Consider the following 222,077-nt stretch of genomic DNA (forward strand, 5'->3'; position numbering starts at 1 on the left):
CTGTTCGACCCGCGCGCGGGCACGGTCCAGCCATTGAGCTATGTGCGCGGTCTGGCGCGGGCGGCCCACGAGATCGGCGCGCAGATCTTCGCGCAAAGCCCGGTTCAGGCGATGCGGCATGACGGCGATGTTTGGGTTCTGACGATGCCACAAGGCTCTGTGCGGGCCAAAGCGGTGATCCAGGCCACCAATGCATATCATCAAGACCTGGCCGAGACATCTCCGGCCTATGTGCCGGTCTATTACTTCCAATATGCCACTGCGCCACTGTCCGATAATCTGCGGGCCAGTATTCTGCCGGGCGGAGAGGGGGCTTGGGATACCGGCCTGATCATGACCTCGTTCCGGATGGATCAGGACGGGCGCTTCATCCTTGGCGCGATGGGTGATCTCGGCCATGCCGGCAGCGCGACGCATACCGCTTGGGCCAAACGCAAGCTGGCCGAGCTGTATCCGCAGCTTGCTGACCAGCCGTTGGAGCAGGGCTGGCACGGGCGTATTGCCATGACCTCGGACCATATCCCGAAGATCACCCGGATCGGACCAAACGCGCTTTCGATCCACGGATATTCGGGGCGCGGGATCGGGCCGGGCACGGTGTTTGGCCGCCTGACGGCGCAGAGCCTGCTGCGGGACGACCCCGCGATGTTGCCGGTGCCCGCCGTGGACGATTACAGCGAGCGCTGGACCGGCCTGCGCCGCGCCTATTTCGAGACCGGCGCAGCACTGACGCATTTCATCAAGGCGCGCTTCTGAGGTCGAATGAAATAAATGACAGCGCTATTTATGCGAGGGTATGCATCATTACATAACGACTGTCGGTTGCCTGAAATGTTTCCCTTTGAGATTTATCCGTCCAGCCTTCAGCACACAGACGTCCCGGCTCACTCGATGTGCCACATTGCATCGATTGTTGTTTTGATGCTGGTTACCCGATGAACGAGGCGGTGCGGTTGTGCAGTTCGAAAAAACCGTCTTGAGGTTCATTCAGGTTGAAAATCTGCCTCTGAGAAAGGTTCGAATAGATACCTCGGAAAACTCGGGAGGTCAGGCCGTGACAAACAACCAAGTTTATTTCGGCAAATGATGTTTCCGAGTACCACTCAGACACTCTTGCATGTACATCTGCATACGATTCACCGGAAGGTGCCGGTACGTTCCACTTGTCGCACAAACGCGCTTTCCATTCTTCCGGATAGCGAGCTTTTATCTCGGTCGTGGTCAACCCCTCCCAATTGCCAAAGCTGCATTCTGACAATCGAGGTTCGAATTCGATGACGGTATCGGAAATGCCAAGCTCGTGGGTCATTATCAAAGCTGTGTGCCGTGCGCGCCCAAGTGGGCTGACGAAAACCGCAATTTTGCCGTCGAGAGAATGCGCTTGCTTCAATCTCCTTGCATTTTCCTGGGCCTGACGGCGACCTCGCTGCGTCAACGGAGAGTCGAGATGCCCTTGGCGTCGGCTTTGTGTATTCCACTCCGTTTCACCATGACGAAATAGGTAGATGGTCGTGTTCGCATTCATCTCTATCAATACCGGCCAACGTTCGACCCAATCGGTTTCATCAGACTAAGGAATAATTGTATTTCTTCGCAGGTTCGTTGCAAAGCGGACGTTGGCGCGCCTGCATCGATGGTTTTCATCATCCTGCAGTTGATCTGACCCTTGTCTCAAGCCTGAAGCCTGACGGCAATGGCCTCGATCCGATCCCGCAGCCAGCGATGCGCCGGGTCGTTGGTCGAGCGCTGGTGCCAGACCATATAGATCGACACGGGCGCGCAGTCGAATGGCAGCGGCGCGCAGTCCAGCGCCGCCAACGGCCCCTGCTTCATCAGTGCCGTGTCGGTCGAGATCAGGTCGCTGCCCTTCACAAAGGACGGGATCGCGTTGAAATGCGGCAAGGTGAGGACGGGCGGTCTGATCTGGCTTTGATCCACGCCGCGCATCACGGCACGGGCGTTGCGCCCGTCGGCAAAGCGCACGTCGACATGGTCGCTGCGGCAATAATCCTGCCAGTCCGCGGGCGGGTCGCGGCGGGCGGCGTCGTAGAACACCATCAACGGGCTGGTGATCAGGCGTTTCTGAAAGATATCCGGCCCATCCGGCGGCAGAGGGGTCAGCATCAACTGACACCGGTCGCTGCGCAGCAGATCCGGGTCGGGAACGCCCGAGGGGATGAATTCCAGCCGCAACCGGACGCCCTCGGTACGCGCCTCGCGCAGCAGTTCAGGAAAGATCAGCTCGCGCGGCATGTCGTTGGTGGCGATCTGGATGTCCATCTGTTCGGACAGCGGATCAAACGGGCGGCCCTCGGTCAGGGCGCGCATGTTGTCCAGCACTTGTTGCACGGGCTCTTTCAGCGATAGCGCGCGCTCGGTCGGGGTCAGCCCCTGACCGGACCTGACAAACAGCGGATCACCCAACACCTGCCGCAATTTGCTCAGCGTATGGCTGATGGCCGATTGCGTCACCCCTAACCGGTCGGCAGCTTTCGAGACCGAGCTTTCTTCGAGTATCGTCAGAAATACCCGCAGGACCTTGCCGTCCAGATCAGTGAAATCGATATCGCTCATATCATCTATGATTATTCATGAATGGTTTTGGTGTCTATGCCGGGGTAGGGGGATGGGCAGCAAGCAGGAGGCGCGCAATGGGGATCCGCTTTTTTTCGGACAAGAACCGACCTGTTCATATGGGTCCTTACCCGCTGGAACGGTTGGCACGGCAGGACCGGATGCCTGATCTGGCGCAGGTTGAGCCGATGCGCGCGCTCAGCTTTCACCGGCCCGAACAGCCCGAGAGCATCGTCAATGCGATGGGTGAGTTTCAGGCGATGTTGGACGCGATCCGGGATGGGTTTGTGAATCCGATTGCCTCGGAGATCCCTGCTGACCCTGCGGAGCGTGCCAACCACCTGAAGGCATTCGGTTATTTCAACGATGCCTCAATGATGGGTTGTGGGCCGCTGCCGCCCGAGGCGATGCTGGCAGAGCCCTGGCGCAACCCGGATATCGACCGGCTGGCCCATGCGCTCAAGACCCGGCAGACCAAGACATTGGCCTCGGGTATCGACGTGATCATGGCGGACCTGAAGGAGAGCATGGAGGCCGCGCCCAAACCCATCGACAGCCATCGCCATGCGATTGTGTTTCTCTATGAGTTCAATCGCGACCCGGAACCGTCGGAACCCGGCGCGGATTGGATCGTTGATGCACAAGATCACCGTGCCTGTTTGCTGGCCACCGAGAATGCGGTGGTCATCGCCAACTACATTCGCCTGCTGGGGTTTGACGCGCGGACGCATACGGCGATGTCGTCCGAGGTCGATCTGGGCAAGTTAGCAGTTGCGGCCGGGTTGGCCTCGGTCGAGGGCGGTTCAGTTGTTGTGCCGTGGCTGGGCAAGCGGTTCGGTCTGGCTGCGGTGACGACCGAGATGGAGATCGCGCATGACATGCCCCTGTGCCCGTTGGCCGATCAGCCGTGGTTCCGTACACAAGGACCCGCGTGGTGGCTGGGTGCGGGTTTTGCCAAGAACGCGCTGAACCGGGATGCTTATGCCAAGCGGCGCTATGTGGACGGGGCGCACCCGTTCGAAAATCTCAATCGGGTTGACAGCCCGACCACCTACATTGACGAAGAAAACGTCGCCCGTGTGCCCAAACGCGCGGATATGTTCGCGCGGGCGCAGTTCGGCGACATGGGTAAATCGCTGCAGGATGCGACCAAAGGCGGGCATTACGTGCGCAAATCCGCCCCCAGCTTTGCCCAACGCCGTGCGCTGGGCGCGTTTGTGCTGCTGCAGGATGGCGACAGTTCCGAGGTCGAGCGGCCCACGGATGCGGAACGCAATGCCGCCAATATAAAGGCAGCGACCTATTTCCTTGGGGTCGATGCGGTTGGCCTCAGCCGGTGTCCGGATTGGAGCTGGTATTCCCATGATGCCACCGGGGAAGAGATCGTGCCGCCTCATGATCAGGCGATCAGCATGATCATCGATCAGGGCTATGAGACGATGGAAGGTGCCAGCGGCGATGACTGGATCAGCGTGGCACAGTCGATGCGAGCCTATCTGCGGTTTTCTCTGCTGGGGGGCGTGATCGCGCAACAGATCCGCAATCTCGGCTACAAGGCCAAGGCGCATACGGTGATGGATGGCGAGGTTCTGCAACCACCGCTGTTGTTGCTGTCCGGGCTGGGCGAGGTCAGCCGCATCGGAGAGGTGATCCTGAACCCCTATCTCGGCCCGCGCCTGAAGTCCGGTGTGGTGACCACCGACATGCCGATGGCGCATGACAAACCCATCGATTTCGGCCTGCAGCGTTTTTGCGAGTCCTGCAACAAATGCGCCCGCGAATGCCCTTCGGGGGCGATCACCGCCGGGCCGAAGCTGATGTTCAACGGCTATGAGATATGGAAGTCCGACAGCCAGAAATGCGCCACCTACCGTATTACAACGCCGGGCGGCGCGATGTGCGGGCGCTGCATGAAGACCTGTCCGTGGAATCTGGAAGGGATATTCAAGGAACGCCCCTTTCGCTGGGCTGCGATGAAAATCCCGCAGGCAGCACCCGCACTGGCCAAGCTGGATGACGTGGTGGGCAATGGCGGTCTGAACGATACCAAGAAATGGTGGTGGGATATCGAACTGGACCCTGACGGGGCTTATCGTCCAACCCAGCACCCCTTGAACCGGCGGGACCTGCAAAAGGACCTTGATCTGAAATACGAGGATCAGACGCTCGCCGTCTATCCCGCACCTCTGGCTCCGCACCCCTGGCCTTATCCGTTCACCATGGACCGCGAAGCCGGAATCGCCGCCTATGAGGCGATGGTTACGGCGGCAGATTACAAGGCGCGCAAAGCCGCTGGCGATATGTCCGTGATTCATCGCTATCAGGTCGCCGGAGACGCCCCTGTCATGCGGGTGGAACTGACCAAGGTCGACAGAATGACGGCGGATGTGACCAAGTATGAGTTCTCGGCGCTGGATGGCGCGCCGCTGCCGAACTGGACCGCGGGCGCGCATCTGGACGTGCTGGTCTCGCCTGAATTCCTGCGGCAATACTCGATGTCGGGCGATCCCTCTGATCGCGATACCTATCAGATCGGGGTGCTGCGCGAGGACGAAGGGCGTGGCGGTTCGGCTCTGCTGCATCGCATCTTCAATGAGGGGCGCAAGGTTTTCATCTCGAAGCCGATCAACCATTTCGAACTGGACGAGACAGCGACCAAGACCTTCCTTATGGGTGGCGGCATTGGCATCACGCCGATGATTGCGTTCGCCCATCGCCTGCATAGCTTAGGCAAGCCGTTTGAGTTGCATTATTCCGCCAGCACTCGGGCCGGGGCGGGGTATCTGGACGACCTGGCGGTCATGCCTTGGGCCGATCACGTACACTATCATTTCTCGGATGAGGGCACCCGCGCTGATTTGGACGCGATCCTGTCAGGATATCAGGAGGGCTGGCACGTCTATACCTGCGGGCCGGATCGGTTCATGGACGGTGTGATGCAGGCGGCTGAACGGCAGGGTTTCCCCGAAGAGGCGCGGCACCTGGAGTATTTCTCGGTCCCCGAACAGCCCGAATACGAAAATCACCCGTTCACGCTGCGTCTGGCGAAATCGGGCCGCGATCTGCCTGTGCCGACCGACAAAGATGCGGCGCAGGTGCTGAACGCGGCGGGCTTTCATGTCGATGTGAAATGTTCGGACGGAATTTGCGGGGTCTGCAAATGCGGCGTGGTTTCGGGTGAAATCGAACATCGCGACTTTGTTCTGTCGAACAAACAACGCGAGGGCGCAATCATCCTGTGCCAGAGCCGTGCGGCGGAAAAGGATGGTGTGATCGAGATCGACCTCTGATCAAGGTCTGAAACCGACATATCCGGTAAGAAAAATACGTCGCGGCAGCCATGGACGCCGCAGGTTTGCTGCACTAACGTCCGCTGCGAACCCCAGTGAATCCTGATCAACAGGTGCGAGGTATTTTCATGGACTATCACAGCCCCGCCAGCTTTGCCGAGGCGTCGGCTCTGGCTGCGAATGCAACGGGCATCACGCGGTTTCTTGCAGGCGGCACCGATGTTCTGGTGCAGCTGCGCTCGGATCTGGTGACACCGGATACGCTGATCGACATCAAGAAGATCGACGGTGTCAGCGACATAACGCGCAATGCCGATGGCAGCTGGACGCTGGGCATCGCCGCCACCGGTGCCGAAATGAGCGAGCACCCCGAACTGGGCCGTGACTGGCCCGGCGTGGTCGAGGCGATGGACCTGATCGGATCGACTCAGGTGCAGGGCCGGGCCACGCTGACGGGCAATCTGTGCAATGGCTCTCCGGCGGCGGATTCGGTTCCCGCCATGGTTGCCGCGGGCGTCACCGTTACTGTCACTGGTCCGGCAGGCACGCGAGAAGTTGCGGTTGAGGATATACCCACCGGACCCGGTAAAACCTCGCTGGCCAAAGGTGAACTGATCTCGGCGGTGAACATACCCGCGCGCGGTGACAACGCGGGGGATGCCTATCTGCGTTTCATTCCGCGCACCGAGATGGATATCGCGGTGGTTGGCGTTGGCGTGAACCTGCGTCTGGATGGCGACACCATCACCGAGGCCCGTGTATCATTGGGGGCCGTGGCACCAACCGTTTTGTTGGTCGAGGACTGCGCTAAAGCGATCATCGGCAGCACGCTGGACGATGCGGCGCTGGATGCGCTGGCTGCTGCGGCATCGGCCGCCTGCAATCCGATCGACGACAAGCGCGGCACCATTGAATTCCGCACTGAGGTCGCCGGCGTGCTGGCCAAACGCGCCGCCAAAATCGCCTATGCCCGCGCCAAGGGAGAGCAAGCATGAGCAAGTTCCACGTATCCACCACCGTCAACGGGGACGCGGTCGAATATCTGTGCGACCCGCGCGAAACCCTGCTGGATTGTCTGCGTGACAAGCTGAACCTGACCGGCGCGAAAGAGGGCTGCGGCACCGGCGATTGCGGGGCCTGTTCGGTCAGCGTTGATGGCCGTCTGGTCTGTTCCTGCCTGATGCTGGGCGTCGAGGCCGAGGGCAAGCAGATCGAAACCGTCGAAGGCATCGCCGACGGGGATGTTCTGCATCCGCTGCAGAAAAAGATGATCGAATATGCCGCCCTGCAATGTGGTATCTGCACTCCGGGCATTCTGGTGGCGGCCAAGTCGCTGCTGGAAAAGAACCCCGACCCGACCGAGGAAGAGACCCGGTATTGGCTGGCAGGCAACCTGTGCCGCTGCACCGGGTATGACAAGATCATTCGCGCCGTGATGGATACGGCGGCTGAGATGCGGGAGGCGTCATAATGGCTCTGGACAATCGCAAATCCGAATTTACATTCGTTGGCACCCGCCCGGACCGCCCCGACGGTCTGGACAAGGTCACCGGTCGCGCCAAGTTCGGCGCGGACGCCTATGCGCCCGGGATGCTGCACGGTGCGGTCCTGCGCTCACCCCATGCGCACGCGCGGATTGTCAGGATCGATGCGTCGAAAGCCGAGGCTCACAAAGACGTCAAAGCCGTGGTGACGCGTGCCGATTTTGCCGATGTGCCGTTCTTCCCCGGTCTGGAAGGCGAATTCTGGAACGTGCTGGAAAACGTCATGGCGGGTGAAAAGGCGCTTTATGACGGGCATGCGGTGGCTGCGGTTGCGGCGACCTCCGCCCTGGCGGCGCGCGATGCGCTCAAATTGATCGAGGTTGAATACGAGGTGCTGCCCCATGTGACGGACGTGGACAAGGCGATGGCCCCGGACGCGCCGGTGATCCGCGAAGGCGCTGCGGATTATTCCGTGCCCGAGGGGATGCACCCGAACGTCGTGCGTTATCACGAAAGCGGTCACGGCGATGTCGAGGCCGGGTTTGCCGAGGCCGATCTGGTCATCGAGGACAGCTTTGTCACCGAGGCCACCCATCAGGGTTATATCGAACCGCACGCCTGTCTGGGGATGCTGGGCAATGACGGCAAGGGTGAGCTGTGGTGCACCACCCAAGGCCACTGGATCGCACAGAAGACCTGCGCTGCGCTGCTGGGGATCGAAACTTCGCAACTGCGGGTGACCGCGTCGGAAATCGGCGGAGGGTTCGGCGGCAAGACCACGGTGTTCATCGAACCTGTCGCGCTGGCGCTGAGCCGCAAGGCCAACCGGCCGGTCAAGATCGTGATGACCCGGTCCGAAGTGTTCCGGGCGACCGGTCCGACCTCATCCGCGTCGATGGATATCAAGATCGGCATGAAGAAAGATGGCACCATCACCGCTGCCGAAGGCATTTTCCGCCTGCAGGGCGGCGCCTTTCCCGGCGCGCCCGGCGACATGACCGCCATGTGTGCCTTTGCGCCCTATAACCTGACCAATGTGCGGCAGGTGGGCTATGACGTGCTGGCCAACCGTCCGAAACAGGCCGCCTATCGTGCGCCGGGCGCGCCGATGGGGGCTTTTGCGGTCGAGTCGGTGATTGATGAGCTGTGCAAAAAACTGGGTCTCGACCCCATCGATGTTCGCCTGAAAAACGCCGCCCATGAAGGAACCAAGGCCAGCTATGGCCCGACCTACGAACGGATCGGTCTGGTCGAAACGCTGGAGGCTGCCAAGGCGCATCCGCATTACGCGGCACCGCTGAAACCGGGGCAGGGGCGCGGGATTTCCTGCGGCTTCTGGTTCAACCATGGCGGTGAGACCAGCGTGTCTTTGGCTCTGTCCGAGGATGGCTCGGCCCAGTTGATGGTCGGCACGCCCGACATTGGCGGCTCGCGCGCGTCGATGGCGCTTATGGCGGCCGAGGTTTTGGGCATCCCGTATGAGAACATCCGTGTCACCGTCGCGGATACCGCCTCGCTGGGATATAACGACGTCAGCCACGGCAGCCGCGTGACCTATGCCTCTGGTCTGGCCACCATCAAGGCGGCGCGCCACGCGGTCGAGAAACTGTGCGAACGCGCAGCGGCCAAATGGGGTATCCCGACTGACGCGGTGAAATGGGAAGACGGCTGCGCCGTGCCCTCGGGCCCCAATGCGGGCGATTTCGACCCGATGCCCTTGGCCGAGATCACGTCTGACATGGGCGCGACCGGTGGTCCGATCTCGGGCCATTTCGAGGCCACGCCTGAGGGCGCGGGCGTGTCGTTCGGCACCCATATCGTCGATGCCGAGGTTGACCCGGAAACCGGCAAAACCAGCATCACCCGCTATACGGTCATTCAGGACGCGGGCAAGGCGATCCACCCGACCTATGTGGAAGGTCAGTATCAGGGCGGTGCCGCGCAGGGTATCGGCTGGGCGCTGAACGAGGAATATATCTATGGCGACGACGGTCGTCTGCAGAACTCGATCTTCCTCGACTACCGCATCCCGGTTGCCAGCGATCTGCCGATGATCGACACGGTAATTGTCGAAGTGCCCAACCCCGGCCACCCGTTTGGGGTGCGCGGCGTGGGTGAGACGGGAATCGTGCCGCCTTTGGCCGCCATCGCCAACGCAGTGTCCCATGCGGCGGGCGTTCGGATGCGGCAACTGCCGATGTCGCCGCCGCGCATTCTGGCCGCGCTCAAGGACAATGGTTGAGGTCCACCTCTGGTCCGGTCTCCGGTCACTGACCGGGGGCCAGCAGGTGGTGGAGGTTGAGGCCAAAACCACCGGAGAACTGCTGCGCGAACTGGTCCGGGCGCATCCGCAGCTTCAGGCCCCGATAGACGCGGGCGTGTCCATCGCCATCGATGGGCGCGTCATCGCAAGCGGCTTGACCGAACCCATACCCGAAGGCAGCGAAATCTATCTGATGCAGAGGCTGCGCGGCGGTTAATGCCGCCGGTACCGTTTGGGGGCAAAGCGGTAATACGGTGTGCGATACCCTCTGTGCTTCAGGTATGGCCTTTGTGCGCGATACTTATAGTGCTTGTATGCCGGGTGGTAATACTGCCTCTTCACTTTTGGTTTCTTGTATATTTTCAATTTGATCTTCGGCTTGTGGCCGCCGACTTTCAGGATCGGAAAGATTGCCTGCGCGGGTCTGACAGCATCCGTATGAGGGCGGGTGGCCGATGTGCTTGCAAAGGCGGCAAAGGCAGAACTGGTTTTGTTGCCCGATGGGTTGAACACCGCGGCCCCTTGCGCGCTCGCGGCTTGTCCGGCCAGTAGAACAATTAGCGCGGACAGATATGTATTGATGGGTTGTTTCATCATCTCTCCTATCTCTGCCACCACATGTGGGCCTGACAGAAAGATGTGATCGCGCAGGCGCTCGGCCCAATAAATCCTGCTCACAGCCGGGCGAGAGACTGTGTTCTGCGGCGGCGGTCAGCGATCAGGAGAAGCCGTGAGACAGGATAAACCGGCTGCAGGCCTCGGTAAGGGAAGTGAACCGGGTCCTTTCGCGCACATAAAGATAGACCTGCCGCTTGTCGTGCAGGTTCAGGATGGGGCGGAAGGCGACCTCCAACGGCAAGAACTCGGCTGCTGTCTGAGGCAGAACGGTGACCCACTTGCCGGATCGCACCATCGTGATCAGTGAATGTGTGTTGTGGATGGTGACCTCGGCAGCCTCTGAGACGGGTGCGAAATCCGGTGTTCGGATCAGGTCGCACAGCCTGTTGTGTATGAACGGTGCCCGATGCAATTCCGCGATGGTCGGAGGGGTTTCCTGCGTGATCAACGGATGATCCGAGGCCGCCACAAGGCCAAACGCATCCGCGAACAAGGGAACGGCACGGACCCCATTCAGCGCATGCTGCCCCGAAGCGATGCCGATATCGGCCTGATCGCGGCTCAGGGCGTCCAGCACCTGTTGGGTGTCGGTGTCCCGCAGATCAATCTGCACGCCGGGGAACTGCTTGCTCATATGCTCCAACAGACTTGGAAAGATCAGTGCACCGACCGACGGGACCGAGACAATGCGGATCAGCCCCTGTTCCGCACGGGCTGCGGCCTCGATATTCTGAACCGTCTGATCGAACTGACGAACCTGTTGCAAGGCCAGATCGAACACTTGCTCTCCCAAAGGGGACAAACGGTTCTTGCGCTCACCTTCAAAGAGTTTCTTGCCCAAATGATCCTCAAGCTGCTTCAGCGTCATCGACAGGGCCGATTGCGTGCGCCCCAGCCGGTCTGCCGCCTCGACCAGATTGCCGGTTTGAGCAACCGTGCAAAAGCAGCGCAGCATTTCGATCTTGAGTGTCATACTTCAGTTTTCTTGAAATTATCTTCAGTAAATTGAGTTTGACTGATGCCGCCAAAAAAATCCATCCTGTGGCGGACAAATTCTGACATGGGGCGCGCATCGTGACCAAACTGAACCTGATCGCCGGCGAATGGCTGGCAGGCGAAAGCGAAATTGAAAACCGTAACCCCTCGGACCTGAGCGATCTGGTCGGCATGTTCGCGCAAGCCAGCGCGGATCAGCTTGAGGCGACGCTGGATCAGGCGCGCGTCGCGCAGGCCGAATGGGCGGCTTACGGGCTGGAACGCAAGCAGGCCGTGCTGAACGCCATTGGCAACGAGTTGATGGCCCGCGCAGAAGAGCTGGGCACGCTGCTGGCCCGCGAAGAAGGCAAGCCGCTGGCCGAAGGCAAGGGCGAGGTGTTCCGTGCAGGTCAGTTCTTTACCTACTACGCTGCCGAATGCCTGCGTCAGATCGGTGAAAACGCTGATTCTGTGCGCCCTGACATTGAAATCGACGTGCGCCGCGAAGCCGTAGGCGTTGTCGCCATCATCAGCCCGTGGAACTTCCCGACCGCGACTGCGTCGTGGAAGATCGCGCCGGCGTTGTGCTATGGCAACGCGGTTGTCTGGAAACCGGCCAACATCACGCCTGCTTCGGCTGTGGCTCTGACCGAGATCATTGAACGTCAAGACATTCCCAAAGGTCTGTTCAGCCTGGTGATGGGCTCGGGTCGTTCAATTGGCCAGCGTCTGGTGGAAAGCCCCAAGGTCAACGCGATTTCCTTCACCGGCTCGGTTCCGGTGGGCAAGGGCATCGCTGCGGCGGCGATCCAGAACCTGACCAAGGTACAGATGGAAATGGGGTCGAAAAACGCGCTGGCCGTGATGGACGACGCCGATCTGGATCTGGCGGTGACGCTGGCGCTGGGTGGCGCGTTTGGCGGCACCGGGCAGAAATGCACCGCCTCGTCGCGACTGGTGGTTCACGCGGGCATCCACGATGCCTTTGTCGAGAAACTGGTTGCAGGCGCGCAGGCGATGAAGGTCGGCCACGCGCTGGAAGAGGGCACTCAGATGGGTCCCGTTGTCAGCCAGCAGCAGTTGAACGAAAACCTGGCTTATGTCGATCTGGGCAAGTCCGAAGGGGCCGAGCTGGCCTGTGGTGGGCAGCGTCTGGAAATGCCGCATGACGGCTTCTACATGTCGCCGGGCGTGTTCCTGAACACCACCAACGACATGCGCATCAACCGCGAGGAAATGTTCGCGCCTCTGACCAGCGTCATCAAGGTTGGCAGCTATGACGAGGCGCTGAGCGTGGTCAACGACACCAATTTCGGCCTGACCTCGGGCATCGTGACCAAATCGCTGGCCCGCGCCACCCATTTCCGCCGCAATGCGCGTACCGGTGTGGTGACCGTGAATCTGCCCACCGCAGGCACCGACTATCACGTACCGTTCGGCGGTCGCGGCGACAGTTCGTACGGGCCGCGTGAACAGGGCAAGGCGGCGGCGGAATTCTACACCACCGTTAAGACCGCCTATATCAGCGCAGGCCCGGTCTGATGCTGATCGACGGGCTGCAATATGCCAACTGGTCGGAGAAGATATTCCGCCAACTGCGTGAAGGGGGCGTGGACGCGATCCACGTCACCATCTCGTATCACGAGAATTTCCGCGAAACGGTTCTGAATTTCGAGAAGTGGAACCGCTGGTTCGAGCAATATCCCGACCTGATCATGAAAGGCCGCTGGGCCAGCGACATCGACACCGCGCGGGAAACCGGGCGGACGGCGGTGTTCTTCGGGTTCCAGAACCCCAGCCCCATCGAAGACGATATCGGGCTGGTCGAGATTTTGCATGATCTGGGTGCCCGTTTCATGCAACTCACCTATAACAACCAGTCGCTGCTGGCGACCGGCTGTTACGAGGCCGAAGACACCGGCATCACCCGTATGGGCAAGCAGGTGATCAAGGAAATGAACCGTGTAGGTCTTGTTGTCGACATGAGCCATTCGGCGGACCGGTCGACCATCGAGGCCGCCGAACTGTCCGAGCGTCCCATCGCCATCACTCACGCCAATCCGCACGAATGGTCACCCGCGCTGCGCAACAAGCGCGACGACGTGATCTGTGCGGTGACACAAAACGGTGGGATGCTCGGCTTTTCGGTCTACCCTCATCACCTGAAAGACAAGTCCAACTGCACGTTGGAAAGCTTCTGCGAGATGATTGCCCGCACGGCTGACAAATACGGCGCCCAGCATTTGGGGATCGGCACCGACCTGTGTCAGGATCAACCCGACAGCGTTGTCGAATGGATGCGTGTGGGTCGCTGGACCAAGGAAATCGACTATGGCGAAGGCTCGGCCTCGGCCCCCGGTTTCCCGCCGATGCCGTCATGGTTTGAAGACAACCGCCATTTTGGCAATATTGAAAACGGGTTACGCGCGACCGGCCTGAACGACGAAGAAGTGGCCGGGATCATGGGCAAGAACTGGTACCGGTTCTTCGCCGAAAACTTCACCCCCCAAGGATAGACCATATGGACAAAACCGCGCAAACGACCATCCCCCGGCGGGACCCAGCGACAGTGATGCGCCTGTCGCGGCTGGGCTCGCTGCATCAATGCCGTCTCAGTTTCATGCGGGTGCTGACGCGCCGCATGGCCGAGGAAAACTGGAGCTTTGCGCGCCCGGCTTTCGACATTGACGACAAGGGGGTTGGTCACGCGGTTTACACGGCGCAGGGGCCGGAACGGGCCTATTCGCTGGTCGCTTTTGCCCATGATCTGCCGCCCGAGATGCGCTCGGACCGGGTGATCGCCACGGCGTGGGATGCCACCTTTACCCTGTTCGACGGCGTGCCCACCAAGGCCGACATCGAACGCCTGTCGCAGAACGTGCCGCTGCAAGAGGCGGGCCGTGTCACCGACAGCGAAATCTCGGTCAGCCGGGCCAATCGCTCGGTCCGTCTGTGGGATCATTTTGTCGAGGCGCTGGCCGCCGGCCGCCAGCCCGACGCCGACAAGGCCGATGCGGTCGGTTATCTGATGCGCACCACGGCCGTTTATGGTTCGGGCAAGCTGGGCGCGGCGGATCGGGAACAGATCGCCGATCGCCCCGAGATGCTGGTGCCGTTTCAGGCCGAGATGCTGTCGGTCTATCTGACCCGCTGGTTCGTGCGCGACCTGGTCAACCACATGGCGCGGGCGCGTGGGGGTGACACTGCCGCACAGCTGAGCCCGGATTTGGCTGCGCGACTGGGCATTGGCAACTCCACCGGTCTGGGCATGGCGCCTTATATCGTCAACCATCCGGTGCTGTTCAACAACTGGATCATGGCCCGGGAAGAGGCCATCGCCCGCGTGCGCGCGGTTGAAACCGCCAGCGCAGATGAGGCGGCGCAGTTCCTGTCTCTGCTGGCCCGCAGCGAGGAAAACGTCGCCCGCTGGTCTTCGGAGCATCCGATCCAGATTGACAAGTTGGCCGATCTGAATCGGGACCTGACCGCGCTGCGCGCGCATCTGGGCGACGCTGATTTGCGCGCCGATTACCCATGGGACCGCCTGCTGCGCTGGTCGCAACAGGCGCTGAGCGAGGAGGGGCAGGAAATGCTGGCCTCGCTGATGTTGGAGCCCTATGGCGATCTGGTGGACGGGCTGGCCACCTGCATGGCCGACAGCAACACCGACGCGTTCATCATCGACGGCGCGATGACCATCGCCGCGCTGCGCGATCTGCTGCGCACCAGCTTTGGCTGGGCGCTGGATCGCGACTGGTCGGCGCGCGAAAACTGCGCCCGTGCCTGGTATGTATCCGAAGAAAAGCTGGAGCCGCGTCTGGGCGAGCGGTTCGAGGAACCGATTGCCGAGTACGAGCAACCGCTGGCCCCGGCCCGCGATGCTGCCGCGCTGTTCGCGGCGCTGGCGGACAGCGATGCCGAAAGCTCGGTCGCCGATTTCCTGTTGCACCATCCCGAACACCGCCACAGCGTGCGCCGCGCCCAGATGAGCCGTATTGCACCCTATGGCGAAATCCACGACAACACGATCAGCGACAAGGTGCTGCCCATCGACATGCTGCGCGCCAAGCTGTCGTTTTTTGGGGTCACGCATTTCGACCCCCGCTCGGACCGTTGGGTGCGGGTCTGCATGTATGCGGGTGCGCCCTATCCGGATGAACTGACATCCGACACTGCCGATCTGTGGGTCTATCCGGAGGCGCAATCATGAGCCGCTTTGCATTGAACGAGGTCGAAGCCACCGCCAAACGCGCCGCGCGTGGCGCAGGGTATGGCTGGGGTCTGGCGGAAGAGGCGGCCAAGGCCACGCGCTGGCTGTGCGCGCAGGGTCTGTCGGGCTGTGCGACGCTGGCGCAGGTTCTGCAGGCCGATCTGGCCAAGGCGACCCCGGTCAGCGCGACGCACACGCAGGACTGGCAGGGGGCAGCGGCGCTGTGCCCGCTGGCCACCGGCGCGGCGCTGTCCGACCGGGCGGCGATGCTGAAGGACGGACCACTGCATCTGCACAATGTCGAAGCCCCCTCCATGCTGTTGCCCTTTGCGGGCTATGCGGCGCGGCAGTTGGGTCAGTGTGTGGAACTGGATTTTGACGGTGTGACGGCGGTGACTGACGGTTTTTGCCTGAACCTGTCGGGCCCGCTGCCCGAGCGTGCCGACCGGGTCACGCTGCAAACGGGTGCCGCGCCGAGCACGGCCCGTCCGTTGCATGACCGCGCCACGCCAGATCCAAAGGTCTGGGACATCCTGAACCAATTCGCCCATCGCACCTATGCCCCCGCCACCGAGGAATCGCGGCGGCTGGGCGCCGGTGCCGGGCTTTCCGATAACGACTGACAAGAGGCCACAATGATTGAAACCAAAACACTGACACTGGCCGAGATCGAGGATCTGTCCTTCCGCGCATTGGTTGCCGTGGGCACCAGCGCCGAAAACGCACGCCCGCTGGCGGTGGCCACGGCAGCGACCGAGGCGGACGGGGTGGCAAGCCATGGGTTGGCCTATATCCCGATCTATGCCGAGCATGTTCAGTGCGGCAAGGTGGACGGGCAGGCCTCACCGCAGCTGACTCAACCGCGCCCCGGTGTGGTGGCGGTCGATGCGGCGACCGGGTTTGCTCATGCGGCGATTGACGCAGGTTTTGAGGCGCTGATTCCTGCAGCGCGCGCGCAGGGTGTCGCGGTGCTGGCAATCCGGAACAGCTATAATTGCGGCGTGCTGGGGTATCACACCTATCGACTGGCGCAGGCAGGCCTTGTGGGACTTGGATTCACCAACGCACCGGCCTCGATTGCGCCGTCCGGTGGTGCCAAGCCGGTGGTGGGGACCAACCCGTTCTCGCTCGCCGTTCCCGGAGACGACGGCCAGCCTGCCCTTCTGATCGACCAAAGTGCCAGCACCATCGCCAAGAGCGAGGTCATGAAACACGCCCGCGAAGGCAAACCGATCCCGGTGGGCTGGGCTTTGGATGCCGACGGCAATCCGACCACTGATCCGAATGTGGGCCTCAAGGGGTCGATGGCACCGTCCGGCGGCTATAAAGGCGTCGGCGTCGCGTTGCTGACCGAGGTTTTGGCCGCTGCCCTGACCGGGGCTACGCTGGGCATCCATGCCTCGCCCTTCTCGGGAACGGCGGGTGGACCGCCAAAGACCGGACAGTTCTTCATTGCGATCGATCCCGAGGCGACGGGAACGGGCGACTTTGCTGAAGGAATATCCCAACTCGTCTCGGCGATCCGGGTGCAGGAAGGTGCGCATCTGCCCGGCGACGGGCGTCGCGGCAACCGCGAGCAGGCCGCCGAGCAGGGGGTTGCAGTCAATGTGGCCACGCTTGCCCGGATCGAGGCTTTGCTGGGGTAGGAAACAGGGCGACGTGCCGCCGATGGCGGCGCGTTGGCGTGCAGTTGCGGCCCAAGAGCGAATCAAGTCTCAGTCTGAGTTTGTTCTTAAGCAACATTTTCGTGAATGCTGCATTTCGGTCTCTTTTCTGCCCATTTTAACGTTGATAAACAGGTCGCGTTATAAGTGGGATGAGTAAAAGTGCGGGCGGGCAGATGAGAACCGGTGACAGCGGTCGAATAGCTATATCTTGGACTCAGACGGAAGTTGACGGTCTGGAGGCGGCGCCTCTTGACCTGTTGTCTGTTGGGTCAGCGTGGTCCTGGCGTGGACGCGCACTTCAATTGACTGAAGCGCTTGTCGAGATGGCCGAGCGGACGGCAGCAACCAACGTTGTTGCCGAGCTGTTGGCATGGTCGCAGGGCAGCGCTGGTCAGACCGGTTTAGAGAGCGACAGGATTGAACTGTCCAACGGGGCCCAGACTTTCGAAGCCAGGCTGGTGATGATCGTTGGTGAGGCCGCTCCTGTTTTGGTCTTCGAGAACGGATGCCCGGAACCGGGACAGGAGTTCTGGATCAGCGCCGCAGCCGATCAGGTTGAGCCTGCATCGATCAGTCAGGCCGGTGATGGCGCGGTTGTCGCCTTTCCGTCGATGCCGCCATCCGCACGGAGCGCTATGCCCAATGTGGCGGCCTTCGCGGCAGAATAACCCTGATTTTGACTAAGCCGGAATTTGCGCCTTTAGGGTGCCGGGACGTGTTGACTCTGCCGACGCTGCAGATATAAGCGCGGCATCATTGGTGTTGGTGGCCCCCGCAAGGGGATGCCTGTCATGGGGGAGACCCCAAGAGGACAACGCCCTTCATAGTGGCCCGCAGGGCCTCGACCAAAACGAAGGAGATCAGCCGTGACCAAACGCACGTCTGCCAAGTACAAAATCGACCGCCGGATGGGCGAAAACATCTGGGGTCGTCCGAAATCCCCGGTCAACCGCCGCGAATACGGCCCCGGCCAGCACGGCCAGCGCCGCAAGGGCAAACTGTCGGACTTCGGTCTGCAGCTGCGCGCCAAGCAGAAGCTGAAAGGCTACTATGGCGACCTGACCGAGAAGCAGTTCCGCCGCATCTATGCCGAAGCCGAGCGCGTCAAAGGCGACACCGGTGAAAACCTGATCGGCCTGCTGGAGCGCCGTCTGGACGCCGTTGTTTACCGCGCCAAGTTCGTACCGACCGTGTTCGCTGCACGTCAGTTCGTGAACCACGGCCACGTCAAGGTGAACGGCAAGCGGGTGAACATCCCCAGCTACCGCGTCAAAGAAGGCGACGTGATCGAAGTGCGTGACAAGTCCAAGCAGCTGGCTGTTGTTCTGGAAGCTGTTGCGCTGGCCGAGCGTGATGTGCCTGATTACATCGACGCCGACCACTCGAAAATGACCGCGACCTTCGTGCGCGCGCCGGGCCTGGGCGATGTGCCTTATCCGGTCGTCATGGAGCCGAACCTGGTCGTCGAATTCTACGCGAAGAACTAATCTTCGCCGACCTGATGAATTCAAAGGCCGCGCTTTCAGCGCGGTCTTTTTTTGTTTGCTGTTGGGGGCTCTGCCCCCGTCGCTGCGCGACACCCCCGAGATATTTTTGGCCAGATGAAGAACCGGATCAGATAGGCAGGGGGCGGCTTTCGGCGATCGCTTCCATTGCGAAATATGATGTGACGCTGTCCAGTTCGACCTTTTCGATCAGTCGCTGGTAGACCTTGTCATATGAGGCCATGTCCTGCGTGACGACTTTGAGCTGATAGTCGTAGTCGCCGCCGATCCGGTGAAAATCCACCACTTCCGGTATGGTCAGCACGTGGCGGCGAAAGGCTTGCAACCATTCGGCTGAGTGATGGCGGGTGCGCAGCATGACGAAGACCACGAGGTTCAGGCCCAGTTTCTCTCGTGCGATCCGCGCGGTGGAGCCCTGTAGGACACCGTTTTCGTTCAACGCTTTCAGGCGGCGCCAGCAGGCATTCTGGGACAGGCCGACCCGATCTGCCAGCTCTCTTTGGGACAAGGTGGCATCCTTTTGAAGTTCTTTCAGGATGTTTGTGTCGATTTGATCTAAATTATTGGTCATATGTAATCATATGACACAAATATTGGCTCTCAAAGGCAAAAATAGGGGAAGTTTTTGCATCACTGCTCAATCACATTGGATGTAGCAATACGGAGCTTATGCAATGACCTTGTCCATCTTTCGTACAGAGATTCAATCTGCCGCTCACGGGAACGCTCTGCGCGACGGGCTGATTGGTGAGGGGGTACTCATCCCGGGTCTGCATCAGGACGTACCGCTTGTATATGCGGATTACGTTGCCTCGGGTCGCGCGTTGCGGCAGGTCGAGGATTTTGTGGCTGCACATGTGTTGCCGTTTTATGCCAACAGCCACACCGAAGCCTCCTATTGCGGTTCATACATGACCCGTCTGCGTCGCGAAGCGCGGGCCGAGATCGCCCGCATCGTTGGCGCCGGGGAAGAGGATGCGGTGATCTTCACCGGGTCCGGCGCCACTGCGGGTCTCAACCGGTTGGTCAGCCTGATGGGAGTGCAAGAGGCTGATCAACCGGTTGTGCTGATCGGTCCGTATGAACATCATTCGAACATCTTGCCGTGGCGTGAGAGCAAGGCGGAGGTGATTGAAATTCCCGAAGCCGCCGAAGGCGGGCCGGACATGCAAGCGCTGGAAGCCGCGTTGCTGGAACATGCCGGCGCCGATCTGGTGATTGGATCATTCTCGGCGGCGTCCAACGTCACCGGTATCATCACCGATCCTGATCCGGTGACCCGGCTGTTGAAAGCACATGGGGCGCTGGCCGTTTGGGATTACGCTGGTGGTGGCCCGTATTTGCCCATGGATATGGGCCCGGAGGATGCGCGCAAGGATGCGATCGTGGTCTCTCCGCACAAGTTTCCGGGTGGGCCGGGGGCCTCTGGTGTGCTGGTGGTCAATCAGGCTGCGGTTCAGCGCTCTTGCCCAAGCTGGCCGGGTGGGGGAACTGTCAGTTTTGTCTCGCCCTGGCGGCATGACTACAGCGTGGACCTTGCGACACGGGAAGAAGCCGGAACACCCAATGTCATTGGCGATATCCGCGCAGCGCTGGCGTTCATGGTCAAGGATGCGGTCGGAACAGACGAGATCGCGCGTCGTGAAGCGCTCTATAATCAGATGGCGCTTGAGGGGTGGTCGGACAATCCGCACCTGACCTTGCTGGGAGTGCAGAACACGCATCGTCTGCCGATCTTCTCATTCCTTGTGCGGGACCGCGCCGGGAAGCAGGTGCATCAGCAACTGTTCACGCGGATGCTTAGCGATATCTATGGGATACAGGCGCGGGGTGGCTGTGCTTGCGCGGGGCCTTATGCGCACCGTTTGCTGGGGATCGACCGGGAAACCTCGGACCAATTGCATGCGGCTTTGTCGGCGGGGGAAGAGATGAAGAAACCCGGCTGGGTGCGCCTGAACTTCTCATATCTCATGAGCGAAGAGACGGTTCAGTTCATCATCGACAGCGTCAATGAGTTGTCGCGTCGGACCGAAGACTATGTACCGTTCTACGACGCCGATCCGGCGACCGCCCGCTTCAAGGCAGCCTGAGGGAATTGCCACTTTTCTCAAACCGTTGAGACAGGTATGAGGGGCGCAAGTAACGGAGCCCCTCATGACCAAACCCATCCCACAACCCGGCATTATGGACATCGCGCTGTATCAGGGCGGTCAGTCCCATGTGCCGGGGGTGGCCGAGGTCATCAAGCTGAGTTCCAACGAGAACCCGTTTGGACCCAGCCCCAAGGCGATTGAGGCAGTGCGCGACAGCGCTGCAACCCTGCATCGTTATCCCAGCACCGATCATGCCAGCCTGCGCGCAGCGATTTCTCAGCGGCATGGGCTGGACGCTGATCGGATCATTTGCGGTGTCGGCAGTGACGAGGTGCTGCAATTCGTTGCACAGGCCTATACCGGGCCGGGGGATGAGGTGATCTATACCGAGCACGGATTCTCGATGTACCCGATCATCGCGCGGATGGCCGGCGCAACGCCCGTGATGGTGGCCGAGCGTGATCGGTATGTGGATGTCGATAACATCCTTGCCGCCGTAACCGACATGACCCGGATCGTGTTCGTGACCAACCCGGGCAATCCGACCTCGACCATGATCCCCGAGGTCGAGTTGGAACGTCTGGCCAAGGGGTTGCCCGGCAACTGTCTGATGGTGCTGGATGGGGCCTATGCCGAGTTTGTCGACGGGTTCGACGGCGGGGCGGCTCTGGTTGATCGCTTTGAGAATGTGATCATGACCCGGACCTTCTCGAAGGTCTACGGGCTGGGTGGAATGCGTGTGGGTTGGGGCTATGCGACCAAAGGCATCATCGATGTGCTGAACCGGGTGCGCCAGCCCTTTAACCTGTCGCTGACTGCTTTGGCTGCGGCCGAGGCCGCGGTGCATGACGCGGAATATCTGCGCTTTTGCCAGTCAGAAAACGCCCGTCTGCGGGTCTGGTTGTCCGAAGAGCTGGCCAAAATTGGCGTGGCCTCTGACCCGTCCTGCACCAATTTCATCCTCGCCCGGTTCACGGATCGGGCCGAGGCCGAAGCCTGCGATGATTACCTGAAAACTCAGGGTTTGATCGTGCGGCGTGTTGCGGGATACAACCTGCCAAACGCGCTGCGGATTACCGTGGGCGATGAAGAGGCCTGCCGCCGAGTGGTTGCAGCTATTACCGCGTTCAAAGGGGGCGCTGCATGAGCCAGATATACGACCGAGTGGCGCTGATCGGGCTGGGCCTGATCGCCTCATCCATGTTCTGGGCCATGAAGCGCGCAGGGTTGGCGGGCGAGGTGACCGGCTATGCCCGTTCAGACGCGACCCGCGAGACGGCGCGGCAGATCGGGCTGTGCGACCGCGTCTGTGACACGGTTGAAGAGGCCGTTGATGGGGCTGATCTGGTTGTGCTGTGCATCCCGGTCGGTGCAATGGGCGCGGTTGCGGCACAGATCGGACCGCTTCTGAAGCCGGGCGCGACCGTTTCGGATGTCGGCTCGGTGAAACGCCACGTGATCGAGGCTGTCTCGCCCCATATTCCGGAAGATGTGCATTTCATTCCTGCCCACCCGCTGGCCGGGACGGAGCATTCCGGGCCGGAATCCGGCTTTGCCGAGTTGTTCGACAATCGCTGGTCCTTGCTGGTCCCGGTCGAAGGAACGGACCCGGACGCGATCGCCCGCTTGCGGGCGCTGTGGGAGGGGATGGGATCGAATGTCGATGAAATGGATGCCGATCACCACGATCTGGTATTGGCCGTAACCTCGCATGCGCCGCATCTGATTGCTTACACCATGGTTGGCGTGGCTGATGATCTGCGGCGGGTGACGGATAGCGAAGTCATCAAATATTCGGCTGCCGGTTTTCGGGATTTTACTCGGATCGCGGCCTCGGACCCGACGATGTGGCGTGATGTCTTCCTGACCAACAAGGATGCGACGCTGGAAATTCTGGGACGCTTTACGGAAGAGCTCTTTGCACTGCAACGAGCGATCCGCACAGGTGACGGAGAGCAGCTGTTCGACTATTTTACCCGCACTCGCGCGATCCGGCGTGGCATCATTGATGCCGGGCAGGATACGGACGCGCCGGATTTCGGACGGGGGAAAGTATCGACATGAGAGGGTTGCGGGGAGGTTTGTGGATAAGTCTCGCCGCATTGCTGGCGACGCAGGCACAGGCAGCCGCGCCCGAAACCTCTCTGGTCCCGATCACCCGCCCGACGCTTGCGTCTGTGGCCCCCATCATCGCGCCTGCAAAGATACGCCCTGTGCTACGACCGAATTCGCCACAGGTGATGGCGGCGGCGGCGCGCCCGGCAGAATTGCCGCTGCTGGGGCCCGAAAACTCGATCCGGCCTTATGTGCGGCCCAAGGAGTTAGAGCAGCAAGTATTCCTGAAGAAACGCGAGCTGCGCAAGTCGTCGGTTTGTGGGGATATTGAAATACAGGGTAAGCCGGTGGGCCGTGTGAACGGCAAGATCAAGGCCTGCGGGATCAAGGATGCGGTTCAGATCACCTCGGTCGCCGGGGTAAAGCTCAGCCGCCCGGCGACCATGGATTGCGGCACGGCGCAGGCGTTGAACAAATGGGTCGACAAAACCGTCAAGCCCACCTTCAAACGGCGCGGGCCGGTGGTTGAGCTACAGGTCGCCGCACATTACGCCTGCCGGACCCGGAACAACCAAAAAGGCGGGCGGATTTCCGAACATGGCAAGGGGCGGGCCATCGATATCTCGGGGTTCCGAATGGCCGATGGTGAGGTGGTGACCGTGCTGAACGGGTGGCGCAAGAACCCGTCGCAGACACAACTGATCAAAGTCTGGCGCGGGGCCTGTGGGCCGTTCGGAACGGTGTTGGGGCCGAACTCGGATCGGTATCACCGCGACCACTTCCATCTGGACACGGCGCGCTATCGCAGTGGCCCTTATTGCCGTTAACGCAGGATCAGTCGCGGGGCAGGACCCAGTGGCAACGGCCCCAGAGCCACAAATCCATCGCGGAAATTCAGCTGCATATCCAGCGCGTTGGGATTGCCACCAAGGCCCGCCATGAACCCCAGCGCCCGCGTCACCGGATCAACCGCCTGATCGGGCAGGGCACCCGCGGCGTTGGCCATCGCGACCATATCCCGCCAATTCTCGGCCTTGACCGCGATTTCTCCGGTCGGAATGCCCTGAGCGTCGACATCCAGCTCTCCGGTGGCGAACAGGCGCAGTTCGCCCCATTTGATCTCGGCCAACCTCAGGTCAATCGCCACGGGCTGAGGGCGTCGTTCCTCCAATGCGCTGCGATCCCAGGGCTTGTCGAATGTGATGAACGTGTCGAGTTCCAGCGTCTCGAAGGATTGCGGCAGAGACGAGGCCGACCGCATCAGGCGCCGTAACTCCTTGCCCGGTGTAAAGCCGTCGATCTTCGCCGATATGTTGTAGCTTTCCGGCGCGCCCGATTGCGCCATGATCAGGCTCAGGCTTTGCCCTCCGGCCTGAGGGGCCTGTTCATCCGACAGCAGCCAGCGCCCGGCGGTCAACGCCATCCTCTCGAGCACCAGCGCCACGCCGGGTTGCAGGTACAGCTCGGCCTGAAGACCTTCGGACTGAACGGTCGTGGTCTGATCGAAATAAGACAGACGCTGCGGCGTGCTGGCAAAGCGCAACACCTGACGACCGGGCCAGATGGCGGGGCTGTCAAACTCGATCCAATCCGCGCTCCAGGCTATGCCGTTCGCCGGATCGGCGAGGGCTGGGTTGTTCAGGCGGGTCATGTGTCGCAATGGATAGCCCGCCGTTGCAACATCCGAGAAATCGGCCTGCCAGCCGCGTTCCTGCTGATGGTCGAACCAGCCGGTGATGGCATTGCGCAGCCCGTAACCCGCGACATACCAATAGGCGCTCCACACCAGGGCCACGAAAACAAGAACGCGTGTCAGACGACGCATGATGATTGGCCCTTTTTCCTGCCTCGGATTTGATGTTTATAGGGCCAAACGGGCAAGGACCAGAGCAATGACGATGTGGGTTTTCGGATATGGATCGCTTTTGTGGAACCCCGGCTTTCCGGTGGCCCGCAGCGAACATGCCACTCTGCATGGCTATGCCCGGTCCTTCTGCATGCGATCGATTCACCACCGCGGCACCGAAGAGGATCCGGGTCTGGTGCTGGCGTTGGATGAGCAGCCGGATGCGAACTGCTCGGGTCTGGCGCTGGCCGTCGAAGCCGGGCACGAAGAACGCACCTTGGCAGAGCTGCGCGAGCGCGAGCTGATTTCGTCCGCCTATCTGGAAAGGATGCTGCACGTGCATCTGCATAGCGGTGAGGTCGTCAACGCCGTGACCTATGTCATCGATGCGCATCACGTGCAGTATTGCGGTGGGCTGCCGCTTGAGGAGCAGGCCCAGATCATCGCCCATGCCGTGGGCGGGCGCGGCCCGAACGACGAATACCTTTACAACACCGCCGCGCATCTGACCGAGATCGGGCTGCACGACCCCGACCTTGAGTGGTTGTCGCAACGGGTGCGCACAATCCGCGCATAAACCCTTGGCGTCGCGCCCGGAACTTCGATAGGTTCAGCCCAGAGCAGACAATACCGGGAGCCACGCGCATGGCGCAGGCACAACAGGGCGTGAGACCTCATTTCTCGCAACCAATCCGCCAAATCCTTATGATGCTGATCGCAATCGGGCTGTCGGGCCTTGGCGTGTTCGCGGCGCTGCCTTACGTGCTGCCGGTCATTCAGGCCAACCTGTATCTGAACGGTTTCATCCTTCTGGTCTTTGTCATCGGCGTGGCCGCCTGTTTCCTGCAGGTGACTCAGCTGATCGGCTCGGTACGCTGGATCGAGGCCTTTGTCGGTGGGGTCGAACGCGATGACGTGCGCCCGCCACAATTGCTGGCGCCCCTGGCCTCGCTGCTGCGCGCGCGGGGCGCGCGATCACAGATCAGTTCCAGCTCCACCCGGTCGATTCTCGATTCTGTGGCCGAGCGGGTCGAGGAAGAGCGCGAGATCACGCGCTATATCACCAACGTCCTGATCTATCTGGGCCTTTTGGGCACGTTCTTTGGTCTGGCGACAACCGTGCCTGCCATCGTCGATACGATCCGCAGCCTGAACCCGCAGGAAGGTGAGGAAGGTCTGGCCGTCTTCAATCGCCTGATGACGGGGCTGGAATCGCAACTACAGGGGATGGGCGTTGCCTTCGGTTCATCTTTGCTGGGGCTTGCCGGATCGCTGATCGTCGGCCTGTTGGAACTGTTCGCGGGCCACGGCCAGAACCGGTTTTATCGTGAGTTAGAGGAATGGTTGTCCTCGATCACCCGCGTCGGGTTTACGGCAGGGGACGAGGGTGGCGCGGAACTGGCGGTGCTGACACCGGTGCTCGATGCCATGTCGGAACAGATGGATGCGCTGCAGGATCTGTTCGCGGCACAGGACGAGGACCGGACACAGGTTTCGGCAAAGCTGGGGCATCTGGTCGACGCGATCAGCGATATGAACCAGCGTCAGGCGCAGTCCGAGGGGGTGACCGCAGCTTTGGAGCGTGTGGCACTTGGGCAGGATGCACTGCTGGATCACATGCGCGAACATGGCTCGGGCGAAGGGATCGATGCCGAAAGCCGCATGCGCCTGCGGTCGATGGATGTGCAACTGCTGCGCATTCTTGAAGAGATTTCAGCCGGTCGGCAGGACAGCATGAATGAACTGCGCAAGGATTTCGAACTGCTGGTCAAGGCGCTGACATTGCCGCGCGGCGCTGTGCGCACGCCTTCGGACGGGGAATAGAAGATGGCCCTGTCGCGTCGCACCGGTCATCGATTTTCGGGCTCGGTCTGGCCCGGCTTCGTCGATGCCATGACGGGGCTTTTGATGGTTCTGACCTTTGTGCTGACCATCTTCATGATCGTCCAGTTCGTGCTGCGCGAAACCATCTCGGGGCAAGAGGATGAACTGACCGCGCTGTCGGACGAGGTCGCGGCGCTGGCCGGGGCGCTGGGACTGGAAGAGCGCGAAAACAGCCGCCTGCAAGCGCGTCTAGGCACATTGAACACGACGCTCGGGCAGGTCGAGGATGAACTGTCCGAGGCACAATCGCAGATCACGAGCTTTGAGGCACAGGTTGCCGCGCTGCTGGCGGATCAAGAGCGGGCGCGGGCCGATATTGCCGCCTTGGTGGATCAGCAGGATGCGTTATTACAGCAGCGCGATGAGTTGCTGAGCGAGCAGGAGGCCCTGAACCTCGCCCTTGCCCAGAGCCGCAGCGAGATCGACGCCCAAACCGAAGCCGCGCGTCTGGCCGCCGCACGCCGCGAAGCGCTCGAGGCGCTGGTGGCTGAGCTGGAAGCCAGCGAAGCGGCGCAGGCAGGTCAGATTGCGGACCTTACGCAGCAATTGACGGATGAAGAGGCGGCGCGTCTGGCTGAAGCCGCTGCTGCTGAAACTCTGCGCAACCGCCTGCAGGATGCGGATGACGAACTGACCTCGATGACACTGGCGCTGGAGGCGCAACGCAAGGAAGCCGAGGAAACTCTGACCCTGCTAGCCGCAGCCCAAGCAGCGCGGACCGAACTTGAGCGCCAATTTGGAGAGCTGAACCCGGACGAGTTAAAGGCCCAACTGCAGGCGGCTTTGGACGCGCAAACGCAGGCTCAGGCGCAGGCGAATGAGCAGAGATCGCTGGCAGATGAACGCGCGGCATTGCTGGCGGTGGCGCAAGGGGCGCTTGCGTCGGAAAAGGAAATCTCGACCGAAGCGCAGCGCCAGACTGCACTTTTGAATCAGCAAATGTCGGCCTTGCGCAGTCAGTTGGGCTCGTTGCAGGCGCTGCTGGATGATTACGAAGAGCGGAATGCCGCCGCTGAGATCCAGATCCAGACGCTTGGTCAGGACCTGAACGCCGCGCTTGCCCGTGCGGCTTCGGAAGAGCGACGCCGCCGGTTGCTGGAAGAGGCAGAGCGGATCAGGCTTGAGGTCGAGGCGGAAAGACTGGCCGGGCAGAATCAGGAGTTGACGGCACAGGCGGAAGATCTGCAACGCTACCGATCCGAGTTCTTCGGACGGCTGCGCGATGTGCTGGGCGATCAGGAGGGCGTGCGCATCGAAGGCGACCGTTTTGTGTTCTCGTCCGAGGTGCTGTTTGATACGGGCTCTGCCGTTTTATCTGCAGAGGGCCGTCAGGAGGTCGCCAAGGTGGCCGAGATTCTTCGGACCGTCGCGGCTGAAATCCCCGAGGGCCTGAACTGGGTCATCCGCGTCGACGGGCACACCGACAACGTGCCGCTGGCGGGCAGCGGGCGGTATCGCGACAACTGGGAGCTCAGCCAGGGCCGCGCGTTGTCTGTGGTGCGGTTCATGGTCGAAGCGCTGAGAATTCCACCCAACCGTCTGGCGGCCAACGGGTTTGGCGAATTCCAGCCGGTCAATCCCGCCGACACGCCAGAAGCGCGCGCGCAGAACCGTCGGATCGAGTTGAAGCTGACCGAACGGTAAATGAAAACGCCCGCCAAAAGGGTGGGCGCTGTTTGACTCTGAGGTATCGATATCAGTCCGCTGTCAGCAGCGGCGGCTTATCTCCCGGAATGCGCGGCTGATCGGGGCCGAGGATTTCCAGATCCAGTTCACCTTTCTTGACCGAGACGCGGACAACGCCGCCTTTGGCCAATTTGCCGAACAGAAGCTCTTCGGCCAGCGGTTTCTTGATGTGCTCCTGGATCACACGGCCCAGCGGACGCGCGCCCATCTTGTCGTCATAACCCTTGTCCGCCAGCCACTCGGCGGCTTTGGGCGTCAGATCGATGGTCACATTGCGATCCAGCAATTGCGCCTCCAACTGCAGCACGAATTTCTCGACCACCTGCAGGATGACCTCTTTCGGCAGCGGCGCGAAGGAAATCACGGCGTCCAGACGGTTGCGGAATTCCGGCGTGAACATGCGCTCGATGGCGGCGGTGTCCTCACCTTCACGACGATCGCGACCGAAACCAATAGCCGACTTCGCCTGTTCGGCAGCACCAGCATTCGAGGTCATGATCAGCACCACGTTGCGGAAATTCACCGTGCGGCCGTTGTGATCGGTCAGCTCACCATGGTCCATCACCTGCAGAAGGATGTTGAACACGTCCGGATGCGCCTTTTCGATCTCGTCCAGCAGCAGCACACAATGTGGATGCTGGTCGACGCCATCGGTTAGCAAACCGCCCTGATCGAACCCGACATAACCCGGAGGGGCGCCGATCAGACGGGAAACCGCGTGTTTCTCCATGTATTCCGACATGTCGAAGCGCAGCAGTTCTACACCCAGCGTATCGGCCAGCTGTTTCGCCACCTCGGTTTTGCCCACACCGGTCGGGCCGGCAAACAGATAGTTACCAATGGGCTTTTCGGGCTCACGCAGTCCGGCACGGGCCAGTTTGATTGCGCTCGACAGCGCTTCGATAGCTTCGTCCTGACCGAACACAACCCGTTTCAGCGAGGTCTCAAGATCTTTCAACACCTCGGCATCGTCCTTGGTGACGTTCTTGGGCGGAATGCGCGCGATTTTGGCGACGACGGCCTCGATCTCTTTGACGCCGATGGTTTTGCGCCGTTTGCTTTCAGCCAGCAGATGCTGCGCCGCTCCGGCCTCGTCGATCACGTCGATGGCTTTGTCGGGCAGCTTGCGGTCATTGATATAGCGGGCCGACAATTCCACGGCGGTCTTGATGGCATCCGCAGTGTATTTGATCGCATGATGCTCTTCGAAATAGGGCTTGAGGCCGCGCAGGATTTTCACGCTGTCCTCGACCGAGGGCTCGTTCACGTCGATCTTCTGGAACCGGCGGCTCAGCGCGCGGTCCTTTTCGAAATGCTGACGGAATTCCTTGTACGTGGTCGATCCCATGGTGCGCAGCTTGCCGCCCTGCAGGGCAGGTTTCAGAAGGTTCGACGCATCCATAGCGCCGCCGGATGTCGCACCGGCGCCGATCACGGTGTGAATCTCGTCGATGAACAAGACTGCATCGGGGTGTTCTTCCAGCTCGGTCACAACCGCCTTCAGACGTTCCTCAAAATCGCCGCGATAGCGGGTACCGGCCAGCAGCGCGCCCATGTCCAGCGAATAGATCGTGGTTTCGGACAGAACGTCTGGCGCTTCTCCGGCGATGATTTTGTGTGCCAGACCTTCGGCAATGGCGGTTTTGCCAACACCCGGATCACCCACCAGCAGCGGGTTGTTCTTGCGACGGCGGCAGAGCACCTGAATGCAGCGTTCCACTTCATCCGAGCGACCGATCAGCGGATCGACGTCGCCAGCGCGCGATTTGGCGTTCAGGTCGATGCAATACTTACCCAGTGCGCTTTCCTTCTGATCCGCTTCGCCCGGGGCCGCCTGCACCTCATCTTCGGACTCATCCGCGCCGGTTACCGGGCGATTTTCACCATAGGCCGGATCTTTGGCGACGCCATGGGCGATGAAGTTCACCGCGTCATAGCGCGTCATATCCTGTTCCTGCAGGAAATAGGCCGCGTTGCTTTCGCGTTCGGCGAAGATAGCGACCAGCACATTGGCCCCGGTGACCTCGGTCCGGCCCGAGCTTTGGACGTGGATCGCGGCGCGCTGGATGACACGCTGGAAGGCGGCGGTGGGTACGGCTTCGGACCCGTCGATATCGGTGACGAGGTTTGACAGGTCTTCGTCGATGAATTCGACCAAGGTGCTGCGCAGCTCGTCAAGATCGACGCTGCACGCTTTCATCACGCGCACCGCATCGGGCTCTTCCAGCAGCGCCAGCAGCAGATGCTCCAGCGTTGCAAATTCATGTCGCCGTTCATTCGCCGCCGCAAGGGCCGCGTGGATGGCTTGTTCCAGTGTGCTCGAGAATGAAGGCACGCGGGTGCTCCTCTATATTGGGCCGGAAGGGGGGTCGAGTATCGGCAGGATCCCCATCCCAACCATGTCCTCATACTATTAGAGTTTGGTTGATCGTGCCCCGGCTTCAAGGGTTTTCTTGCTCTTGACAGTCACATTTCCTGTGACCGTGGCCGTGAAGAGGGGTTGAAACGCCCTAAAAGCGGTCTTTTCGGGCACGAATTTCAGCAAAAACTGACGCCGGGTCGGAATTTTCCATGCCCAGATGCGCCTGAATCGCCGGGTCTGCGGCCCTCAGAAACGGATTTGTGGCCTTTTCCAGTGCCAGAAGCGACGGCACGGTGGGCTCTCCGGCGGCGCGGGCGCGGTTGATATCGGCAACGCGATCCTGCAGGGCGGCGTTGTCGGGATCGATTGTCAGGGCGAATTTGGCGTTTGATTGGGTATATTCGTGGCCGGAACACACGATTGTTTCGTCGGGCAGGGCAGCCAGCTTGCTGAGAGAGGCCCACATTTGCGCAGGCTCCCCTTCGAACAGCCGCCCGCATCCCAGCGCCATCAGGCTGTCTGCGGTGAATACGACACCGCTTTGCGGCATATAGAATGCGATATGTCCCACGGTGTGGCCCGAAACACCCAGAACCTCGACCGGTTCGCCGCCTATATAGAACGTGTCGCCCTCAACCACCGCCTGATCGAGTTTCGGCAGGCGGTACTCGTCGGCTTTGGCCCCGATCACCCGCGCGGGCTGCGTTTCCAGAATTCCGGGCAGGCCGTCCACATGATCCCAATGATGATGCGTCAGCAGAACGTGACTCAGCCGCCAGCCGCGCGCATTCAGCTCGGCCAGAACCGGAGCGGCCTCGGGCGCGTCGACCAGTGCGGTCTCACCGCTGGCCGGGTCATGGGCGAGAAAGGCATAATTGTCGCTGAGGCAGGGGACGGTAACGATCTCAAGAGGCATGGCCTTTTGCCCTTTCATTGCTAGACTGCGCCCAGCTAAGCCGATTGACCGGGTGTCCGCAATGCATCTTGATGTGCAGGATCTGAGGAATTTTTATTATCGCAGCACGCTGGGCCGTGCGGCACAGGCGGCCATCCGTGGCCGGTTGCTGGAGCTGTGGCCCGAAGCCAAGGGCCAGACCGTGGTCGGGTTTGGTTTTGCGGTCCCCTTGTTGCGCCCCTACCTGGCGGACGCGCGTCGGGTGATCGGGTTGATGCCGGGACCGCAAGGAGTGATGCCTTGGCCTGCTGGGATGCCCAATGTCTCGGTTCTGACGGAAGAGACGACATGGCCCATTGAGACCGGCCATGTGGACAAGCTGGTGGTGATGCATGGGCTTGAAACTTCAAACCGGCCCAGCCGCTTGCTGGAGGAATGCTGGCGTGTGCTGGGCCCGGGTGGGCGGGTCTTGTTTGTGGTGCCGAACCGGGCCGGGCTTTGGTCGCGGACCGACAAGACGCCTTTTGGTTTCGGACGGCCTTATTCTGCAACGCAGCTTGAGAATCAATTACGGGCGCATCACTTCGTGCCTGAAAACCATTGTTCGGCGCTCTACCTGCCGCCCTCTTTCCGGCGGTTCTGGCTGAAATCCGGAAGCCTGATCGAAAAAACCGGGCAGCGCCTGCCGACGGTCATGGCCGGGGGGGTGCTGATGGTCGAAGCCAGCAAACTCATACGTCCGCCCAGTGGAACTGTGACCAAGGACTCGGTCAAGCGCCCGATCAAAGCGCTGGACGGTTTGTTGAAGCCTGCGTGACAATCGGCAAGCCTGTGTGACCGCCAATATTGCGGAAAAAAAGTCACAGGAATCGCAAAAACCTGCATATTCGTAACATTTTTCAACCGGGTGAGGGGGTCCAAACGGTCGCACTTGCGATAAGTGTCTGAAATTTAACAATTTGTGGATAAATCTGTTACCGCTATAGTATATTGCTTGGTTGGAACACCTCTGCTACATCCCCGGTGATTTTGATCCCCGCCCTAAAAGGACGGGGTTTCTTCACGCCCCCGGGGTAGCCACTCCAGCAAATTCGGGGCCTCAAATATCGAAAGGGTGGACGTGTCCGAACCAGCTTCGATCTCCACAGGCATCGCCGAGCGCTATGCCACCGCGATCTTCGAGATCGCAAAAGAGAACAATGACCTCGCAGGTCTGGAATCCGGCATCAATGATCTGGCATCCGCACTGGGCGACAGCGCAGAACTGCGCGACCTGATCGCCTCGCCGCTGGTGTCCCGCGCCGAGCAGGAAGGCGCAATCACCGCGATTGCAGACAAGATGGGCCTGAACGCCATCCTGCGCAACACGCTGGGTCTTATGGCGCAGAAACGCCGCCTGTTCGTGGTACCGCAACTGGTTCAGGTTCTGCGCGACATGCTGGCCGAAGAGCGTGGCGAAGTGACTGCCGATGTCGCCTCGGCCAAGGCGCTGACCAAGACACAACTGGATAAACTGTCCAAGACGCTGTCCGAGCGTGTGGGCAAGACCGTGACAATAAATGCGACCGTTGATGAAAGCCTCATCGGCGGTCTTGTCGTTAAAGTGGGCTCGAAAATGATCGACAGTTCGATCCGTTCGAAGCTGAACTCCCTACAGAATGCAATGAAAGAGGTCGGATAAATGGGAATCCAAGCTGCAGAGATTTCTGCAATCCTGAAGGACCAGATCAAGAATTTTGGTCAGGAAGCCGAAGTGGCCGAGATCGGCCGCGTGCTGAGCGTCGGTGACGGGATTGCCCGTGTATACGGCCTGGACAATGTGCAAGCGGGCGAAATGGTCGAATTCCCCGGTGGCATCATGGGCATGGCCCTGAACCTGGAAAGCGACAACGTGGGTGTCGTTATCTTCGGTTCTGACCGTGACATCAAAGAAGGTGACACCGTCAAGCGCACCAACTCGATCGTGGACGTTCCGATCGGTGACGAGCTGCTGGGCCGCGTTGTTGACGGTCTGGGCAACCCGCTGGACGGCAAAGGCCCGATCAATGCCTCCAAACGTGGTGTTGCCGACGTCAAAGCCCCCGGCATCATCCCGCGTAAATCGGTGCACGAGCCGATGGCAACCGGTCTGAAATCGGTTGACGCGATGATCCCGATTGGCCGTGGCCAGCGGGAACTGATCATTGGTGACCGTCAGACCGGCAAAACCGCCGTTGCTCTGGACGCGATCCTGAACCAGAAAACCTATAACGACGCAGCAGGCGACGACGAGTCGAAGAAACTGTACTGCGTTTACGTTGCCATCGGTCAGAAGCGTTCGACCGTTGCGCAGCTGGTGAAGAAACTGGAAGAGTCCGGTGCGATCGACTACTCGATCGTTGTGGCCGCAACCGCGTCCGATCCGGCTCCGATGCAGTTCCTGGCACCCTACGCCGCGACCGCGATGGCCGAATACTTCCGTGACAATGGCCGCCACGCGCTGATCATCTATGATGACCTGTCGAAACAGGCTGTGTCCTATCGTCAGATGTCGCTGCTGCTGCGCCGTCCGCCCGGACGTGAAGCCTATCCTGGCGACGTTTTCTACCTCCACTCGCGCCTGCTGGAACGTTCGGCGAAGCTGAACGAAGACTTCGGTGCGGGTTCGCTGACCGCTCTGCCGGTTATCGAAACTCAGGGCGGTGACGTTTCTGCGTTTATTCCGACCAACGTGATCTCGATCACCGACGGCCAGATCTTCCTTGAAACCGAACTGTTCTATCAGGGCATCCGCCCTGCCGTGAACACCGGTCTGTCGGTTTCGCGTGTGGGCTCGTCGGCTCAGACCAACGCGATGAAGTCGGTTGCCGGTCCGGTTAAGCTGGAACTGGCTCAGTACCGCGAAATGGCTGCGTTTGCGCAGTTTGGTTCCGACCTCGACGCCGCAACTCAGCAGCTGTTGAACCGTGGTGCGCGTCTGACCGAGCTGATGAAACAGCCGCAGTACTCGCCGCTGACCAACGCTGAAATCGTCTGCGTCATCTTCGCCGGTACCAACGGCTACCTTGACAAGATCGACGTGTCCGATGTTGGCCGTTACGAAGCTGGCCTGCTGGCGCACCTGCGTGGCAAACACGCGGAACTGCTTCAGTGGATCACGGACGAAGATCCTAAGATCAAAGGTGACGCTTCCGACAAGATCAAGGCTGCGCTGGACGAATACGCCGCAACCTTCGCTTAAGGGAGAGGCGGGCATATGCCAAATCTTAAGGACCTTAAAAACAGGATCGAGTCGGTCAAATCGACCCGCAAGATCACCAAGGCCATGCAGATGGTCGCGGCCGCAAAACTGCGCCGCGCCCAGGAATCTGCCGAAGCCTCGCGTCCCTATGCCGAGCGGTTCAATGCCGTGATGGCGGGGCTGGCGGCGTCGGTCGGGGGCAGCGACAGCGCCCCCAAGCTGCTCCGTGGTACGGGCAGCGATGATGTCCATCTGCTGGTTGTCATGACAGCTGAACGCGGCCTGTGCGGCGGCTTCAACTCGAACATCGCCAAGCTGGCCCGCCAAAAGGCGGACGAGCTGCGCGCCAACGGCAAGACGGTCAAGGTTCTGACCGTCGGCAAGAAAGGCCGCGACGCGCTCAAGCGTGATTTTGGCGATCTGTTCGTCGGGCATGTGGACCTGAGCGAAGTCAAGCGTCTGGGCTATTCCAACGCGCAGGACATCGCAAAGGACATCCTGTCCCGCTTTGACGGCGGTGAGTTCGACGTTGCCACGATCTTCTACTCGAAGTTCGTCAATGTTGTGACCCAGATCCCGTCGGCACAGCAGATCATCCCCGCCTCGTTCGAGGACGAAGCGGCGGGCGACGACAGCGGTGCCATCTTCGATTACGAGCCCAGCGAAGAGGCCATTCTGGCCGACCTGCTGCCCAAGGGGGTTGCGACCGCAATCTTCTCGGCTCTGCTCGAAAACGGAGCGTCTGAACAGGGTGCACGGATGTCCGCGATGGACAACGCGACACGCAACGCGGGTGAGATGATCGACAAGCTGACGATCCAGTTCAACCGTTCGCGTCAGGCCGTGATCACCAACGAGCTGATTGAAATTATTTCCGGCGCCGAAGCGCTGTAAGATAACCGGAGACGAAACATGGCGAATGCAAAAGGCAAAGTCACACAGATTATCGGGGCCGTCGTTGACGTGCAGTTCGATGACGCGCTGCCTGAAATTCTGAACGCGCTGGAAACCACCAACAACGGCAAGCGCCTGGTGTTGGAAGTTGCTCAGCACCTGGGTGAAAACACCGTCCGCACCATCGCGATGGACGCGACCGAAGGTCTGGTCCGTGGCGAGGAAGTAACCGACACCGGCGCACCGATCTCGGTTCCGGTCGGTAATGCTACTCTGGGCCGCATCCTGAACGTCGTCGGCGAGCCGATCGACGAAAAAGGCCCGGTTGAAGCGACCGAAGCTCGTGCCATTCACCAGCCCGCGCCGACCTTCGACGAACAGTCGACCGAGTCGGAAGTTCTGGTCACCGGCATCAAGGTCGTTGACCTGCTGGCCCCTTACGCCAAAGGCGGTAAGATCGGCCTGTTCGGCGGCGCCGGCGTTGGCAAAACCGTTCTGATCATGGAACTGATCAACAACATCGCAAAAGTGCACTCGGGCTTCTCGGTGTTCGCGGGCGTTGGTGAACGGACCCGTGAAGGCAACGACCTGTACCACGAGATGATCGAATCGAACGTGATCAAGCCGGACAACCTGTCGGAATCGCAGGTGGCCCTGGTTTACGGTCAGATGAACGAACCTCCGGGAGCACGCGCACGTGTTGCTCTGACCGGTCTGACTCTGGCCGAGCAGTTCCGCGACCAGTCCGGTACCGACGTTCTGTTCTTTGTCGACAACATCTTCCGCTTCACGCAGGCGGGCTCCGAGGTTTCGGCTCTGCTGGGTCGTATTCCTTCCGCTGTGGGCTACCAGCCGACACTGGCCACCGACATGGGCGCGCTGCAGGAACGCATCACCTCGACCAAGTCGGGCTCGATCACCTCGGTTCAGGCGATCTACGTGCCTGCGGACGACCTTACCGACCCTGCGCCGGCAACTTCGTTTGCTCACTTGGACGCGACCACCGTTCTTAACCGTGCGATCTCGGAAAAGGGTATCTACCCGGCTGTTGACCCGCTCGACTCGACCTCGCGTCTGCTCGACCCGGCCATCGTTGGCGAAGAGCACTACAAGGTTGCGACCGACGTTCAGCAGATCCTCCAGCGCTATAAGTCGCTGCAGGACATCATCGCCATCCTTGGCATGGACGAACTGTCGGAAGAGGACAAACTGACCGTGGCCCGCGCCCGTAAGATCGAACGCTTCATGTCGCAGCCGTTCGACGTGGCGCAGGTCTTCACCGGTTCGCCGGGTGTTCAGGTTCCTCTGGATGTCACCATCTCGTCGTTCAAGGCCGTTGTGGCTGGCGAATACGATCACCTGCCCGAAGCGGCCTTCCTGATGGTTGGCGGCATCGACGAAGTGATCGCCAAAGCGGAAAAGATGGCCGCAGAAGCCGCCTAAGGAGTATCCCTGATGGCAAACACGATGCAATTCGACCTCGTCAGCCCCGAGCGGAGCCTTGCTTCGCTCGCGGCGACCGCGGTCCAGATTCCCGGCGCGGACGGGGACATGACGGCGATGCCCGATCATGCCCCCACCATCACCACGCTGCGCCCCGGTCTGCTGAAGGTTGAGGCACCCGAAGGGTCCAGCGAATACCTGGTCACCGGCGGGTTTGCCCAGATCAACGGCGACAGCCTGTCGGTTCTGGCCGAAAAGGCCATTCCGGTGGCGGAAGTGACACGGACGCATCTGGACGACCTGATCGCCGAGGCTCGCGCCTCGCACGAGGCTGCCAAAGCCGGTGACGATCAGACCATCGTCGACGACGCGGCCAAGCTACTGGCCGATATGGAAGCGCTTGGGACGCATATGAGCCTGTAATAGGCACAACAGTTCAAGATTTGAACGGCCTCGCATCTGCGGGGCCGTTTTTTTGTCGTGATTTTGTCGGAAAGCCGGGATAACCTGCGGAAATTGAAGAACAATGATGACAGAATGAAGAAATTTCTAACCCACCCCATTGGCATCGATCAGGGCGAAGAGGTGCTGTTTTCCGAGTTCGCCGACGGCGGCGATATGTGGACCGGTGAAGGCCCACGCGAACGTCGCACGCAGGTTCGGTTCAGTGACACATTCCGCACGCCCCCCATCGTTCAGGTGGGTATTTCCCTGTGGGATGTGGATACCTCATCCGCGCTGCGCGCCGAGGTGAGTGCCGAGCACATCACACCCGAGGGGTTTACAGCCGTGTTCCGAACCTGGTCTGATACCCGCATTGCCCGTATCCGCGTGGCCTGGACGGCCATCGGTGAGGTCGCCCACGCGGATGACTGGACGATTTCCTGAGCGGCATCAGGACGGTATCTAACCGTCCTGCGCCTCGATCATGTCGACCCGTGTCGCGTGGCGGCCGCCTTCAAACTCGGCCCCCAGAAACGCATCCACGATGTCCAGTGCCTGACCCTCGCCCACGACGCGCGCGCCGATGGACAGCATGTTGGCGTTGTTGTGCTGGCGGATCATCCGGGCCGAGAATGCGTCCGAGCATACGCCACAACGGATACCCGGCACCTTGTTGGCGGCCATCATGATGCCCTGTCCTGTGCCACAAAGGATGATACCCAACTGGCAATCGCCCGAAGCAACCGCCTCGGCCGCGGCCTTGCCGTGCAGCGGGTAGTGCGTGCTTTCGGGTGTCGTCGGGCCGATATCGACAACTTCCCAGCCTAGCCCGGAAAGCCGGTTGGCGATGGTCTGCCGCAATTCAATCGCGGCATGGTCGCTGGACAGTACGATGCGTGTTTGTTTGGTCACGTTAATTGGTCTCCGTAACGCTTAGTCCATATGGTAGAGCGACTCGTAGATCGGCGTCAGTGTCTTGTCCTCGAACAGAGATGACACGCTGGTCCCGTTCCAGATGTTCAGGATCGCCTGAGTAAAGATCGGTGCGGTAGGCACGATCCGGATATTCGGCGCTTTTTCGATTTCGGCCGTGGGCTGGATCGTATCGGACAGGACCAGAGATTTCATGACTGAATTGGTTACACGCTCAACTGCAGGGCCGCTCATGACGCCATGCGTGATGTAGGAATGCACTTCCTTAGCGCCGTTGTCGATCAACACCTGAGCCGCCTTGCAGAGCGTACCGGCGGTGTCGCAGATGTCGTCGACGATCAGACAGATTTTGTCCTTCACGTCGCCGATCACGGTCATCTCGGCGACTTCTCCGGCCTTTTCGCGGCGTTTGTCGACGATCGACAACGGTGCGTTGATGCGCTTGGCCAGTTCGCGGGCGCGGGCCACACCGCCGACATCGGGCGAGACCACCATCAGATCGTCCATCTGATCCTTGAACTGCTTCTTCACATCCAGTGCAAAGATCGGCGAGGCATAGAGGTTGTCGACAGGCATATCAAAGAAGCCCTGAATCTGCGCCGCGTGCAGATCCATGGTCAGGATACGTTCGATCCCTGCCCCGGTCAGCATGTTGGCCACCAGCTTGGCAGAAATCGGCGTCCGCGCCTTGGTACGGCGGTCCTGGCGGGCATAGCCGAAATAGGGGATTACCGCAGTGATCCGCTGCGCCGAAGACCGGCGCAGGGCGTCTGCAATGATCAACAGCTCCATCAGATTGTCATTGGCCGGGTTCGAGGTCGGCTGGATGATAAACATATCCTCGCCGCGCACATTCTCGAAGACTTCGACAAAAATCTCGCCGTCATTGAACCGTTCGACCCGGGCCTCGACCAGACCCTGATCGACACCGCGATGCAGGCTCATACGGCGGGCGATGGTTTGGGCAAGCGGAAGGTTCGCGTTCCCAGCGATAAGCTTGGGTTCGTGCAGTGTCGGCATCGGCTGATTTTCCCCGGGCAGCAATGGCAATGTGACAGATTCGTGATGTTGACACCGCTTAGCATGGCCTTACCGTCCCGCCTAGATAACGCAGCGGAGAAAGTGCACATGACCCAGATTGACTACTATTTTGCGACAATTTCGCCCTATTCCTATCTGGCGGGCACACGGCTTGAGGAGGTCGCCACCAAACATGGCGCAACGATCAACTACAAACCGCTCGATATCATCGCATTGTTTGGCAGAACCGGGGGCACCCCGCCCAAGGATCGCCATATCTCGCGCATCGAATACCGCGCGCAGGAACTGCTGCGCCAGTCCGGCAATCTTGGCATGGAGTTCAACCTGCAACCGGCGCATTGGCCAACCAACGCAGCGCCGTCCTCTTACGCGATCATCGCGGCGGCACAGGACGGGCAGGGTGATCTGGGTCAACTTTGCCACTCTTTCCTGCGTGCCTGCTGGGCGGAAGAGAAAGACATCGCCGAAGACAGCGTGATCCGAGAATGCCTATCCCAAGCCGGGTTTGACCCGAAGCTGGCCGATACCGGCCTACTGGCCGGTGCAGAAACCTATTCGGCAAACCTGGAGGAAGCTGTGGATCGCGGCGTCTTCGGCGCCCCATTCTACATCACACCGGACGACCAAAGATTCTGGGGCCAGGACCGCCTCGAAGACCTCGACCGCCATCTCGCAACGCTAAAGGGTTAAACCAAACCCGCCTGCTTCATATGGCCCAAAATATCCCGGGGGAGGCGCAGCTTGCTACGCCGGAGGCAGAGTCCCCCAACCCCCTATAATAATGACAGAAACTGGTCGATCTGATCCGGCGAGGTGGACCAGTCGCATACAAGGCGGCACGCCAGCATTTCGTCCTCATTGGTGCCATCCAGCGTATCGCCCCACAAGTGATACACTGCCCCCGCATCGTGCAATCTGCGATGCAGGCCGCGCGGGAAGCTTGCAAAGATCATGTTGGCCTGCGGTTCATGCAGAAACGCAGCCCCAGCCGCCCGCAACCCATTCGCAAGACGCGCGCAGTTGGCGTTCGCCTGACGCGCCGAGCGCAGCCACAGATCATCCCGCAGATAAGCGGCCATCTGCGCCGACAGGTAACGGTGTTTGGAAAACAGATGCGCCCCGCGCTTACGGCGCAGCTCGAATTCCCAGGCTTTGCTTTCGTCGAAGAACACCACGGCCTCGACCCCCATCAACCCGTTCTTGGTGCCGCCAAAGCTGACCGCATCCACACCGGCTTTCCATGTCATCTCGGCCGGGGAACAGTTCAGCGCGACCAGAGCATTGGTGAACCGGGCGCCATCCATATGAACAGGAAGGCCATAGCCCTTGGCGACACCACACAGCGCATCCAGTTCTTCCAGCGAATAGACCGACCCGCGCTCGGTCACCTGAGTGATCGAAACTGGCCCGCGCTGTGGCCCATGCACGCCACGGGTTTCTTCACCTTCGATGGATTGCCGCAAAGCCTCGGGCGTCATCTTGTCGCCGCCGGGCACGAGGGTCAGCTTGGCGCCGCTGTAAAACTCGGGCGCATTGCATTCGTCTTCGTGGATATGCGCCACAGGCGAACAGAACACCGTCTGCCACGGCTGCGAAAGCGTGGCCAGAGCCAATGAATTCGCCGCTGTTCCCGTCGCCACCAGATACACCGCCGCACCGGGGGCCTCGAAGATACCCCGGATGCGGTCGCGCACCTCATTCATCAGCACATCAGCGCCATAGGCCATCTGATAGCCCTGATTGGCCTCGGTCAACGCGGCCAGAACCTCCGGGTGAACAGGCCCGGAATTGTCAGAGGCAAAATGCATCAGCTCGGCTCCTCGATGATGTAATCTTCCCACTCTTCCAAGGGGGTTTCGAATTCGGACACGGTACGTCCCTGCACGGAAACGCCTGCGGCATGAACGCTGTCGGGCGTACCAGACAGCAACGGGTGCCAGCCGTAAAGAGGTTTGCCCTCCCACAGCAGCCGATAGGCGCAGGTCTGAGGCAACCAATAGGCGTGGCTGTCGATGTTATCGGGGCGCATCACGATACATTCGGGTACAAACTGATGCCGGATATCATACTGCGTGCAGCGGCAGGATTCGTCATCCAGCAGACGGCAGGCAACGCAGGTCAGGGCGACTTCACCCGTATCTTCGTCCTCAAGCTTGTTGAGGCAGCATTTACCGCAACCGTCGCACAGCGCTTCCCACTCGCGCGGGTTCATCTTCTGCAGCGGTTTGCGTTCCCAAAAACGCGGGGCCAGCCCGTTTCGATCGATGGGGTCTTTGGTCATTGAGCGGCCAGAATCTCTCGGGCGCGGGCGCAATCGTCGTTCATCTGAGCGATCAGCCCGTCAAGGCCATCGAACGTCATCTCGGGGCGCAGATAATCTACTAATCCGACCGAGAGGGTTGCGCCATAAAGATCGCCTGAAAAATCAAACAGGAAAGTTTCGATATTGGGAACTTCCCCATGGAACATGGGACGCGTCCCCACCGATGCGGCACCGCGATAGCTGCCCTGATGCGGGCCATCCAGAACATCGACCAACACCGCATAGACCCCGAACCTTGGCGGGTGCAGCCCTTCGATCGACATATTGGCGGTTGGAAAGCCCAATTCGCGACCGCGTTGTTCACCTCCGACCACTTCGCCTTCGATACGATGCCAATGACCAAGCATTGCAGCCGCATCCCGAGGGCGGCCTTCGGTCAATGCCGTCCGGATCGCGGTGGATGAGACCACATTCTCTGACCGCTCCATCAAGGGGGCAATCGTGACGCCAAATCCCATCTCATTGCCGAACCGCTGCAGGTCCTGCGGCGTGCCACTGCGCCCTTTGCCAAAACAGAAATCGGCGCCAACGACCACATGCGCCAGCGCCAGCCCGTCGCAAATCACATTGCGCGCAAACTCTTCCGGTGTCAGCCCCGCCAAGGCCGCGTTGAACGGCAACTCATACAGCTTCCGAACTCCCAGCTTCTGCAGCCGGTGCGCGCGCGCGTTCCCCCGCATCAGGCGAAAGGGTGGGGCGTCCGGTGCGAAATATTCACGCGGATGCGGTTCGAACGTCATGACGCCTAGCGGAGCCTCGGGTTCAGCACTGCGTGCCAATTCAATGACGGACTGGTGCCCAAGATGGACCCCGTCAAAGTTGCCTATAGCGACACTGGCGCCACGGTCGTCTGGCTCGACAAACTGAAAGTCACGTATGATCTGCATGAAGAGTGCCTAGCGGGACTGCCCGGCAGGTTCAAGCGGCAGATCGGGGTCGGATGTGGATCAGTCGAACTTCCGGCTTGGGGCCAGCACCATCGCCTCACCCACCAGAACCTTTTTGCCATCGACCGCGCAATGGCAATCCAGTTTCACACGGCGCTTGGCAAAATCGATGTCGGTCACCTTGACTTCGGCATAGACCATGTCGCCGGGGCGGACCGGCGCGAGGAACTTCAGCGATTGCCCCATGTAGACAGTGCCATGGCCGGGCAGTTGCTCACCAATCACGGCCGAGATCAGGCCAGCGGTCAGCATGCCGTGCGCAATGCGCCCCTCGAAGATCGTGTCGCGGGCATAGTCGTCGTCCAGATGCACCGGATTACGATCCGTCGACACCTGGGCAAACATCTCGATATCCTCGTCCGTCACCACTTTGCGCAGGTGCCGGGTCATGCCCATTTCGATGTCTTCGATACAAATCGTTCCGCGCGGAAGGTTATCCAACATGCTGCCCTCGTTCGAATCGTTTGGGCAACAAAAGATCATCTAAAGCAGCCCTGTGGCAACTTTATTACTTCGCAACTGCAGAAAATCAAGCTTTTTCTGATCAGCGCAAGCGGCCAATCGAGAAGGTTGGGCTGATATTTTCTTTTTCGTTATGCGATCTTAGGGCATCTTCATCCGGGTGGTGCGACGTTTTGGTCTCTGCCGCGGCCAATCCGCCAGTGATGAACAGCGTATCTATGCCTTCACCCATCCCGCCGGCGATATCGGTTTGAGGGCCATCGCCGATGGCCAGAATCTCGGAATCGCCGATGTCGACGCCAAGTTCGATCAGCCTGCGGCGTGCCAGATCATAGATCGGGGGATGGGGTTTTCCGAAATAAAGGCTCTCGCCCCCCATCTCGGTATAAAGCTGCGCCAATGCGCCCGCACACCATTCACGTACCTCGCCCCGGTCAACGACGATATCGGGATTGGCGCAGAGCAATTTCATGCCCTTTTGCTTGGCATAGAGGAAATCGGGCCGATTTACCGCCGGATCGGCCATCGTATCAAATGGGCCGCAGCATACGATGCCTTCGGCTTCATCCAGAGGGACCCGTTCAATATGAATAGGGTGGTCCAGAATTTTCAGCGGCTCGAAAAATCCGGCATCCCGGTCCCATTCCCCCATGAAATAGACCTTTTCCCCGACCGCGCCGCGATACATCGCCGAGCGGGCCGAGTCTCCGCTGGTCGCAATCGTGTCATAGGCGTCTCGTGGAACATTGAACTGCGACAGTTGCTCACCCACCCCTGCGCGCGGCTTGGGAGAGTTCGTGACCAACACCACAACACCACCCTTCTGCCGATAGGCCTGCAAAGCAGCCACCGCCTCGGGATAGGCGGTGATGCCATTGTGTACGCACCCCCACAGATCGACGAACAGGGCCTTGTAGCGGTCAGAGATTTCGGCAAGGGAAGAAATGATTTGGGTCATGGGCCCCTCATGTGACAGGGATGGCGAGTTACCCAAGCCTATGGCAGAGCTGGCCTTGAATGGCCAGAGGGGGCGCTGCCCCCGCCGCCCTTCGGGCGACTCCCCCGAGATATTTAGAGCCAGATGAAGTTAGGATCCCCTGCTTTATCTGGCTATAAATATCCCGGAGCGCGAGGCAGAGCCTCGCAAAGAGAAAGGCGCCCGCTTGGGGCGCCCTGAGGGTATGGATCAAACCTTGAGGTTCGGGATGATCTGCTTTTTCCGGCTCATGATGCCGGGCAGGACCACCGAGTCTCCGTCGACCGATGCGCCAAAGCTCTTTTCAGCGACGCCTTTTACCAGATCGTTGGGAACCAGCAGCGTGGCCTCTTCATTCAGGATGTCGACGACGAAGAGAAGAACCTGATCGACACCGTCTTCTCCGGCTACGTCTACCATCGAGGCTGCGAGGCTGTCCTTGCGGTCAAGAACGACACCCGGAGCAGTGGTTTCAAGCACAGAGACACGGAACTTGGTTCCGTCGACCTCGTATTCCTTGCTGTCCATGCGGATCAGTTCCGCGTCCGAGAACGACGAGACATCCGATTTCGCCGCGAACATGTCGGCGGCATAGGCCGAGACGTCCAGACCCAGATCGGCGGCCAGTTTCTCGGCCACGGCGCGGTCGTGCGGGGTGGTGGTGGGCGAGCGGAATTCGAGCGTATCCGACAGGATGCAGGTCAGCGCCGCGCCTTTGACAGCGTCGGGCATTTTGGCGGCATCGTCGCCGATCAGGTCGATCATGATGGTCGCGGTACAGGCCAGCGGGCGCACGGTGATGTCGATCGGGCCCTTGGTTTCCAGCCCGCCAACCAGCTTGTGGTGGTCGATAATGGCGCGGATGTCGGCGCCGTTGATGCTGGCGGGCAGTTCGGCCGGGTTGTTGGTGTCCACGATTACGACCGGAGCACCCTCGGCCACGTCCTCGATGATTTGCGGCTTGGGTAGGTCCCAGCGCTGCAGCATGAAGTTGGCTTCGGTGTTGGGTTCCCCCAACAGCACAGCCTCGGCCTTTTCGCCTTTGATTTCGTTCAAGTACCAGGCCCACAGGATGGGCGAGCCGGTTGAATCGGTATCGGGGGATTTGTGGCCAAAAACTTGGATTGTCATGTCAGCGTCCTGAGGAATGTGGATTTGCGCGCCTTATAGGGTGGTGTTTCCGGCTTGTCACCCGCAAGCGGGCCTGCTGCGACCCTTGGTCTGAAATATCAAAACGGCGCACGTTCCAGTGTATATCCGGCTTCCTGTAACTGGTTCAGCAAGCCGTAGTGATTGTTCAAATGACCAGCCCCGACGGCAATGACGGCCGTCTGATCTTTCAACTCCAGAATCTTCTGCATCCAGTTGGCGTTGCGCTGTACCAAAAGCTGGTCTTCGAAGCTTTCCCATTCGGCATCGAATTCTTCGCGCGACAGTCCCGAGGCTTCAAGCCCTTCGAGCTTGGCAAACTCGATGACCCATGCGTGCTGCTCTTCGAAATAAGCGTTGGCCATGGTGATCATCTGATCATCTCCGGCCTGCAGCGCACCAGCCAGCCGGGTCAGTGAGGCGACCTGTTCTTCCAGCGAGTGGCTGTCGAACATGGCAATCAGGTCCTCAATCCGCTCCAGCGAGTATTGCGGGATGCCGCGCGCCTCGGCCAGTTCTGTCAGGCGGGTGTCCATTCCGCGATCAAACTCCGGCGTGGACATCAGGCAGGGCGGAACGCCCAGCATCATGCTCAGAAACCAGGGTCGCATCTTGGCGGCCATCCAACTGGGGATACCGCGTTCGGCCAGGGTGGCAGAGAGAGCGGCCCAGTCTTCTTCGGGCATCAAATCGACTAACGTGGGGCCCGAGGTAATCAGCACCGGGCTGAAATCATTGGCCAGATCCCGCTCGAACGCGTCCATTTCGGATTTGGTGACCTCAAAATAAAACGCATCTGCGGTGCTGAGGATCGGTGTCAGCCGTTCAACAACTGGCCCCATACGAGGGTCGTTGGTGTGCAAGGTGCCGATCAGATGCAGCACCGTGCCGCCTTTGCGGGCGATCCAGTGATTGCCATTGGGAAAGGGAATGGTGCTGAGGGTCTGTTCCAGTTCGGCTTTGGTTTCCGGCGCGAGATCGCGCCTCAGATCGCGCCCTTCACAGGCCGCGTGGGCCGTGATTGGCAGCAAGAGGCTAAGGCAGAGGCTGAACAGGCGCATTGAATCTCTTTCTTAAGTCTATCAACGCAAGACTTATCCCTGTGTCCCGAGGAGACGCAATGCGCTTGTACGGTGACGGCTGGCAATCCGCGCGAAACTGCATAGCATGGCGGCATGAAGCGCGAGCAGGATCTTTACCCCCCAATCAAAGCGATGCTGGAACGGCAGGGTTATGCCGTGAAAGGAGAGGTGGGCGCTGCGGATATCGTCGCAGTGCGCGATGGTGAGGAGCCTGTGATCGTCGAACTCAAACTGCGGTTCAGCCTTGCGCTGTTCCATCAGGCGGTTGCCCGGCTGAAACTGACAGATCAGGTGTATCTGGGGGTCTGCAAGCCGACCGGGCGCAGCGCGCGTCGGGCTTTGAAGGACAATCTTGCGCTTTGTCGGCGTCTGGGGCTGGGGCTGATCACCGTGCGCGCGGATGGCACGGTTGAAATTCAATGTGACCCGGGCCCCTACGCGCCGCGCAAGAACAAGGTCAAGGTGGCACGTCTGCTGCGCGAATTCGATCGGCTGCAGGGCGATCCGAATGCGGGTGGGGCCACGCGACATGGGATCGTCACGGCCTATCGTCAGGATGCGCTTAAATGTGCCGCTCATCTGGCGGAGAACGGTGCCACAAAGGGGGCTGAGGTCGCGAAGGCAACCGGAGTGCCCTCGGCCACTCGTCTGATGCGGGAAAACCATTATGGCTGGTTTGGCAAGGTCGAGAAAGGCGTCTATTGCCTGTCCAAGGCCGGGCAAGAGGGTTTGAAACACTGGGCCTATAGCTGGGATCAGCCCGATTGAGTGTGCGAGTTAAAAAATCCATCACAGCTTGTTGACTCGGGGTTTTGAACTCCCTAGCTATGCGTCGTTATCACTCGGGTGACCCGAGTGCTAATGCCTCGTCACAGGGCGGGGGAAGGATAAACAAACTTTGAGCCCAAGGAGCTGCAAAGATGGCATTGAAACCGCTTCATGACCGTGTGCTGGTCCGTCGCGTAGAAAGCGAAGAGAAAACCGCAGGCGGCCTGATCATTCCCGACAGCGCAAAAGAAAAGCCCAGCGAAGGCGAAGTCGTCGCAACCGGCGAAGGCGCGCGCAAGGACAGCGGCGAGCTGATCGCGATGGCTGTAAAAGCTGGCGACAAGATCCTGTTCGGCAAATGGTCGGGCACCGAGGTTCAGGTCAACGGCGAAGAGCTGCTGATGATGAAAGAAAGCGACATCATGGGGATCATCGAGTAAGCGCCTGCTTTCTCTGATCTTCATTCCAATACATTTTCTCAAGGAGAAACGACATGGCTGCAAAGGACGTCAAGTTCGACACCGATGCCCGTAACCGCATGCTGGCAGGTGTGAACATCCTGGCCGATGCTGTGAAAGTGACCCTGGGCCCCAAAGGCCGCAACGTGGTTCTGGACAAATCCTTCGGCGCACCGCGCATCACCAAAGACGGTGTATCGGTTGCCAAGGAAATCGAACTGGAAGACAAGTTCGAAAACATGGGCGCGCAGATGGTGAAAGAAGTCGCCAGCCGCACCAATGACGAAGCCGGCGACGGCACCACCACCGCAACCGTTCTGGCCCAGGCCATCGTTCGCGAAGGTCTGAAGCAGGTTGCTGCTGGCCTGAACCCGATGGACCTGAAGCGCGGCATCGACCTGGCAACCGCCAAGGTTGTTGAAGGCATCAAGTCGGCTTCGCGCGAAGTCAAAGACTCGGCAGAAGTTGCTCAGGTCGGCACCATCTCGGCCAACGGCGAAGCCGAAATCGGCCAGCAGATCGCAGACGCGATGCAGAAGGTTGGCAACGAAGGCGTTATCACCGTCGAAGAAAACAAAGGTCTGGAAACCGAGACCGATGTTGTCGAAGGTATGCAGTTCGACCGTGGCTACCTGTCGCCTTACTTCGTCACCAACGCAGACAAGATGATCGCAGAACTCGACGACTGCATGATCCTTCTGCACGAAAAGAAACTGTCCTCGCTGCAGCCGATGGTTCCGCTGCTCGAGCAGGTGATCCAGTCGCAAAAGCCGCTGCTGATCATCGCGGAAGACGTTGAAGGCGAAGCGCTGGCAACTCTGGTTGTCAACAAACTGCGCGGCGGCCTGAAAATTGCTGCTGTCAAAGCACCGGGCTTCGGCGATCGCCGCAAAGCCATGCTGCAGGACATCGCGATCCTGACCGGCGGCCAGGTGATCTCGGAAGATCTGGGCATGAAGCTCGAATCCGTCACCATGGACATGCTGGGTACCGCCAAGAAGATCGAGATCACCAAAGACGAAACCACCATCGTTGACGGTGCAGGCGAGAAAGCCGAGATCGAAGCACGTGTTGCTCAGATCCGCACTCAGATCGAAGAAACCTCGTCGGACTACGACCGTGAGAAGCTGCAAGAGCGTGTTGCCAAACTGGCAGGCGGTGTTGCTGTTATCCGCGTCGGCGGCATGACCGAAGTTGAAGTGAAAGAGCGTAAGGACCGTGTGGACGATGCTCTGAATGCAACGCGCGCTGCCGTTCAGGAAGGCGTTGTTGTTGGCGGTGGTGTTGCGCTGGTTCAGGCCGGTAAAGCACTGGAAACTCTGGAAGGTGCAAACGCTGACCAGAACGCCGGTATCAACATCGTTCGCAAGGCAATCGAAGCGCCGCTGCGCCAGATCGCTGAGAACGCAGGTGTTGACGGTGCGGTTGTTGCGGGCAAAGTCCGTGAATCCGCTGACGCAGCATTCGGCTTCAACGCACAGACCGAAGAATATGGCGACATGTTCTCGTTCGGCGTCATCGACCCGGCCAAAGTTGTCCGTACGGCTCTGGAAGACGCGGCATCGGTTGCTGGTCTGCTGGTCACCACCGAAGCGATGGTTGCCGACAAGCCGCAGAAAGATGCACCCGCCGCAGGCGGCATGCCCGACATGGGCGGCATGGGCGGCATGATGTAAGCACGTCGAATTTGCTTTAGCGAATTCTGACGATCCCGACAGGCGCTTGGCCAATATAGCCAAGTTGCCGAGAGGGGCCGCACTGAAAAGAACGGGGTCGCCTTCGGGTGGCCCCGTTTTCGTTCGAATGCCCGCTGCACGGCCATGCCTCTGGCGGGAGTATTTTGGAAAAGATGAAGGGGCGGCTGATCCCAGCGGGAAAGTGAGTGTGCAAGTGGCCGGGAAATCGTTATGCCGTTGATATGCGACTGTTTCTGCTAACTGCCTTGACCATGTGTGCCTTTGCGGCGAATTCGATCCTGAACCGGCTGGCGGTCGATAGCGGTGCCGTTGATCCCGCAGGGTTCGCTGTGGTTCGGGTGTTGTCTGGTGCCGCGGTGTTGGCTGCATTGGTGTGGCTCAAAGGCGGCTCGATCCCGATCCTTAGTCGTCGGCGATTGGCTGGGGCGGGGTCGCTGTCGCTGTATATGATCGGGTTTTCTGTCGCGTATTTGACGCTTGATGCAGGGTTGGGGGCGCTGATCCTGTTCGGCGTGGTTCAGATCACCATGTTCACGATCGGAACCGTTTCCGGTGCGGCACCCACAAACCGGCAGGTTTTGGGGGCGGTCATTGCGCTGGGTGGGTTGGCCTATGTGCTTTGGCCCGCTGGTGCCGTACGGGTCGACCCTTTGGGCGCTGGCCTGATGGCCGCTGCTGGAATCGGCTGGGCGATTTATACGATCATCGGGCGATCCGAACCGGATGCTTTGTCCGGAACGGCAGCCAATTTCGTGGTGGCGCTGCCGATCACCGGGGTGTCTCTGCTTGTTTTGGGAGGTGGGTGGCACATGACGACGGTGGGCTATGGTCTTGCTGCGCTGTCCGGTGGCGTGACCTCTGGCATGGGCTACGCGCTGTGGTACCGCGTTTTACCGCAGCTGGCCCCCGCGGTGGCCGCCATCGTGCAACTGAGCGTTCCCATTATCGCCATCGCTGCAGGTGTAGCGTTGTTGGGCGAAGTGGCCAGCTTGCGCTTGGTGCTGGGTGCGGGCCTTGTTCTGGGCGGTATTGCGCTGGCCGTGGTGCGCCTGAACCGGGGCTAGGGGTTCCCTCAACCCGCGATAGCGCTTATCTGGCGGGTCATGAAGTTTCTGATTGCCCTCCTGCTATGCCTCGTACCCGCCATTGTGCAGGCCAAATGCGTTGTGCTGCTGCACGGTCTGGCGCGCACCGAGGCGTCATTCACGGTGATGGAGCAGCTGTTCAAGGCTCATGACTATACTGTGGTCAGGCCCGGGTACCCGTCGACGGACCTGCCTATTCCCGAACTTGCCAAGCAAACCCTGCCGGATGCTTTTGCGGCCTGTGGGGATGACACGGTGAACGTGGTGGCGCATTCGATGGGTGGTATCCTGTTGCGCTATTGGCTTCAGGATCACACGCCGGAAAATCTTGGCCGCGTGGTGATGCTCGGGCCGCCCAATCAGGGCAGTCAGCTGGTGGATGAGCTTGGGGCCTGGGAAGTTTTCGGGCTGTTGAATGGCCCGGCCGGGCTGGCCCTGGGAACCGGCCCTGAAGGGATTCCGCGCCGCCTGCCACCGGTGAATTTCGATCTTGGGGTAATTGCCGGTGAAAACTCGCTGAACCCGGTGTTTTCGTCCCTGATTGACGGCCGGGACGACGGCAAGGTTTCGGTCGAGACCACAAAGGTTGAGGGCATGGCCGATCATATCGTTTTGCCGGTGACCCATACTTTCATGATGAACAACCCGCAGGTCATGGCGCAGACCCTCCACTTTATCGAATTCGGACAATTCGACCCCGAGATCACGTGGCTCGACGGGGTCGAGGACATCATTGATCAGATCTGTATCGGGCAGGATTGCTTGGAACCCGACTCGGAGACCACCCGATGAATTCACTGGAACTGACGTTCACCGGGGCAGAGGTTTTGTTGCCGGGCGCAGGATTGTCACGTGCTGATCTGGCGATTGCAGATGGCGTTGTACAAGGTGGCGGGGCTGGGCGGCGGATCGACCTGTCTGGATATATTGTGTTGCCGGGTATCATCGATCTGCACGGTGACGGATTCGAACGGCATATTGCCCCGCGGCGCGGTGCGATGAAGCAGATGAACGAAGGCATCCTTGCGGCCGAGGCAGAGCTTGCAGCCAACGGGATAACAACCGCCGTGATGGCGCAGTTTTACAGCTGGGAAGGCGGGGTGCGTGGACCTGAATTTGCAGCGCAGGTCTTTGCGGCAATCGCGTCGGTGAACGGGAATGCCGTTACCGAACTGATCCCTCAGCTTCGGTTCGAAACACACATGCTGGATGATTATGAAAATCTGCCCGCTCGGATCGCGGAATGGCGCGTTCCTTACGTGGTCTTCAATGACCACCTCCCGCATGATCGGCTGGCGCAGGGGCGCACTCCGCCGCGCTTGACGGGGCAGGCGTTGAAAGCGGGGCGCAGCCCCGAGATACATCTGGAAATGCTGCAATCCATGCACAGGCGCGGGCCGGAAGTGCCTGCTGCGCTGGACAGCATATGCGCCACTCTTTCTGAACGTGGTATTCGCATGGGCAGCCATGACGATGCCACAACGCAAGACCGCCTTGGTTGGCGCGCACGCGGAGTTGGTATTGCCGAGTTCCCGGAAACGCTCGAAGCCGCCGAGACGGCTCATGCGGGCGGTGACCATATCATACTGGGGTCACCCAATGTCGTGCGCGGAGGGTCCCATAAAGGCAATGCCAGCGCGTTGGATCTGATTGCCATGGGGCTGTGCGATGCGCTGGCCTCGGATTACCACTACCCCAGCCCGCGCCGTGCCGCGCTGATGCTGGCCAATTCCGGCCTGCTGGATATTGAGAGCGCTTGGGGGCTGGTATCGTCCGGCCCGGCGCGGGTGATGGGATTAACGGATCGAGGCACGCTGGAGTCCGGAAAACGCGCCGATCTGGTCATTCTGGATGCAGAAACCCATCGCGTCGCTGCCACCATGACGAACGGGCGCGTCAGCCATATGTCCGGCGATATCGCCGTTCGCTTCATCGGCTAAGCGACCCCAGCGCAAAAATACCTCTGCCGGAGGCATCGCGCAGAATGCGCGATTACCCTCAGCGCATCACCCGGTTGAAATGACCCATCTTCCGGCCCGCCTTAACCTCGGCCTTGCCATAAAGATGCAGCGCCACATCGCGCTCACGTGCCAGATCGGGCACGCGGTCCATATCGTGTCCGATCAGGTTCTCCATCACCACGTCAGAATGGCGCTGGCCATCGCCCAGAGGCCAGCCCGCGACAGCGCGAATATGTTGCTCGAACTGATCCACGGCACAGCCGTTTTGCGTCCAGTGGCCCGAGTTATGCACCCGCGGGGCGATTTCGTTGACGATCAGACCTTGCGGCGTCACGAACAGCTCAACCCCCATTACGCCCACATAATCCAGCGCATTCAGAATATTGGCCGCCAGCAAGACTGCATCCGTCCGCTGGGCCGGAGACAGGCGCGCCGGAACCGTGGTTGTGTGCAGGATGCCGTCGCGATGGACATTCTCACCCGGATCGAAGCAGGCAACCTGACCGTCCAGACCACGCGCCGCGATGACCGAGACCTCATGACTGAAATCGACGAACCCTTCCAGTATGGACGGCGCACCGGCCATGTCGGCCAAGGCCGTCTCGGCGCCTTCGGGCGCGCGCAGCCGGGCCTGCCCCTTGCCGTCATAGCCAAAGCGACGGGTTTTCAGGATGGCGGGGGTGCCGATCTCATCAATCGCGCCGCGCAGACTGTTCAGATCGGTAATGTCGGCGAAGGGTGCAGTTTTCAACCCCAGCCCTTGCAGAAACGTCTTTTCAGTCAGCCGGTCCTGACTGACCCGCAGCGCCTCACGACCGGGGCGGATTGGGCGGTGTGCCTCCAGCAGATCCAGCGCTTCGGTCGGGATGTTTTCGAACTCATAGGTGATCACGCCCACTGAATCGGCAAAGGCCTTCAGCGCGTCTTCATCGTCATAGGCAGCGGTGGTAACGCGGTCCGCCACCTGACCGGCGGGCGGGTTGGCGCCGGGCTCGAAGATATGGGTCTTGAACCCCAGCCGCGCTGCTGCGACCGACAGCATGCGGCCCAGTTGGCCACCGCCCAAAATCCCGATCGTTGCACCGGGGGTGAGCATATCTGCCATCGTCACGTCTCCAATCGTTTGCCAATCGCGGTCAGAGCAGCGCGCAATGCATCATGCGCCCCCTCGGACTGCAAGGTGTCTGTCATCTGAAGGCTCAGCGTGCCGTCAGTCGCAAGGGCGTCACGCTCGGTCGCCAACTGGCCCGCTTGCCCTTTGTGCATGGTTGCAAGAAAGCCCGACATGAGCTGCGTGGTGTAGAATTCAGCCCCGTCCTTGTCACCGGTCTGATCGGCCAGCCAATCTGCCCCGGTTGCCAACAGGTCCAGAAGTCCCGGCACCATGGCGCAAATGGCGAAATGAGCGTTCAGCGCTGCCTCGTCAGCGACTTTCACAACGGGGTTTTCAGGCGCGAACAGATCAGCCAGTAAGCGGTCGTTGCCATAAGCTGCCAACGGGCATCCGCCAGTTTGCAGGAACCCCAGCGGGATGGTTTGCACGAAATCTGATGCAGGTGCGCAGAGCGTGGCGAGCTGAACCTCGGACACGGCTGCCATTACCGAAACGATCTGCTGATCTGCGCGAAAATTCAGCGGGGCCAGAACGTCTGCCGCAATCTGCGGACGCAGGCAGAGGAACACGATGTCGGACGCGTCAATCACCTCTTGCGGGGTGCGAACGCCGACCCCAAGCTCGGCCTTCAGGGCCGAGGAGACCTGCGCATTGCGCTCGGTGACGTGAAGCTCATGCCCTTTCGCGGCCATCAGCCGCGCGATTGGTGCCGCTATGTGACCCGTACCGATGATGCCGATGCGGCTCATCCTTCAGGCTCTTCCGGGATCGAGGCGGACAGCGCGTCGCGCCAGGCATCCAGCCGATCCGCCAGGGCCGAATCCTGTAGCGCCAGAATGCCCGCCGCCATCAGCCCCGCATTGGCCCCGCCGGCCGAACCGATGGCCATCGTCGCGACGGGAAAGCCCTTGGGCATCTGCACGATGGAATAAAGCGAATCCACACCCGAAAGGGCGCGTGTCTGCACCGGAACACCAATCACCGGCACGCGGGTTTTCGAGGCCATCATGCCGGGCAAATGCGCAGCGCCACCCGCGCCTGCGATGATCACCTGCAGACCCCGTGATACAGCAGTCTTGCCGTAGTCCCACAAGCGGTCCGGCGTACGGTGGGCCGAGACGATGCGCGCCTCATAGGCGATACCCAGTTCATCCAGAATATCGGCGGCCTCTTTCATCGTAGGCCAGTCTGACTGGCTGCCCATGATGATCCCCACTTTCACATCGCTCATCCGCTTACGCCCCTGCCTTCGGAAAGAGCGCGCACTATAGCCAAATCCGCTTATGTGGCAATGCGGTACACACGCCTCAGGCGATGATATCGGGGGTCAGGCGGTCTTCGATCAGGCGGATGATGTCTTTGAGGCGCAGTTTCTGCTTTTTCAGCCGTTTGATCGTCAACTGATCCGAGGTGCCCTTGGCCTGCAACGCCTCGATCGCCTCGTCCAGATCGCGGTGCTGGCGGCGAAAAACCTCTAACTCTACCCGCAGGACTTCATCGGTTTTCATCGAAAGATCGGTGGGCGCGTTCATGGGCGACTCAGTGTTTCAAGTGGTGCTTTTGACACAAGATAGTGTGTCAGGGTTTATCCGGCCAGACCTTGTGGACATCCCTGTATCTTCCCATATTCTATAACACGCGGTTGCCAGAACGGGGCCGCAGAATACGTCGCTTTGACAATGAAGGACGAAACTACGTGTCGAAACTTACCTTAGGCTCATACCCGCATCTTTTGGGGTTCGAGCAGTTGGAACGCCTTCTGGAACGGTCTGCAAAGGCCGGAAACGAAGGGTACCCGCCCTATAACATCGAACAGACCTCGGATTTTTCCTATCGCATCACCCTGGCCGTGGCCGGGTTCGCGGAAGAGGACCTGTCGATTACCATCGAGGATCGCCAGCTGGTGATCCGGGGCCGTCAACGCGACGACAGCGAGGGGCGCATATTCCTGCACCGCGGCATCGCGGCGCGTCAGTTCCAGCGCATGTTTGTGCTGGCCGATGGCGTCGAGGTGGGCGAGGCGATCATGGAAAACGGTCTGCTGCATGTGGACCTGACCCGTGCCGTGCCCGAAACCGTGGTGCAAACGATCAACATTAGGAAGGGGTAAGAGCAATGAATACGCCGATTGAGATCAACACCGAAGGGGATCGGATCGTTTATGTAAAAACGGTCGAAGTGGCCGACCTGCCGCGCGATCTGCGCGAACAGGCGGGCGATCTGGATCAGCTTTATGCAGTCCACGATTCCGACGGGCAGCAACTGGCGCTGGTCGCCGACCGCAAGCTGGCCTTTGTGCTGGCGCGTGAACACGACCTGTCCCCGGTGGCCGTGCACTGATACGCCACAACAATCAGCCAAAATGACGTGACATTTGCTGTCTCTGCAGTAATCGTGCCGCAGACGGCAAAGCAGGAGTGTGCATGATGGGCTGGTATGATTTTGACTGGGTGGACGCCTTCACCGACCGCGCGTTTGGTGGCAACGGATGTGCGGTCGTGCATGGCGGGGCGGAGCTGTCGGATGATGTCTGCATGGCCTATGTGCGCGAGACCTCGTTGGTGGAATGCACCTTCACTGGCCCGTCCGATGTGGCAGACGTCAAGGTGCGCTATTTCCTTGCCAGCCGCGAAATCCCCTTTGCCGGGCACCCAACCATTGCCACCGTCGCCGCGATGCGGTCGCGTGATCTGTTTCAGGGCGATGCGCTGACGCTGGAAACCGGGGCAGGGGTGGTGTCGATCAAGCTGAGCGGCGATGAGATTGAGATGACACAGGTCGCCCCGCAGTTTGGCGATTATGTTCCAATCGATCTGGTCGCCGCCGCCATAAGCCTGCCTGAAGAGGCGATCATCTCACCACCGCAATTTGTTTCAACCGGGCTGCCCTTTTGCATCACGGTCCTGCGCGACCACACGGCGTTACGTGCGGCGAAACTGGACCTGACGGTGCTGGGCAAGATTGCCGAAAAGGCCGGTTTTTCGGGCAACGACATGGCGGAACCGTTTCTTGTCACGCTTGAGGGGGCAACGGCGACGGGCGATACGTTCTCACGCTTGCTGATGGCTCCGCCCAGCCCGCCCGAGGACCCGTTCACCGGATCGGCAACGGGTGCGATGGCGGCCTATCTGTGGAAACATGGCCTGATGAGCAAAGAGACATTTATTGCCGAACAGGGTCACGACATGGGCCGCCCCGGGCAGGCACGAGTGACACGTGTGGGGCCTGCAGATGCGATGACCCGGATCAGGGTCGCCGGGCAGGGCTATGTTCTGATGCGTGGTCAGGTGGATTTGCCGGGTTAAGCTGCCGGGTCACGGCTTTGGCTTCATCCAATCCAGCTGCCTCATCGGATAATCGGCAGGGTCAATCCCATGCCTTTGGCAAAGCCGGTGCAGGTAGGAACCCGGCAGCGGCAGCCCGGCCCTTTGCATGGCCAGCCATTTTTTCTGATGGCCGTAGATGTGAACGGAATGAACGCCGTCCCGCTCGATCTCGTCCAATCGGACCCTTGGATCATGCAGCTTCCACAGCTCGTCGACCGCAAGCGGATAGAGGGCCTCGGAAGGCAGGCTGTGTTGGTCTTCGCCGGTTTTCCGGAGGAAATGGCTCAGCGCGCGGGGGCCTGAACAGCCCCATGACAGCGCCTCGATCCCCCAGCTTTCCCCGTTTTGAATGCGCGCCTGATTGATCCGATGCAGTCTTGGTCCCCGCCAGGGCTGGGTGGGGTTTGCCGAAGTGACGAAATCCAGCATCTGATGCAATGTTTGCGATTCAGGCGGCAGCCGCAGAACCCCGTTGGGGTACGAATCTTCGGTTGGTGCAAATACATAGGGGGTCTTGAAATCAAAGGGTTTGACGCAATAGGCGTCCAGATCGACCCAGATGAAGCTGGTTTTCTGCAGCATTCGCAGGCGAAATATGTCCGAGAAAACGGCGACCCTCAGCCGGGTGTTTTCCCGCAAATCGAAGGGCGGCGACCAGAGGATGTCTGAGGCGTGGCGGATATCGACCCCCTCGGGAACACCCTCCACCGGCTCGGTGGTATAGAGAACGAATGTATGCCCGTTGTCGAGAAAGGAACGGATGCACAGCACCTCAAGCCAGGACAAGTCCGATCCGTACCAGAACCCCGCAATTGTAGGCAAAGACTGCCGCATGTTCTGACCAAACCCGACTAGACCGTGACGCAATCTATAGCCGTAATCAGCGGGTTGCAGCAATGCACCTGGCTGTCGGAAATGAAAACAGCCCCCGGATATCCGAGGGCTGCCTTGTCGATTCCCAATGAATTAGTTTCCAGCGATCAGGCCCATGCTTTCGAGCTTGAGCAGCACCTGATGGGCGCAGTTGTCGACCTCGACATTCTCGGTCTCGACGCTGAGTTCGGGGTTCGCTGGCACGTCATACGGGTCTGAGATGCCGGTGAATTCCTTGATCTTGCCCTCTCGCGCCAGCTTATACAAACCTTTGCGGTCACGGCGTTCGCATTCTTCGATGGTGGTGGCCACATGGACCTCGCAGAAGGCACCGAACTGTTCGATCTCTTCGCGCACGGCTCGGCGGGTGGTGGCATAAGGTGCGATTGGCGCGCAGATGGCGATACCGCCATTCTTGGTGATCTCACTGGCCACATAGCCGATGCGGCGGATGTTCAGGTCGCGGTGTTCTTTCGAGAAACCCAGCTCTGACGACAGGTTTTTCCGCACGATGTCCCCATCCAACAGAGTCACCGGACGTCCGCCCATCTCCATCAGCTTGACCATAAGCGCGTTGGCGATGGTGGATTTGCCCGAGCCCGAAAAGCCGGTGAAGAACACGGTGAAGCCTTGCTGCGAACGCGGCGGCTTGGTCTTGCGCAGCTCGGCCACAACCTCGGGGAAGCTGAACCATTCCGGGATTTCCAGTCCTTCGGACAGACGGCGGCGCAATTCCGTACCCGAGATGTTCAGAATGGTGACTTTGTCCTTGTCCAGAATCTCGTCATTGGGTTCGTATTGCGCGCGTTCCTGCACATAGACCATGTGCTTGAAATCGACCATCTCGACGCCGATCTCGTCTTGATATTTGCGGAACAGATCCTGCGCATCGTAGGGGCCATAGAAGTCTTCACCGGCCGAGTTCTTGCCCGGGCCCGCGTGATCGCGGCCCACAATGAAATGGGTGCAGCCGTGGTTGGCGCGGATCAGCCCGTGCCAGACCGCCTCGCGCGGGCCGGCCATGCGCATAGCCAGGTTCAGCAACGACATTGAGGTGGTGGATGCGGGATATTTGTCCAGCACCGCCTCATAGCAGCGCACGCGGGTGAAGTGATCGACGTCGCCCGGCTTGGTCATGCCGACGACCGGGTGGATCAGCAGGTTGGCCTGCGCTTCTTTCGCGGCGCGGAAGGTCAGTTCCTGATGTGCGCGGTGCAGCGGGTTACGGGTCTGGAAGGCAACGATACGGCGCCAGCCCAGTTTGCGGAAATAGGCCCGCAATTCGTTCGGCGTGTCGCGGCGGCCGCGGAAATCATAGTGGATGGGTTGCTGAATTCCGACCACCGGGCCGCCCAGATAGACCTTGCCTGCCACGTTGTGCAGGTAGTTCACTGCCGGATGCGCATCGTCATCGGCGCCGAAGACCTTCTCGGCCTCGCGCGCCTTGTCCGGGGTCCAGCGGTCGGTGACGGTCATAGTGGCGAGGATGACACCCTCTTGATCGCGCAGAGCGATGTCTTGACCCAGTTCGATTGTGTCGGCGAAATCCTCGCTGACATCCAGCGTGATCGGCATCGGCCAAAGTGTGCCGTCCGCCAGACGCATGTTCTCGACGACGTTGTCGTAGTCGGCTTCGCTGAGGAAGCCCTTCAGCGGGTTGAAGCCGCCGTTCATCAGCAGCTCCAGATCGCAGATCTGACGCGGGCTCAGATCGTGGCTGGTCAGGTCGGAGGCTTCCACCTTCAGCTTCTGGGCGGACTCGTAGGAGACATACAATTCGGGGATCGGGGCCAGATTGGCTAGCATCGTCATCGAAAAACTCTTGTCGCAGTGTCGTGTGCTTCTGTTTCAGGGGTATTTGCAAGGGCATGTGCCCCGTGCCGTGGAGGAAGTCCAGAGCTTCTCATAAACAAAGGACGATATGAGTGGTTTTTGCCGCGCATGGGAATCTGTTCCGGTTTGTCAGGGTGAATGCGGCGGAATTTCCCCGCATCGCTGATCCGGGTAGTGGAATCAGGCAATCTGTTCCTGAGGCGAGAGCTGTTGCTCCAGCGCAGTTGCATGTTCAATAGGAAGGGCTGAGATCGGCGCAGAGACCCCGCGAAGCTGAAAGTCGCGCAAATCCCGAGGATCGCAGTGCAGGTCAGCGGCCAGCAGAACATCCTGAGACAACAGAAGTTCAACACCCAGAGCCTTGGTTTCGCTTTCAAGTCGGCTGGCAACGTTCACCGCGTCGCCGATGATGGTGCGGGGGGCGTTCTTGGCCGCGCCGATTTCACCCAATACCAGATCACCCAGATGCAGACCCATACCGATGCGAACGGGTTGGCTGCCTTCGGCTTGAAGCTGCTGGTTGAAACGTTCCAGCGCTCGTCCAATGTCAGCGGCGGCCTTCAGCCCGGCGCGGGCCGAGCTTGCGGCATCGGCCGTCTCGAACATCGCCAGCAAGCCATCACCCATATATTTATCGACCACACCGCCTTGCGCCGTAATCGACGGGACGATCGCGTCGAAAAACCGGTTCAGAAGGAAGACGATGTCATAAGGAAGCTGACCAGTGGTGCGCGCCGTGAATCCGCGCATATCCAGGAACAGCACAGCCAGCTGACGCTCTTGCCCCTGACTGGCATGTGCCCGGTCGCGCGCGCCGTCAGGGCGGAAGACACGGAATACCGTGAGGGGATCATTGGGGCGCATCTGACACGCTAGTCGGGTTCCTTCCGGTGCGCCAACGGCTTTCAAACTTCGCGCCTCGATTTCGGTGGGTGGGGGCAGGTTTTCGGCCCCTTGTTCAACGATCACGCGGCAGGTGGTGCAGCGGCCTTTGCCGCCGCAAAGTGCGGTATGCGGGATACCGTTGGCATGTGACATCTCAAGCAGGGTCATGCCCTTTTCCGACACCACTTCGGGCCCGTTTACATACCGAATGCGCACTGAATGCCGCCGCCGCCACAGTTTACGGCCCAGATAAGTCATGCCGGTCAGGGCAAGCGCAGTCCAGAACACGGTCAGAGTATTGCTCTGAACAGCGAACATATTCTGAAACGCCTCCGAGGACGGCCAGTTGTAATGCTCGATATATTGTTCGCGCAGGTCCGGGTCGGCGAAATCGGTCCAGATGCGGCGGCCCTCGGTCAATACGCCAGAAAGCGCAAAGGCGGGCACGAACACGGCGACGCCGATCAGATAGGGCACCAGCCTGCGCCACCAATCTGTCATGCGCAGCCACATATGCAGCCCGATGCAGCCATGCACCCAGACCAGCAACAACAGCAGGCTTTGCATCCAGATTGCGGTGCTGGGCCACATCAGAATGATGATATAGCCCATCTCATCGTTCACGCCGTAGATTTCGTGGGCATAGCGCGTATGCACGATGTGGGCGATCAGTTGCAGCGGGATCAGCAGACCAAGAACCACCTGCAACGCCATGCTAAACGGCATCCGCAACGTACGGCGCTGCGCGATCGAGGTCAGCGCAAGACCAGCGTGGACCAACAAGGATACATAGAGAAGTAAGCTGACAAGACCATGTCGCGACACGGCAATTCGGCCGTCCTGCATCCCATGCAGCAGGTTGGTGTGGAACAGGCCAAGGCCGATATTAATAAAATGGAAGAACGCAAAAACAAACAGCACCAGACCGCTCGCGATCCTGAGCCGGCTTGTCCATCCGCCGCGCCAAAGAGCACTCTTCAAAGGCTCACCCGTCTTTTGCTTTGCTCAGGCGATCCTGATACGCCACCGCCCGGCGGTCAAGGCGAGGGCGTTTGAGCGGGCGGCAGAATTCCCCGAAACGGGTCGGGGAAATCCGTGATCAAATCAGTCGTTTTCCGCCAGAAACCGCTCTGCATCCAGCGCGGCCATGCAACCCATACCGGCGCTGGTCACGGCCTGACGATAGACGTGGTCGGTCAGGTCACCGGCGGCGAATACGCCCGGAACCGAAGTCTGCGTCGTACCCGGCTTGGTGACCACATAACCACCCATGTGGGTTTCCAGCGTGTCCTTGACCAGTTCATTCGCCGGGGCGTGACCGATGGCGACGAACACGCCTTTGCACGGGATCTCGGTAATCTCGCCGGTCTTCACGTTTTTGACCCGCACGCCTTCGACACCCAACGGCGCATCGGTGCCGACAACTTCATCCAGTTCGTGGAACCAGAGCGGCACGATCTTTTCGTTCTTGAACAGCCGGTCCTGCAGAATCTTTTCGGCCCGCAACTCATCACGGCGATGGATCAAGGTGACCTTGCTGGCGAAATTGGTCAGGAACAGCGCCTCTTCGACCGCTGTGTTGCCGCCACCGATCACCACAATCTCCTGACCGCGATAAAAGAACCCGTCACAGGTCGCACAGGCCGAGACGCCAAAGCCTTTGAACTTCTCTTCCGACGGCAGGCCCAGCCATTTGGCGCGTGCGCCGGTGGCCAGAATGACCGCATCAGCGGTATAGACCGTGCCGCTGTCGCCTTTGGCGGTGAAGGGGCGCTTGCTGAGGTCAAGATCGCTGATGATATCGCCGATCACCTCGCATCCCATCGCCTTGGCATGGTCCTGCATCCGGATCATCAGATCGGGGCCCTGAACTTCGGTGTCGCCGGGCCAGTTCTCAACCTCGGTGGTGGTAGTCAGCTGTCCGCCCGGCTCGATCCCCTGCACAAGAATCGGCTCCAGCATGGCGCGGCTGGCATAAACGCCCGCAGTGTATCCTGCCGGTCCCGATCCGATGATCAGAACCTTGGTGTGTCGTGTTTCAGCCATGGTACCCCCACTCAATCTGCCTCGGCGGACATTTTGTCCGGTGCGGATCGATATAGCGACCGTGAGGCCGCGCTTAAAGCCCCTTCCTGCTGCAATTCAGAATTGCATTTCGCTGGGATAGTCATGGCTAGACCTACATGTGGAATAAAGAAAATTGCGCGGCTGTGAAATATAATTGCGCCCGCCACACCTGCTGCTATAACAACTGAAAACTTCAGGAGTATTCGATGGTCACGACTCGGCTGGATGAAATCGATCGCAAGATTCTGGCAGAACTGCAGGCCGATGGCCGAATGACCAATGTCGAGCTTGCCAAACGGGTTGGAATCTCGGCTCCGCCCTGTTTGCGCCGGGTGCGCACGCTGGAGGATTCTGGTTTTATTCGCGGCTACCACGCAGAGGTCAACGCCCGCGAACTGGGGTTCGAAGTGCAGGTCTTCGCCATGGTCGGATTGGAAAGCCAGGCCGAATCCGAACTCAGCGCCTTCGAGAACAAATGCCGCGAATGGCCGCTGGTCCGCGAATGCCACATGCTGAACGGCGAGGTGGATTTCATTCTGAAATGCGTCTCACCCGACCTGAGCAGTTTTCAGCAGTTCCTGACGGGTGAGTTGCTGACCACGCCAAACGTGGCCAGCGTCAAAACCTCGCTTGTTATCCGAGGCGCAAAAGACGAGCCAGGCGTACCATTTGACGTGCTGGAAGACCGGATGAACCGGTCGGCCTGATCCTGGCTGCGTTTGGTTCGGTGGCGCAGGGCGGCAAAAGGGCCGCCACGGCCAAGTAAAATATCCATCCTAGTAATAGCTGCATGATGCCCCCACACTTGCAGTAATCATTAACATCTTAAGCGGTAAGAGCGTCAATCTCACCATCACCGGCACGCGGCAACAGCAACGGGCCGAAATCGCTCAGCGATTCGATATGAGAGAATAGATTCAAATAGATCGAACGCAAAGAATGACTGATCATCCGCACCGCATTTACGCCCGGATGGTAGGTCTCGAATTGCAGACCATCGACGCGAATGACCGAATGGCGCGCCGTGCAGATGTGAAACAATTCCACCGGAGTCGGCGGCAGTGTTTCGATAACGCCCATTCCATCCTGGAACTCGTGCACAGGTGTCAGCATCTGTTGTCCGCTGCTCAGATGACGCAGATGGGCGGGTGTGCCAAGCAGCCGCGCCGCAGGCCCGGCGATCACGCCAGACATGGGTTTCTGCATGCCAAATGTATCGGCCATGATCCGCGTCAATGGCCGGGTGCGCCCGCGCGAGTCAGCGCGACCGGGGATCAGCGTAACCGAACCCTTCCAGAGCACAGTCTCGGGCAATCCATCCTGGTTCAGAACTTCATCCCCGGGCAGCAAATCCTCGATTGCCATCGGGCCTTGCGACGTTTCAACCAGCGAGCCGCGTGTGAACGCGCAGAACGCGTCTTCGAACATCGGCAGGGCCGGGGCAATGTGGCGCGTCTGTGAAATCTCCCCGTTTTTCAGCAAAGAGCTCACTTCATAGCGCCTTAACTGCGCCTTCGGTGTGGTCGTTGGACGCGGTGCATCGCGGAGCAGAGCAGATGTTTCAACCGCGTTTCTGGCCGCGCGGGCCAGTGAATTTGGAATAGTCATATATATTCCGTCCCCTCTAAAATACGTCCCGACGGGTAGAACCCCCGTGCAGTCCCGCAGGACGATTTTGTTCTTTGTCTTTTTTCAAATGGGCAAACGCAGGTTGGACGCCGCAAAGACACCACGCCGCGAGAGAAAATAGCAGTATTTCGGCCAACTTCATGACCCCCCAAGACAAACTCGTTAACCGCAGGCGACAATTGCCTGCTGCAGACACACTCCGAAACATGGCCGCATAATCTCTGCGACCGCGCATACCGAACCGGAGCTACATCCGATACGCGCTTAGCCCTGTGAGACCGGCAGCTGGTCTCGTGGGGTGATCTCGTGTCAGCGGCGTGCGGCCAATCGGCGCGCGACCCTGACTGAGTGACTTGAAACCCGCTTCCAGGGCATTTCAGGTTCCTGTTCCCTGACCGCCTCGAAGACGGCATTCAGAAAGCGTGATTTCGATTTCATTTTATTGCCCTGCGTCGATGGAGCACGCTGCCCCGGTTTCCGTAAGTGAACCTAATGTGACGCTGGTTTGCGGCGCTCATAAGGCTGCACCGGGATGAAATGAGGACAAAATGAAGGTTCCAAGTACCTCTTTAATTGTGTTGCCAGCCCGGGGTTGCCTGAAAAATCGGTAACCGTCTGAGCGTTGGCAAAAATTTGAGACGATTTCGACTCAGATAAACACAACAAATGTGGCAAAAGCTGGGCAATCCCGCCTTATTTCGGGCAGAGATTACAATCTGATCGCAGAAATCAGACGGCCATAATCGGCTTCGGCGGAATGGGTTGACCGTCTGTAGGAATAAAACCGATCAGGGTCGGAATAAGTGCAGTGGCGTGTCCATTCCGCGTGTCCGATTCCGGCCTCGCGCAGGCGATGCAGGCCGAAGGCAGGCAGGTCGAAATGCAGCCGGTCAGCTTGCCCATTTGCGAAGAAACGTGTGTTTTCGGGCGCATCGGCCATGAAGTTATCCAGAAACTCTGGTCCCACTTCATAAGCATATTGAGAAATCGTCGGGCCGATCACTGCGATCGTGTTTTCACGATTCGCGCCGAGGGCTTCCATTGCGTCCAAAGTGGCCTCAAGAACGCCGTCCAATGCACCGCGCCATCCGGCATGTGCCGCACCAATCACTTTTGCGTCAGGATCGGCAAACAGAACGGGTTGGCAATCTGCGGTCAGAATCGTCAGGGCCAGGCCGGGCGTTGCGGTGACCACGGCATCCGCTTTGGGCTTGTCACCCGCAAGCGGACCGTCGACCGTTATCACGATGGGCGAATGTACCTGATGCACGCCAATCATCGCATCGGGCGTCACATCCATTGCGTCTGCCACGCGTTTGCGATTCAGGGCTACCACTTCGGCCAGATCCGACGAACCGGTGCCGCAATTCAGTCCTGAAAAGATGCCTGAAGACGCCCCGCCACGGCGGCTGAAAAACCCATGCCGGATGGGGGACAGCGTCTCGGATGTCAGAATTTCCAGCGTCATGTTTCCAGTCCCGGTGGTGGCGTGGCATCGGGCGGGTAAAGGCCCATCACTTTGAACAGGTTTCCCATTTCATCGGGATGCGTCAACCGTCGATGTGCGGCAATCAACGTCTCAAGCTGAGGCCCGCTGAGCGTTGCCGCCAGGGATTGTGCCCGTGCGGTGATGCCAAGCCGTTCCAGAAACACGCCTTGTGGCGTCAAACGGGTATGCGCGCACCCGGCGGCGCGGGCGGTCAGGGCCAATGGCTCGAAATCCACATGCGCCGTCAGGTCGGCCTGACCCGGAGTTTCAAGCGGGTCGGTGGCCTTATGGTTTCGCACCGCCTGCAGCGTATCACCCAGCGAGCGCCAGTCGCCATAGTCGATGATCAGCGCCGCCCCGCCATTACGGGTGATCTGAGCGGCAATGACACTAAGAATCGGGACGGAAGCGGAGCAAAGCTCGACTAGATCCCCATCCTTTGTGTCGGTCAGGCGGTCGTTCAGCGCCGGTTGCGCCGATTGAGCGCCAAGGCCGAAAGCCAGCGCGCCATTCTCGTTGCCAACCAACCGCTCGCGCCATGCATCGCCGTCGCGCAGGAACTGGCGGATGGGCAGCGCGTCGAAGAACTCGTTCGCGACCAGAAACAGGGGCCAGTCGGGCAGATCGGCGATGCTGTCGATCCATTCGGGGGCAAAGGCCTTCAGGGTTTCGGCCTGTACCTTGCGCAGGGTAGGCGAGGCTTCGAGCAATGTGATCCGTGCCGCAGCGTGAAACCCGGGAACCTGCCGTGTGGCGCGCAGGATATCAGCCATCAGCGTCCCGCGACCGGGGCCAAGCTCGACCAGGACAAAAGGATCGGGTTGACCCTGATCCAGCCAACACTGCGCCAGCGCCAGGCCGATCAGCTCTCCGAACATCTGGCTGATTTCCGGGGCAGTGATGAAGTCGCCGCGTTCGCCAAATGGATCTCTGGTGCTGTAATACCCGTGGACCGGATGCAGCAGGCATTCGGCCATATAGTCGGCGATGGTCATCGGACCATCGGATTCGATGCGCGCCAGCAAATGGTCTGTCAGTCTCATGCCGTGCGCCGGGCGCGGAGGACAAACCACAGGCCAAGCGCGATCATCGGTAGGCACAGCAACTGCCCCATGGTCAGCCCGTATCCGCCCACATGCCATGCCAGCCCCAGCGGGTTGCCGGGTGACACGAATTGCGCGTCAGGCTGGCGAAAGAACTCAACCACGAACCGCGACGCGCCATAGCCGGCGAGAAAGAGCCCCATGATCAATCCGGGCTTCTGAAATGCGCCGCGTCGATAGGCCAACCAGATCAGTACGGCACCCAGTACCAGCCCCTCAAGCGCAGCCTCATAAAGCTGCGAGGGGTGACGGGCGCACAGCCCAACCACATCGGGACAGTCCTGCGCGGCAGCGCCCGGAAAGATCACTGCCCAAGGAACATCGCTGGGGCGGCCCCAAAGCTCGGCATTGGTGTAGTTCGCCAGTCGTCCCAGCAAAAGGCCGGGCGGCACCGTATGGGCGACCATATCTGCAAGTGACAGAATGGGAATCTGATGCCGCATGCCATAGAGATATGTGGCGATCACTACGCCCAGCAATCCGCCATGGAAGGCCATGCCGCCTTGCCAGACCATCAGAATCTCAAGCGGATGCGACAGGTAATAGGCAGGCTGGTAAAAAAGCACAAAGCCCAGCCGCCCGCCCAGTATCACACCCAGAATGATCCAGGTGACCAGATCCTCAAGCTGATCGGGTTTCATTGGTGGAGTTTGGCCGGGCCAAAGCGTGGGCCTGCGCAACGCCATTGACGCCATGCGCCACGCGATCAGAATGCCGACAATATAGGCCAGCGCATACCACCGCAGCGCGAACTCCATCCCGAACAGTGAGATCGAGAACAGTTCAGGGGACAGATCGGGGAAATTCAGAACAGCCTGCATGTGCGTCTCATTGCCCGGGGTTTGCGGGGCAAGTCAACCTTGAGCCCGCGCCATTCTTTACCCATATAGGGGGCAATCGTGTAATCGGAGAAAGCCCATGCAAACCCGCAACAAGATTTTGGACGATATGTCTCAGCTTATGACCAACGCCATGGGCGTGGCGCAAGGCGCGCGGGAAGAGGCGGAAAATGCGATGAAGTCGATGATGGATCGGTGGCTGGCCGACCGCGACTTTGTCACCCGCGAAGAATTCGACGCCGTGCGCGCCATGGCGCAAAAGGCGCGAGAGGAAAACGCTGCTTTGGAACAGCGTATCGCCGCGCTTGAGGCGAAGCTGGATAAGTAACCTTCGCAATAAAATAAAATTTTGGGTAAAGGCATACGCCGCGCAATCCTGACCTGGATTGTGCGGTGTTGTGTATTTTGCCGCTTTGCACGGCTTAATCAAGGTAAAGCTGCATCAAACGCCAATATTTTGATCGACGTTGCCGACTGTCCACAACTTATTGCTGTTATCCCCAATAAATAGGGTTGCCAGAACTCTGCGTGCGGCGCACCATATCTAGTACAGACAGACTGGGGAAGCCCGGCTTGTAGAGCAGGCAACTAGCGCTGGGGCGCTGCCAGCCCCAAAATGCTAGAGATTAGTGAGGTGGCATTATGGCCCTTTCCGAGCAGTATCTCGAAGAAGACCTTCATCCGATCGACATTGTTGAACATCTTGCCGAACATCACGACTGGGATTTTGACCGGATCGGGGATGATCAGATTGCCATGGCTGTCGAAGGGCAGTGGCGCACATACTCGATCACATTGGCCTGGTCGAACTATGACGAAACGCTGCGCATGGTGTGCTCGTTTGAAATGGAGCCGCCGTCCGAGCGCGAATCGCAGCTTTATGAGTTGCTGAACAAGATGAACGATCAGTGCTGGGCCGGGGCGTTCACCTATTGGGCCAATCAGAAGCTGATGGTTTATCGCTATGGTCTGGTTCTGGCCGGGGGGCAGATGGCCAGCGCCGAACAGATTGACACCATGATCAACGCCGCGGTGCTGAGCGCCGAACGCTATTACCCCGCGATCCAGTTGGTCACCTGGGGCAACCGCGACCCCGAAGAGGCGATGCAAGTCGCCATTGCAGAGGCCTACGGCCGCGCGTAAAGCTTTGCCCCAAACCGGATAAGGGGAGGGGCAATCATGGACATGTCACGCGTCGCCGAGCAGGGGCTGGTGCTTCTGGGATGCGGCAAGATGGGATCTGCCATGCTCGCCGGGTGGCTCGAGCATGGCCTTCCTGCATCTTCGGTCTGGGTCATTGATCCCTATCCCTCGGATTGGCTGAAGGCGCAGGGCGTCAACATCAACACACCGTTGCCCGAAGCGCCCGCCGTGGTTCTGGTCGCGGTCAAGCCGCAGATGATGGGAGAGGCCCTGCCAGCGATCAAAGCGCTTGGCGACGGCAGCAGCCTGTTTATCTCGGTTGCCGCGGGCACCTCGATTGCCACCTTTGAAAAGGTGCTGGGCGAAGCCACCCCGATCGTGCGCGCCATGCCGAACACTCCTGCAGCGATCCGTCAGGGGATCACTGCGCTCATCGGGAATTCCGTCGCGTCAGAGGAAGACGTGGCACTGGCCGAAAACCTGCTCTCGGCCATTGGCGAGACCGTCCGGCTGGAGGACGAAGCGCAAATGGACGCGGTTACCGGCCTCAGCGGTTCGGGCCCGGCCTATGTCTTCCACCTGATCGAAACACTGGCCGCAGCCGGGCAAGCGCAGGGTTTGCCGCATGATCTGGCGATGAAACTGGCCAAATCCACTGTGGCCGGGGCAGGGGCTTTGGCGATGGCGGCCGAGGAAGATCCATCGCAGCTGCGGGTCAATGTCACGTCTCCCAACGGCACCACTCAGGCTGCGCTTGAGGTGTTGATGCACGAAGAACAAGGTTTTCCCGACCTGCTGCACCGCGCGGTCAAAGCCGCAACCGACCGATCCAAGGAGCTGTCTCGTGAGTGAGATTACATTTGACGATTTTCTCAAGGTCGATATTCGCGTCGGAGAAGTCACCCGCGCTGAACCTTACCCCGAGGCCCGCAAGCCCGCGATCAAGATGTGGATAGACTTTGGGGATGAGATTGGCGAGCGTAAGACCTCGGCCCAGATCACCGCGCATTACGATCCTTCGGCTTTGGTGGGTAAACAGGTGATGGCGGTGGTGAATTTCCCGCCGCGCCAGATTGGCAAGTTCATGTCCGAGGTGCTGGTTCTGGGGCTGCCCGATGAACACGGGGAAATCGTTCTGATCGGACCCGATGGTGAAGTTCCCGTTGGCGGACGGATGCACTGATGAAGCTGCTGATTGCCCGCCCCATGACCCCGGCGGTTGAAGCCCGGGCGCGTGCCGAGTTCGACGTGGAAATCCGCAGCGAGACTCTGCCTCTGACAGCGGATGAGATGCACCGCGCACTGACCGAATTCGACGTGGTTGTTCCCACGCTGGGGGATCTCTTTTCGGCACAGGTCTTTGCGCAGGCGCCGTCGCCACGCTGCAAGCTGTTGGCAAATTTCGGTGTCGGCTACAATCATATCGACGTGGCTGCCGCGCGGGCGGCTGGCATCGCGGTCACCAACACGCCCGGCGCGGTGACCGATGCCACTGCCGACATCGCCATGATTCTGCTGCTGTCGACTGCCCGCCGTGCGGGCGAGGGCGAGCGGCTGGTGCGCGCTGCCCAATGGCAGGGCTGGCATCCGACGCAGATGCTGGGTCATCACGTCACCGGCAAGCGTGTTGGCATCGTCGGCATGGGGCGCATCGGGCAGGCGATTGCCCGACGGTGCCATTTCGGTTTCGGCATGAGTGTCGCTTATCAGTCCCGCAGTCCCAAACAGCTGGATTTCCCGGCTGAATACGTGCCCGAACTGGCCACCCTGGCCGCGTCGGTGGATTTCCTTGTCATTGCGGTTCCCGGTGGGGCCGAAACCCGGCATCTGATCAACGCTCAGGTGTTGGAGGCGATGAGCCCCGAGGGCATTCTGGTCAATATCGCACGCGGAGAGGTGGTGGATGAGGCCGCCCTGATCGCGGTACTGCAGGCCTGCCAGATTGCAGGCGCGGGGCTGGATGTCTACGAATTCGAACCTGCCGTTCCGCAAGCTTTGATCGACATGCAGAATGTCACGCTGCTGCCCCATCTGGGCACGGCAACCGAGGAAGTGCGCAGCGATATGGGGCATATGGCGCTGGACAATGTCGCAGCCTTCGTGGCCGGGCGGGACCTGCCCAACCCGGTTTAGGCGCCCACCGCCTCGCGCCAGTGTTTGCGGCAGAGCGAGACATAGGTTTCGTTCCCACCGATCTGGACTTGCGCCCCTTCGGTGATGGTGTTGCCGCTGTCATCCTGACGAATCACCATGGTCGCCTTGCGGCCGCATTTGCAGATGGTGCGAACCTCGCGCATTTCATCGGCCAGCGCCAGCAGGGCGGCGGAACCGGGGAACAGCTTGCCCTGAAAATCCACACGCAGCCCATAGGCCAGCACCGGGACCTTCAGATCATCCACAGCCCGGGCCAGTTGCCAGACCTGATCCTCGGACAGGAACTGTGCTTCGTCGATGAAGACACAGGCAACCGGACCCTGGTTCAGGCGGTTTTCGATCATGGCAAAAACATCATCCTCGGGGCGAAACGTATCAGCCTGTTCCGAGATACCGATCCGCGACGCTATTCGTCCCGCACCGGCGCGCCCGTCAATATGCGCGGTCATAAGATAGGTATCCATGCCGCGCTCGCGGTAATTGTGCGAGGCTTGCAGCAATACGGTCGATTTGCCCGCATTCATGGTGGAATAGTTGAAATAGAGCTTTGCCATGGCGACGGTCTAATTCCCGCACTCTGCCGGGGCAAGCCCATCAATACGCAAATCAAAGTGACGCCGCCGTTGCGGCTGCCGAGGCCGAGCAGATGCTCTTGGGGATGGATAACCCCGCGCCCTCAACAGCGGCGTCGTCGGCCTACATGCGGCCTTAACGAACAAGGCTAATAATGTTGCCTTGCATAAACTCTTTACCGGCACGAACGGCCGCCACTCACTCACAAAATCCCTGCATATCTGAGGGATAGTTAATTTATGGCATTTCAATTTTGACTCGAATATGGGAAATTTCCCTACCCTTTCCCCCGGCAAGGACAGACAGGGGGGCAGGGAGCGCAGGTAACAAGGGTAGCAAAATGGCAGATATCGGGGCCTATCTGAAGAAGCATACCGAGGCATTGGTGAAGGATGTCGGGATCGAAGCCGCGTGTGAGATCACGGGAAAATCCAAGGCGACGCTGGGGCGTTACTATTCCGACAATGCCGAACACTCGGATCGGTTCATGCCAGTCGACGCCGTCGCGCGGCTGGAGAATGCGGCAGCCTATCCGCATGTCACCGCCGCATTGGCGGATTTGAAGAACATCACGCTGTCTTATGATGGACGCAACTCGGAAAGCCCACGCACGGGCGGCGTGAATTCAGACGTCATCGCGCTGAGCCAGCGCTTTGCAATGCTGATGACCGAATATCAGTCGGCGATCGAGGACGGCATCATCACCGTGAACGAGGCCAAGCGCCTGCTGAAAGAAACCAGCATGCTGCAGCAGGTTCTGATCGAGATGAAGCTGCATCTGGAAGAGGAAAGCGTCAGCTAAGAGCGGCGGGATTCGAACCACGCGCCGAGCCGAGCCACATAAGCAGCCCCGCTCAGCCTTGTGATTGGCGCAGTTACATCGCACGCACTATTTCTTGCCGCCGCCTTTGCCGGGCTTGTCGCTGCCGTGACCACCCTTGCCGGGCTTGTCACCACCCTGACCGCCTTTACCGCCACCTTTGCCGGGCTTGTCACCACCCTGACCGCCTTTACCGCCACCTTTGCCGGGTTTGTCACCGCCCGAGCCGCCGTCACCGGGTTTGCCGCCTCCGTCGCCGGGCTTATCACTTCCATCGCCCGGGCCACTTCCGTCACCTGGGCCGCCCCCATCACCCGGCCCATCGTCATTACCGGGATTGTCCCCATCGTTGGGACCACCTCCGCCGGAATTGCCAGTGTTTCCGCTGCCTGATCCGGTGGTGCCGCTTGACGGATCGCTGTTGCGGCTCTCGCCTGAACTTGCGTTTGAAATCGATGCAGTCGGCAAGTCGGTCAGAAGATTGGCCAGTCCGGCACATTGCGTCGAAGTGTTCTGCAGAATGGATTCAAAATCAGACCGTTTCTGCAGATAGGAAACGAAACCGGGCGTCACCTTCGAACATCCGCATAACGTATCATAATCTGCTGTATTCGCTGACGCCCGCGCCGTATTGACGGTACAGATTTGCGGTTCGGCCAACGCGGCTCCAGTCGCCATGAACCCAAAGAACGGCGCGGCGACAAGTGCGGCCATTCCAACTCGTGAATTGCGTTGCATAACAGGGTGCTCCTTCGGCTACATCACATGAATGCACGGGGCATCCTGTGGTGATGTGGGGCCTGCAGATAAAGGAGCGGTTGTGCCTGCCTGAAGAATTCTTAAGGCGGTCGGGGCCGTATCAGCCGTGTCGCTTGACGATCACCGAGCCCACCGAATACCCCGCGCCAAAGGAACAGATCAGCCCGACATCGCCGTCGCTCAGATCATCCGAATGCTTGGAAAAGGCAATAATCGACCCGGCCGAGGATGTATTGGCATAGTCTTGCAGAATGTTGGGTTGTTCGCCCGGTTCCGGTTCGCGGCCCAGAACTTTTTTGCCGATGAAATCATTCATCGTCTTGTTGGCCTGATGCAGCCAGAGCCGTTTCAGGTCATCGCTGTTGATACCCTCGGCCTCCATATGGTCGCTGATATGCTTGCTGACCATCGGCAGGACTTCTTTGAACACCTTACGGCCGTTCTGCATGAACTGCATATCGCGGCGGTCAACGACTCCATCCGGCCGTGACCGGCGCAGGAAGCCGTTATTATTGCGAATGTTGTTGGAAAAGGACGTGGCGCAACGGGTCGAGACGATCTCGAAATGCGGGCCTTTGGCGTCGTCCAGACGTTCGATCAGCGTCGCGGTGGCCACGTCTCCAAAGATGAAGTGACAATCCCGGTCGCGCCATTCCAGATGGCCCGAGCAGATCTCGGGGTTCACCACCAGCGCCGCCCGGACCGAGCCCGAGCGCACCATGTCCGCAGCCGCCTGAATGCCGAAAGTGGCCGAAGAACAGGCCACGTTCATGTCAAACCCGAACCCATCAATCCCCAAAGCCTGTTGAATTTCGATGGCAACCGCCGGATAGGCCCGTTCGTGGTTCGACGCCGCGCAGATCACCAGATCGACATCCTCGGCGCCCCGTCCAGCCTGCGCCAGCGCTTTGCGGCAGGCATCCACCGCCATCTCGGTCATGATCCCCGGCTCGTCGTCACTGCGTTGGCGCAGCGAAGGGTGCATGATCTCGGGGTTCAGCACACCGGTCTTGTCCATCACATACCGGTTCTCGATCCCCGACGCCTTGACGATGAACTCTTCCGAAGAATGCTGCATCGGTTCCATCTCACCTGCTGCAATCGCTTCGGCATTCTCGGCGTTCATCCGGTCGACATAGGCGTTGAATGCTTCGACCAGTTCAGCATTAGTGATGACGTTCTCGGGCGTATAGACACCGGTTCCGGTGATGGCAGGGGTGTACATGGCGGGTCCTGAGTTCATGATCTGCACAAAATGCAGCCCCTGCTGGCTTTGATCAAGATGTGTTGACCCAAGGGAATGTGTCGGTGGCCGCTTCAAAACTTGAATAGTTCATAATTCGAAGTATATTCCGCCGCGACTCGGACGGAACACCACAATGTCAGATGACATCAGCACGCGATTGGGACGCCTAAGCCCTGAGATTCAGGCGATGATGGGGGTCTATGCGCTTTACTGGAAACTGGAAGAAAGCTTTGACTGCATCGAAACAGACCTGAGCCATCAGGAATGTCACATGCTGATCAAGCTGGATGCGCCCAAACGTATGGGGGTGCTGGCCGCAGATATGCTGACTGTGCCGTCCACGATCACGGCAACCGCTGATGCGCTTGAAAATGCCGGGCACCTGACCCGACAACGCGACCCCGAAGATCGCCGCGCCTGGCTTTTGGTCCTGACCGAACAAGGCGAAGAGGCGCGCAATATGCTGGTGGCCGTGGCCGGAGAGCTGTTTCACAGTGCATCTGGCCTGAATACCGAAGAAACCGCTGAATTCGCCCGTCTGGCGCGTAAAATCCGCGACAACATTCTGAAAACCGGAATTCCCGAGGGACTGAAGAAATGAAACTCCTGACCTCTGTTTGCCTTGTTCTGGCCATTCTGACCGCCCCCGCCGTTGCGCAAGAGCCGGCCAAGCCCGTGAAGCTGATGCAGGTCAGCGAGACCTCGCCCGGTTTTTCGCGCCAGTTCTTTGGCCGTATTGCCGCGCGCCAGACTGTTGATCTCGCGTTTCAGGTCGCCGGTCAAATCGTCGAGATGCCTGTGGCCGAAGGCTTTGTGATCCCGAAGGGAGAACTGATTGCCCGCCTCGATCAGGAGCCATTCGAGTTACAGCTTGACCGCACGCGGCTGCAAAAAGATCAGGCGGATCGCACCCTTGCCCGCCTGTCGCGCCTACGTGGAACGGCGGCCAGCCAGGTGGCCGTTGACGACGCCGAAACTGCCGCGCAACTGGCCGCGATTGCAGTGCGGGATGCAGAATATGAGATGGAACATGCGACGCTGACCGCACCGTTCGATGCGCTGGTTTCAAGTCGCGCGGTTGAGGCGTTTACCACGGTTTCCGCGGGCACACCTATCGTTCGGATCCACGATATGTCCGAGCTGCGGATCGAGGTCGATGTGCCTGAAATTCTGTTTCAGCGCTCGGGGCAGCAGGATGACATAACGATCACCGCCAAGTTCCCGGTCAGCGATGAGATCTTTCCGCTGGAGATACGAGAGTTCGACGCCGAATCCTCAAGCGTGGGTCAGACCTTCCGCATTCAGTTCGGCCTGACACCGCCCGAGGGGCTGCAGATCTTGCCGGGTTCCTCCGTAACGGTCACGGTTCAGGTGCAGGACGAACGCACCGGCATCATAATTCCGCCGACGGCTGTCGTTGCTGACGCCAGCGGGGCGCTGGGCGTGCTGGTCTTCTCTCCGGCTGGGGCCGACGAAGGCACCGTCCGCCGGGTTCCCGTAACGATTGAACCTACGCAAAGCGGCGATGTGCGTGTGCTCACCGGTCTGACGGATGGCGATGAAATCGTTGTGGCTGGCGGGGGCGCACTGAGTGACGGCCAGACCGTCCGCCGCTTTGTCGGTTTCTCGAACTGAGGGCGGATTCATGAGCATCGCACGCGCTTCGATCGACCGGCCGCTCTATACGTGGCTGTTCATTCTGATCGCCCTGTTCGGCGGCATCTGGGGCTTCCTGTCTCTGGGCCGCCTTGAAGACCCGGCCTTTACAATCAAACAGGCGGTTATCGCGACCCAATATCCCGGCGCGACCGCCGAGCAGGTGGCGTTGGAGGTGTCCGAGCCACTGGAATCCGCCATTCAGCAGATGGGCGAAGTGGATGTCATCACCTCGGTCAACCAGCCGGGACAGTCGCTGATCGAGGTTGAGATCAAATCCACCTATGACGGCAGCGAGTTGCCCGACATCTGGACCCGTCTGCGCGCCAGGGTGCGCGATGCGGCACGCGGTTTGCCTTCGGGCGTGGGTGTGCCATATGTGAATGACGGGTTCGGGGATGTGTTCGGCCTGTTTTACGCGGTTACGGCAGACGGGTTTTCAGACGCCGAGAAACACGAGCTGGCCACCTTCCTGCGCCGCGAATTGCTGACGGTCAGCGGCGTCGCCGATGTCGAGGTTCAGGGTCTGCCGGACGAGGCAATTTTCATCGAACCCGACCTGTCGATCTCGGTCAATCAGAACGTGCCCTTACAGGCGATCAACGAAGCCATCGCAAATGCGGATTCGGTCAACGCCTCGGGCTCGTTGCGGTCCGCAGGTGACCGGACCACGATCTTGACGGCAGAAGGATCGGACAGTGTTTCGGCCATCGCCGGACTGTCGGTCGGGTCGCAGGGGCAGGTGATCAACCTCTTTGATATGTCCGACGTCTACCGCGGGCGGCAAAACGATCCCGATATCATGATCCGGTTCAACGGGACCGAGGCCTTCACATTGGGCATCGCCGGGCTTGCCACGGAAAACATTGTCGAGGTCGGTCAACGCGCGGATGCCAAGCTGGCCGAGCTGGATTCCGAAATCCCCTTTGGCGTCGAAATCCTGCCGATCTATCAGCAGCATGTGGTTGTCGATGAGGCCTCGAACGCCTTCCTGTTGAATCTGGCCATGTCGGTGAGCATTGTTGTCGCCGTTCTGGGCATCTTCATGGGCTGGCGCGCAGCCATTGTCGTGGGCACGACCCTGCTGCTGACCGTCGTTGGGACGCTGCTCTTCATGTCGATGTTCTCGATTGAAATGGAGCGGATTTCGCTGGGCGCCCTGATCATCGCCATGGGGATGCTGGTCGACAACGCCATCGTGGTGGCCGAGGGAATGCAGATTTCGATGCTGCGTGGCAAATCCTCGCGCGATGCTGCCGAAGAGGTCGCGTCGAAAACGCAAATCCCGCTGCTTGGGGCGACAGTGATCGGGATCATGGCGTTCGCCGGAATCGGCCTTAGCCCCGATGCCACCGGAGAATTCCTGTTCTCGCTATTCGCCGTGATCGGTATTTCGCTGCTGCTGAGCTGGGTTCTGGCAATCACCGTCACACCGCTGCTGGGGCACTATTTCTTCAAACAGGGTAAAGAGGGTGAGATTGATGCCTATGGCGGCATCCTGTTCCGCGTCTATGGCGCGATCCTGAACTGGGCGCTGCGGTTCCGCTGGCTGGTGGTCGCCGGGTTGATCGGAATCACGGTCGCCTGTTTCGCGGGCTTCGGGCTGATGAAACAGCAATTCTTCCCCAACTCGAACACACCGCTGTTCTTCGTGCACTACAAGCTGCCGCAAGGCACTCCGATTGCCCGCACCGCCGAAGACATGACCGTGTTCGAGGATTGGCTGGCGCAGCGTGATGATGTTGTCTCGGTCGCCACATTCGTGGGGCAGGGGGCGACGCGATTCATGCTAACCTATGCGGCCGAAAAGCCGAACCCAAGCTATGGCCACATGATCATCCGCACCGAAACGCTTGACGATATCCCGGCATTGCAGGCCGATCTCGAAGCGTTCGGCTCAGCCCAATTTCCCGAAGGGGAGTTCCGCACCAAACGGCTGATTTTTGGTCCGGGCGGCGGCGACCCGATTCAGGCCCGGTTCTCGGGCAGTGATCCGATTGTATTGCGCCAACTGGCCGAAGAAGCCGTGCAGCGCATGTCAGCGGCCTCTCCGAACGCGCTGCATGTGCATCACGACTGGCGCGAACAGGAACTGGCCGTCCAGCCGATCTATGCCACCGAACGGGCCCAGACAGCAGGGGTGACGCGCGAGGATATCGCGGCCACGCTGCAATTCTCGACCGATGGCATCACGGGGGGCGTTCTGCGTGAACGCGACCGCCAGATTCCGATCATTCTGCGCCGTCCGGCGGATGGAGAGTATTCAATCGTCGATCAGGTAGTCTATTCCGATCAATCGGGACGGTTCGTTCCCATCGAGCAGATGGTGGATGGGTTCGAATACAAGGCGCTCAACACGCTGGTCCACAGGCGTGACCGGGTGCTGACTATTACGGTTGGTGCCGACATCCCGCCCGAGATGACCGCCGCGCAGGTTCATTCCGAAGTGCGTGGTGCCATTGAAGCGATGGAATTGCCCATCGGTTACAGAATGGAATGGGGCGGTGAGTTCGAGGATTCGGGCGACGCGCAGGCCAGCCTCGGGCGGCAATTGCCCCTGAGCCTGTTGATCATGGTGCTGATCTCGGTGCTGCTGTTCAACGCGATCCGGCAACCTGTCATCATCTGGCTGCTGGTCCCGATGTCCGTCAACGGTGTGGTCATCGGTCTGCTTGGGACGGGCCTTCCGTTCACCTTTACGGCGCTGTTGGGGCTGCTGAGCCTTTCGGGCATGCTGATCAAGAACGGCATCGTGCTGGTCGAAGAGATCGATCTGGTCCGTGCCACCGGCAAAGCCCTGCGTCCCGCGATTGTCGAGGCATCCGTATCGCGTCTGCGTCCGGTGATGCTGGCCGCGATCACGACCATTCTGGGGATGGCGCCGCTGCTGACGGACGCGTTTTTCGTGTCGATGGCAGTGACGATCATGGGTGGTCTGGCCTTTGCCACTATCCTGACCATGGTCGCCGCGCCGGTGTTTTATCTGCTGTTTTTTTCACGGGAAGAACGGTGGAAACCAGCACCGCAACCCGTAGTCTAAACGAAACGAGCCCCGGCGTCGTGCCGGGGCTTTTTTGTGTGAAACGTCCGGTCAGCCCTGCAGGGACTTCACCTCGACATCCCCTTCGGCCTGCGCCTTGATCGCCAGCGCGGCGGCGTGGCTGGCGGCGGCGGTGGTGAAATAGGGGATCTTGTCATACAGCGCGATCGAGCGGATAGACTTGCTGTCCTCGACCGCCTGCGCGCCTTCGGTGGTGTTCATCAACAGCTGAACCTGACCGTCTTTCAGCATATCCACAACGTCGGGGCGGCCTTCATAGACCTTGTTCACCACGTCGCACGGGACGCCCTGATCGGACAGCCAGCTTTGAGTGCCGCGTGTGGCGACCAGGGTAAAGCCCTGATCAACCAGAACCTGCGCGGCCTCCAGCATCGCGGCGGTTTTGTCCGCGTCCTTGATCGAGATGAAGGCACGACCCGAAGACGGCAGCACCATCCCAGCCCCCATCTGCGCCTTGAGGAAGGCGCGCGGGAAGTCGCGGTCCCAGCCCATGACCTCGCCGGTTGAGCGCATTTCCGGGCCCAGAATGGTGTCGACGCCGGGGAAGCGGGCGAAGGGCAGCACCGCCTCTTTCACCGAGAACCACGGCATGTCGGGGTCGGCCAGCGTCATCTGGTCGGCGATTTTGGTGTCATCGACAGTTTTGTAAGGGGGGCGTTTCGGGAAGTTCTCCAGTTTCTCACCGGCCATTACGCGCGCAGCGATAGAGGCGATCGCGCTGTCTGTGGCTTTGGCCACGAAGGGCACGGTGCGGCTGGCGCGCGGATTGACCTCGATCAGATAAATCTCGTCATCCTTGATGGCGAACTGCACGTTCATCAGGCCCACAACGTTCAACGCTTTGGCCAGTTTGAACGCCTGATCCTTGATCTGGTCAATGATCTCTTTCGACAGCGAATAGGGTGGCAGCGAACAGGCCGAGTCGCCCGAGTGTACGCCGGCCTCTTCGATATGCTGCATGATACCTGCAACATGCACGTCGGTGCCATCGCACAGTGCATCCACGTCCAGCTCGACCGCACCGGCCAGATAGCTGTCCAGCAGAACGGGGCTGTCGCCCGAGACCACCACGGCCTCGTTGATGTACCGCCGCAGCTGGTCCATATCGCGCACGATTTCCATCGCGCGGCCACCCAGAACGTAAGAGGGGCGGATCACCAGCGGGAAACCGATTTCCTCGGCAATCTCCAGCGCCTGTTCGTCAGTCGAGGCAATGCCGTTCTTGGGCTGTTTCAGGCCCAACTCGTTGACCAGCGCCTGGAACCGTTCCCGGTCTTCGGCCAGATCGATGGCGTCCGGCGTGGTCCCCAGGATCGGAATGCCCTCGGCCTCCAGCGCGTTGGCCAGTTTCAACGGCGTCTGGCCACCGAACTGTACGATGACGCCGTACAGGGTGCCGTTTTCCTGTTCCTTCGTCAGGATTTCCATGACGTGTTCAAAAGTCAGCGGCTCGAAATACAGACGGTCCGAGGTGTCATAGTCGGTTGAAACCGTCTCGGGGTTGCAGTTGACCATGATGGTTTCATAGCCCGCGTCGGTCAGCGCGAAACAGGCGTGACAGCAGCAATAGTCGAACTCGATGCCCTGACCGATCCGGTTCGGGCCACCGCCTAGGATGACGACCTTCTTGCGGTCGCTCGGGCGTGCCTCGCACTCGACCTCACCCATCATCGGAGCTTCGTAGGTCGAATACATATAAGGCGTCTGCGCCTCGAACTCGGCGGCGCAGGTGTCGATGCGCTTGAACACCGCGTTGACGCCCAGATTGCGGCGGGCGCGGCGGACATTGTCTTCGTCACGGCCGGTCAGGTTGCCCAGACGCGCGTCGGTGAAGCCCAGCATCTTCAGCTTGCGGATGCCTTCCTCGGTCACTGGCAGCCCATCCTTGCGCACTACGCGCTCGGTCTCGATGATCTCGCGGATGCGGGCGAGGAACCATGGGTCAAACTTGGTGACGCCAAAGATTTCATCGTCGGTCAGACCATGACGCATGGCTTGCGCGATGGTGCGCAGGCGGTCGGGGGTCTGCTGGCTGATCGCCTTGATCACGGCGGCCTTGTCGTCGGCCTCTTCCCAGACACCCACATTCAGACCGGGGATTTCGACCTCATCAAAACCGGTCAGACCCGATTCCATCGAGGCCAATGCCTTTTGCATAGATTCGTGGATGGTGCGACCGATGGACATGGCCTCACCCACCGATTTCATCGCGGTGGTCAGGTACGGTTCGGAACCGGGGAATTTCTCGAAGGCGAATTTCGGGATCTTGGTGACGACATAGTCGATGGTCGGCTCGAAGCTGGCGGGCGTGACCTTGGTGATGTCGTTGTCCAACTCGTCCAGCGTATAGCCTACGGCCAGTTTCGCGGCGATCTTGGCAATCGGGAAACCGGTTGCCTTGGACGCCAGCGCCGAAGACCGCGATACACGCGGGTTCATCTCGATCACAACCATACGACCATCATCGGGGTTGATTGCCCACTGCACGTTCGAGCCACCGGTTTCCACGCCGATCTCACGCAGAACGGCGATCGAGCCGTTGCGCATGATCTGGTATTCCTTGTCGGTCAGCGTCAGCGCCGGGGCCACGGTGATCGAGTCACCCGTGTGCACACCCATTGGATCGACGTTTTCAATGGAGCAGACGATGATGGCGTTGTCGGCGGTGTCGCGCACCACCTCCATCTCGTATTCTTTCCAGCCCAGCAGGCTTTCATCGACGAGGATTTGGTTAACGGGCGAGGCATCCATGCCCGAGCGGCAGAAATGGATGTAATCCTCGCGGTTATAGGCCACACCGCCACCGGTGCCGCCCAAGGTAAAGGCCGGGCGGATGATGGCGGGCAGGCCGATCTCTTCCAACTCGTCCAGGGCCATCTGCACACCCGCATCCAGATCGGTGGACCCGTCTTCGCGCTTGGGTGCGGTCACGATGGTGGCCTTGGGGTTTTCCAGCCCCAGCCGATCCATCGCTTCGCGGAACAGAGCGCGGTCTTCAGCCATTTCGATGGCGTCACGCTTGGCGCCGATCATCTCGACCCCAAACTTGTCCAGCACGCCCATTTCTTCCAGCGCCAGCGAGGTGTTCAGCCCGGTCTGCCCACCCATGGTGGGCAGCAGGGCGTCGGGGCGCTCTTTCTCGATGATCTTGGCGACGACCTCGGGGGTGATCGGCTCGATATAGGTGGCATCGGCCAGACCGGGGTCGGTCATGATGGTCGCGGGGTTCGAGTTCACCAGAATGACCCGGTAGCCTTCCTCGCGCAGCGCCTTGCAGGCCTGTGCGCCGGAATAGTCGAACTCGCAGGCCTGACCGATAACAATGGGGCCCGCCCCGATGATCATGATCGACTGGATGTCGGTTCTTCTCGGCATTGGCCTTGTTCCTTCGATTGTCCGCGAGTCAGGGCACCGCCCCAGCGCCCAAATTGTCCTGCGTTATAGGGACCGCGCGAAAAGGTGCAAGAGGTATCGGAAACCGAGGCGAAATTGCCGCTTTCCCCCCTTTCGCCTGCTGTCGTATCCTCTATATCGCGCAGCACGATAAATGAGGATGCACTTGCGTATTCGTTTCGATCAAGGACCAGCCGGGCGCGGAACCCGGTTCGAGCGTCCGTCCCGGATTATCCGCGCGGATCAGGCGGAGGAGGTGCCCCAGGCTCTGGCGGCGCTGGATCAGGCGCGCGCGGACGGAGGCTGGCTGGCCGGATATGCAAGCTATGAGCTGGGTTATGTGCTGGAACCGCGTCTCGCGGATCGCCTGCCCGAAGGGCGGCGGCTGCCGCTGCTGTGTTTCGGTGTGTATGACGCGCCGGATCGTGTTGGCCTGTCAAAAGACATCGGTGGCATCACTGCGTTTCAACCCCGTTGGGACGAGGCGCGCTATACGCAGGCCTTCCGCACGGTGCATGACGCCATCGGTGCCGGGGACATCTATCAGGCGAATCTGACCTTCCCGATTGACCTTGACGTGACCGACGGCAGTGCCGCGCTTTATGCGACGCTTGCGGCGGGTCAGCCTGTCGGCCATGGCGCATTGGTTGAGCAGGACGGGTTGCCCGATCTGCTCAGCCGCTCGCCCGAGCTGTTCTTTCGGACCGATGCCGAAGGTCGGATCGAAACGCGCCCGATGAAGGGCACCCAGCCGCGCAGCGAGGACCCTGTCGAAGACGAACGCCGCCGTGCCTTTTTGACTTCGGACGAAAAGAACCGCGCGGAAAACCTTATGATCGTCGACCTGCTGCGCAACGATATCAGCCGCGTGGCGCTGGCCGGGTCGGTCAAGGTGCCCGAGCTGTTCAAGGTCGAAACCTATGCAACCGTCCATCAGATGGTGTCGCTGGTGCAGGCGCAATTGCACCTTGGGGTCGGTCTTTCGGATATCCTGACGGCGCTGTTTCCATGTGGCTCAATCACCGGAGCCCCCAAGATTCGCGCCATGGAGATCCTGTCCGAACTGGAGCCCTGGCCGCGCGATGTCTATTGCGGCACCATTGGCTGGGCGGCGCCGGATGGGCGGTCTGAATTCAATGTGGCCATCCGCACGCTCATGGTCGAAGACGGCAAGGCGACCCTGAATGTCGGCGGTGGTCTGGTCTGGGACAGCACCGCCCCGTCGGAATATGAGGAGGCGCTATGGAAAGCCCGCTTCGCCCACCAACTGAGCCTGATTTCCGCCTGATTGAAACTCTGGGCTTCCGACCCGGACAAGGTTTCGTCCGACGGGATCGGCATATCGCCCGCATGGCCCGCTCGGCTGAGGCGCTGTCGCTTCCTTTTGACAGTGTCGCCGCACAGGCGGCCTTGTCCGAAGTGACCGGCGCCGCACCGCTGCGCTGCCGCCTGACCTTGGATGCTGCGGGCGATTTCGATCTGACTACCGCTCGGCTTGCCGATAACCCGGCCATCTGGCGGCTGGCGGTATCGGAAACTTGCTTGGCCTCAGACGATATCTGGCTGCGCCATAAAACCACCCGGCGCGCTATTTATGACAGGGCCCGTGCCGAAATTCCCCAGCGTGTCGACGAGTTGCTGTTTCTGAACGAACGAGGCGAGCTTTGCGAAGGGTCGATCACCAATCTGTTCGTTGAAACCCGGGACGGAGACCGTTTCACCCCGCCGCTGTCCAGCGGGCTGTTGCCGGGTGTCTTGCGCGAAGAGCTGTTGGAAAAAGAAGAGTTTACCGAGGCAGTTTTGTCCCTGAACGATCTGAAAGACGCGCAAACCGTGTATATGGGTAATTCCCTGCGCGGTCTGATCCGGGCAGAGTTGGTGGGTCAATGACCAGCGATGAGACGACGACAGTCTCTTCGGCCGCACTATCGCGACTGTGGTTCGAGTTCGGTGCGTTCTTCATTGCCATGCCCCTGCTGATTGCAGTTTTCTTTCCGCCCAACTGGATGTTTCCGGCGCTTTTTGCCTTTACGGGGCTGGGCATTGTCCTGCTGCACGCGACGCCCGGTTTCTATTGGGCGGAACTTCGATACGCTTGGAGGAATTGGTCGCTGCGCGAACTGGTGCTGTTCTCGCTTGTGATGGCGGCATTTTGTACCACGCTGATCTATGCCACCCGCCCCGATGCCGCCTTTTTTCTGCTGAAACACCAGCCCGAGATGCTGGCCTTCATCTGGATCGGCTATCCGCTGTTGTCGGCGCTGCCGCAAGAGTTGCTATTTCGCCCGCTGTTCTTCCGCCGATACCACGCCATTCTGCCCGAAGGGCGCTGGGCCGACATCCTGAACGCGGCCATATTTTCCTTCGCACATCTGATGTATTGGAGTTGGATCGTCGCGATCATGACCTTTGTCGGCGGGCTGCTGTTCTGCTGGGCATACCGCAAGCGCGGCTCGTTCTTCTATGCCGTTCTGCTGCACGCGATTGCGGGGAATATCATCTTTGCCGTGGGGCTGGGCGTCTATTTCTATTCAGGCAACGTGCAAAGGCCGTTTTGACGGCGCGACCTGCCTTGACTTTCCGGGCCTGACAGGGTGTATCGGCGCGACGAATTCTGCGCCCGAAGGGATATTCCATGCACGCCTATCGCAGCCACACCTGCGCCGCTCTGACCGCCGCCAATGTCGGTGAAACCGTTCGCCTGTCCGGTTGGGTGCATCGGGTCCGAGATCACGGCGGCGTGCTGTTCATCGACCTGCGCGACCATTTCGGCGTGACCCAGATTCTGTGCGACGGTGACAGCGCGGCATTCGCTGAGCTTGAGAAGGTGCGGTCCGAATGGTGTATCCGCATCGACGGCACCGTAAAAGCGCGTGATGCCGATCTGGTGAACCCGAAACTGCCCACCGGCGAAATCGAGGTTTATGTGCGCGAACTGGAAGTGCTGGGGGCCGCCGACGAACTGCCGCTGATGGTCTTCGGCGATCAGGAATACCCCGAGGAAACCCGCCTGCGCTATCGTTACCTCGACCTGCGCCGCGAGGCGATGCAGCGCAACATGACGCTGCGCTCGGACGTTGTAGCATCCATGCGCCGTCGGATGTGGGATCAGGGTTTCCGCGAATATCAGACGCCGATTATCACCGCATCCTCGCCCGAAGGCGCGCGCGACTTTCTGGTGCCGTCACGTCTGCATCCGGGCAAGTTCTACGCGTTGCCGCAGGCGCCGCAGCAGTTCAAACAGCTGATCATGGTGTCGGGCTTTGACAAATACTTCCAGATCGCGCCGTGTTTTCGCGACGAAGACCCGCGCGCCGACCGTTCGCCGACCGACTTCTACCAGTTGGACCTTGAGATGTCGTTTGTCGAGCAGCAGGACGTGTTCGACACGATCCAGCCCGTTCTGACCGGTGTATTCGAAGAGTTCGGCGGTGGCCGCAAGGTGGATCAGGAGTGGCCGCAAATCTCCTACAAGGACTCGGCCCTGTGGTACGGTACCGACAAGCCCGACCTGCGCAACCCTATCAAAATGCAAGTGGTGTCCGACCACTTCCGCGGGTCTGGCTTCGCGATTTTCGCGAAGCTGTTGGAGCAGGAAGGCACCGAAATCCGAGCCATCCCCGCGCCGACCGGTGGCAGCCGCAAGTTCTGCGACCGTATGAATGCGTTTGCCCAGAAAGAAGGCCTGCCGGGTATGGGGTATATCTTCTGGCGCGATCAGGGCGAGGGGATGGAGGCCGCAGGTCCGCTGGCCAAGAACATCGGCCCCGAACGGACCGAGGCGATCCGGCAGCAACTGGGTCTGGGTGTCGGCGATGCAGCGTTCTTCCTGGGCGGCAAGCCGAAGGCCTTTGAAAAGGTCGCCGGCAAGGCCCGTGACGTAATCGGTGAGGAACTGAACCTGACCGAAAAAGACCGCTTCGCCTTTGCCTGGATCGTGGATTTCCCGATCTACGAGCAGGACGAGGAAACCGGCGCGATCGATTTTGAACACAACCCGTTCTCGATGCCCCAAGGTGGCATGGATGCGCTGAACGGCAACCCGCTGGACGTGCGCGGATACCAGTACGACCTGGCCTGTAACGGGTATGAGCTGGTCTCGGGTGCGATCCGGAACCACAAGCCCGAGATCATGCTGAAAGCCTTTGAACTGGCGGGCTATGGCGAGGATGAGGTGAAATCCCGCTTTGGTGCGCTGTTCAACGCCTTCCACTATGGCGCACCGCCGCACGGGGGCTGCGCTGCGGGTATCGACCGGATCGTGATGCTGCTGGCCGATGAGGCCAACATCCGCGAAGTCATGATGTTCCCGATGAACCAGCGCGCCGAAGACCTGATGATGGATGCGCCCTCTGATCCGACCTCGGATCAGTTGATGGAACTGGGTCTTCGCATCATCCCGCAGGATTGATCAAAGCCGCCCGCCTTGTGCGGGCGGTTTTCATTTTGGGCAGGCACATCCTGTGGATGGACCTCAGTCCAGCGGATTTCGGATATTCTGCCGGTTGCTGCGGATGCTTTTCGCCGTCATGCGTGTCTGGCGGTAAAGCCAGAGGCACAGGATGGACGCGGTTACGAAATAGGCTGTCACCATCTCAGATCGCCTCCCGCCGTTCCAGCCGTTCTTGTACCAGCCCCGCCAGCCGGGCGGCTTGCGCCATCAGCGGGCTGCCCTGCTGGCGCGAGGTAGCCAGCTGTTTCGCTGCGTCGGCCAGCACAATATCCTCGGCATCGCGCGCTACGCCGTGCAGAAATTGCGCCGCGTAGTCCAACGTACTCTGATCGGTCGGACCGCTGAGTACATCCGCGATATGGGCCATGTCGTCCTGATAGGCCAATGGATCGGGGTGAACGACCTCGTCCCGCACCGCATCCAACCCTCCGGGTCGGCGATCTTCGGGCAATAGTTCGAGTATCGTTTTCTGAAAATAAGCAACAGAACTCAGCGGTTTGGCCAGAAATCCGTCAGCCCCGGCGCGTAGGGCCAGTGATTTGGCATTGTCATCGCCCGACAGGCCGAGAATGACACCGATGCGCGGCACCGCGTTGGCATGTTCGGCGATCAGATCGGCACCCGATCCGTCAGGCAGCCCCATATCGACGATCAGCACCGAGGGGCGATAGATCTGCAGATGCCGCCGCGCCGATTTCAGGCAATCCGCCCGCCGAATGCGCGCGCCGCTGTGCAGGCACATCAATCGAATTGCATCGCAGGCATAACGGCTGTCTTCGACCACAAGGATGGTCTGGCCCAGCAGTGGCCGCATCTTGGTGGCCAGCGCCGGCGCAGCGAAAGGTCCCGAATCGTCCATGGCAGAACTCCTAATCAGCAGATGCCTCACGCTAGGAACATTCGGCTAATACAGGGTTAACGCGCGATTTGGCGCACTTGCCCTTTGACCGGACTGCCCCCATAACCGCTGCAACGCAGAAGGAAGGAAAGTCTCATGATCGGTCGCCTTAACCATGTCGCTATTGCGGTTCCTGACCTCGAAGCCGCCTCGGCCCAGTATCGGAACGCGTTGGGGGCCAAGGTTGGCGCGCCTCAGGATGAACCTGATCACGGGGTCACCGTGGTGTTCATCGAACTGCCCAACACAAAGATCGAACTGCTTTATCCGCTGGGGGAAAACAGCCCGATCAACGGTTTCCTCGAAAAGAACCCCTCGGGCGGAATCCACCACGTTTGCTATGAGGTCGAGGATATCATCGCCGCGCGCGACCACCTGAAAGAGACCGGTGCGCGGGTTCTGGGAACGGGTGAGCCCAAGATCGGAGCCCATGGCAAGCCGGTCCTGTTCCTGCATCCCAAGGATTTCAACGGCTGCCTCGTTGAGCTGGAGCAGGTCTGACGCCGATGACGATCACCGCTGCACTGGTCCTGTTCGCCGTCATCTGGTTTCTGACCCTGCTGGTCGTGCTGCCGATCCGGATCAAAACGCAGGGCGATCTGGGCGAGATCGTTCCGGGCACCCATGCGGGTGCGCCGGAAGTGCATCATATGAAGAAGAAGATCTGGATCACCACCGGCATTACGGTGGTTCTGTGGGCGATCATCGCGGGCATCATCCTCTCGGGCCTGATCACGGTGCGGGATCTGGACTGGCTGAACCAGCTGGAACCGCGTGAATAGCACCTAGTCGCGCGTACCGGACAAGCCGTGATAAAGATGCGTGAAGGTTGCGGCCCCCAGGATCGGGATCAGCAGGTTCACCAGCGGCACCGATAAGGGAACGGCCATCAGGATACCCGCGGCCCAGATGGTCAGGCTGTGTTTTGCACGCAGTTTCCGTGCACCCTCACGCCCCAATCTGCGCATGGCGGCGAGGGTAAAATACTCCCGCCCCAGCAGAAAACCGTTCATCCCCCAGAAAATGAACAGCGCGAAGGGCGTGAAAAGGGCATAGAGGATCAGCGCCAGCAGGTTGGCAACGACCAGCACACCCAGAAAACTGAGCGTGTCACGCAGCGCGTCGCCAAAGGGGACACGCTGGGCCGGGGGCAGGCCGGGATAATGCCTGTCCTCGACCGCCTGGGCGACGTCGTCGAGAAACATCGAGGTAATGGCTGAGGCGACGGGCACCATCAGGAACACTGACAGCACCATCATCAGCAGGAATGACGACACGCTGAGCAGATCGTTCAGCCAAGTCACCTCTCCCAGGATCGGCAAGGTCGCCTGTTCGCCAACCAGAACGTTGATCAGCCAGAGAAACCCGGCATAGGTCGCAACCAGCAGCGCGAAGGTCAGCCCAACCCCCAGCAGCAGCACCTTGCGGAACCGGGGGTCGCCGATCTGGCCGAGCGCCTTCAGAAAGGACTGAACGATGATCATTCCGAAACCCATTGGGTCAAGGCAGCGACATCGGGGCGGGGGCGTTCGGGCGGCGCTGTGCCTTCGGTCGCGATGTGGATGAAACCTGTGATGGATTCGTTGTCGGCCAAACCCAGCGCCGCCTGACAAAACGCCCGATCATGGGATTGCCACCCCGACAGCCAGTTTGCACCCCAACCCGCCGCCAGGGCCGCGTTCAGCAGCGCCAGACAGACGGCCCCGGCAGAGTAGGTCTGCTCGATCGCCGGGATCTTGTCCGAAGGTTTCTGCACTTCGATGACTGCGACCGCCAGATGCCCCATATCGAACTGAGAGCGGGCTTTTGCAATCTCCTCAGGGGTTTTGCCCAATGACTGACCGCACGTCTCGGTCAGCGCCGCCATACGTGGCATTGCGCCCTTTTCGATGACGACGAACCGCCAGGGTTCCAGCTTGCCATGATCCGGGCTGCGTGCGGCGGCTGTGAGCAGCGGCAACAGCTCCTCACGGGTCGGGGCCGGGGCCACCAGAGTCTTGGCCGGGCGCGAGCGGCGCATTTGCAGAAAGTCCAGCGCAGCTTGGTTCTTCAGGGACATATGTTAACTTCCTTCACATGGGCCGTTTGTATGTCGGGGACATGCCGTCCTGTTTCAAGGGCAAACTGCCCCTGAAAGAGTGACAAATTCAATCGGAAATGCTGCCGGAATCCTGCACCAACGCGGAAGAGAACCGCTATTCAGTCGGCGTGTCGGTTTCGCGAATTTGGTAGACACCTTCGGGCAGGTCCAGCGCGGCGGCCAGATCGCGCACTTGTTCGGGGGACAGGGTGATCTTCTGCATCTGATCGGTTCGCGGGTCCAGTTGTTCAATCGTTACGCATTCGGCGAAGCTGTTGATCACAATGTCTTCCTGCAAAGGCTTTTGGCCTTCATCCACCAGCGTAATGACCGTCGAGTCGAATTCGTGTTCTATTGAAAACATGCGGGCAGAGTGCCGATCACGGCGCTGTAATGCAACCCGGTAAAGGGCGGATTCCGCGGTGGCACCGCATGTTCCGCCACGCTATGGTGATCTGCGGTCAGAGTGACTGAAAGGAACCCGAATGCGCCGTCTTGCCCTTTTGTTGGTGCTGTTTCTGGCGGCGTGCGAAACCTCTTCGGTTGTGGCGGTTCCGGCTGATGAATGGCAGCCGAAAGCGCCGGGTCAGAGCGGTGCGGCGCGCAGCTTTGAACAGGTGGGTCGCGCAGTTGCCGAGTCTGCTGGCCGGGAATGCCGCCGCCGTTCACGTTCGGCCAATTGCGATTTTGTCGTTCTGGTTGACCTGAACCCGAGGGCGCCTGCAAATGCGTTCCAGACGCTGGACGACGATGGGCGCCCGTTGATTATCTTTACCCAGCCCATGATCAGCGCAGCGCAAAACGCTGATGAGATCGCCTTTGTCATGGGGCACGAAGCGGCGCACCACATTCTGGGTCACATTGCGCGGCAGGCCGCAAATGCCAAGGAAAGCGCCCGTATCTTTGGCGATCTGGCGCGCGCGCAAGGCGAAGACTCAGCTGGCATCGAACGGGCGCAGAAATTGGGTGCCGAGGTTGGTGTGCAAACCTATACCAAGCAGTTCGAGCTTGAGGCGGATGAATTGGGAACGGTGATCACCTATTCGGCGGGATATGATCCGTTGATCGGCATGAATTTTTTCCAACGCATTCCCGACCCGGGTGACCGGTTCCTGGCAACACATCCCCCGAATGCCGAACGGGTGGAAACGGTGCTGAAAACCGCGCGCCGGCTGGGTTTGCGCTGATGGCGGAACTGACACAACTGGGCGTCGTGCTCAGCGATCGCGGATCAAAATACGCGGTGACCGGGGCGCGGGTGACCAGTCGGGCCGAAGTGGATGCAGTGCTGGCCGAGCTGAAATCGGACAAAGCCTATGCCAAGGCCACCCACAACACCTGGGCAGCCATGCTGCCCACTGGTGCATTAAAGGCCGATGATGGTGAAAGTGGCGCTGCGATGGTCATTCTGCGCATGATCGAACGGGCCGGACTCTCGGACCATGTCATCATCGTAACCCGCTGGTATGGCGGCAAGAAACTGGGCGGAGATCGATTCCGCCGGGTGCAGGACGCGACACGCGCCTATCTGGATCATCTGGGGCTTTGACCTGAGTCAAAGGCAGCAGTGGCCGGATCGGATAGCTTTTCCTAACGCATGACAGGGAGAGGAAACCGCATGTCCCATCGCGATACACTAAAGCGCCACGCTGGCCTTGTGGACGAAATGGCCACAACGCTGGGCGTCGATCTGCAGGAAGCTGCAATCGGTGGAGCCTTACGGGTGGATGAAATCTCCGAGGCGGTACTGCGCTGTGCCGACTGTCCAAACCCGGGTCATTGCGAGTCGTTTCTGGCAAAAAACAAGGCAGCTTCGCGGACGCCGGAATATTGCCAGAATCAGGAATTGCTGCAGCGCTTGATGCCGTAGATATTTGGATCAGTGATGTTACGACTCGGTCAGGTCATGACGCATTTGAGGCTGGTTTTGCGCATGGCGCGCACCACCGGAACCGATCTTGCCGAAGCGCATCGTGACGGCCATTTGAGTCAGGAAGACTGGGCCGAGATGGTCCAGCTCTGTCGCGGATGCGAATGGGCGCGTGCCTGTCCGGACTGGTTGAGCGAAAACGAAACAGCGGAACATGCGCCTTGTACTTGCCCCAACCGTGATCGGTTTGCAGCCCTGAAAACGCTGGCTTCATAGGTGATCAGATGCCACAGATACCGCTGGGTGAAATCGAAAAGCACTTTTGGCTCACGCGTTCGGTGGCGCGCTGCATGGGCGTTTCACTGACCGAAGCGATGGCCGAAGACAGGCTGGCCGCGGATGACTATGCAAAGATCGTCACCCGCTGCCGGGCTGCACATTGCAGTGAGAAATGCGAACTCTGGCTGGCGTCCCAGCAAACGTGCGCCAAGGCTGCCCCCGATTTCTGTGCGAATGCGAAACCGCTGAACGATCTGATCTGCTCGCGCTAGAGCTTGGCGTGGGATCCGTCGCATAGCGGTGCTTTCGTGCTGTGTTTGCAGCCACAAAAGAACAGCTTCTTGCTGCTTTCGGCGGTGTATTTCATCGGCTCAAGCCCGGTTTCCTTATGCGATCCGTCACAGAATGGCTGACGCTGAGACCGTCCGCAGGTGCACCAGAAATAGGTTTTGCCCTCGGTCACTTCGACGGGATAGGGGGCCTTTTGGGCAATGATGGGTGCGTCTGACATTGGCTACTCCGTTGTTGGCTGCTGTCGCAAACACAGACTAGAGCGTGAAATCGAAAAGGACAGCAGGCCCGTTCGGATTGCTGCGCTAGCGCCGTTTCGCCTTAAATCACGTCTGCGTGATTGACCCGGTTGCCAGATCAGCATCTTGGTCTTATTCTGATACCGGCCCCGAAAAATTGGGCAATATCAGAAAAGTAATAGAGGATTGACGGACATGAAACTGAAATTTGCTGCCATCTGTGCCACTGCCGTTGTACTGACTGCGTGTTCGCAGCAAGAGGAACCGACCCCGGTTTATATCCAGCCCGACTATGACAAGTACGGCACACCCAGCTGTGCTGCGGGCTATGAACTGGCCACAACCGAGGCTGGCCAGACCGTCTGTAATCCGGTCACACAATAAGCCTTTGGCAGACGGTCCCGATTGGGGCCGTCTGCATCCGCACTGGTCACGTCACCGCCTTCGGGGCGGTTTTTTCTTGCCTTTCCGCGGTTGCTGCTGAACGTGTGGCTCAGAGTTTCGACCGGATGGACAGATGCGCAATTTCTTCGAACGCCTGAACGACCGCACCCGCTGGAGTTGGCAGGGTCTGTGTGCCACTTGGCGTGACGAATATTCTTTCCGAACATGGGGTTGGGCCAACCTGATCTCGACCGCGTTGGCGATCCTGCTGCCATTGGGCATGGCGGAACGGGCGATGATTCTGATCTTGGGTCTGCTGGTTCTGGTGGCTGAACTGTTCAACACTGCTATCGAGCGTGCGGTCGATCACACCTCGACCGACCATCATGCACTGGCCGGGCAGGCGAAGGACGCAGCCAGCGCGGCGGTTGCCCTGACCGCCATCGCTGCTGGCGTGGCTTGGTTTTTTGCACTGATCGGTATGCTCTGAGGCGCTCAGGCCATTGGCCGCAGGCGCCCCCACAGATCATATTCGCCTGCCTCATCCACCTCGACCGAGACGATGTCCCCGGGTTTGAGATCCTCGAATCCTTCGTCGATAAACAGGTTCCCGTCGATCTCGGGCGCGTCGGATTTGGTGCGACAGGTTGCGGCCTCACCATCGACCTCGTCCACGATTACCTCCAGCGTCTGGCCGACCTTCGCCGCCAGCTTCGCCTCGGAAATGGCCTGCGCTTTTTCCATGAACCGGTCCCAGCGCTCTTGCTTGACCTCGGCGGGGACATGGTCGGGCAGGTCATTCGACCGGGCACCATCGACGTTTTCGTATTGAAAACAGCCGACGCGATCCAACTGCGCCTCATCCATCCAGTCCAGCAAGGTCTGAAACTCGGCCTCGGTTTCACCGGGATAGCCGACGATGAAGGTCGACCGCAGGGTGATATCGGGGCAGGTGGCGCGCCAGGTGGCGATCTCATCCAGCGTTTTGGCACCCGCCGCGGGGCGGGCCATGCGTTTCAGGACATCCGGATGGGCGTGCTGAAACGGAATGTCGAGATAGGGAAGCACATTGCAGCCTGCATCCGCCATCAGCGGAATCAGATCCCGCACATGGGGGTAGGGGTAGACATAATGCAGCCGCACCCAGGCATCGAATTGCCCCAACTCCCGCGCCAGATCGGTGATATGACTACGCACCTCGCGGTCTTTCCACGGGTTGATGTCATATTTGCGATCCAGCCCATAGGCCGAGGTATCCTGCGAGATCACCAGCAATTCACGCACGCCATTGTCGACCAGCTTTTCAGCCTCGCGCAGCACCGCATGGGCCGGGCGGCTGGCCAGTTTACCGCGCATGTCGGGGATGATGCAGAACTTGCACTTGTGGTTACAACCCTCGGAAATCTTGAGATAGCTGTAATGGCGCGGTGTCAGCTTGACGCCCGACGCAGGCAGCAGATCGACGTAAGGATTGGGATCAGGCGGCACGGCGGCGTGCACCGCGTCCAGCACCTGTTCGTACTGATGCGGTCCCGTGACGGCCAGAATTCGGGGATGACGTTCCCTGATATAGTCAGGCTCGGCCCCCAGGCAGCCGGTCACGATGACCTTGCCATTCTCAACCAGCGCCTCACCGATGGCCTCCAGCGACTCGGCCTTTGCGCTGTCCAGAAACCCGCAGGTGTTCACAATAACGGCATCGGCCCCGGAATAATCCGGCGAAATGCCGTATCCTTCGGCCCGCAGCCGGGTCAGGATACGTTCGCTGTCGACCAGCGCTTTGGGACATCCCAAAGACACCATCCCAAGGGTTGGCTGGCCTCGGCGCGGTGTGTCGGTGATCTGTGCCGAAGGGGCCAGATCAGGGCGGAGGTTTGGCGGGTTCGTACTCATGGCCGGGCATATAGAGGGGAAAGCTTCCCCTTGCAAATATTGCCCGCACAGGGCTGACTTGGGAAAGAGCAGATAAGCCGGAAAGGCGGACCCATGAAGTGGCTCATTCGTATTCTATTCCTTTTGGTTGCGGCCTTCGGGCTGGTAATCGGCGCGTTGCTGCTGATGCCGGGCGACAAGCTGGCGACGATTTTGGCGGAACAGGTCAAGGCGCAAACCGGGCGCGAACTGAATTTGGCGGGCGATGTCAGCCTGTCCTTCTGGCCGGTTCTGGGTATGGAGACCGGCCCGGTCACCTTCGGCAACGCCCCCTGGGCCGGGGCCGAACCGATGCTCAGCGCGCAAAGTCTGGCGGTGGGGGTTGATGCCGCAGCATTGCTGTCGGGGAATATCCGGATCAAGCGAGTGCTGGCCGACGGCCCCGTTCTGCGGCTGGAGCGCAGCGATGGGCGTGGAAACTGGGAATTGCACCAGCCCGGCAACTCTGAAACCACCGGCACCTCGGCGCAAGCGGTTGAGAGTCGACCAATCACGCTCGAACGGTTGGAATTGACCGGTGCCCGGCTGATCTATGTAGAAAACGGCGCAGTCAGTATGGATTTCGCCAATGTCGACCTGTCTGCGCGCTGGCCTGACGTGACCGCTCCGATGGAGATGCAGGCGCAAATGTCGGTGCCCGGCGGGGCCGTTCAGGTTGAATTGACGATCCCTGATCTGCCTGCCTTTTCCAGTGGGGCCGTAACGCCGCTTGAGTTGAGCCTGACTGCGCCGGGTGGAGATGTTCAGTTCTCGGGCCGGGTCAATCTGGCCGGTGAAATGGATGGTAAAACTTCGGTCACGGCACGGGATACGCATAAGATGCTGGCCGCGTTCGGGCAGGGTGGCGTATCCGTGCCCGAAGGTCTTGGACGGGTGGCCTCAGTCTCGGGGCAGATGACCTATACCAGCGATGGTCGGATTTCGATGCGCGATATGACCACGATACTGGACAGCAACCGGCTGGATGGTGAAGCCGATATCCAGATCGCAAACCCGCCGCAGATCACGGCGCGCCTGAAGGCGGGGGACCTTGATCTGTCAAAGGTGGCAGGAGAGGACACGTCGAACGGAGGGTCAGGTTCGAGCGGAGGCTCGGGTTCGGACGGATGGTCGAAAGCGCCGATTGACGCCTCATTTCTTGCACTGGCCAACGGCACCATCCGCTTGCAGGCCAACACGATCGCGGTGCCGGGAATGCGGTTCGGAAAAAGCGATCTGACGCTCAGCCTCGATAACTCGCGCGCGGTTCTGAAGATGCAACCGGCCTCATTGTTTTCCGGGCAGCTGAACGGTCGGGTAGTCGCCAATAACCGCAACGGCCTGTCGGTTGGCGGCAAGCTGAAAGCCGACAACATCGATATCAAAGAGGCGCTGGTCACGTTGGGGGATATCGAACGTCTGTCCGGTACCGGCTCGGGCACGCTTGAGTTTCTGGGCGTAGGACAGACCGAGGATCAGATCATGCGCTCGCTCAGTGGCAAGGGCAGCATCGATGTGGGCAAGGGCGTCATCTCTGGGTTTGATCTTGACCGGCTGATGGGCCGGGGTGAGGGTTCCGGCGGCACGACGGTGTTCAACAGTCTGACGGCCAGTTTCACGATGCAAAACGGTGATCTCAACAACGATGACCTGCTGATGAAGCTGGATAACTTTCGCGCAGACGGGGCAGGACGCGTGGGTCTGGGTGCGCGCGATATCGACTATCTGTTCACGCCCGTCGCCTTGCGCGCCAATTCCGGGCAAGGCCTCTCGGTCCCTGTGCGGATTGTTGGGCCGTGGAGCAATCCTTCGATCAAGCCGGACCTGAGCAAAGTCATCGAGGCTGCTGCTGAAGGTAAAATCAAAGAGCTTGAAGGCGACGCCAAAGACAAGGTTCTCAAAAAGGTTGGAGACGAGCTTGATACCACGATCACCGACACCGATCAGGTCGAAAAGGCGCTGAAGAAGAAGCTTGAGGATGAGGCCAAAAAGGGCCTGCTGAAACTGCTGGGCGGGGACTGAGCGAGGGGTGCCGTGACCGGCGCCCCAGAAAGATTAGATCGTCTGATCGTAATCGCCAACACCGGGTTCGGTGCGGATAACGGCGTCGATATCAGCAAAGATCGCGCGCATCTCGGCTTCGCTTTCGCTGCTTTCGCAGACCACAACAAGGTTGGGCGTGTTGGACGAGGCGCGCACAAGTCCCCAGCTGCCATTGTCCAGAATGACCCGCGCGCCGTTGACGGTCACGACCTCTTTGATCGCACGGCCCGCAAAGCTGTCGCCCGCGTCGGCCTTGGCCACCAGCTTGTCGACCAGACGCTGCAGAATATCGTACTTTTCGGTGTCGGCAGCATAGGGCGACATGGTGGGCGTCGACCACGTCTTGGGCAGCGCTTTGCGCAGGTCTGACATGCTCTGATCCGGGTTTCGGTCCATCAGCTTGCAGATTTCCACCGCCACGCGCATGCCGCAGTCATATCCGCGCCCGACGGGCTCGGCCAGAAAGTAGTGACCTGATTTCTCAAACCCGGCCAGCGCTCCGATTTCCTTGACCCGGCGTTTCATGTGACTGTGACCGGTCTTCCAATAGTCGGCCTTTACATCGCGCGCCTGCAATTCCGGATCGCTGGCGAACAGGCCGGTGGATTTCACATCGGCGACAAAGGTCGAACCCGGATAAAGCTTGGCCAGATCGCGCGCCATGATAACGCCGACCTTGTCGGCGAAAATCTCTTCGCCTTCATCATCCACTACGCCGCAACGATCGCCGTCACCGTCGAACCCCAGTGCCAGATCGGCGCCGCTGGCTTTGACCGTGTCGGACATATCGTGCAGCATTTCCATGGCTTCGGGGTTCGGGTTGTAATTGGGGAATGTGTAATCCAGCCGCGTGTGGCTGGGCACGACCTCGACCCCGATCCTTTCGAAAATCTCGGGCGCGAAAGCGGCGGCGGTGCCATTGCCGGTGGCGCAGACCACCTTTAGCGGGCGAGACATTTTGAAATCACCGACCAGATCGTCAATATAGGCTTCTTTCACGCCATCCACGAATTCATACGACCCGCCCGGGCGCGCAACGCCTTCGCCGTTCAGGACGAGGTCGCGCAGTTCCGACATCTCATCCGGGCCGTGAGTCAACGGGCGGTCGAAACCCATTTTGACACCGGTCCAGCCGTTTGGGTTGTGGCTGGCCGTGACCATTGCAACCGCAGGCACGTCCAGATGAAACTGCGCGAAATAGGCCATCGGGCTGAGCGCCGGGCCGATATCCTTGACCTGAATACCCGCCTGCATTAGCCCCACAATCAACGCGTTCTTGATCGACAGCGAGTAGTCGCGATAGTCGTTGCCCACCGCAATCACCGGTTCAATCCCGCGTTTGTGCATCTGGGTGCCCAGACCCAGACCAAGGGCGGTCATGCCCGGCAGGTTGATCTCCTCCGGATATTTCCAACGCGCATCATATTCGCGAAAGCCGGTCGGCTTGATCATCGGGTCGCGCAGAAAGCTCCAGGTGTTCGGGGTCACCTCGGCGAGGGGTTTGGTCATTACAAATCTCAATCGTTAAATTTGAATCGGGTTTTCTTTAGCCAGCGCATCGAAGCGCATCAATGTGTCAACCAGATGGCTCATCTGGTCGAGGTAAATCATGTTCGGCCCGTCGCATGGCGCATTGTCCGGGTCCTGATGCGTTTCCATGAATACCGCTGCTGCGCCGACCGCAACCGCCGCGCGGGCCATGACTGGCGCGAACTCGCGCTGACCTCCGGAAGAGCCGCCTTGCCCTCCGGGCTGTTGCACCGAATGGGTGGCGTCCATCACCACCGGGTATCCAGTGTTAGCCATCTGCGGAAGCGAGCGCATGTCCGCGACCAATGTATTATATCCGAATGATGTGCCGCGTTCGGTCAGCAGTATGTTGTGGTTGCCGGTGCTTTCAATCTTGGCGACGATGTTCGGCATCTCCCAAGGGGCCAGGAACTGCCCCTTCTTGACGTTGATTACCGCCCCGGAATTGCCTGCCGCAAGCAGCATGTCCGTCTGACGGCAGAGGAACGCTGGAATTTGCAGCACATCGACGGCCTCAGCCGCAATCGCGCATTGGGCTTCGGTATGGACGTCGGTCAGAACCGGTATGCCCATGGTTTTGCGAATGTCGTCCAGCACCTGCAGCCCGGCATCAATGCCCATGCCGCGCTTGCCGGACAGCGAGGTCCGGTTGGCTTTGTCATACGAGGCCTTGAACACATATTGCGCACCTGCGGCGTCGCAGGCCTCTTTCATGGTGCCGGCGATCATTTGGGCGTGATCGGCGGTTTCAAGCTGGCAAGGGCCGGCGATGATGGTCAGCGGAAGGTTGTTGCCAACCGTCAGGTCGGCGATTTTTACATGTTTCATGGGTCTTTACGAGGATACCTGTTCACGAAGGACCGACGCGGTAAGCGAGATCATCAGGTAGATACCAGCAAATAACAGGAAAGCCAAAATCGTATTTTCGAACTTGCGCGGATAGCTGGGTTCCTCACTGGGCACCGGGTTTACCGAAACGGTCAGATAGCGCACCTTGCGATTGGCCTCGGTCCGTGTGGATTCCATTTGCTGCATTGCCGTTTGCAGCATCATATCCCGTGCCACCAGATCGGCCTGCGCCATCTGGATACGCACGCTTAACCGTGCCAGCGAGTTTTCGCCTGCGGACACGTCCAGCATCTCGGCATTCAGCTCTTCAAGCACGGCTTCGAGGCGGGCGATATCCGCGCGGGCACCGTCCACCTTGGCCTGATTGGGGCGCAGATTGTCCAGCAGGGCGGCAAGTTGCAGTTCCTTGTCCTGCAGTTCGACTTCGAACTGATCGATCCGGCCACGCAGGCTGGCGATCACGCTTTCAGGATCCAGAATCGCGCCCTGCAATTGCAGTTCGATCAGGTCTTCCTGTGCCTGCCTGCGTGCGGCTTGTGCGGCTTCAAATCCCTCAACCGCATCGCGCATCTGGTCTTCGCGCTTTTTCTCGGACAGAGCGTTCACCCGGTCCTCGGCATAAGAAATCAAACTCTCGGAAAACCGGGTCGAGGTTTCGGCGTCCGGGGCGGCGACCTCCATTCGGATCACGCCCTCGGTGGGATCATATCCGATTGTGATCATGCGCTTGAAGGTCTTGTAGGCCTGCTCAAGCGAGGCATTCGGGGCCAGACGTTGAATCGGGTCGATCCATTCCTGTTTGAAGACATCAGAGAAACCCGCGTCGCGATCCAGCAGGATCAGGGCTTCTTTCGACTCCAGAAAGGACTGCACCGAGATCGAATCCTGTGTGGTGGCGAATTGGGTGCCTGCGAGCAACCCGCCGATGCTGCCGGGACCTCCATCCGCCTGCAGGATCAGGAACTCGGAATCGCTGGCATACATCGGAGTCGCAATTCGGTAGAAATAGAACCCAACGACCAGCGTCGGCAGCATCACAAAGGCGGCCAGCCGCGCGAACATCGCCATGAGCTTGCGGCGCCGGCGCCGGGCAATATCCTTCTGGATCTGGCCGATTTCATATTCGCGCCGCTGGGCCGGGCTAAGCTCGGGTCCCGGCAGATTTTTCTGCGATTCTTTGGCGGTCTGGGGTAAATGGATCTTGATGTTATCCTGCGCCTCGGCACTCGCAATCGCGGTTGTGTCTATCGTCGTCAGATCAAGCAGATTGGCACGTTGAAACGGATCGATGCCTTTGAGGCGCAGCAGGCGCACGGCATCATAGTCCGAGGTTGCCGCCAGACCGTTTTTCTGCGCCAGCCGACGGGCCACACGCAATTGTCGGCCTGTCAGCCCTTCGCGTTTGATCGCGTCAAGCTCAGTACCGGGTTGGGTATCATTCGCGGCCTCGGGTTTTTGCGTCGCCGCGCGGATACGCGCCATGGCATCGGCGCGCGCCTCAGCCGTGCCCTCACCGCTGGGGGTGCGGTCGGGGTTGTATTTTCTAGCCTTGGGTTTCGTAGTCATAAAGCTGCTTCGCCTCTTCCAAGGTGTCAAACATATAAAGCTGACCATCCAGCAGAACCGCAGCCTGGCGCGCGAATTTCTCAAGCACGGCGGGGTTGTGCGACACGATCACCAGCGTCGTGGTGCGCAATCGTTCCTGCAGGATGGCGCCTGCCTTCTTGTTGAATTCCACATCCGTTGTCGAGGGCATCCCCTCATCGATCAGATACATGTCGAAGTCCAGCGCCAGCATCAGCGCAAAGGTGAAACGCGCCCGCATCCCGGCCGAATAGGTGCCCAGCGGCTGATCGAAATACTCACCCAGATTGCACAGCCATTTGCAGTAGGCTTCGACATAATCGGGATCCATGCCGTAGATCTTGGCGATGTAACGCGCGTTTTCCAGCGCCGAGAGCTTCTTGGCCACACCGCCGGTAAAGCCCATCGGAAACGACACGCGGCAGTCGCGCCGGATCACACCTTCGTCAGGTTTTTCCAGCCCCGCCATCATGTTGATCAGCGTGGTCTTGCCGGTGCCGTTGGGGGCAAGCACACCCAGCGAAGTGCCAAGCTCGACCCGAAACGACACCTGATCCAGAATCACCTTGCGGCGGGTTCCGGTCCAGAAGGACTTGCTGACATTGTCAAATTCCAGCATGCGCAGCCTGTAGATCGCTCGGGTCTCTGTCGGTTTGAAAGCGTGGGTGCTACCGATCCATGTTGGCCACATTATGTCGAAATATGAAACAAATGATCAATGCACATCCGGGGTATCCTGACGAAGTGTTGCAGGGGCTCCTGTCTTGGACCGGGCGATGAACCCACCTATCTTGGCCCGGAGAATTCCGGAAAGCCCGATTGCCCCATGACCGCCTTGATTGACGAAATCCGTGCCTGCCGCCTTTGTGCGGATAAATTCGCGCAGACGGCAACCGCGCATGAACCGCGCCCGGTTGCGTGGTTTCGCCCCGGTGCCCGTATACTGATTGCAGGGCAGGCGCCGGGCGCGCGGGTTCACGAGTCCGGGCGGCCCTTTACCGACCCGTCGGGCGATCGGCTGCGCGATTGGCTGGGCGTGGATAGTGCCGAGTTCTACGATCGAGACCGTGTATCAATCGTGCCGATGGCGTTTTGCTTTCCCGGTTATAACGCACGCAAAGCGGATCTGCCGCCGCCGCCGATCTGTGGCAAGACCTGGCATGACAAGGTAATGGCAGCGCTGGGCGACGTGCCGCTGACCGTGCTGGTGGGCGGACATGCGCATAAGTACCATCTGGGGGCCAAAACGCCGGTGACCGAGACTGTCAGCCGTTGGCGGGACCATGCGCCGCGGGTCTTTGCCTTGCCTCATCCCTCGTGGCGCAATACGGGTTGGCTGAAGAAAAACCCGTGGTTCGAGGCCGAGCTGCTGCCGGTTCTGCGCGCCCGGGTCCAAGAGGTGATGAATGGCTGAAACCACGGCGCTTGATGCCGCACATGCCGCGATGGAGGCGGCCCCTCAGGATGACGCGGCGCGGCTGCGGTTCTTCGAGCGGCTCGCCGACAGCGAACTGTTCCTGATGCTGACCGAGGAAGCCCGTGACGAGAATATCTCGCCCGAGCTGTTTGACGTCGCGGACGGGCGCTTCGTGCTGGCCTTCGACCTTGAAGAGCGTCTGGCGCGGTTTGCGGGCCGCCCGGTGCCTTATGTGGCGCTGTCGGGACGGGTTCTTTCGTCGATGCTGTCGGGGCAGGGGATCGGGCTGGGGCTGAACCTCGAGGCCGCACCTTCGTCGATGCTGATTCCTGCCGAGGCACTGGGTTGGCTGGCCGAGACCTTGCAGCATGGCCCGGAAGAAGTGCAGCAACGGTTGTCCGAGTTCAGCCCGCCCGTGGGTTTGCCCGATGTCCTGCTGACGGCGCTGGATACCAAGCTGGCCACAGCTGCGGGGCTTGCCGCCGCGGCGTTTCTGGTGGGAACCAGATCGCAGGATGGCGGTCAGGGTCATCTGCTTGGCTTTGTCGCTGCAGTTGAGGGCGCGCAGCCCGCGCTGGCGCGGGCCGTGTCAGAAGCGCTGACATTCTCGGGCATTGAAGCCGGGGCGCTGGATGTGGGTTTCTTTGCACCGGACGACCCTGCCGCAGCCGCTTTGGCAAAGGTCGGGCTGCGGTTTGATCTGCCACAGCCGCAGGCACCGCATATGGAAAGGGCCGCGCCGGGCTCTGATCCCGCGCGGCCCCCAATTCTCAAATAGTCACCGGATCAATCAGTCCGCCGGTGCCAGTTTGTCCTGCGTGCGGGTCTCGAAATCGCTGGCGTCGTGCCGTTCGTGCAGTTGTGTGTGCGGCTCGCCAAAGGGGCGGTTGACCATGCGGCCGCGCTGAACCGCCGGGCGCGCATCAATCTCTTTGGCCCAACGCAAGACGTTCTTGTAGCTCTCCACATCCAGGAACTCTGCCGCGTCATAGAGACGACCCAGAACCAACTGCCCATACCAGGGCCAGATCGCCATGTCGGCGATGGTATAGTCCTGACCCGCGATATAGGGCTTGTCGGCCAGTTCCCGGTCCAGCACATCCAACTGACGCTTGGCTTCCATCGCGAACCGGTCGATCGGATATTGCCATTTCTCGGGCGCGTAGGCGTAGAAATGTCCAAAGCCGCCGCCCAGATACGGCGCGCTGCCCATCTGCCAGAACACCCAGTTCATCACCTCGGTGCGCGCAGGTCCATCTGCAGGCAGGAATTCCCCGAACTTCTCGGCCAGATGGAACAGGATCGAGGCGCTTTCGAACACGCGGGTTGGCGCATCCCCAGAGCGATCCCAAAGCGCCGGAATTTTCGAGTTCGGGTTGGCTCCCACAAAGCCCGAGCTGAACTGATCGCCCTCGCCAATATCGATCAGCCAGGCGTTGTATTCAGCACCCTCGTGACCAAGGGCCAGCAGTTCCTCAAGCATCACGGTCACTTTGACGCCGTTGGGCGTGGCCAGTGAATACAGTTGCAAGGGGTGCTTGCCGACCGGCAGGTCCTTGTCATGGGTTGCTCCGGCGATGGGACGGTTGATGTTCGCAAAGCGCCCGCCGCTCTCGCTGTCCCAGGTCCAGACTTTCGGAGGGGTATAGGTGGATTGTTCGCTCATCTCTTACCTTTCCTTCAGAACCGGTCATCCGGCCACTGAAACCACAGCTAATATTGCAGAACCCGAAGTCCAACCCCGAACGCAGCGCGATCTTTGTAACAATACGCGTGGATCGGCTCACAAATCGCCATCTGATGTCACAGCGGCGCGAGTGGGTCTTCGCGCCGGAGGAAAATCACTTATTGTCTGACCAGACCCAACATTCCGGGTTCCCGAAAACCGATAGGATTATGAGGACCAATCACATGAAACGCTTTGCGCTGAGCCTTGCCGCAACGATCGCCTTTGCCGTTCCCGCCTTTGCGGGGGATCAATATGTCGATGGCACCGGATTCGCCGTGTCAGGATATGACGTTGTTGCCTATCGTGGCCTGGATCAGGTCGCGGTGGGCCAGTCGCAGCCCGAGGCCGTGCGTGGCCGGGCCGACATCACCGCAGACTACAACGGTGCGACCTGGGCGTTTTCCTCCGAAGAGAATCGCGACAAGTTTCTGGAAAACCCGGCCTATTATGCCCCCCAATATGATGGCCACTGCGCTTATGGCGTCTCACGCGGCGGTAAGGTTCCGGCCAATCCGAACCTGTGGCGGATCGTCGATGACAAGCTGTATCTGAACATCACCGATGTTGTTGTCGGCTTCTGGGAAGAGGACGTGCCAGGCAACATCAACCTGGCTGAAGGCAACTGGCCGGGCATCGAGCCCGATGCGGCCTCGACCAGCGTGATCCCCAAATTCACCTCGGAAGGCCCGATCGCGAACTGATCGCATGGATCCGACAAAGAAGCCCGGCCTCGGCGGCCGGGCTTTTTCGTTTGTGATGGGATTTAGCCCGCCAGCTCGTACATGTCCTGCATGTGCTGATCCGCTTCAAATCGAATTCTCACGCTTTTTGCACCGGGAAATTTGCGTTCGCGGATCGGGTCGGGGATGACGATTTCCCCCGAGCCTGAGCTTTTGGACTGGAATGTCAGGATTTCGGTTTCAGCTTTCCGGCAATTGGCCAGAACCGAGGTCGGCAGCGCGACCCGGTTTGACCCTTCGCAGACCGAAGAGGCCACGAAATAAGTCAGATCGCGTCCGAAACAGCCGATGGCGTCGGGTACATGGTCCGAAGGCGCGCCGCTGGTCTTCGCCTCCGAATCCGTTTCATCGCTGGACAGGTCCGACAGGGCGCGTTCGGGGTTCAGCAGGTGGCGGCAATATTCGATCTCATCCGCGCACAGTTGGATCACGCGCTTTTTCAGCCGCGGTCGGCGCGGTATCGATGAACCGGACGGCCTTTTGCGGGTCAGCCCCTCAGTACGCAGAAAATCATATGCCGCCTTGGCCTGCGAAAACCCGTCGTAATCACCGCCGGTGTGATCAGGATGATCGTGGAAGGCAACGCTGCGCCAGGCATCTCGGATTTCGTCTGCACCGGCGTTCTGCGACAGGCCCAAAACCTGCAACGCCTCAGTCCGAGCCCTTATCTTGCTCACTGGCTCCATACTCAAAACACTCGTTAAAACTTCACTGACCCCAGATTGCCGGTGGCCACTTTTTTGTCAAATTTTACCGGGTATTAGTCTGGGGTCACTCAACAGTTAGCGTGCGTGTGTTTTGATTGTCGCCGATATAGTGGTGCCTTGCGTAAAGAAGCGCGTTCCGACCCCATCATAAGGGCCGGAACGCGCCGTTGTCATGCGACGTTCTGCAGCTCCGCCTGCGGTGTGATGCCCAATGCAAAGCAGACATCACGGGTAAGTTCCGGCCGGTTCAGCGTGTAAAAGTGTAGCTTGTCGACGCCACCCTCGATCAGGTCCGAACACAGCTCGGTGCAGAGCGCGGTTGCCAGAAGCTCTTCGCGATCATCGCGAACGGCTTTGTCAAAGGCGCTCTCGACCCAGTTCGGGATGCGGGTGCCGCAGCGCTGGGCAAAGCGGCGTGCGCCGGCCCAGTTTTCGATGGGCAGAATACCGGGCACGATGGGTTTGTCGATGCCCGCTTTCTCACAGGCATCACGGAACCGGAAGAACGTTTCAGCCTCGAAGAAGAACTGGGTCAGCGCCTCGTCCGCGCCAGCATCCAGCTTGGCCTTCAGCCAGTCCACATCGGCACGCGCATCGCGCGCTTCGGGGTGGATATCGGGATAGGCGCCAACGCGAATGTTGAACATTTCGGTTTCGGCCAACGCCTCGATCAGCTCCACCGAATTGGCAAACCCCTCGGGGTGGGGGATGAATTTGTCCTGACCCTTCGGGGGATCGCCCCGTAATGCGACAATGTTTTCGACACCGGCGCGGGCGAACTTGTCGGCGATTTCCAGTGTTTCCTGACGCGAGGCATCCACACAGGTCAAATGCGCAGCAACCGGCAGGCCCGAGGATTTATGCAAGGTGGCAACCGCATCACGGGTCAACTCGCGCGTGGTGCCGCCCGCGCCATAGGTGACCGAGACAAACCGGGGGTCAAGCGGGGCCAGCGTCTGCACCGTATCCCAAAGCCGGAATGAGGCCTCCAGCGTTTTGGGCGGAAAGAACTCGAATGAGATTTCAGGTTTTGTCATCACGGCCTCTCGGGATCATTTGCGCCCTTGTGCCACGTTGAGCGATGTGAGACAAATTCATATTATTCAAGAACAACATGAGTCACACTGAATATGCACATCGAATTCCGGCATCTGCGGACCATCAAGGCCATCCATGAATGTGGTGGGCTGGCGCGTGCCGCTGATCAGTTGAACATCACCCAATCCGCATTGAGCCATCAGATCAAGGGTTTGGAGGATCAGGCCGGGGTTGAGCTGTTCCTGCGACGGTCAAAACCGATGAAGCTGTCGGCGGCGGGTCTGCGCCTGTTGCGGCTGGCGGAACAGATCCTGCCGCAGGTCGAGGCGATGCAGCACGAGTTTTCCTCGCTGCGCGACGGGCGCACGGGCCGTATGCATATCGCGATTGAATGCCATGCGTGTTTCGAATGGCTGTTCCCGGTGCTCGAAGCATTCCGCAAGTCTTGGCCGGATGTCGATGTGGATATCCGCCCCGGCCTGGCCTTCGACGCGCTGCCCGCTTTGCAGAAGGAAGAGGTCGATCTGGTGGTCTCGTCCGATCCCGAGGATCTGCCCGGCGTCGAGTTTGTCGAACTGTTCGACTATAATGCGGTCTTCGTCGCTGCCTCATCTCACCCGCTGGCCGAGAAACCCTTTGTCGAGGCCGAGGATTTCCGTGGCCAGACCCTGATCACCTATCCGGTCGAGCGCACGCGTCTGGACGTGTTCAGCCAGTTGCTGATCCCGGCGCGGGTTGAACCGGCCTCGATCCGGCAGGTTGAACTGACCGCCGTGATCCTGCTGCTGGTGGCGTCGAACCGTGGCATTTCCGTTCTGCCGGATTGGGTGGTGCGCGAGGTGAAGTACAATTCCGACTATGTCACCCGCCCACTGACCAAAGACGGGATCACCCGCAGGCTTTATGCTGCGGTGCGCAGCGAGGATCTGGAAAAACCGTTTGTGCAGGAACTGGTAAGCCTGGCCCGGACCGAGGCGCGCAAGCTGCAATCACAGTAGCGCCCGGCGCAGGGCAGCCATGCGTATCATTCCTCTTGGCAAGGCTGCATTGCACCAGTATACGCGCGGCTTGACCGGACAGGAGCCTATGGAAAATGGTTGGCAGTGCAAATCTCAACATCATGATCAAAGCCGCGCGCAAAGCGGGGCGGTCTCTGGTCAAGGATTTTCGTGAAGTCGAGAACCTGCAGGTGTCGATGAAAGGCGCGGGCGACTTTGTGTCAAAAGCCGATATCGCGGCCGAGGCGATCCTGAAAGAGGAATTGCTGGGCGCACGCCCCACCTATGGCTGGCTGGCCGAAGAGGGTGGCGCGATTGACGGCGAAGACCCGACCCGTCGCTGGATCGTCGACCCGCTGGACGGCACTACCAACTTCCTGCACGGGCTGCCCCATTGGGCGGTTTCAATCGCGCTGGAACACAAGGGCAAGATCGTGGCCGGGGTGATCTATGACGCCGCCAAGGACGAGATGTTCTTTGCCGAAAAGGGCGAAGGCGCCTGGATGAACGATATGCGCATCCGCGTCTCGGGCCGTCATCGCATGATCGAATCGATCTTCTCGACCGGTTTGCCGTTCGGTGGCCGCTCGGACCTGCCTGCGACCCTGCAGGATCTGGCCCGCCTGATGCCTGCCTGCGCCGGTGTGCGCCGCTGGGGCGCTGCGGCGCTGGACATGGCCTATGTGGCTGCCGGTCGCTATGAAGGGTTCTGGGAACGTCGTCTGAACGCCTGGGACGTGGCCGCCGGCATCATCATCGTGAAAGAGGCGGGCGGGTTTGTTCAGGCCCTGAACCCCGAAGGCAGTGTGCTTGAGGATGGCGAGGTGATCTGCGCCAATGAGCCGATCTTTGACAATTTCGCCAAGGTGATCCGGGGCTGATACCAACCCCGGTCTGTCGATCCTGGTGCGCGCGTCCGATCCGGGCGCGCGTTTTGGTTTAGAAGTCAACCTCGATCGCGATCCCCTGCTGGACGGCCAGATCAACGACCGCGCTTGCCACCGCAAGGTCCTGCAGTCCAACTCCAGTGCCGTCGAATAGGGTCACTTCATCATCCGACGCGCGCCCGGGATGGGTGCCGTTGATGACCTCTCCGATCTGACGGATATCGCCTTCGGCTTTGGTTCCGGCAGCCACCGCATGCTGGCTTTCCCCCAGTGTCACGGCCTGCGCGACCTCGTCGGTAAAGACGCTGGCGCGGGCGATCAGGTCGGTGGCGACCTCTTGCTTGCCGACCGTATCGGTGCCCATGCAGGCGATATGGGTGCCGTCCGAGACATGCTCGGACATCAGGCTCGGTGCGAAAGACGAGGTGATTGTGACAATCACATCCGCTTGTACCATGCCGGGCAGGTCCACAGCCTCGAAAGGCAGACCGGCCTCAGCCGCGACCTTTTCGATGTTCGGCAGCATTTCAGGGTGCAGGTTCCAGCCGATGACCTTTTCGAACGGGCGCTGTTCCAACGCGGCGCGCAATTGGAATGTCGCCTGATGCCCTGCGCCAACCATGCCGATCACCTTGGCATCCTTACGCGCAAGGTGATTGATCGACACCGACGAGGCCGCCGCGGTGCGCAGCGCCGTCAGAAGGTTACCCCCAACAATAGCGCGGACGCGGCCGGTATCGGGATCGAACAGAAACACGGTGGACTGGTGGTTTATCAGACCATGCGTTTCCATATTGTTGGGCCAGTACCCCCCGGCCTTCAGGCCCAGGCTCATACCCGCGCGGTCAAACCCGCCTTTGAACCCATAAAGCGCATCCGCATGGCCAATGGCCTCGCGCACGACCGGGAAGTTGTAAGCATCACCAGCAGCCATCGCTGCAAACACCTGCTCGACCGCGCTATAGCTTTCCTTGCGACCTAGCAGAGCGCCGATTTCCTTTTCAGGAACGATGATCATCGCCTATGCCTTTCTTTCTGATGGCATCAAAAAGGGGCGGCACCCAAGCGCCGCCCTTTGTTGCTTTTACCGATAGTTCAATAAGCCTTGCCGCGGGCCGACACCGGCCAGAGCGCCTCGACCTTGCCGCCGCGCACGCCCACATACCAGTCATGGACGTTGCAGGTCGGGTCGCAGTGACCGGGCACCAGCCGCAGCTTGTCGTTGACTTTCAGCAGACCGTCCGGGTCGCCGATCACGCCGTGTTCGTCCGAACATTTCAGGTATTCTACGTCATCGCGCCCATAGATGAACGGCAGGCCGCTATCGACGGATTGCGCCTTCAGGCCCGCATCGCAGATCGCTTTGTCCGCTTTGGCGTGGCTCATCACGCTGGTCAGAATGAACAGGGCGTTTTCCCATTCCCCCTGATCAATCCGCTTGCCATCCTTGTCCAGAATGCGACCGTAATCGGCATCCATAAAGGCGTAAGACCCGCATTGCAGCTCGTTATAAACGCCTGAATTGCTTTCGAAATAATAAGAGCCCGTGCCACCGCCCGAGACCAATTCGCATTCGATCCCTTCGGCCTTCAACCCGTCCACAGCATCCTTGACCATTGCGATGGCGGTATCGAGCTTCTCTTTGCGGGCCTCATACGTATCCAGATGCTGCATCGCACCCTGATAGGCCTGAATGCCGGTAAATTTGAGATTTGGCACGGCCTCGACTGCCTTGGCGATTTCGATCACGGCAGGGGTCGTGGTGACACCACAGCGGCCCGCGCCGCAGTCAATCTCGACAAAGACCTCTAATTCAGTGCCATGCTTAGCGGCCGCAGCAGACAGGTCAGCGACGTTATCCACATCGTCGACGCAGACGATGGTGCGCGCGCCAAGCTGGGGCAGACGCGCCAGGCGGTCGATCTTGGCCGGGTCTCGCACCTGGTTCGACACCAGAATGTCCTTGATACCCCCACGCGCGAACACCTCGGCCTCGGACACTTTCTGGCAGCAGACACCCACCGCACCGCCGATTTGTTCCTGCAGTTTCGCGACGTCCACGGATTTGTGCATCTTGCCGTGCACCCGGTGCCGCATCCCATGCGCCGTGGCATAGTCGCCCATTTTTTTGATGTTCCGCTCCAGCGCGTCCAGATCGAGGATCAGGCAAGGCGTCTGGATCTCAGATTCATCCATGCCAATCGCGGCAGGGATGTCATAGCCAACTTCGAGTTGATCGATATTCATGGGTTTGTTCATCCTGTTTCTCCTTACCCTGTCAGCCAGGGCAGTTTGTCCAGATCCACGTTGCCGCCGGTGATGATCACGCCAACGCGCTTGCCCCGGAAGACCTCGGGGTTCTTGAGGATCGTCGCCAGAGGCACCGCCGAGGAGGGCTCCATCACCACCCGCAGGTATTTCCAGGTCAGCTTCATCGCATCGATGATCTCGGCATCTGAGGCGGTGAAAATGTCGGTCACGTTGTTGGATACAAAGTGCCAGGTGTTTTCCTTGAGCGGCACGAGCAGCCCGTCGGCGATTGTTTTGGGCGCGTCATCGGCGATGATGTGACCCGCCTTGAAAGACCGATAGGCATCGTCGGCCTGTTCCGGTTCGGCCGCGTAGATTGCCGTCTCTGGCGCAAGGTTCGAGACCGTCAGACAGGTGCCCGAGACCATTCCACCGCCGCCAATGGGGGCGATTACGGCGTCCACGCCATCGGTTTGCTCCAGCATCTCAGCCGAGCAGGTGGCCTGACCGGCGATGACGCGCGGATCGTTATAAGGGTGCACGAACTCTCCACCCGTCCGGGCCTGCACCTCGGCAAATGTCGCCTCGCGGGAGGAGGTGGACGGCTCACATTCGGTGATCGTTCCGCCATAGCGGCGCACGGCGTCCTTCTTGGCTTGCGGTGCGGTGCGCGGCATGACCACGTTGCAGGGGGTGCCGCGTCGACCAGCGGCGTAGGACAATGACAGAGCGTGGTTGCCGCTGGAATGCGTGCAGACGCCTTTTGCGGCCATATCGTCACTTAGACCAAACACGGCATTGCAGGCCCCGCGCACCTTGAACGCGCCCGCTTCCTGAAAGTTCTCGCATTTGAAGAACAGCCGGGCGCCGGTCAGGTTATTCAGATAGTCCGAGGTCATAATGGGTGTGCGACGGATATAGGGTCTGATCCGGTCATGCGCGGCGCGCATGTCGTCGATGGTCAGATCGGCCGCCGGGATGTGGTCCAACATCATTTCCTCCTCAGGCTGCGGCTTTGGCATGGCCAGACGGACCGGTGCGGAAATAGTCCTGCGCCGCGGCCACGCCGCTGCCCAGCCTGATCGGATAGTCCAGATCCGCCATCGCCATTTCGATTGCACCCAGACCGGACAGCACCATCACATCCGTCAGACTGCCCAGATGGCCGATGCGGAAGGCTTTGCCGTTCAACTCGCCCAGGCCGATACCGAAGGACACGCCATAGGTATTGAACGCATGATCGGTCAGCGCGTTGCTATCATAGCCCTCGGGCACGTAAATCGCACTGACGGTGTCCGAGTAGAGATCGGGCGACTGCGCGACCAGTTTCAGGCCCCAGGCATCAACAGCACGGCGGACGCCCTCGGCCAGCCGGTAGTGGCGGGCATAGACGTTTTCCAACCCTTCTTCGAACAGCATCTTCAGGCTTTCGCGCATGCCATAGATCAGCTGCAGCGGCGGCGTATAGGGAAACCCGCCCGACGCATTCGCGGCCATCATGTCGCGGAAATCGAAGAAAGTGCGGGGCAGTTTGGCGGTTTCCATCGCGTTCAGAGCCTTGGGGCTGACGCACAGGATCGCCATGCCGGTGGCCAGCATGAACCCTTTCTGCGAGCCAGAGACGGCGATATCGACGCCCCACCGGTCAAACTCGAACGGCATCGAGGCCAGAGAGCTGACGCAATCGACGAACATCATCGCCGGGTGGCCGCTGGCATCCATTGCCTTGCGGACCGCTTCGATGTCCGAGCGCACGCCGGTTGCCGTTTCGTTATGGGTGACCAGAACGGCCTTGATCCGATGCGATGTATCCGCTGCAAGCGCGGCCTCGAACTGATCGGCGGGCGCGCCGGTACCCCAGGGGCATTCGATGATCTGAACGTCCAGACCATGCCGCTGACACAGATCGATCCAGCGATGGCTGAACACGCCATAGCGTGCCACCAGCACAGTGTCGCCAGGGCTGAGCGTGTTGGTGATCGCAGCCTCCCAGCCACCGGTGCCGCTGGCGGGGAAGGTGACGATCTGACCACCGCTTGTGCCGAACACTTTCTTTGTGTCCTCAAGCACCGGCGCAAACGTCTCGACAAAGTCCGGTGCGCGGTGGTCCTGAGTTTGCACCTGCATGGCAAGCCGCAGGCGATCCGGGATGTTGGTCGGGCCGGGAATGAAAACCGGGTTCTGGTTTGACATGGTTCTTGTCCTTTGCTCTCGAACCAAGTGTCACCCGGGCATCGTGTTTTTGCAATTTTCTTGAAAAATGTTTTCATTTTGGATAAATAAATGACAATCTACTGAAATTTAACAACTTTCAGTTTCTCAAAATTTATGCGCCCAGGATTGGTGAACTGCGTCATTTCCTGAATGCAACCACGTATCCGGAGGGTTCAGCCAGAATGGATTCGCAAAAACGGCCCCGCGGCAGGCCGAAATCACTGTTCAAGGAAAGCTCGGCCGGGACCATGCAATCGCTGGACCGCGCGCTGGGCGTTCTCACGACGGTGGCCCGGCTTGAACGGTCAGCGCTCAGCGATCTGGCGCGCGAGGTTGAGGTTCCGACAGCCACCACCCATCGCATACTCGTGACCCTGCAGAAACACGGGTTCGTCACCTTCGATGAAGAGCGCCAGGAGTGGATGGTCGGGATTGAAGCCTATCGCACCGGCGCCTCATTCCTGCGCCGCAACAGCGTGCTTGAGATCGGCAGACCGATCCTGCGACGTCTGATGCAAGAAAGTGGTGAAACGGCCAATCTGGCTGTACCGGATGGCGGAGAGGTCGTGTTCGTCGGGCAGGTCGAGACCCAGAACCCGATCCGGGCGTTTTTCCCGCCCGGGGCGCGGACGCCGATGTATGCCTCGGGCACGGGCAAGGCCATATTGGCTGCGATGCGCGAAGAACGGTTGGGCAAACTGCTCTCGGCCATTGAACTGATCCCATTTACCGCGAACACGCAGTTGCCCGATACGGGGTTGCCGGACGATCTGGCCCAGACACGCGAACGCGGCTGGTCCTTTGATCAGGAAGAGCGCTATGAAGGCATGTCCTGCATCGGCGCGGCCATTTTTGACGATCGGGGCGAACCTTGCGCGGGTATTTCGGTCTCTGGCCCGACCGTGCGGTTCAGCAAGGAACGCGCGCCAGAGCTGGGGGCGTTGGTTACCAGCGCCGCGCAAGAGATCACGCATCTCAGCGGCGGACGGTTTCCTGATTAAGCAACGCTATCGGCGCGGCACCTTGGGAATGCGCGACTGCGACAGCTTGTATTTGTGTTCGGGGTGCGGCGGGTGGCCGTGTGTACGGTTCCAGAACCCGGTCCCGCCACGCCGGATCCAGAGCGGGATGCACAGCACAAGCCCAACAAAGAACCCACCGGTATGGGCCCAATAGGCGACGCCGCCCTCATCGGGATTGCTGGACAGGCTGCCCAGGAATTGCAGACCCAGCCAGACGCCCAGCATGACGAATGCGGGGATGGTGAAGATGCGGAAATAGACGATCAGAATCAGTAGGATATCAACGCGTGCTTTCGGGAACAAAAGCAGATATCCCCCCATCACCCCGGCAATCGCGCCGGAGGCCCCGATGGTCGGGACCACTGAATCCGGTTCCGAGATTACGTGGATCAGGCCCGCCCCGATCCCGGCCAGAAGATAGAACAGCAGAAACAGCAGGTGGCCCATCTCGTCTTCGAGATTGTCGCCGAAGATCCACAGAAACAGCATGTTCCCGGCCAGATGCATCCAGCCGCCGTGCAGAAACATCGAGGTAACCAGTGTTTCCAGCGCGAAACCGTCAGAGATACGCGCCGGGATGACCGCATAGTCGAAATAGAACCGGTTGATCAGCCGCGCATCCTCCATGATTCCCACATAGCTGAGGAAGATCAGGATGTTGGCGGCCATCAGGGCATAGACGACGAACGGAGTACGCCCCGAGGGGTTATGGTCACGGATCGGAAACATGGCGCGACGCTGGGCTTTTCGCCGCCCAGCGTCAAGGTCCGGTTATGCCGCACCTCCCAAAAGGGCGGCGTTGCCTCCGGCGGCGGTGGTATCGACGCAGACATGGCGCTCTCCCAGAACCCGCGCGCGGTCGGGTTTGCCCGGGATCAGCGGGATGATCGGGCCATCGCGCCGGGCCAGATGCTGTTCGATCTGGCGACCGGTGTCGTCGTCGCCCCACCACAGCACACCCGAGAAACCGGTCAAGTTTTCGAGGCGGTGCAGATCCAGCGATCCGGTCATCCGGATCGCCGTGCCACCCAGCGCCTTGACCGCGTCGACCTGCGCCTGCGCGGCCTCCGCCCCCGGACCCATGCACAACAGCGGCGCGCGGGCGTATTCGGTCAGGCGGTTCGACTCGCCGGTTGGCCCGGGCAGTGACCGGGTGCGCGGCGGTGCAGGCTGCCCCTCCGGCGCGCTCGGTTCAGCCGTCGCGTCCCAATTATCCGAGGAAACCTGCCGATCCGGGGCGCAGAAGCACGCCATGTAATTCGGGCCGCCCGCCTTGGGGCCGGTACCGGACAGGCCTTCGCCTCCGAAGGGCTGCGAGCCCACGATCGCTCCGATCTGGTTGCGGTTGACATAGAGGTTGCCGGCGTGGATCGCCTCGGTCACGTGCTGTACCCGGTCGTCAATCCGGGTGTGCAGGCCGAAGGTCAGGCCGTAGCCCGTGTCATTGATGTCGGCGATGATCTTGTCGATCTCTTGTGCCTTGAACCGGGCGACATGCAGCACCGGGCCGAACACTTCGCGTTCCAGCGCCGAGATGCCGTGGATTTCGATCAAGGTCGGCGCGATGAATGTGCCCTCGGGCGGTGTTGGCATTTCCTTCAGAACCCGACCTTCGGCGCGGGCTTTGGTGACATGATCCGCGATGCCTTGTCTGGCCTGCTCGTCGATCACCGGGCCGCAATCGGTCGAGATCAACCATGGATCACTGACATGCAAAGCGTCCATCGCGCCTTGCAGCATGGTCAGAACATCCTCGGCAATGTCTTCCTGCAGGTAAAGACAGCGCAGGGCTGAACAGCGCTGACCGGCAGACTGGAACGCGCTTTCGATGATCGACTGCACGGCCTGTTCCGGTAGCGCGGTGCTGTCCACGATCATTGCGTTCAGGCCGCCGGTCTCTGCAATCAGAGGCGTGCCGGGGCGCATATTCTGGGCCATGGCCGAACGGATTTTCAACGCCGTCGCCGTCGAGCCGGTAAAGGCCACACCCGATACGCGCGCGTCCGAAGTCAGCGCCGCGCCCACTTTCGGCCCGCCCGGAAGCAGTTGCAGCGCATCGCGCGGAACGCCTGCTTCGTGCATCAGTTGAACGGCGCGGTGCGCGATCAGGGGCGTTTGCGGGGCAGGGGCGGCCAGTACGGCGTTGCCAGTGGCCAGCGCCGCCGAAATCTGCCCAGAGAAAATCGCCAGAGGGAAGTTCCACGGGCTGATGCAGGTGAATATCCCGGCGGGTTTGGCCGCCGGAATGTTGGCAGCATAGTAACGCAGGAAATCGACCGCTTCGCGCAGTTCTGCCACCGCATCGGGCAGGGATTTCCCGGCCTCGCGGGCGAGCAATGCAAAGAGCTCTCCGAAATGCGCCTCATAGAGATCGGCGGCTTTGTTGAGGGCTGCAGCACGCGTTTCGGCCGGGGCCTGCCATGGGCACGCGCTGGCCAGCGCCAATTCTACGTCTGCCGGACTGGCCGCAGCGACCGATCCGGGGCGGTCCTGAGGCAGCGCCGGGTTGACGACCGGCGCGCCGGCTTCGGGCTGTGCGGTATCTGATAGCAAAGGTTGAGCGTGCCAATGATGGGCACGATAGGCATCACGCGCGAGATTGATCCGGTCCAGCGTCGGCGTATGGTGCAGATCGAAGCCTTTCGAGTTCGGACGCTCCGGCTCAAACAGCTCGGGCCCGGTTGGCAGCGGTTTGGCGGGTGTCTGAACGGTCACGAACGGGTCTGCGGCCACGGTTTCGGGAGCGACATCCTCATCAACGATCTGGTTCACGAAGGATGAGTTCGCGCCGTTTTCCAGCAGGCGGCGTACCAGATAGGCCAGCAGATCACGGTGCGCACCGACCGGCGCGTAGATGCGGCAGCGCGCGTTCTGCTTGTCGCGCACGATCTGATGCAGCGTCTCGCCCATTCCGTGCAGGCGTTGGAATTCGAATGGTTGGTCGTTAGCCATGTGCAGAATCGCGCTGACCGTGTGGGCGTTATGGGTGGCAAATTGCGGATAGATGCGGTCGGTCATGCCCAGCAGCTTGCGGGCATTTGCGATGTAGGACACATCCGTCGCCGCCTTTTGGGTAAACACCGGGAACCCATCGACGCCTTCGACCTGCGCACGCTTGATCTCGGTGTCCCAATACGCGCCCTTCACCAGCCGTACCATCAGCTTGCGATCATGACGCTCGGCCATTTCATAGAGCGTGTCCAGCACCAGCCCGGCGCGCGGACCATAGGCTTGCACAACGATGCCGAAGCCGTCCCAGCCTGCCAGTGCGGGCTCGGCCATCACTTCTTCGATGACCTGCAGTGACAGGGACAGGCGATCAGCCTCTTCCGCGTCGACGTTCAGCCCCATGCCCGCAGCCTTGGCCAGCAGCGCCAGCGCACGCAGACGGGGCACCAATTCCTCCATCACGCGCTGTTCCTGCGCCAGCTCATAGCGGGGGTGCAGCGCGGACAGCTTGACCGAGATGCCGGGGTTTTCGCGGATGTCGTTATGGGTGCAGGCCTCGGCAATGGCGGCGATGGCGCGCGAATAGGACAGGTGATACCGGGCAGCATCGGCCTCGGTCCGCGCGGCCTCGCCCAGCATGTCGTAGGAATAGGTGTATCCCTTATCCTCCATCCCTTTGGCGCGTTTCATGGCGGATTGAATGGTCTCGCCCAGCACGAACTGGCGCCCCATCTCTTTCATCGCGCGGCCTACGGCGGTGCGGATCACCGGTTCGCCCAGGCGTTTGATTGCGCCGCGCAGGGCACCCACGGGCGAGGATTTGTCCTCATCCAGAACCCGCCCTGTCAGCATCAGCGCCCATGTCGACGCATTCACCAGTGACGAGGATGACTGACCAAGATGCTTGCCCCAATCGGACGGAGCGATCTTGTCTTCGATCAGTGCGTCGATGGTGTCGGCATCCGGCACGCGCAACAGCGCCTCGGCCAGACACATCAGTGCGACGCCTTCGTCAGTGGACAGGCCGTATTCGGCCAGAAACACTTCCATCATGCCGGGTGAAGTGCTGGAGCGGATATCGCGTACCAACTGCGCCGCAGCCACACAAATGGCGGTGCGGTCGGCCTGTGACAGATCGGCCTGAGCGATCAGCGCGTCCAGAACGGCGGTCTGGTCGGCATAGGTGTGGGTGTCGATTTTGGTGCGCAGACTGTGTGACATGTGTACTCCGGGGCTTTTGTCTAATATAACCGCGCCAAGGCAGGAGAATGGACTGTATTTTGTCACTTGGCGGTCGAATGGACTGAAATTTTAGGATCAGAAGATGCAAAACGACTTATCCGGACTTGATCGGTTCGATCAGGCCATCCTCATGGCGCTTGCTGAAGATGGTCGTATTTCGGTGACGGATTTGGCACGCAGAATCGGCTTGTCCAAATCGCCGACGCAGGCGCGGCTCAAGCGGCTAGAGGCGGACGGAATCATTACCGGTTATCGCGCCATGCTGGACCCGATCCGATTGGGCCTGGACCATGTGGCCTTTGTCGAGGTGCGCCTGACCGACACCCGCGAAAAGGCGCTGGCCGAGTTCAATGCGGCAGTGCGCAAAGTCGCCGAGATTGAACAGGCGCATATGATCGCCTCCAACTTCGACTATCTGCTCAAAATCCGCACCAGGTCGATGTCGGAATATCGCGCTGTACTGGCCGAGAAAATCTCATCCCTGCCGCATGTTGCCAACACGTCTACCTTCGTGGCGATGGAGGCGGTGAAAGAGGCCGGGTTGCTGGCCCCGCTCGAAAGCGGTTGACCCGAGGGGTTTGGGGATCAGGTTAGAAGGCATGAAACATGCGCTGGCCCTTATTCTACTTGCAGCCTTTGGCACGCCGGTCTCTTCCGAATGCCCGGACGCACCGGACCATATCCCGGGGATCGACGCCCTGATCGCAAAGGCACAGGGCGCGTCATCCGAAGACGAGGCGCGGGGGATTTCAGGCCAGATGTGGCAGCTGTGGACTGATGCACCGGATGCACGCGCGCAAACGATGCTGGATCGCGGGATGTTACTGCGGGAATCGTGGGATCTGGTTGGTGCATTGGCCGAGTTTGACGCGCTGGTCGTCTACTGCCCTGACTACGCCGAAGGGTATAATCAGCGCGCGTTTGTCAATTATCTGCAGCAGGACTTTCAGGCGGCATTGATTGATCTGGACCGGACCATAGCACTGTCCCCGAACCATGTCGCGGCAATCAGCGGGCGGGCCCTGTCGCTATTGGGTCTCAAACGACTGGACGAAGCGCGCGCAACGCTGAACCATGCGCTAGAGCTGAACCCGTGGCTGTCCGAGCGCGCATTGCTTGCGCCGGGCGGGCTGCTTGACCCACCGGGCGAGGATATCTGAGCGTGAGGCCCCCTTATGCTGGCGCTTGGGCAGGTGTCTGAGTTCAGTCTCTTGGTCCCGAAAACGACCTAGGCGGCCTTTGCTTTGCTACGGCAATAACAGGACGCATGCACCGGCACCGTGGCACGGGCCGAAGCCTGATCCAGCAGAAGTTTGATATGCCGTGCCTCAGTCTCTTCGCCGCGCCGGACCAGACATTCATGCAGGCCGTGCAGGCTCCAGATATTGCGGGGATGCTGACAGGCGCGCGCCAGCGTGTTGTCCAGACCAAGATCGGCGCGATAGACAGCTTCGGCCTCATCATACTGACCAGCCTCCATCAGCAGCGCCCCCAGCGCGTGGCGGGTGGGCTGCATCCAGCCCCAGGGTTCGTCATAGACCAGCGCATCATCCAACTCGACCGACCGCCACAAATGGGCCAGACCGCCCTCATGATCACCGGATTTGAACGCGATCTCGCCGTCCATCATCGCCTCACCGATCATCAGGACGTCCTCAGCGGTGTTGTTAAAGACCAGACGGCTTTCGGGCACCGCATTGCGCGCCTGAACGGCGATTTCCCGCGCTTCTTTGGCAGCGTCCAACCGTCCTAGATTGGCCAGCGCCACGGCGCGCGCCTGATGGATCGCGGCAGTGGTGTAGCTGTACAATTCGGCGTCACCCGGCATTGGTTCATCCAGAATCTCCTGCCACATGCCAAAGCGGACCATGACGTGAATCTTCTTGCCATAGAAGGATTCGAACAGGTCGGGGAAGAAGCGGATCACATTGTCGGGCAGCATCCGCATCAGCTCTTCCGACGCGGCCAGCGCCTTTTCGGGTTGACCGAGGAACATCGCGCCATAGGCTTCGAAATGAACATTATGAACGCGGTAGACGGTATAGAAATTCTCACCCCCCGCGACCGCTTCGTATTTCTGATCGACGGCCGCAGCGCGATGATTGCGCCAGACCACGTTCTGATATTCGCCGCACAGAACGTCGATATGCGTGGCCATATGCACCAGATGCCCGCTGTCGGGCACCAGATCGACCAGCCTGTCACCATGCTGAAGCGCCTTTTCGGGCGTTGGCGACATCTCCATCAGGTGGATATACATGTGCAGCAGGCCGGGATGGTCCCACGCACCCGGCAGCGCATCGAAGGCGCGCTCCAGAACGGTCTGCGCTTCGGTGGTCGAGGCACCTTCGGCAGGCACGCCGTTTTTCAGGTCCCACAGCATCCACGGCGTACGGTTCATCAACGCTTCGGCGAAGATCGACGAAACCTCAAGATCGTCGGGATAGTCGGCATAGACCTTGCGCATCGAATCCGAAAACGCGTCGTTCCATGGCCCGTAGTCTTCGATTTCGGAGTCTGTCGGGAACCGGTGGGCGATGGCCTCGATCAGGGCGGCTTCGACCGGGGCGACCTTCTCGCGCAGCGTCATCGCAGCCTCGACCGCCTGATGCGCGCGCTCAAGCGTGGCGACCTTTTCGTCGGGTTCAAAAAACTCCCAGGGTTTGTTGTAGTTGGGTCCGATCGCATAGGCGACGCCCCAATGGGCCATGCCACAATCCGGGTCTTTTGCGATGGCCTGTTCAAAACACTGCGCCGCTGCTTCGTGATTATAGCCAAACAGCCAGATCAGCCCCTGATCGAACAGGCGCTGAGCGTCTTTGGATGTGGTCGTGATGGTGCGTTGGTATGTACCAAGATCAAATTCAGTCATTTGGAATATCCCCCACAGTAAATCCGCTGAAACCGCCGGTCAGGCGTTTTGCCGCGGATTTTCGCACCTTAACACATTTTCGTGATCGGTGCCGGAATGGGAACATCCCATGATCGCCAAGGTGGCGCCCATCAGTCGTAAAACGAAAAACAGAAAATCCACCCTTGACCGCAAAATGGCGATGAAATACACCCGCTCGGGCTGAGCGGGCGTCGTATACTGGCTATTACCTCAGCCTTCCAAGCTGATGAAGCGGGTTCGATTCCCGCCGCCCGCTCCAAAGACATCAGCCCTTACAGATAACGCGCAAAATCATGCCTGATGTGCTGGTTTAATGCGTTGAAACTGAAAAGATATCCGACATTTCCGAACATGATCGCCTTGGGGGCATTTCTGCTTCAGATACGGCCGTAGGTTTCAGATCGGCCCCGTCGTGGAATGCGTCAAAAGGCCCGGATCGCCCTTGGATACGCGCCCAAAGCTTGACCCCATCCGCCTGTGTCGCCAAGAAGCGGGGATGTGCGCCCGATGCGGGCGATGACCAGAAGACAAGGGCCAGACATGGCAAGAACACGCTCCGCCAGTCAAGCAAATGCACAGGCACCCGGTGCCCATGAAGAACGGGCCGGGTCGAAGAATATCGGCGTTCTGAGGTCGCTTTGGCCCTTCATGAAACCCTATCGTCTGCTGATGATCGGTGCGACGCTGGCGCTGATCCTGACCGCCAGCATGACCCTGACCCTGCCGCTGGCCGTGCGGCGTGTCGTCGACAATTTCCGCATCGAAGATGGCGAACTTCTGGATTGGTATTTTGTGGCGGCACTGGCCATTGCCGGTATCCTCGCCGTGGGTACTGGCATTCGCTATGCACTGGTGACACGGTTGGGTGAGCGCGTGGTGGCGGATATCCGAAAGGCCGTATTCGACCGCGTGATCGGGATGAGCCCCGAGTTCTACGAACGCATCATGACCGGAGAGGTTCTGAGCCGGATCACCACCGACACCACGCTGATCCAGTCGGTGCTTGGCTCTTCGGTGTCGATCGCTTTGCGCAACCTCCTGATGTTTGCGGGCGGGCTGGTGCTGATGCTGCTGACCTCGGCCAAACTGACCGGCATGGTTCTGCTGCTGATCCCGCTGGTGATCGTGCCGATTCTGGTGCTGGGCCGCCGGCTGCGGGCGATCAGCCGCGAAAACCAGGACTGGATCGCGGCGTCCTCGGGCAATGCGGGCGAGGCGCTGGGGGCGGTACAGACCGTGCAGGCCTTTACCCATGAACAGGCCAGCCGGAGGCAATTCGGCGAGATGACGGAAACCTCGTACAAAGTTTCTCTGCGCCGTATTCAGACCCGCGCGGTGCTGACCGTCATCGTTATTTTTCTGGTCTTTTCCGGCATCGTCGGCGTGCTGTGGATGGGTGCGAATGACGTGCGCAACGGAGTCATGACCGAAGGCGTGCTGATCCAGTTCGTGATCTATTCGATCATCATGGCCGGTTCAGTCGCCGCCCTGTCGGAAATCTGGAGTGAACTGCAGCGCGCCGCTGGTGCGACCGAACGGCTGGTCGAATTGCTGAACGCGCAGGACACGGTCAATGATCCGTCACAGGCGCATTCCTTGCCCACCCCTCTGCGCGGTGAAATTCGTTTTGAGGATGTGACGTTCCACTATCCCGCGCGCCCGGACATCGTTGCTCTGGACCAGTTCTCGCTGCAGATCAAACCCGGAGAAACCGTCGCCTTTGTCGGCCCGTCGGGCGCGGGCAAGACCACAGTGATCCAGATGATTCAGCGGTTCTATGATCCCGATGCGGGACAGGTCAGCCTCGACGGCCTCAACCTGCGCGACCTGAACCGTGACGACTTCCGCCAGCACATGGCGCTGGTCCCGCAGGATCCGGTGATCTTTGCCGCTTCGGCGCGTGAAAACATCCGCTTTGGCCGTCTGGATGCCTCGGACGCCGAGGTTGAGGCCGCCGCCCGTGCCGCCGCCGCGCATGAGTTCATTTCAGTTCTGCCCGAGGGCTATGACAGCTTTGTGGGTGAACGCGGCGTGATGCTGTCGGGCGGTCAGAAGCAGCGGATCGCCATCGCCCGCGCCATTCTGCGCGACGCGCCGGTGCTGCTTCTGGACGAGGCGACCTCGGCGCTGGACGCGGAAAGCGAACGCGCAGTGCAGGGGGCGGTCGACAATATGCGGGCCGGGCGCACGACGCTGATCGTGGCGCACCGTCTGGCGACCGTAAAAAAGGCCGACCGGATTGTCGTGCTTGAGGCCGGGCGCATCGTGGCGCAGGGCACTCATGACGATCTCGTGGCGCAGGATGGGCTGTATGCCCGTCTGGCGCGGCTGCAGTTCACCGACGGGGTGGCCGCAGAATAAAGTGACGCTCCGGCACATATCGTCTCGCCGTAGCGTCATTCTACATTTTCCCCGACTTGGCGGTTAAGCCCTCGCTTGCGCATGGTGTGTTTTGCTTCCATCTTGGAGGCGACAAACAAGCCCGCGCATGACACGGGAGAGAGATCAGGGGAGGAGCCGTATGGCCTTTGTGGGATTGGAAGACAAGGCGCGCATCGAGCAGGAGATGACGTGGGAGGATCGGGATGTGCCCGTCACCTTCCATCAGCTGTTGTCGCGGACGGCGGGCAAGTTCCCGAACCACAAGGCAATCAGCTTTCAATTGCTATCCGGCCCAACCGACAAGGCCGAGACGCTGACATGGTCCGAACTGCTGGGCAAGGTCAATCAGGCGGCCAACCTGTTCCGCTCGTTGGGGGTGGGGGAAAAGGACGTGGTGGCCTATGTGCTGCCCAACTGCAACGAAACACTGGTCACCATGATGGGAGGCGCGGTTGCAGGGATCGTGAACCCGATCAACCCGTTGCTGGAACCCGAACAGATTGCCGCGATCCTGCGTGAAACCGGGGCGAAAGTCGTGGTCACGCTGAAATCCTTCCCCAAGACCGACGTGGCCCAGAAGGTGGAAGAAGCGGTGCGCCATGCGCCTGGGGTCAACACGATCCTCGAGATCGACCTGAACCGCTATCTGACGCCGCCGAAATCCTGGCTTGTGCCGCTCCTACGCCCCAAGATGGGCGACAAGGAAAAACTGGCCCACGCGGATTACAAGAACTTCAATGTCGAGCTGAACAAGCAACCCAAGACGCTGAACTTCGAGGACAGCACCGAAGATCGGGTCGCGTGCTATTTCCACACCGGCGGCACCACCGGCATGCCGAAAGTGGCGCAGCACAAATATTCGGGCCTGATCTACAACGGTTGGCTGGGCAACACGCTGCTGTTTGACGAAAACGACGTGATCATGTGCCCATTGCCGATGTTCCACGTCTTTGCGGTGCATGTGATCGTGATGGCCGCCGTGTCCTCGGGCGCGCATGTAATCTTCCCGACACCCGCGGGCTATCGCGGCGACGGGGTGTTCGACAATTTCTGGAAACTGATCGAACGCTGGAAAGTGTCGTTCATCATCACCGTGCCAACCGCGATCTCGGCCAAGATGCAGCGCCCGGTGGATGCCGACATCTCAAGCGTGAAAACCGCCTTCTCAGGCTCGGCCCCGTTGCCGGTGGAACTGTTCCGCCGCTTTGAAGAGGCGACGGGCGTCACCATTGTCGAAGGCTATGGCCTGACCGAGGCCACCTGTCTGGTTTCATGTAATCCGGTAGATGGCGAGAAAAAGATCGGCTCGATCGGCATTCCGTTCCCTTATACGGATGTCAAAATCCTGCAGGACGGCCCGGACGGCCCGACCGAATGTGGCACGGATCAGATTGGCGAGATCTGCATCTCGAACCCCGGCGTTTATGCGGGTAACACATATACCGAGACCGACAAGAATACGAACCTCTATCACTTCGATAAATACCTGCGCACAGGTGATCTGGGCCGGTTTGACGAGGATGGGTATCTGTGGATCACCGGCCGGGCCAAGGACCTGATTATCCGGGGTGGTCACAATATCGACCCCGCCGAGATTGAAGAGGCCCTGCTGGGACACGAGGCCGTTGCCTTTGCCGGGGCCATCGGCCAGCCCGATGCGCATTCGGGCGAGGTGCCTTGCGCTTTTGTCGAACTGGTCGACGGCGCCTCGGTCACCGAACAAGAGCTGATGGAGTATTGCAAGGTACACGTCCACGAACGTGCGGCGCAGCCCAAGCATATGACCATTCTGGACGAATTGCCAAAGACCGCCGTCGGCAAGGTGTTCAAACCCGACCTGCGCAAACAGGCCATAACCCGCATCTATAACGGCGCGCTGGAAACCGCCGGCGTTGCTGCGCGCGTTGTTTCCGTGATCGACGACAAGAAGCGCGGGCTTGTCGCGCAGCTTGACGCGAACGGGTCTTCCGAGGACGATGTGGCCAAGGTGCTGGGATCATTCACCCGGCCGTGGGAGTGGTCTGAATAAGCTGCAGGAGGGACAATGGACTATGAACGCCTGATCGACGAAGAAACCTGGGCGTTCATACGTCGCACGGCTGAAAGCTATCCCGACGACGCGGTCGATATGTCCATCGAGGATCAGCGCCGCGTTTATGACGCGATGTGCGAGGATTTTCGCCAGCCCCGCCCGCCGGGAGTTGAAGTGGAAGACCGTGATGCGGATGGCGTGCCCGTCCGCATCTATTCCGCGGGCGACCCGACCCGGAGTGTCGTCTATTTCCATGGCGGAGGGTTTGTTGTCGGTGGGCTGGACAGCCACGATGACGTCTGTGCCGAAATCTGTGCGCAAACCGGATACCGTGTCGTCGCGGTCGACTACCGGTTGTGTCCGGAACATGTACACCCCGCCCAATATCAGGACAGCTGGACCGCAACCTGCTGGGTCATTCGCGAATTTGGTGATCCCATCGTTCTGGCCGGAGACAGCGCGGGCGGCAATCTCGCCGCATCCGTAGCGCATCATGGCCGGGGGCGGCTGGATAACGTGCTTGGGCAGGTGCTGATCTACCCGGGGCTGGGCGGCGATATGAACACAGGTTCGTATTTCGAACACGCAAACGCCCCGCTGCTGACGCGCGACGAAGTGTTGTTCTACCAGACCGTTCGCTGTGCCGGAGACGCGCCCGAGAATGACCCGACCTTCGCCCCCTTACAGGACAGCGATTTCTCGGACCTTCCGCCAACCGTTGTTGTGACTGCCGATTGTGACCCGCTGCGCGATGACGGTCCCGCCTATTGCGCCCGGATCACCTCTGCCGGGGGGCAGGCGCATTGCATCAACGAACCCGGGCTGGTCCATGGCTACCTGCGCGCAAGGACGACCGTCAAGCGCGCCGCAGACAGCTTTGAGCGAATATCGGTCGCTATCGAGGCGCTGGGGCAGGGGATCTGGTCTTACGATTGACGCTTAGATCAGAAAGGGCTTTGCCTTCATCGTTTCTGCTATCGGCGCGCCCATGCGGGTCAGGACGGTTGGCGCCAGCTGGAGTTGGTCGATGACGGCATCCGCGTCCGGGCCTTCGGCGTCACCAAAGTAGTACAGTGCCGTTTCCTGCTGCAACGGGCTGCGTCCACCGTGATGGCCACGCTCGTCCTGACCGTGATCGGCGGTGACAATGACCTCGTAACCCAGTTGCCGCCAGCGCGGAATGAAGGGGGCCAGCATCTCGTCAGCGACGAAACAGGCATGATCCATCTCGGGGCAGTCGTGGTGGAAACGATGGCCCATGCTGTCCAGCGTACAGGTGTGCAGGATGCCGTAATCCAGCCCAAAACGCAGGCAGAGATTGGTGAGCGAGGCAAACAGGTCCACGTCGCAAGGCGTCATCTGATTGGCGTTGCCATAGCCGGTCATGGTGTGGAACCGGCCATGGTTGATGGTCTTGCTGTCCGGTTCGTCATATTCCACGTCGCGGACATAATCGAACGGATGCCGGTTGAAGAACTGCGACCAATAGCTGTGGGTGACGGCTCCGGTCACGCCTCCGACCTCGCGCACCTGGCTGAATACGTCCTTATGGCTCAGGCGAAAGACATTGCCATTGCCGGTACAGCCATGTTCCTGCGGCGTCACGCCGGTATGGATCGAAGCATAGCAGCTGGCCGAAGTTGAAGGCAGTACCGAACGCAGTTTCCACACCCGCGCCTCGCCGCTGTCGACCCAGCCTTCGAGGTTGCCGAACAGGCGGCGAAAATTGCGCCAGGGGACGCCGTCGAGGATGATCAAAAGAAGTTTGCGGTCCATGATCCAGCCTTCTTTCCGTACTTTCCGGCAACCCTATAGGTTTCGATTTTCAATGGCCGCCGATTTGCGCCCCCAATAGCAAAATCCCGACACCTGTCATCAGACGATGCGCCGGGATTTCATTTCTTCAACGAACTGTCACACGGGATGTCAGTTCCCCGCGCTCTCCATCTTGCGATGGGCGACAACTTCTTCCAGCCAGCCCAGATGCATCTCGGGGACCGAGCTGAGCAGCAGATCGGTGTAGTCGTCGAACGGCGGGCTCAGCACCTGTGATTTTGAACCATAGCGCGCCACGCGACCCTGATACATCACCGCGATGCTGTCGCTGATCGCGCGCACTGTCGCCAGATCGTGGGTGATGAACAGATACGCCACATCCTCGATCTTCTGCAGGTCCAGCAGCAGTTTCAGGATGCCGTCCGCCACCAGCGGGTCAAGGGCCGAGGTGACCTCATCGCAGATGATCATCTTGGGCTTGGCCGCCAATGACCGCGCGATGCAGACACGCTGTTTCTGGCCACCGGACAATTCCGCCGGATAGCGATCCATGAACTTCTCGCCCAGTTCGATCTCATCCAGCAGTTCGATGATCCGCTTACGCTTCTCGGCCCCGCGCATGTTGAAGTAGAACTCCAGCGGGCGACCGATGATTGTGCCGACGGTCTGACGCGGGTTCATTGCCACGTCGGCCATCTGATAGATCATCTGCAGCTCGCGCAGGTCCTCGCGCGAACGCCCGGCCAGATCGGAGCTGAGCTTGCGCCCGGCAAAGGTGATCTCGCCATCGCGGGGCGGCAGAAGGCCGGTGATCACCCGCGCCAGCGTCGACTTGCCCGAGCCGGATTCACCCACAACCGCCAGTGTCTGCCCCGGATGAAGCTCGACATTGACATTATGCAGCACGTCGAAATTCAGCCCCTTGTAGCGCGCGGTGATGCCGTCGACGCTCAGCACCGGTTCCGGCGTTGGCTGTTTCTCTTCGTGTTCGATGGACCGGACCGAGACCAGCGCCTTGGTATAGTCCTCTTGCGGGTCGTTGATGATCTGATCGGTAGAGCCGTATTCGACCGTATTGCCCATGCGCAAAACCATGATGTCGTCGCTCACCTGCGCCACGACCGCAAGGTCATGGGTGATATAAAGAGCGGCAACGCCGGTATCTGCGATGGCCTCTTTAATGGCCATCAGAACATCGATCTGCGTGGTCACGTCCAGCGCCGTGGTGGGCTCATCAAACACCACCAGATCAGGCTCGGGGCACAGCGCCAGCGCAGTCATGCAGCGCTGCAGCTGACCGCCCGAGACCTGGTGCGGATAGCGTTCGCCGATATTATCCGGATCAGGCAGACCCAGCTTGGCGAACAATTCACGCGCGCGGGCCTCGGCCTCTTTGCGGCTGAACTTCTTGTGTTCAACGGCTGCTTCGACCACCTGATCCATGATCTTCTTGGCAGGGTTGAACGACGCCGCAGCGGATTGCGAGACATAGGCTACCTCGCCCCCGCGCAGATTGCGGATGTCACCCAGCGACGACTTCAGGATATCGCGCCCGTTCACCCAGACTTCGCCGCCGGTGATCTTCACGCCACCCCGGCCATAGGCCATCGAGGCCAGGCCGATAGTGGATTTACCAGCCCCGGATTCCCCGATCAGCCCCAGCACCTTGCCGCGTTTGAGGTCGAAATCGACCCCGTGCACGATCTCGATGTCATGAGGTTTCTCACCCGGCGGATAGACGGTCGCGCCAATCTTGAGGCCTCGGACCTTGAGAAGGATATCGTCGCTCATCCCCGGCCTCCTTTCAGCGATGTGGTACGGTTCAGGACCCAGTCAGCCACAAGGTTGACCGAGATTGCCAGCGTGGCGATGGCTACGGCGGGATAAAGCGCCGCACCGATGCCATAAACGATGCCGTCCTTGTTTTCCTTCACGATGCCGCCCCAGTCCGCCAGCGGCGGCTGCACGCCCAGGCCCAGAAAGGACAGGGTCGAGATGAACAGAACCATGAAGATGAACCGCAGCCCCAACTCGGCAACCAGCGGTGACAATGCGTTGGGCAGGATTTCGCGGAAGATGATCCAGACCCGGCCTTCACCGCGCAGCTTGGCGGCCTCGACATAATCCATCACGTTGATGTCCACGGCGACCGAACGTGACAGGCGATACGGTCGTGTGGCGTCCAGCAGGCCCATCACAAGGATCAGGATCGGGATGGTCACGGGAACAATCGCCAGAATAACCAGCGACAGGATCAGCGTGGGAATGGACATGATCAGGTCAACCGTACGGCTGAGGACCTGATCGGCCCATCCGCCCAGAACTGCCGCCAGCAGACCCAGAGAGGTTCCGGTGACAAAGCTGAGAATCGTGGCCGCTGCCGCAATGAAGATGGTCGTACGTCCGCCATAGATCATGCGGGTCAGCAGGTCGCGGCCGATGTTGTCTGTACCCAGCAAATGCTCGGCACTCGAAGGTTCCCAGACGTCGCCGACCACTTCGGCCATGCCATAGGGTGCAATCAGCGGTGCAGCGATGGCGACGACAAAATAAAGGCCGGTGAAGAACAGACCGATTGCAGCCGAAACAGGAATATTCTTCATCATTTCGGATGCCTCAGTCTTGGGTTGGCAAGGATCGACACAATGTCGGCGATCATGTTCAGGCCGATATAGACCGCAGCGAACACGACACCGCAGGCCAGAACAACCGGCACGTCGCGCTTGGTCACGGAATCCACCAGATACTGACCCATGCCGGGATAAACGAACACCACTTCAACAACGACGACGCCCACGACCAGATAAGCGAGGTTCAGCATCACAACATTGACGATGGGTGAAATGGCATTGGGAAAGGCGTGCCGGGCAATGACCTGAAATGTGGTCAGACCCTTCAGCTCGGCGGTTTCGATATAGGCCGATTGCATCAGGTTCAGGATCGCCGCACGTGTCATCCGCATCATCTGCGCCAGAACCACCAGCGTCAGGACGAAAGCGGGCAGGGCAATCGCATAGAGTTTCTGACCAAAGGACATCGAGTCATTGATCATCGCGAGCGATGAAAACCATCCCAGTTTGACCGAGATGAAATAAACCAGCACATAGCCGATCAGGAATTCGGGAATCGAAACCGTCGTAAGCGTAATGGCAGAGATCAGTTTGTCGGGCCAGCGGTTGCGGTAACGGACGGCGAGCAGGCCCAGAAAGATGGCCAGGGGAACCGACACAATCGCGGCGACGCATGCCAGAAACAGAGTGTTGCCCAGCCGTTTGCCGATGCTTTCTGCGATGTCGAGCTTGTTGGTCAGGGATGTGCCCAGGTCACCTTGCAGGATGCCACCCAACCATTCGAAATAACGGGTCGTGGCAGGGCGGTTGAGGCCCATCTCTTCACGTAGGTTGGCCAAAGACTCGGGGGTTGCGGATTGACCAAGGACCGCTTGGGCAGCGTCCCCGGGAAGAGCTTCGGTGAGGCCGAAAATCAGAGCCGATGCACCGAAGAGAAGCAGGAGTCCCAGCGCGAGGCGCTGGGAAACCAGTTTGATGATGGGATGCATTATCCGGGGCCTAGATCAGGCGAACCACATTTTGCGTGTGGCCTGGCCACCCATCAGTTCATCATACGGATCAGGCTCCCAACCTGCCAGTTGATCGCTGACACCGTCAATGAACTGGTTGAACATCGGACAAATCAGGCCGCCTTCTTCATTGAGCAACCGGCCCATCTGCGAATACAGCTCTTTGCGCTTGGCGGTATCGAGCTCTCCTTTTGCCTTGTTCAGCATGTCATCGAACTCGGGCCGTTTCCAGCGCGTGTCGTTCCAGTCGGCGGTCGAGAGATATGCGGTGGTGTACATCTGATCCTGAACCGGACGACCAGTCCAATAAGAGGCGCAGAACGGTTGTACATTCCAGACCTCGGACCAGTATCCGTCACCGGGTACACGCTCGATCACCAGCGGGATGCCGGCGGCATTGGCGCTTTGCTGGAACAGTTGCGCCGCATCCACGGCACCCGGGAAGGCGACTTCGGAGGTGCGCAGAACGATCGGCGATCCATCGTGGCCAGACTTCTTGTAGTGCTCTGCCGCTTTGGCCAGGTCGAACTGACGCTGCGGGATCGTATCGTCAAACAGCGGATAGGCCGCATTGATCGGGATGTCGTTGCCGACGCTGCCATAGCCCTGCAGGATTTTCTCAACCAGTTCTTCGCGATTGATCGCGTATTTCAGCGCCAGCCGCAGATCGAGGTTGTCGAACGGCGCGGTGTCAGCATGCATGATGAAGACATAGTGCCCGCGACCTGTCGTAGGCTGCACAGTCAGACCCGGAGCGCGGCTCAGAAGTCCTGCAACCTTGGGTTCCACCCGGTTGATCAGGTGAACCTGACCGGACTGAAGCGCCGCGGTGCGTGCTGTGGAATCGTTGATGGCGATAATTTCGACGCTGTCAAAGTGGCCATCATCCGCCCAATAATTATCGAACTTGGTAAAGACGTGGCGCACGCCCGGCTCGTCCACTTCCATCTTGTAGGGACCAGTGCCGATACCAGCGGCCGGATTGTCGAGGCCACCGTCCGGCTGAATGATCAGGTGGTAGTCAGCCATGAGATAGGGCAGGTCGGCATTCGGGTTGTTCAAGGTGACCGAGAACATGTCGCCGTCAGCCTTCATCGACTCGATCTCTTTCATGATGCCCAAAGCACCGGATTTCGAGTTCTCGTCCGAGTGGCGCTGCATGGTCTTCAGCACGTCTTCGCTGGTCAGCGATTTGCCGTTGTGGAATTCAACGCCCTGACGGATCTTGAAGTTCCAGGTCTTGGCGTCTGCGCTGGCTTCCACGCTTTCCGCCAGACGCGATTCAATCGAGCCGTCCGGCGCGACAACCACCAGGGTGTCTCCGAATTGGCGGCCGTTGAGGGCAGGTACCTGGCTGGAGTAGGTTGCCGGGTCCAGAGAGTTCGTCGACTCACCGCCGACGGAACCGATCTTCAGATCGCCACCCTTTTTCGGGTCAGCAGCGCGCGCGGCGTCGGCGAACATGGTGCTTGCCATTGCTGCAGATACACCCAAAGCAGCCGCTTTCCCCATGAATTCACGCCGCGTCAGTTTTCCTGCCGTGACTTGATTGGCCATGTGAGTGAGTTGATCGTTCATCCAGAAATCTCCCAGTTGGTTGGATGGTGAGCCCTTGGTGGGCTTTTTATTGACGCATGAGTCAAAGTAGGCGCATTTTTGGCCGACGAGCAAGCAATAATCTGTCACCCTTTGGGTCTGAAATTCACATATGATTGCGCGCTATGGAGTCCTCGACCGTTTTCAAAAAAGCCAAAGTCTCGTTTTCCTAAGCGTTTACCTGCGCACTTGGATGAAAATGCCCCGAATCGGAGCGTTTTTTGCGAGTGATGAAGGTCAGAAATCGGACACCCTCCCGTCACGGATCAAAGCCTCATTTATCGGCGTGACCCAACGTAAGCGTCAGGTCACTGATTTTTTTGCGCTTAGGTGCAACGCGGCGATTTCAGACGCGACCGGACCGAAAGCCGAAAGGGCTCGGGCCCCAGTCGTTTCTGGCGGAAACTGACCCGGCCAAAATGCGGAATCAGTCCCGGATGGCAATCACCAGATCCATGACATTCGTCCCCGTAGGTCCCGTAACCAACAGCGCCCCGGCCAAGTCCAGAAAGCTGCCGCTGTCGGCACGATCCAGATAGCTTTGGGCCTCGTCCGCCCATGTTTCGCCTGTCACGATGGCCCCGGCGGCATCAGTGGGTCCATCCGTGCCATCGGTGCCGCCCACAATCACGGTCAGGTCCTTTTGCCCCGCGATCTCGTGGGCCAGGGCCAGGGCCAGCGCCTGATTGCGCCCGCCGCGCCCGGGGGTGTCGGGCAGAATGACCGTGGGCTCTCCGCCAAACACCATCACGCCTTTTGGCATCTGGCGAAGCTGCGCGCCGATACGCGCGGCGACGGTCAGGTAATCGTCATGCAGCGATTCGTCATTGGCCAGTACCGCGAACCCCGCCTGTTGCGCCGCCTGTGCCGCTGCATCGCGGGCGTGAGCGTTGGAGGCAATGATCGAGGTATGCGCCGCGAACGCCGGCGCATCCGGCAAAGAGCCGATGCCCGATCCGATCACACCCAGATCGTCACCGGGTACATCCGAAATCGCCAGAACCGTCGCCCGTGCGCCCCGGAAGTGAGACAACAATCCGCCGCCCTTGATCCGTGACAGTTCGCGCCGTTCCGCATTCATCGCGCCGATATCCAGCCCGTCGGCCAGCAACTGCCGGTTCAGCGCCTCCAGATCGTCCAGAGTTTTCCCGGGCACCAGATCCTCGGCCAGTGACGAGGCTCCGCCCGAAACCAACAACAGCAGGTGGCTGTCGGCGGGCAGAGCCTCAACCGCTTCACGCAGGGCACGCCCTCCGGCCAGAGAGCGGGCATCGGGCACCGGGTGCGAAGCCTCCAGAACTTGAATATGCGCAGGCAGGCCCTCGCCATGGCCATCCTTGGTCACGACCAACGCGGGTGCATCGCCAAACCGTTCCGCCGCCGCGCGCGCCATCGCGCCTGCAGCCTTTCCGACGGCCAATATTAGGTCGGGACGGTCCATGTCTTGCGTGGCCTTCAACGTCGCTCGATAGCCATCAACCGCCGCCACCCCGGCGCGCCAGAACTCCAGTGCCTGCTGAGAGAGCTGCATCAGCTTTCCATCCAGATCGTGACCGGCCCGTCATTGACCAGTTCTACCGCCATGTCCGCGCCGAATGCACCGGTTTCGACCGGAACCCCCAAAGCCGCCAGTTTGCGTGCAAACGCTTCGTACAGCTTTTCCCCATCGGTCGCAGGCGCCGCCGCGGAAAAGCCGGGCCGGTTTCCGCGTGAAGTGTCCGCCGCCAGCGTGAACTGGCTGACCACCAGAGCCGAGCCCTGAACGTCCTGTATCGAGCGATTCATCTTGCCCGCTTCATCCTTGAAGATTCGCAGCTTAACGATCTTTTCAGCCAGTTGCGCAACCTGAGCCTCGCCATCCCCCTGCATCGCACAGACAAGGATCAATAACCCCGGCCCAGACCGGCCGATTACGGTTTCATCGACGGTGACGGAGGCTCGGGAGATGCGTTGAAGCAAGGCGCGCATGGTTGGTCTTCTCTTTCAATTGGGCTGCAGATTTACCCGCGCCATTCGATAATCTGGTCTGCCGCAGCACGGCCCGTGCGAAACGCATTGGCCGGGTGCTCGGTGTCTGGGTGGCCGAATGAGATGGCGCAGAGGATCAGCCGATCCTCGGGGATATCGAAATACCGGTGCAGAAAAGGGCCGTAAGACGCGACCGCTGCCTGCGGGATACTGGCCACGCCCAGAGCCTGCGCTGCCAGCGCAAACCCGGTCACGAAGCCACCGCAATCCATCGCGCCATAGGCACCCAGTTCTGCCGGGCTCGACAGGATCGCGCAATGGGGCGCACCGAACAGGGCAAAGTTCTCCATCATCTGCCGGGCCGAGGCGGCGCGATCCCCCTTCTCAACTCCGACAGCGTCATAAAGCGCCCATCCGCAGGCGCGGCGCCGGTCCTGATAGACGCCGGAATAGCGGGTGGGGAAGGGCAGGTCAGGGGATGGGATGCCGTTCGCAGCCTCGTGCAGGAGCGCCGCGCGGAACGCGTCGGTCTCGGCCCCGCTGGTGATCGTCAGTTGCCACGGCTGCGCATTACACCAACTGGGGGCGCGGCTGGCGCTGGCCACAATCTGTTCGATCTGATCGCGCGGCACCGGATCGGGTTTGAATGCCCGGCAGGAATGGCGCGCATGCAGCAACTGGTTCAACGCTTTGAATGTCACGGTGTCCCTCCGGTCCGGTCACCGCGAAGATGACCCTGGCGCGCGTGATGCGCAAGGCCGCTATTGCTGACCTGTGGCCACCAGATAGCCGACACCTGCCGCGACCAGCAGACCCAGCACAACCGTGATGGTGATTTTGATGGCGGACCACGGCCGCTCACCCTGAACGCGTCCGGTGCGGCCATTGACCACAAAACGATAAGTTTCGCCGCGATACTTGTACGCCGCCATCCAGACCGGCAACAGGATGTGTTTGAATGTCACATCGCGCACATCGGTTTCGACCGCATGAATACGCTGCCGATCGCCGCCGATATCAAAGCGGACATCGCGCTCGATGACGCGGGCCATATGCGCGCGCGCCTCGGAATAGCCTTCCTGCAGCTCTACCGTGTAGGCCTCGGCCCGGAATCCAGCCAGATATTCCGGCTGATAAGGCTCAAGCGCGGGCAAATCCCAGGGTTCCAGCGCATCCGTATAGGATTTCGGCAGCGACCGAGAGGCCAGCACCAGAACATCATCGAAGAACCGCGCAACGCGTCCGGATTTCGGTGTCCAGCGCACTTTGGGGACCTGCTGCTGCACGCGCTTGCCATCCCGCATTACTGTGCGGGTTTCGTAATATACCACTCCGCGCTCGCCGCTATAGCGGGACTTGGTATCGGCATCAAAAGTCCAATAGGGCACATAAATACCCTGCATCTTGCGGCCCTTGCGGGCATATTCTTTCAAGCCGTTCGGCGCGAACCAAAGCCGCCCCAGCCAGTCGCCCATCGCCTTGTGCGCGCTGCGCTCATCCAGCGCAAACGGCAGCACGCCTCGCGGCTTTATGTGACGGCTCACGCCTGTGTCGGTCACCACCGGGGTGGCACAGAACGGGCACTCCGCGGCATGGGTGTTCGGGTCGAACTCGACCTGCGCGGCACAGTTTGGGCAGGTCAGAACGCGGGTTTCTTCGATCTCGCTGTCCGGAAGCCGCTCTGCGATGGCTGCATCGAAATCCAGCTCGCGCAAACTGGCGCCGCCCCACGGGCCCGATCCGATGGGTTCGGAATGGCCGCAATGATCGCAGGTGAGCGTCCCGTCACCCGGATTAAACCGGTAATCCGCCCCGCACTGATCGCAGGGAAAGCGGTGTTCGTCTTCGGCCATTCCAGCCCCTCGATCTGAGTTGTCAGCGACCGGTTTACGCACCCGGAGGCGGAGGTGGAAGGATCGTGAACAACTGCGCCAGCTCCTGCACATCGCCCGCCTTTTTCCAGCCATCCTGACCGGCTGTCCAGACATGGGTGTCGCGCGTCAACTCTCCGTCGGCAGCCATACGGCCCATCCTGGCCTTAGAGAACGGCCCGCTGGTTTGCCCGTCAACCGCAATATGCCACACATGCTCAACGGGTGGAGGGGGCGGCGGTGCCACTTGCGCTGCGGGTTGCGGCGCAGCGGGGGCGGAACTGCCCCACGGACCGCGCGGCTGACCCGCTGCCATGTTCGACATCTGCTGTGCCATTGCCATGCCCATTCCCATACCAAGGCCGGCACCCATGCCGCCGCCCTGACCGGGATTGTTGGCCGCAGCCGTCATCGCCTCGGCCGCCGAATACTGGGTGAACTTGCCCAGATCACCCGCCAGCCCCATCGAGGTCCGTTTGTCCAGCGCCGCCTCGACCGCAGGCGGAAGCGAGATGTTCTCGATATAGAACTCGGGCATCTCCAGCCCATAGCTGTCCAGCACGGGCGAAACCTCGGCCGCGATCAGCTTGCCCAGATCGGCGGTGTTGGCGGCCATGTCCAGCACCGGAATGCCGGACCCGGCAATCACACGGCTGAATTCCTGAACAATGATATTGCGGATCTGAAAGCTGATCTCGTCCATGGTGAACTCACCATCAGTGCCGACAATCTCGACCAGGAACTTCGCAGGGTCCTTCACCCGCACGGTGTAGGTGCCAAAGGCCCGGATGCGGGTCGGCCCAAACTCGGGATCGCGCAGCATGATGGGGTTCTTGGTGCCCCATTTTAGGTCATTGAATCGCGTCGTGTTGACGAAATAGATCTCTGACTTGAACGGCGACTGAAACCCATGGTCCCAATGCTGCAGCGTCGTCAGGATCGGCATGTTGTTGGTTTCCAGCATATACAGGCCGGGCGTGAACACATCCGCCAACTGCCCTTCATGCACGAATACCGCCGCCTGTCCTTCGCGCACGGTCAGCTTGGCACCGTATTTGATCTCGTGCCCCTCGCGCTCGAACCGCCAGACCATGGTGTCGCGGGTGTCATCGACCCAGTGGATGACGTCGATGAATTCGCCGGTCAGAAAATCAAAAATTCCCATTGGATTTCTCCTGTCTTCGGGGTCAGAGCGACTGCCCCATCAATTCGCGTGCGATGATACGGACCACCGGGCGCGCCTCGTCGGCGGTCATGCCCGCGCGCAGGCGCGGGTCGTAGAGGATGGTCAGCAGCTTCTCGTCATGGCTGGTGAGCAGGGCAAACTCGTCGTCGTCATTGAAGATCGACGGGCGGGCCTGGGGGCTGTCATTCGGCAGCCCCAGCCCCTGCGCGATCTCTTCGTGAATGCAACTGAGCCGCACCAGATCCGGATGCTCGGACCGGATCAGGGCGACCGCCCGCGTATAGGTTTGCGGCGCACCGTTCGAGGCCGAGGCGAAGACGAAGCAATAGAAGGACCGGGGCAGCTGATCAAAGAGATCAAGCTGCGCCTGCCCGATACCGGGGATCAGTTGCCGCAACCGTTCCTGCACATAGGCCGTATCGTCTTCGCCCGCGACGAATACGTGAAAATTCGCATTGCGACTGGCGGTCGAGACCGGATGACCCGTCAGCCGCGACAGCCGGTCGGCGTAGCGATCAATCTGGGCCGCATCCAGTTGCCGAACCTCAGGCGCGACCGAGGGGCCAAACTCGGGTTTGATACGCACCGCGCCCGACCACCGGCTGAGCTGTCGGCTGGTCCGGCGCGCGCCGGTGGAAACACCTTGGCCCGGATACTCAGAGTAGAACGCGATGGCTTCGAAATTGCGCGCCAGATCATCCGCATCATACGGCGTATCCGGCCCGCCGCCATCTATGCGCAGCAACCCGCGCGTCAACAGGTTGTTCTGCACGCTCTCATAGTACCGCGCCAGATCAAGGCTTGCGGCAGAGGGCGCGACATATGCGTTGCCGGGCGTCTGCGGCTGCACCGGGCGCGGTTCCGGCACAACCGAGGTTGTCAGCACCTCGTCACAACCGGCCAGAACCAGTAGCGACAGACCAAGCACGGCAATTTTGAACCTGAGAACCGGTCGCACGCGCGTTGTTTCCTTAACCGGGCACGGCCGTCCCGGCATTGTCGCCGATCCCGTCCTGTCGTGCCTTGGCGGAGGCCAGCGTATCGCGCAGCTCCGCTTCCATCTTCTGCAACTCTTGCTCGGCTGCGGCGCGTTTGGCCTTGCCCTCATCTGCGATGGCCAGGCTTTCGTTGATCGTGCCGATCAGGTCCGCATTGGCCTGTTTGACGGCTTCGATATCGAACACGCCACGCTCCATCTCTTCGCGGATCATCTTGTTCGACTCGCGCAGATTGGCTGCGTTCGAGGTCAGCAACTCGTTGGTCAGGTCATTGGCATCGCGCACGGCGGCAGCCGCTTCGGCGCTGCGCTGGATGGTGACGGCCTGTGCCAGCTGCGTTTCCCACAGCGGCACGGTGTTGACCAAAGTCGAGTTGATCTTGGTCACCAGCGACTTGTCATTCTCCTGCACCAGACGGATCGAGGGCAACGACTGCATCGTCACCTGCCGTGTCAGCTTCAGGTCATGCACGCGGCGCTCCAGATCATCGCGGGCGGCGCGCAGATCACGCAGCTCCTGCGCCTTCATCACCTGCTGGTCCTCGGGCGCGGCCTGAACTTCAGCCTCTTTTTCCGGAATGTCCTGGCTGTCCAGTTCGGTCAGCTTTTCCTCACCCGCGGCGATGTAAAGCGCCAGTTCGTCGTAGAATTCCAACGTCTTTTCATAGAGCAGATCAAGCGATTTGATGTCTTTCAGCAGCGTGTGCTCGTGCCCCAGCAGATCGTCGGTGATCTTGTCGATCTGTCCCTGCACGCTTTCATATTGAGCGGTGAACTTGGCAAAGGGCGCGGCACGGCCAAGCAACTTTTCCCACCAGCTACGCTCGCGCCGGACATCCAGTTCACTAACTGAAAATCCCCGAATGGTGGTCACGATATTCCGCAGGCTGTCACCAGCCGGACCCACATCCTTATTGCGCACATCGGCCAGCATCGCCTGGCTGATCTCCTGCAGCTCGGCCTGAGCGGACGATCCGAACGAGACGATCGAGTTGGTATTGCCCATGTCGATCTCATTCATCCGCTTGCGGATTTCGGCCCCAACGGGCTCGTCAGCTTCTTCCAGCGGAACAATGTCTGCTTGCGGTTCGGGCAGCGTGACGGCGGTGACTTCCTGCACCAGCGTTTCGGCCTCGACCGCTTTGTTCTTGATATCATCGGACATGGGGATAATCCTCGCTCAAATAGTGGCCGGTCAGTCCAACCGGACGCCTTCGCGCTGCAGCCGATCGCGCAGCACATCAATTTCAACCGTCAGATCGCTGCGGTCATCCAATAGCATTTTCCGCGTGCGGGCCGCGAAATTCTGTTCCAGATCGTCCAGCAGGGCCGAATAATCCTGCAGCGCCTGCGCATCACGGGTCCGGGCATAAACGTCCGAGAACTTCACGGTCGCATCACGCGCACCTTGCAAATAAACCGTCAGGTATTTTCGGGCACCAGCCAGATCGCGCGGATCTTCCTCGACCGTGCGGAACAGATCGCGGGCTGTGTCCTGAAAACGCTCGACCCGCGCCTCGATCCGGCGGTCACCGGCGCGTTTGATCGCATCGGTCATTTCGGTCAGATGGGTTTCTGCATCCTCGACCACCCGCGCGACACGATCCTGCTGGAAAGTGTCTATGCCCTCCATCCCCTTATCCTTCATCGGATCAAGTCCGAACGAGACGGAATGCAAAACCGTCGCAGCGATGCCAAACAGGACCGGCGCCAACAGGCTGGTCTGCGAGGCCGTTTCGGCATCCAGAAACTCGGTCCGGTACGAGGCCAAAGCAGCCCCCAAACCAGTTAGAACACTGGCAAATATCTTGCGCGGAAACGCTGGCCTGCGCGCGGTTCGACGCGCGTGATAGGCGCTTTCGGCCCGTAGTCCTTCGCGCAACAGAAAGGCGGCGGCGGTCAGCAGGCCGGCCGCAACCAGGCCGATGGTCATCCCGATTGCGCCATCGTTCAGCGACAGGAACACCAGCGGAATCGCGGGGACGAACAGCACATTCGCGCGTGCACCCGCAGGTTCGACGCGGGCACCATCAAATTGTCCGCGCACAGGCTGTTCCCGCGTGGGCGCGTCACCCTGAGGGCTGAATTTGCCGCCGTACCGCTTGGCCATATCCCTACAGGCCCCCCAAAAGGCCGGTACAGACGCCGAACAGCAGCACCAACAGGGCTGCATAGGCCAATTTTTGTACTCCGGTGCCGGACATGGCGCCCCCCAACTGTGGCTTTCACAGAAAAGTTAGGCGATGCGCGGGCTTGGCGCTAGGGGGAAGGTTGCTTAACCTGCATCACTTGCGAGGTTTCTTGCCGATCGCCGGTCTTTTGCGCTGAGGCCGGGCCGGGCGTTTGGCCGGGGTCTTGTCGCCATCCTCGGTGCCGAGGCCCAGTTGGTCCCGCATCACGCGGCGGCGGATCTCCTCGACCTCGCCGGATTTCAGATCGCCCAACTGAAACGGGCCATAAGAGACCCGCAACAGCCGGTTCACCACATAGCCGATATCTTCGATGGCGCGCCGAATTTCGCGGTTCTTGCCCTCGCGCAAACCGATGGTCAGCCAGGCGTTCGCCCCCTGTTGACGGTCCAGCGAGACGGTCATCGGCTGAAACCGCTCTCCGTCAATCACCAGACCCTTGCGCAGCGGATCGAAATCCTCGTCCTTGGGCCTTCCATTCACGCGCACGCGGTACTTGCGCAGCCATCCGGTTGCGGGCAGTTCCAGCTTGCGCTTGATGCCGCCATCATTGGTCAGCAGCAGCAATCCTTCCGAATTCAGGTCGAGCCGCCCGACGCTCATGACCCGCGGTATGTCCTCGGGCAGGTCGTCAAAGATGGTCTTGCGCCCCTTTTCGTCGCGCGCCGTTGTCACCAGACCCGGTGGCTTGTGATACAGCCACAGGCGCGAAGGTTCGGGTTCAGACACCGGCTTGCCGTCGACGGTGATCCTGTCCTTGGCGGTTACGTTCAGCGCCGGGCTGCTGATCGCCTTGCCGTTCACGGTTACACGACCGGCTTCGATCATGCGTTCAGCCTCGCGGCGCGAGGCGACACCGGCGCGGGCCAGCACTTTGGCGATCCGGTCGCCGGGAGGAGGGGTCTGTGTCATCCCCCGGCCATAGCCTATCCCGGCGGCTTGCGAAAGGCAGGTTTCTGGGGCAGTCAGAGGCATGGAGTTCAGATCCCACATGAAACAGGCGCTGGAGCAGGCAAAGGCGGCGGCAGACCGGGGCGAGGTGCCGGTCGGCGCGGTGATCGTCGCGCCCGATGGGCAGGTGGTGGCCGCAGATGGGAACCGTACCCGCGAGTTGAACGACCCCACTGCGCATGCCGAGATTCAGGTCCTGCGCGCTGCTTGTGCGCTAGCCGGGTCGGAGCGGCTGCCGGATCATGACCTTTACGTCACGTTGGAACCCTGCGCCATGTGCGCCGCCGCGCTGGCCGCTGCGCGCATCCGGCGGATATATTACGGCGCGTCCGACCCGAAATCCGGCGGGGTCGCCCATGGTGCGCGGGTGTTTTCGCATCCGCAGGCGCATCACAGACCCGAAATCTATGACGGGATCGGGGCGGAAGAGGCCGAGCGATTGCTGAGGGAATTCTTCGCGGGACGGCGCTAGCACGCTACCAATTCAGGCTGTAAACCGTGTGATTGCCGGGCAGACCTTTCAGTGTAACTGACCGAGGCGGGCCAAAGGTCAGCTCATCTTGCCCCTCCGCCAGAAGCTGGGTCGCGTCTGACACGCAGACCTCGCCCGGCGCGGCTGCAGATGCGACCCGGGCGGCCTTGTTTACCACCGTTCCAAAGAAGTCATCATCGGTCTGGATCACGTCCCCGGTATGTATTCCGGCGCGAATCTGCAGGGTCGGTTCAACCTGTTCCGCCGCGTTGCGCCGCTGCAGGTCTGTTGCGGCCATCAACGCCGCCCGGGCCGAGGTGAAGCTGGACATGGTGCCATCCCCCAGCGATTTCACCAGCGTTCCGCCATGGGATTCGATAGCCTCGCGCGCCAGTTCGAAATGCTTGTGGATTGCGTCGGTCCATATCCGGTCTCCCAGCTTCTCGGCGATGGCGGATGAATTGACGATATCGGTGAACATGACCGAAGCCATGCCTTCGCGCTGATCTTGACGAAACCCTTCGCGCGCGGCAGCAATCAGAGCATCCAGCGCCTTATGTTCAATACCGATTTTCTCCATATTGGGAATCGGGTTGGATACGTGGACATGAACCATCTTCCACACGCCATCTTCGAGGTGCAGGACGAAGGTAAACCTGTGCACCATAGCCTTCTGATTGTTGGCAAAGCGCAACGTTGCAACGCAATGGGCCCAGCCAACCACGCCGCATTCGAAGGCCTCAAGGCTATGCTCTTGCCAGTCATAGTCCGGGATTTCGGCGACGTGATCGGGAAAGCCCTTTCGAAACAGAGAGCCGGACCAGAACTCTCCTTCAGCCGTACCCTGGTATCGCAAATGCTCTGAGGTTGACAGCATGTTGAACAGCGCAGGGCCGTCTTTATCATGAACTGCAGCGTTCCAGCGCCGCACCACAGCGATCAATTCGGGTGAAGGGCGGATGGGCTGTTTCATATGGTTTTCACCATCCTTTCACGCGGGATTTCAGACGGCGGCGGGCCGCCCTTTGCCATCAGCATACATCTGTCGGTGATTGCCGGACACCATTCAGGGTGCCTCGGGCGGACGGCCATATGCTCCAGCTGCTCAGTGGCGTCTTAGGGTGGCGGACTCGTCCAAACCGCATGGGCATCAGAGCGTGATCGCCTGCATGACCTTAGGTTCGATCACATCGACCCCCGGCAGCCCGTCTTTCAAGGCCTCGGCAGATTGTTCAAGGATCGGGAAGGTTTGATAGTGGCACGGGATCACCGTCTTGAAATTGAAATACCGTCTGGCCGCATAAGCCGCGCCCCTCATATCCATGGTAAAGTGGCCACCCGCCGACAAGATGCCGATATCGGGTTTGTAGTAATCCCCCATCCACTCCATATCCGCCATGATGTCGGTATCGCCCGAGACATAGAGCATGCGATCTTCGGCTGCGATCATATAGCCGACCTCGGTGCCCCCGGTCCGCAGCCCATCCGGGGTCGAGAAGGTCGAGCTGTGCGAGGCCGGAACCATCGAAACTATCACACCGTTCAGATCCACCGTGCCGCCTTTGTTGAAGCCGACGGTCTCGATGCCCTCAGCCTCGGCCCAGTATCCCATCAGATCATACTGCCCGGCGACGGGAACCTTCAGGTGCTTTGCAAGGGGCAGCACATCAACAACGTGGTCAAAATGCGTGTGGGTCAGCAGAATATGCGTCGCATCCGCGACCGCGGCATCATGCTGATCTTCGGGCAGCGCCGGGTTGCCGGTCAGCCATGGATCGATCAGCAAAACCTGCCCTGCGATTTCAATGCGAAAGCTGCCGTGCCCCAGCCAGATGATGTTCATGAAGGTCCCTCCCACTTTATGCTTGGAGCCAGCCTAGCATCGGCTATGTAAAAATCCATGGACTGGACGCAGGAAATCGATGGCTATTGTGAGCGCCTGTCGCCCGCATACTGGGCCGAGCCGATCAATGCCGTAACCAACGCGGCGTTTCTGATCGCTGCATTTGTCATGTGGCGGCGCGTCCGCGGGCAGGGGATGCCGCTGGCGATGGCTTTGGTGATGGTTCTGGCGCTGATCGGGATTGGCAGCTATCTGTTTCACACCTATGCGCAGGTCTGGGCGGCAATGGCCGATGTCGCTCCGATCCTGCTGTATATCCTGATCTATATATATGCGGTGAACCGCGATGTCTGGGGAATGCGAACGCTATATGCGTTGGGGCTGACCAGCCTGTTTTTTCCCTACGCAGCCCTGACCGTTCCGGTCTTCCAGTTGGTGCCCGGACTTGGGGGCTCGGCGGTCTATGCCCCGGTACCGCTGCTGATTCTCATTTACGCTGTCCTTTTGCGCCACAAAGAGCCGGAAACCGCTCGTGGTTTGGCGATCGGGGCGATGATCCTGATCGCCTCGATCACATTTCGCGCGCTGGATGAGCCGATCTGCGCGCGCCTGCCGATGGGGACGCATTTCATGTGGCACATCCTGAATGCCACGATGCTGGGCTGGATGATCGAGGTCTATCGCAGGGCCATCGTTTCAAAACGTTTCGCGTCAGTCCCGAAAAGCGGCGGCTAATGCGTCAGGCAGATCGAATTCATCCAGAACCCGCGCGCGGCCTTCGGTCGACATCTTGAGTGCGGTTTTCTCGACGATGCGCTGGATTTTCTCGGCCGAGTGCTTGGCTGCGAAGGGGGCGAAGTACCATTTCAGGAATACGAAACAGATCACATCCTCAAGGGCCTGCACTTCGTCGTCACGCTTGATGCCCTGTTTGCGCAGCATCTTCTCGGCAGCTTCAATCTGATCCGCGCCATACTCGGCCTGCTCCATCAAGCCGCGCACGACATCGGCGTGATACACCCCCTGCGCCTTACGCCAGGCAAGATAGCCCGCGCGGCCTTCGGGATATTCGGTGCGCTTCAACTTCCAGCGCTCGACATGCTGCCCGCGCGCGGCGATCTGCAGGGCATCCGATGCGTCGGGGAATAGCCGGTCCAGTTCGGCACTCATGCGTTGACCATAAAGCAGCGCCTCGGGTTGGCCATCCTCAAGATTGGGATCCTGCGCATTGGCCGCGTCGATTGCGTCCAGAACTGCTTGCTTGCGAGTGCTCATTTTTCGCTCCGTTAGCTTGCCGGGCTATCGCCCTTCGGGGCGGTTCGGCTGGGTTTTCAACACCATGCTAACGGCTTGTTGCGGCGTGTACAGCCGTCAATTGCATCTGCGCCGGATCAGGAGGGGGGACTGATCCGGCGCGCCGGACCGGGCTACTTGCCCGGTGCAGACTGGCCCTTGGTCACGGGTTCCGATACCGGCTCGGGGAAGCTGAGGGTACGGGTCAGGTTATCCGCGCCGATCCCCAACGCCATGGCCGGAGCGGTCAGAACGGTTGCAGACAGGGCAAGGGCGGTGACGAAGGTCTTCATGGGTGTTCTCCCGGTTTGTGTGGGTCATATCCATCAGGTGAACTGTGCGGTTCAGTATTTCAAGATCGTAAGTGAACTAATTGGTTTACTTTTGTGAATACCGGCAATTCATAAATGCATGGGCCGATTTGCGTCGCCTATGCCAGCAGCGGTCTTGCGAGTGCTGCGGCAGACAGGTAAACGCCCTGCTTAAGCGTATATGAGGGTTTCCGATGTCGATTGACCAAAGCACCGCCGCCAAGGTGGCCAAACTGGCCCGGATCAAGGTCGAGGATGACGCGCTGCCTGCGCTGGCGTCCGAGTTCAACAACATCCTCGGGTTCATCGAACAGCTGAACGAGGTGGATGTCGAAGGCGTCGAGCCGATGGTCTCGGTCGAGCCGATGCGCCTGAAACGGCGTCAGGATGTGGTCACCGATGGCAACCAGCAGGACAAGGTTCTGGCCAACGCCCCCGACGCGCGCGAAGGGTTCTTCGCAGTCCCCAAAGTGGTGGAGTAAGACATGAGCGATCTGAACAAACTGGGCCTGGCCGAGGCCCGCGACGCGCTGCGCAAGGGCGATGTGACCTCGGTCGAGCTGACCGAATCCTGCTTGAAAGCGATTGATGAAGCCGACGCGCTGAACGCGTTCGTCCACAAGACACCCGAGATCGCGCTGGAACGCGCCAAGGCAGCGGACGCACGTATCAAATCGGGCGATGCGCCGTCGATGTGCGGCCTGCCGATCGGAATCAAGGACCTGTTCTGCACCAAGGGCGTGCCCTCGCAGGCGGCGTCGAAAATTCTGGAAGGCTTCAAGCCGGAATACGAATCCACCGTGTCGCAGCAACTGGCCGATGCCGGAGCGGTGATGCTGGGCAAGCTGAACATGGACGAATTTGCCATGGGCTCGTCCAACGAGACCTCGGTTTACGGCAACGCGGTCAGCCCGTGGCGGCGTGGCAATGACGATGCACAACTGACACCCGGCGGCTCGTCGGGCGGTTCGGCTTCAGCCGTATCCGCCGACCTGTGTCTGGCGGCGACCGGCACCGATACCGGCGGCTCGATCCGCCAACCCGCCGCCTTCACCGGCATCACCGGCATCAAGCCCACCTATGGCCGCTGCTCGCGCTGGGGCATCGTCGCCTTCGCGTCCTCGCTGGATCAGGCCGGGCCGATGACCAAGAACGTCCGCGACGCGGCGATCATGCTGGAAACCATGTGCGGCCATGACCCCAAGGATTCCACCAGCGCCGAACTGACCGTCCCGAATTTCGAGGCGATGCTGACCGGTGACATCAAGGGCAAGAAAATCGGTATCCCCAAGGAATACCGCATGGACGGTATGCCCGCCGAGATCGAAAAGCTGTGGGCCGATGGCGCGGCGATGCTGAAGGATGCAGGGGCCGAGATCGTCGATATCTCTCTGCCGCACACCAAATACGCGCTGCCTGCCTATTATGTGATTGCCCCTGCCGAGGCATCCTCCAACCTCGCGCGCTATGATGGCGTGCGTTATGGCCGCCGCGCGCAACTGGCGCAGGGCGATGGCATCACCGAGATGTACGAGAAAACCCGCGCCGAAGGCTTCGGGCACGAAGTGCAACGCCGTGTCATGATCGGCACCTATGTGCTGTCGGCAGGCTTCTATGACGCCTATTACAACCGCGCCCGCCGCGTCCGCACCCTGATCAAGAAGGATTTCGAGGACGTCTTTGCCGCGGGCGTCGACGCCATCCTGACCCCGGCCACGCCGTCGGCCTCGTTCGGACTGGGCGAGATGACCGAGGCCGATCCGGTTCAGATGTATCTGAATGACGTGTTCACCGTGACCGTGAACCTTGCCGGCCTTCCGGGCATCTCGGTACCTGCAGGGCTGGACAAGCAAGGCTTGCCGCTGGGTCTGCAACTGATCGGGCGTCCCTGGGACGAGGGCGATCTGCTCAACACCGCCTATGCGCTGGAAAACGCTGCCGGGTTTGTGGCCAAGCCCGGGAAATGGTGGTAAGCCTCAAGCCCGAAACGACACCAGAAAACCGGAGCAGCCCAATGCGCAAAACGCTTCTGATCCCGGCCCTTGGGCTGTTGGCGGCCTGTGAAACCGTTGCCCCCGTTTCGGGCAGCGGGTTCAACACACCGGAATATCAGGCACAGCGCGAGGCTGAACTGGCGGGTCAGGGCCTGTCCGGCAATCCGCTTCTGCCGCCCGAGGCGATCTCGGAACAGCCTCTTTCAGAACAGGGTACAGTCGACGGTGTGCCGACCGGTGATGCGTCTGACATTGCAAACCAGACGGCGATTGCTCTGGCCAACACCTCTGATCAGACTGCGCCTGCCGCTCCTCTGACCGCTACAAACAACACCGCCATCTCGGACGAGCAGGATTTTGCGGCCGTCTCGAATCGGCGCAGCATCGACGACGATGCCGCGAGGATCGAGCAAAACCGGCAGACCTATGAGGTTGTCGCCCCGACTGCGGTACCCGACCGGGGCTCTGACGGGCAGCCCAATATCGTGCAATACGCACTGAGCACTTCAAACCCCGTCGGCACCCAGCTTTACAGCCGCGCGGGGTTCAATCTGCAGGCCAAGGCACAGCGCAACTGCGCGCAGTTCGCTTCGCCCGATCAGGCCCAGATCGAGTTCCTGTCGAATGGCGGTCCACAGCGTGATCGCAAAGGGCTGGATCCGGATGGCGACGGCTATGCCTGCGGCTGGGACCCCAGCCCGTTCCGCAGTGCCGTCAATAACTAAGCGCCCTCCGATCTGGCACCCGTCGCCCAATTTCGGCCCCCGCCGGGATGGTCTGCGCCCGACGCTGGTCGTGCTGCATTATACAGCCATGGAAAGCGCTCAGGCCGCTTTGGATCGCCTATGCGACCCGGCTCACGAAGTGTCCGCCCATTACCTGATCGGGTCTGATGGCACGCTGTGGCAGATGGTGCGCGAAGAAGACCGCGCGTGGCATGCCGGGGCAGGGGAGTGGTGCGGGCAAACAGACATAAATTCCCGCTCCATCGGCATTGAACTGGATAATACAGGCGCACACCCATTTGCCGAGCCTCAGATGGCTGTTCTGGATCGTCTGCTGCCGCAAATCATGGACCGATGGAGTATCGCCGCTGAAGGTGTCATCGGGCATTCCGATATGGCGCCCGGGCGCAAAACCGACCCGGGCCCTCGATTTGACTGGCAGAGACTGGAATTACAGGGCATCGCCGCCCCGCGCGGCACCGCCAACCCAACTCAGGACAGTTTCCACACACTGGCGCAAAACCGAGGCTATACGGCAGCGGTCGACGACGACACGCTGCTCAGATCGACACGCCTGCGCTACCGTCCCTGGGCCAGCGGCCCTTTGCACCCCGATGATCTCAAAACGCTCGGTCCGGCTCAAAAACCAATCTGATCCGCCGCTTCATCTGGCCAAAAATATCTCGGGGTTGAATTGGCCGCAGGCCAAGAAGGGGCTGGCCCCTTCACCATCCCAACCACTCTTGACGCCGCCGGGCGCACAACATACCCACCCCAGTGCGCGGAGGGCCGGATGGCCGCTGGGGCCGCATGGCCCGAGAGGAAAGTCCGGACTCCACAAGGCAACGGTGCCGGGTAACGCCCGGGCGGGGAAACCCGACGGAAAGCGCCACAGAAATCAGACCGCCAGGGGCCTCGGCCCAGGGTAAGGGTGAAACGGTGGGGTAAGAGCCCACCGCGCCGCTGGCAACAGCGGCGGCACGGCAAGCCCCACCGGGAGCAATGCCGAATAGGGTCCCCGCGCGGGCCGGTCGGTGCAAACCGATACCGCCGCTAGGCTCGCCTTGGCCGAGAGGGACCGGGTTGGCAGCTTGAGCCGCGCAGCAATGCGCGGCCTAGAGGAATGGTCATCGAAGGGGGCAACCCCGGAACAGGATCCGGCTTACAGGCCCTCCGCGCATATTTCCTCAGCCACTTGGTGGCGTATAGGATTCGGTCAGTGCCGCCGCTTTCTCGACCACCGAAACAAAGTCTTCAGCAGACCAGGCCCGGACGGTTTCGATACTGGACACCGCGCCCGTGCTGGTAACAGCCATTCCGACCGCAACAGCATCGGTGCCATCGGGCATGTCAGTGATCACAATTGCATCGTTGCTGCCGGTGGTAATGTAAAAGGAAATCAACTTTCCACCCGCTTTCTCTATCAGAGCTCTGACGGGTCCTGTCCGATCGTGCGGATTGGCCATGATCGCCTTGACGGACTCGGCCGAATAGGAGGCGTAGGTGATGAAAACAGGCATGAATATCTCCTTTGAGCTTCAAGTTGTGCGGAACCTCTTATGCGACCGGCTCCGTGGCCGTTTCGCGTGCTTCGACACGCAAAACCCAAATACACCCCGTCGAAAACACGACCGGATCAATGCAATAGTGTGAGCGGTGCAGGTGGGTGAGCGTCCAATATGACTGCTGAACCCGTATACGGCCTTCCCCCTCAGGCCGTTTGCAGCGCACGGTATCACAAACCCGTGAACTCACCAAGCAAAGACGCGCCCCGGTCAGCGAGGAATTGTTCCGGGAACCCGTCGAATCCGGTTGACTCGGGCGCATGAGCGGGTAAAAGCGCACGCTCATAGGAATTCAACCGAAGGGCCCTGCCTTTTCGGACGCAGGAGATAACCATGGCGAAGCCGACGACAATCAAGATCCGTCTGAACTCGACCGCGGGCACGGGCCACTTCTATGTGACCAAGAAAAACGCACGCACCATGACCGAGAAAATGACCATTCGTAAATACGATCCGGTCGTTCGGAAGCATGTCGAGTACAAAGAAGGCAAGATCAAGTAATCTTGCCCTCTGACATGAATTATTAAGAAGGACTCTGCCGGGCAGGGTCCTTTTTGCTGTTTGGGCTGTGCCGCGGGCGTTGCAGGGGCGCATCAGGCAATCGGGTGTTCTGACTTCCGGCGGCTTGCTTTTTCGCATTCCCTGCCGCTACGCTTCAGCAACCCTTTCCAAAATGTTGACCGCCATGAAAAAAATCCTGTTGCCCGCCCTTGCCGTTCTGACCCTGTCAGCCTGTGAAGACCCGTTCAACCGCGAAGGCGTCGGGTTCACCGGCATTGATGGCGAACCGCGCACGATCTCTGACGTCAAAGGCACCGCAGCATTTGTGCCTGAAGCCACGAATATTCCGGCAGAACTGGCCGAGCTTCCGCCTGTCCGGGTTGCTTCGGAAGAAACCGACCCGTCCAAGCTGGCGAAGGTTGCGATCGAAAACGGAGGCCGCACCGACACCACCGCCGTTCAGATGTCCGGTCAAAGCACCACTTTGTTGCTGAGCACCGTTGAGGTGAACAACACTCTGTACGCAGTGCTGCGCACCGCCGAGGGCGACACGCGGGTAGATAATTCTATCGGTACGGCCTTCGGCGCGCAGACCGAACGCTTTACCGGCTGCCTGCCTGCGGGCCAGGTCTATCGCCGGGGCTCGTCCAAGAACAGCTCGGGCTTTGCAGTGCCGCTGAACTGCAGCTGACCAAATCAAGACCCCAGTACATCCCGGACCCCCGCCATAGCGGCGGGGGTTTTTTGTTGCGCATCACCATACTGCCATTCGGTGAGTATCATGGCGTTGGGGTTGGTGTTTCAGGCGCAGATCGTAAACCTGATGCAGCAATGGCAATAGCCGATTGATGTCTGTCGGAAACAGAAAGGCAGCAGGCATTGGGGGGCAAAAAAAGGGCGGGTCGTTTCTGACCCGCCCTTCGGCTTGCGATATGCAACCGCGTTATTCGCGGTTTCCAAGCAGCTGCAGCAGGAACATGAACATGTTGATGAAGTCCAGATACAGGTTCAGCGCGCCCATGATGGCAGCTTTGCCCAGCCATTCCTGATCGCCCGCATGGGCCATCTGCAGGTAGGTGTTCTTGATGTTCTGCGTGTCATAGGCGGTCAGACCGGCGAAGATCAGCACGCCCAGGATCGACACCGCGAACATGATCGCGGGCGATTGCAGGAACAGGTTGATGATCATCGCAACCACCAGACCGATCACACCCATCATCAGGAAGGTGCCCATGCCGGACAGGTCTTTTTTGGTCACATAGCCATACAGCGACAGGCCTGCGAAGGCGATCGAGGTCACCAGGAATACCTGCGCGATCGAGATGCCGGTGAAGGCCACGAAAATCCAGCTCATCGACAGGCCCATGACGGCTGCGAAAGCGTAGAAGAATAGCTGCGCGCCGGCGGCGGACAGGCGGTTGATGGCAGCGCCGAAGGCAAACACCATGCCAAGCGGTGCAAACATCACGACCCAGCCCAGAATATTCGGGCTCAGTGTCACCGGATCACGGAAAATGGACAGCAGTTGCGGGCTGGTGCCAACGGCCCAGGCCACCGCAAAGGTGATCAGCATGCCTATGGACATAGTGCCATAGACTTTGTTCATATGGGCGCGCAGGCCCTCATCAATCTCGGCGGCGCGCGCACCGGTCGCCGTCCGGATCGTGTCGAATTGTGCCATAAAGGGTCTCCCTTCAATATTCTGTTCTCAGCCTGCGATTACAGGCCGGTTTCCCAGCAAATATCGGAGAGTGCGGCCCGTGTTTCAAGAGTTTTAGGACCAATTCTCAGCAAAACTGTCAGCAAATTTGGCGGCAGTTGTGAAAACGCCGCCAAATGCTTCTTATTTCTCAATTAATACAGGTGTTTTTGCCAGCTGTCCGGGGCATCCCATATCGGGCGCTTGGCCTCGGCCTCGGCCTCGGAGCGGGTGATGCCGATATCGTCGAGCGCACGATCATCAAGTTGCGCAAGCTTGCGGCGCTGCCGGGCGAGGTTGAGCAAGCCGAGCATCCGTTTGCCAAACGCCTTGTTTCGAACGGGGCGGTGGGTTGAGATAGCAATATGGGTCATGATCTTTGCCCTTTCGTGGTTGTCTGATGAAACATACAGCTTCAATCAATTTCCTTGATCTATATGGATCACTCTGACATATTTTGGAAATGAATGTTTATGAACTGACTCATAAAGGATCGTGAAGATGCGAAATCTGGACATCACCACATTGCGCTCATTCGTGGCGGTTGCCGATTACGGCGGCGTGACACGGGCCGCTGGATTCCTGCACCTGACGCAATCAGCCGTTTCGATGCAGCTCAAGCGTCTGGAGGAATTGCTGGGGCTTGAGTTGCTGGACCGCTCGGGCCGCACCATCGCGCTGACCGCTTCGGGTGAGCAGTTGCTGGCCTATGCCCGCCGTATGATCGCCCTGAATGACGAAGTTATCGGACGCCTGACCGATCAGGCGTTTGAGGGAGAGGTAACGCTGGGCGTGCCGCATGATGTGGTACATCCGTTCATCCCGCGGGTGCTGCAGCGCTTCAATGCGAGTTTTCCGCGGGTCAGTGTCAACCTCGTGACGTCGAATACACGCCAATTGAAAGATGAATTCGCGCGCGGTGCGTTCGATCTGATCGTCACAACCGAATCCGGGGCAGGTGACGGGGCCGAAACCCTGCACCACATGCCGTTACGCTGGGTTGGGGCGTTGAACGGGTCGGCCTGGCGGCAAAAGCCGCTGCGTCTGGGGTTCTGCCGGAACTGCATCTTCCGTCCGGTTGCGGTCTCGGCGCTGGACGATGCGGGGATCGAGTGGGACATGAGCATCGACAGCGACTCGGACCGCACGGTCGAGGCCACGGTCAGCGCCGATCTTGCCGTGGGTGTACTGCTGGAAGGCACACAGCCAAGCCATCAGGAGTTGATCGATCATGCAGGCGTGCTGCCGGAATTGCCGGTACAGTTCATCAACCTCTACGGGGCCGAGCGCGTGCGTGAGGAATATGTGGGTGAGCTTGCCAATCTGCTGCGCCAGAACTTCGCGCGCCCGGGCGCACAGCCGCTGAAGGCTGTCAGCTGATCTGAATGACCACTTTCCCGGTGGATTTACGAGCGCGCAGCAACTCAAGACCCTGTTCTGCCTCCTGCAGGGGCAGAACATGGCTGATATGAGGTTTGATTTTCCCCTCTGAATGCCAGCGGAACAGGGTTTCAAAACTCTTGGACACCACTTCGGGCCGGAAAGTCAGATACCCTCCGATATAGACGCCGATCACGCTGAGGTTCTTGACCAGCAAGTGGTTGGCAGGAATTTGTGGCACGTCACCACCGGCAAATCCGATCGGCAGAATGCGGCCCTCGGGGTTGGTTGCGCGGAATGCGGCCTTGAACACATCGCCGCCGATCGCGTCATAGACGACATCCGCGCCACCCAGTGCCAGAACGCGCGCGCGCAGATCCTCGTCCGCGTCGACCAGGTGATCTGCCCCGGCCTGTTGCGCCACGGCCAGCTTGTCTGCACCGCGCGCCTGCGCGATGACCGTCGCGCCCATCAGCTTGCCAATCTCAACAGCGGTCAGGCCAACCCCGCCCGCGGCGCCCGTCACCAATAGCGTTTCACCCGGCTGCAGACGGGCCCGGTGATCCAGGGCGATATGGCTGGTGCCATAGGCGATCTGGATTGCGGCAGCATCCTCGAAACTCATGGAATCGGGCAGCGGAACAGCCCGCGCGGCATCAAAAACGCCTGATTCGGCCAGCCCACCCTGACCCGAATAGACAGCAACGTGATCCCCGGGCCTTAGATTCGTGACATTGTTTCCGATTTCATCAACAATCCCGGCGATCTCCATTCCCAGCGTAAACGGCGCATCAGGCGTATCCTGATACGTGCCCTTCTGCATCAGCAGGTCCGCGAAGTTCAGGCCGCATGCTTTGATTGTGACGCGAATCTGATTCTCGGCCGGGGCGGGCAGATCGACCTCGCACAACTGCGCTGCGGCCCCTTTGGTCCTGATATGATATGCCAGCATGGTCGCTCTCCGCGTTTTGATCGACATAGGCGTATCGGCGAGGCGCTTTGTCAATTCCCATCAGAAATACCGTCGGATTTCGATGCAGATGGAGCGCCTATTGTTTCGATTGAGGAAACGCTTTGACTGTCTGCGGCGCGTACAACCACAAACCACTGTACGGGATAAGCGATTCAACCCGCTTGAAAAAAATAATCAATGCGGCAATATTGTTGCTATGGTGCTGTTCGGGGGGCACGATCCGAATTAGGGAGTTCTTAAGCAGCGACCCGCTAACTTGGCGGCGACGGCTGTTGTCGCGTTTTCCCGGACAGGTGTTTGTGTAAAGGAGACTACCAATGACCCATCACGTCGATGTCCATGTGGGCAAACGCGTCCGGCATCGCCGCTGGCTGATTGGCATGACCCAGCAGCAGTTGGCGCAGCAAGTTGGTATTAAGTTTCAACAGATCCAGAAATACGAAACGGGTGCCAACCGGATCAGCGCGTCTCGCCTGTGGGACATTGCCGAGGCATTGGATGTACCGGTCAGCTTCTTCTTCGAAGGCTTGGAAGAAACGCAGAAATCGGACGCCGATAAGAAATCCGTGCCTGCCGACCTGATGGGCGACAAGGAAGCGCTCGATCTGGTGCGGTCATATTACGCCATTCCGGAAAATCAGCGCCGCCGGCTGTTTGAACTGGCCCGCGTGCTCAGCGACGTCGCCTGATACAATCGACTTGACTTCGCGGGGCGATAACCGCACGGAATTGCCATGCAACACGCCCCACTAAGTGATCTTGAGATAGCAGAAAAAATGGCCGACGCGGCGCGGGCGGCCATTCTGCCGTATTTCCGTCAGACCAACCTGCAAACGGACAACAAGCTTGCCGATGGGTTTGATCCGGTGACCGTCGCGGATCGCGAGGCTGAACAGGCCATGCGCGCGGTTCTGGCCAGACATCGCCCCGACGACGGCATTTTTGGCGAAGAGTTCGGACAAAGCATCGGCACCAGCGGGCGCGTCTGGGTGCTGGATCCGATTGACGGCACGCGCGGCTTTATCAGCGGCACACCGACCTGGGGTGTCTTGATTGCGCTGAGCGATGAATCCGGCCCGATGCTGGGTGTGATCGACCAGCCCTATATTGGTGAACGGTTCGTCGGCGGCGGCGGGCAGGCCTTTGTTCAAGGTCCCCTGGGCCATGCTGAGCTTGCGACGCGTCCGACACGTACGCTGGATCAGGCCATCGTTTTCACCACCTTCCCCGAGGTCGGGTCCGAGGCCGAGGCCGCAGCATTCCGGGCAGTTGCCTCGCAGGCAAAACTGACCCGCTATGGAATGGATTGCTATGCCTATGCGCTGCTGGCAGCGGGGCAGGTCGATCTGGTCATCGAGGCTGGGCTGAATGCCTATGACATTCAGGCCCCGATAGCCGTGATCGAAGCTGCGGGGGGTGTCGTCACCGACTGGCAGGGCAACCCTGTTCATGAAGGTGGGCGCGTGCTGGCGGCTGCCACGCGTGAACTGCATGCTGCTGCACTGGATATCCTGCGTCAGTACTAAATTCGGTTGCCGTCATGCCACGGAATCCTTAAACTATATATGGCTGGTTCTTACGCCCGTTTTCCACCAGCCCTGCACTTCACGCATGAGACGGGCCTATGCGGGAGTGCAAGAAAATGACCGAATTCCTGATTAAGAACGCCGATCTGATCCTGACGATGGACGACTCGCGGCAAGAGCTGGCGGGTGCCGATCTGTTGATCCGAGACGGGCAAATCGCCCGGATTGGCCATGGCCTGACCACTGTCGGAGAGATCCATGATGCCTCGGGATGTGTGGTGACGCCCGGATTGGTGAACACGCATCACCATCTTTATCAGACCCTGACACGCGCGGTGCCCGGCGGGCAGGACGCGCTGCTGTTTGGCTGGCTGCAAACGCTCTATCCGATCTGGTCCCGCTTTGGCCCGGAAGAGATGTTTGTCTCCGCCCAGATCGGCCTTGCGGAACTGGCGCTGTCGGGCTGTACGCTCAGTTCCGATCACCTGTACCTTTATCCGAACGGCGCGCGGCTCGAGGATACGATCCACGCCGCCGCCGAACTGGGTCTGCGGTTCCACCCTACACGTGGCGCCATGAGCATCGGCGAAAGCGATGGGGGCCTGCCGCCCGATGCGCTGGTCGAGGCCGAGGCGGCTATTCTCGAGGATATGACCCGCGTCGTCGATGCCTTCCACGACCCTTCCGATGGGGCGATGTGCCGTGTCGGTCTGGCTCCGTGCTCTCCGTTCTCTGTCAGCCGTGAACTGATGCGCGACGCGGCTCTTCTGGCCCGCGATAAAGGCGTAATGCTGCACACGCATCTTGCCGAGAATGATGAGGATATCGCCTATTCACAGGCCCAGTTCGGCTGCCGCCCCGGCCAATATGCCGAAGACCTCGGGTGGACAGGATCGGATGTCTGGCACGCCCATTGCGTGAAACTCGACGGGGCCGAGATCGATCTCTTTGCGCGTACCAGAACAGGTGTTGCCCATTGCCCCTGTTCCAACTGCCGCCTCGGTTCGGGCATCGCCCCGATCCGCGCGATGCGCGACCAGGGTGTTCCGGTCGGGCTCGGGGTTGATGGATCGGCCAGCAACGATTGCAGCAATCTGGTGTCAGAGGCACGTCAGACCATGCTGCTGCAACGGGTCGCGAACGGGGCCGACGCCATGTCGGCCCGCGAAGCGCTCGAGATCGCTACGCGCGGTGGCGCGGATGTTCTGAACCGCCCCGATTGTGGCCGACTGATGCAAGGTAAACGCGCCGACATTGCCATCTGGGATGTCTCTGGCATCGAAAGCGCCGGCAGCTGGGATCCGGCGGCCCTGCTGCTTGCGGGACCAACCGTCGTTAAACACCTCTTCGTGGAAGGTCGTCAGATTGTCCGCGATGGTCAGATTACCACAATCGATCTGCCAAAGGCAATCGAAACGCAGAACCGTCTCGCGCGCGCTCTGATCGACTAGCGGATCCGTCCTTCATCTGGCCAAAAATACTCCCGCCGGAGGCACGCGCCGCAGGCGCGTCCCTCTTACGTTTGCGCCTTTGAGCCACCGATCCAGACATCGGCCACCGCTCGGTCATCCCCCATCATGATGGTCGGAAACACCGCTTCCCACAAATCCTCTGCACAGGCTTCACGCTGCGCGATTGCCGGGGTCGAGGCGAGATCAAGGACGACCAGATCCGCCTCCATCCCAGCCGCGACATTGCCGATGCAATCGTCCATATGCAGTGTCCGGGCCGAGCCGACGGTCCCCAGCCAAAGCAATTGTGCCGGATGCAGCGGGACACCCCGCAGCTGACCGATCTCATAAGCCGCAGCCATAGTCCGCAGCATGGAAAAGCTGGACCCGCCGCCGGTATCCGTGGCCAGCCCGACACGATGGCCTTCGCGCATCAAGCCTGCCATATCGAACAATCCTGACCCGATGAACGTGTTCGAGGTCGGGCAATGGATCAGCGCCGCGTCCATCTCACGCAGCCGATCCCGCTCGCGCTGTTCCAGGTGGATGACATGGCCATAAAGCCCGTTTTTGCGCAGCAGACCAAACTGTTCGTACGTATCCAGATAATCCCGCGCATCGGGAAAGAGGGACCGGACCCACTCGATCTCATCCGTCTGTTCGCTCAGGTGGGTCTGCATCAGGCAATGCGGGTATTCCCCCCACAGCGCCCCCATCGCCTCAAGCTGTTCCGGCGTCGAGGTCGGTGAAAAGCGCGGCGTGATGGCATAAGACAGCCGGTCGATGCCGTGCCATTTCTCCAGCAACGCCTGCGACTGATCATATGCCGTTTGCGCGGTGTCGCGCAGACCCTCGGGGGCGTTGCGGTCCATGCAGGTCTTGCCCGCAACCACCCGCTGGCCCCGCGCCTGAGCGGCCGAGAAAAATGCATCCACGCTTTCGGGATGCATGGTGCAAAAGCTGCACATTGTCGTGGTACCATGGGCGGCGGTCAGGTCCAGATAACGGTTGGCGATCTCCGACGCATAAGCCATGTCGCCGAACTTCATTTCCTCAGGAAAGGTATAGCTGTTCAGCCAGTCGATCAGTCGCTTGCCCCAACTGGCGATCATCGCGGTCTGAGGGTAATGCACATGCGGATCGATAAAACCCGCCATGATCAGATGGCTGCCATAGTTCACGATCTCTGCCTCAGGATGCGCCCGCCCAAGATCCGATGCCGAGCCCAACGCTGCGATACGTCCGTCCTCGATCACAAGTGCCTCGTGCAACGCTACTGCATCGGTCGGCTCGCCTTCGAACGGCGATCCGTCAAAGCTCAGTACGCGCCCTTTCAAAAGCGTCTTTTGCGCCATTTTCCCTGTTCTCCGCGTGTTTTGGACCGTTCTTCAGCATAGGGGGGCGAAAGATGCGGGTAAATCCGAGCATTGTCATTGTTTTCCGGTAGCTGCTTCTTCTATCAAGAAGCAATCGCGCGGAATGAGGGGCAGAGCATGACCACAGGCATTGACGAAGCCGGACACGATCAGCCCCGGGATGAAGACGCCTATGCGCTGGACATGCGAACCGTTGCGGCCATCCTCTATGCGGTGGAGGTCGAGGATCGCGACAAGCTGATCGAGTTGATGGATCCGCTGCACGCGGCCGACATCGCCGACCTTCTGGAACAGATCGACCCCTATGAACGGTCCCGGCTGATCCGCCTGTATGACAAGGAATTTGACGGCGACATCCTGTCCGAACTTGACGAGTCGGTTCGGGAAGAGGTGATCGATATCCTGAACCCCGACGTGCTGGCAGACGCTGTTCGGGATATGGAAAGCGACGATGTCGTCGACCTGCTGGAAGACCTCGAAGAGCCGCAGCAAGAGACCATTCTGGACGCACTGGAAGATTCCGAGCGGATCGCAGCGGAACAGGCGCTGTCCTATCCCGAGAACTCGGCGGGCCGTCTCATGCAGCGCGAGGTGGTCATGGCGCCCGAGCACTGGACGGTGGGGCAGGCCATCGATTTCATGCGTGCCAACGACGATCTGCCCGAGCAGTTCTATCATGTCATTCTGGTCGATCCACGGCTGAAACCCGTTGCGCAGATCACGCTGGGCAAGCTGATGGCAACCCGGCGCGAAGTTTTGCTGCAGGACATTGCCGAAGAAGAATTCCACATCATCCCGGTCGATCAGGACGAAGAAGACGTCGCCTATGCGTTCAATCAGTATCACCTGATCTCGGCCCCGGTGGTGGATACCGACGGGCGTCTGGTCGGCGTGATCACCATTGATGATGCGATGGTGGTGCTGGATGAGGAATACGAAGAGGACATGCTGCGCCTCGCCGGTGTTTCGGACGAAAGCTCGATATCGGACAGCGTGGCCGCGACCAGCAAGCGGAGGTTGCCGTGGCTGGGGGTCAATCTGGTTACCGCGATCTGTGGGTCGCTGGTGATTTCGCAGTTCGAGGCGGCTATTGACCAGTTGGTGGCGCTGGCGATCCTGATGCCCATCGTGGCGTCGATGGGCGGCAATGCGGGCACGCAGTCGCTGACGGTCGCTGTGCGCGCGCTGGCAACGCGTGACTTGACGAGCTCGAACGTGGGCCGCGTTATCCGGCGGGAATTGCTGGTCGGGATGCTCAACGGCTTATGCTTTGCCATCGTGCTGGGCACCGTGGGTATGATGTGGTTCGATTCTCCGCTTCTGGGTGTCGTGATCGGATCGGCCTTGGTCGTGAACATGATCATCGCGGGCTTTGCAGGTACGGTAGTACCGGTTGTGCTGGACCGTCTGGGCGTTGACCCGGCGCTGGCGTCGGGGACCTTTGTGACCACCACAACGGATGTCATGGGGTTCTTCATATTCCTGGGGCTGGCCAGCGTGGTGCTACTGTGACCGATACGACCGATCTGACTGAAATCAAGGCGGCGGCCCGCAAGGCTGCCTTCGCCCGACGCAAGGCTGCCTTTGACGCGCGGCCACCGGGCGCGGCAGGCCGTCTGTCCGAGGTTCTGGCCGGGCACCGTGGCGTTCCCATCTCGGGTTACATGCCCATCCGTACCGAGATCGACCCGCTGCCCGCCATGGCCGAGGCTTCAGCCTACGGCCCGGTTGGTGTGCCGGTCATTCAGGCCGCAGGCCAACCGCTGCGCTTTTCGCGCTGGACGCCCGAAGGGGGCCTGAAAGACGGACCGTTCGGCGCCATGGTGCCCGAGGTGGATGATTACTTTGACCCGGAAATCCTGATCGTGCCGCTGGTGGCATTCGACGCGAAGGGCGGGCGGCTGGGCTATGGCGGCGGGTTCTATGACCGCACACTGGAGGGCTTGCGCGCCAAGCGCCCGACGCTGGCCATCGGCTTTGCCTTCGATGCGCAGGAAGACGAGGGCCTGCCACTGGAGCCAACCGACCAGCCGCTGGATATGGTGATCACCGAAAGCCGCGTGCTGAGCTTCTGAAACAACGTCCCGAGCGACAAGAACGGTAACGGCCCGGTATTCTGTTGTTTTTGTTGCCGACTGGCTCTAGGACCGCTGGTATGAAGATACTTTTTCTGGGTGACGTGATGGGCCGCGCGGGGCGTGCGGCCATACAGCAGCATTTGCCACGTCTGCGTGACGAATGGCGGCTGGATTTCGTTGTGGTCAATGGCGAGAACGCCTCGAACGGGATGGGCCTGACCGGCGATCATGCCAAACTGTTGCTGGATGCAGGCGCGGATTGTGTGACGCTGGGTGATCATGCGTTCGACCAGAAAGACATGCTGCAATTCATCGAGAAAGAGCCGCGCATCGTGCGCCCGGTGAACTTTGCCAAAGGCGCGCCGGGGCGGGGACATCGGCTGTTCACCGCACCGGGCGGACGCAAAGTGCTGGTGGTGCAGGTGCTGGGGCAGGTCTTTATGAAACGACCGTTTGACGACCCGTTCTCGGGCGTTGAACCGATCCTGAAATCGCACCCGCGCGGCGGACAGGCGGACGCCATCATCGTCGACATGCATTGCGAGGCGACCTCGGAGAAGATGGCGATGGGTCACTACTGCGATGGCCGTGCCAGCCTTGTGGTGGGGACGCATACGCATGTGCCCACGGCGGACGCTCAGATCCTGCCGAATGGCACCGCCTATTTGACCGATGCGGGGATGTGCGGCGATTATGACTCGGTCATCGGCATGGATAAACTGGAACCGATGCGCCGGTTCATAACCGGGATGCCCAAAGCCCGGTTCACGCCCGCAAATGGCGAGGCCACGCTGAGCGGCGTGTTCGTCGAAACCGACGACCGCGACGGGCGCGCAAAATCTGTGCAGATGGTCCGCATTGGCGGGCGATTGCAGCAGGCTGGCCTCTGAAAACCACGTCAGGCTTGCTCTGCTGCGCGCAATGCGAGACACTGACGTTCAGGCGCGTATGCCAGGCCAGGGTTCGGACAGAATACCAAGAATGCAATTCCTTCAACTGACAGAGATGGGCAGCGCAATCGTGGCGCTGATGATCGTTGCGGGCATGTTCGTCATGTTCCTGCGCGAGGTCTACCCGACCGAAGTGGTGGCCATCGGCGGCGTCGCCCTGATGCTGGCCACCGGCATTCTGCCGTATCAAAGTGCGCTGGCGGTGCTGTCGAACCCCGCGCCGTGGACCATTGGCGCCATGTTCATCATCATGGGCGCGCTTGTGCGGACTGGGGCGCTGGATGCCTTTACCTCGACCGCGCAGAAGCAGGCGCAGGTCAACCCGCGCATCGCCATCGGGCTGCTTATGGGCTTTGTCGTCATCGCCTCGGCCTTTGTTTCGAATACGCCCGTTGTGGTGGTGATGATCCCGGTCTTCATTCAAATCGCGCGGACGCTGGATGTACCGGCCTCCAAATTGCTGATCCCGCTCAGCTATGCGGCCATTCTGGGCGGCACTCTGACGCTGATCGGCACCTCGACCAACCTGCTGGTTGACGGCGTGGCCCGCGCACAGGGCATGACGGCCTTTACCATCTTCGAGGTGACGCCGCTGGGCATCGCCGTCGTGATCTATGGCATGGTCTATCTGCGTTTCATCGCGCCGCGCCTGCTGCCCAACCGCGACAGCATGGCCGACCTGCTGAGTGACCGCTCCAGAATGAAGTTTTTCACCGAGGCCGTCATTCCCCCGGACAGCAACCTGATCGGTCGCGAGGTGATCGGTGTGCAGTTGTTCAAACGTCCCGGCGTGCGCCTGATCGACGTGATCCGGGGTGATGAGTCGCTGCGGCGCAACCTCAAAGGGGTTGAGCTGCGTGTGGGTGACCGGGTGGTGCTGCGCACCGAAATGACCGAGCTTCTGAGCCTGCAGAGTAACAAGGAACTCAAGCGGGTCGATCAGGTCTCGGCGGTTGAGACCAAGACCGTTGAGGTGCTGATCACGCCGGGCTGTCGGATGGTCGGGCGGACGCTGGGCGCGATGCGTCTGCGCCGTCGCTATGGTGTGTATGTGCTGGCGGTGCATCGCCGGAACCAGAATATCGGGCGTCAGTTGGACGACCTGACGGTGCGCGTGGGGGATACCCTGCTGTTGGAAGGTTCGCCTGCGGATATCCAGAAACTGGCCGCCGACATGGATATGGTCGACGTCACCCAACCCTCGGCCCGCGCGTTCCGGCGCAGCCACGCCCCGATTGCCATCGGGGCGCTGGTCGGGATTGTCACGCTGGCCGGATTGGGGGTCGCGCCGATCCTGCTGCTGTCGATCATCGCCGTCGCGGTGGTCCTGGTGACTCGCTGTATCGATGCGGATGAGGCGTTTTCCTTCGTCGAAGGCCGCCTGCTGGCGCTGATCTTCGCGATGCTGGCGATTGGGGCCGCGCTGGACAAATCCGGCGCGGTTTCACTGATCGTCGAGGCTGTGGCCCCCGGACTGGGCATGTTGCCGCCGTTCCTGATCATCTGGGCGGTTTACCTGCTGACCTCCATCCTGACCGAGCTGGTGTCGAACAACGCGGTGGCCGTCGTCGTAACGCCCATCGCCATCTCGCTGGCGCAGGCGGTGGGGATCGACCCGCGCCCGTTGGTTGTGGCGGTGATGGTGGCGGCCTCGGCATCGTTCGCAACGCCCATCGGCTATCAGACCAACATGATGGTGTATGGCCCCGGAGGATACCGGTTTACCGACTTTTTGAAGGTCGGCGTGCCGCTCAACCTGACGGTTGGCTTGCTGGCATCGCTGCTGATTCCGCTCATCTGGCCCCTGTAGCACCGGCGCGGAATCGCCGACCCGAGGGGGGCAGGTCTTGTAAACGATAATCTGGTCACAATCTTTTCGGTAACGACGCACGCGAAAGGATGGGATCATGCCGTTTCCCAAACTCGGACAGGCCATCGTGGCCGGAGCAGTCATACTGGCCCTGCTGGGCAGCCAGAGCCAAGCCGGCTCGGTGACCGGGACCGCGACATATCGCGAGCGCATTGCCTTGCCGGAAGACGCGACGCTTTATGTCGAGTTACAGGATATTTCACGCGCGGATGCGCCTGCGGTGACATTGGCCGCGCAACGCTATGCGCTGACCGGGGTGCCCGCCGAGTTTGAGCTGAGCTTCGACGACGCGCTGATCCGCGACGGGATGACCTATGCCATAAGCGGATCGGTCTATCGTGATGGTGAACTGTTGTTTACCACCGACACCGTTCATCCGGTGCTGACCAACGGTTCGGGGGACAGCGCCGATCTTGTGCTGGTGCAGGCCGGCAGTCAGGATGCAGTGATGCTTGAAAACACCGACTGGACTGCAATCGGCATCAATGGCGCGGTCGTACAGGCCGAGCGCCCACCGCAATTGTCCTTCGGGCAGGGCGGCTCTTTCGGTGGTTTCGGAGGCTGCAACCGGTTTACGGGGCAAGCCGAAATGACCGGGGATCGCTTGGAATTTCCTGACAACATAGCGGCCACGCTTATGGCCTGCCCGCCAGCGATGGAAGAGGTCGAAGACCAGTTCTTCGCCGCCCTGCAAGGCGTGACCACCTATGCCGTTGCAGGCGACGGTCTGGTCTTGCTGGATGGCGCGGGCGAGCCGGTTCTGAAATTCATCCGCACCCCGTAATCAGGCTACGGCGCGCGACCGCCCGGCATTGCGGCCCGAGAAGATGCAGCCGCCCAGAAACGTGCCCTCCAGCGCGTTATAGCCGTGATAGCCGCCGCCGCCGAAGCCCGCGACCTCACCGGCAGCAAACAGGCCGGGGACGACCTGACTGTCTGCTCTGATCATCTGGCTGTCGAGATTGGTCTGCAATCCGCCCAGCGATTTGCGGGTCAGTACATGCAGCTTGACCGCGATCAGCGGGCCGTTTGACGGATCAAGGAATCTGTGCGGCTTGGCGGTGCGGATCAGTTTGTCGCCCCGGTAATTGCGCGCCGCGAGGATCGCCATCATCTGCGCGTCTTTCGAGAACGGGTTATCGACCTGAGAATCCCGCGCCTCGATCTGGGCGCGCAGATGGGCCTCGTCAATCAATCCGCCGCCCAGCTGGTTCATGCCGGTAACCAGTTCGGTCAGGGTGTTGGCAACAATGAAATCCTCGCCCTTTGCCTTGAAAGCCTCGACCGGACCTGTGGCTTTCGAGCCGGACAGGATGCGCTGACGGATCACTTCTTTCCAACTGCCCGAGGTGAAATCGGGATTTTGTTCCGAACCTGACAGGGCGAATTCCTTCTTGATCACTTTCTGCGTCAGGACGAACCAACTGTATTCGTGACCGGTTTTCAGGATTTCGCGCAGCGTGCCCAACGTATCGAACCCCGGCAGGCAAGGTGGTTTCAGCCGGTTGCCGCGCGCGTCGAACCACATCGAACTTGGGCCGGGCAAGATGCGAATGCCATGTGCGGGCCAGATCGGATCCCAGTTGCGCACGCCTTCGGTGTAGTGCCACATCCGGTCGCCGTTGATGACATGCCCGCCCGCCTTCTCGGCGATCGGAATCATCCGGCCATCCACATGGAACGGCACACCCGCGACCATATCCCTTGGCGGTTCCCCCAGCCGGTCGCGTGGCCAGTTTTTGCGCACCATCTCGAAATTGCCGCCGATCCCACCCGAGGTGACGATGACCGAAGGCGCATAGATCTCGAATTCGCCCACTTCATCGCGGTTGGTCTTGCCGCCGCGCTGGGCGGTATCGTCGGCCAGAACCTCTCCGGAAACGCCTTTGGCACAGCCGTTCTGCATGATGATGTGGCTGACCTGATGGCGGAATTTCAACTGTATCAGCCCGGCGCTGATGTGCTCTTGCACACGGCGGACGAAGTGTTCCAGCACACCGGGCCCGGTGCCCCATGTGATATGAAAGCGCGGGACCGAGTTGCCGTGACCATCCGCATAGGATCCGCCGCGCTCGGCCCAGCCGACTACCGGGAACCAGCGCAGGCCCATCGTATGCAGCCATGGGCGCATCTCACCAGCGGCAAATTCCACATAGGCCTCGGCCCATTTGCGCGGCCACGCATCGTCATCCCGGTCGAACTGCGCACTGCCCATCCAGTCGCGCAGGGCAAGATCGTGGCTGTCGCGGATGCCCATGCGGCGCTGTTCCGGGGTGTCGACCATGAACAGCCCGCCAAGGCTCCAGAACGCTTGTCCGCCCAGGAAATGCTCAGGCTCTTGATCTACAACGATAACCCGCTTGCCCCGGTCGCCCAGCTCGGCTGCGGCGGCAAGCCCGGCCAGGCCCGCGCCGACAATGATCGCGTCTGCGGTATTGGTGGTCATGCGATGGCCCCTCGGATCGGTTGCGGCGGTTGTGCCGTCAGCCTAGGCGAGGGGTCACGGATCAGGCAACCGCGTCGTGGGGTCAGCCATAACGCTGCGCAAACCGGCGCAGGATTTCGCCCGGCTGCGTGACATCAGCGGCGTGGCACATATCGATCAAACCTTGCGCATCGTCAGGCGGGAAATAGCCGTGATCCTTGTAGATATGGATGCGCTGTTCAAAGTCCTTGGCATCCGCTTCGGGGTGGAACTGAGTGGCATAGACATTTTGCCCCCAGCGGATCATCTGAAACGGACAGGGGTCCGAGGCCACCAGATGCACGCAGCCATCGGGTAGGGATTGCACTGCCTCTTTGTGTCCGACAAAGGCTTCGAATTCCGGTTGCAGGCCAGCGGTCAAAGGGTCCGCTGCACCATCCTCGGTCAGGCGACAATCGGAAGGCCCGACCGGTTCGCCATACTGCCGTTTGCTGACATCGCCGCCCAGATGCGCAGCCAGGATACCCAGGCCATAGCAGCAGCCCATGAACGGGTGATCCTGCGCGGTGATCTGCGGCATCAGCCCCATGATCGCGCCTTCAATCCTTGCATCCAGTGCGGATTTGCTGGCCGGATCGTCGCTGACGCAGCCCGGCCCGCCGCCCACGATGACACCGGCATAGTCGGTCACATCCAGCCCTTCGGGCAGGTCTTCGCAATCCAGCCGGATGCGATGGGTCTGCGCCGGGACCAGCCCGGTTTTATCCAGAATCGAGGCATATTCGGCATCTGACGCGTCGGTTTCCGGGCGCAGTTGCAGGATCAGAAAGCGTTTCATGCGCAGCCTTTAGCCTTCAAAGCGGCCAGAACACAAGGATCGAGGGGATTGAGACAGCGATGATCAACACCTCCAGCGGCAGGCCCATGCGCCAGTAATCGCCGAAATGATATCCTCCGGGTCCCAGAACCAGCGTGTTGTTCTTGTGCCCGATGGGGGTCAGGAACGCAGCCGAGGCCGCCACGGCCACCGTCATCAGGAACGGATCTGGCGAGACCTCGAGCGTGCGCGCCATCTGTATCCCCACAGGGGCTGCGACAATGGCGGTGGCCGTGTTGTTCAGCACGTCCGACAGGGTCATCGTGACCACCATAAGGACCGTCAGAATGGCCCATGCAGGCAGCCCGTTGGTCAACTGGATCAGGGCGTTGGCGATCAACTCGGTCCCGCCCGAGGTTTCCAGCGCACTGCCCAGCGGGATCATCGAGCCCAGCAGGACCACCACAGGCCATTCGATGTGATTGTAGATATCCGCAATCGGCATGATCTTGGTCAGAACATAGGCCACCACAACCAGACCCAAGGCGATGGGCAGATAGATCAACCCTATACTGGCGGCCAGCACAGCCGCCGCGAACAGGCCGATGGCCAGCCACGCCTTATCGTTGGCCGTCACGTTCAACCCGCGTTCCGCCAACGGCAGACAGCCCAGCCATTCGGTCACATCCGCGCTGCGGTCGCGCGGGCAGAGCAGCAGCAGGATATCACCCGGTTCGACCTCGGTCTTGCGGACCTGTTCGCTAATGCGGCGCCCCTGACGCGAGATGCCCATCAGCACGGTACTTTGCCGCCACGCCAGCCCCAGCGCTTGCGCGGTGCGCCCGGTGATGCGGGCGCTTTCGGGGGCGACAACCTCGATCACCTCCAGCCCGTCGCCCTCGGCTGTCAGCACTTCCTGCCGCCGCGTGTCCGAGAAATCCAGATTGAGCGCGGCGCGGAATTCATCCAGCGCTTCGGGTCGCGCCTCCAGCACCAGCGCATCGCCTTCGTGCAAGGTCGCGTGGGCCGAACGCCCATAGCGGCGCTTGCCGTCCCGGATCAGACCGATGATGGCCACGTCGGATTTCTCGGCCGCTTCATACAGCTCGCTGACCCGCTTGCCGATATGCGGTGACCCGGGCGGAACGGTCAGTTCGGCGATGTATTCGGCCAGAACCTCCGAGGTCTCCTGTTGCACGCCGCGGTTGGGGATTAGACGCCAGCCGATCAACGCCACAAAGGCCAGACCGGCAATGGCCGCGATCCCGCCGACGGGGGCGAAATCGAACATCTGGAACGGCTCCCCCAGTGTTTTGGCCCGGATCGAGGCGATGATGATATTCGGCGGTGTCCCGATCAACGTTGCCATCCCTCCAAGAATGGTGGCGAAGCTCAGCGGCATCAGCGACAGGCCCACCGGGCGCGCCGCCTTGCGGGCGGTCTGGATATCGACCGGCATCAACAGCGCCAGCGCCGCTACATTGTTCATGAAGGCCGACAAGACGGCACCGATCCCGCCCATCAGCGCGATATGGGCGCCGAGGCCTCGCGAGGCATCGACCAGTGTTCGCGTGATCATGAACACCGCTCCTGACCGCACCAGACCGGCAGAAACCACAAGCACCAACGCGACAATGATCGTGGCAGGGTGTCCGAACCCGGCGAAGGCATTGTCGACCGGGACAACTCCCAGCGTAACTGCAATCATCAGGGCGGTGAAGGCCACAAGGTCATACCGGAACCTGCCCCACAGCAGCATTCCGAACACGGCGATGAAAAGGGAAAAAAGAATGATCTGATCTGTCGTCATGTCGCCACCATAGCCGCACAGGATGTTGGGGCAAGCCGATCCCTTGATCCTGCCCCCCGCAAACGTCTATATGAGCGCCGAACACGCAATCACGAATAACGAGGACGCACCATGGCAGGCCATTCCAAATGGGCCAATATCCAGCACCGCAAGGGACGTCAGGACGCCGCGCGGTCCAAACTGTTTTCCAAGCTGTCGAAAGAGATCACCGTCGCCGCCAAGATGGGCGATCCCGATCCCGACAAGAACCCGCGTCTGCGTCTGGCCGTAAAAGAGGCCAAGTCGAACTCGGTCCCCAAGGACGTGATCGACCGCGCGATCAAGAAATCGGTGGCCGGTGAAGGCGACGATTACGAAGAAATCCGGTATGAGGGTTATGGCCCCAACGGCGTGGCCGTGATCGTCGAAACGATGACCGACAACCGTAACCGCACCGCATCCACTGTACGTTCGACCTTTTCCAAGAACGGCGGCAATTTGGGTGAGACCGGCTCGGTCGGGTTCATGTTCGACCGCAAAGGTGAGGTTGTCTATCAGGCGGACGCAGGCGATGCGGACACCATTTTCGAAGCGGCCATCGAGGCCGGTGCCGAGGATGTCGAAAGCTCGGATGATGGTCACATCATCTGGTGCGCAGATACCGATCTGAACGATGTGTCGAACGCGCTGGAAGAGGCGCTGGGTGAATCCGAATCCACCAAACTGGTGTGGAAGCCCACCACCACGACCGAACTGGGTCTGGAAGACATGCAAAAGCTGATGAAGCTGGTCGACGCGCTGGAAGACGACGATGACGTACAACGTGTCACCACCAATTTCGAAGCGACGGACGAGGTCATGGCGCAGCTCTGACCTTTCGCGCCCAATTGGTATTCAGCCCGGCCGGTTAGGCCGGGTTTTTTCGTTTCAGGCTTTTACAGCGGTACTTGGCCGACATTCACGTTCAGAATAGGCTGGGACCCGGAAACTGAAACTGGGACTGGCCTGCGCGCATATCGGTGTTGCGGCAGGTGCTGCCGCTAGACATGGCGAATAACGCGACAGAATTGGCAAAGCGCAACGTCCCGGTCCTGACCGGGCAGAGCATTCTGTCTCAGGTCGCGTGGACATTGGGCAGCCCGTCGGTGGTGCTGCCGTTTCTGGCCGTGTCCTTCGAATTGCCGATGTTTGTGGCCGGGGCTTTGGTCTCGGTCCGTATGGTTGGCAGCTTGATTGCGGATTTCTTTCTGGCCCGGACAATTGCCGCCCAGCTCAGGAAAAAGCGCGGCATCGCAATGACGGAATTTGCGGTTGGTGTGTGCCTGCTGCTTGCCATGGCGATTGCGGCGACCGGCTTTGTGCCCGCGATCGCGGTGGCATTTCTGCTGATCTTTTTTCTCATCGGTCTGGTCACCGAGATTCAGAACCTCATGTTTACCGATCTGATCGGCGACCATGTGCAGTCCAAATCCCGGATGGTGATGCACTATCTGCAGCTTGGGGCAGGCGGTTCGGTCGCGATTGCGCTGGCGCTGCTGGTCCATGAGATCACCAAGGACAATCCGCCCTTCTCGCGCCATTCTGCGGTCATTGCCGTGTCCTTTGCGTTTTTCGTGTTTTCGGCGCTGTGCATTCTGGCGCTGTCCGAGATCGGCAAAACCCCGAGCGCATCAACCGGGAAAGATCCTGTTGCCCGGCTCTCGCTCAGGGCCAATGTGCAAGCTGTCATCGACATGTTCGATTATGCCTGGTTTCGCCGCTACCTGATCATGCGCATGCCGCTGGTTGTCGTAACGCTGTCAGTCCCATTCTTCGCCCTGATTGCCGCCGAGGCACATCATACCTCGGCCAAAGGGCTGACGGCCATGATCATATCATCGGCCTCCGGGTATCTGGTATCGGCCCCGTTGTGGCAATTCGTGAACATGAAATCGCATCGCGCTGTGATGGTGACGGGGGCTTGCATGGTGGCCGCGACGGGGACGGTCCTGTTGGCGTTTCATTACCTCAAGCTGGATCACGATGTGCATATGCACGCCATTGCCCTGTTCATCGTAACGGTCGCCGTGACGGGCATCAGCGGCGCGCGCAAACTGTATTTTCTGGACGTCGCCCCCAAAGACCAGCGCGTTCAGGCATCGGCTGCGATCAAAAGCATCGCCCGATTGTCTGGTGTCGCCATCTCTGCCCTGCTGGCGGCCATTGCGCATATGCACGAGGTCGCGCTGGCCGTCTTCTTCATTGTGATCTGCAGTCTGATTGCGGCTGTGGCGTGTTACCGGATCGCCGCTCCGGCAACAGAGGCAACGACCGGGGCATCCGAAGGTTAGGCCTCAAAAGAACGACGAGATCTCGTCCAAAGGCTTTTTCAGCTTGGCCACCGCAGGGACCGTTGCATTCTCTGACGGATGCCCAACCGCGATTATCATCGTCGGCTTTTCAGAGGCAGGGCGCCCCAATGCGCCATTGAGGAATTTCATGGGGTTGGGCGTATGGGTCAGCGTCGACAGCCCGGCGTGATGCAGCGCGGCCAGCAGGAACCCCGTGGCGATATTCACGCTTTCGGGCACATAGTAGTTCTTATAGCGCGTACCGTCCTCGAACTCTCCCCAGCGCTGGGCAAAGACCACAATCAGCCATGGGGCGATGGTCAGATGTTCCTTGACCGCATTGGTGCCGATGGGCTCGAGCGCTTTGATCCACTCATCCCCCGCACCCCCTGCGTAAAAGCGGCGTTCTTCTTCTTCGGCCTCTTCGCGAATACGTTGTTTCAGGGCGGGGTCAGCGATGGCGGCAAAATGCCAGGGCTGATGATTGGCACCCGATGGGGCGGTGCCGGCGGTGCGCAGGCAGGTCTCAATCACCTCTCTGGCGACCGGACGGTCAGAGAAATCGCGCACGGTGTGGCGCTGCCGCATCTTGTCATGGAAGGCCAGCGCGGCCTCCTGCATCCGGGCATCGGTGATCTCGCAGCGATCCGGCAGAGGGATCGGGTCATAGCTGAGAGCGTCGCGTGAAAACATGAGGTTACTCCGAGGTTTGGCCCTTTATCCGGCGGTCTGTCACGGGGATCAAGTGCTTTGCAGCGGCCTGCCGGATGGCGCGGGTCAACGGAGTCAGGGCAGGGGCCAGAACGCGCCCGATCTGCCATGTCAGGGCTACGTCCAGCGGCGCGTTTTGCACAAGCGTCTGCAGTCGACCGTCGGCCAAGGGCGCGCGGACCAGCGGTTCGGGGTTCATGCCCCATCCGATGCCCGCGATTGCCGCGTCGACAAAGCCTTGCGACGAGGGCAGAAAATGCGACGGTGGGTTGAGACGTCGACCGGTTTGCGCCTCCATCCACGATTTCTGCAGCCCGTCCTTGCGATTGAATACCAGAGATGGGGCTTTGCTCAGCGTCGCCGCATCTACCCCTTCGCCGAACCACTGCTGCATGAAGGCGGGGCTTGCCGTAGGCAGATAGCGCAGCGCGCCTAGCTCAACCGCATCGCACCCAGTGACCGGCTGGCCGCCGACGGTAATGGCGGCGCTGACCTCGCCCCGGCGCAGCCATTCGGCCGAGTGATCCTGATCGTCGATCACCAGATCGAAGTGTATCCCCGGCGCGTTGGCCATGGCATCGACGAACCAGGTGGCCAGAACATCAGCCGGAAGCGCCACGCGCACGCGCGCTGCATTGACGTTTTGCCCCAGCGAGATTTCGCGGGCCAGCTGCGCCTCGAGCAATCCGATATCTTCGGCATGCCGCGCGATGCGCAAACCTGCCGGGGTGCCGGTGCAGGGCGTGCCCCTATTGATCAAGGCTGCGCCCACACGATCCTCAAGCGCCTTGATTCGTTGCGAAATTGCTGACGGTGTCACTGCCAGCTCCGACGCCGCCGCATCAAAGCTGCCATGGCGCAGGATTGCCGACAGGGCGGACAGGTGATGTGGATCAAGCAGCATTAGTCATACTTAATTCAGATGAGTATCTTTAATTTGATAGGCCTGCGCGCAGCCGGTAGTCAACGGTGCAGACAGAAGGAGATCACATGTTTTCTGCCCCGATTGCCGGGTTTGCCCTGGGTTTCAGCCTTATTCTCGCCATTGGCGCGCAAAACGCTTTTGTCTTGCGGCAGGGCCTGAGGCGCGAGCATGTTTTGGCGCTATGCCTGACCTGCGCGGTCTCGGACGCGATTCTGATTGCGGCAGGGGTGGCCGGGTTTGGCACACTGGCTGAGGCCGCGCCATGGTTTGAAACCGTAATGCGTTATGGCGGTGCCGCGTTTCTGATCTGGTACGCGCTGCGCAGTTTCCAGTCCGCGCTGCAAGGGGGCGCCGCGATGGAGCTGGACGGAGGACAACGCACCAGCCTGCGCGCTGCGCTGCTGACGGTGATGGCGTTCACCTGGCTCAATCCGCATGTCTATCTGGATACGGTGGTACTGATCGGGTCGATCTCGGCCCAGTATGACGACCGTCTGGGATTTGCGCTGGGGGCGATGACTTCAAGCTTCGTGTTCTTCTTTTCGTTGGGCTACGGTGCTCGCATTCTGTCACCGGTGTTTACCCGCCCGCGCGCCTGGCAAGTGCTGGATGTGGTGATCGGAGTCGTCATGCTGATGATCGCTCTGAAACTTGTTATCATGTGAAGGGTTGTCCCGGGCGGAAATCCGGTGTTCAACCGATTGCATGATCTCTCCCGATGATAGCTACCGGCCACTGACCGGCATGTTCTGGATGCTTGCTGCCGGACTGTCCTTTGTGGGGATGAATGCGCTGGTGAAAATTCTCGGCACCAGCATGAACCCGATACAGGCGGCATTCCTGCGTTACGTGCTGGGGTTGGTTTTCCTGCTACCGGCTCTGCGGGCGATCCTGGATACGCGGCTGACACGCCGGAACCTGACATTATTCGGTCTGCGTGGCGTGGTGCATGCGGTGGCCGTCATGTTGTGGTTCTTCGCAATGACCCGCATACCGCTGGCCGAGGTGACGGCGATGAACTATCTGACACCGGTCTATGTGACCCTGGGGGCTGCGCTGTTTCTGGGCGAGAAGCTGGCCTTCCGCCGAATCGCAGCCATCGGCGTGGCCCTGATCGGGGTGGTGATCATCCTGCGCCCGGGATTCCGGGAGGTTGAGCCGGGACATCTTGCCATGCTGGGCGCAACGCTGGCGCTTGGCGGTTCCTACCTGCTGGCCAAGGCATTGGTCCGCGATATCCGGCCTTCGGTTGTGGTGGCGCATCTGTCGATCTGGGTGACTCTGGCGTTGATCCCCTTTGCCATCGCCGTATGGGAACCGCCCAGCCTGCGCGATCTGGGGATCTTGTTCGTCGTCGCCAGCTTTGCCACGGCCGGTCATTATTTCATGACCCTTGCCTTGCAGGCCGCGCCGGTTGCCGTAACCCAGCCCGTGACGTTCCTGCAGTTGATCTGGGCGACCCTGCTGGGCACACTCGCCTTTCACGAAAGCATCGATATCTGGGTCATCGCCGGGGGCACGCTGATCCTGATGGCGGTCAGCTTCATCACCTGGCGCGAAGCCAAAATCAAACGTGACGGCGCAATGCCCCCCACGCCGCCTCAGGGGTCTGAAACCCCGTTGCGCAGCGTTAAAAAGGTTATTGATTGACGGGTCAATAAAAACGCCTTAGCCTTTCACATATCAGCAGATGTGGCAGAGGGGCAGAGATGCCGAAACTCGGAATGGAACCGATCCGGCGGGAAGCGATCGTCAAGGCGACGATTGCCGAGTTGGGCGTGCAGAAAACCCTCGATGTCACGGTCAGCCAGATCGCCAAACGGGCTGGCATGTCCAGCGCGCTGGCGCATCACTATTTCGGTGGCAAGGATCAGATCTTTCTGGCTGCCATGCGCCGTATTCTGGCGGATTTCGGGGCAGAGGCGCGCGCGCAGCTTGCGGATGCAGGCCCCGGTGAACGGGCGCAGGCCATCATTCGCGCCTGTTTTGCGCCGTCCTGTTTCACGCCGGACGTCATTGCCGCCTGGATGACATTTTATGTTCTGGCGCAGACCAATGACGATGCGCTGCGCCTTTGGCAGATTTATCAAGCCCGTATCCGCTCCAACCTGATCCACGCGTTAAGCCCGCTGATGAAGGATCCGGTTGAGGCGGCAGAGGACATGATCGCGCTTATTGATGGTCTTTATATCCATGCTGCTTTGAATGCCCCTGAACAACCGCAATTGGCGGTAAACCACGCGTTGCGCACGCTAGAGACCTTCCTCGAGGCTGAAAAATGACAAAACCTAACATTCTGATCCTGATGGTGGATCAGCTCAACGGAACCCTCTTTCCCGACGGTCCCGCTGACTGGCTTCATGCGCCGAACCTGAAAAAGCTGGCCGAGCGTTCGACCCGGTTTGCGAACACCTATACGGCCTCGCCGCTCTGTGCGCCGGGACGGGCGAGCTTTATGTCGGGCCAGTTGCCCTCGCGCACCGGGGTCTATGACAACGCGGCCGAGTTCCGCAGCGATATTCCCACCTATGCGCATCACCTGCGCCGGGCGGGCTATTACACCGCACTGTCCGGCAAGATGCACTTCGTCGGCCCCGATCAGTTGCACGGGTTCGAGGATCGCCTGACAACCGATATCTACCCCGCCGATTTCGGCTGGACCCCCGATTACCGCAAACCCGGTGAGCGGATCGACTGGTGGTATCACAACATGGGCTCGGTCACCGGCGCGGGCGTGGCCGAGATTTCCAACCAGATGGAGTATGATGACGAGGTCGCCTACAACGCCAAGGCCAAGCTCTATGATCTGGCGCGAGGCAAGGATGACCGTCCGTGGTGTATGACCGTCAGCTTCACCCACCCGCACGACCCCTATGTGGCGCGGCGCAAATACTGGGACCTTTACGAGGATTGCGAACACCTGCTGCCCGAGGTCGCCGATATCGGCTATGACAATCAGGACCCGCATTCCAAGCGCATCTTCGACGCCAACGACTGGCGCAGCTTCGACATCACCGAAGAGGATATCCGTAAATCCCGCCGGGCGTATTTCGCCAATATCTCTTATCTCGATGACAAGATCGGTGAGATCCTTGAGGTTCTGGAAACCACGCGGCAAGAGGCGATCATCCTCTTTGTCTCGGACCACGGCGACATGCTGGGCGAGCGGGGATTGTGGTTCAAGATGAACTTCTACGAAGGCTCGGCGCGGGTGCCGCTGATGATCTCGGCGCCGGACCTGCCCGTGGGCCGGATCGACACGCCGGTGTCCACCATCGACGTGACGCCTACGCTGGGCGCGCTGGCCGGGGTCGACATGGCCGAGATCGCGCCCTGGACGGATGGTGAAGACCTAGTGCCGCTGGCGCAGGGTATCGAACGCACCGCCCCGGTGGCGATGGAATACGCGGCCGAGGCGTCTTATGCGCCGCTGGTTTCGCTGCGCTATGGCAAGTGGAAATACAACCGCTGCGCGCTGGACCCCGATCAGTTGTTCGACCTTGAGGCCGACCCGCACGAAATGACAAACCTTGCGGATGATCCCGAACATGCAGGCACCCTGCAAACGTTGCGTGCCAAATCCGAGGCCCGCTGGGATCTGGACCGTTTCGACGCCGACGTCCGCGCCAGCCAAGCCCGCCGCTGGGTGGTCTATGAGGCGCTGCGCCAGGGTGGGTATTACCCGTGGGATTACCAGCCGCTGCAGAAAGCGTCGGAACGCTACATGCGCAATCACATGGACCTGAACATCGTCGAGGAAAGCCAGCGTTTCCCGCGTGGCGAATGACACGAACCCGAAGACCGGAATACCAATAGATGACTTACCCAACCCAACCCACTGCGAGCCATTTCATTGGTGGGGAATATGTCGAGGACACTACTGGCGCACCGATCGAGGTGATTTATCCCGCCACCGGAGACGTCATCGCAACCGTTCACGCCGCCACTCCGGCCATCGTTGAACGCGCCATTGCCAGCGCCCGCACTGCCCAGAAACAATGGGCAGCCACCAGCGGGACCGAACGCGGCCGCATTCTGCGCCGCGCCGCAGACATGATACGCGAACGCAATCATGACCTGAGCGTGCTGGAAACCTTCGATACCGGCAAACCGTATCAGGAAACCTCGGTCGCCGACGCGACCAGTGGTGCCGATGCGCTGGAATATTTCGGCGGCATGGCGGCGACCCTGACTGGCTCGCATATCCCGCTTGCCGATGGCGACTGGGCGTACACAAGGCGCGAACCGCTGGGGGTCTGCGTCGGCATCGGCGCGTGGAACTACCCCACTCAGATCGCTTGCTGGAAGGGCGCGCCAGCGCTGGCCTGCGGCAATGCGATGATCTTCAAGCCTTCTGAGACCACCCCGCTTTGTGCGCTGAAGGTGGCGGAAATCCTGCACGAGGCTGGACTGCCGGCCGGGCTTTACAATGTGGTGCAGGGGCTGGGCGACGTCGGTGCGGCGCTGGTGAACGATCCGCGCATCGACAAGGTATCGCTGACAGGCTCGGTGCCGACGGGCAAAAAGGTCTATGCCGCCGCGGCAGCCGGGCTGAAACATGTGACGATGGAGTTGGGCGGCAAATCCCCGATGATCGTGTTTGACGATGCCGATCTGGAAAACGCGGTATCGGGTGCGATCCTTGGAAACTTCTATTCCTCGGGTCAGGTCTGTTCGAACGGAACCCGTGTCTTTGTGCAGAAGGGCATCAAAGAGGCGTTTCTGGCGCGGCTCAGCGAAAGGCTGCAACAGGCGAAAATCGGTGACCCGATGGATCCCGACACCAGCTTTGGTCCGATGGTCAGCCAACGGCAGATGGACATTGTGCAGGGCTATATCGCAAAGGGCGTCGAAGAAGGCGCGCGGCTGGTCACCGGCGGAGATCGCCCGGATCGCGACGGCTTCTATCTGCAGCCCACGGTCTTTGCCGATGTCACCGACGACATGACCATCGCCCGCGAAGAGATTTTTGGCCCCGTCATGGCGGTTCTCGACTTTGCGGAAGAAGACGAGGTGATGGCCCGCGCTAATGACACCGAATTCGGGCTGGCCGCAGGGGTGTTCACCCGCGACCTGAGCCGCGCGCATCGCGTCGCCGCAGGTTTCGAGGCCGGCACCTGTTTTATCAACAGCTACAACGACGCCCCAGTCGAAGTGCCCTTCGGCGGCTCAAAACTGTCGGGCGTCGGGCGCGAGAATTCGGCGGCTGCGATCGAGCATTATTCGCAACTCAAATCCGTCTATGTCCGCATGGGCGATCTGGAAGCGCCTTTCTGAGGCCAGCCGCCGGAAACACGAACTACAAGGCGGATCAGGGTCCGTCTTTTGCGGGGCCTGACGGCCCGGGAGACTGAAATGGAAGCAGATTTTGTCATCGTTGGCGCCGGGTCCGCCGGGTGTGCTATGGCCTATCGGTTGAGCGAGGCCGGGGCCTCGGTTCTGGTGATCGAACATGGCGGCACCGATGCGGGGCCGTTCATCCAGATGCCTGCCGCGCTCAGCTATCCGATGAACATGTCGCGCTATGATTGGGGTTACAAATCCGAGCCTGAGCCGCATCTGAACAACCGTCGGCTGGCCTGTCCGCGCGGCAAGGTGATCGGTGGGTCGTCCTCGATCAACGGGATGGTCTATGTGCGCGGCCATGCGCGCGATTTCGACACCTGGGCCGACATGGGCGCGGACGGTTGGTCCTATGCCGACGTGCTGCCCTATTACAAGCGGATGGAGACCTGGCATGACGGCGGCCATGGCGGAGATGCCGCCTGGCGCGGTACCGACGGCCCGCTGCACGTATCCCGTGGCCCGCGCGAGAACCCGTTGTTCAAGGCCTTTGTCGATGCCGGTCAGCAGGCAGGCTATCAGGTCACTGGCGACTATAACGGCGAACAGCAGGAGGGCTTTGGCCCGATGGAGCAGACCGTCTGGAAGGGGCGGCGCTGGTCGGCGGCGAATGCGTATCTGAAACCGGCGCTGAAGCGCGACAACTGCGAAATCGTGCGTGGCCTTGCGACGCGGGTCGTGATGGAAAATGGCCGCGCAACCGGCGTTGAACTGATCCGGGGTGGCAAAACGGAAGTCATCCGCGCCCGGCGCGAGGTGGTTCTGGCGGCCTCGTCGATCAACTCGCCCAAGCTGCTGATGCTGTCCGGTATCGGCCCGGCGGCGCATCTGGCCGAACATGGGATTGAGGTGGTCGCAGACCGGCCCGGCGTCGGGGCGAACCTGCAGGACCATTTGGAGCTCTATATCCAGCAGGCGTCGCTGCAGCCGATCACGCTCTATAAACACTGGAACCTGATCAGTAAGGGGGTGATCGGGGCGCAGTGGCTGTTTACCAAAACCGGTCTGGGTGCGTCGAACCAGTTCGAAAGCGCGGCGTTCATCCGGTCGAAACCCGGCGTCGAATATCCTGACATTCAATACCATTTCCTGCCCATCGCCGTTCGCTATGATGGTCAGGCAGCAGCCGAAGGCCACGGTTTTCAGGCGCATGTCGGTCCGATGCGCTCGCCCTCACGCGGGGCGGTGACCTTGCGCTCGGCCAGGGCCGAAGACGCACCGGTGATCCGCTTCAACTATATGAGCCACGAACAGGATTGGGAGGATTTCCGCACCTGCATTCGGCTGACCCGCGAGATTTTTGGTCAGGACGCATTCAAGCCCTATGCAGGCAAAGAGATCCAGCCCGGGGCCGATGTGCAATCGGATGACGCGTTGAACGCCTTCATCGCCGAACATGCTGAGAGCGCCTATCACCCCTGTGGCACCTGCCGTATGGGAGGAGCTGACGACAAAAACGCTGTCGTCGATCCGCAGGGGCGTGTGATCGGGGTCGAGGGGCTGCGGGTCGCGGACAGCTCGATTTTCCCGCAGATCACCAATGGCAATCTGAACGCGCCCTCGATCATGGTGGGTGAGAAGATGTCGGATCATTTGCTGGGAAGGGATGCGTTGCCGAAGGCCAATGACCGGCCTTGGATTCACCCCGGCTGGGCAACGGCGCAGCGCTGAATCTGTGCGGTCTTTGACGCGGATTTGATCCGCGTCAAAGCAACACCTGACGGTTATCTTTAGCCTAGGGACGTAACGCAGATAGAGGAGCGCACAGTATGTCCCACACCCCGCATGAACTGGCCGAGGAATTCCCCGAAAAGGTCGAATTGATGAGCCAGCTCAAGCAAACGGACGCGCATTTCGCGCGCCTTGCGGATGAGTATCACGAGATCAACCGCACCGTTCACCGGGCCGAGACCAATGTCGCCCCGATGGAAGAACTGGCTGAGGTTGAGCTGCGCAAGAAACGTGCGGTGCTCAAGGATGAGATCTGGGCGATTTTGTCAAAAAGCTGAGACAGGGGCGGGGGCTCTGCCCCCGTCGCGGCAGGCCGCGACTCCCCCGGGATTTTGGGGCCAGATGAAGATCAGGTGACTTCGTAGGGCAGGGTGCCCCGGGTATGGGCGTCGATGGTCAGGCGGCGTTCCAGCGGCGGAACCGAGCGCTGGTGGCAGGTCTGGCGTTCGCATATGCGGCACGAAATGCCGATGGGTTCGAATGCGCTGGCGTTGTTGATGTCGAGATTATCGGCATAAACCAGTGCCTCGGCATGGCGAACCTCGCACCCCAGGGCGATGGCATAGCGGCGCACCGGAGCGCCGAAAGAACCGCCGGATTTCGAGACATCGCGGGCCAGTGAGATATAGCGGACGCCGTCAGGGGTTTCTGCCAGTTGCTGCAGGAAATGGCCCGGCGTTTCAAAGGCGCGGTGGACGTTCCACAGTGGGCAGGCGCCGCCGAAACGGGCAAATTGCAGGCGCGTGGCCGAGTGGCGCTTGGTGATGGTCCCGGCCTGATCGACGCGGACGAAGAAAAACGGGATGCCCTTGGCGCCCGGACGTTGCAGGGTCGACAGGCGGTGGGCAATCTGTTCGATGGACGCACCGAAGCGGTTGCTCAGCAGTTCAAGATCGTGACGGTATTCTTGCGCCGCCGACAAAAACGCGGCATAGGGCATCAGAGAGGCCCCGGCGAAGTAATTGGCAAGTCCGATCTTGGCGATCGCGCGGGCTTCGTCGCTTTGGAAGCGTGCAAAATCAAGCGTTGCTTCAAGCAGCTTGTCCTGACTGATCAGCGCCACCTGTAGCAGCAGTTGAAAGACCTGCGTCTGTGGTGCCGCGCGCGACGACAGGCGCAGGGTTTTGTCTGTTGCGCTATAACTGCGCAGGGTTTCGGTGTCTGCGAAAGTGACATGGATGCCGCGTTCGGACAGGCTGTTGAGGGCGGCCTGACGGATACCCCCAGCCTCTTCCGCTCGTGCGGCGAAGCGTTCCGCCGCGCGGTCCACCGCGTCGATATAGTTGTCGCAGTAGTGGAAGAAGTCGCGCACTTCTTCCCACGGGCTGGCCTGAATGCGCGCGTCCTCGCGCCCCAGGGCTTCGTCCAGCGAGGCGAGGCGCTCGTGGGTCTGGCGATAGCTGCGGTGCAGTTCGATAAAGGCACGCGCCAGCGCTGGTGCGTTTGACGCGGTGAGGCGCAGATCGGCCAGCGGAGGCATCGTATCGGCAAAGACCGGATCGGCCAGCGCCTCGCGCATGTCCGAGATGAGCCGCTCGCTGTCACCTGTGCTGAGTTCGGTGACATCCATGCCGAACTCCTGTGCAAGCGCCAGAACAACCGTGGTCGAGATCGGACGGTTGTTGTTCTCCATCTGGTTGAGGTATGGCAGCGAAACGCCCAGTTTCGTGGCGAATTCCTTCTGCGTCAGGGACAGGCGTGTGCGCATCTCGCGCAGCTTGGCGCCGGCATAGAGTTTCTGGGTGGCCATGGTGGTTCTTTGCAGCTTTCCTGAAAACGCAGGCTAACTTTGCAAACCCATTCTTGCAAGCGCCTAGAGACCCAGTGTTTTCTCGCGCCAGATGACGCTGCTGATCGCGACGATGGCCAGAATCGAGGTCGCCAGCATCAGCCAAAGCAGCGGCATGGCCCCGGTTTCGCGTGTCAGCAGGGCGCCCGCCCCAGCGCTGAGGGCGGCGCCGCCGCCCAGCATGATCGCGCCGCTCAGGCCCGAGGCGGTTGCAGCCAGATGCGGGCGCACCGACAGGGCCCCTGCGGTAGCGTTCGGGATCGACATGCCGTTGCCCAGCCCGACAAAGGTCATCAGGCCGAAAAAGCTGATCGCTGTGCCCATCCCGGCCAGAAACAGGGCGGCAGAGATGAAGACGCCGGTGGCGTTCAGACAACAGCCCCACAGCACCATCCGGTTGACGCCGAAGCGCACCGAAAAGCGCCCGCTTATGAAGTTCCCGAAGAAATAGCCCAGTGCAGGGGCGCCGAAATACACACCGACCTCGGCCGCAGTCATACCGAAGATTTCGGTTCCGATGAATGGCGCGCCGCCGAGATAGGCGAAGAAGGCACCCGATGACAGCGCGGAGGATAGGGAATAGCCCCAGAAACGCGGAGATTTCAGCAATTCGGGATATTCGCGGAACTGCTCAATCAGTGTCTTGCCGCTCGACGCGGCGGTTTCGCCAAAATCCTGATAGGTCAGCCACAGGGCAAAGGCGGCCAGACCGAAGGGAAGCCAGAAATTGGCCTTCCAGCCGAACGCTTCCTCAAGCAAGCCACCCACAGCGGGGCCGAGCATCGGGACAACGGCCATCCCCATGGTGACATAGCCAAGCATCGAGGCGGCTTTGTCCTGAGAATACATGTCACGCACCGCCGCCCGGCTGAGGACGATACCCACGACGATTACGGCCTGGCCCATGCGGAAGGCCAGAAAAACCTCGATCGTTGGGGCATAGATACAGCCCAGCGTGGCCAGCAGGAACAAGGCAAGCCCCCACAGTAATACGGGCCTGCGCCCGGCCTTGTCCGCCAGCGGTCCGATCAGGATTTGCAGCACCGCGTTGACCAGAAGATACAATGCGATCGACAGTTGCATCGTTTTATAATCGGTCTGGAAATATGTCGCCATGAAAGGCAGGCTGGGCAGGTACAGGTTCATGCTCAGCGCCGATAAGCCTGACAATAGTACAAGCGTTGCCAGCGTGGGTGGCGTGCGGTTGATGGCGGTCGATCTGAACTGCATGGTTCACTTTTAGGGCCTGCGCGTGTGAATTGCCATCAGCAGTTTCAATTTGAGGTGAAATTAGCAGATTTGCATTTACTTCAAGTTACGTTTTCAAAACTTTGCAAATTTGCCGAAAACTTCTTTGGGCTTCAGGGCAGGCCCGGTATGGTCCCGCAAAATTTCATAGGGGACTACCGTCATGAAAGATATCCTTTCCGAGCTTGAAGACCGCCGCACCAACGCCCGGCTTGGCGGTGGGCAAAGGCGGATCGATGCCCAGCACGGGCGCGGCAAACTGACTGCGCGCGAGCGGATCGAACTGCTGGTCGACGAAGGCAGCTTTGAAGAGTTCGACATGTTCGTCAGCCATCGCTGCACCGATTTCGGGATGGAAAACCAAAAGCCTGCGGGAGACGGTGTCGTGACCGGCTGGGGCACGATCAACGGTCGCATGGTCTATGTGTTCAGTCAGGATTTCACGGTGTTCGGCGGCTCACTGTCGGAAACCCATGCGCAAAAGATCTGCAAGATCATGGATATGGCGGTGCAGAACGGGGCGCCCGTGATTGGCATCAACGACTCGGGCGGGGCGCGGATTCAGGAAGGCGTGGCTTCGCTTGCGGGCTATGCCGAGGTGTTCCAGCGCAACATCATGGCCTCGGGCGTGGTGCCGCAGATCAGCGTGATCATGGGCCCCTGTGCGGGTGGCGCGGTTTATAGCCCGGCGATGACCGACTTCATCTTCATGGTCAAAGATACCTCGTACATGTTCGTGACCGGCCCCGACGTGGTAAAGACCGTCACCAACGAGGTCGTGACCGCCGAGGAACTGGGCGGGGCGTCGACCCACACCAAGAAATCCTCGGTCGCCGATGGAGCGTTTGAAAATGACGTGGAGGCCTTGGCTGAAGTGCGCCGTCTGGTCGATTTCCTGCCGCTCAACAACCGTGAAAAGCCGCCCGTGCGTCCGTTCTTTGACGAACCTGACCGGGTTGAAACCTCGCTGGATACGTTGATTCCGGATAATCCCAACACGCCTTACGACATGAAAGAACTCATCACCAAGATCGCGGATGAGGGGGATTTCTACGAGATTCAGGAAGATTATGCCAAGAACATCATCACCGGTTTCATCCGGCTTGAGGGGCAGACCGTGGGTGTCGTGGCCAACCAGCCGATGGTGCTGGCCGGATGTCTGGATATCGACAGCTCGCGCAAGGCGGCGCGGTTTGTGCGCTTCTGCGATTGCTTTGAAATCCCGATTCTGACTTTTGTCGATGTTCCGGGCTTCCTGCCGGGGACGTCTCAGGAATATGGCGGCGTGATCAAGCACGGCGCGAAACTGTTGTTTGCCTATGGCGAAGCGACGGTGCCGAAGGTGACCGTGATCACCCGCAAAGCTTATGGCGGCGCTTATGACGTTATGGCCTCGAAACATCTGCGTGGCGATTTCAACTATGCCTGGCCTACAGCCGAGATTGCGGTGATGGGCGCCAAAGGCGCGACCGAGATCATTCACCGTGCCGATCTGGGCGATGCCGAGAAAATCGCGCAGCACACGCAGGATTACGAAGATCGTTTCGCTAACCCCTTCGTTGCCGCCGAGCGTGGCTTCATCGACGAGGTGATCATGCCGCAATCGACACGCCGCCGTGTCTCGCGCGCATTTGCCAGCTTGCGGGGCAAGCAACTGAAGAACCCGTGGAAAAAGCACGACAATATTCCGCTGTAAGGACGCAGGTCATCACCTGACGGTGTTTCATGATGCAGTTTGCCAGACATAAGATCGCGCAGACCCAACGGGCTCTGCGCCTGACCCCGAAGGGTGGAGTCCGCCCCCGGCGGGTCCGGGCTCATGTTCTGGCATTTGCTGTCCTGACGGCATCGGCGATCAATCCGGCACAGGCGGAAAACCTGCTGCCGGTGCCTTCGGGGCAGCCGGTGCAACTCAGCAATGTACTACTGGACGACAATCCGGGCGAGCTCTGGGTGCGGTTCCGGTTCATTGCGCCCAAGATCGGCTCGACAGCGGGGCGCATCACCTATGATGTCGCCGTCATCGACATGGAGCATCTGTGCCAGACGCTGGCCGTTCCATATGTGGCGCTGCACGAGTTGGAGCCTGCCCGCGTGGTGATCTCATTCTCGGACCGGCCTGTGGATTTTGGCAGCGCGCAACCCGATGCCACCCAGTTTTTCGAGGCCTACCGGCTGGAGCAATCCACGTGTATCTGGGAGGGGCTCTGACCATGATCACTCATACCCTCAGAGCGTCCCATTCAAACACTGCGGCTTTGGAGGTGCGCATGTTCGCTCTGCCCCGGAAAACGAACCGGTTTTCCTGTCTTTTCAATATCCTGCCACAAAGGGGGCTGCCATGTTGAAACATCGCGGATTTCCCGGTCGGCTGTCCGGAACCGATTTTCAGTTCACCATCCGGCGTGCCAATCCCAAGGGTGTCACACCCCTGACACGGCGCGAACGATTCCGGGATCGTAAACCGGCGGACAAACGCGCTGATGCAGCGTTTCTCGAAGCGCTGTGGGCTCATTTTGGCGATCAGCCGTTCGAGCGGGGCAATCTGGACGCCGGTCGGCTCAGCTGGCTGTTCGGGCGCGAGGTTGTGGCGGCGGAAGATCCGTTTGATCCGGCCAGCTACGACGCTTTGCTGGTGATCGATCCGGACGCGGCGCGTCAGTCGTTTCCCGATATCTTCGATGGGATAGGCTGATCGTGTTGGGGGCGGTCGCGCATAACCTGACTTTAGGTCATGACGGTGTGACCCTGCCCGCGAACGGGCAGGGTGCGCTGTTGGGATCAGAAGTTCAGCTGCGCGGCCAACTGAACACGGCTGCCGTCAAAGCTTCTGCCGGAAATCGTGTCATTCCGCTCGCCATAGATATACTCGGCGCTGAGCGTCAGGTTGTCGGTCGCCTTGTAGAACGCGTTGACGTGAACCGTCTCAAGCTCGGTAAAGGACAGGGTCCCGGTCGAGGTCGGCAGGTCGTAATCTTCCTCGCCGTAAGCGATACCGACGTTCCATTTCGGGCTCAGGTCCTGACGGAATTCAACGGTAAAGCCGTCGACATCATTGGCTTCTCCGCCGACGATGGGATTACCCAGGCCGATCAGGTAGGGGCCAAGCGCCTCACCGTCGATATAGTTGACCTGGAACAGGCCGCCTTTCCACGGTCGCACCGAAGCGGACAGCGTGAAACCTTTCTGATCGACCTCGACGCCGCCATCTTCGGCCTTGCCGTACAGCAACGATGCCCGCGCGACATATTTGCCGTCATTGTACTCAGCCGCAGCGGTCAGGACCGGATCATCCGAATTCGACCCGCCGACGTTTTCCTCGACCGAAGCAGAGAACGAGGTGTTCTTCAGGCCAAAGCTGTTCGTGTAGCGAATCTGCGGAACACGGGCAAAGGGGATACCGACCGGGCCGTTAAATTCGACGGAGGTCGGATAGGTGTCCAGCGGCATGAAGTTGGTCCAGGTCTGACCAATCAGCCAGTTATCTCCAATCGTGATGTTGGCATGACGCAGGCGCAGTTCGGCCGCGCCGCCGCTGGCGAACAGATCCAATTCCAATTGCCCGCCGATTTCACCGATTCCGGTTGGGGTGCTGGTACGCAAACCAATTCGGGATTGACGGACCGTGGCGCCAAAGGTGCCGCTGGTGGCCGCCGAGGGCTCTCCGATGACGTTCACGAACGCGGTGTCGCCCTGATCGAAATCGAAGTCATAAAAGAAGTCGGCCTTGATGTAACCATAGACGTCCAGCGTGGTGTTTCCGATCTGCAGATCGCCGGTGCCCGACCCGGTTTTACCAGCCTCAAGCGCTTCGACCCGGGCACGCAGCGCGTCCAGTTCGGCCTGAGTTTGTGCATCCTGCGCCAAGGCTTGCATTCCGGTCATGGAAAGCGTGCTGGCAGCAAGCAAGCTGGCTGTTTTAGCCTTTATTTTCATTGCATTAGTTCCTTGTGTGCGAGTGTGCACCGGCACCGTTCCACGCCAGAGGGCACGAGGGAAATCACTAAAAAGCGAGAAAAAACGCGCCATTTCTCAAGCAAATGTGCTTCAAAGTTTCACTGTGATCACGACGTTGAGAGAGGCGGCGCTAAACCTCTGCGCAGGGCCAAGATTTTCTGTGACTTGGCCGAGAATAATTGTGAACTCGTTTTGATACACAATTTGTATTCAATCCGGGTTTGTAACGAAACTGTGACGGATTCGGCCGCGCGAGAGGTCGCCAGCCCGGTTTATTCGGTCGGCGCAATTTTGCGCGGAAATTCGCCAGATGGGCAGGTTTCAGCCGGAAATTCCATTGGAAACAATGAGTCACTTGCAGGTGCAATTGTGCAGTGCATGGTGAAGGGGCAGTGCGGCTCTACTTTGCCTGCGTCGCACAAGCACCTACTATTCCGTACCCCTTCCTTCCGCGGGCAGGCTTGTGTTCCCCACATGGTCCTGCCCGCGTTTTTCTTTTCTGCACAGGCACAAAAAGAACGGCAAAAAGCTGCGCATAACGCCGATTTGTCGGCTTTGATATTGCATAACAATGCAGGGTTTCGGCATCTGGCGACAAATACGCCAAGAAACCTGAAAGGGCAGTATCCATGCGAACTTCACGACTTTTCCTTGTTCTTGCGACCTGCACGGGCCTCGCGGCCTGTGGCGACTCGTTGGGCGAACAGGCCATCCTTGGCGGTGGTGCCGGGGCGGTTGGCGCCGCGGTCCTCAGTGCGGACCCGCTGCTTGGGGCAGCGGTCGGTGCTGCGGGCAACGTCCTGTATTGCAAGACGCAGAATAACTGCAACTAACTCTGAATTGATCGGGGCGCTCCAGGCCCCGTCCGTCATCGCGCATCACGCCGTCGTGGGGTCATCGCCCTGCGGCGGCGTTTTGCGTTTCCAGAACCCCAAGACAAAGGACGTTCCATGTTCAACAAGATCCTGATCGCCAACCGGGGCGAGATCGCCTGCCGGGTCATCAAGACCGCGCGCAAGATGGGAATCGGCACTGTTGCCATCTATTCGGACGCGGACAAGAACGCGCTGCATGTGTCGATGGCGGATGAGGCGGTGCATATCGGCCCGCCACCGGCCAACCAGTCCTATATCGTGATCGACAAGGTCATGGACGCCATCCGCCAAAGCGGCGCGCAGGCGGTACATCCCGGCTATGGCTTCCTGTCGGAAAACTCAAAATTCGCCGAGGCGCTTGAGGCCGAAGGCGTGGCCTTTGTAGGCCCGCCGGTTGGTGCGATCGAAAGCATGGGCGACAAGATCACCTCGAAAAAGATCGCGCAGGACGCGGGCGTATCGACCGTTCCCGGTTATATGGGGCTTATCGAGGACGCCGACGAGGCCGTCAAGATTTCCAACGACATCGGCTATCCGGTGATGATCAAGGCCAGCGCCGGCGGCGGTGGCAAGGGGATGCGGATCGCCTGGAACGATGACGAGGCGCGCGAAGGCTTCCAGTCGTCCAAGAACGAGGCGGCGAACTCTTTCGGCGACGACCGGATTTTCATCGAGAAATTCGTGACCCAACCGCGTCACATCGAAATTCAGGTTCTCTGCGACAGCCACGGCAACGGTATCTATCTGGGCGAGCGCGAATGCTCGATCCAGCGCCGCAACCAGAAAGTGGTGGAAGAGGCACCGTCGCCCTTCCTCGACCCTGAAACCCGCAAGGCGATGGGCGAACAGGCCGTCGCCTTGGCCAAGGCGGTGGATTATGCCAGCGCGGGTACGGTGGAATTCATCGTCGATGGCGAAAAGAACTTCTATTTCCTTGAAATGAACACCCGTCTGCAGGTGGAACATCCGGTGACCGAATTGATCACCGGCGTCGATCTGGTCGAACAGATGATCCGCGTGGCGGCGGGTGAGCCTTTGTCGATCACGCAGGATGACGTCACCCTGACCGGCTGGGCCATCGAAAACCGTCTGTATGCCGAAGACCCGTATCGCGGCTTCCTGCCTTCCATTGGTCGCCTGTCCCGTTATCGCCCGCCACAGGAAACCGCGGCTGGTCCGATGCTGTTCAATGGCAAATGGCAGGGTGATGCACCCGAAGGCCCTGCGGCTGTGCGCAACGATACAGGCGTTTATGAGGGCGGCGAGATCAGCATGTACTACGATCCGATGATCGCCAAGCTGTGTACCTGGGCTCCGACCCGCGAACAGGCGATCGAGGCGATGCGCGTGGCGCTGGACAGTTTCGAGGTCGAAGGCATCGGTCACAACCTGCCGTTCCTGTCGGCGGTGATGGATCATCCGAAATTCATCAGCGGTGACATGACGACGGCTTTCATCGCCGAGGAATACCCGGACGGATTCGAAGGTGTCAAACTGCCCGAGGCCGATCTGCGCCGGATCGCGGCTTCGTGCGCTGCGATGCACCGGGTGGCCGAGATTCGCCGCACCCGCGTGTCGGGACGGATGGACAATCACGAGCGCAAGGTCGGTACTGATTGGGTCGTGACCCTGCAGGGGCAGGAGTTTGCCGTTGCTATCGATGCGGACAAGGATGGGTCGTCGGTGACATTCGCGGATGGCACCACCTCGCGCGTCGCATCGGACTGGACGCCGGGGGATCAGCTTGCGGTTCTCGACGTGGATGGCAGCCCACTGGTCCTGAAGGTGGGCAAGGTTTCCGGCGGGTTCCGCATCCGCAATCGCGGCGCGGATTTCAAGGTGCACGTGCGCACCCCGCGCCAGGCCGAACTGGCCAAGCTGATGCCCGAGAAACTGCCGCCCGATACCTCAAAAATGCTGCTTTGCCCGATGCCCGGCCTGATCGTGAAGATCGATGTCGAAGTGGGGCAGGAGGTGCAGGAAGGTCAGGCGCTTTGCACCGTCGAGGCGATGAAGATGGAAAACATCCTGCGCGCCGAGAAGAAGGGCGTGGTCGCCAAGGTCAACGCAGGCCCCGGCGACAGCCTTGCCGTGGACGATGTGATCATCGAGTTCGAGTGATCATGCCCGCGTTTTCACCATATCGCACAAGCGTCCCAGCGTACTGCGCCGGGGCCTGCGGGCGTGGTGAAAGCGCTCAGCCGCCTTCGCGCCGCTCGCGAATCTCGCGTTCGCGCAGGGGGGTCTTGTCGATGGACCGACCGATTTCGCGCACGCTCCATGGGCTGGGTTTGCGCAGTTTGACCACGCCGTCCTTGTCGACAAACACCATCTGGAACCCGCGCGGGCGCAATTGCGCGCGGATGGGTGAGCGCGCCTTGGGATCGGTGTCGGTCAACACGATCACATCGCGATCCCGCATCGCGTCTTCGCCTTCCAGCAGCATGTCGATCTGCTGTTGGAATCGCGGGTCGGCGGGCGTGTCGGCAAAGACGACGATAGGGCGACTGACCCAAAGAAACTCGTCCAGCGTGTTGTCACCTGCGGGTCGCACAAAGGCGTCATCCGCAGGTGCGGACCCGTCAGCGGCCAAAACGGCCAGCGGGAATAGTGCCGAGAAAACAAGGGCAAGCGTGCGTGTCATGTGGCCTCCTGTTGTGATGAATATAGCCTCTGCTTGGGCGAATGCGACTGGCGAAATGTCCATCAGCATCAAAAATATGTTCATCAGACGCGGTTCTATCCATCAAGTAGCCACCAGAGGGTACAGAAAACCCGCCATTCCTTCGATCTTTCGGACAGGAGTGTAAGCGGATGGAAATTATCCTGCATTGCGGCGCACATCGGTGTGCAAGCACCAGTTTCCAGAACTATCTGAGCCGGAACACGCAGATACTCGCCAATCAAGGATTGGCATATTGGGGGCCGGAACGAACACGTTCCAATGGCCTCAACAGCCTAAACAAGCTAACGCCCGAGGTCTGTGACAGGATACGTCGCGAGTTGGACGCATGTCAGCAAGATGGTGCGATGCAGCTTTTGGTCAGCCAAGAAAACTTTGTGGGCTCGATGTCGCGCAATATTGCCTTGGCGTCACTTTATCCCGGTCTGCAGACGCGCGGGCATCTCTTGGCGCAGGCCTTTGGTGGCAGAGTGACCAAAATCGCTCTGAATATCCGAGCGTTGGACATGTATTGGTCTTCCGTGGCCGCCTACAAGTTCAAACGTGGCGGTGACCCTATAGAGCCGGCAAAATGGAAACGCATCGTGCAAAGCAAGCGGAGCTGGCGCGATGTCATCACCGACTTAAGTCACGCCTTCCCGAACGTCCCATTGCTCGTTCTGCCTTTCGAGGATTTCGCGGGCTGTCAGCAGGCGCAGCTTGCGGCGCTGTTGACTGGCCCCGCGCCCGCATTCAGTGACGGCCTTGCGCTGAATGCGGCACCCATGCCCGCGCCCCATGGGCTGAGCGCTGAACAGGCCATGAAGCTTTGGGCCGACTACGCCGATGATTTGGAATGGCTGGCCTCAGGTGCTGATGGGCGAGCCGAACTGATCTGCCGGACAGATGGAAATATGTGCGGGGCCACCCCCGCTGAAACCGGAATTGAACAGAGGAAACCGACATGACCGACACGAAAGACTGGCAGGCGCTGGCCGAGAAAGAGCTGCGCGGACGCCCGTTGAACGATCTGACCAGGGAAACGCTGGAAGGCATCGACGTCAAACCGCTTTACACACAGGAAGACACCGCCGATCTGCCGCATATGGGCACGCTTCCGGGGTTCGGTCCGTTCACGCGCGGTGTGAAGGCGACGATGTATGCGGGGCGGCCCTGGACCATTCGCCAATATGCGGGGTTTTCGACTGCCGAGGAATCGAACGCCTTTTACCGCCGCAATCTGGCCGCCGGTCAGCAGGGCGTTTCCGTCGCCTTCGATCTGGCGACGCACCGGGGATATGACAGTGATCACCCGCGCGTGGTGGGCGATGTCGGCAAGGCCGGTGTGGCGATCGACAGCGTCGAGGACATGAAGATTCTGTTCGACGGTATCCCGCTGGACAAGGTCTCGGTCTCGATGACCATGAACGGCGCGGTGATCCCGGTTCTGGCCAGCTTCATCGTTGCGGGGGAAGAGCAGGGGCATGACAAAGCCGTGCTGTCGGGCACCATTCAGAACGACATTCTGAAAGAGTTCATGGTGCGCAACACCTATATATATCCGCCTGAACCGTCGATGAAGATCATCTCGGACATCATCGACTATACTTCGAACGAGATGCCCAAGTTCAACTCGATCTCGATCTCGGGCTATCACATGCAGGAAGCCGGGGCCAATCTGGTGCAGGAACTGGCCTATACGCTGGCTGACGGGCGCGAATACGTGCGCGCCGCGACCGAGGCCGGGATGGACGTGGACAAGTTCGCGGGCCGTCTGTCGTTTTTCTTTGCCATCGGCATGAATTTCTTCATGGAGATCGCCAAACTGCGCGCCGCCCGCACCCTGTGGCATCGGGTGATGACGGATTTCGGCGCGAAATCCGAGCGCTCCAAGATGTTGCGGACGCATTGCCAGACCTCGGGCGTCAGCCTGCAGGAACAGGACCCCTATAACAACGTGATCCGCACCGCCTATGAGGCGATGAGCGCGGTTCTGGGCGGCACCCAGTCGCTGCACACCAACGCTCTGGACGAGGCGATTGCCCTGCCCACTGATTTCTCGGCCCGTATCGCGCGGAATACGCAGCTGGTGTTGCAGGAAGAGACCGGCGTGACCGATGTGGTCGATCCGCTGGCGGGTTCCTACTACGTCGAAAGCCTGACCAATGAGCTGGTGGAAAAAGCCTGGGCTCTGATGGAAGAGGTCGAAGAGATGGGCGGGATGACCAAGGCCGTGGCTTCTGGCATGCCCAAGCTGCGGATCGAGGAAAGCGCAGCCCGCCGTCAGGCCATGATCGACCGTGGTGAAGAAGTCATCGTCGGCGTCAACAAATACCGCAAGGAACAGGAAGACCTGATCGATATTCTCGACGTCGACAACGTCGCCGTGCGTGAGGCGCAGGTTGCGCGTCTGGAACGCATCCGTGCGACCCGTGATGAGGCCGCGTGTCAGGCCGCGTTGGACGCGCTGACGAATACCGCCCGTGATGGCGGCAACCTGCTGGCCGCCGCCGTCGAGGCCGCTCGAGCCCGCGCATCCGTAGGAGAGATCAGCATGGCAATGGAAAAGGAATTCGGCCGTCACCGCGCCGAGGTGAAAACGCTGGCCGGTGTCTATGGCGCGGCATACGAGGGTGACGAAGGCTTTGCTGCCATCCAGAAATCCATCGAGGAATTTGCCGAGGCTGAAGGCCGTCGCCCCCGCCTGCTGGTGGTCAAGATGGGACAGGACGGGCATGACCGGGGCGCCAAGGTGATTGCTACAGCCTTTGCCGATATTGGTTTCGACGTGGATGTCGGTCCGCTGTTCCAGACCCCTGCCGAGGCGGCGCAGGACGCGGTGGACAACGACGTGCATGTCATTGGCATTTCGTCTCAGGCTGCGGGGCACAAGACGCTGGCACCTCAACTTGTGGAAGAGCTGAAAAAGGCAGGGGCCGAGGATATCATCGTGATCTGCGGCGGCGTGATCCCTCAGCAGGATTACCAATTCCTCTTTGACCATGGGGTGAAGGCCATCTTTGGCCCGGGCACCAACATCCCCGAGGCGGCGCAGGACATTCTGCGCCTGATCGGCGAAGCGCAGGGCTGAGAAGGCGGCAGGGGGGCTGTCCGCTCCCCCCAATCGCGCAACGCGCGATTCCCCCCGAGGGTATTTTTGGCCAGATGAAGATGCGGTTCCCTTATTGTCCGGGGGATGGAGATGGCTGTAAGCTTGGCGCTTCATGCTGGAGAATGAACGATGAGACTGGATCACCTGGCCGTTGCAGGCGAAACGCTTGGGGAAGCTTCGGCGCATATTGAAGACGCGCTGGGCGTGCGGTTGCAGGATGGCGGCAAGCACAAAAAGTTCGGCACGCATAACCGGCTTCTAGGCCTGCGCGAGGGGTTGTATCTGGAGGCCATTGCCATCGACCCTGAGGCCGCCATTCCACAAAGAACCCGCTGGTTTGATCTGGACCGGTTCAAAGGGTCGCCGCGTCTGACCAACTGGATTTGCCGGGTTCCTGATATCGAATCGTCGTTAGCCGTTTTCCCGGATGGCATCGGCCAGCCGATTGATCTGGACCGGGGTGCTTTGCGCTGGCGCATGGCGGTTCCGCCAAACGGGCGTCTTCCATTCGACAATCTGTTTCCGGCGCTGATCCAGTGGCACGGCGATCTGCATCCGGCGCAAATGCTGCAAGACAGTGGTTGCCGATTGCGTCGCCTGATCGTGTGCCATCCGGATGCGCTGGATCTGGCCAAGTCTTTGGGCGCGTTGGAGCGGGTCGTGTTTGACAGCGGTCCGGTGGCATTGCGCGCCGAAATCGAAACACCGCACGGGCTGCGGGTTCTGGAATGAACATCCGACAGGCGATGGCTAAGGATGCACCTGCGATTGCCGCGATCACCAACGCGATCATCCGCGACACGCTGGTCACCTTCACCACTGATGAACGCAGTGTTGAAAGCATCGTTGCGGATATCGAGGCCAAAGGTCCGGCTTTTCTGGTCGCCGAGCGCGAAGGTGTTGTGCTGGGCTTTGCGACCTATGGCAATTTCCGCTCTGGCCCCGGATATACGCAATGTCGGGAACATTCGATTCAGTTGGCACCTCAGACCAGAGGGCAGGGCGTCGGTCGCGCTCTGATGGCTGCGTTGGAGGATTGCGCAAAGGCGGATCAGGTGCATGTGCTGGTCGCAGGCATCTCGTCGGCCAACCCGGCAGCTATCGCCTTTCACGCGGCCATCGGCTTTGAACATGTGGGCCGTATGCCCGAAGTGGGGTTCAAGTGGGGTCAGCGATTGGACCTTGTCCTGATGCAGAAAATACTCGGCCCGCAGTCATCTGTCGCACCTGACAGGGACAAAAAGGCACGCTAGGGTGCGCCCATGTCGATCTGGACCAGAATAGCCGACGCGCTGAATGCGCTTGCCCAGGGCGAAAGCCTGACCGCGGTTTTTGAGAAACTGCGCACGCCGCCCGAACGTTCGGTGGCTTTTGCGATTGCCGTTGTGGCGCTTGGCGCCAAAATGGCCAAGGCCGACGGTCAGGTGACGCGGGATGAGGTCACCGCCTTCCGCGAAGTGTTTCAGATCGCGCCCGAGGATGAAGACGGGGCGGCCAAGGTCTTTGACATGGCACGAACAGATGTCGCGGGATATCAGGACTATGCCCGCCGGATTGCCCGCATGTTCGCCGAAGACAGCACCACCCTGTGCGACCTTATGGAAGGGCTGTTTCACATCGCGATGGCAGACGGGTTCTACCACCCGAACGAAAACGAGTTTCTGGAAGAAGTCAGCCGTATTTTCGGTCAGACCGACGCGCAGTTCATGGCCCTGCGCGCGCGTTTTGTGCCGGATGCGCCGAAAGACCCCTATACCGTGCTGGGCGTGCCCCGCGACGCTCCTCTGACCGAAATTCGCAAGGTTTGGCGGCAACTGGTGCGCGAGACCCATCCCGATGCGATGCTGGCGCGCGGCGTACCGGAAGAGGCGGTGCGGCTGGCCGAGAAAAAGATGATCGATATCAACCGCGCCTGGGATGAAATCAACGGCGCCAAGGTCTGATCCCATGCGATTGGCGACCTACAATATCGAATGGTTCGCCAATCTGTTCGACCGAAATGACACACTAGTCGTCGATGACAGCTGGTCGGGGCGGCATGACGTGACGAAGGCCCAGCAGGTCGAAGCGGTGGCCAAGGTTCTGACAGCGATCGATGCCGATGCCCTGCTGATTGTCGAGGCTCCCAATACGGGTAAAGCCCAGAACACAGTGCGTGCCCTGCAGGGTTTTGCCGAAGCGTTCGAATTGCGCACAAGCCACGCAATCATTGGGTTTGCCAATGACACCCATCAGGAACTGGCCCTTCTGTACGATCCTAAGGTGCTGAAGGCCCGCCACGATCCGAAGGAGGCAGAGGACGCCCCCCGGTTCGATACGGACTTTCGCATCGATCTGGATGTGGATGCCACCGAAGATCAGGTGCAGTTTTCCAAACCGCCGCTGGAATTGGCGATTGAGACCGCCTCGGGGCGGGCGTTCCGCCTGATCGGCGCGCATCTGAAATCCAAGGCGCCCCATGGTGCCGGATCGCGGGACGAGATGATCCGGATATCGATTGCCAATCGTCGCAAACAGCTGGCGCAGGCGGTCTGGCTGGCCCGCCGGGTCACGCATCATGTCGCGGCGCAGGAATCGATTGTTCTGCTGGGCGATCTGAATGACGGGCCAGGGCTGGATGAGTTCGAACACCTGTTTGGCCGATCATCGGTCGAGATCCTGTTGCAGGCCGGGCTCTATGATCCCCATGCGGCCCGGGCGCTGGAGTTCCGCCCCGGCTCGGTCCCGGCCACCGCCCGATTTGCCCGCCCAAAGGAAGGCCGGTATCTCGAAGCACTGCTGGATTACATCATGATCAGCGAAGATTTGCGCGGCTATCAGCCGGACTGGCGCATCTGGCATCCGTTTCGTGATGCCGCCTGCTGGGGTAATCCCGAACTGCGCGATGCACTGCTAACGGCGTCCGACCACTTTCCGGTGACTTTGGATATCGCGCTCTGACCTTTCACCCATGGCCATCCGTGATTATATTCCCGATATGCGACATCTGATGTTGATCTCTGCGGCCTGCACCGCGCTGGCGTTGCCTGCCCAGGCGCAGGAAGATTCGGGCAAATCGCTGATGGAGCGTGGAGCCGAGTTGTTTCTGGAAGGCCTGCGGCAGGAAATGGAGCCCACGATTGAAGACCTGCGCGGGCTTGCCGATCAGTTTGGCCCGGCCTTGCAATCCTTCATACAGGAAATGGGCCCCGCACTGGCCGACCTTGCGGCACAAGTACAGGATTGGAGCGCCTATGAAGCGCCCGAGATGTTGCCGAATGGCGATATCATCATCCGCAAGAAACCCAAGGACCAGCCCGAAGACCTGACGCCGCAGGAAGACTCCTCTGACGGGTTCACCGATATCTGATCATCCCCGCAAGATCACGCGCGGCTCGGATTTCAGTGCGGAAGCCAGCGAGTTTAAACGCGATTCGGCCACTTCGTTGAACAAGGGACCGGCCGCCTTGGGCAGGCGCAGCTCAAGGACTTGTTTCTTGGGGTAAAAACGCAGTTTGCCCATGGTCGCATCGGTCTGCATCCACAGCATCGCCCCGAAGCGCAGCGCTTTGCCCAGAATCTCGGCCTGTTCCTGGCCGCGTTCGTCCAGCAACTCATAGAGATCGGTGAACCGGTTCCCCTCGCGTTTGTTACGATAGCGGTGTTGCAGGGCCAGTCCGATGAGTACCCGTTCCGAATGCTTTATCCCGCTCATATTGGCGCGGGTGACATATTCGAAACAGGCCTCGGCGCGATAATCGGGATGGGCGCGCCAGCTTACGTCATGCAGCAGGCAGGCGGCCTTGATCAGGCGCAGGCGCTGTGGCGGGGCCGATTTGAACAGCGGCTGGACAAAATCATACAGATGCTTGCCAAAGCCGGGCAGGCGGGCATCCTTGGCCTCGGCAAAGCGGCAGGCTTCGATCAGCGGGTCGCGGTCGCGCAGGCGCTGGGGCATCTGCTCGTACAGCAACCCTTCGCGGATACCATAGCTTGAGATAGCGATATCCTTGGGTTTGAACGTGCGGATCAGCCGCGTCAGAACATCCATCGCATAGGGGATCAGCGCCATGCGCGAGCTGGACACACCGGCCATGACGCGCAACTCGGTCGGGTCGTTCTTTTCGATGAACTTGATGGTATCGCGCACCTGCGCCTGCGTCATTCGGTATTCGTGCAGCACGTTCAGCGGATAACCCCGGCGCAGCATGTCCAGCCGGGCAAAGGCGCGCCAGCTGCCACCGACCAGAAACAGGCGGTCGCGTTGCGGGCCCATCCGGTCGCGCATCTCTTCCAGCGTTTCCTTGATATAGGCCTTGCGCGCCCGCCGCCCGCCCTTGATGTCGCGTAGTTTCAGCGGCCCAAGGGGCGAGGTCATCCGCCGCCCGACCTTGCCGCCTCCGATCTCGGCCAGCTCCACCGATGAGCCGCCGATATCGCAGATCAATCCATAGGCACCGGGCCATCCCAGCAACACGCCCTGTGCCGACAGCCGCGCCTCTTCCTCGCCATCGACAACGTTGATAATCAGGCCGGTTTCGGCCTTCACCTGCGCGCAGAACTCCGGCCCGTCGCTGGCCTCGCGCACTGCGGCGGTGGCGACTGCGTGCAGGGCGGGCAGGCCCAGATCGTTGGCAAGGTGCTGAAACCTGTGCAGGGCCGCCAGCGCGCGTTTTCGGCCTTCCGGGTTCAGTCGACCCGTTTCAGACAGACCCGCGCCCAGTTCGCACATCACCTTTTCATTGTAGAAATAGGCCGGTGAGCGCGCCGCGCCGTCAAAGATCACCATCCGGACCGAGTTCGACCCGATATCGACAACCCCGACCCGGGACAGCGCACGCGCTCCCGGATCTTCGAACAGTGGCCTTCCGAACAGCCCGTGATCCGGGAAATCAGTCTCGGCGATCTTGGTCATGGTGTCCCCAGGTCTTTTGCGCGACAGGATGCGAGATCGGCCTTCGCCGGTCAATTGCAGGCACCCGATTGTTCGGCTTCTGTGTTCAATAGACGCACCGCCAGCGCACGGGTGATGTCGCGCTTTTCGGTCAGTGCGATGTCGTCCAACTGCTCGACCATCCGCGCGGCGGTTTCAAAGCTGCGGTCCATGTGCTTGACCAGATAGGCGATGACATCCGGCCCGGGGTTGAGCTGCCGGTCGATGAACAGCTTGGCCAGCACCGCGCCGAGCAGCGCGTCGTCAGGGGCGTCCAGCGCCACATGATGCGCCCCCTCGGCCCGGCTTTGCAGATCGGCCAGCGACAAATGCCACTGTTTCGGCGCCGCGCGCCCGGTCATCAGCAGGGCGTGGCCCTCGGCCAGAACCAGATTGTGCAGGTGAAACAGCGTTTTCTGCTGCTCGGCATCCGCAGCGATCACGGGGACATCCTCGACCGCGACCGGCGCGCGGGCAAGCTCGGGCACCTCGTCATATCGCAAGGCGGCAGCCTGCACGATCCGCCCACCGGTTTCCGCCGCCCAGACATGGGCCAGATGAGTTTTGCCTGACCCCGCAGGGCCGCTCAGCACCAGTTTGTTGCCGGGCCACGACGTGGCCGAGATCATCGCAACTGCCAGCGCATTGGCGGGCGAGACAAAGAAATCCTCGCGGCCCAAGGCAGTCTTGGACGGCAGATCAAAGCTGAGCTGTGTGGCCATTTATTCGTCGTCCTGCTGCAGCCCTTCAAGCCCGGTATAAAGGCGGCTGCTCATATACTGCTGGGTCGCGAACCGCGCCAGCACGCCCAGGGCTGCGGCAACAGGGACAGCGACCAGCATTCCGACAAAGCCGAACAGTGCGCCAAATACAGACAGCGCCAGCAGCAGCCAGACCGGGTGCAGGCCGACCGAACTGCCGACCAGTTTGGGGGTCAGGAAGTTGCCCTCGGTCACCTGCCCGATGGCAAAGATACCGGCCACCAGCCCGACCTGCGCCCAGTCACCCCAGAACTGAAACAGCGCCAGCCCGATGGCCAGCGAGCCGCCGATCAGCGCGCCCAGATAGGGGATGAACGTGACCAGCCCGGCAATGAACCCGACGATAAGGCCAAACTGCAGCCCAACCAGCATCAGCGCGACGGCGTAATAGGTGCCAAGGATCAGACAGACCGTGCCCATGCCGCGCACGAACGAGGCCAGAACCGCGTCGATCTCACCCGCCAGCCGCTTGATGGTGGGGGCGTGGTCACGGGGCAGCAGCTCTCCGATCCGGGCGATCATGCGGTCCCAGTCCATCAGCAGATAGACGGCCACGACCGGCACGATGACCAGCAGGACCACCACGTTGATCGCCGAGCCCAGCGAGGACAGAACCGTTTGCAGCACATCCCCGGTCTTGGATTTCAGCGTTTCCCCGAACGAGACCAGCATCTGATGCGTGTTGGATTCCCGATCCAGCAGGGATGGGAACTGCTTTTCTATGAAGGCGCGCAATTCTTTGAACAGGGCGGGCAAGGTATCGACCAAATCCAGCAACTGGGTGATCAGCGCGGGCACCACCATCAGGATCATCAGCACAAAGCCCAGCACGCCGACCACGGTGATGATCCCGGTGGCAGCCATCCGCGACAGGCCCAGTTTTTCCAGCCGGTCGGCCACCGGATCAAGGAAATAGGCAATCGCGCCGCCGATGACGAAGGGCAGCAGCACATCACCCAGCAGGTACAGAACCACCACAAAAACCGCTGTGGCAATGCCCCAGTATCTGAGTTGATCCTTCACCGGCAAAGCCATGGCGCGTTCCTTGTTGCACAGCGTTGCCGTGTTCTTGGCTCATGATGCCCGGCGATGCAAGCGCTTCATCGGCCGCGCATTTCGCGCTTCAGTCGGTCAGGGTGCCCAATTCCGGTGTGTCCTCCGAGGCCGTTTCGTCAGGCCAGTTGGTGCGCCAGATTTCCGCCGACCAGTGGCCGCAATGCACCGATGGCCGGTCGAAACCGGGCAGGGCGGGTAGCAGCGGCGCAACCACGACGTCGTGGCGCGGAACTGCGAAATAGGGGAAGGAATAGCGTTCCCGTCCGGATCGGTTGACCACCCGATGCGGGGTGGATTTCAACCGTCCGCCCGACCACAGCTCCAGCATGTCGCCGATATTGACCACAAATCCGCCGGGCGGACAGTCCGGCGTGATCCAGCCGCCCGAGCGGGTCTGAACCTCAAGCCCACCGACCGGATCGGGCGCGATGATGGTCAACGCAGAGGTGTCCTTGTGCGGATGAATGCCATAGCCGCCCTCATCCGGTGCCTGCGGCGGGTAATGCAGCAGGGTCATGTTGGTCATCGGATCGCGAAACGCCGCGCGCAGCGTGTTTGGTTCCACCGCAAGCCCCACCTCCAACGCGCCGAGCAGCAGGTCGGTCACGCCATCAAGCTGCCGCCAATAGTCCAGAATGACATCGCGGGCCTCGGGCGTTTCGCGGGGCCAGATATTTGGCCCGTACAGCGCGCAATCGGCCCGGACCGGGGCATCCTCGGCCGTTTCGAAATGCAGCTTGTACCCCTCGTATTTATCCGCCGTGCCCGATCCGTCGTTCGGGGTGAAGAACCCCATCGGGATATATCCGCGATAGTTTTGGCGGGTGATGGCCTGATCCCATTTGCTGGTCTCTTCAACATCAAAGATCGCCCGGACGCAGGCGCGGACCTGATCAATGCGCTCGACCGCGATGCCAGTGCCAGTGATTGACAGAAACCCGATGCTGGTGCAGGCGTCCATGACCTGGGCAACCGTGGCTTGGAACCGCGGATCAGCCGGATCTGCCAGCGGTGAGATATCGATGGTGGGGATATGATCCATCAACTGATCCTAACGCCTTGACGCTCAAGCTCTTGATGCACCGGCGTCAGGTTCATACGGTCGAGCTCCTGATTGCTTTTCAGAGACAGGGCCGCAGCGATACCCGCGCCTTGTCCCATCACCGCGCAGCAGGACATGTTGCGTGTCGCGGCATGGGCCACCCGGTCTGACCCGTGCGAGCGGCCCGCCACCAGCAGGCCCTTGATGCCCTTCGGCAGCATTGAGCGATAGGGGATCTGCATGTACCGTCCCGTTGTCGGCAGGATCAGGATGCCGTAGCCGTCGATGAATTCGGGATAGATGCCGATGGTGTCCTCGAACCGGCCCTGATGGCGGGCGTCATCCTCGGTCATGTTATAGACCGCGTCGATCTTGCGGGTGTCGCGGATGCCGATGGTCATGCCAAAATTCCGCAGCCGAGCACTCTCGCAGCCGGGCATGAAGCGGCGCAGGGCGTCGATGGCCAGCATGGATTGCCGCCGCCCCTCGATCTCGCCCCGTGTCAGGCTGTCAGGGTCTGTGCCATCAATGCCGTCCAGATGGATCAGGTTCATGTAAGTCAGCTCACCCGTGTCGTGCATCGCCCCCCAGGTGCCCGCGATGGTGTTCAGATGCGGCGGGATCAGCCCTTCCTCGATGGCCTGCTGAAACGGTTTCTTGACGAAGGGCGAGAACATGTCGTCCTCTTTGCCGCTGGTTTCGATGTTCCATTCGCCACCGCCGCCCCAGTCCTTGTAGGTTTGCGGGTCGGCCTTGATCCCCTCCATGAAGGCCCGTTTATCGACACCGGCCAGATGGAACATCACCGAGGCCGCCATCATCCTCTCGGGCGCGGTCTTGTGGGTGGGCGCCCCCGCGCGATGGGCTACATCCGCGTCGCCTGTGGCGTCGATCACCACCTTGGCCAGAATCGCCTCGCGCCCGGCCTTGGATTCAGTGATGACGCCGGTGATCCGGTCACCCTCCATGATCGGAGCGACGAACTGACGGTGCAGCATCGGATGCACGCCCGCCTCTTCCACTAGCCGGTCGGCGACCAGCTTGAACCCTTCGCTGTCCAACTCATAGCTCAGCGACTGGCTTTCCGGCACTGCTGCGCCCATCTCTTTGGCGCGGGTCTCGAACTCCAGCCCGATGCCACCGGCCTCGACCGTCTGTTCGTGGCGGTACCAGGCGAACCCCTCGACCCCCACGGCGGTGATATTGCCGCCCATGCAACCGAACCGATCCATGAGCGTTACTTCGGCCCCAGCCCTTGCAGCTGCCAGCGCGGCGGACAAGCCAGCAGGGCCTGAGCCGACCACCAGAATGTCAGTTCGGTGAACCACAGGAATTTGGCGGGCCGGTTCCTGAATGGTTTGCATTTGCGTCCCCCTCGCAATCATGTTTGCGCCACCATTCCGGCTCTGATCTTGGGCGTCAATCGAAAAACCGACCCGGCTGGGGTCGCAAAAACGGCATTGCGCGATTGCCCCCGGCGGGGCTTTGGCATAATCAGCTTTGAAGTCGAATTCTCACCCGTAAAAGGTCCTCCAATGCGCCTCAGCCGTTACTTTCTGCCCGTTCTCAAGGAAAACCCCTCCGAGGCTCAGATCGTCAGCCACCGGCTGATGCTGCGCGCGGGCATGATCAAGCAGGCCGCCGCCGGGATTTATTCCTGGTTGCCGCTGGGCTTCAAAGTATTGCGCAAGCTGGAAAACATCGTGCACGAAGAACAGGCGCGGGCGGGTCACATCGCGATCCAGATGCCGATCCTGCAATCGGCGGACCTGTGGCGCGAATCCGGGCGTTATGACGATTACGGTCAGGAAATGCTGCGGATGCAGGACCGGCACGGGCGCGACATGCTGTACACGCCGACCGCCGAGGAGTTGGTGACCGATATCTTCCGGGGCCACGTCAGCAGCTACAAGGATCTGCCGCTGACGCTCTATCAGATCCAGTGGAAGTTCCGCGACGAAATCCGCCCGCGTTTCGGCGTGATGCGGGGGCGCGAGTTCTACATGAAGGACGGCTACAATTTCGACCTGACCAAAGAGGACGCGCTGCACGCCTATAACCGCCATCTGGTCAGCTATCTGCGCACCTATGAACGCATGGGTCTGCAGGCCATCCCGATGCGCGCCGATTCCGGCCCCATCGGCGGCGATTACACGCATGAATTCCTTGTGTTGGCTGATACTGGCGAATCCGAGGTCTTTTATGATAGCGCCGTCACCGATCTGACCTTCGGCGACCGCAATATCGATTACGACAACCGCGACCAGTGTCAGGCGATCATGGACGAGTTTACCTCGAAATACGCCCGGACAGACGAAACCCATGACGAAGCGCTGTTCAACCAACTGCCGGAAGAGCGCCGCCGCGTGGCGCGCGGAATCGAGGTTGGTCAGATCTTCTATTTCGGCACCAACTATTCCGAGGCCATGGGCGCAACCGTGCAAGGCCCCGACGGCAAGCCGGTTCCTGTCCATATGGGCAGCCACGGTATCGGCGTCAGCCGCCTGATCGGTGCGATCATCGAGGCCAGCCATGACGACAAGGGCATCATCTGGCCCGAGGGCGTGACGCCGTTCCATTGCGGGATCGTCAATCTGAAACAGGGTGATGATGAGGCGGACGCGGCGTGTGACAAACTCTATGGCGCGCTGACCGCGCTGGGGCTTGAGCCGCTCTATGATGACCGCAATGAACGGGCCGGGGGCAAGTTCGCCACCATGGACCTGATCGGTCTGCCATGGCGCATCACCGTGGGTCCGCGTGGATTGAAAAATGGTGTGGTTGAACTGACTTGCCGCCGCACCGGCGAAAGCGAGGAACTCAGCCCTGAGGCCGCGGTGACCAAAGTTGCCGAGATTTATCAGGGCATCGCCTGATCCGGGCGATGCGCCTCTGATATCACAGTGTCAGGGCGCCGGGCGTGCTGACACGATATCGCCATCCGCTTCGCTGCCGCGCGGGATGACGATGGGGCGTCCCATGCGCAGGACCAGATCGCGCAGTTCGAAACCGAGGAAGCGCAATCCGCAAATGCGTTCTCCGGTCGTGCGATCCGAGATGCACAGTCGTCCCTGACGAAATGCCAGGTGATACCCCTTGTCGCTGAGAATGTCAGTCAGGCTGGCCCAGTTGGCCGCGCCGCTGAACAAGGGCCTGATCGCAGCCCGCAACAATGCGGCGCTTTCACAATCCAATTCTCTTGCTGCCTGCCGGGTCATAATCGGACCCGATCCTTCCATGTGTTCCTGAATACCCATTGAGCGAACCTCCGCTCTTCACTCTTTAAAATGTGTCCCCCGTAAATAGGGTACAAAGTTTCTCACAATAATCAATTTGCGAAACAATATTGCGTGCCTAATGTTGCGATTGTGACTCAGTTGGGCCGCTAACGTTTCACATTGACTTCATAGCTGAAACAATAAGCCCTTGTCTGTGAAGGGTGTCACAACCACCGGTATATTTGAAATCTGGAATGTTCCCGCATGGACAGAGCCTCGCGGCGTTATTGCAAATCGATTCGGAAGCCGTACCACGCCCAATGACCGTAGAAATGCCTGCCCGGGTTCGTGTGGCGAGAACCGGCTTGACCATCGGGCCAAATGCCGAAAGGGTCGCGCCGAACTGATCACCGAGGCAGCATGGCCAAGACACCACCGCCCTTCGCTCCATTCGAATGGAAAATCGCCTGGCGTTATCTGCGCGCCCGCCGCGCCGAGGGCGGCGTCAGCGTGATGACCTGGATTTCGCTGATCGGGATCACTCTGGCGGTGTTTGCCCTGATCGCCACGTTGGCGGTGCGGTCCGGGTTTCGCTCGGAATTCGTGGGCACCATTCTGGGGGCCAACGCGCATGTCACGGTGTTCTCTGCAGGTGAGGTCACCGCGCAGGGCCGGTTGGATCGCACCATCGCCGATTTCGACGGCATGGCGGATCGGATCGCGCAAGTGCCGGGGGTCGAGCGTGCCGCTCCGCTGGTCAAAGGGCAGGTGTTGATCACCAACGCCGACCGCAGCGCCGGGGTGCAGGTCTTTGGCATCCGTCCTGACGATCTGGCCGACCTGCCGGGCATTGCCGAAAGCGAACAGGCCTATGGTGACCTGTCCCGGTTCGCCGACGGTATCGCCATCGGCTCGGGCGTGGCGCGGTCCATCGGGGCGACGGTGGGGGATCGGGTCAAACTGACCTCGCCCAACGGGGTGAAAACCGCGTTCGGGACGTCTCCGCGCGTGAATGCCTATGAAGTGGTCTATGTCTTCTCGGCCGGGCGCTATGACATCGACCGCACCCGCGTCTATATGCCATTTGTCGAGGCACAGAGTTTCTTCAATCGCGAAGGCGTGGCCGATGAGATCGAGGTGATGGTCGAACGCCCCGAAGAACTGACCCCGATCCTGATCCCGATCCTTGAAGCCGCCGGAGAGCGCAGCCAGATCTGGACCTGGCAGGATGCCTCGGGCGGGTTCCTGCGCGCGCTGGAGGTCGAAGACAACGTGATGTTCATCATCCTGTCGATCCTCGTACTGATCGCGGCGATGAACATCGTCTCGGGCCTGATCATGCTGGTGAAGAACAAGGGCCGCGACATCGGCATTCTGCGCACAATAGGACTCAGCGAAGGCTCGGTGTTGCGGGTGTTCTTCATCTGCGGGGCCTTTACCGGCATCATCGGCACCGTGATGGGGGTCATTCTGGGCTGCCTGTTCGCCATCTATATCGACCCGATCTTCTCGTTTGTGAACTACGTCATGGGCGGTGGCGTCTGGGACCCCTCCATTCGCGGCATCTATGCCTTGCCCGCCGAACTGCATCTGAGCGATGTTCTGAAGGCCATCGGCCTGTCGCTGGGCCTGTCCTTCCTTGTCACTTATTTCCCGGCCCGCCGCGCGGCGCGGCTGAATCCGGTCGAGGCGCTGCGCTATGAATGATGTGACGCTGAGGCTCAGCGGTCTGACCAAGACCTATCTGCAAGGCACCCCCGGCGAGGTTCAGGTGCTGCGCGGCGCTGATCTGGAACTGCGTGCCGGTGAGGCCGTGGCGCTGGTTGCGCCTTCGGGCGCGGGCAAGTCGACCCTGCTGCATATCGCGGGCCTGCTGGATACGCCAGATACGGGCACGGTCGAGATTGCCGGGCAGGGGGCCTCGGGCAAGGGGGATCGTACACGTACGGCGATCCGGCGGCGCGATGTCGGCTTTGTCTATCAGTTCCACCATCTTTTGCCCGAGTTCACGGCGCTGGAAAACATCGTGCTGCCGCAACTGGCCAACGGCGCGTCCGAAAAAGCGGCGCAGGCGCGGGCGATGCAGTTGCTCGACCACGTCGGCGTCGCCGCGCGCGCAGATCACCGGCCAGCCGCCTTGTCGGGCGGGGAACAACAGCGGGTGGCCTTCTGCCGGGCGCTGGCCAATCAGCCGCGCGTGCTGCTGGCGGATGAACCGACGGGAAATCTTGACCCGGACACCTCGGATCAGGTCTTCGCGGCGCTCATGGCGTTGGTGCGGGACGAAGGCCTCTCGGCGCTGATTGCCACGCACAACCTTGATCTGGCGGCGCGGATGGATCGGATGTTGCGGCTGGAGGGCGGCGTGCTCAGGCCAGCTGAGTGATCGCGACGCCAGCGGCCATCACCGCAATACCCCCCGCCCGTATCCATGACAACGGAGTGACCTGCGCGCCAAACAGGCCGAAATGGTCGATGGCCGCCGCGCTGATCAACTGCCCCAGCAGCACGAAAAACACCGCATTGCCGACCCCGAAATGCGGGGCGACATGGGTGATCGACAGCACGTAAAAGGCGATCAGGACGCCCGCCAGGAACAGGTGCTTGGGGGCCTGCGCGGCCTTGGCAAACGCCTGACCTCCGGGCAGAAGGATCAATGTCAGCGCCGAGGCCGCAAGGGCGATGGCGAAGAGGATGACAGCGGCGGTCGTGGGCGAGTCGATCAGCTTACCCAACGCCGCGTTCAGGGCCGCGAGAATCGGAATGCCGAATCCGGCTGCCAGCATGATGGCTGCGTACTGTGTCATTTCGGGACTCCCTGCCGGCCTCGTTGATCTGGATCATTGCGTCATGGCGGCTGCCGGGCAAGCCTGTAAATGCCTGATTGTAGCGGAGGATGCGATGACAAACCGGTTACTCACGACATGTCTGGTGGCTTTGACCGTGGCAGCCCCTGCTGTGCGGGCGCAGGACGTCGAGGCCGGGGCCGAGCTGTATCAGCACTATTGCGCTTCCTGTCACGGGCTTGAGGCGACCGGGCATGGCCCAATGGCGGGGGTGCTGGTGATCCAGCCGACGAACCTGAAGACCCTGGCTGATGCGGATGGCGTCTTTCCCATCGCCCGCGTGGTGGCGCGGATCGACGGGCGGGATCCACTGGTCAGTCATGGCAGCCCCATGCCTGTCTACGGCCCGTTCTTCGAAGGCAATGACACGGCGATCAAAACCCCGGCCGGGCAGCCGATCCTGACCAGCAAGCCCATCGTCGATCTGGTTGCCTATCTGAAAACCCTGCAAGAGGGCTGAGCCTCAGCGGCAGATACCCTCAACCTCGGCCCCTGCCCATGGCAGTTGCACGGCACTTTCGCGCCTGCTGCCGGGCAGGGTCGCGACATCGAAATGCGCGCTCAGCATGTCATGCAGCCGTTTGGTGCGCGGCGCATCCGGGTCCAGCGCGCGGCAGCAGACATATTCCTCGACAATCGCGCCTTGCTGTTCAAAGCCGTAGGACAGGAAATCGGCTGAGGTTCCCAGATCGAACAGGTAGGGGTCATCGTTGCGCCCGTGCTCAGCCGCTGCGCGCAAGGGGTGATAGCCGGTGGTATCGCGATTCTGCCATTGCCAGATATGGGTCAGCTCATGTGCCAGCAGCATCGCGGCGATCAGGTTCACTCGCTCGGGATATTGGGACATGTAGTCGTCCAGGTACCAGTCGCGGGTAAAATACACCCGGTTGAACAGCGCCACGGCGGCGGGCTTTCCGGTAACGGTTTCCTCTTTCACGGGCGGCAATATCCGCTCGCGGCAGGCCAGCCGTGGCCGGGCCTTGCGCGTATAAGTGATCGCCGCGACCGGTGCGCCTTCGACCAGACGCACGCGATCAAGGTTCAGCGTATCCCCCTGAATGTTCCCGGCAAATGCGCGTTCCTGCTCGGTCAGGGGGCGACCGCAGGAAGCGAATAACAGCAGGATCAAAATCAGAAGGGGGCGAACCATGTTTGAAAGCCTAATGCGCCCGCCTTGCTCTGCAAGCCGTTTTCACAGGCTCATTGCCAGAACCCGGCTGATTTCCGTCAGCGAACGCCCGGATTGGTCCATCCAGGTGTTGAAGGCCCCCTGCACGGCGGTCATGGCCTTTTTTGACGTGGCCGGTTTGTCGATCACCCCTTCGGCAATCAGACGGGCGGTCACGTCACGCGACAGCATGAAGCCATCCCGCCCGGCAAAGCGCATAGCGAACTGGGCGGTCGTTCCGCCCAGCCGGGAGCCACGTTTGCCCAGCATTGCCAGCAATCCGATGAAATCTTCGGAGGGCCAGCCGCCCAGAACCTTCCCGGCGCCGCCTTCTTCCCTCAGTTCCAGCAGAAAGGTCGCGTTGTCGCGCACGGCGGCAATCTTGGTGCCATTGCGCACAATCCGGGTGTCTTGCAGCAAGGAATCGAATTTCTCGTCATCCATGAACGCGCAGCGTCCGACATCGAAACCGTCAAAAGCGGTCTCGAACCCGTCCCATTTCGACTCGATGACCTTCCAGTTGAAACCGGCCTGAAACACGGTCTTGGTGATGATCGACAGCCACCGGTCCTCGGGCATTGCCGCAAGCTCGGCAGGGGGTTTCGGTTTGCCCAGCTTCGATTCCAACGCGTCGGGACCGCCATGACGGTCAGCGGCCATGGTGTAGATATCGTCAAAATGATGCATCGCCAGATCCCTCCGCGCGGTAAGGTTGGTCCTTTTTGCGCCGGTCTGACAAGGGGAAAGTTGACGTAGATACGTTGGAGTCGTTTTATAATTGACTAGTCAATCAATATCCCTAACCTGTCCGAATGTAAGATGCCGGGCGTATGCGGCACAGTGTAGATGGGGTAGGGGGAGAGAACTGATCCGACCGCGACGCAGAAAGTGGCGGTTATTGATAGTGTTCCCTTTCCTTTTCCAATCGAATTTGTGCATGTTGCGACAGGTGTATCACCACAGAATTCCCCGGGCGCGCGATGGTGTGACGACGGGCAAGCAGAACAAAACAGGGAGTAAACTCATGAAAAAGCTTAGCGTAAGCCTTTTGGCCATCGCCGTTGCAGGATCGGCCCATGCCGCCGATATGGGCGCAGTGGACGAGCCGATCAAACTGGCGATCAACGAATGGACCGGTCAGCACGTGACCACCCATGTGGCGGGTGAGATGCTGAAGGCCGCAGGCTACAACGTGGAATACGTGACCGCCGGCATGATGAATCAGTTCCAGGCGTTGGCCGATGGCGACATCGATGCGACGCTGGAAATCTGGTCGTCCAACGTATCCGACGAATATGCCAAGAAGATCGACGAAGGCACCGTGGTTGAAATCGGTGATCTGGGTCTCAACGCGAAAGAAGGCATTGCCTATCCCGCGCATGTGGCCGAGCTGTGCCCGGGCCTGCCCGCATGGGAAGCGCTGAAGGATTGTGCGCAGGTCTTCGCCACGGCTGAAACCCTGCCCGGTGGCCGTCTGGTCGACTACCCGGCCGATTGGGGCACCCCCGGCGCAGATCGCATGACTGGCCTTGAGCTGCCGTTCAAAGCGGTTCCTGCGGGGTCCGAAGGCGCGCTGATCGCGGAACTGCGCGCCTCGACCGAGCGCAAGTCGCCGCTGCTGATCACCTTCTGGCAGCCGCATTGGGCGATGTCGGCCTATGACGTACAGTTCGTCGACCTGCCTGCGGGTGAAGAGGCGTGCTTTAACGATCCCGCATGGGGCCCGAACCCCAACGCGGTCAACGACTGTGATTTCTCGCCCTCGCGCATCTTCAAGGCCGGTTGGAGCGGCATGGAAGAAAAATGGCCCGCCGCTTATGAAATCCTGACCAACTATCAGTTGGCGGTTGAAGACCAGCAACCGATGATGGGTGCGATTGATGTTGACGGCGGTGCCGTCGAAGAAGTCGTCGCTGCATGGATGGCTGAAAACGAAGACAAGTGGCGTCCGGTCGTAGACGCGGCAACGAAGTGAGCCAGCCTAAGTGACTGACGCTACGACGCCAGCCATCGCCTGCCAGAATCTCTGGCAGGTGTTTGGCACCGGTGCTGACAAAGCCCTGACCGACGCGCTGTCTCGGTCAGGGAATGACGCCGACAAAGCCGCCACCGATCTGCGCGAAGCCGGGTTCATCCCCGCCGTTCAGGATGCCAATTTCGAAGTGCGCGAGGGCGAGCTGTTCGTCATCATGGGCCTTTCGGGCTCGGGCAAGTCGACGCTGATCCGCTGTATCTCGCAACTGCTGCCGGGCACCGGGGGCGAAATCCGCGTGGATGGCGAGAACGTCATGGGGGCCTCCAAGAAGGCCCTGACCGAGCTGCGCCGCAAAAAGCTGGGCATGGTGTTCCAGCATTTCGGCCTGTTCCCGCATATGACCGTGGCCGAAAACGTGGCCTATCCGCTGCGTGTACAGGGCGTGAGCAAAAAGGAACGGCTGGCCCGCGCGCAGGAAGTGATTTCGCTGGTCGGTCTGGAAGGCCGCGAAGGCAGTTTCCCCCGGCAGCTTTCCGGCGGTCAACGCCAGCGTGTGGGGATCGCGCGTTCGCTGGCTGTGAATCCCGATATCTGGTTTCTGGATGAGCCGTTCTCGGCCCTCGATCCGCTGATCCGCCGCCAGTTGCAGGACGAATTCCTGCGCATTCAGGCGACGCTGAAGAAATCCATCGTCTTCATCACTCACGATATCCAAGAGGCGCTGAAATTGGCCGACCGCATCGCCATCATGCGCGATGGTAAGATCGTTCAGATCGGCACGCCGACAGATATCGTACTGCGCCCGGTGGACGACTATGTGCGCGAATTCTCGAAGGACGTGGCCAAAGGTCAGCACGCCAAGGTCGCCTCGGTGATGCGGGATCAGGCGGAATGTGGGCCGGATGATCCGGGTCTGACCACTTCGATGACGCTCGATGCCGCTCTGGCGCATTGCATGGAACTGTATGAACCGGTGCCGGTGCGCGATGCCGAGGGCAATGTGGTGGGCACCGTGCATCCGTCCGATCTGGCCGCTGCCTTGCAGGTTGACGAAACATGACCGCCGTCACGGACATCCCCGCGCGGCAGGCGCGGTTGACGGCGGGCGCGCAGGCGGCGCTGATCACGGTGATCATCGGCGCGGTTTGCCTTGCACTGGAAGGCGTCGCCCCGTGGCTGGTCAAATGGCCCGCGGCGTGGGAATTGCCTGCAACCCAATGGGTTGGGGCCTTTCTCGACTGGTTTCTGAATGGCATCAAACCGGCGATGCGGCTGTTTTCAGACCTGATGACCTATCCGATGAATGCCGCCAACTTCGTGCTGGGGAACACCCCGTGGCCGATCCTGATCGGTCTCGTCACCGCGCTGGGCTGGTATCTGGGTGGCCTGCCGATGGCGGCGCTGGGCTTTGTCGGCCTCAGCTTCGTGCTGGCTTCGGGCTATTGGGCCGAGAGCATGAATACGCTCGCCCTCGTCGCCGTGTCCGTGCCCGTGGCGCTGATCATGGGCGGCGCGATCGGCATCCTCGCGAATGAAGTGCCGCGGGTGAAGTCATTTGTGCAGGCGGTGCTGGACATCATGCAGACGGTGCCGACCTTTGCCTATCTGACTCCGCTGCTGTTGCTGTTTGGCTTTGGCCCGGTGGTTGGCCTGATCGCCTCGGCCATCTATGCGGCGCCGCCGATGGCGCGCAACGTGATGTTGGGGCTGGAACGGGTGGAATCCGAGATCAAGGAGGCCGCCATCATGTCCGGCGGCACTCGGATCCAACAACTGTTTCAGGTCGAAATCCCGGCGGCCACGACGCAGATCATGGTCGGCGTGAACCAATGCCTTATGGCGGCCCTGTCGATGGTGATCATCGCAGCCGTCATCGGCGGTTTCAACGACATCGGCTGGGAGGTTCTGTTGACCATGCGCAAGGCGCAGTTCGGCGAATCCCTGATGGCCGGTCTGGTCATCGTCGTCTTCGCCGTGGTGATCGACCGGATGAGCGGTACTCTGGCCACCGAGCGCAAACGCTATGACAGCCGCGTCGTCTGGGCGATGCTGGGCTTTGCCGTTCTGTTCACAGCCGCCTTTTGGGCGTGGTTGCCCAACCCGTCCGAGCTGACCGTGCTGGACCCAATGGCCGGGGCCATTGACAGCGGCCTGACCGCGTTCACACAGGCCAACGGGCCGTGGCTGGATGCGCTCAAGAACAACTCGCTGTTCTATGTGCTGCTGCCGCTGCGGATCGGACTGGACCAAGCGGTGCTGCCTTTCACCTGGGGCTTCCAGTGGACATCGGCCATGAGCTTCGGCCTCTTTGCCATTGGTGCCGCAATCGCGCTGCTTATGGCATGGCGTGGTCACCTGACCGGAGGGCTGGTGGTTCTGATTCTGATCGGCATGCTGGAAACCGGCATCGCCAACCTGCCATGGCCCTTTGTCCTGACCGGCGCTGCTGCGCTGGGCTGGGTCGCGGGCGGCTGGCGTCTGGCGGCGCTGTCGGTGGGTCTGCTCTGCACCATCCTTGTCTCGGGCCTGTGGGAACGCGCCTTGCTGTCGCTCTACCTCAGCGGCGCTGCGGTGTTCTTCTGCGCCGTACTGGGCGGGCTGATCGGTTTGGCCAGCGCGGTCTGGTCGCCGGTCTGGACTATCGTGCGCCCGATCTGCGACATGCTGCAGACGATCCCGCTGTTCGTGTTCCTGATCCCGGTGCTGATGGTGTTCCAGATCGGAGAGTTCTCGGCCTTCCTTGCCATCTGCGCCTATGCCATCGTCCCGATGATCCGCTATACGCGGCACGGGCTGGTCAACACACCGGATGAGATGATGGAGGCCGCCATCTCCAGCGGCGCGACCGAGTGGCAGATCATGCGCGACGTGCGCGCGCCCTATGCCGCGCCGACCATCCTGCTGGGGCTGAACCAGACCATCCTCTATGCCTTCGCCATGCTGGTGATCGCGGCGCTGATCGGCACCACCGGTCTGGGCCAGTCGATCTATCTGGCGCTGGGGCAGGCGGATGTGGGGCTTGGCATCTCAGCCGGGGCGGCGATGGCCATCCTCGCGCTGATCGCCGACCGCATGGTGCAGGGCTTTGCCGAGGAACGACGTAAGGCTTTGGGTCTGTAAAACAAGGCAGGGGCGGGCAACCGCCCCATGCCTCACTTGATTTCGGACAAAGACCCGTCCGCCGCCACGATCTAAACCGGGCGCAACACGTTCGGAGACTATCATGACCGGTTGGGGCCTTTTCCTCGCAGCGCTCGCCACCTTTCTGCTCAGCCACATGATCCCGGCGCGCCCGGCGGTGCGCGGCTGGCTGATCGGCACTTTGGGCCGCACCGGCTATTTCACTGCTTATTCGCTGGTGTCGCTGGCGGTTCTGGGCTGGCTGATCATCGCCGCCGCCAACGCACCTTATGTCGAGGTCATCCCGCCGCTCACCGTCTTCCGGTGGCTGCCCGTGCTGGTCATGCCCGTCGTTTGCTGGCTGGCCGTTGCCGGGCTGTCGATCCAGAACCCGTTTTCCTTTGGCGGGCTCGGGCAGCGCCCGTTCGACCCGGAAAACCCCGGTATCCTGCGCACCACGCGCCATCCGATTCTGGTTGCCCTGATGCTTTGGGCGCTGGCGCATCTTCTGGCCAATGGCAGCCTGTCACACGTTATCCTGTTCGGCCTGTTCGCTGGGTTTGCCGCGATGGGCATGACCCTGATCGACCGCCGCACCGCCCGCATTATGGGGCCGGAGTGGCACCGTCTGTCCCGCAACACCGCGCGCCTTTCCCTGCGCCCCCCGCGCCCATGGCCGCGTCTCTGGGTCTGGCTTGCCGCCATCGCGGGTTACGCGATTCTCCTCCACCTGCACACACCTGTGATCGGGCTTTCCCCGCTGCCCTAGCGCCTTGGAGTGGCCGAACCGCCCCGCCCGTGCTATCTGATCTGTCACCAATCGAAGTCTTGAGGTCCCAAAATGCATCTGGCCTATGTCACAACCACCGACCGCGGCGCGACCGACCGCCTGCTCAGCGCGTTTGCTGAGGCTTTGACAGATGCGGGTACCGCGTTGTCGGGCGTGGTTCAAACCAACACCGAATGCGCCGAAGGCTATAAATGCGACATGGACCTGAAGGTGTTGCCCACCGGAGAGACCATCCGCATCTCGCAATCGCTGGGCAAGAACGCGCGCGGCTGCCGTCTGGACCCGGCCGAGTTGGAACGCGCCGTGGGTCTGGTGACACAGTCGCTGGACAATGCTCCGCAACTGCTGATCATCAACAAATTCGGCAAGCACGAGGCCGACGGGCGCGGTTTCCGCCCGCTCATCGCCGATGCGCTGGAACGTGGCATTCCTGTGCTGGTCGGCCTCAACCAGCTCAATATCGAGCGGTTTCAGGAATTTGCTGGCAGAATCGCGGATGCGCTGGACCCTGACCTCGGCAGCCTGACCGATTGGCTCGACAGTATTCGTCAGACCGATACGCAACGAACGGCTTGACCCTTGCCGCGATGCAACGCTTGCGCGCGACCCGGACACGTGAAAAAAACTGGACTCGTTGCAATACATCAGGTCTAAATTCAGCCAGAATGGCAATCCGGTAGCTTGACGAGTTATAGGCGCACCGGCCGGTTCGGGGCGCCAAATGAAACAGAGTCAGACTGGGCCGCTCGGGTCCTCATCGACTGGTGACAGCCAGATGCCAGCTCTTATGTCGACTCATCGGTTCTGGCTCTGGCTCTTCGTTGGGTATTTTTTGCTGCAGTTGGGCCTGCGCCTCGCAACCGGGGGTGCGCTTGGTCTGGATGAGGCTGAAATTCTTCTGGATGCCCGTACCCTGGAGTGGGGATACGGCCCTCAACTGCCTTTGTATGCCTGGCTGCAATGGGCGGTTTTCCAGGTCACCGGCCCCGGAATTCTTGGATTGTCGATCCTGAAGAACGGGTTGCTGCTGGCCACCGTTATCACCTTCTACCTGATACTGCGCACACGTCAGGCGCCGCTGATGTCCGGGCTCGCGATCCTGTCGCTATTGATGCTCTATCAGTTCAGTTGGGAGGCACAGCGCGCGCTGACACATACGGCATTGGCCAATTTCTGTTCTGTCCTCACGTTCGCCGTACTTTGGCAGCTGATCCGCAAGCCGACCACCTGGGGATTCGTTCTGTTTGGCCTCGTTATCGCGATGGGCGGGCTGTCTAAATTCAACTATGCCATTGCGCTGGTGGCTATGCTGCTGGCAGGTTTCAGCGATCCGGTGACGCGCAAGCCGCTTTGCTCGCTTCGCATGCTGGCTTCGTTGGGCATTGCAACAGTATTGCTGATGCTGCCTCTGCATTGGATTCAGCACAATCCCGAAGAGGCTTTGGCCAGCGCGCGAAAGCTGAATATGTCAAGCGAGGGTCTCACGCTTGTTGTGGCGTTGCAGGGTTTGGCAGAGCTTGCGGTGGCCGCGCTTGGTTTTGTATCGCTGTTGCTCATTGTACTTGGGGCGCTTTGGTTGACCTGCCGAAAGCAAGGAACAGTCGTTTCAGCCGACGATCTGACGAGGCTTATGTTTCGCATAGTGTTCTGGGCGCTGGTCCTTATGGTGCTGGCCGTGTTGGCCAGCGGTAGTACAAATATAAAAGACCGTTGGCTGCAACCGATCCTGATTTTTGCTGGTCCCGCTCTGGTGCTTTGGCTGTTGCCTCAAACGGGGGCTATTGGCACCCGTCGATTTGTTCAGATAAGCGCTGGTCTTGCCGGATTAATTGCAGTGGCCATGCTTCACCATAATCTTGTCGGAGACGCCAAGCGCGCAGCGCCCTTTGCTGATCTGACGCGTCAGATCGTGGATCAGACCCCGCAGGGCAGTGCGATCGTCGCGCATAATTGGCTGGCCGGGAACATGGCCTACTTCGCGCCTGAACAATCGATCTATATGGAGCGGGGCATGCCACCCGAAGGGCCCATTCTGCGCGTCTGGTTGACTGAAGAAAGAGTTCCGAAAGACATAGATCCAGCGCGCATTGTCACACTGGCAAAGCCCTATCGTTTTGACGATGGCGAAGTGATGTCGCTGTCTTTCGCGCCCGTTAAGGACTAGGTTAAGCCCAAACCTGTTCCACAGATATACATGATGAAAGAAGATGGTGGGCGACCCTGGAATCGAACCAGGCGTGCGTCTCCGCGAGGGAGTTACAGTCCCCTGCCACACCTTGCGGCCTGTCGCCCACTGTCAGGCGTTGCACCTGACGTGGAGGCGTGATTACTAGCGCGTCTAAAGGGCGTCAACAGGAAAATACCGCTTTGACGCAGGAAACCGAATTCCCGGCCCGGAGGCCCGTGACATGAAGAAACCAAAGTGGGTCGTTCAGAAGGAACAGGCACGTAAAGTGGCGGCTGCGGAAACCGTCTGGCTGTTCGGTTTGCACGCCGTGCGTGATGCGCTGATGAACCCGAAACGACAGAAACTGCGCCTGATTGTGACCCGGAATGCGGGCGATAAGCTGGTCGAAGCCATTGAGTTTGCGGGAATCACACCTGAAATGGTCGATCCGCGCAAATTCACCGCTCCGATCGACCCGAGTTCGGTCCATCAAGGGGCCGCGCTTGAGGTGAAGCCGCTGGATTGGGGTGGATTGGCCGAGAATTGCATTGGCCGTGAAAACCCGCGCGTGCTGCTGCTGGATCGGGTGACTGACCCGCATAACGTCGGGGCGATTCTGCGCTCGGCCGAGGTGCTGGGTGCCAGCGCCGTGATCGGCACCCGGCATCACTCGGCCCCCGAAACCGGCGCGCTGGCGAAAACCGCCAGCGGTGCGCTGGAACGGCAGCCCTATCTGCGGGTGCGCAATCTGGCCGATACCATTGTCGAACTGCAGAACATGGGCTTTCTGGTGCTGGGCCTGGATGGCGAGGCGGACGAGACCATCGAAACCGCCTTGCAGGACAAACGCGACCGCCCCGTGGCGCTGGTGCTGGGGGCCGAAGGGCCGGGTCTGCGGCAAAAGACCAAGGAAACGGTAGATCAACTGGTCAAGATTGACGCGTCGGGGGGATTTGGCTCGCTCAACGTCTCAAATGCCGCGGCAATCGCCCTATATGCTTCCCAGCACAGATGACAGGAGGCCCCCATTCCCACTCCGCATAAAATCGCGACCTGCTGCTATTGCGGCACCCGCGCCGCGCTGGTGCTGAAAGGCAAGCAGCAGCACGAGCTTAGCTGTTCCAGCTGCGGCGCGCCGCTGCACAACCTCAAAATGGTGCCCAAGGCCAGGCTGGCCGAACGACCTGCGCCGACATACAAACCTGATCGCAAACCCTTGAAACAGACCAAGCGTAAGAAAAAGAAGAAAAGCCTGTTTTCGAAAGTTCTGGATGAAGCCTGGGATGTGATCGAGGACGTATTCGACTAGCATCCGTTCACATCGGCGTCATAGGGGGTTTTCGCAGCCGTGTGAAATATGCATCTTAAAACCTTCATTATCCAAGCCGATGAATCGCCAGATGCTGACCCGACGTAGCTTTGTAACCAGTCTGTCCTGTCTTGCCGTTGCCCCCATGGTCCGGGCGCAGGAAAAACCCATGTATTATGCCGATAACGGGGCAGCTATTTCGGGCTATGATACGGTGTCATACTTTCAGGTCGGAGAGCCGGTACAAGGCGATCCCGATATCGCGCTGATCTGGAAAGGCGCGCGCTGGCAATTCGCATCCGAAGAAAACCGCGACCGGTTCGAGCGCAACCCACGTGCCTTTGCACCTCAGTTCGGCGGCTATTGCGCCTACGCGATGATCTATGGCGATCTTTCCAGCACGGATCCGGCTGCCTGGCAGATCGTTCAGGGCAAGCTTTATCTGACGCATTCGCAAGCGATTGAGCGGATCTGGAAGCAAAACGTGTCGCAGAATATCCGCAAGGCCGAGGCCAATTGGCCCGCAGCCCTTTACTAGCGGCAGGCAATTTTCCGCTTTTCGTGATCTGTCATCACAAAAATGCGTGCCCCCTCTTTTTTTTAGCAAACTCATGCTTAAATGTCACAGTGACCGCGGAATGGAACTGCCGCGGGTCATTTCACTGTCCCTCGTTCCAACAACTGGCGCCCAAGGTTTCTTGGGCGCTTTTTTCTTTTTGGAACCCTGCTAAGGATGGGGCATGCCAGATTATTCCGACGCCTTTCTGAAAGACATCCTGCATCGCACCAAAACCGTCGCTGTTGTGGGCGTGTCGATGAACCCTGTGCGGCCCAGCTATTACGTGGCGCGTTATCTGTCGCTCAAGGGGTATACGGTGATACCGGTCAATCCCGGCCATGCGGGCAAGCTGCTGTTCGGTCAGACGGTGCAGGCCTCATTGTCCGAGATTTCCGAGCCCGTCGATATGGTCGACATCTTCCGCCGCTCCGAGGCGGTGCCGCCGATAGTGGATGCGGCGCTAGAAGCTTTTCCCGACCTGCGCACCATCTGGATGCAGATCGGCGTCGAACATGCCGAAGCGGCGGCCGAGGCTGAGGCGCGTGGCGTTGATGTGGTGATGAACCGCTGCCCCAAGATCGAATACCAGCGTCTGTTTGGCGAACTGCGCATGGGCGGCTTCGCAACCGGGGTGATTTCGTCCAAGCTTTGACGGCTAGCCGCCCGCATAGGGCTTCAGTTCCCCATATTGCTCTATCCGCCGTTGCTGCAGCACCACCTCACGCGGGACCCACTCATATTTTGTGTCTTCAACCAGAGGCGACCAGAACAGCACGCCGCCATACCGCCACGGGTCCAGCACAACGCCGTCATACATCGTCTCACCCTTGCGGCTGATGATGGCAGTGCTGTGGTCGATGCGGAACGGATTGTCCGCATTTGCGATGGCGCGGTGCATTTCCAGCGTGCGGAATTGTTCCAGGTCCAGGCGCCGCTCGATATCCTCGGCCCAATGCCAGCAGAGGCCCCGCGGGCGCAGGCCCTTGTTGACCTTGGCGTTGTGGATCAGGGGTGGGTCGGTGATTTCATACTCTTGCACCAACTGCGCCGTATAGGCATAGGCGATCCGCGCCGCCCGCTGCGCCTCTTCCGGGTCGATATCGGGGCCCAGGCTTTGGATTTTGCTGGCCAGTCGCTGCACCTCGTCCCCAGACGAGCGCGGAGGCGCAGCGCAGGCGGCAAGTGTTGCAAGGGCTGCGGCAAACACCAACGCTCTGATCATTCACGTGCCCTTCGCCTCACTGCGTCCCGATGCCCGAGTATAGCCAGCGACATCGTTGCAAGAAACCCGGCAGTTCAGCCCTTTGGTCTGGCCGCCTTTTCCGCAATGCCGCTCGTGCCCTGACGCCTGTCCAGTTCGGCCAGAACATCATCCAGCGCCACATCGCGCGCGGCCAGCATGACCAGCAGGTGATAAAGCGCATCCGCCGCCTCAGAGGTCAGTTTCTCACGATCCCCTTTGACCGCTTCAATAATCGCCTCAATCGCCTCTTCGCCGAATTTTTCGGCACATTTCTCAGGTCCTTTGGCCAGCAGCTTGGCGGTCCAGCTGCTGTCGGGGTCCGCGCCCTTACGCGCGTCGATGGTGGCGGCCAGTTCGTGCAGGATGCTCATGTCAGCCTCATCGGAATGCCGGCGGCGGCCATATGCTCCTTGGCCTCGCGGATGGTATATTCGCCGAAATGGAATATCGAGGCGGCAAGCACCGCGCTGGCCCCGCCCTTGGTCACGCCTTCGACCAGATGGTCCAGAGTGCCGACGCCGCCCGAGGCGATGACGGGCACGTCCACGGCGTCGGAGATGGCGCGGGTCAGGGGCAGGTTGAACCCGGCCTTGGTGCCATCGCGATCCATCGAGGTCAGCAGGATTTCCCCCGCGCCCTTGGCGACAACGGTTTTGGCGAACTCCACCGCGTCTATGCCGGTGGGCTTGCGCCCGCCATGGGTGAAAATCTCCCACTTGCCGGGACTGACGGTCTTGGCGTCGATGGCGCAGACGATGCACTGGCTGCCAAACTGGTCCGCGGCCTCGGCAATCACATCCGGGTTGGCGACGGCGGCAGAGTTGAAGCTAACCTTGTCCGCCCCCGCCAGCAGCAGGGCGCGCACATCATCCTTGGTGCGCACGCCACCGCCCACGGTCAGCGGCACAAAGCACTGCTCGGCCGTGCGCTGCACCACATCGAACATGGTGCCGCGATTTTCATGCGTGGCGTGGATGTCCAGAAAACAGATCTCGTCTGCACCGGCGGCGTCATAGGCCTTGGCCGATTCCACCGGATCGCCCGCATCGCGCAGGCCAACGAAATTCACACCTTTGACCACGCGGCCATCGGCGACATCCAGACAGGGAATGATACGGGTTTTCAGCATTGGGTGCCCTCTATTGCGGGCACCTCTACCGGCAAAGCCCTGCCGATGCCAGACTTGTGATTGTGATCTGTCGTGAAGCCATGGAATTTAGAGGTGAAATTCATGAAAAGGATTATCGAGATGCGACATCTTATTCTGGCTTCAATATTCACATTCGGAGGCGCACTGTCCGCCATGGCTGAAGACATCATCAAAGTGGAAACCAACAAATCCGTGGCCGAGGCGCTGGACGCGCTCGAAGCCGCGGTGGGCAATGCGGGCGCGACCGTGTTTGCCCGTGTCGATCACGCAGCAGGGGCCGAGAAGGTGGGGCTGAGCATCCCAGCCAATCAGGTGCTGATCTTCGGTAACCCGAAACTGGGCACACCCGCCATGCAGGCCGACCCGCGTGCTGGTCTGTTCCTGCCGCTGAAGGTGCAGGCCTATGAGGACGCAGACGGGCAGGTCTGGCTGGCCTATGAGGACCCGAAAGAAACGATGGATGATCTCGACGCGGTCGAGGACTCTCCGGTCATCGAAAAAATGCGCGGCGCTTTGGCGAAACTGACCGCCGCTGCCGCGCAGTAATCCCTCAGCTCAGGGCGCGAATGGCCTCAGCCAGGTCAATCGCGCCATCATAGAGCGCGCGACCCGAGATTGCGCCGTTCAGTTCAACACCACAATCGCGCAACGCGATCAGATCGCCCAGCGAGCTGACGCCACCCGAGGCGATCACCGGGATCGACACCGCCTGCGCCAGCGCTGCCGTCGCCTCGATATTCGGGCCTTGCATCGCACCGTCGCGGTTGATGTCGGTGTAGATGATGGCGGCCACGCCCGCGTCCTCGAAGCTGCGGGCCAGATCAGTGACCTGCACGTCGGTTTCCTCGGCCCAGCCCTTGGTGGCGACCATGCCGTTGCGCGCGTCGATGCCCACGGCAACTTTGCCCGGGAAGGCTTTGGCCGCTTCGCGCACCAGATCGGGGTTTTCCACCGCCACGGTGCCCAGAATCACCCGCGCCAGACCTTTGTCGATCCATGTTTCAATGGTGGCCATGTCGCGGATGCCGCCGCCCAGCTGTACGGGCACGTCGCAGGCCTTCAGAATAGCCTCGACCGGGGTGGCGTTCACCGGCTCACCCGCGAAGGCGCCGTTCAGATCGACCAGATGCAGCCACTCGCACCCGGCCTCGACAAAGGCGCGGGCCTGCGCGGCGGGGTCTTCGTTGAACACGGTGGCCTTGTCCATTTCACCGCGCAGCAGGCGCACGGCATTGCCGTCTTTCAGGTCGATGGCGGGGTAGAGGATCATGTCGGGCGGCCCTATATCACTGTTACACGCGCGGGATATCGCACAGGCAGGGCAGGGGCGCAACGCGACGCCAAGTCATTCTTGCCCACCGCCCTTTCGCGGGCCAGACTGGCCGAAAAACAGGGAGATTGCCATGAACAGATATACACTTGCGGCGGCGTTCACCGCCCTCGCCACCAGCGCCTTTGCCGCCGACCCGGTGGACGGGTTGTGGAAGACCGCGCCCGGCGATAGCGGGGGCTATCTGCATGTTTCGATTGCCGAATGCGGCAGCGCCATCTGCGGCACCATCGACAGCGCCTTCGACGCGGATGGTAACCAGCAACTGGAATACGAGAATCTCGGCAAGCAGATCATCTGGGATATGATCCCCGAAGGGGACGGCAGCTATGATGACGGCAAGATCTGGGCTCCGGATCGCGACAAGACCTACAGCTCGAAGATGACGCTGGACGATCAGAACAAGCTGACCGTCAAGGGATGCGTTGCAGG

At 60.4% G+C, this 222,077-nt stretch carries 224 protein-coding genes, 2 tRNA genes and 1 other RNA gene (2 of these 227 only partly in view); 127 read left to right on the forward strand and 100 right to left on the reverse strand.

The window, feature by feature from the left end; genetic code table 11:
* Window positions 1–756, forward strand: the 3' portion of a protein-coding gene (locus ACR3E4_RS11895; protein WP_480530480.1) for an NAD(P)/FAD-dependent oxidoreductase. The gene continues 516 nt to the left of window position 1, outside the view; 756 of the gene's 1,272 nt are visible here — the last part of the coding sequence; the start codon falls outside the window, past its left edge; the stop codon is at window positions 754–756.
* A 172-nt stretch (window positions 757–928) separates the two neighbouring features.
* Here the strand turns inward: ACR3E4_RS11895 and ACR3E4_RS11900 are convergent, their stop codons facing one another.
* A complete protein-coding gene (locus tag ACR3E4_RS11900; protein ID WP_480530478.1) occupies window positions 929–1,525 on the reverse strand; it encodes a histidine phosphatase family protein in 597 nt (198 codons plus the stop codon).
* 146 nt (window positions 1,526–1,671) lie between these two features.
* Window positions 1,672–2,574, reverse strand: coding sequence for a LysR family transcriptional regulator (locus ACR3E4_RS11905; protein WP_480530476.1), 903 nt, complete (start codon window positions 2,572–2,574; stop codon window positions 1,672–1,674).
* Between the two features lie 77 nt (window positions 2,575–2,651).
* On the opposite strand from ACR3E4_RS11905, the gene ACR3E4_RS11910 reads away from it, so the two are divergent.
* The 5 genes from ACR3E4_RS11910 (at window position 2,652) to ACR3E4_RS11930 (ending at window position 9,828) form a co-directional block, all read left to right on the forward strand.
* Window positions 2,652–5,864: a reductive dehalogenase gene (locus ACR3E4_RS11910; RefSeq protein WP_480530474.1), complete on the forward strand. Its 3,213-nt coding sequence runs from the start codon at window positions 2,652–2,654 to the stop codon at window positions 5,862–5,864.
* Between the two features lie 128 nt (window positions 5,865–5,992).
* Window positions 5,993–6,859, forward strand: a complete 867-nt coding sequence (locus ACR3E4_RS11915) for an FAD binding domain-containing protein (RefSeq protein ID WP_480530473.1) — start codon at window positions 5,993–5,995, stop codon at window positions 6,857–6,859.
* Entirely contained in the window at window positions 6,856–7,335 is a 480-nt protein-coding gene (locus tag ACR3E4_RS11920) for a (2Fe-2S)-binding protein (protein WP_170591794.1), read from the forward strand. The genes ACR3E4_RS11915 and ACR3E4_RS11920 overlap by 4 nt, the downstream gene beginning before the upstream one ends.
* A complete protein-coding gene (locus ACR3E4_RS11925) occupies window positions 7,335–9,590 on the forward strand; it encodes a xanthine dehydrogenase family protein molybdopterin-binding subunit (RefSeq protein ID WP_480530471.1) in 2,256 nt (751 codons plus the stop codon). The genes ACR3E4_RS11920 and ACR3E4_RS11925 overlap by 1 nt, the downstream gene beginning before the upstream one ends.
* The gene (locus tag ACR3E4_RS11930; protein WP_480530469.1) at window positions 9,583–9,828 is read left to right on the forward strand and encodes a MoaD/ThiS family protein; all 246 of its coding nucleotides are present in this window, start codon (window positions 9,583–9,585) and stop codon (window positions 9,826–9,828) included. The genes ACR3E4_RS11925 and ACR3E4_RS11930 overlap by 8 nt, the downstream gene beginning before the upstream one ends.
* On the opposite strand, the gene ACR3E4_RS11935 is transcribed toward ACR3E4_RS11930, so the two are convergent.
* Window positions 9,825–10,205: a hypothetical protein gene (locus tag ACR3E4_RS11935; RefSeq protein WP_480530467.1), complete on the reverse strand. Its 381-nt coding sequence runs from the start codon at window positions 10,203–10,205 to the stop codon at window positions 9,825–9,827. The two genes, ACR3E4_RS11930 and ACR3E4_RS11935, sit on opposite strands and share 4 nt — an antisense overlap.
* Window positions 10,206–10,329: 124 nt before the next feature.
* Complete coding sequence (locus ACR3E4_RS11940) at window positions 10,330–11,202, reverse strand: LysR family transcriptional regulator (protein ID WP_480530465.1); 873 nt, start codon at window positions 11,200–11,202, stop codon at window positions 10,330–10,332.
* Window positions 11,203–11,303: 101 nt separating this feature from the next.
* On the opposite strand from ACR3E4_RS11940, the gene ACR3E4_RS11945 reads away from it, so the two are divergent.
* From ACR3E4_RS11945 to rpsD, 7 genes are all read left to right on the forward strand, one after another.
* Window positions 11,304–12,746 carry an aldehyde dehydrogenase family protein gene (locus tag ACR3E4_RS11945; protein ID WP_480530463.1) on the forward strand — a complete coding sequence of 481 codons (1,443 nt, stop codon included), beginning with the start codon at window positions 11,304–11,306 and terminating at the stop codon, window positions 12,744–12,746.
* Window positions 12,746–13,720, forward strand: a complete 975-nt coding sequence (locus tag ACR3E4_RS11950; protein WP_480530461.1) for a membrane dipeptidase — start codon at window positions 12,746–12,748, stop codon at window positions 13,718–13,720. The genes ACR3E4_RS11945 and ACR3E4_RS11950 overlap by 1 nt, the downstream gene beginning before the upstream one ends.
* A gap of 5 nt (window positions 13,721–13,725) precedes the next feature.
* On the forward strand, window positions 13,726–15,414 hold the full coding sequence (locus tag ACR3E4_RS11955; protein WP_480530459.1) for a hypothetical protein: 1,689 nt from the start codon (window positions 13,726–13,728) through the stop codon (window positions 15,412–15,414).
* The gene (locus ACR3E4_RS11960) at window positions 15,411–16,037 is read left to right on the forward strand and encodes a DUF3726 domain-containing protein (protein ID WP_480530457.1); all 627 of its coding nucleotides are present in this window, start codon (window positions 15,411–15,413) and stop codon (window positions 16,035–16,037) included. Before ACR3E4_RS11955 ends, ACR3E4_RS11960 begins: the two co-directional genes overlap by 4 nt.
* A 12-nt stretch (window positions 16,038–16,049) precedes the next feature.
* Window positions 16,050–17,060 (forward strand): Ldh family oxidoreductase, encoded by a 1,011-nt coding sequence (locus tag ACR3E4_RS11965; protein WP_480530455.1) that lies wholly within the window; start codon window positions 16,050–16,052, stop codon window positions 17,058–17,060.
* 323 nt (window positions 17,061–17,383) lie between these two features.
* A complete protein-coding gene (locus ACR3E4_RS11970) occupies window positions 17,384–17,749 on the forward strand; it encodes a hypothetical protein (RefSeq protein WP_480530453.1) in 366 nt (121 codons plus the stop codon).
* Window positions 17,750–17,947: 198 nt separating this feature from the next.
* A complete protein-coding gene (gene rpsD, locus ACR3E4_RS11975) occupies window positions 17,948–18,568 on the forward strand; it encodes a 30S ribosomal protein S4 (protein ID WP_170588769.1) in 621 nt (206 codons plus the stop codon).
* Window positions 18,569–18,695: 127 nt separating this feature from the next.
* On the opposite strand, the gene ACR3E4_RS11980 is transcribed toward rpsD, so the two are convergent.
* Window positions 18,696–19,157, reverse strand: a complete 462-nt coding sequence (locus tag ACR3E4_RS11980; RefSeq protein WP_480530451.1) for an Lrp/AsnC family transcriptional regulator — start codon at window positions 19,155–19,157, stop codon at window positions 18,696–18,698.
* 103 nt (window positions 19,158–19,260) lie between these two features.
* Here ACR3E4_RS11980 and ACR3E4_RS11985 point away from each other — a divergent pair, with 103 nt between their 5' ends.
* The 4 genes from ACR3E4_RS11985 (at window position 19,261) to ACR3E4_RS12000 (ending at window position 23,561) form a co-directional block, all read left to right on the forward strand.
* On the forward strand, window positions 19,261–20,676 hold the full coding sequence (locus ACR3E4_RS11985; protein WP_480530449.1) for an aminotransferase class V-fold PLP-dependent enzyme: 1,416 nt from the start codon (window positions 19,261–19,263) through the stop codon (window positions 20,674–20,676).
* A gap of 64 nt (window positions 20,677–20,740) precedes the next feature.
* Window positions 20,741–21,826 carry a histidinol-phosphate transaminase gene (hisC, locus tag ACR3E4_RS11990; RefSeq protein WP_480530447.1) on the forward strand — a complete coding sequence of 362 codons (1,086 nt, stop codon included), beginning with the start codon at window positions 20,741–20,743 and terminating at the stop codon, window positions 21,824–21,826.
* Entirely contained in the window at window positions 21,823–22,743 is a 921-nt protein-coding gene (locus ACR3E4_RS11995; protein ID WP_480530445.1) for a prephenate/arogenate dehydrogenase family protein, read from the forward strand. Before hisC ends, ACR3E4_RS11995 begins: the two co-directional genes overlap by 4 nt.
* The gene (locus tag ACR3E4_RS12000) at window positions 22,740–23,561 is read left to right on the forward strand and encodes an extensin-like domain-containing protein (RefSeq protein ID WP_480530443.1); all 822 of its coding nucleotides are present in this window, start codon (window positions 22,740–22,742) and stop codon (window positions 23,559–23,561) included. The genes ACR3E4_RS11995 and ACR3E4_RS12000 overlap by 4 nt, the downstream gene beginning before the upstream one ends.
* On the opposite strand, the gene ACR3E4_RS12005 is transcribed toward ACR3E4_RS12000, so the two are convergent.
* Entirely contained in the window at window positions 23,558–24,559 is a 1,002-nt protein-coding gene (locus ACR3E4_RS12005; protein ID WP_480530441.1) for a DUF2125 domain-containing protein, read from the reverse strand. The two genes, ACR3E4_RS12000 and ACR3E4_RS12005, sit on opposite strands and share 4 nt — an antisense overlap.
* A 67-nt stretch (window positions 24,560–24,626) precedes the next feature.
* Here ACR3E4_RS12005 and ACR3E4_RS12010 point away from each other — a divergent pair, with 67 nt between their 5' ends.
* The 3 genes from ACR3E4_RS12010 (at window position 24,627) to ACR3E4_RS12020 (ending at window position 28,108) form a co-directional block, all read left to right on the forward strand.
* Window positions 24,627–25,157 (forward strand): gamma-glutamylcyclotransferase, encoded by a 531-nt coding sequence (locus tag ACR3E4_RS12010; protein WP_480530439.1) that lies wholly within the window; start codon window positions 24,627–24,629, stop codon window positions 25,155–25,157.
* Between the two features lie 68 nt (window positions 25,158–25,225).
* Window positions 25,226–26,404, forward strand: a complete 1,179-nt coding sequence (locus tag ACR3E4_RS12015; protein ID WP_480530437.1) for a biopolymer transporter ExbB — start codon at window positions 25,226–25,228, stop codon at window positions 26,402–26,404.
* 3 nt (window positions 26,405–26,407) lie between these two features.
* Window positions 26,408–28,108, forward strand: coding sequence for a peptidoglycan -binding protein (locus ACR3E4_RS12020; RefSeq protein ID WP_480530435.1), 1,701 nt, complete (start codon window positions 26,408–26,410; stop codon window positions 28,106–28,108).
* A 52-nt stretch (window positions 28,109–28,160) separates the two neighbouring features.
* Here the strand turns inward: ACR3E4_RS12020 and clpA are convergent, their stop codons facing one another.
* On the reverse strand, window positions 28,161–30,485 hold the full coding sequence (clpA, locus tag ACR3E4_RS12025) for an ATP-dependent Clp protease ATP-binding subunit ClpA (protein ID WP_480530433.1): 2,325 nt from the start codon (window positions 30,483–30,485) through the stop codon (window positions 28,161–28,163).
* A gap of 175 nt (window positions 30,486–30,660) precedes the next feature.
* Window positions 30,661–31,428 carry a hydroxyacylglutathione hydrolase gene (gene gloB / locus ACR3E4_RS12030; protein WP_480530431.1) on the reverse strand — a complete coding sequence of 256 codons (768 nt, stop codon included), beginning with the start codon at window positions 31,426–31,428 and terminating at the stop codon, window positions 30,661–30,663.
* A 61-nt stretch (window positions 31,429–31,489) separates the two neighbouring features.
* On the opposite strand from gloB, the gene ACR3E4_RS12035 reads away from it, so the two are divergent.
* The 7 genes from ACR3E4_RS12035 (at window position 31,490) to ACR3E4_RS12065 (ending at window position 37,852) form a co-directional block, all read left to right on the forward strand.
* The gene (locus ACR3E4_RS12035; RefSeq protein ID WP_480530429.1) at window positions 31,490–32,224 is read left to right on the forward strand and encodes a class I SAM-dependent methyltransferase; all 735 of its coding nucleotides are present in this window, start codon (window positions 31,490–31,492) and stop codon (window positions 32,222–32,224) included.
* Window positions 32,225–32,527: 303 nt separating this feature from the next.
* Window positions 32,528–33,088, forward strand: coding sequence for a F0F1 ATP synthase subunit delta (locus ACR3E4_RS12040; RefSeq protein WP_480530427.1), 561 nt, complete (start codon window positions 32,528–32,530; stop codon window positions 33,086–33,088).
* Window positions 33,089–34,627 carry a F0F1 ATP synthase subunit alpha gene (gene atpA / locus ACR3E4_RS12045; protein WP_480530425.1) on the forward strand — a complete coding sequence of 513 codons (1,539 nt, stop codon included), beginning with the start codon at window positions 33,089–33,091 and terminating at the stop codon, window positions 34,625–34,627.
* 15 nt (window positions 34,628–34,642) lie between these two features.
* Complete coding sequence (locus tag ACR3E4_RS12050; RefSeq protein ID WP_480530423.1) at window positions 34,643–35,521, forward strand: F0F1 ATP synthase subunit gamma; 879 nt, start codon at window positions 34,643–34,645, stop codon at window positions 35,519–35,521.
* Window positions 35,522–35,539: 18 nt separating this feature from the next.
* Window positions 35,540–36,964: a F0F1 ATP synthase subunit beta gene (gene atpD / locus ACR3E4_RS12055; protein WP_480530421.1), complete on the forward strand. Its 1,425-nt coding sequence runs from the start codon at window positions 35,540–35,542 to the stop codon at window positions 36,962–36,964.
* Window positions 36,965–36,976: 12 nt separating this feature from the next.
* Window positions 36,977–37,387 carry a F0F1 ATP synthase subunit epsilon gene (locus tag ACR3E4_RS12060; protein WP_480530419.1) on the forward strand — a complete coding sequence of 137 codons (411 nt, stop codon included), beginning with the start codon at window positions 36,977–36,979 and terminating at the stop codon, window positions 37,385–37,387.
* Window positions 37,388–37,501: 114 nt separating this feature from the next.
* Complete coding sequence (locus ACR3E4_RS12065; protein ID WP_480530417.1) at window positions 37,502–37,852, forward strand: H-type lectin domain-containing protein; 351 nt, start codon at window positions 37,502–37,504, stop codon at window positions 37,850–37,852.
* Window positions 37,853–37,870: 18 nt separating this feature from the next.
* Here the strand turns inward: ACR3E4_RS12065 and rpiB are convergent, their stop codons facing one another.
* On the reverse strand, window positions 37,871–38,320 hold the full coding sequence (gene rpiB, locus ACR3E4_RS12070; protein WP_480530415.1) for a ribose 5-phosphate isomerase B: 450 nt from the start codon (window positions 38,318–38,320) through the stop codon (window positions 37,871–37,873).
* A gap of 21 nt (window positions 38,321–38,341) precedes the next feature.
* Entirely contained in the window at window positions 38,342–39,361 is a 1,020-nt protein-coding gene (locus ACR3E4_RS12075; RefSeq protein WP_480530413.1) for a ribose-phosphate pyrophosphokinase, read from the reverse strand.
* A 108-nt stretch (window positions 39,362–39,469) separates the two neighbouring features.
* Between ACR3E4_RS12075 and ACR3E4_RS12080 the strand changes: the two genes are divergently transcribed.
* The gene (locus ACR3E4_RS12080) at window positions 39,470–40,072 is read left to right on the forward strand and encodes a DsbA family protein (RefSeq protein ID WP_480530411.1); all 603 of its coding nucleotides are present in this window, start codon (window positions 39,470–39,472) and stop codon (window positions 40,070–40,072) included.
* 83 nt (window positions 40,073–40,155) lie between these two features.
* Here the strand turns inward: ACR3E4_RS12080 and ACR3E4_RS12085 are convergent, their stop codons facing one another.
* The 7 genes from ACR3E4_RS12085 to ACR3E4_RS12115 all read right to left on the reverse strand — a co-directional run bounded on the left by ACR3E4_RS12085 (window position 40,156) and on the right by ACR3E4_RS12115 (window position 46,300).
* Window positions 40,156–41,190 carry a threonine aldolase family protein gene (locus tag ACR3E4_RS12085; protein WP_480530409.1) on the reverse strand — a complete coding sequence of 345 codons (1,035 nt, stop codon included), beginning with the start codon at window positions 41,188–41,190 and terminating at the stop codon, window positions 40,156–40,158.
* Window positions 41,190–41,663, reverse strand: coding sequence for a YcgN family cysteine cluster protein (locus ACR3E4_RS12090; protein ID WP_480530407.1), 474 nt, complete (start codon window positions 41,661–41,663; stop codon window positions 41,190–41,192). The genes ACR3E4_RS12085 and ACR3E4_RS12090 overlap by 1 nt, the downstream gene beginning before the upstream one ends.
* Window positions 41,660–42,592: a bifunctional riboflavin kinase/FAD synthetase gene (locus ACR3E4_RS12095; RefSeq protein ID WP_480530405.1), complete on the reverse strand. Its 933-nt coding sequence runs from the start codon at window positions 42,590–42,592 to the stop codon at window positions 41,660–41,662. Before ACR3E4_RS12095 ends, ACR3E4_RS12090 begins: the two co-directional genes overlap by 4 nt.
* A gap of 60 nt (window positions 42,593–42,652) precedes the next feature.
* Complete coding sequence (locus ACR3E4_RS12100; RefSeq protein WP_480530403.1) at window positions 42,653–43,096, reverse strand: MaoC family dehydratase; 444 nt, start codon at window positions 43,094–43,096, stop codon at window positions 42,653–42,655.
* A 100-nt stretch (window positions 43,097–43,196) separates the two neighbouring features.
* Window positions 43,197–44,072, reverse strand: coding sequence for a TIGR01459 family HAD-type hydrolase (locus tag ACR3E4_RS12105; protein WP_480530401.1), 876 nt, complete (start codon window positions 44,070–44,072; stop codon window positions 43,197–43,199).
* A 228-nt stretch (window positions 44,073–44,300) separates the two neighbouring features.
* The gene (locus ACR3E4_RS12110; protein ID WP_480530399.1) at window positions 44,301–45,221 is read right to left on the reverse strand and encodes a manganese-dependent inorganic pyrophosphatase; all 921 of its coding nucleotides are present in this window, start codon (window positions 45,219–45,221) and stop codon (window positions 44,301–44,303) included.
* Window positions 45,222–45,319: 98 nt separating this feature from the next.
* Window positions 45,320–46,300 carry a TraB/GumN family protein gene (locus tag ACR3E4_RS12115; protein ID WP_480530397.1) on the reverse strand — a complete coding sequence of 327 codons (981 nt, stop codon included), beginning with the start codon at window positions 46,298–46,300 and terminating at the stop codon, window positions 45,320–45,322.
* A 114-nt stretch (window positions 46,301–46,414) separates the two neighbouring features.
* Between ACR3E4_RS12115 and ACR3E4_RS12120 the strand changes: the two genes are divergently transcribed.
* The 6 genes from ACR3E4_RS12120 to ACR3E4_RS12145 all read left to right on the forward strand — a co-directional run bounded on the left by ACR3E4_RS12120 (window position 46,415) and on the right by ACR3E4_RS12145 (window position 52,269).
* Window positions 46,415–47,089, forward strand: coding sequence for a DUF2161 domain-containing phosphodiesterase (locus tag ACR3E4_RS12120; protein WP_480530395.1), 675 nt, complete (start codon window positions 46,415–46,417; stop codon window positions 47,087–47,089).
* Between the two features lie 152 nt (window positions 47,090–47,241).
* Entirely contained in the window at window positions 47,242–47,529 is a 288-nt protein-coding gene (gene groES, locus ACR3E4_RS12125; protein WP_010441779.1) for a co-chaperone GroES, read from the forward strand.
* 53 nt (window positions 47,530–47,582) lie between these two features.
* Window positions 47,583–49,223, forward strand: coding sequence for a chaperonin GroEL (groL, locus tag ACR3E4_RS12130; protein ID WP_480530393.1), 1,641 nt, complete (start codon window positions 47,583–47,585; stop codon window positions 49,221–49,223).
* 242 nt (window positions 49,224–49,465) lie between these two features.
* Window positions 49,466–50,308 (forward strand): DMT family transporter, encoded by an 843-nt coding sequence (locus ACR3E4_RS12135; protein WP_480530391.1) that lies wholly within the window; start codon window positions 49,466–49,468, stop codon window positions 50,306–50,308.
* 39 nt (window positions 50,309–50,347) lie between these two features.
* On the forward strand, window positions 50,348–51,121 hold the full coding sequence (locus ACR3E4_RS12140) for an alpha/beta fold hydrolase (RefSeq protein ID WP_480530389.1): 774 nt from the start codon (window positions 50,348–50,350) through the stop codon (window positions 51,119–51,121).
* On the forward strand, window positions 51,118–52,269 hold the full coding sequence (locus ACR3E4_RS12145) for an alpha-D-ribose 1-methylphosphonate 5-triphosphate diphosphatase (RefSeq protein ID WP_480530387.1): 1,152 nt from the start codon (window positions 51,118–51,120) through the stop codon (window positions 52,267–52,269). Before ACR3E4_RS12140 ends, ACR3E4_RS12145 begins: the two co-directional genes overlap by 4 nt.
* 58 nt (window positions 52,270–52,327) lie before the next feature.
* Here ACR3E4_RS12145 and ACR3E4_RS12150 read toward each other — a convergent pair whose 3' ends face one another.
* The 4 genes from ACR3E4_RS12150 to ACR3E4_RS12165 all read right to left on the reverse strand — a co-directional run bounded on the left by ACR3E4_RS12150 (window position 52,328) and on the right by ACR3E4_RS12165 (window position 54,936).
* The gene (locus ACR3E4_RS12150; RefSeq protein WP_480530385.1) at window positions 52,328–53,395 is read right to left on the reverse strand and encodes a 5-(carboxyamino)imidazole ribonucleotide synthase; all 1,068 of its coding nucleotides are present in this window, start codon (window positions 53,393–53,395) and stop codon (window positions 52,328–52,330) included.
* 2 nt (window positions 53,396–53,397) lie between these two features.
* A complete protein-coding gene (locus ACR3E4_RS12155; protein ID WP_480530383.1) occupies window positions 53,398–54,153 on the reverse strand; it encodes an NAD(P)-binding domain-containing protein in 756 nt (251 codons plus the stop codon).
* Complete coding sequence (gene purE, locus ACR3E4_RS12160; protein WP_480530381.1) at window positions 54,150–54,635, reverse strand: 5-(carboxyamino)imidazole ribonucleotide mutase; 486 nt, start codon at window positions 54,633–54,635, stop codon at window positions 54,150–54,152. The genes ACR3E4_RS12155 and purE overlap by 4 nt, the downstream gene beginning before the upstream one ends.
* A gap of 76 nt (window positions 54,636–54,711) precedes the next feature.
* Window positions 54,712–54,936 (reverse strand): YdcH family protein, encoded by a 225-nt coding sequence (locus ACR3E4_RS12165; protein ID WP_010441787.1) that lies wholly within the window; start codon window positions 54,934–54,936, stop codon window positions 54,712–54,714.
* A gap of 164 nt (window positions 54,937–55,100) precedes the next feature.
* Between ACR3E4_RS12165 and ACR3E4_RS12170 the strand changes: the two genes are divergently transcribed.
* The 3 genes from ACR3E4_RS12170 (at window position 55,101) to ACR3E4_RS12180 (ending at window position 56,709) form a co-directional block, all read left to right on the forward strand.
* A complete protein-coding gene (locus ACR3E4_RS12170) occupies window positions 55,101–55,514 on the forward strand; it encodes an Hsp20 family protein (RefSeq protein WP_058275530.1) in 414 nt (137 codons plus the stop codon).
* Window positions 55,515–55,519: 5 nt separating this feature from the next.
* Window positions 55,520–55,744, forward strand: a complete 225-nt coding sequence (locus ACR3E4_RS12175) for a DUF1150 family protein (protein WP_480530379.1) — start codon at window positions 55,520–55,522, stop codon at window positions 55,742–55,744.
* A gap of 86 nt (window positions 55,745–55,830) precedes the next feature.
* A complete protein-coding gene (locus tag ACR3E4_RS12180) occupies window positions 55,831–56,709 on the forward strand; it encodes a PhzF family phenazine biosynthesis protein (RefSeq protein WP_480530597.1) in 879 nt (292 codons plus the stop codon).
* A 9-nt stretch (window positions 56,710–56,718) separates the two neighbouring features.
* Here the strand turns inward: ACR3E4_RS12180 and ACR3E4_RS12185 are convergent, their stop codons facing one another.
* The 4 genes from ACR3E4_RS12185 to trxB form a co-directional block, all read right to left on the reverse strand.
* Window positions 56,719–57,564, reverse strand: a complete 846-nt coding sequence (locus ACR3E4_RS12185; protein ID WP_480530377.1) for a glycosyltransferase family 32 protein — start codon at window positions 57,562–57,564, stop codon at window positions 56,719–56,721.
* A 132-nt stretch (window positions 57,565–57,696) separates the two neighbouring features.
* Complete coding sequence (locus tag ACR3E4_RS12190) at window positions 57,697–59,415, reverse strand: bifunctional sulfate adenylyltransferase/adenylylsulfate kinase (protein WP_480530376.1); 1,719 nt, start codon at window positions 59,413–59,415, stop codon at window positions 57,697–57,699.
* A 201-nt stretch (window positions 59,416–59,616) separates the two neighbouring features.
* Window positions 59,617–61,302 (reverse strand): adenylate/guanylate cyclase domain-containing protein, encoded by a 1,686-nt coding sequence (locus ACR3E4_RS12195; protein WP_480530374.1) that lies wholly within the window; start codon window positions 61,300–61,302, stop codon window positions 59,617–59,619.
* A gap of 123 nt (window positions 61,303–61,425) precedes the next feature.
* Window positions 61,426–62,367: a thioredoxin-disulfide reductase gene (gene trxB / locus ACR3E4_RS12200; protein ID WP_480530372.1), complete on the reverse strand. Its 942-nt coding sequence runs from the start codon at window positions 62,365–62,367 to the stop codon at window positions 61,426–61,428.
* 227 nt (window positions 62,368–62,594) lie between these two features.
* Between trxB and ACR3E4_RS12205 the strand changes: the two genes are divergently transcribed.
* Complete coding sequence (locus ACR3E4_RS12205; protein WP_480530369.1) at window positions 62,595–63,095, forward strand: Lrp/AsnC family transcriptional regulator; 501 nt, start codon at window positions 62,595–62,597, stop codon at window positions 63,093–63,095.
* Between the two features lie 118 nt (window positions 63,096–63,213).
* Here the strand turns inward: ACR3E4_RS12205 and ACR3E4_RS12210 are convergent, their stop codons facing one another.
* The 4 genes from ACR3E4_RS12210 to lgt all read right to left on the reverse strand — a co-directional run bounded on the left by ACR3E4_RS12210 (window position 63,214) and on the right by lgt (window position 67,430).
* Window positions 63,214–63,996: a Hint domain-containing protein gene (locus tag ACR3E4_RS12210; RefSeq protein WP_480530367.1), complete on the reverse strand. Its 783-nt coding sequence runs from the start codon at window positions 63,994–63,996 to the stop codon at window positions 63,214–63,216.
* 730 nt (window positions 63,997–64,726) lie between these two features.
* Entirely contained in the window at window positions 64,727–65,485 is a 759-nt protein-coding gene (gene pgeF / locus ACR3E4_RS12215) for a peptidoglycan editing factor PgeF (RefSeq protein WP_480530365.1), read from the reverse strand.
* The gene (locus ACR3E4_RS12220) at window positions 65,482–66,549 is read right to left on the reverse strand and encodes a class I SAM-dependent methyltransferase (RefSeq protein WP_480530363.1); all 1,068 of its coding nucleotides are present in this window, start codon (window positions 66,547–66,549) and stop codon (window positions 65,482–65,484) included. The genes pgeF and ACR3E4_RS12220 overlap by 4 nt, the downstream gene beginning before the upstream one ends.
* Window positions 66,546–67,430 carry a prolipoprotein diacylglyceryl transferase gene (lgt, locus tag ACR3E4_RS12225; protein WP_480530361.1) on the reverse strand — a complete coding sequence of 295 codons (885 nt, stop codon included), beginning with the start codon at window positions 67,428–67,430 and terminating at the stop codon, window positions 66,546–66,548. The genes ACR3E4_RS12220 and lgt overlap by 4 nt, the downstream gene beginning before the upstream one ends.
* A gap of 97 nt (window positions 67,431–67,527) precedes the next feature.
* Between lgt and ACR3E4_RS12230 the strand changes: the two genes are divergently transcribed.
* The 5 genes from ACR3E4_RS12230 to ACR3E4_RS12250 all read left to right on the forward strand — a co-directional run bounded on the left by ACR3E4_RS12230 (window position 67,528) and on the right by ACR3E4_RS12250 (window position 70,724).
* Window positions 67,528–67,776: an accessory factor UbiK family protein gene (locus tag ACR3E4_RS12230; protein WP_010441801.1), complete on the forward strand. Its 249-nt coding sequence runs from the start codon at window positions 67,528–67,530 to the stop codon at window positions 67,774–67,776.
* 314 nt (window positions 67,777–68,090) lie between these two features.
* Window positions 68,091–68,591, forward strand: a complete 501-nt coding sequence (locus ACR3E4_RS12235; RefSeq protein ID WP_480530359.1) for a type III secretion system chaperone family protein — start codon at window positions 68,091–68,093, stop codon at window positions 68,589–68,591.
* A gap of 36 nt (window positions 68,592–68,627) precedes the next feature.
* Window positions 68,628–69,443, forward strand: a complete 816-nt coding sequence (proC, locus tag ACR3E4_RS12240; protein ID WP_480530357.1) for a pyrroline-5-carboxylate reductase — start codon at window positions 68,628–68,630, stop codon at window positions 69,441–69,443.
* Window positions 69,436–69,774 carry a tRNA-binding protein gene (locus ACR3E4_RS12245; RefSeq protein WP_480530355.1) on the forward strand — a complete coding sequence of 113 codons (339 nt, stop codon included), beginning with the start codon at window positions 69,436–69,438 and terminating at the stop codon, window positions 69,772–69,774. The genes proC and ACR3E4_RS12245 overlap by 8 nt, the downstream gene beginning before the upstream one ends.
* A complete protein-coding gene (locus tag ACR3E4_RS12250) occupies window positions 69,774–70,724 on the forward strand; it encodes a 2-hydroxyacid dehydrogenase (protein WP_480530353.1) in 951 nt (316 codons plus the stop codon). Before ACR3E4_RS12245 ends, ACR3E4_RS12250 begins: the two co-directional genes overlap by 1 nt.
* Here the strand turns inward: ACR3E4_RS12250 and ACR3E4_RS12255 are convergent.
* Window positions 70,721–71,299 (reverse strand): thymidine kinase, encoded by a 579-nt coding sequence (locus tag ACR3E4_RS12255; protein WP_480530351.1) that lies wholly within the window; start codon window positions 71,297–71,299, stop codon window positions 70,721–70,723. The genes ACR3E4_RS12250 and ACR3E4_RS12255 overlap by 4 nt on opposite strands.
* Window positions 71,300–71,658: 359 nt before the next feature.
* Here ACR3E4_RS12255 and ACR3E4_RS12260 point away from each other — a divergent pair, with 359 nt between their 5' ends.
* On the forward strand, window positions 71,659–72,120 hold the full coding sequence (locus tag ACR3E4_RS12260) for a hypothetical protein (RefSeq protein WP_480530349.1): 462 nt from the start codon (window positions 71,659–71,661) through the stop codon (window positions 72,118–72,120).
* Window positions 72,121–72,207: 87 nt separating this feature from the next.
* Here ACR3E4_RS12260 and ACR3E4_RS12265 read toward each other — a convergent pair whose 3' ends face one another.
* Both ACR3E4_RS12265 and ACR3E4_RS12270 read right to left on the reverse strand, forming a co-directional pair.
* The gene (locus ACR3E4_RS12265; RefSeq protein ID WP_480530347.1) at window positions 72,208–72,852 is read right to left on the reverse strand and encodes a hypothetical protein; all 645 of its coding nucleotides are present in this window, start codon (window positions 72,850–72,852) and stop codon (window positions 72,208–72,210) included.
* Window positions 72,853–72,997: 145 nt separating this feature from the next.
* Window positions 72,998–74,122 (reverse strand): beta-ketoacyl-ACP synthase III, encoded by a 1,125-nt coding sequence (locus ACR3E4_RS12270; RefSeq protein WP_480530345.1) that lies wholly within the window; start codon window positions 74,120–74,122, stop codon window positions 72,998–73,000.
* 154 nt (window positions 74,123–74,276) lie between these two features.
* Between ACR3E4_RS12270 and ACR3E4_RS12275 the strand changes: the two genes are divergently transcribed.
* From ACR3E4_RS12275 to ACR3E4_RS12285, 3 genes are read left to right on the forward strand one after another with little or no spacing between them, the layout of a single operon-like run.
* Window positions 74,277–74,744: a MarR family winged helix-turn-helix transcriptional regulator gene (locus ACR3E4_RS12275; RefSeq protein ID WP_480530343.1), complete on the forward strand. Its 468-nt coding sequence runs from the start codon at window positions 74,277–74,279 to the stop codon at window positions 74,742–74,744.
* The gene (locus tag ACR3E4_RS12280; protein ID WP_480530341.1) at window positions 74,741–75,778 is read left to right on the forward strand and encodes an efflux RND transporter periplasmic adaptor subunit; all 1,038 of its coding nucleotides are present in this window, start codon (window positions 74,741–74,743) and stop codon (window positions 75,776–75,778) included. The genes ACR3E4_RS12275 and ACR3E4_RS12280 overlap by 4 nt, the downstream gene beginning before the upstream one ends.
* 10 nt (window positions 75,779–75,788) lie before the next feature.
* The gene (locus ACR3E4_RS12285; protein WP_480530339.1) at window positions 75,789–78,839 is read left to right on the forward strand and encodes an efflux RND transporter permease subunit; all 3,051 of its coding nucleotides are present in this window, start codon (window positions 75,789–75,791) and stop codon (window positions 78,837–78,839) included.
* Window positions 78,840–78,890: 51 nt separating this feature from the next.
* Here ACR3E4_RS12285 and carB read toward each other — a convergent pair whose 3' ends face one another.
* Window positions 78,891–82,235 carry a carbamoyl-phosphate synthase large subunit gene (gene carB, locus ACR3E4_RS12290; protein WP_480530337.1) on the reverse strand — a complete coding sequence of 1,115 codons (3,345 nt, stop codon included), beginning with the start codon at window positions 82,233–82,235 and terminating at the stop codon, window positions 78,891–78,893.
* 178 nt (window positions 82,236–82,413) lie between these two features.
* Between carB and ACR3E4_RS12295 the strand changes: the two genes are divergently transcribed.
* The 4 genes from ACR3E4_RS12295 to aspS all read left to right on the forward strand — a co-directional run bounded on the left by ACR3E4_RS12295 (window position 82,414) and on the right by aspS (window position 86,664).
* Entirely contained in the window at window positions 82,414–83,541 is a 1,128-nt protein-coding gene (locus tag ACR3E4_RS12295) for an aminodeoxychorismate synthase component I (protein WP_480530335.1), read from the forward strand.
* Window positions 83,496–84,143, forward strand: a complete 648-nt coding sequence (locus tag ACR3E4_RS12300) for an aminotransferase class IV family protein (RefSeq protein ID WP_480530333.1) — start codon at window positions 83,496–83,498, stop codon at window positions 84,141–84,143. Before ACR3E4_RS12295 ends, ACR3E4_RS12300 begins: the two co-directional genes overlap by 46 nt.
* Complete coding sequence (locus ACR3E4_RS12305; protein ID WP_480530331.1) at window positions 84,140–84,811, forward strand: CPBP family intramembrane glutamic endopeptidase; 672 nt, start codon at window positions 84,140–84,142, stop codon at window positions 84,809–84,811. The genes ACR3E4_RS12300 and ACR3E4_RS12305 overlap by 4 nt, the downstream gene beginning before the upstream one ends.
* Before the next feature lie 77 nt (window positions 84,812–84,888).
* A complete protein-coding gene (aspS, locus tag ACR3E4_RS12310; RefSeq protein ID WP_480530329.1) occupies window positions 84,889–86,664 on the forward strand; it encodes an aspartate--tRNA ligase in 1,776 nt (591 codons plus the stop codon).
* Between the two features lie 184 nt (window positions 86,665–86,848).
* Here the strand turns inward: aspS and ACR3E4_RS12315 are convergent, their stop codons facing one another.
* Window positions 86,849–87,565 (reverse strand): response regulator, encoded by a 717-nt coding sequence (locus tag ACR3E4_RS12315; protein WP_480530327.1) that lies wholly within the window; start codon window positions 87,563–87,565, stop codon window positions 86,849–86,851.
* Between the two features lie 135 nt (window positions 87,566–87,700).
* On the opposite strand from ACR3E4_RS12315, the gene mce reads away from it, so the two are divergent.
* Together mce and ACR3E4_RS12325 are read left to right on the forward strand one after the other, a co-directional pair.
* The gene (mce, locus tag ACR3E4_RS12320; RefSeq protein ID WP_480530325.1) at window positions 87,701–88,105 is read left to right on the forward strand and encodes a methylmalonyl-CoA epimerase; all 405 of its coding nucleotides are present in this window, start codon (window positions 87,701–87,703) and stop codon (window positions 88,103–88,105) included.
* Between the two features lie 5 nt (window positions 88,106–88,110).
* Entirely contained in the window at window positions 88,111–88,386 is a 276-nt protein-coding gene (locus ACR3E4_RS12325; RefSeq protein ID WP_480530323.1) for a DUF1467 family protein, read from the forward strand.
* A gap of 3 nt (window positions 88,387–88,389) precedes the next feature.
* On the opposite strand, the gene ACR3E4_RS12330 is transcribed toward ACR3E4_RS12325, so the two are convergent.
* The 3 genes from ACR3E4_RS12330 to ACR3E4_RS12340 form a co-directional block, all read right to left on the reverse strand.
* Window positions 88,390–89,088, reverse strand: coding sequence for an EI24 domain-containing protein (locus tag ACR3E4_RS12330; RefSeq protein ID WP_480530321.1), 699 nt, complete (start codon window positions 89,086–89,088; stop codon window positions 88,390–88,392).
* On the reverse strand, window positions 89,085–89,663 hold the full coding sequence (locus ACR3E4_RS12335; protein WP_480530319.1) for a nitroreductase family protein: 579 nt from the start codon (window positions 89,661–89,663) through the stop codon (window positions 89,085–89,087). The genes ACR3E4_RS12330 and ACR3E4_RS12335 overlap by 4 nt, the downstream gene beginning before the upstream one ends.
* Before the next feature lie 136 nt (window positions 89,664–89,799).
* On the reverse strand, window positions 89,800–90,048 hold the full coding sequence (locus ACR3E4_RS12340; RefSeq protein WP_480530317.1) for a hypothetical protein: 249 nt from the start codon (window positions 90,046–90,048) through the stop codon (window positions 89,800–89,802).
* A gap of 121 nt (window positions 90,049–90,169) precedes the next feature.
* Here ACR3E4_RS12340 and ACR3E4_RS12345 point away from each other — a divergent pair, with 121 nt between their 5' ends.
* The 5 genes from ACR3E4_RS12345 (at window position 90,170) to ACR3E4_RS12365 (ending at window position 92,105) form a co-directional block, all read left to right on the forward strand.
* On the forward strand, window positions 90,170–90,871 hold the full coding sequence (locus ACR3E4_RS12345) for a M48 family metallopeptidase (RefSeq protein ID WP_480530315.1): 702 nt from the start codon (window positions 90,170–90,172) through the stop codon (window positions 90,869–90,871).
* Window positions 90,871–91,233, forward strand: coding sequence for a YigZ family protein (locus ACR3E4_RS12350; RefSeq protein WP_480530313.1), 363 nt, complete (start codon window positions 90,871–90,873; stop codon window positions 91,231–91,233). Before ACR3E4_RS12345 ends, ACR3E4_RS12350 begins: the two co-directional genes overlap by 1 nt.
* A 69-nt stretch (window positions 91,234–91,302) precedes the next feature.
* Window positions 91,303–91,554 (forward strand): DUF6455 family protein, encoded by a 252-nt coding sequence (locus ACR3E4_RS12355; protein ID WP_480530311.1) that lies wholly within the window; start codon window positions 91,303–91,305, stop codon window positions 91,552–91,554.
* Between the two features lie 15 nt (window positions 91,555–91,569).
* On the forward strand, window positions 91,570–91,830 hold the full coding sequence (locus ACR3E4_RS12360) for a DUF6455 family protein (protein WP_480530309.1): 261 nt from the start codon (window positions 91,570–91,572) through the stop codon (window positions 91,828–91,830).
* 8 nt (window positions 91,831–91,838) lie between these two features.
* The gene (locus ACR3E4_RS12365; RefSeq protein WP_480530307.1) at window positions 91,839–92,105 is read left to right on the forward strand and encodes a DUF6455 family protein; all 267 of its coding nucleotides are present in this window, start codon (window positions 91,839–91,841) and stop codon (window positions 92,103–92,105) included.
* On the opposite strand, the gene ACR3E4_RS12370 is transcribed toward ACR3E4_RS12365, so the two are convergent.
* Complete coding sequence (locus ACR3E4_RS12370; protein WP_480530305.1) at window positions 92,102–92,344, reverse strand: CDGSH iron-sulfur domain-containing protein; 243 nt, start codon at window positions 92,342–92,344, stop codon at window positions 92,102–92,104. The genes ACR3E4_RS12365 and ACR3E4_RS12370 overlap by 4 nt on opposite strands.
* 214 nt (window positions 92,345–92,558) lie before the next feature.
* On the opposite strand from ACR3E4_RS12370, the gene ACR3E4_RS12375 reads away from it, so the two are divergent.
* Both ACR3E4_RS12375 and ACR3E4_RS12380 read left to right on the forward strand, forming a co-directional pair.
* Window positions 92,559–92,747, forward strand: a complete 189-nt coding sequence (locus ACR3E4_RS12375; protein WP_480470516.1) for a hypothetical protein — start codon at window positions 92,559–92,561, stop codon at window positions 92,745–92,747.
* Window positions 92,748–92,880: 133 nt separating this feature from the next.
* On the forward strand, window positions 92,881–93,237 hold the full coding sequence (locus ACR3E4_RS12380) for a diacylglycerol kinase (RefSeq protein ID WP_480530303.1): 357 nt from the start codon (window positions 92,881–92,883) through the stop codon (window positions 93,235–93,237).
* A 5-nt stretch (window positions 93,238–93,242) separates the two neighbouring features.
* Here ACR3E4_RS12380 and rimO read toward each other — a convergent pair whose 3' ends face one another.
* Window positions 93,243–94,640 (reverse strand): 30S ribosomal protein S12 methylthiotransferase RimO, encoded by a 1,398-nt coding sequence (gene rimO, locus ACR3E4_RS12385; RefSeq protein WP_480530301.1) that lies wholly within the window; start codon window positions 94,638–94,640, stop codon window positions 93,243–93,245.
* 93 nt (window positions 94,641–94,733) lie between these two features.
* On the opposite strand from rimO, the gene ACR3E4_RS12390 reads away from it, so the two are divergent.
* Window positions 94,734–96,680, forward strand: a complete 1,947-nt coding sequence (locus tag ACR3E4_RS12390) for an AsmA family protein (protein WP_480530299.1) — start codon at window positions 94,734–94,736, stop codon at window positions 96,678–96,680.
* Window positions 96,681–96,713: 33 nt separating this feature from the next.
* On the opposite strand, the gene ACR3E4_RS12395 is transcribed toward ACR3E4_RS12390, so the two are convergent.
* Genes ACR3E4_RS12395 through ACR3E4_RS12410 form a run of 4 tightly spaced genes read right to left on the reverse strand, consistent with a single transcriptional unit; the run spans window position 96,714 to window position 101,283 of the window.
* Window positions 96,714–98,210 carry a phosphomannomutase/phosphoglucomutase gene (locus tag ACR3E4_RS12395; protein ID WP_480530297.1) on the reverse strand — a complete coding sequence of 499 codons (1,497 nt, stop codon included), beginning with the start codon at window positions 98,208–98,210 and terminating at the stop codon, window positions 96,714–96,716.
* Between the two features lie 15 nt (window positions 98,211–98,225).
* Window positions 98,226–99,059 carry a 3-deoxy-8-phosphooctulonate synthase gene (kdsA, locus tag ACR3E4_RS12400; protein WP_480530295.1) on the reverse strand — a complete coding sequence of 278 codons (834 nt, stop codon included), beginning with the start codon at window positions 99,057–99,059 and terminating at the stop codon, window positions 98,226–98,228.
* Between the two features lie 6 nt (window positions 99,060–99,065).
* Window positions 99,066–100,646, reverse strand: a complete 1,581-nt coding sequence (locus tag ACR3E4_RS12405) for a KpsE/RkpR family capsule polysaccharide export protein (RefSeq protein WP_480530293.1) — start codon at window positions 100,644–100,646, stop codon at window positions 99,066–99,068.
* Window positions 100,624–101,283, reverse strand: coding sequence for an ABC transporter ATP-binding protein (locus tag ACR3E4_RS12410; protein WP_480530291.1), 660 nt, complete (start codon window positions 101,281–101,283; stop codon window positions 100,624–100,626). The genes ACR3E4_RS12405 and ACR3E4_RS12410 overlap by 23 nt, the downstream gene beginning before the upstream one ends.
* Window positions 101,284–101,490: 207 nt before the next feature.
* On the opposite strand from ACR3E4_RS12410, the gene ACR3E4_RS12415 reads away from it, so the two are divergent.
* Together ACR3E4_RS12415 and ACR3E4_RS12420 are read left to right on the forward strand one after the other, a co-directional pair.
* Window positions 101,491–102,078 (forward strand): uracil-DNA glycosylase family protein, encoded by a 588-nt coding sequence (locus tag ACR3E4_RS12415; RefSeq protein ID WP_480530289.1) that lies wholly within the window; start codon window positions 101,491–101,493, stop codon window positions 102,076–102,078.
* Entirely contained in the window at window positions 102,071–102,859 is a 789-nt protein-coding gene (locus tag ACR3E4_RS12420) for an SseB family protein (protein WP_480530287.1), read from the forward strand. Before ACR3E4_RS12415 ends, ACR3E4_RS12420 begins: the two co-directional genes overlap by 8 nt.
* A 12-nt stretch (window positions 102,860–102,871) precedes the next feature.
* On the opposite strand, the gene yghU is transcribed toward ACR3E4_RS12420, so the two are convergent.
* Window positions 102,872–103,747, reverse strand: a complete 876-nt coding sequence (yghU, locus tag ACR3E4_RS12425; protein WP_480530285.1) for a glutathione-dependent disulfide-bond oxidoreductase — start codon at window positions 103,745–103,747, stop codon at window positions 102,872–102,874.
* 245 nt (window positions 103,748–103,992) lie between these two features.
* Between yghU and ACR3E4_RS12430 the strand changes: the two genes are divergently transcribed.
* Entirely contained in the window at window positions 103,993–104,511 is a 519-nt protein-coding gene (locus ACR3E4_RS12430; RefSeq protein WP_480530283.1) for a YHS domain-containing (seleno)protein, read from the forward strand.
* Between the two features lie 62 nt (window positions 104,512–104,573).
* Here ACR3E4_RS12430 and ACR3E4_RS12435 read toward each other — a convergent pair whose 3' ends face one another.
* Together ACR3E4_RS12435 and metF are read right to left on the reverse strand one after the other, a co-directional pair.
* Complete coding sequence (locus ACR3E4_RS12435) at window positions 104,574–105,236, reverse strand: J domain-containing protein (RefSeq protein WP_480530281.1); 663 nt, start codon at window positions 105,234–105,236, stop codon at window positions 104,574–104,576.
* Window positions 105,237–105,427: 191 nt separating this feature from the next.
* Complete coding sequence (gene metF, locus ACR3E4_RS12440; RefSeq protein ID WP_480530279.1) at window positions 105,428–106,294, reverse strand: methylenetetrahydrofolate reductase [NAD(P)H]; 867 nt, start codon at window positions 106,292–106,294, stop codon at window positions 105,428–105,430.
* Between the two features lie 93 nt (window positions 106,295–106,387).
* On the opposite strand from metF, the gene ACR3E4_RS12445 reads away from it, so the two are divergent.
* Together ACR3E4_RS12445 and ACR3E4_RS12450 are read left to right on the forward strand one after the other, a co-directional pair.
* On the forward strand, window positions 106,388–107,293 hold the full coding sequence (locus ACR3E4_RS12445) for a LysR family transcriptional regulator (RefSeq protein ID WP_480530277.1): 906 nt from the start codon (window positions 106,388–106,390) through the stop codon (window positions 107,291–107,293).
* Window positions 107,294–107,388: 95 nt separating this feature from the next.
* The gene (locus ACR3E4_RS12450; protein ID WP_480530275.1) at window positions 107,389–108,174 is read left to right on the forward strand and encodes an inositol monophosphatase family protein; all 786 of its coding nucleotides are present in this window, start codon (window positions 107,389–107,391) and stop codon (window positions 108,172–108,174) included.
* 58 nt (window positions 108,175–108,232) lie between these two features.
* On the opposite strand, the gene bhcD is transcribed toward ACR3E4_RS12450, so the two are convergent.
* From bhcD to bhcA, 4 genes are all read right to left on the reverse strand, one after another.
* Window positions 108,233–109,198, reverse strand: coding sequence for an iminosuccinate reductase BhcD (bhcD, locus tag ACR3E4_RS12455; protein WP_480530273.1), 966 nt, complete (start codon window positions 109,196–109,198; stop codon window positions 108,233–108,235).
* A 77-nt stretch (window positions 109,199–109,275) separates the two neighbouring features.
* On the reverse strand, window positions 109,276–110,439 hold the full coding sequence (bhcC, locus tag ACR3E4_RS12460) for a 3-hydroxy-D-aspartate aldolase BhcC (protein ID WP_480530271.1): 1,164 nt from the start codon (window positions 110,437–110,439) through the stop codon (window positions 109,276–109,278).
* An 11-nt stretch (window positions 110,440–110,450) separates the two neighbouring features.
* Complete coding sequence (gene bhcB, locus ACR3E4_RS12465; RefSeq protein WP_480530269.1) at window positions 110,451–111,422, reverse strand: beta-hydroxyaspartate dehydratase BhcB; 972 nt, start codon at window positions 111,420–111,422, stop codon at window positions 110,451–110,453.
* A gap of 10 nt (window positions 111,423–111,432) precedes the next feature.
* A complete protein-coding gene (bhcA, locus tag ACR3E4_RS12470; protein ID WP_480530267.1) occupies window positions 111,433–112,623 on the reverse strand; it encodes an L-aspartate--glyoxylate aminotransferase BhcA in 1,191 nt (396 codons plus the stop codon).
* A gap of 203 nt (window positions 112,624–112,826) precedes the next feature.
* Here bhcA and ACR3E4_RS12475 point away from each other — a divergent pair, with 203 nt between their 5' ends.
* Window positions 112,827–113,645 (forward strand): IclR family transcriptional regulator, encoded by an 819-nt coding sequence (locus tag ACR3E4_RS12475; protein WP_480530265.1) that lies wholly within the window; start codon window positions 112,827–112,829, stop codon window positions 113,643–113,645.
* 6 nt (window positions 113,646–113,651) lie between these two features.
* Here the strand turns inward: ACR3E4_RS12475 and ACR3E4_RS12480 are convergent, their stop codons facing one another.
* Window positions 113,652–114,395 (reverse strand): rhomboid family intramembrane serine protease, encoded by a 744-nt coding sequence (locus ACR3E4_RS12480; protein ID WP_480530263.1) that lies wholly within the window; start codon window positions 114,393–114,395, stop codon window positions 113,652–113,654.
* A gap of 42 nt (window positions 114,396–114,437) precedes the next feature.
* Window positions 114,438–117,836 carry a bifunctional proline dehydrogenase/L-glutamate gamma-semialdehyde dehydrogenase PutA gene (gene putA, locus ACR3E4_RS12485; RefSeq protein WP_480530261.1) on the reverse strand — a complete coding sequence of 1,133 codons (3,399 nt, stop codon included), beginning with the start codon at window positions 117,834–117,836 and terminating at the stop codon, window positions 114,438–114,440.
* A 103-nt stretch (window positions 117,837–117,939) separates the two neighbouring features.
* Here putA and ACR3E4_RS12490 point away from each other — a divergent pair, with 103 nt between their 5' ends.
* Together ACR3E4_RS12490 and ACR3E4_RS12495 are read left to right on the forward strand one after the other, a co-directional pair.
* On the forward strand, window positions 117,940–118,425 hold the full coding sequence (locus ACR3E4_RS12490) for an Lrp/AsnC family transcriptional regulator (RefSeq protein ID WP_480530259.1): 486 nt from the start codon (window positions 117,940–117,942) through the stop codon (window positions 118,423–118,425).
* A gap of 31 nt (window positions 118,426–118,456) precedes the next feature.
* Entirely contained in the window at window positions 118,457–119,017 is a 561-nt protein-coding gene (locus ACR3E4_RS12495; RefSeq protein WP_480530257.1) for a tetratricopeptide repeat protein, read from the forward strand.
* Window positions 119,018–119,085: 68 nt separating this feature from the next.
* On the opposite strand, the gene ACR3E4_RS12500 is transcribed toward ACR3E4_RS12495, so the two are convergent.
* A complete protein-coding gene (locus ACR3E4_RS12500; protein WP_480530255.1) occupies window positions 119,086–120,729 on the reverse strand; it encodes a hypothetical protein in 1,644 nt (547 codons plus the stop codon).
* 205 nt (window positions 120,730–120,934) lie between these two features.
* Between ACR3E4_RS12500 and ACR3E4_RS12505 the strand changes: the two genes are divergently transcribed.
* From ACR3E4_RS12505 to ACR3E4_RS12520, 4 genes are all read left to right on the forward strand, one after another.
* Window positions 120,935–121,009, forward strand: a tRNA-Gly gene (locus ACR3E4_RS12505).
* A gap of 281 nt (window positions 121,010–121,290) precedes the next feature.
* A complete protein-coding gene (locus ACR3E4_RS12510) occupies window positions 121,291–123,111 on the forward strand; it encodes an ABC transporter transmembrane domain-containing protein (RefSeq protein WP_480530253.1) in 1,821 nt (606 codons plus the stop codon).
* A gap of 160 nt (window positions 123,112–123,271) precedes the next feature.
* Window positions 123,272–125,161: an acyl-CoA synthetase gene (locus ACR3E4_RS12515; protein ID WP_480530595.1), complete on the forward strand. Its 1,890-nt coding sequence runs from the start codon at window positions 123,272–123,274 to the stop codon at window positions 125,159–125,161.
* A 15-nt stretch (window positions 125,162–125,176) separates the two neighbouring features.
* Window positions 125,177–126,100, forward strand: coding sequence for an alpha/beta hydrolase (locus ACR3E4_RS12520; RefSeq protein ID WP_480530251.1), 924 nt, complete (start codon window positions 125,177–125,179; stop codon window positions 126,098–126,100).
* A gap of 3 nt (window positions 126,101–126,103) precedes the next feature.
* Here the strand turns inward: ACR3E4_RS12520 and ACR3E4_RS12525 are convergent, their stop codons facing one another.
* The 14 genes from ACR3E4_RS12525 to ACR3E4_RS12590 all read right to left on the reverse strand — a co-directional run bounded on the left by ACR3E4_RS12525 (window position 126,104) and on the right by ACR3E4_RS12590 (window position 141,239).
* Window positions 126,104–126,940, reverse strand: a complete 837-nt coding sequence (locus ACR3E4_RS12525; protein ID WP_480530248.1) for an alkaline phosphatase family protein — start codon at window positions 126,938–126,940, stop codon at window positions 126,104–126,106.
* Between the two features lie 150 nt (window positions 126,941–127,090).
* Window positions 127,091–128,731: an ABC transporter ATP-binding protein gene (locus ACR3E4_RS12530; RefSeq protein WP_480530246.1), complete on the reverse strand. Its 1,641-nt coding sequence runs from the start codon at window positions 128,729–128,731 to the stop codon at window positions 127,091–127,093.
* Window positions 128,728–129,543, reverse strand: coding sequence for an ABC transporter permease (locus tag ACR3E4_RS12535; RefSeq protein WP_480530593.1), 816 nt, complete (start codon window positions 129,541–129,543; stop codon window positions 128,728–128,730). The genes ACR3E4_RS12530 and ACR3E4_RS12535 overlap by 4 nt, the downstream gene beginning before the upstream one ends.
* Entirely contained in the window at window positions 129,543–130,499 is a 957-nt protein-coding gene (locus ACR3E4_RS12540) for an ABC transporter permease (protein ID WP_480530244.1), read from the reverse strand. The genes ACR3E4_RS12535 and ACR3E4_RS12540 overlap by 1 nt, the downstream gene beginning before the upstream one ends.
* A 15-nt stretch (window positions 130,500–130,514) precedes the next feature.
* Complete coding sequence (locus ACR3E4_RS12545; RefSeq protein WP_480530242.1) at window positions 130,515–132,098, reverse strand: ABC transporter substrate-binding protein; 1,584 nt, start codon at window positions 132,096–132,098, stop codon at window positions 130,515–130,517.
* A 445-nt stretch (window positions 132,099–132,543) separates the two neighbouring features.
* Window positions 132,544–133,647, reverse strand: a complete 1,104-nt coding sequence (locus ACR3E4_RS12550; RefSeq protein ID WP_480530240.1) for a glycerate kinase type-2 family protein — start codon at window positions 133,645–133,647, stop codon at window positions 132,544–132,546.
* Window positions 133,647–134,084 carry a D-aminoacyl-tRNA deacylase gene (gene dtd / locus ACR3E4_RS12555; RefSeq protein ID WP_480530238.1) on the reverse strand — a complete coding sequence of 146 codons (438 nt, stop codon included), beginning with the start codon at window positions 134,082–134,084 and terminating at the stop codon, window positions 133,647–133,649. The genes ACR3E4_RS12550 and dtd overlap by 1 nt, the downstream gene beginning before the upstream one ends.
* A gap of 32 nt (window positions 134,085–134,116) precedes the next feature.
* On the reverse strand, window positions 134,117–134,785 hold the full coding sequence (locus ACR3E4_RS12560; protein ID WP_480530236.1) for a nitroreductase: 669 nt from the start codon (window positions 134,783–134,785) through the stop codon (window positions 134,117–134,119).
* Between the two features lie 60 nt (window positions 134,786–134,845).
* Entirely contained in the window at window positions 134,846–135,937 is a 1,092-nt protein-coding gene (locus ACR3E4_RS12565) for a TFIIB-type zinc finger domain-containing protein (protein WP_480530234.1), read from the reverse strand.
* Window positions 135,938–135,971: 34 nt separating this feature from the next.
* On the reverse strand, window positions 135,972–137,120 hold the full coding sequence (locus ACR3E4_RS12570; RefSeq protein WP_480530232.1) for an SPFH domain-containing protein: 1,149 nt from the start codon (window positions 137,118–137,120) through the stop codon (window positions 135,972–135,974).
* A gap of 22 nt (window positions 137,121–137,142) precedes the next feature.
* Complete coding sequence (locus ACR3E4_RS12575; RefSeq protein WP_480530230.1) at window positions 137,143–138,099, reverse strand: DUF2927 domain-containing protein; 957 nt, start codon at window positions 138,097–138,099, stop codon at window positions 137,143–137,145.
* A 13-nt stretch (window positions 138,100–138,112) separates the two neighbouring features.
* Entirely contained in the window at window positions 138,113–139,303 is a 1,191-nt protein-coding gene (locus ACR3E4_RS12580; protein ID WP_480530228.1) for a toxic anion resistance protein, read from the reverse strand.
* Window positions 139,304–139,333: 30 nt separating this feature from the next.
* On the reverse strand, window positions 139,334–140,248 hold the full coding sequence (locus ACR3E4_RS12585; protein ID WP_480530226.1) for a 5-bromo-4-chloroindolyl phosphate hydrolysis family protein: 915 nt from the start codon (window positions 140,246–140,248) through the stop codon (window positions 139,334–139,336).
* 175 nt (window positions 140,249–140,423) lie between these two features.
* Window positions 140,424–141,239 (reverse strand): pseudouridine synthase, encoded by an 816-nt coding sequence (locus ACR3E4_RS12590; protein WP_480567082.1) that lies wholly within the window; start codon window positions 141,237–141,239, stop codon window positions 140,424–140,426.
* A gap of 61 nt (window positions 141,240–141,300) precedes the next feature.
* Here ACR3E4_RS12590 and ACR3E4_RS12595 point away from each other — a divergent pair, with 61 nt between their 5' ends.
* Window positions 141,301–141,750 carry a nucleoside deaminase gene (locus ACR3E4_RS12595; protein ID WP_480530222.1) on the forward strand — a complete coding sequence of 150 codons (450 nt, stop codon included), beginning with the start codon at window positions 141,301–141,303 and terminating at the stop codon, window positions 141,748–141,750.
* A 4-nt stretch (window positions 141,751–141,754) separates the two neighbouring features.
* Here ACR3E4_RS12595 and ACR3E4_RS12600 read toward each other — a convergent pair whose 3' ends face one another.
* Both ACR3E4_RS12600 and ACR3E4_RS12605 read right to left on the reverse strand, forming a co-directional pair.
* The gene (locus tag ACR3E4_RS12600) at window positions 141,755–142,723 is read right to left on the reverse strand and encodes an adenylate/guanylate cyclase domain-containing protein (RefSeq protein WP_480530220.1); all 969 of its coding nucleotides are present in this window, start codon (window positions 142,721–142,723) and stop codon (window positions 141,755–141,757) included.
* A gap of 177 nt (window positions 142,724–142,900) precedes the next feature.
* Window positions 142,901–143,593: a metal-dependent hydrolase gene (locus ACR3E4_RS12605; RefSeq protein ID WP_480530218.1), complete on the reverse strand. Its 693-nt coding sequence runs from the start codon at window positions 143,591–143,593 to the stop codon at window positions 142,901–142,903.
* 57 nt (window positions 143,594–143,650) lie between these two features.
* On the opposite strand from ACR3E4_RS12605, the gene ACR3E4_RS12610 reads away from it, so the two are divergent.
* On the forward strand, window positions 143,651–144,328 hold the full coding sequence (locus tag ACR3E4_RS12610) for a ceramidase domain-containing protein (RefSeq protein ID WP_480530216.1): 678 nt from the start codon (window positions 143,651–143,653) through the stop codon (window positions 144,326–144,328).
* On the opposite strand, the gene ACR3E4_RS12615 is transcribed toward ACR3E4_RS12610, so the two are convergent.
* Together ACR3E4_RS12615 and ACR3E4_RS12620 are read right to left on the reverse strand one after the other, a co-directional pair.
* The gene (locus ACR3E4_RS12615) at window positions 144,305–144,868 is read right to left on the reverse strand and encodes a DUF4202 domain-containing protein (protein WP_480530214.1); all 564 of its coding nucleotides are present in this window, start codon (window positions 144,866–144,868) and stop codon (window positions 144,305–144,307) included. The two genes, ACR3E4_RS12610 and ACR3E4_RS12615, sit on opposite strands and share 24 nt — an antisense overlap.
* A gap of 152 nt (window positions 144,869–145,020) precedes the next feature.
* The gene (locus ACR3E4_RS12620) at window positions 145,021–145,179 is read right to left on the reverse strand and encodes a hypothetical protein (protein WP_480530212.1); all 159 of its coding nucleotides are present in this window, start codon (window positions 145,177–145,179) and stop codon (window positions 145,021–145,023) included.
* A gap of 212 nt (window positions 145,180–145,391) precedes the next feature.
* Between ACR3E4_RS12620 and gatC the strand changes: the two genes are divergently transcribed.
* From gatC to rnpB, 5 genes are all read left to right on the forward strand, one after another.
* Complete coding sequence (gatC, locus tag ACR3E4_RS12625; protein WP_480530210.1) at window positions 145,392–145,679, forward strand: Asp-tRNA(Asn)/Glu-tRNA(Gln) amidotransferase subunit GatC; 288 nt, start codon at window positions 145,392–145,394, stop codon at window positions 145,677–145,679.
* 3 nt (window positions 145,680–145,682) lie between these two features.
* Window positions 145,683–147,170, forward strand: coding sequence for an Asp-tRNA(Asn)/Glu-tRNA(Gln) amidotransferase subunit GatA (gene gatA / locus ACR3E4_RS12630; protein ID WP_480530208.1), 1,488 nt, complete (start codon window positions 145,683–145,685; stop codon window positions 147,168–147,170).
* Window positions 147,171–147,211: 41 nt separating this feature from the next.
* Window positions 147,212–147,916 carry a hypothetical protein gene (locus tag ACR3E4_RS12635; protein ID WP_480530206.1) on the forward strand — a complete coding sequence of 235 codons (705 nt, stop codon included), beginning with the start codon at window positions 147,212–147,214 and terminating at the stop codon, window positions 147,914–147,916.
* A complete protein-coding gene (locus ACR3E4_RS12640; RefSeq protein ID WP_480530204.1) occupies window positions 147,900–148,571 on the forward strand; it encodes an N-acetylmuramoyl-L-alanine amidase in 672 nt (223 codons plus the stop codon). Before ACR3E4_RS12635 ends, ACR3E4_RS12640 begins: the two co-directional genes overlap by 17 nt.
* Before the next feature lie 126 nt (window positions 148,572–148,697).
* An RNA gene (gene rnpB / locus ACR3E4_RS12645) (RNase P RNA component class A) lies at window positions 148,698–149,097 on the forward strand.
* Window positions 149,098–149,103: 6 nt separating this feature from the next.
* Here the strand turns inward: rnpB and ACR3E4_RS12650 are convergent.
* Complete coding sequence (locus tag ACR3E4_RS12650) at window positions 149,104–149,436, reverse strand: GYD domain-containing protein (protein WP_480530202.1); 333 nt, start codon at window positions 149,434–149,436, stop codon at window positions 149,104–149,106.
* A 378-nt stretch (window positions 149,437–149,814) separates the two neighbouring features.
* Here ACR3E4_RS12650 and rpmG point away from each other — a divergent pair, with 378 nt between their 5' ends.
* Together rpmG and ACR3E4_RS12660 are read left to right on the forward strand one after the other, a co-directional pair.
* Window positions 149,815–149,982, forward strand: coding sequence for a 50S ribosomal protein L33 (gene rpmG, locus ACR3E4_RS12655; RefSeq protein ID WP_037309480.1), 168 nt, complete (start codon window positions 149,815–149,817; stop codon window positions 149,980–149,982).
* Between the two features lie 184 nt (window positions 149,983–150,166).
* On the forward strand, window positions 150,167–150,673 hold the full coding sequence (locus tag ACR3E4_RS12660) for a hypothetical protein (RefSeq protein WP_480530200.1): 507 nt from the start codon (window positions 150,167–150,169) through the stop codon (window positions 150,671–150,673).
* A gap of 252 nt (window positions 150,674–150,925) precedes the next feature.
* Here ACR3E4_RS12660 and ACR3E4_RS12665 read toward each other — a convergent pair whose 3' ends face one another.
* A complete protein-coding gene (locus tag ACR3E4_RS12665; protein ID WP_480530198.1) occupies window positions 150,926–151,663 on the reverse strand; it encodes a Bax inhibitor-1/YccA family protein in 738 nt (245 codons plus the stop codon).
* Window positions 151,664–151,836: 173 nt separating this feature from the next.
* A complete protein-coding gene (locus ACR3E4_RS12670) occupies window positions 151,837–152,055 on the reverse strand; it encodes a DUF1127 domain-containing protein (protein WP_480567083.1) in 219 nt (72 codons plus the stop codon).
* 127 nt (window positions 152,056–152,182) lie between these two features.
* Between ACR3E4_RS12670 and ACR3E4_RS12675 the strand changes: the two genes are divergently transcribed.
* Window positions 152,183–153,061 (forward strand): LysR family transcriptional regulator, encoded by an 879-nt coding sequence (locus tag ACR3E4_RS12675; RefSeq protein ID WP_480530194.1) that lies wholly within the window; start codon window positions 152,183–152,185, stop codon window positions 153,059–153,061.
* Here ACR3E4_RS12675 and ACR3E4_RS12680 read toward each other — a convergent pair.
* Window positions 153,054–154,013: an NADPH:quinone oxidoreductase family protein gene (locus ACR3E4_RS12680; protein ID WP_480530192.1), complete on the reverse strand. Its 960-nt coding sequence runs from the start codon at window positions 154,011–154,013 to the stop codon at window positions 153,054–153,056. The two genes, ACR3E4_RS12675 and ACR3E4_RS12680, sit on opposite strands and share 8 nt — an antisense overlap.
* Before the next feature lie 338 nt (window positions 154,014–154,351).
* Between ACR3E4_RS12680 and ACR3E4_RS12685 the strand changes: the two genes are divergently transcribed.
* From ACR3E4_RS12685 to ACR3E4_RS12695, 3 genes are all read left to right on the forward strand, one after another.
* Window positions 154,352–154,723, forward strand: a complete 372-nt coding sequence (locus ACR3E4_RS12685) for a helix-turn-helix domain-containing protein (protein ID WP_170588513.1) — start codon at window positions 154,352–154,354, stop codon at window positions 154,721–154,723.
* A 45-nt stretch (window positions 154,724–154,768) separates the two neighbouring features.
* Window positions 154,769–155,560: a histidinol-phosphatase gene (gene hisN, locus ACR3E4_RS12690; RefSeq protein ID WP_480530189.1), complete on the forward strand. Its 792-nt coding sequence runs from the start codon at window positions 154,769–154,771 to the stop codon at window positions 155,558–155,560.
* 116 nt (window positions 155,561–155,676) lie between these two features.
* A complete protein-coding gene (locus ACR3E4_RS12695; protein ID WP_480530187.1) occupies window positions 155,677–157,011 on the forward strand; it encodes an 8-oxoguanine deaminase in 1,335 nt (444 codons plus the stop codon).
* A 65-nt stretch (window positions 157,012–157,076) separates the two neighbouring features.
* Here ACR3E4_RS12695 and guaD read toward each other — a convergent pair whose 3' ends face one another.
* Window positions 157,077–158,366 carry a guanine deaminase gene (gene guaD / locus ACR3E4_RS12700; RefSeq protein ID WP_480530185.1) on the reverse strand — a complete coding sequence of 430 codons (1,290 nt, stop codon included), beginning with the start codon at window positions 158,364–158,366 and terminating at the stop codon, window positions 157,077–157,079.
* A 138-nt stretch (window positions 158,367–158,504) separates the two neighbouring features.
* On the opposite strand from guaD, the gene mgtE reads away from it, so the two are divergent.
* From mgtE to ACR3E4_RS12725, 5 genes are all read left to right on the forward strand, one after another.
* Complete coding sequence (gene mgtE, locus ACR3E4_RS12705; RefSeq protein ID WP_480530183.1) at window positions 158,505–159,899, forward strand: magnesium transporter; 1,395 nt, start codon at window positions 158,505–158,507, stop codon at window positions 159,897–159,899.
* Window positions 159,896–160,462, forward strand: coding sequence for a 5-formyltetrahydrofolate cyclo-ligase (locus ACR3E4_RS12710; protein WP_480530181.1), 567 nt, complete (start codon window positions 159,896–159,898; stop codon window positions 160,460–160,462). The genes mgtE and ACR3E4_RS12710 overlap by 4 nt, the downstream gene beginning before the upstream one ends.
* A gap of 80 nt (window positions 160,463–160,542) precedes the next feature.
* Window positions 160,543–161,355: a TIGR00282 family metallophosphoesterase gene (locus ACR3E4_RS12715; RefSeq protein ID WP_480530179.1), complete on the forward strand. Its 813-nt coding sequence runs from the start codon at window positions 160,543–160,545 to the stop codon at window positions 161,353–161,355.
* Between the two features lie 91 nt (window positions 161,356–161,446).
* Entirely contained in the window at window positions 161,447–163,225 is a 1,779-nt protein-coding gene (locus ACR3E4_RS12720; RefSeq protein WP_480530177.1) for an SLC13 family permease, read from the forward strand.
* Window positions 163,226–163,322: 97 nt separating this feature from the next.
* Window positions 163,323–164,069, forward strand: a complete 747-nt coding sequence (locus ACR3E4_RS12725) for a YbaY family lipoprotein (protein ID WP_480530175.1) — start codon at window positions 163,323–163,325, stop codon at window positions 164,067–164,069.
* Here the strand turns inward: ACR3E4_RS12725 and ACR3E4_RS12730 are convergent, their stop codons facing one another.
* From ACR3E4_RS12730 to ACR3E4_RS12740, 3 genes are all read right to left on the reverse strand, one after another.
* Window positions 164,070–165,731, reverse strand: a complete 1,662-nt coding sequence (locus tag ACR3E4_RS12730) for an FAD-binding dehydrogenase (protein WP_480530173.1) — start codon at window positions 165,729–165,731, stop codon at window positions 164,070–164,072.
* An 82-nt stretch (window positions 165,732–165,813) separates the two neighbouring features.
* Entirely contained in the window at window positions 165,814–166,548 is a 735-nt protein-coding gene (locus tag ACR3E4_RS12735) for a glutamine amidotransferase (protein WP_480530171.1), read from the reverse strand.
* Window positions 166,549–166,564: 16 nt separating this feature from the next.
* A complete protein-coding gene (locus ACR3E4_RS12740; RefSeq protein WP_480530169.1) occupies window positions 166,565–168,337 on the reverse strand; it encodes an SLC13 family permease in 1,773 nt (590 codons plus the stop codon).
* A 111-nt stretch (window positions 168,338–168,448) separates the two neighbouring features.
* On the opposite strand from ACR3E4_RS12740, the gene ACR3E4_RS12745 reads away from it, so the two are divergent.
* Both ACR3E4_RS12745 and ACR3E4_RS12750 read left to right on the forward strand, forming a co-directional pair.
* A complete protein-coding gene (locus ACR3E4_RS12745) occupies window positions 168,449–169,189 on the forward strand; it encodes a YebC/PmpR family DNA-binding transcriptional regulator (protein ID WP_480530167.1) in 741 nt (246 codons plus the stop codon).
* A gap of 173 nt (window positions 169,190–169,362) precedes the next feature.
* On the forward strand, window positions 169,363–170,646 hold the full coding sequence (locus ACR3E4_RS12750) for a permease (RefSeq protein WP_480530165.1): 1,284 nt from the start codon (window positions 169,363–169,365) through the stop codon (window positions 170,644–170,646).
* A 3-nt stretch (window positions 170,647–170,649) separates the two neighbouring features.
* Here ACR3E4_RS12750 and ACR3E4_RS12755 read toward each other — a convergent pair whose 3' ends face one another.
* Both ACR3E4_RS12755 and ACR3E4_RS12760 read right to left on the reverse strand, forming a co-directional pair.
* A complete protein-coding gene (locus ACR3E4_RS12755) occupies window positions 170,650–171,339 on the reverse strand; it encodes a nitroreductase family protein (protein WP_480530163.1) in 690 nt (229 codons plus the stop codon).
* Between the two features lie 4 nt (window positions 171,340–171,343).
* Entirely contained in the window at window positions 171,344–172,261 is a 918-nt protein-coding gene (locus tag ACR3E4_RS12760) for a LysR family transcriptional regulator ArgP (protein WP_480530161.1), read from the reverse strand.
* An 86-nt stretch (window positions 172,262–172,347) separates the two neighbouring features.
* Here ACR3E4_RS12760 and ACR3E4_RS12765 point away from each other — a divergent pair, with 86 nt between their 5' ends.
* From ACR3E4_RS12765 to ACR3E4_RS12795, 7 genes are all read left to right on the forward strand, one after another.
* Window positions 172,348–172,947, forward strand: coding sequence for a LysE/ArgO family amino acid transporter (locus ACR3E4_RS12765; RefSeq protein WP_480530158.1), 600 nt, complete (start codon window positions 172,348–172,350; stop codon window positions 172,945–172,947).
* A gap of 40 nt (window positions 172,948–172,987) precedes the next feature.
* Entirely contained in the window at window positions 172,988–173,932 is a 945-nt protein-coding gene (locus ACR3E4_RS12770) for a DMT family transporter (RefSeq protein ID WP_480530157.1), read from the forward strand.
* A gap of 59 nt (window positions 173,933–173,991) precedes the next feature.
* Window positions 173,992–174,564, forward strand: coding sequence for a choline-binding transcriptional repressor BetI (betI, locus tag ACR3E4_RS12775; RefSeq protein ID WP_480530155.1), 573 nt, complete (start codon window positions 173,992–173,994; stop codon window positions 174,562–174,564).
* The gene (betC, locus tag ACR3E4_RS12780) at window positions 174,561–176,069 is read left to right on the forward strand and encodes a choline-sulfatase (protein WP_480530153.1); all 1,509 of its coding nucleotides are present in this window, start codon (window positions 174,561–174,563) and stop codon (window positions 176,067–176,069) included. Before betI ends, betC begins: the two co-directional genes overlap by 4 nt.
* Window positions 176,070–176,098: 29 nt before the next feature.
* Entirely contained in the window at window positions 176,099–177,559 is a 1,461-nt protein-coding gene (gene betB / locus ACR3E4_RS12785) for a betaine-aldehyde dehydrogenase (protein WP_480530151.1), read from the forward strand.
* A 78-nt stretch (window positions 177,560–177,637) separates the two neighbouring features.
* Window positions 177,638–179,296: a choline dehydrogenase gene (betA, locus tag ACR3E4_RS12790; protein WP_480530149.1), complete on the forward strand. Its 1,659-nt coding sequence runs from the start codon at window positions 177,638–177,640 to the stop codon at window positions 179,294–179,296.
* 98 nt (window positions 179,297–179,394) lie between these two features.
* Window positions 179,395–179,634: an HP1242/YdcH family protein gene (locus tag ACR3E4_RS12795; RefSeq protein ID WP_480530147.1), complete on the forward strand. Its 240-nt coding sequence runs from the start codon at window positions 179,395–179,397 to the stop codon at window positions 179,632–179,634.
* Window positions 179,635–179,705: 71 nt separating this feature from the next.
* Here ACR3E4_RS12795 and ACR3E4_RS12800 read toward each other — a convergent pair whose 3' ends face one another.
* Together ACR3E4_RS12800 and ACR3E4_RS12805 are read right to left on the reverse strand one after the other, a co-directional pair.
* The gene (locus ACR3E4_RS12800) at window positions 179,706–181,106 is read right to left on the reverse strand and encodes a helix-turn-helix domain-containing protein (protein WP_480530145.1); all 1,401 of its coding nucleotides are present in this window, start codon (window positions 181,104–181,106) and stop codon (window positions 179,706–179,708) included.
* Window positions 181,107–181,169: 63 nt separating this feature from the next.
* Entirely contained in the window at window positions 181,170–182,375 is a 1,206-nt protein-coding gene (locus ACR3E4_RS12805) for a multidrug effflux MFS transporter (protein ID WP_480530143.1), read from the reverse strand.
* Between the two features lie 181 nt (window positions 182,376–182,556).
* On the opposite strand from ACR3E4_RS12805, the gene ACR3E4_RS12810 reads away from it, so the two are divergent.
* The 3 genes from ACR3E4_RS12810 (at window position 182,557) to ACR3E4_RS12820 (ending at window position 185,088) form a co-directional block, all read left to right on the forward strand.
* Window positions 182,557–184,089 (forward strand): acyl-CoA carboxylase subunit beta, encoded by a 1,533-nt coding sequence (locus ACR3E4_RS12810; RefSeq protein ID WP_480530141.1) that lies wholly within the window; start codon window positions 182,557–182,559, stop codon window positions 184,087–184,089.
* 32 nt (window positions 184,090–184,121) lie between these two features.
* Window positions 184,122–184,604, forward strand: a complete 483-nt coding sequence (locus tag ACR3E4_RS12815) for a DUF6497 family protein (protein ID WP_480530139.1) — start codon at window positions 184,122–184,124, stop codon at window positions 184,602–184,604.
* 130 nt (window positions 184,605–184,734) lie between these two features.
* Window positions 184,735–185,088 (forward strand): hypothetical protein, encoded by a 354-nt coding sequence (locus ACR3E4_RS12820; RefSeq protein WP_480530137.1) that lies wholly within the window; start codon window positions 184,735–184,737, stop codon window positions 185,086–185,088.
* An 86-nt stretch (window positions 185,089–185,174) separates the two neighbouring features.
* Here the strand turns inward: ACR3E4_RS12820 and ACR3E4_RS12825 are convergent, their stop codons facing one another.
* Together ACR3E4_RS12825 and ACR3E4_RS12830 are read right to left on the reverse strand one after the other, a co-directional pair.
* On the reverse strand, window positions 185,175–186,329 hold the full coding sequence (locus ACR3E4_RS12825) for a DcaP family trimeric outer membrane transporter (RefSeq protein WP_480530135.1): 1,155 nt from the start codon (window positions 186,327–186,329) through the stop codon (window positions 185,175–185,177).
* 659 nt (window positions 186,330–186,988) lie between these two features.
* The gene (locus tag ACR3E4_RS12830) at window positions 186,989–187,222 is read right to left on the reverse strand and encodes a hypothetical protein (protein WP_480530133.1); all 234 of its coding nucleotides are present in this window, start codon (window positions 187,220–187,222) and stop codon (window positions 186,989–186,991) included.
* A 78-nt stretch (window positions 187,223–187,300) separates the two neighbouring features.
* Here ACR3E4_RS12830 and ACR3E4_RS12835 point away from each other — a divergent pair, with 78 nt between their 5' ends.
* Window positions 187,301–189,346, forward strand: coding sequence for an acetyl-CoA carboxylase biotin carboxylase subunit (locus tag ACR3E4_RS12835; protein WP_480530131.1), 2,046 nt, complete (start codon window positions 187,301–187,303; stop codon window positions 189,344–189,346).
* Window positions 189,347–189,422: 76 nt separating this feature from the next.
* Here the strand turns inward: ACR3E4_RS12835 and ACR3E4_RS12840 are convergent, their stop codons facing one another.
* Window positions 189,423–189,869 (reverse strand): DUF4174 domain-containing protein, encoded by a 447-nt coding sequence (locus ACR3E4_RS12840; RefSeq protein ID WP_480530129.1) that lies wholly within the window; start codon window positions 189,867–189,869, stop codon window positions 189,423–189,425.
* Window positions 189,870–190,039: 170 nt separating this feature from the next.
* Here ACR3E4_RS12840 and ACR3E4_RS12845 point away from each other — a divergent pair, with 170 nt between their 5' ends.
* From ACR3E4_RS12845 to ACR3E4_RS12875, 7 genes are all read left to right on the forward strand, one after another.
* Window positions 190,040–190,855 carry a hypothetical protein gene (locus ACR3E4_RS12845; RefSeq protein WP_480530127.1) on the forward strand — a complete coding sequence of 272 codons (816 nt, stop codon included), beginning with the start codon at window positions 190,040–190,042 and terminating at the stop codon, window positions 190,853–190,855.
* Window positions 190,852–192,978, forward strand: coding sequence for a methylmalonyl-CoA mutase (gene scpA, locus ACR3E4_RS12850; protein ID WP_480530125.1), 2,127 nt, complete (start codon window positions 190,852–190,854; stop codon window positions 192,976–192,978). Before ACR3E4_RS12845 ends, scpA begins: the two co-directional genes overlap by 4 nt.
* Before the next feature lie 150 nt (window positions 192,979–193,128).
* The gene (locus ACR3E4_RS12855; protein WP_480530123.1) at window positions 193,129–193,731 is read left to right on the forward strand and encodes a VOC family protein; all 603 of its coding nucleotides are present in this window, start codon (window positions 193,129–193,131) and stop codon (window positions 193,729–193,731) included.
* Entirely contained in the window at window positions 193,728–194,252 is a 525-nt protein-coding gene (locus tag ACR3E4_RS12860; RefSeq protein ID WP_480530121.1) for an N-acetyltransferase family protein, read from the forward strand. Before ACR3E4_RS12855 ends, ACR3E4_RS12860 begins: the two co-directional genes overlap by 4 nt.
* Before the next feature lie 9 nt (window positions 194,253–194,261).
* On the forward strand, window positions 194,262–194,942 hold the full coding sequence (locus ACR3E4_RS12865; protein ID WP_480530119.1) for a TerB family tellurite resistance protein: 681 nt from the start codon (window positions 194,262–194,264) through the stop codon (window positions 194,940–194,942).
* 4 nt (window positions 194,943–194,946) lie between these two features.
* Entirely contained in the window at window positions 194,947–195,939 is a 993-nt protein-coding gene (locus tag ACR3E4_RS12870) for an endonuclease/exonuclease/phosphatase family protein (RefSeq protein ID WP_480530117.1), read from the forward strand.
* A gap of 10 nt (window positions 195,940–195,949) precedes the next feature.
* The gene (locus ACR3E4_RS12875; RefSeq protein WP_480530115.1) at window positions 195,950–196,348 is read left to right on the forward strand and encodes a hypothetical protein; all 399 of its coding nucleotides are present in this window, start codon (window positions 195,950–195,952) and stop codon (window positions 196,346–196,348) included.
* Here the strand turns inward: ACR3E4_RS12875 and ACR3E4_RS12880 are convergent, their stop codons facing one another.
* From ACR3E4_RS12880 to ACR3E4_RS12900, 5 genes are all read right to left on the reverse strand, one after another.
* Window positions 196,349–197,893 (reverse strand): Ppx/GppA family phosphatase, encoded by a 1,545-nt coding sequence (locus ACR3E4_RS12880; RefSeq protein WP_480530113.1) that lies wholly within the window; start codon window positions 197,891–197,893, stop codon window positions 196,349–196,351.
* A gap of 50 nt (window positions 197,894–197,943) precedes the next feature.
* The gene (locus tag ACR3E4_RS12885; protein ID WP_480530111.1) at window positions 197,944–198,633 is read right to left on the reverse strand and encodes a P-loop NTPase family protein; all 690 of its coding nucleotides are present in this window, start codon (window positions 198,631–198,633) and stop codon (window positions 197,944–197,946) included.
* Window positions 198,634–199,707 carry an AI-2E family transporter gene (locus ACR3E4_RS12890; RefSeq protein WP_480530109.1) on the reverse strand — a complete coding sequence of 358 codons (1,074 nt, stop codon included), beginning with the start codon at window positions 199,705–199,707 and terminating at the stop codon, window positions 198,634–198,636.
* 88 nt (window positions 199,708–199,795) lie between these two features.
* Window positions 199,796–200,770, reverse strand: a complete 975-nt coding sequence (locus tag ACR3E4_RS12895) for an isopenicillin N synthase family dioxygenase (protein WP_480530107.1) — start codon at window positions 200,768–200,770, stop codon at window positions 199,796–199,798.
* Entirely contained in the window at window positions 200,770–202,155 is a 1,386-nt protein-coding gene (locus ACR3E4_RS12900) for an FAD-dependent oxidoreductase (RefSeq protein WP_480530106.1), read from the reverse strand. Before ACR3E4_RS12900 ends, ACR3E4_RS12895 begins: the two co-directional genes overlap by 1 nt.
* A 150-nt stretch (window positions 202,156–202,305) precedes the next feature.
* Between ACR3E4_RS12900 and proS the strand changes: the two genes are divergently transcribed.
* A complete protein-coding gene (gene proS, locus ACR3E4_RS12905; protein WP_480530104.1) occupies window positions 202,306–203,646 on the forward strand; it encodes a proline--tRNA ligase in 1,341 nt (446 codons plus the stop codon).
* A gap of 30 nt (window positions 203,647–203,676) precedes the next feature.
* Here proS and ACR3E4_RS12910 read toward each other — a convergent pair whose 3' ends face one another.
* Entirely contained in the window at window positions 203,677–204,027 is a 351-nt protein-coding gene (locus tag ACR3E4_RS12910; protein ID WP_480530102.1) for a hypothetical protein, read from the reverse strand.
* Window positions 204,028–204,408: 381 nt separating this feature from the next.
* Here ACR3E4_RS12910 and ACR3E4_RS12915 point away from each other — a divergent pair, with 381 nt between their 5' ends.
* Window positions 204,409–205,695, forward strand: a complete 1,287-nt coding sequence (locus tag ACR3E4_RS12915) for a lipoprotein-releasing ABC transporter permease subunit (RefSeq protein WP_480530100.1) — start codon at window positions 204,409–204,411, stop codon at window positions 205,693–205,695.
* The gene (locus ACR3E4_RS12920; RefSeq protein WP_480530098.1) at window positions 205,688–206,374 is read left to right on the forward strand and encodes an ABC transporter ATP-binding protein; all 687 of its coding nucleotides are present in this window, start codon (window positions 205,688–205,690) and stop codon (window positions 206,372–206,374) included. Before ACR3E4_RS12915 ends, ACR3E4_RS12920 begins: the two co-directional genes overlap by 8 nt.
* On the opposite strand, the gene ACR3E4_RS12925 is transcribed toward ACR3E4_RS12920, so the two are convergent.
* Window positions 206,358–206,795 (reverse strand): DMT family transporter, encoded by a 438-nt coding sequence (locus ACR3E4_RS12925; protein WP_480530096.1) that lies wholly within the window; start codon window positions 206,793–206,795, stop codon window positions 206,358–206,360. The two genes, ACR3E4_RS12920 and ACR3E4_RS12925, sit on opposite strands and share 17 nt — an antisense overlap.
* A 94-nt stretch (window positions 206,796–206,889) precedes the next feature.
* Here ACR3E4_RS12925 and ACR3E4_RS12930 point away from each other — a divergent pair, with 94 nt between their 5' ends.
* Window positions 206,890–207,294, forward strand: a complete 405-nt coding sequence (locus ACR3E4_RS12930; RefSeq protein ID WP_480530094.1) for a c-type cytochrome — start codon at window positions 206,890–206,892, stop codon at window positions 207,292–207,294.
* A gap of 3 nt (window positions 207,295–207,297) precedes the next feature.
* Here ACR3E4_RS12930 and ACR3E4_RS12935 read toward each other — a convergent pair whose 3' ends face one another.
* Both ACR3E4_RS12935 and ACR3E4_RS12940 read right to left on the reverse strand, forming a co-directional pair.
* Window positions 207,298–207,984, reverse strand: a complete 687-nt coding sequence (locus ACR3E4_RS12935) for a hypothetical protein (protein ID WP_480530092.1) — start codon at window positions 207,982–207,984, stop codon at window positions 207,298–207,300.
* A 42-nt stretch (window positions 207,985–208,026) separates the two neighbouring features.
* Window positions 208,027–208,689, reverse strand: coding sequence for a DNA-3-methyladenine glycosylase I (locus ACR3E4_RS12940; RefSeq protein ID WP_480567084.1), 663 nt, complete (start codon window positions 208,687–208,689; stop codon window positions 208,027–208,029).
* Between the two features lie 337 nt (window positions 208,690–209,026).
* Between ACR3E4_RS12940 and ACR3E4_RS12945 the strand changes: the two genes are divergently transcribed.
* From ACR3E4_RS12945 to ACR3E4_RS12970, 6 genes are all read left to right on the forward strand, one after another.
* Entirely contained in the window at window positions 209,027–209,977 is a 951-nt protein-coding gene (locus ACR3E4_RS12945) for an ABC transporter substrate-binding protein (protein WP_480530088.1), read from the forward strand.
* A gap of 10 nt (window positions 209,978–209,987) precedes the next feature.
* Window positions 209,988–211,037: a quaternary amine ABC transporter ATP-binding protein gene (locus tag ACR3E4_RS12950; RefSeq protein ID WP_480530086.1), complete on the forward strand. Its 1,050-nt coding sequence runs from the start codon at window positions 209,988–209,990 to the stop codon at window positions 211,035–211,037.
* Complete coding sequence (locus ACR3E4_RS12955) at window positions 211,034–213,097, forward strand: ABC transporter permease (protein WP_480530084.1); 2,064 nt, start codon at window positions 211,034–211,036, stop codon at window positions 213,095–213,097. Before ACR3E4_RS12950 ends, ACR3E4_RS12955 begins: the two co-directional genes overlap by 4 nt.
* Before the next feature lie 103 nt (window positions 213,098–213,200).
* Window positions 213,201–213,866, forward strand: a complete 666-nt coding sequence (locus ACR3E4_RS12960; protein WP_480530082.1) for an NnrU family protein — start codon at window positions 213,201–213,203, stop codon at window positions 213,864–213,866.
* Between the two features lie 72 nt (window positions 213,867–213,938).
* The gene (locus ACR3E4_RS12965) at window positions 213,939–214,463 is read left to right on the forward strand and encodes a DUF2478 domain-containing protein (RefSeq protein WP_480530080.1); all 525 of its coding nucleotides are present in this window, start codon (window positions 213,939–213,941) and stop codon (window positions 214,461–214,463) included.
* Window positions 214,464–214,662: 199 nt separating this feature from the next.
* Window positions 214,663–216,051: an ArnT family glycosyltransferase gene (locus ACR3E4_RS12970; RefSeq protein WP_480530078.1), complete on the forward strand. Its 1,389-nt coding sequence runs from the start codon at window positions 214,663–214,665 to the stop codon at window positions 216,049–216,051.
* Window positions 216,052–216,095: 44 nt separating this feature from the next.
* Here the strand turns inward: ACR3E4_RS12970 and ACR3E4_RS12975 are convergent.
* Window positions 216,096–216,179: transfer RNA gene (locus tag ACR3E4_RS12975), tRNA-Tyr, on the reverse strand.
* 116 nt (window positions 216,180–216,295) lie between these two features.
* Between ACR3E4_RS12975 and rlmB the strand changes: the two genes are divergently transcribed.
* The 4 genes from rlmB to ACR3E4_RS12995 all read left to right on the forward strand — a co-directional run bounded on the left by rlmB (window position 216,296) and on the right by ACR3E4_RS12995 (window position 218,574).
* Window positions 216,296–217,069, forward strand: a complete 774-nt coding sequence (gene rlmB / locus ACR3E4_RS12980) for a 23S rRNA (guanosine(2251)-2'-O)-methyltransferase RlmB (RefSeq protein ID WP_480530076.1) — start codon at window positions 216,296–216,298, stop codon at window positions 217,067–217,069.
* Window positions 217,070–217,138: 69 nt separating this feature from the next.
* The gene (locus ACR3E4_RS12985; protein ID WP_480530074.1) at window positions 217,139–217,363 is read left to right on the forward strand and encodes a hypothetical protein; all 225 of its coding nucleotides are present in this window, start codon (window positions 217,139–217,141) and stop codon (window positions 217,361–217,363) included.
* Between the two features lie 91 nt (window positions 217,364–217,454).
* The gene (locus ACR3E4_RS12990; protein ID WP_480530072.1) at window positions 217,455–217,901 is read left to right on the forward strand and encodes a YHS domain-containing (seleno)protein; all 447 of its coding nucleotides are present in this window, start codon (window positions 217,455–217,457) and stop codon (window positions 217,899–217,901) included.
* 202 nt (window positions 217,902–218,103) lie between these two features.
* Complete coding sequence (locus ACR3E4_RS12995; RefSeq protein ID WP_480530070.1) at window positions 218,104–218,574, forward strand: CoA-binding protein; 471 nt, start codon at window positions 218,104–218,106, stop codon at window positions 218,572–218,574.
* A gap of 3 nt (window positions 218,575–218,577) precedes the next feature.
* Here ACR3E4_RS12995 and ACR3E4_RS13000 read toward each other — a convergent pair whose 3' ends face one another.
* The 3 genes from ACR3E4_RS13000 to hisF form a co-directional block, all read right to left on the reverse strand.
* A complete protein-coding gene (locus ACR3E4_RS13000) occupies window positions 218,578–219,144 on the reverse strand; it encodes a hypothetical protein (protein ID WP_480530068.1) in 567 nt (188 codons plus the stop codon).
* Window positions 219,145–219,218: 74 nt separating this feature from the next.
* On the reverse strand, window positions 219,219–219,536 hold the full coding sequence (locus ACR3E4_RS13005; RefSeq protein ID WP_480530066.1) for a phosphoribosyl-ATP diphosphatase: 318 nt from the start codon (window positions 219,534–219,536) through the stop codon (window positions 219,219–219,221).
* Window positions 219,533–220,294, reverse strand: coding sequence for an imidazole glycerol phosphate synthase subunit HisF (gene hisF, locus ACR3E4_RS13010; RefSeq protein WP_480530064.1), 762 nt, complete (start codon window positions 220,292–220,294; stop codon window positions 219,533–219,535). Before hisF ends, ACR3E4_RS13005 begins: the two co-directional genes overlap by 4 nt.
* Window positions 220,295–220,468: 174 nt before the next feature.
* On the opposite strand from hisF, the gene ACR3E4_RS13015 reads away from it, so the two are divergent.
* Window positions 220,469–220,861: a DUF302 domain-containing protein gene (locus tag ACR3E4_RS13015; RefSeq protein WP_480530591.1), complete on the forward strand. Its 393-nt coding sequence runs from the start codon at window positions 220,469–220,471 to the stop codon at window positions 220,859–220,861.
* A 4-nt stretch (window positions 220,862–220,865) separates the two neighbouring features.
* Here ACR3E4_RS13015 and hisA read toward each other — a convergent pair whose 3' ends face one another.
* On the reverse strand, window positions 220,866–221,585 hold the full coding sequence (hisA, locus tag ACR3E4_RS13020; protein WP_480530062.1) for a 1-(5-phosphoribosyl)-5-[(5-phosphoribosylamino)methylideneamino]imidazole-4-carboxamide isomerase: 720 nt from the start codon (window positions 221,583–221,585) through the stop codon (window positions 220,866–220,868).
* Between the two features lie 133 nt (window positions 221,586–221,718).
* On the opposite strand from hisA, the gene ACR3E4_RS13025 reads away from it, so the two are divergent.
* Window positions 221,719–222,077, forward strand: partial view of a DUF2147 domain-containing protein gene (locus ACR3E4_RS13025; protein WP_480530060.1) — the 5' portion only. 43 nt of this gene lie beyond the right edge of the window; only the first 359 of its 402 coding nucleotides appear in the window; its start codon is at window positions 221,719–221,721; the stop codon falls past the right edge of the window.

The sequence above is a fragment of the Ruegeria sp. AP11 genome, from assembly GCF_056535865.1.

Bases quoted from the DNA above. Each gene is read 5' to 3' on its own strand.
- ACR3E4_RS11900 (WP_480530478.1), bottom strand. From the start codon at position 1,525: ATGAATGCGAACACGACCATCTACCTATTTCGTCATGGTGAAACGGAG.
- ACR3E4_RS11905 (WP_480530476.1), bottom strand. From the start codon at position 2,574: ATGAGCGATATCGATTTCACTGATCTGGACGGCAAGGTCCTGCGGGTA.
- ACR3E4_RS11910 (WP_480530474.1), top strand. From the start codon at position 2,652: ATGGGGATCCGCTTTTTTTCGGACAAGAACCGACCTGTTCATATGGGT.
- ACR3E4_RS11915 (WP_480530473.1), top strand. From the start codon at position 5,993: ATGGACTATCACAGCCCCGCCAGCTTTGCCGAGGCGTCGGCTCTGGCT.
- ACR3E4_RS11920 (WP_170591794.1), top strand. From the start codon at position 6,856: ATGAGCAAGTTCCACGTATCCACCACCGTCAACGGGGACGCGGTCGAA.
- ACR3E4_RS11925 (WP_480530471.1), top strand. From the start codon at position 7,335: ATGGCTCTGGACAATCGCAAATCCGAATTTACATTCGTTGGCACCCGC.
- ACR3E4_RS11930 (WP_480530469.1), top strand. From the start codon at position 9,583: ATGGTTGAGGTCCACCTCTGGTCCGGTCTCCGGTCACTGACCGGGGGC.
- ACR3E4_RS11935 (WP_480530467.1), bottom strand. From the start codon at position 10,205: ATGAAACAACCCATCAATACATATCTGTCCGCGCTAATTGTTCTACTG.
- ACR3E4_RS11940 (WP_480530465.1), bottom strand. From the start codon at position 11,202: ATGACACTCAAGATCGAAATGCTGCGCTGCTTTTGCACGGTTGCTCAA.
- ACR3E4_RS11950 (WP_480530461.1), top strand. From the start codon at position 12,746: ATGCTGATCGACGGGCTGCAATATGCCAACTGGTCGGAGAAGATATTC.
- ACR3E4_RS11955 (WP_480530459.1), top strand. From the start codon at position 13,726: ATGGACAAAACCGCGCAAACGACCATCCCCCGGCGGGACCCAGCGACA.
- ACR3E4_RS11960 (WP_480530457.1), top strand. From the start codon at position 15,411: ATGAGCCGCTTTGCATTGAACGAGGTCGAAGCCACCGCCAAACGCGCC.
- ACR3E4_RS11965 (WP_480530455.1), top strand. From the start codon at position 16,050: ATGATTGAAACCAAAACACTGACACTGGCCGAGATCGAGGATCTGTCC.
- ACR3E4_RS11980 (WP_480530451.1), bottom strand. From the start codon at position 19,157: ATGACCAATAATTTAGATCAAATCGACACAAACATCCTGAAAGAACTT.
- ACR3E4_RS11985 (WP_480530449.1), top strand. From the start codon at position 19,261: ATGACCTTGTCCATCTTTCGTACAGAGATTCAATCTGCCGCTCACGGG.
- hisC (WP_480530447.1), top strand. From the start codon at position 20,741: ATGACCAAACCCATCCCACAACCCGGCATTATGGACATCGCGCTGTAT.
- ACR3E4_RS11995 (WP_480530445.1), top strand. From the start codon at position 21,823: ATGAGCCAGATATACGACCGAGTGGCGCTGATCGGGCTGGGCCTGATC.
- ACR3E4_RS12000 (WP_480530443.1), top strand. From the start codon at position 22,740: ATGAGAGGGTTGCGGGGAGGTTTGTGGATAAGTCTCGCCGCATTGCTG.
- ACR3E4_RS12005 (WP_480530441.1), bottom strand. From the start codon at position 24,559: ATGCGTCGTCTGACACGCGTTCTTGTTTTCGTGGCCCTGGTGTGGAGC.
- ACR3E4_RS12010 (WP_480530439.1), top strand. From the start codon at position 24,627: ATGACGATGTGGGTTTTCGGATATGGATCGCTTTTGTGGAACCCCGGC.
- ACR3E4_RS12015 (WP_480530437.1), top strand. From the start codon at position 25,226: ATGGCGCAGGCACAACAGGGCGTGAGACCTCATTTCTCGCAACCAATC.
- ACR3E4_RS12020 (WP_480530435.1), top strand. From the start codon at position 26,408: ATGGCCCTGTCGCGTCGCACCGGTCATCGATTTTCGGGCTCGGTCTGG.
- gloB (WP_480530431.1), bottom strand. From the start codon at position 31,428: ATGCCTCTTGAGATCGTTACCGTCCCCTGCCTCAGCGACAATTATGCC.
- ACR3E4_RS12035 (WP_480530429.1), top strand. From the start codon at position 31,490: ATGCATCTTGATGTGCAGGATCTGAGGAATTTTTATTATCGCAGCACG.
- atpA (WP_480530425.1), top strand. From the start codon at position 33,089: ATGGGAATCCAAGCTGCAGAGATTTCTGCAATCCTGAAGGACCAGATC.
- ACR3E4_RS12050 (WP_480530423.1), top strand. From the start codon at position 34,643: ATGCCAAATCTTAAGGACCTTAAAAACAGGATCGAGTCGGTCAAATCG.
- atpD (WP_480530421.1), top strand. From the start codon at position 35,540: ATGGCGAATGCAAAAGGCAAAGTCACACAGATTATCGGGGCCGTCGTT.
- ACR3E4_RS12060 (WP_480530419.1), top strand. From the start codon at position 36,977: ATGGCAAACACGATGCAATTCGACCTCGTCAGCCCCGAGCGGAGCCTT.
- ACR3E4_RS12065 (WP_480530417.1), top strand. From the start codon at position 37,502: ATGAAGAAATTTCTAACCCACCCCATTGGCATCGATCAGGGCGAAGAG.
- ACR3E4_RS12075 (WP_480530413.1), bottom strand. From the start codon at position 39,361: ATGCCGACACTGCACGAACCCAAGCTTATCGCTGGGAACGCGAACCTT.
- ACR3E4_RS12080 (WP_480530411.1), top strand. From the start codon at position 39,470: ATGACCCAGATTGACTACTATTTTGCGACAATTTCGCCCTATTCCTAT.
- ACR3E4_RS12085 (WP_480530409.1), bottom strand. From the start codon at position 41,190: ATGCATTTTGCCTCTGACAATTCCGGGCCTGTTCACCCGGAGGTTCTG.
- ACR3E4_RS12090 (WP_480530407.1), bottom strand. From the start codon at position 41,663: ATGACCAAAGACCCCATCGATCGAAACGGGCTGGCCCCGCGTTTTTGG.
- ACR3E4_RS12095 (WP_480530405.1), bottom strand. From the start codon at position 42,592: ATGCAGATCATACGTGACTTTCAGTTTGTCGAGCCAGACGACCGTGGC.
- ACR3E4_RS12100 (WP_480530403.1), bottom strand. From the start codon at position 43,096: ATGTTGGATAACCTTCCGCGCGGAACGATTTGTATCGAAGACATCGAA.
- ACR3E4_RS12105 (WP_480530401.1), bottom strand. From the start codon at position 44,072: ATGACCCAAATCATTTCTTCCCTTGCCGAAATCTCTGACCGCTACAAG.
- ACR3E4_RS12110 (WP_480530399.1), bottom strand. From the start codon at position 45,221: ATGACAATCCAAGTTTTTGGCCACAAATCCCCCGATACCGATTCAACC.
- ACR3E4_RS12115 (WP_480530397.1), bottom strand. From the start codon at position 46,300: ATGCGCCTGTTCAGCCTCTGCCTTAGCCTCTTGCTGCCAATCACGGCC.
- ACR3E4_RS12120 (WP_480530395.1), top strand. From the start codon at position 46,415: ATGAAGCGCGAGCAGGATCTTTACCCCCCAATCAAAGCGATGCTGGAA.
- groES (WP_010441779.1), top strand. From the start codon at position 47,242: ATGGCATTGAAACCGCTTCATGACCGTGTGCTGGTCCGTCGCGTAGAA.
- groL (WP_480530393.1), top strand. From the start codon at position 47,583: ATGGCTGCAAAGGACGTCAAGTTCGACACCGATGCCCGTAACCGCATG.
- ACR3E4_RS12135 (WP_480530391.1), top strand. From the start codon at position 49,466: ATGCGACTGTTTCTGCTAACTGCCTTGACCATGTGTGCCTTTGCGGCG.
- ACR3E4_RS12140 (WP_480530389.1), top strand. From the start codon at position 50,348: ATGAAGTTTCTGATTGCCCTCCTGCTATGCCTCGTACCCGCCATTGTG.
- ACR3E4_RS12145 (WP_480530387.1), top strand. From the start codon at position 51,118: ATGAATTCACTGGAACTGACGTTCACCGGGGCAGAGGTTTTGTTGCCG.
- ACR3E4_RS12150 (WP_480530385.1), bottom strand. From the start codon at position 53,395: ATGGCAGATATGCTCACCCCCGGTGCAACGATCGGGATTTTGGGCGGT.
- ACR3E4_RS12155 (WP_480530383.1), bottom strand. From the start codon at position 54,153: ATGAGCCGCATCGGCATCATCGGTACGGGTCACATAGCGGCACCAATC.
- purE (WP_480530381.1), bottom strand. From the start codon at position 54,635: ATGAGCGATGTGAAAGTGGGGATCATCATGGGCAGCCAGTCAGACTGG.
- ACR3E4_RS12165 (WP_010441787.1), bottom strand. From the start codon at position 54,936: ATGAACGCGCCCACCGATCTTTCGATGAAAACCGATGAAGTCCTGCGG.
- ACR3E4_RS12175 (WP_480530379.1), top strand. From the start codon at position 55,520: ATGAATACGCCGATTGAGATCAACACCGAAGGGGATCGGATCGTTTAT.
- ACR3E4_RS12180 (WP_480530597.1), top strand. From the start codon at position 55,831: ATGGGCTGGTATGATTTTGACTGGGTGGACGCCTTCACCGACCGCGCG.
- ACR3E4_RS12185 (WP_480530377.1), bottom strand. From the start codon at position 57,564: ATGCGGCAGTCTTTGCCTACAATTGCGGGGTTCTGGTACGGATCGGAC.
- ACR3E4_RS12190 (WP_480530376.1), bottom strand. From the start codon at position 59,415: ATGACGATGCTAGCCAATCTGGCCCCGATCCCCGAATTGTATGTCTCC.
- trxB (WP_480530372.1), bottom strand. From the start codon at position 62,367: ATGGCTGAAACACGACACACCAAGGTTCTGATCATCGGATCGGGACCG.
- ACR3E4_RS12205 (WP_480530369.1), top strand. From the start codon at position 62,595: ATGGTCACGACTCGGCTGGATGAAATCGATCGCAAGATTCTGGCAGAA.
- ACR3E4_RS12210 (WP_480530367.1), bottom strand. From the start codon at position 63,996: ATGACTATTCCAAATTCACTGGCCCGCGCGGCCAGAAACGCGGTTGAA.
- pgeF (WP_480530365.1), bottom strand. From the start codon at position 65,485: ATGACGCTGGAAATTCTGACATCCGAGACGCTGTCCCCCATCCGGCAT.
- ACR3E4_RS12220 (WP_480530363.1), bottom strand. From the start codon at position 66,549: ATGAGACTGACAGACCATTTGCTGGCGCGCATCGAATCCGATGGTCCG.
- lgt (WP_480530361.1), bottom strand. From the start codon at position 67,430: ATGCAGGCTGTTCTGAATTTCCCCGATCTGTCCCCTGAACTGTTCTCG.
- ACR3E4_RS12230 (WP_010441801.1), top strand. From the start codon at position 67,528: ATGCAAACCCGCAACAAGATTTTGGACGATATGTCTCAGCTTATGACC.
- ACR3E4_RS12235 (WP_480530359.1), top strand. From the start codon at position 68,091: ATGGCCCTTTCCGAGCAGTATCTCGAAGAAGACCTTCATCCGATCGAC.
- proC (WP_480530357.1), top strand. From the start codon at position 68,628: ATGGACATGTCACGCGTCGCCGAGCAGGGGCTGGTGCTTCTGGGATGC.
- ACR3E4_RS12250 (WP_480530353.1), top strand. From the start codon at position 69,774: ATGAAGCTGCTGATTGCCCGCCCCATGACCCCGGCGGTTGAAGCCCGG.
- ACR3E4_RS12255 (WP_480530351.1), bottom strand. From the start codon at position 71,299: ATGGCAAAGCTCTATTTCAACTATTCCACCATGAATGCGGGCAAATCG.
- ACR3E4_RS12260 (WP_480530349.1), top strand. From the start codon at position 71,659: ATGGCAGATATCGGGGCCTATCTGAAGAAGCATACCGAGGCATTGGTG.
- ACR3E4_RS12265 (WP_480530347.1), bottom strand. From the start codon at position 72,852: ATGGCCGCACTTGTCGCCGCGCCGTTCTTTGGGTTCATGGCGACTGGA.
- ACR3E4_RS12270 (WP_480530345.1), bottom strand. From the start codon at position 74,122: ATGTACACCCCTGCCATCACCGGAACCGGTGTCTATACGCCCGAGAAC.
- ACR3E4_RS12275 (WP_480530343.1), top strand. From the start codon at position 74,277: ATGTCAGATGACATCAGCACGCGATTGGGACGCCTAAGCCCTGAGATT.
- ACR3E4_RS12280 (WP_480530341.1), top strand. From the start codon at position 74,741: ATGAAACTCCTGACCTCTGTTTGCCTTGTTCTGGCCATTCTGACCGCC.
- ACR3E4_RS12285 (WP_480530339.1), top strand. From the start codon at position 75,789: ATGAGCATCGCACGCGCTTCGATCGACCGGCCGCTCTATACGTGGCTG.
- carB (WP_480530337.1), bottom strand. From the start codon at position 82,235: ATGCCGAGAAGAACCGACATCCAGTCGATCATGATCATCGGGGCGGGC.
- ACR3E4_RS12295 (WP_480530335.1), top strand. From the start codon at position 82,414: ATGCACTTGCGTATTCGTTTCGATCAAGGACCAGCCGGGCGCGGAACC.
- ACR3E4_RS12300 (WP_480530333.1), top strand. From the start codon at position 83,496: ATGGAAAGCCCGCTTCGCCCACCAACTGAGCCTGATTTCCGCCTGATT.
- ACR3E4_RS12305 (WP_480530331.1), top strand. From the start codon at position 84,140: ATGACCAGCGATGAGACGACGACAGTCTCTTCGGCCGCACTATCGCGA.
- aspS (WP_480530329.1), top strand. From the start codon at position 84,889: ATGCACGCCTATCGCAGCCACACCTGCGCCGCTCTGACCGCCGCCAAT.
- ACR3E4_RS12315 (WP_480530327.1), bottom strand. From the start codon at position 87,565: ATGGACGATTCGGGACCTTTCGCTGCGCCGGCGCTGGCCACCAAGATG.
- mce (WP_480530325.1), top strand. From the start codon at position 87,701: ATGATCGGTCGCCTTAACCATGTCGCTATTGCGGTTCCTGACCTCGAA.
- ACR3E4_RS12325 (WP_480530323.1), top strand. From the start codon at position 88,111: ATGACGATCACCGCTGCACTGGTCCTGTTCGCCGTCATCTGGTTTCTG.
- ACR3E4_RS12330 (WP_480530321.1), bottom strand. From the start codon at position 89,088: ATGATCATCGTTCAGTCCTTTCTGAAGGCGCTCGGCCAGATCGGCGAC.
- ACR3E4_RS12335 (WP_480530319.1), bottom strand. From the start codon at position 89,663: ATGTCCCTGAAGAACCAAGCTGCGCTGGACTTTCTGCAAATGCGCCGC.
- ACR3E4_RS12340 (WP_480530317.1), bottom strand. From the start codon at position 90,048: ATGTTTTCAATAGAACACGAATTCGACTCGACGGTCATTACGCTGGTG.
- ACR3E4_RS12345 (WP_480530315.1), top strand. From the start codon at position 90,170: ATGCGCCGTCTTGCCCTTTTGTTGGTGCTGTTTCTGGCGGCGTGCGAA.
- ACR3E4_RS12350 (WP_480530313.1), top strand. From the start codon at position 90,871: ATGGCGGAACTGACACAACTGGGCGTCGTGCTCAGCGATCGCGGATCA.
- ACR3E4_RS12355 (WP_480530311.1), top strand. From the start codon at position 91,303: ATGTCCCATCGCGATACACTAAAGCGCCACGCTGGCCTTGTGGACGAA.
- ACR3E4_RS12360 (WP_480530309.1), top strand. From the start codon at position 91,570: ATGTTACGACTCGGTCAGGTCATGACGCATTTGAGGCTGGTTTTGCGC.
- ACR3E4_RS12365 (WP_480530307.1), top strand. From the start codon at position 91,839: ATGCCACAGATACCGCTGGGTGAAATCGAAAAGCACTTTTGGCTCACG.
- ACR3E4_RS12370 (WP_480530305.1), bottom strand. From the start codon at position 92,344: ATGTCAGACGCACCCATCATTGCCCAAAAGGCCCCCTATCCCGTCGAA.
- ACR3E4_RS12375 (WP_480470516.1), top strand. From the start codon at position 92,559: ATGAAACTGAAATTTGCTGCCATCTGTGCCACTGCCGTTGTACTGACT.
- ACR3E4_RS12380 (WP_480530303.1), top strand. From the start codon at position 92,881: ATGCGCAATTTCTTCGAACGCCTGAACGACCGCACCCGCTGGAGTTGG.
- rimO (WP_480530301.1), bottom strand. From the start codon at position 94,640: ATGAGTACGAACCCGCCAAACCTCCGCCCTGATCTGGCCCCTTCGGCA.
- ACR3E4_RS12390 (WP_480530299.1), top strand. From the start codon at position 94,734: ATGAAGTGGCTCATTCGTATTCTATTCCTTTTGGTTGCGGCCTTCGGG.
- ACR3E4_RS12395 (WP_480530297.1), bottom strand. From the start codon at position 98,210: ATGACCAAACCCCTCGCCGAGGTGACCCCGAACACCTGGAGCTTTCTG.
- kdsA (WP_480530295.1), bottom strand. From the start codon at position 99,059: ATGAAACATGTAAAAATCGCCGACCTGACGGTTGGCAACAACCTTCCG.
- ACR3E4_RS12405 (WP_480530293.1), bottom strand. From the start codon at position 100,646: ATGACTACGAAACCCAAGGCTAGAAAATACAACCCCGACCGCACCCCC.
- ACR3E4_RS12410 (WP_480530291.1), bottom strand. From the start codon at position 101,283: ATGCTGGAATTTGACAATGTCAGCAAGTCCTTCTGGACCGGAACCCGC.
- ACR3E4_RS12415 (WP_480530289.1), top strand. From the start codon at position 101,491: ATGACCGCCTTGATTGACGAAATCCGTGCCTGCCGCCTTTGTGCGGAT.
- ACR3E4_RS12420 (WP_480530287.1), top strand. From the start codon at position 102,071: ATGGCTGAAACCACGGCGCTTGATGCCGCACATGCCGCGATGGAGGCG.
- yghU (WP_480530285.1), bottom strand. From the start codon at position 103,747: ATGAGCGAACAATCCACCTATACCCCTCCGAAAGTCTGGACCTGGGAC.
- ACR3E4_RS12430 (WP_480530283.1), top strand. From the start codon at position 103,993: ATGAAACGCTTTGCGCTGAGCCTTGCCGCAACGATCGCCTTTGCCGTT.
- ACR3E4_RS12435 (WP_480530281.1), bottom strand. From the start codon at position 105,236: ATGGAGCCAGTGAGCAAGATAAGGGCTCGGACTGAGGCGTTGCAGGTT.
- metF (WP_480530279.1), bottom strand. From the start codon at position 106,294: ATGACAAAACCTGAAATCTCATTCGAGTTCTTTCCGCCCAAAACGCTG.
- ACR3E4_RS12445 (WP_480530277.1), top strand. From the start codon at position 106,388: ATGCACATCGAATTCCGGCATCTGCGGACCATCAAGGCCATCCATGAA.
- ACR3E4_RS12450 (WP_480530275.1), top strand. From the start codon at position 107,389: ATGGTTGGCAGTGCAAATCTCAACATCATGATCAAAGCCGCGCGCAAA.
- bhcD (WP_480530273.1), bottom strand. From the start codon at position 109,198: ATGATCATCGTTCCTGAAAAGGAAATCGGCGCTCTGCTAGGTCGCAAG.
- bhcC (WP_480530271.1), bottom strand. From the start codon at position 110,439: ATGAACAAACCCATGAATATCGATCAACTCGAAGTTGGCTATGACATC.
- bhcB (WP_480530269.1), bottom strand. From the start codon at position 111,422: ATGTTGGACCACATCCCGGCGGCCGATCTGACCATCGACGACATGCGC.
- bhcA (WP_480530267.1), bottom strand. From the start codon at position 112,623: ATGTCAAACCAGAACCCGGTTTTCATTCCCGGCCCGACCAACATCCCG.
- ACR3E4_RS12475 (WP_480530265.1), top strand. From the start codon at position 112,827: ATGGATTCGCAAAAACGGCCCCGCGGCAGGCCGAAATCACTGTTCAAG.
- ACR3E4_RS12480 (WP_480530263.1), bottom strand. From the start codon at position 114,395: ATGTTTCCGATCCGTGACCATAACCCCTCGGGGCGTACTCCGTTCGTC.
- putA (WP_480530261.1), bottom strand. From the start codon at position 117,836: ATGTCACACAGTCTGCGCACCAAAATCGACACCCACACCTATGCCGAC.
- ACR3E4_RS12490 (WP_480530259.1), top strand. From the start codon at position 117,940: ATGCAAAACGACTTATCCGGACTTGATCGGTTCGATCAGGCCATCCTC.
- ACR3E4_RS12495 (WP_480530257.1), top strand. From the start codon at position 118,457: ATGAAACATGCGCTGGCCCTTATTCTACTTGCAGCCTTTGGCACGCCG.
- ACR3E4_RS12500 (WP_480530255.1), bottom strand. From the start codon at position 120,729: ATGACTGAATTTGATCTTGGTACATACCAACGCACCATCACGACCACA.
- ACR3E4_RS12510 (WP_480530253.1), top strand. From the start codon at position 121,291: ATGGCAAGAACACGCTCCGCCAGTCAAGCAAATGCACAGGCACCCGGT.
- ACR3E4_RS12515 (WP_480530595.1), top strand. From the start codon at position 123,272: ATGGCCTTTGTGGGATTGGAAGACAAGGCGCGCATCGAGCAGGAGATG.
- ACR3E4_RS12520 (WP_480530251.1), top strand. From the start codon at position 125,177: ATGGACTATGAACGCCTGATCGACGAAGAAACCTGGGCGTTCATACGT.
- ACR3E4_RS12525 (WP_480530248.1), bottom strand. From the start codon at position 126,940: ATGGACCGCAAACTTCTTTTGATCATCCTCGACGGCGTCCCCTGGCGC.
- ACR3E4_RS12530 (WP_480530246.1), bottom strand. From the start codon at position 128,731: ATGAGCGACGATATCCTTCTCAAGGTCCGAGGCCTCAAGATTGGCGCG.
- ACR3E4_RS12535 (WP_480530593.1), bottom strand. From the start codon at position 129,543: ATGAAGAATATTCCTGTTTCGGCTGCAATCGGTCTGTTCTTCACCGGC.
- ACR3E4_RS12540 (WP_480530244.1), bottom strand. From the start codon at position 130,499: ATGCATCCCATCATCAAACTGGTTTCCCAGCGCCTCGCGCTGGGACTC.
- ACR3E4_RS12545 (WP_480530242.1), bottom strand. From the start codon at position 132,098: ATGAACGATCAACTCACTCACATGGCCAATCAAGTCACGGCAGGAAAA.
- ACR3E4_RS12550 (WP_480530240.1), bottom strand. From the start codon at position 133,647: ATGCAGCTCTCTCAGCAGGCACTGGAGTTCTGGCGCGCCGGGGTGGCG.
- dtd (WP_480530238.1), bottom strand. From the start codon at position 134,084: ATGCGCGCCTTGCTTCAACGCATCTCCCGAGCCTCCGTCACCGTCGAT.
- ACR3E4_RS12565 (WP_480530234.1), bottom strand. From the start codon at position 135,937: ATGGCCGAAGACGAACACCGCTTTCCCTGCGATCAGTGCGGGGCGGAT.
- ACR3E4_RS12570 (WP_480530232.1), bottom strand. From the start codon at position 137,120: ATGGGAATTTTTGATTTTCTGACCGGCGAATTCATCGACGTCATCCAC.
- ACR3E4_RS12580 (WP_480530228.1), bottom strand. From the start codon at position 139,303: ATGTCCGATGATATCAAGAACAAAGCGGTCGAGGCCGAAACGCTGGTG.
- ACR3E4_RS12585 (WP_480530226.1), bottom strand. From the start codon at position 140,248: ATGGCCAAGCGGTACGGCGGCAAATTCAGCCCTCAGGGTGACGCGCCC.
- ACR3E4_RS12590 (WP_480567082.1), bottom strand. From the start codon at position 141,239: ATGACACAGACCCCTCCTCCCGGCGACCGGATCGCCAAAGTGCTGGCC.
- ACR3E4_RS12595 (WP_480530222.1), top strand. From the start codon at position 141,301: ATGGAGTTCAGATCCCACATGAAACAGGCGCTGGAGCAGGCAAAGGCG.
- ACR3E4_RS12600 (WP_480530220.1), bottom strand. From the start codon at position 142,723: ATGAAACAGCCCATCCGCCCTTCACCCGAATTGATCGCTGTGGTGCGG.
- ACR3E4_RS12605 (WP_480530218.1), bottom strand. From the start codon at position 143,593: ATGAACATCATCTGGCTGGGGCACGGCAGCTTTCGCATTGAAATCGCA.
- ACR3E4_RS12610 (WP_480530216.1), top strand. From the start codon at position 143,651: ATGGACTGGACGCAGGAAATCGATGGCTATTGTGAGCGCCTGTCGCCC.
- ACR3E4_RS12615 (WP_480530214.1), bottom strand. From the start codon at position 144,868: ATGAGCACTCGCAAGCAAGCAGTTCTGGACGCAATCGACGCGGCCAAT.
- ACR3E4_RS12620 (WP_480530212.1), bottom strand. From the start codon at position 145,179: ATGAAGACCTTCGTCACCGCCCTTGCCCTGTCTGCAACCGTTCTGACC.
- gatC (WP_480530210.1), top strand. From the start codon at position 145,392: ATGTCGATTGACCAAAGCACCGCCGCCAAGGTGGCCAAACTGGCCCGG.
- gatA (WP_480530208.1), top strand. From the start codon at position 145,683: ATGAGCGATCTGAACAAACTGGGCCTGGCCGAGGCCCGCGACGCGCTG.
- ACR3E4_RS12635 (WP_480530206.1), top strand. From the start codon at position 147,212: ATGCGCAAAACGCTTCTGATCCCGGCCCTTGGGCTGTTGGCGGCCTGT.
- ACR3E4_RS12650 (WP_480530202.1), bottom strand. From the start codon at position 149,436: ATGCCTGTTTTCATCACCTACGCCTCCTATTCGGCCGAGTCCGTCAAG.
- rpmG (WP_037309480.1), top strand. From the start codon at position 149,815: ATGGCGAAGCCGACGACAATCAAGATCCGTCTGAACTCGACCGCGGGC.
- ACR3E4_RS12660 (WP_480530200.1), top strand. From the start codon at position 150,167: ATGAAAAAAATCCTGTTGCCCGCCCTTGCCGTTCTGACCCTGTCAGCC.
- ACR3E4_RS12665 (WP_480530198.1), bottom strand. From the start codon at position 151,663: ATGGCACAATTCGACACGATCCGGACGGCGACCGGTGCGCGCGCCGCC.
- ACR3E4_RS12670 (WP_480567083.1), bottom strand. From the start codon at position 152,055: ATGACCCATATTGCTATCTCAACCCACCGCCCCGTTCGAAACAAGGCG.
- ACR3E4_RS12675 (WP_480530194.1), top strand. From the start codon at position 152,183: ATGCGAAATCTGGACATCACCACATTGCGCTCATTCGTGGCGGTTGCC.
- ACR3E4_RS12680 (WP_480530192.1), bottom strand. From the start codon at position 154,013: ATGCTGGCATATCATATCAGGACCAAAGGGGCCGCAGCGCAGTTGTGC.
- ACR3E4_RS12685 (WP_170588513.1), top strand. From the start codon at position 154,352: ATGACCCATCACGTCGATGTCCATGTGGGCAAACGCGTCCGGCATCGC.
- hisN (WP_480530189.1), top strand. From the start codon at position 154,769: ATGCAACACGCCCCACTAAGTGATCTTGAGATAGCAGAAAAAATGGCC.
- ACR3E4_RS12695 (WP_480530187.1), top strand. From the start codon at position 155,677: ATGACCGAATTCCTGATTAAGAACGCCGATCTGATCCTGACGATGGAC.
- guaD (WP_480530185.1), bottom strand. From the start codon at position 158,366: ATGGCGCAAAAGACGCTTTTGAAAGGGCGCGTACTGAGCTTTGACGGA.
- mgtE (WP_480530183.1), top strand. From the start codon at position 158,505: ATGACCACAGGCATTGACGAAGCCGGACACGATCAGCCCCGGGATGAA.
- ACR3E4_RS12715 (WP_480530179.1), top strand. From the start codon at position 160,543: ATGAAGATACTTTTTCTGGGTGACGTGATGGGCCGCGCGGGGCGTGCG.
- ACR3E4_RS12720 (WP_480530177.1), top strand. From the start codon at position 161,447: ATGCAATTCCTTCAACTGACAGAGATGGGCAGCGCAATCGTGGCGCTG.
- ACR3E4_RS12725 (WP_480530175.1), top strand. From the start codon at position 163,323: ATGCCGTTTCCCAAACTCGGACAGGCCATCGTGGCCGGAGCAGTCATA.
- ACR3E4_RS12730 (WP_480530173.1), bottom strand. From the start codon at position 165,731: ATGACCACCAATACCGCAGACGCGATCATTGTCGGCGCGGGCCTGGCC.
- ACR3E4_RS12735 (WP_480530171.1), bottom strand. From the start codon at position 166,548: ATGAAACGCTTTCTGATCCTGCAACTGCGCCCGGAAACCGACGCGTCA.
- ACR3E4_RS12740 (WP_480530169.1), bottom strand. From the start codon at position 168,337: ATGACGACAGATCAGATCATTCTTTTTTCCCTTTTCATCGCCGTGTTC.
- ACR3E4_RS12745 (WP_480530167.1), top strand. From the start codon at position 168,449: ATGGCAGGCCATTCCAAATGGGCCAATATCCAGCACCGCAAGGGACGT.
- ACR3E4_RS12750 (WP_480530165.1), top strand. From the start codon at position 169,363: ATGGCGAATAACGCGACAGAATTGGCAAAGCGCAACGTCCCGGTCCTG.
- ACR3E4_RS12755 (WP_480530163.1), bottom strand. From the start codon at position 171,339: ATGTTTTCACGCGACGCTCTCAGCTATGACCCGATCCCTCTGCCGGAT.
- ACR3E4_RS12760 (WP_480530161.1), bottom strand. From the start codon at position 172,261: ATGCTGCTTGATCCACATCACCTGTCCGCCCTGTCGGCAATCCTGCGC.
- ACR3E4_RS12765 (WP_480530158.1), top strand. From the start codon at position 172,348: ATGTTTTCTGCCCCGATTGCCGGGTTTGCCCTGGGTTTCAGCCTTATT.
- ACR3E4_RS12770 (WP_480530157.1), top strand. From the start codon at position 172,988: ATGATCTCTCCCGATGATAGCTACCGGCCACTGACCGGCATGTTCTGG.
- betI (WP_480530155.1), top strand. From the start codon at position 173,992: ATGCCGAAACTCGGAATGGAACCGATCCGGCGGGAAGCGATCGTCAAG.
- betC (WP_480530153.1), top strand. From the start codon at position 174,561: ATGACAAAACCTAACATTCTGATCCTGATGGTGGATCAGCTCAACGGA.
- betB (WP_480530151.1), top strand. From the start codon at position 176,099: ATGACTTACCCAACCCAACCCACTGCGAGCCATTTCATTGGTGGGGAA.
- betA (WP_480530149.1), top strand. From the start codon at position 177,638: ATGGAAGCAGATTTTGTCATCGTTGGCGCCGGGTCCGCCGGGTGTGCT.
- ACR3E4_RS12795 (WP_480530147.1), top strand. From the start codon at position 179,395: ATGTCCCACACCCCGCATGAACTGGCCGAGGAATTCCCCGAAAAGGTC.
- ACR3E4_RS12800 (WP_480530145.1), bottom strand. From the start codon at position 181,106: ATGGCCACCCAGAAACTCTATGCCGGCGCCAAGCTGCGCGAGATGCGC.
- ACR3E4_RS12805 (WP_480530143.1), bottom strand. From the start codon at position 182,375: ATGCAGTTCAGATCGACCGCCATCAACCGCACGCCACCCACGCTGGCA.
- ACR3E4_RS12810 (WP_480530141.1), top strand. From the start codon at position 182,557: ATGAAAGATATCCTTTCCGAGCTTGAAGACCGCCGCACCAACGCCCGG.
- ACR3E4_RS12815 (WP_480530139.1), top strand. From the start codon at position 184,122: ATGCAGTTTGCCAGACATAAGATCGCGCAGACCCAACGGGCTCTGCGC.
- ACR3E4_RS12820 (WP_480530137.1), top strand. From the start codon at position 184,735: ATGTTGAAACATCGCGGATTTCCCGGTCGGCTGTCCGGAACCGATTTT.
- ACR3E4_RS12825 (WP_480530135.1), bottom strand. From the start codon at position 186,329: ATGAAAATAAAGGCTAAAACAGCCAGCTTGCTTGCTGCCAGCACGCTT.
- ACR3E4_RS12830 (WP_480530133.1), bottom strand. From the start codon at position 187,222: ATGACGGACGGGGCCTGGAGCGCCCCGATCAATTCAGAGTTAGTTGCA.
- ACR3E4_RS12835 (WP_480530131.1), top strand. From the start codon at position 187,301: ATGTTCAACAAGATCCTGATCGCCAACCGGGGCGAGATCGCCTGCCGG.
- ACR3E4_RS12840 (WP_480530129.1), bottom strand. From the start codon at position 189,869: ATGACACGCACGCTTGCCCTTGTTTTCTCGGCACTATTCCCGCTGGCC.
- ACR3E4_RS12845 (WP_480530127.1), top strand. From the start codon at position 190,040: ATGGAAATTATCCTGCATTGCGGCGCACATCGGTGTGCAAGCACCAGT.
- scpA (WP_480530125.1), top strand. From the start codon at position 190,852: ATGACCGACACGAAAGACTGGCAGGCGCTGGCCGAGAAAGAGCTGCGC.
- ACR3E4_RS12855 (WP_480530123.1), top strand. From the start codon at position 193,129: ATGAGACTGGATCACCTGGCCGTTGCAGGCGAAACGCTTGGGGAAGCT.
- ACR3E4_RS12860 (WP_480530121.1), top strand. From the start codon at position 193,728: ATGAACATCCGACAGGCGATGGCTAAGGATGCACCTGCGATTGCCGCG.
- ACR3E4_RS12865 (WP_480530119.1), top strand. From the start codon at position 194,262: ATGTCGATCTGGACCAGAATAGCCGACGCGCTGAATGCGCTTGCCCAG.
- ACR3E4_RS12870 (WP_480530117.1), top strand. From the start codon at position 194,947: ATGCGATTGGCGACCTACAATATCGAATGGTTCGCCAATCTGTTCGAC.
- ACR3E4_RS12875 (WP_480530115.1), top strand. From the start codon at position 195,950: ATGGCCATCCGTGATTATATTCCCGATATGCGACATCTGATGTTGATC.
- ACR3E4_RS12880 (WP_480530113.1), bottom strand. From the start codon at position 197,893: ATGACCAAGATCGCCGAGACTGATTTCCCGGATCACGGGCTGTTCGGA.
- ACR3E4_RS12885 (WP_480530111.1), bottom strand. From the start codon at position 198,633: ATGGCCACACAGCTCAGCTTTGATCTGCCGTCCAAGACTGCCTTGGGC.
- ACR3E4_RS12890 (WP_480530109.1), bottom strand. From the start codon at position 199,707: ATGGCTTTGCCGGTGAAGGATCAACTCAGATACTGGGGCATTGCCACA.
- ACR3E4_RS12895 (WP_480530107.1), bottom strand. From the start codon at position 200,770: ATGGATCATATCCCCACCATCGATATCTCACCGCTGGCAGATCCGGCT.
- ACR3E4_RS12900 (WP_480530106.1), bottom strand. From the start codon at position 202,155: ATGATTGCGAGGGGGACGCAAATGCAAACCATTCAGGAACCGGCCCGC.
- proS (WP_480530104.1), top strand. From the start codon at position 202,306: ATGCGCCTCAGCCGTTACTTTCTGCCCGTTCTCAAGGAAAACCCCTCC.
- ACR3E4_RS12910 (WP_480530102.1), bottom strand. From the start codon at position 204,027: ATGGGTATTCAGGAACACATGGAAGGATCGGGTCCGATTATGACCCGG.
- ACR3E4_RS12915 (WP_480530100.1), top strand. From the start codon at position 204,409: ATGGCCAAGACACCACCGCCCTTCGCTCCATTCGAATGGAAAATCGCC.
- ACR3E4_RS12920 (WP_480530098.1), top strand. From the start codon at position 205,688: ATGAATGATGTGACGCTGAGGCTCAGCGGTCTGACCAAGACCTATCTG.
- ACR3E4_RS12925 (WP_480530096.1), bottom strand. From the start codon at position 206,795: ATGACACAGTACGCAGCCATCATGCTGGCAGCCGGATTCGGCATTCCG.
- ACR3E4_RS12930 (WP_480530094.1), top strand. From the start codon at position 206,890: ATGACAAACCGGTTACTCACGACATGTCTGGTGGCTTTGACCGTGGCA.
- ACR3E4_RS12935 (WP_480530092.1), bottom strand. From the start codon at position 207,984: ATGGTTCGCCCCCTTCTGATTTTGATCCTGCTGTTATTCGCTTCCTGC.
- ACR3E4_RS12940 (WP_480567084.1), bottom strand. From the start codon at position 208,689: ATGCATCATTTTGACGATATCTACACCATGGCCGCTGACCGTCATGGC.
- ACR3E4_RS12945 (WP_480530088.1), top strand. From the start codon at position 209,027: ATGAAAAAGCTTAGCGTAAGCCTTTTGGCCATCGCCGTTGCAGGATCG.
- ACR3E4_RS12955 (WP_480530084.1), top strand. From the start codon at position 211,034: ATGACCGCCGTCACGGACATCCCCGCGCGGCAGGCGCGGTTGACGGCG.
- ACR3E4_RS12960 (WP_480530082.1), top strand. From the start codon at position 213,201: ATGACCGGTTGGGGCCTTTTCCTCGCAGCGCTCGCCACCTTTCTGCTC.
- ACR3E4_RS12965 (WP_480530080.1), top strand. From the start codon at position 213,939: ATGCATCTGGCCTATGTCACAACCACCGACCGCGGCGCGACCGACCGC.
- ACR3E4_RS12970 (WP_480530078.1), top strand. From the start codon at position 214,663: ATGCCAGCTCTTATGTCGACTCATCGGTTCTGGCTCTGGCTCTTCGTT.
- rlmB (WP_480530076.1), top strand. From the start codon at position 216,296: ATGAAGAAACCAAAGTGGGTCGTTCAGAAGGAACAGGCACGTAAAGTG.
- ACR3E4_RS12990 (WP_480530072.1), top strand. From the start codon at position 217,455: ATGCTGACCCGACGTAGCTTTGTAACCAGTCTGTCCTGTCTTGCCGTT.
- ACR3E4_RS12995 (WP_480530070.1), top strand. From the start codon at position 218,104: ATGCCAGATTATTCCGACGCCTTTCTGAAAGACATCCTGCATCGCACC.
- ACR3E4_RS13000 (WP_480530068.1), bottom strand. From the start codon at position 219,144: ATGATCAGAGCGTTGGTGTTTGCCGCAGCCCTTGCAACACTTGCCGCC.
- ACR3E4_RS13005 (WP_480530066.1), bottom strand. From the start codon at position 219,536: ATGAGCATCCTGCACGAACTGGCCGCCACCATCGACGCGCGTAAGGGC.
- hisF (WP_480530064.1), bottom strand. From the start codon at position 220,294: ATGCTGAAAACCCGTATCATTCCCTGTCTGGATGTCGCCGATGGCCGC.
- ACR3E4_RS13015 (WP_480530591.1), top strand. From the start codon at position 220,469: ATGGCTGAAGACATCATCAAAGTGGAAACCAACAAATCCGTGGCCGAG.
- hisA (WP_480530062.1), bottom strand. From the start codon at position 221,585: ATGATCCTCTACCCCGCCATCGACCTGAAAGACGGCAATGCCGTGCGC.